The following is a 220,699-nucleotide window of genomic DNA, read 5'->3' as shown; positions in this document are numbered from 1 at the left end:
TCGACCACCTTCCCGGCACCTACGCCACGGCGACCTTCCAGGTGGGCGCCGACGGCGCCGAGCAGAGCATCCCTGTGCTCGATGGCACGCTGTCCTACCTCGCCGACTTCGTCCCCGACGAGAGCTAACCGGCGGCCCGCGGCCGCGCGCCGGGTTCGATGCCCTGCCTCGCGGCCGGGCTCAGGCCTCGAAGCGGTACCCGAGCCCGCGCACGGTCAGCAGCATCTCGGGCTGCTTCGGCACGCGCTCGATGCGTGAGCGGATGCGCTTGATGTGCACGTCGAGCGTCTTGGTGTCGCCGAAGTAGTCGCTCCCCCAGACGCGATCGATGAGCTGACCCCGCGTCAGCACGCGGCCGGCGTTGCGCATCAGGAACTCGAGCAGCTCGAACTCCTTCAGCGGCATCGAGATGGGCGCCCCGTCGACAGCCACGGTGTGGCGGTCGATGTCGAGCTCGACGCGACCGCCCACCAGGACGCGGTCCTCGATCTCGGCGTCCGCCGCGTCGGAGCGCCGCAGCACGGCCCGCATGCGCGCGAGCAGCTCGCGCGACGAGTAGGGCTTCGTGACGTAGTCGTCGGCGCCGAGCTCGAGGCCCACGACGATGTCGACCTCGGAGTCCTTCGCCGTGAGCATGATGATCGGCACCTTCGACGTCGTGCGGATGATGCGGCACACCTCGGTGCCGGGCATGCCGGGCAGCATGAGGTCGAGCAGCACGATGTCGGCGCCCTGCGCCGAGAACAGCTCCAGGCCGCTCGGCCCGTCCTCGGCGATCTCGACCTCGAAGCCCTCGCGGCCGAGCAGGTAGGCGAGGGGCTCCGCCAGATCGGGCTCGTCCTCGACGATCAGCACGCGTGTCATGCGTTCTCTCCTTCCACGGGCGCCGACGGGCCCCCGTTCACCGCCTTCACCAGGGCGCGCTTGCGCTTCTTCGCCTTGGCCTTGGTCTTGACCTTCGTCGACGCCTTGCCGGCCGCCGCGGCGATCGCCTCGGGCGGCGGCTCGATCGCCGGGATGCGCACCGTGAACGTCGATCCCTTGCCCGGCCGGGACCACAGCTCGATCTCGCCGCCGTGCCGCTGCACGGCGTGCTTGACGATCGACAGGCCGAGCCCCGTGCCCCCCGTGCGCCGCGACCGGGCCTGGTCGGCGCGGTAGAAGCGCTCGAAGACCCGCTGCTGCTCCGCCTCGGGGATGCCGATGCCGCGATCGGACACGGCGATCTCGACGACGCCGTCCCGCTCGGTGACGCCGATGCCGACCGACGCCCCCGACGGCGAGTAGGCGATCGCGTTGGCGACGAGGTTGCCGATCGCCTCGGTGAGCACCTGGGCGTCGCCGCGCACGTAGGCGCCCCGCACCCCGCCCCGCACGATCTCGATGCCCGCCGACGTGGCGGCCATCGCCTGCGACTCGATCGCCAGCGCGACGACCTCGTCGATGGCCACGTCGCTGAGCGAGGCGAAGTCGTCGGCCGACTGCACGCGCGACAGGCTCATGATGCGGGCGGTCAGCTGGCTCAGCCGCGAGGCCTCGACGATCAGCCGCCCCGCGAAGTCGCGCACCCTCTCGGGGTCGTCGGCGGCCGACTCGATCGCCTCCGCCAGCAGGGTGACGGCGCCGACGGGGGTCTTCAGCTCGTGGCTCGTGTTGGCCACGAAGTCGCGGCGCATCTGCTCGACGCGCTCGCGCTCGGTGATGTCCCGCAGCACGACGAGGGTGAGCCGGGGGGTGATGACGGTCGCCCGCACGGCGACGAGCCGCTCCTCCATGCCCCGGCGCAGGGTGAGGGTCTTGGTCTCGGGATGCGGCGTGCGCCGCGCCTCGCGCACGAGCGAGCGCAGGTCGTCGCCGGTCAGCACCTCGTTCTCGCGCATGCCGAAGATCTCGGCGGGCGGCGACGCGGCCACGACCAGCAGCGACGTGTCCACGACGACGGCGAGGTCGTCCATGCCGTGCAGCACGGCGTGGGTCGCGCTGGGCAGCTCGGTCGACGACGTCTTCTCGTGGAGCTCCCGGGCACGCATGGCCATGACGACGAGCGCGACGACGAGCGCTCCGATGATCACGCCGACGCCGAGGGCGATGAGCGCCGCCTGGGTCGACTCCATGCCCTCCAGCGTACGGCGGCGGCGCGCGCCGCCGCATCCGTGCACGACGTGTGCCGACGGCGTCGGGCAGAGTTCACGCCCGGGGCACCGTTCGTTAACCTTCTCGGGGGATGATCGCCGAGTTGGCGCATCCGCCGGCCCGGAGAGAGGTTTCCCATGCGCGAAGTGTTCCACCAGTCGCTCGAGGACGTGCAGTCGCGCCTTGTCGAGATCAGCGAGCTCGTCACGGTCGCGATCGACAAGGCGACGCGCGCGTTCGCGACGAGCGACGTGGCGCTGGCCGAAGAGGTCATCGAGGCCGACGAGGTCATCGACGCCAAAGCCGTCACCCTCGACGAGCTCGGGATCGAGATCCTTGCTCGTCAGCAGCCCGTCGCCCGCGACCTCCGCATCGTCGTCGCGGCGCTGCGCATCAGCGCCTCGCTGGAGCGCATGGGCGACATCGCCGAGCACATCGCCCAGCTCACCCGCATGCGCTTCCCCGAGCGCGCGATCCCCAAGGGCCTCAAGGGCACGTTCAAGAAGATGGGCGAGCTGGACGTCGAGGTCGCCCGCACCCTGACCGAGCTGCTGCGCCACTCCGACCTCTCGCTGGTCGACGAGCTGCGCAACCTCGAGGACCGTCTCGACCACCACCACGTCTCGGTCTTCGAGAAGGTGCTCAGCGACAGCTGGGAGGGCGAGGCCTCGGCGACGGTCGACGCGACCCTCGCCAGCCGCTACCTCGAGCGCTTCGCCGACCACGCCGTCTCGGTCGCCAAGAAGGTCGCGTACCTCGCGACGGGCGACTGGCAGGCCGACATCGAGAACATCGCCGTCGGCGACGAGGCCTGAGAGCCCGACGACCCGCGGAGAACGGAGGAGGGGGATGCCGGCCGGCATCCCCCTCCTCCGTTCTCCGCGTCGCGGCCTACTGCTTGCCCTGGTTGGCGACCGCGGCGGCGCCCGCGGCGGCGGCCTCGGGGTCGAGGTACTCGCCGGCGCCGAGCGGCGTGAAGTCCTCGCCCAGGCGGTAGACCAGCGGGATGCCCGTGGGGATGTTCAGCTCGGCGATGTCGGCGTCGCTGATGCCGTCGAGGTGCTTGACGAGGCCGCGCAGCGAGTTGCCGTGCGCCGTCACGAGCACGGTCTTGCCGGCCGCGAGGTCGGGCTTGATGTCCGACTCCCAGTACGGGAGCATGCGGTCGATCACGATCTTGAGCGACTCGGTGTGCGGCACGTCGCCGTCGATGCCGGCGTAGCGCGGGTCGCCGACCTGGCTGTACTGGTCGTCGGCCGGCAGCGGGGGCGGCGGCACGTCGAACGAGCGGCGCCACAGCATGAACTGCTCCTGGCCGAACTCCTCGAGGGTCTGCGCCTTGTCCTTGCCCTGGAGGGCGCCGTAGTGGCGCTCGTTGAGGCGCCACGTGCGCTTCACGGGGATCCACAGGCGGTCCGCGGCGTCGAGCGCGATGTTCGCGGTCTGGATCGCCCGGCTGAGCAGCGAGGTGTGCAGCACGTCGGGGAGCAGGCCCGACTCCTTCAGCAGCTCGCCGCCGCGCTGGGCCTCGGCCTTGCCCTGGTCGGTGAGCCTCACGTCCACCCAGCCGGTGAACTGATTCGTCTTGTTCCACTCGCTCTGCCCGTGGCGGAGGAGGATCAGCGTGTATGGCGCGGTCATGCGGCCAGTCTATCGACGCGGGCCCTGGCATCATGGGGGACATGGGGCCGGATTCCGCGACGGGTGCGCCCGTGGGCCGGATCACGCGCGGGACGACCGGGACCAACCGGCTGCGCCGCGTCGACCGGTGGATCGCCCGGCATCCCGTGCTGCGCCGCGCCGCGGACCCCCTCGTCGTCGACCTCGGCTACGGGGCGAGCGGGGTGACCGTGCTCGAGCTCGAGCGGCGGCTGCGCCGGACGCGGCCCGACGTCGAGGTGCAGGGCCTCGAGATCGACCCCGACCGGGTCGCGCGCGCCCGGCAGCAGCTGGCCGTCGTGCGCGCCGGCGGCACGGCGTTCGCGCCCGATGCGCGCGTCTCCTACGCGCGCGGCGGCTTCGAGGTGCCCCTGCCGGGCGGACGCCGGCCCGCGATCGTGCGCGCGTTCAACGTGCTGCGCCAGTACGACGAGGGCGACGTCGCCGACGCGTGGGCGCGCATGTGCGCGCGGCTGCAGCCGGACGGCATCCTCGTGGAGGGGACGTGCGACGAGATCGGCCGCGTCGCGACGTGGATCGAGGTCGGGGCCGATGCCGTGCCCCGCACCCTCACGATCTCCTTGCGGCTGACAGGCCTCGACTCCCCCGCCGTCGCCGCGCAGCGCCTGCCCAAGGCGCTCATCCACCGCAACGTCCCGGGCGAGCCGGTTCATGCCCTCCTCGCCGGGCTCGAGGCGGAGTGGACCCGCGCCGTCTCCACGACCGCGTTCGGCCCCGTGCACCGCTGGCGCACCGCCCTGGAGGCGATGGCGGTCTCCGGCTGGCCGGTCCGCAGCCGGTCGCGCTGGCGACTGGGCGAGCTGACGGTGCCGTGGGCGGCGGTCGCCCCGGCCGCCTGACCGAGGGCTCACCCCCGCGGAAGGGCGGCGCGGGCTTCGGACGGCGGCACGCCCGAGGCCGTCAGCAGGTCGACCGCGAGAGGACGCAGCGCACCGATCAGGTTCGCCTCTCCGAGCGAGGCCCCCGCGATCGCCTCGGGGTGCAGGCGGGTGGCCACGGCACGCAGCGCGCTCTGCGCCGCCGGCTCGTAGGCGATGTCCGTGAGCGACTGTGCGATCAGGTCCGCGCCGCGCACCAGCTCCGCGAGCAGGTCGGCGGGCACGGGCCGCGCCGTCCCGTCGTCGCACAGGTACGCGGCGCGACGGGCGATCACCCGGAGGTTGCGCACGGCGTAGTCCATGTTCGCGAGCACCCGCTGCTGACGGGCCAGCTCGGATCTCTGCCGCCGCAGCAACGGGGAGATCCGAGCGACGGCCGCACCCGAGTCGAGCGACTCCGCCCAGGCGTCGACGGCGGCCTGCGTCGCCCGGGCGCGCTCCAGCCCGCGCTCCGCCCGGTGTCGATCGCCCCGGCGCAGCCCCTGGACGACGGCGCGCGAGGCCGCCTCGAACCGTGCGAACAGGACATGACCGTCGGCGGTCACCGCGCGAACCGGGTTGCGCGGGATCAGCACGGTCGCCAGCAGCGCCGCGGCGGCGCCGACCAGGCCGTCCAGGAGCCGCAGATAGGGCACGCCGCTGGCCGGCAGCGCCAGGACGATGAACGACTGGATGGCCGCGGCGATCGCGAAGCTCGCGTGCGACGACAGGAAGCGCGCGATCAGGATCGTGAGGATGAGAGCCATCGCCAGCTGCCACCAGCCGGCTCCGGCGAGCAGCACGATCGTCTCGGCCACGAAGATGCCCAGCACCATGCCGACGACCGTCTCCAGCACGCGGATCGGCCGTGCGTCGCGCACCAGCCCGAGGCTCGAGATGGTCACGGTCCCGGCCAGCAGCGGCGACTCGTGTCCGAGCACGTAGTGCGCGACGACGAACGCGACGGTCGCTGCGACCGCGATCTGGACGGTCGCGGGAACCGTGCCCCGCACGCGCGCCGCGCGGAGCGCGAGGCTTGCGCGACCGCGATCGATGCGTCCCGGCAGACCGGGACGGATCGGCGCGGTCGCGGGACCCGACACCGTCACCTGCGGCGGGAGAGGCGCGGCAGGCGTGGGACCGCGACCGTGCGGCCGGCGTCCGGCGGCACGATCGTCTCCTGTGCCGCGGCGACCGTCTCGTCGCCGGCGACGACCGTGAGCGGGGCGTCGACCGCGAGCGTGCGCGTCACCAGCGCGAGGGCGATGGGCCCCTCCTCGAAATGCCGTGCGGCCGACGTGATCCGGCCGACGGTCTCGCCCTCCGCCTGTACCTCGGCTCCGGGCTCGGGCAGCAGGACGTCGCTGCCGTCGAGCTGCAGCGACACGAGGCGCCGCGGCGGACGACCGAGGTTGTGCACCTTCGCGACGGTCTCCTGGCCGCGGTAGCAGCCCTTGTCGAGGTGCACGGCGGTGCGCAGCCAGTCGACCTCGTGTGGCAGCGTGCGGCCGTCGACCTCGCCGGCCGCGGGACGCCAGGCCGCGACGCGCAGCGCGTCGGCCGCCAGGGCGCCCGCGAGCTCCCGCTCGCCGCGAGCCGCCGCGGCGGCGAGAGCGTCGAGCTCGTCGCGGCTCACGACCGCCTCGCACCAGTCGCGCTCCGCGCCGGGGTGCGGTTCGGCGTGCGCGTACCCCCAGCCGCCGTCGGCGACGCCGGGCCACGGGTCGTGCCAGACGGCGTCCGCGGTCAGCGCGGCCACGGCGGCGACTGTCCCGGCCACGACGGCGTGGGTCTCCGACCGGTCCTGCGGGTCGACCCGCAGGCGGAAGCGCATGCGCCGCAGCCATGCGAGCAGGTCGTCGCTCCGCGCGCGGTCGACGAGGAGCCACGTGCTCTCGCCGTCGTCGACGACGCCGGCCGCGTGCTCCACGTGACCGTGCGGGTCGAGCACGAGGGTCTCCGTCGAGACGCCCGCGGGCAGGCGCGCGAGCGACTGCGAGCTGATCGAGTCGAGCCACGAGAGGCGGTCCTCGCCCGTCACCGCGAGCACCGCGCGAGCACCCAGCGGTGCGAGCGCGCGACCCGCGCGCAGCGCCCGCTGCTCGCCCAGCGGATTGCCGAGGTGGGCGAGCACCCCGTCGTCGACGACCGCACCGGGCAGCGCGCCGAGGCTGCTCATTCCGACCGTGCCAGTCTCGCGGAGGCGTGCGAGGCGAGCGGCGCGCCGAGCGCCGCGATGTCCCACACCCAGAGCAGGTGGCCCTCGACGAGGCCGTACATGCGCGTGGCCGCGGTGTACGGCTTGGCGCCCGCGCCGCGCACGACGGCGTCGGTCGCCAGGTCGATGCGGGGGCCCTTCGCCTGGCCCAGGTACAGCTCGCTCACGCCGTCGGAGTGCACGAGGGCGACCTCCAGCCCGAAGCCGCCGTCGGCGTTGCGCAGCGTCTCGACGTCGTCGACGGTACGCGCGCTCTCGCGGCGCACGAGCGGCGGCAGAAGGCCCGGGCCCGGGTCCTCCTCGCCCGCGGGGCGCACGACGCGCCAGTACCCCGTCTCGGCGACCAGCGGCGTGCGCTCGTCGCCGAGCATCCAGGCCTCCGCGGAGTAGTTGAGGTAGTCGCCGCCGTCGTGGCTGAAGCTCACGCGATGCGCGAACTCGCCGGAGTAGCGGGTGCCGTTCGCCTCGTAGTCGATGACGCCGGAGCCCTCCCAGACGCCGAGCAGCCACGCCAGGGGCGCGAGATCCGCCGGGAGGTCGGTCGGCAGCTCGAGCACGTCGGTCAGCGCTGGCCGCGATACAGGTTCTTGATCACGACGCCGGAGACGAACGCGATCGCGAGCCCCGCGAGGCCGAGCAACCCGATGAAGAAAAGCTCAAGGGCAAGGAGGTCCATGCCTCTACTCTAGCGCGCCGGCTCAGACCCCGACCATCGACGACAGGCCGAACCCGAGGCCGATCAGCCCCATCGCCAGGAGCGCGCCGAGCACGCTCGCCGCCACGCGCTGGATGAAGCCCTCGGCCCGGCCGCCCATGAGCTGCACGACGAAGGCGATCACGACGCAGCCGGCGAACCCGAGCGAGAGCCAGACGGCGCGCAGCTCGACCGGCGCGAGCACGCCGAGCGCCAGCGCGGCGACGACCGCGACCACCCACACGCCGACGATGCCGCGGATGCTGCGGGGCGACGCGAACTCCGATACCGTCATTCCCCTATTGTTGCGCACGCGCGCTCTCGGTCTTTACTAGGATTGGGGGCCTAGGAGCGCCAGATCGTGGCGGAAAGGAGCTGCGTGGCCGAGCTGCTCGTACTCAGTTCCGCAGCGGACGGCCTCGCGCTGCCCGCGCTGGAGCTTCTCAGCCATCGCACCCGTGTCCTGCCCGCCGAGGCGGCGCAGCTGATCCACGCGCCGCGAGCGGACGCCGTCGTCGTCGACGCGCGCACCGATCTCGCCGACGCGAAGTCGCTGTGCAAGGTACTGCAGGCGACCGGCCTGGAGATCCCCGTCGTCGTCGTCGTGACCGAGGGCGGGCTGACGGCGGTGTCGGCCGACTGGGGCATCGACGACGTCGTGCTCGCCGACGCCGGCCCCGCCGAGGTCGACGCGCGCATCCGCCTCGCGCTCGGCCGCGCCTCGTCGCAGCAGGCCTCCACACGCGTGCAGACGTCGGGCATCACGATCGACGAGTCGTCGTACTCCGCGAAGATCCACGGGCGCCCCCTCGACCTGACGTACAAGGAGTTCCAGCTCCTGCACTTCTTCGCGACGCACCCCTCGCGCGTGTTCACGCGCGAGCAGCTGCTCAGCGAGGTGTGGGGCTACGACTACTTCGGCGGCACCCGCACGGTCGACGTGCACGTGCGGCGCCTGCGCGCCAAGCTCGGCGAGGCCGAGCAGCTCATCGGCACCGTGCGCAACGTCGGCTACCGCTTCAACGTCGACGACGAGGACGCCGCGTCCTGACCCCGAGGTGACGCGCGACAGTGCCCTCAGGAGAACGTTCGGAGAAGAAACGGTTGCCGCATCGCGATCGCCCGCACCGTCCTGACATGATGAACTCATGATCGACAGCGAGGCACTGGATGCCGGTCTCGAAGACGCAGACGACGACGACTTTGACGAGGCGACGAGCGAGCCGGACGCTCAGCTCCCCGACCAGCGGTACACGGACCGCGAGCTGAGCTGGCTCGCGTTCAACCAGCGCGTGCTCGAGCTGGCCGAGGACCCGAACCTGCCGACGCTGGAGCGCGCGAACTTCCTCGCGATCTTCGCGAGCAACCTCGACGAGTTCTTCATGGTGCGCGTCGCCGGCCTCAAGCGCCGCATCATCACCGGCCTCGCCGTGCCGACCAACATCGGCCGCGCGCCGCAGGACGTGCTCGCCGACATCTCGGCGAGCGCGCACACGCTGCAGCTGCGCCACGCGGCGGCGTGGGAGGAGCTCGTGCGCCCGGCGCTGGCCTCGGCCGGCATCCAGGTCGTGATCTGGGAGGACCTGAACGAGCAGGAGCGCACCGCGCTCTACGACTACTTCCAGGCGCAGGTGTTCCCCGTGCTCATGCCGCTCGCGGTCGACCCGGCGCACCCGTTCCCCTACATCTCGGGGCTCTCGCTCAACCTCGCGATCCGCATCCGCAACGCCAAGACCGGACGCCAGGAGTTCGCCCGCCTCAAGGTGCCGCCGATGCTGCCGCGCTTCGTGCCGGTGCCCGGCGGCGAGGACGGCGTGAGCCGCTACCTGCCGCTGGAGTACCTGATCTCCGAGCACCTCGGCGACCTGTTCCCGGGCATGGAGATCCTCGAGCACCACACGTTCCGCCTCACGCGCAACGAGGACGTCGTGATCGAGGAGGACGAGACCGAGAACCTCATCCAGGCGCTGGAGGCGGAGCTGCTGCGCCGCCGCTTCGGCCCGCCCATCCGGCTCGAGGTCACGGAGCGGATGGACCAGGTCACCCTCGACCTGCTCATCAGCGAGCTCGACATCACCGAGCAGGAGGTCTACCGCCTTCCCGGCATCCTCGACCTGCGCGGCCTGTTCGACCTGTCGCGCATCGACCGGCCGGAGCTGCGCTTCCCGCCGCACGTGCCCAAGACGGCTCCCGCCTTCCAGCCGGCGGAGCAGAACGGCAAAGCCGACTTCTTCTCGGCCATCCGCAAGGGCGACGTGCTCGTGCACCACCCGTACGAGTCGTTCACGACGAGCGTCGTGGCCTTCCTCGAGCAGGCGGCGCGCGACCCGCACGTGCTGGCCATCAAGCAGACGCTGTACCGCACGTCGGGCGACAGCCCCATCGTGCAGGCGCTCATCGACGCCGCCGAGCGCGGCAAGCAGGTGCTCGCGCTCGTCGAGGTCAAGGCCCGCTTCGACGAGGCCGCCAACATCGTGTGGGCGCGCAAGCTCGAGAAGGCGGGCGTGCACGTCGTCTACGGCCTCGTCGGCCTCAAGACGCACTGCAAGCTGCTGCACATCATCCGCGAGGAAGACGGCGCCCTGCGCAGCTACAGCCACATCGGCACGGGCAACTACAACCCCAAGACGAGCCGCATCTACGAGGACTTCGGCCTCTTCACGTGCGACGCGCAGGTGGGCCGCGACCTCACCCGCCTCTTCAACGAGCTGAGCGGCTACGCGATCGAGAAGAAGTTCAAGCGCCTCCTCGTCGCGCCGCTGCACCTGCGCAAGGGCCTGCTGCGGCACATCGAGACCGAGCGGGCCAACGCGCTGGAGGGCAGGCCCGCCCACGTGCGCATCAAGGTCAACTCGATGGTCGACGAGCAGATCATCGACGCGCTCTACCGGGCGAGCCAGGCCGGCGTGCGCGTCGACGTGTGGGTGCGCGGCATCTGCTCGCTGCGCACCGACCTGCCGGGCGTCAGCGACAACATCACGGTGCGCTCGATCCTGGGCCGCTACCTGGAGCACTCCCGCATCTTCGCGTTCGCGAACGACGGCGACCCGCAGGTGTACATCGGCAGCGCCGACATGATGCACCGCAACCTCGACCGGCGCGTCGAGGCGCTCGTGCGCGTCACGGCGCCCGAGCACGTCAAGGAGCTCCTCGAGCTGTTCGACACGGCGGTGAGCGACGCGACCAGCTCGTGGCATCTCGGCGCCGAGGGGGCATGGACCCGACGTCACCTCGATGCCGACGGTCAGCCGCTGACCGACCTGCAGGAGCTGACCATGAGCCAGGTGCAGCGTCGGCGCCGCTCACGCGCGGTGCGATGACGGAGACCGCGGTCTACGCGGCCGGCGGCGTCGTGTGGCGGATGGTCGAGGACAAGCTCAAGATCCTCGTCATCCACCGCACGGCGTACGTCGACGTGACCCTGCCCAAGGGCAAGGTCGACCCCGGCGAGACGCTGGCCGAGACGGCCGCCCGCGAGATCCTGGAGGAGACCGGCATCCGCGTCGCCCTCGGCATCCCCGTGGGCGTCTCGCGCTACCGCATGCCGAAGGGCCGCGAGAAGATCGTGCACTACTGGGCGGCCGAGGCGACGCCCGACGCGATCCGGCAGTCGCAGTTCGTGCCGAACCGCGAGATCGCGGCGATCGAGTGGCTGAGCCCCAAGAAGGCGCTGAAGCGGCTCAGCTACCCCGTCGACGTGGAGATCCTGGAGAACTTCCTGCGGTTCGTGGACGACGGCGTGCTCAGCACCTTCCCCGTCATCGTGCTGCGGCACGGCAAGGCGACCCCGCGGTCGGGATGGACGAAGCCCGACGCGTCGCGCCCCCTCACGACGCGCGGCGTCGCGCAGGCGCACGCCGCCGTCGGCCCCCTGTCGGCCTTCGGCGTGCAGCGCATCGTGACGAGCGACGCGCTGCGGTGCGTGCAGACCGTGCGACCGCTCGCCAAGGCGCTGCGCCTGCCCATCTCGCGCACGACGCTGATCAGCCAGGACCTCTGGGAGGCCGGGCGCGCCAACCCGCGGCTCGTCATCGGCAAGCGCGTGCGCGCGCGGGTCCCCGCCGTCGTGTGCGGCCACGGGCCCGTGCTGCCCGACATGCTCTCCGAGCTCGCCCTCGCCACCGGCACGCTGCACGGCTCGTATCTCACGAGCGCCGCGGCCCTGCCGGTCGCCGGGTTCTCGGTCGTGCACCTCTCGGCGTCGAACCCGGGCTCCGGCATCGTCGCGATCGAGACCCACGAATCGCGTCTGTAGACGCGAGGACGCCGGCGCGACGACGCCGGCCCGCGCGACCGCGGAACGGCTGTTCACCTGGCGTTCATCCGCAGTGCCCACTCTGGTAAGGGTCCGCGTCTACTGTCGCGAGCAAGCGCCCGGCAGCAGGGCGCGTCCCTGATACCAGAAGGAACACTCGTGAAGCTCAACCGCATCGCTTCCCTGGGCGCCGTCGTCGCCGTGTCGGCCCTCGCGCTCACCGCTTGCGCCTCGAACGAGACCCCCGCCGGAGGCGACGACACCTCCAGCGCCACCAGCACGAGCGACGCCCCCACGACCGACGCGCTCTCGGGCCGCATCGTCGGCTCGGGCGCCTCGTCGCAGCAGGTCGCCATCCAGTCCTGGTCGCAGGCCTTCCTCGCCGCCAACCCCGACGCGCAGGTCGAGTACGACCCGGCCGGCTCGGGCACGGGCCGCGAGTCGTTCCAGCAGGGCGCCGTCCAGTTCGCCGGCTCCGACCGCGCGTTCAAGATCGACGAGATCGCCGAGGGCACCTTCAGCGCCTGCTCCGACGGCTCGGGCCTCGTGGAGATCCCCGCCTACATCTCGCCCATCGCGATCATCTTCAACCTCCCCGGCATCGACGCGCTCGACCTCGACGCGGCGACCATCGCCGGCATCTTCGCGGGCACGATCACGACGTGGAACGACCCGGCCATCGCCGCGACCAACGCGGGCGTCGACCTGCCCGCCACGGCCATCAACCCCGTGCACCGCTCCGACAAGTCGGGCACCACGGGCAACTTCACCGACTACCTCGCCGCCACCGCCGCCGACGTGTGGACCTGGGGCAGCGTCGAGGAGTGGCCCGCGGGCGTCGTCGGCGAGGCCGCCGAGAAGACCTCGGGCGTCGCCAACGCCGTCAAGGCGGGCGAGGGCTCGATCGGCTACATCGACGCCTCGCAGGCCGAGCCCTTCTCGTCGGTGAACGTCAAGGTCGGCGACGCGTTCGTCGGCCACTCGGCCGAGGGCGCCGCCGCGACGCTCGACGCCTCGGCGATCGAGGACGGCCGCTCGTCGGGCGACCTCGCCTTCGAGATCGACCGCACGACGACCGCCGCCGGCGCCTACCCCGTGCTGCTGGTGAGCTACCTCATCGCCTGCGAGCAGTACGACGACGAGAACACCGCGGCCCTCGTGCGCGGCTTCTTCTCGACCGTCGTGAGCCCCGAGGGCCAGGACGCCGCAGCTGCCAACGCCGGCAGCGCCCCCATCTCGGACGAGCTGCGCACGAAGTCGCTCGCCGCGATCGAGCTCATCAAGTAAAGACGGACCCGCGGCCTCCCGGCGCCTCACCGCGCCGGGAGGCCGCTCCCCCGCTCACCCCCCTCCAGCGAGAAGAAACGGCACTGATGACCGCCACAACCGCCGAGGCCCCGTCGCAGATCACGGCGAAGAAGCGCCCGGGAGACATCTGGTTCTCCGGCACCGCCCTCTTTGCGGGATCCATGATCGTCGTCACTCTGGCGGCCGTCGCGATCTTCCTCATCGTCCAGTCGATCCCCGCCTTCGGGCTCACGAGCGAAGACGCGTCGCTCCTCAAGACCAACTTCTGGGAATACGTGCTGCCGCTGCTGTTCGGCACGATCTGGGCGGCCTTCCTCGCCCTCCTCGTCGCCGTGCCGCTGTCGCTCGGCATCGCGCTGTTCATCACGCACTACGCGCCCCGTCGGCTCGCCCAGGGCCTCGGCTACATCGTCGACCTGCTCGCCGCCGTGCCGTCGGTCGTCTTCGGCCTGTGGGGCATCCTCGTCTTCGCGCCGGCCGTCGTGCCCACCTACCAGTGGCTCAACGAGAACCTCGGCTGGTTCCCGCTCTTCTCCGGCCAGGTGCTCGCGAGCGGTCGCACGATCCTCACCGCCGCTCTCGTGCTCGCGGTCATGGTCGTGCCGATCATCACCGCGATCTGCCGCGAGATCTTCCTGCAGACCCCGCGCCTGCACGAAGAGGCGGCCCTCGCCCTGGGCGCCACGCGCTGGGAGATGATCCGCATGGCCGTGCTGCCGTTCGGCCGCTCCGGCATCGTCTCGGCCTCGATGCTCGGCCTGGGCCGCGCGCTCGGCGAGACGATGGCGGTCGCGATGGTGCTGTCGGCGACGAACGTCGTCACCTTCCAGCTGCTCACGTCGCAGAACCCCACGACGATCGCCGCGAACATCGCCCTCACCTTCCCCGAGGCCTACCAGTTGAACATCAACGTGCTGATCGCGACCGGCCTCATCCTCTTCGTCGTGACCTTCGCCGTCAACGCGATCGCGCGCTGGATCGTCAGCCGCCGCAAGGAATTCTCGGGAGCGAACTGACATGACCACCACCGTTCCCGCACCCGCGGCCCCCACCCGCACGAAGGCGGGTCTCACCAGCGGCAAGCTGCCGAACTGGGCCCCCTGGGCGCTCCTGGCCGCCTCTTTCGCCGTGTCGGCCGCCGTGCTCGGCGTCGTCGCGGGCGCGAGCGGCGACGAGTTCTCGCTCGGCGGATGGCTCGCCCTCGGCGCCGTCGTCTACCTCGTGCTCATCTACGCGATCTCCCGCATCGTCGAGGGCGGCCGCCGCGCGGTCGACCGCTTCATCACGGGCGTCGTGACCCTCGCCTTCGGCATCGCGATGATCCCGCTGATCTCCGTGTCGATCACGGTGATCGCCAACGGCTTCGCCCGCTTCGACGCCGAGTTCTTCTCGACGTCGATGCGCGGCGCCCTCGGCGAGGGCGGCGGCGGCCTGCACGCGATCATGGGCACGCTCCTGATCACGCTCGCGGCCGCGGTCATCTCGATCCCGATCGGCCTCATGACGGCCGTCTACCTGGTCGAGTACGGCGCGAACAACCGGCTCGCGCGGTCGATCACCTTCCTCGTCGACGTCATGACCGGCATCCCCTCGATCGTCGCGGGTCTGTTCGCCTACGCCGTGTTCGCGCTCATCTTCGGACCCGGCGTGCGCATGGGCGTCGTCGGCGCGATCGCCCTGTCGGTGCTCATGATCCCGGTCGTGGTGCGCTCGACGGAGGAGATGCTGCGGCTCGTGCCCAACGAGCTGCGCGAGGCCTCGTACGCGCTCGGCGTGCCGAAGTGGCTCACGATCGTCAAGGTCGTGCTGCCCACCTCGATCGCCGGCATCACGACGGGCGTCATGCTCGCCGTCGCCCGCGTCATCGGCGAGACCGCCCCGCTGCTCATCACGGCCGGGTTCACCGACTCGATGAACTACAACCTGTTCGACGGCCGCATGCAGACGCTGCCCGTCTACATCTACTCGCAGTACGCCTACCAGGGCATCCCCGCGGAGGCCTATGTCGACCGCGCCTGGGCGGGCGCCCTCACCCTCATCCTCATCGTCATGGTGCTGAACCTCGTCGCGCGCATCGTCGCGAAGGTGTTCGCCCCGAAGACCGGCCGCTGAGCCCCACTGAAGGAACACACGTGTCCAAGAGCATCGAAGTCCACGACCTGAACGTCTACTACGGCGACTTCCTCGCCGTCGAGGGGGTCTCCCTCGACATCGCGCCGCGCAGCGTCACCGCGTTCATCGGCCCGTCGGGCTGCGGAAAGTCCACCTTCCTGCGCACCCTCAACCGCATGCACGAGGTCATCCCTGGCGCACGCGTCGAGGGCGAGGTCCTTCTCGACGGCGACAACCTGTACGGCTCGGGCGTCGACCCCGTGATCGTGCGCCGCCAGGTGGGCATGGTCTTCCAGCGCCCGAACCCCTTCCCCACGATGTCGATCCGCGAGAACGTGCTGGCGGGCGTGAAGCTCAACAACAGCCGCATCTCCAAGAGCGACGCCGACGCGCTCGTCGAGCGCTCGCTGCAGGGCGCCAACCTGTGGAACGAGGTCAAGGACCGTCTCGACAAGCCCGGCTCGGGCCTGTCGGGCGGCCAGCAGCAGCGTCTGTGCATCGCCCGCGCGATCGCGGTCGCGCCCGACGTGCTGCTGATGGACGAGCCGTGCTCGGCCCTCGACCCGATCTCCACGTTCGCGATCGAGGAGCTCATCCAGGAGCTCAAGAGCGAGTACACCATCGTGATCGTGACGCACAACATGCAGCAGGCGTCGCGCGTGAGCGACAAGACGGCGTTCTTCAACATCGCCGGCACGGGCAAGCCCGGCAAGCTCATCGAGTACGACAACACGACGACGATCTTCACCTCGCCGTCGGTGCAGGCGACCGAGGACTACGTCTCGGGCCGCTTCGGATAGGCCCGACGCGACCGCGCACGAGAGAGGCCCCCCATCGGAGGGGGCCTCTCTCGTGCGCGGTCTGCGCGGCGGTGCGAAGGTCAGCCGCCAAGCTGGTCGGTGACCTGGTCGGCCGGCGGCGCCTCGACCGAGACGGGGGCGCCCCAGTCGCTGAACTCCATCGTGGTCGCCGTCGGGCCCATGTTCATCACGAGGCGGCGCGGCAGGTCGTCGGGGCCGACGTACATCTCGTACTCGATGCGGTCGCCCATCTGGTCGATCGCCTCCTGCGGGATCTCCTGGGGCACCTCGGCGAGCATCTTCTGCGTGTCGAGCACGAGCGTGTAGCGCGTCGTCGTCACGCCGTCGATCGTCTCCGCGTTCTCGTCCGCGCGGAAGTCGAGCAGCGCGGCCTTCAGCGACTCCAGCTGCGCGGCGGGGTTCGCCTGCTCGACCGACGACGCCATCTGCTGCGCGATGGGGTCGTCGCCGTCGAGGGAGGCCATGTAGAACTTGCCGTCGGTGATCGGTCCCATGTTCATGTAGATGACGCCGTCGACGATGCGCATCTCCATGCCCTCGGGCAGCGTCATGGCCATGCGCATCTTCGACGGATCGCTGTCCATCGTGAGAGCGCCCGAGGTCTCGATCGTCTGGCCCGCGGTCTCGATCGTCTGCGTGAAGCTCGCCGAGCCCGCCTTCAGCTGCGCGTCGCCGATGCGCTGCGCGAAGTCGTCGATCGACATGGTGCCGGCCGGCGACGTGCTCTCGGCGGGAGCGCTCTCGGCGGGCGACGGCGCGGCCGACTGCGTCTGCGATTGCGGGGCGGTGTCGGGGCCGCTCTCCCCCGCCGAGCAGCCCGCGAGCCCGGCGCCCGCCAGCAGCGCGACGGCCGCCGTCGCGACGGCTCGTCTCGTCAGTGATCTCATCGTCATCGGTGTGCTCATGCTGTGAGCCTATGCACCGATCTTGGCCGTCTCCTGAGGACCGGCCCGGGGCGCGGTCTGCCGAGGAGCGCGGGCGTCGTCAGTCGCGCGGGCCGAGCAGATAGGCGTTGACGGATGCCGTGAGCTCCGCGTCGACGGCGAGCGGCACGCCGTCGACGGCGGTGACCGGGGCGGCGAGCCGCACGCTGGAGACGAGCCACGCCGCATCCGCGCCGCGCAGCTCGTCGATCGTCACGGGCGCGTAGGCGGTGGCGTGCCCGCGGGAGGCCAGGAACTCGAACAGGCTCAGCTGGGTGGTGCCGTGCAGGATGCCCGTGCCGGGCTCGGGCGTGACGAAGAGATCGCCGCGGCGCACGATGACCGTCGCGGTCGGCGCCTCGAGCACGAAGCCGTCGGAGCTGACGAACACGGCGTCGTCGGCGCCGCGGCGCTTCGCCTCGCGGATCGCCGCCATGTTCACGGCGTAGGAGAGCGTCTTCGCGCCGAGCAGCAGCCAGGGCGCCCGCGCGGGCACGTCGAGGGCGTAGCCGCGATCGAGCGTCACGACGCTGACGCCGTCGCGGCGCGCGGCCGTGAAGTCGGCCGCCGTCGCCGCGGTGACCCATGCCGTCGGCGCGGGGCCGTGCTCGACGCCGCGGCTGAGGATGAGCTTGATGACCGACTCGCCCGGGCCGCAGGCGGCCGCGGCGCGGACGACGGCCTGCCGCCACTGCTCCCGGTGCGGCACGGGCAGGTCGCACAGCGCGGCCGAGTGCGCGAGGCGCTCGAGGTGCGCGCCGACCTCCTGCGCGTGGCCGTCGACGACCCCGATCGACTCGAAGATGCCGTCGCCGCGCTGCGTGCTCAGCTCGCCGACGGTGAGCGCGGGGGCGGACGGGTCGATCTCGGCGAAGGTCCCGGAGAAGTCGGTGCGGGTGTCGTCGGACGCCGCGGGGTCGATCATGAGAGCGAAGCGCCAAGCCATGTCACGAGCCTACGGGGAATACCACCCCGGACACGTCGGTTATCATTGATCGGCCGGGCCGCAGTAACCCCGGGCTCCATCTTCTGCCGCCGCGAGCGGCCACTCGCCGAGAGGCGTTCTGCGGCCCGGCCCTCACCTTCTCGCCGGCATCCGGCGGCATCGCCCGCGGTGTCCCGCGACCCGGCGCCTGTGGCATCCTGCGATCGGCATCCTGCGGCCCGCGCCGCCGTCTCGGCTCGCCTATCCCAGCTCGCCGCGCCGCCACAGACCGGCGCACACGGTCAGATCGTCGGCGTATCGCGACAGGCGCAGCGCCCGGCGGGTCAGCGCCGTGCCGCGTTCGGGCTCGGTCGCGTCGTAGTCGTCGGCGAGGTCGATGGCGCCCGCCGACTCCACGCGGCAGAACGAGGCGGCACGCTCCAGCGCGATCGCGAAGTCGCCGACGAAGACGCCGTGCAGGATCTGCTCGGCGAGCACGACGAGCTCGTCGGGGCCCGCCGGCGCGGACGCGCCCGCGATCGCCTCGTCGGCCGACTCGAGCGCCGCGCGCCCGCGCTCGTACAGCAGGGACGACGTGCGGGCGTCCTCGTGGATCATGAGCTGCAGCAGGTAGATACGCCAGAGCACCCCCGGCAGCGAGCGCGCGGGCGAGTGCGCCCAGAGCTCCGCGATCGTGTCGATGCCGTGCGTCGTGGCGTAGCCGATGAGGCGCTGCACGACGGCATCCGTGGGCTGGGCGCGCACGCGCGTGAGCAGTGCGGTGGCGGTCATCGTCGCGACCCGGGACCGCTCGGCGGGGTCGGCCGAGGAGAAGCGGCGGTCGAGGTGATCGCCCGCGCGCCGCACCGGCTTGTGGAACTCGCGAGGCGCTTCGCTCATCGCTCCAGGTTACGGGGCGTCCGGCACGTCGAAGGTCAGCAGCGGATCCTGCTCGGGCTCGCCGACCGACGAGCCGCCCTCCGGGTCGATCGAGACCATGACCGCCTGCCCGGGCTCCCACAGCTCGGGCAGCACGATCGACGCGCGGCCCTGCGGGGCCGTGAAGCCGAGCACGCGCGTGTACTCCTCCTCGCCCGAGATGTACCAGAGCGCGAACTCGTCGTAGCGGCCGGGCTCGGGAAGGCCCGTCGCCACGAGGACGCCCGTGCCGAGCTCCTCCGACCAGTACAGCGTCGCCTCGACGCCGACGGGGGCGTCGGCCGCGACCGCGGCGCCGTCCTCGGCGAGCTCGATCTGCGCCAGGGCGCGCTCGTCGGGCGTGCCGGCGAGCCGGTTCGAGATCGCTCCGGCGACCCACCCCAGCGCGACGAGCACGATGCTGACGCCGATCAGCACGCTGATGCCGCGGATCCATGCGACGCGCTGCACCGTCTGGATCGCCTCGGTCGTCGTGGGCGGCTCCACGACGTCCTCGTCCGCGTCGATGTGCGCCGCTGCCGGATCGTCGGCCATCGCCTCTCCCCCTTCGGAAGTCTCCCCCGTCAAGCTTGCCGTACATTCGGCGCGATCACGACCGCGGGCGAAGTAGGCTTGACCGCTGAGGGCCTCTAGCTCAGTCGGTAGAGCATCGGACTTTTAATCCGCGGGTCGTGGGTTCGAGCCCCACGGGGCCCACCATTGATCCCGGGGTAAACCGCTGGCATGGAAAATGCTGTCCAGGGTTGGCGCCTGGTTCTCCGGTTCAGCAATAGGAGGCTCGCCCGTTGGGGCGGGCTTCTTTGCTTTGTTCGAGATGGCGCGCTGGCTGGCGTTGTACGTGCCGTGGCGGCGTGAGGCGAGCTTGGTCTGCACTTTGAAACCAGGTGACGTTGTCTATGAGGGGCTCGTGGTTGCCGGGTGATCGCCGCCGCGCCAGGTGACGAGGCCGCGGTAGTAGGTGTTGCTGGCCGTCTTGCCGATGGTCTTCGCCGCGACCGGCTTGGCCGGGCGGCGTGGTGTCGGTCGGGTGGTCAGGCCGCGGGCGGAGAGGTGCTCGGCCAGGCTCTCGGTCGTCCACTCCCCGGCGGCGTAAAGCGTGAACGCGGCACACACGAGGTCGACGCGGTCGGGGTCGGTTTCGACATAGCGGATCTCGCTGCTGTCGAACGTCGAAGACGCCGCTCAGCAGGTGGTCGCTGTACTTCGACGACACGTGATGCCCTTTCGTCTGTGATGAGTGCCATCGATGTCCCCGGGCGGAGAAGCATCAACACGGCATTGAGGCTGGCGATCACGGCGGGACGCGTTGGTCCTGTCCGGACGATCGCCACCCTCGATATAGTACAAATGTTCGATTATATCCATAGGGGCATAGGATGAGCAGAGGTCAGGGCGTCGCAGACTGGGGCGCCCATAGCGCCGGTGATCGCAAGGCATTGGGGGGCGCGATGCATCTCACGCTCGAAGATCCCATGCGCCGAGCATGGAAGTCGAAGGAGCCTGTCCCGATGGAGGCGGTGCTCACGGTTCCCGCGCTTCGTTCGCTCTTCTCGACGACCCTGAAAGGCGACTTTGACGAGGATCGGGTGACCCGCATCCTCGTGGGCTTCAAGACCCGTCTGGGCGATCTGCTCGAGGAGACCGCCGCCTTGCGCGGTAGCAAGAGTCGGTTCAAGGACGCGGAATGCGCGCTGGTCGTGGGCAGCCTCCTGCCGGACGGGCCTGCGCACAAGGACGGTGACGGGGTTGGTCGTCCGTTGCTGGGACTGCGTCAGCAACGGGCATCGTCTGTGCCGGGCTATATCCCAGGTGGCGATTCTCGCCGAGTGGGCCACGCCTCGGAGTTCTTCGGTCGTGTGTTCAGCGGCGAATTGCGTGCGTACCTTACGAGTGGCGCGACCGCGACCACTTCCCTCTGGGATCGCCTCGGCGAACAACGCGTCAAGCACGACCGTACATCCAAGGCGTTCCCGAAATTGGTCGAGTTCACGCAGGAGGATCCCGTGCTCGTCAGCCTCGTCGGCGGCGGGATCGTGGCCGCGCATCCCGAGTCGTTTGCGGTCACTCAGGAGCAGTTGGAGCATGAGCACCAGCAGGTGCCCTATGCGGGCAAGGATCAAGACCGCTGCCGTGCGACCGCCGTTGCCTGGATGCTGAGTCCTGCGTCGCCCTACCAGCAGCGTCTGTTCACGTCGCTCCGTGCCGTGCACCCGCTGCACTTCGACCTCGACTACATCGCCACGTCATTCGTCGTCTCCGGGACGCTCGCGGATGTCGCCGCGCTGGTGCCGTTCGGGCTGCTTGAAGAAGACGAACACGAGCAATATCGTGTTCCCGTCGAGCTGAGTCCGATCGCACGCGGGCTCAGCGAGAAGCTGCTGAGCATGGATGCGGTCGCTGGGGTCGCGGACTTCGTGATCGCCAGCTTCGCCGAGCAGATGACACTGCATGCACGGTCGCTGCTCCGTCACCGCCTCAATTCGCGGGCGCGGCTTGTCGAGTTGGGCTGTCCACAAGACGATGCCTCGCTCGTGCCCTACGAGGAAGCGACGCGATGGATGAGTGACGAACTCCCCATCATCGATGCCGTGGTTGGGCGGCGCGACTCGGATAGGGCGCTCGACATTCACGATCAGTACCTGTCCGGGATTCTGGTACTCACATGGCAGCGTCGCCGGGCGCCGCTGGCCGTCGAGATCGAGGATGCGAGTGAACTCCTCCGCGCGATCGACCGCGCCGAGTCAGCGAACGACTACATGGCAACGGACACGCTACGGGTGACCGCTGAGCTCCTGAGGGTCAGCAATGAGCCGAGCTAAGCCGCCTGTCGAAGCCGCGGAGCCACTGCTCAGGTCTCGCCGCTCCGTTACCTCGGACGACCGCGAGCGTACGTGGCTCCTTGCGCTGCAGGCCGGGATTTTCATCGCCTGCCTGGTTGGGATGATCATCGCCTTCCCGAACGCACAGAGCCCACTGACACACACGCACTGGACGATCTACTTCCAGGGAGGCGGCACACCCGAAGGCGTCGACCGAGGCTACACGGAGATCGCGATAGCCAAAGGCGATGCGCCTGACGAATGGCAGATCGACATATCGCTCAACGCCAGCGGTATTGAGACTGAGCCGGCAGTAGAGTCTCTGGGGGTCGCGATCTATGGTCTGGTGAGTGCGGCGTCGCAGGACGGCGTTGAATGCGCCGACGAACTGACGGACGATGCCGGGGTTGGCGGCACATGCGAGCTCCGCTCGGACGAGAACTACTCCGTCGCGCGCTTCAAGCTCGATTGGCAGCCGGACTGCAACGAGCTCGCGACCTCCAACTGCTTCGGGTACGTCACGAGCCTGACGCTCACGTCCGCCCTGCCGTTGTTTGTGTCAGCGAACGAGTCCCAGGTGATGGCGCTCGTTCCGCGCTGGCCTGGCAACGGGAACATCGTGCTGCCGGTTCCGGCTGAGGCTGAGTACCAGAGCGGGCCGTATCCGTACGGACGCTGGGAGACCGGCGCGAGCTTTTCCCTGAGCGATGCCGCAACCTCTGGTCTGTTCGTTGGCAGGATCCCGCAATCCCAGACCAACCGGGACATGCGCTTGCTGGTTGCTGGTGCGCTTGCCGGTCTTGGCGGCGGTGCGCTCATCGCCGCTATCGACTCTGCCCTGGGACTCGTGTCGGCGGCGCTCGAACTCTGGACGCTTTCGGCGCTCGAAAAGTGAACGGTTGCGGGCAGTCTAGCTAGGTGTTTCGTCGGTGGTGGTGCGGATGCTGGGGAGGCTGTCGATGCCGCGGCCGCGGAGTCGGTAGCTGGCGCCTTTGAGGGTGAGGACGTCGGCGTGGTGAACGATGCGGTCGATCATCGCGGCGGCAACGGCCTGGTCGCCGAAGACCCCTCCCCAGCTGGAGAACGGCAGGTTCGAGGTCAGGATCAGTGACGCGTGCTCGTAGCGGCTGGAGACGAGTTGGAAGAACAGGTTCGCTGCGTCTTGTTCGAACGGGAGGTAGCCGACTTCGTCGACGATGATCAGCCCGTAACGCCGCAGCCGGGCGAGCTCTTTCGGGAGGTTGCCTTGCCGGTGGGCGTCGGTGAGGCGGGTGACCCAGTCGGTCGCGGTCGCGAACAGCACTCGGTGCCCGTGGCGGGCGGCGACGATTCCGAGCGCGGTCGCGAGGTGGGTCTTCCCGGTTCCGGGAGGGCCGAGCAGGACCACGTTCTGCGCTTCGAGGAGGAACCCTCCCGAAGCGAGCGCCGCGATCTGCTGCCGAGTGGCTGGTTGCGCGTCCCAGTCGAAGTCCTCGAGCGTCTTCCGGCTCGGGAACCCGGCCGCTTTGATCCGCAGCTCCGCGCCGGAAGCGTTGCGAGCGCTCACTTCGCGTTCGAGGACGGCGGCGAGGTAGTCCTCGAACGACCACCCGGCGTCGCGTGCTTGGTCCGCCATCCGGGCTGCGGCCTCCGTGATCCGGGGTGCCTTGAGTGCGCCGGCGAGGTAGGTGATCTGCTTCACCGACTCGCTGGTCTTCGAGGTAGCCATCAGGCGACTCCTTCGATCCCGAACGCCCGGTCGTAGTCCGCGAGATCACGCGCCAGGTCATCAACGGGATCAGGACGTGGGGTCTGGAACTGTTGCCGCAGCCGTTTCGCGGCCTCCAGATGTGCGGGATCGGTGATCGTGGAGCCGCGCGCCCAGACCCGCGCGTGGTCAGCGACCAGCCTGTCCTCCAGGCGCACCCGAACACGGTCGAGATCGGCGATTACGTCGACAAACCGGCCTATCGCGGCGGGATCGACGGAGTAGTCGCTCGCGTCGAGGCGGACGTAGTAGTCCCGCCCGAGGCGGACTCGTTCTCGCCAGCCCAGTTGCAGCGGGATCGGCGGCAACGGGAGCATCCGTGAACGGTCGTGGCCGATCAGATCGACCGGGCGTGCCTTGATCGTCCGCACCACCCTCGCGTTCGCTCTCTCCAGCCAGCCCTCCAGCTGGGCGTTGAAGTCCGCCGGGGAAGTGAACGTGCGGCCGGGCATGAACGAGGTCTCGAGCCAGCCGTTGCGGCGCTCCACGATCCCTTTCGATTCCGGGTCGTAGGGCCTCAGCTGCACGACCTTCGTCGCGAGGGTCCCCGCGAACGCCGCAACACCTTGCGCGAGGCGGCCGCGCTGCCCGATGCCGGACTCGTTGTCCCAGATCAGCCGCCGCGGGACCGCGCCGAGCCGTTGGATGAGATCCCAGTGCCCGAGCAGCAGATCCTCCGTCTTCCTGGTCGGGATCATCCGCGCAGTCACGAACCGCGAATGCGCCGCGACGATCACCAACACCGGCAACAGCGCCGTCGTGCCGTCCTCGAGCGGGATCTTCCGCGGCGGGAACCAGAGATCACATTGAGCCGCATCGCCCGCCGCCCACGAGAGCCGATCCGCCGGGTCGACCGGGTGATGCTCAGGTCGCAGTCTCACGACATTGTCCCGGAACCAGCGGATCGAGCCCTCCCAACCAACCCGCTCCGCGAGCACCGTCGCCGGCATCCGCGGATGCTCGGCGAGCAACGCCCGCACCCGCACCTCGAACGGCGTGAACGACGTCGGCCGCGGCGACCGCTCATACTTCGGCGGCCCGTCGGAGTTCACCGCCTTGATCACGGTCGTCCGCGAGATCCCCAACCGCGCCGCGATCTGCGCTTTCGGAACCCCGTCCGAAGCCAGCCTCCTGATCAGCGCCCAGTCTTCCAAAGTGATCACTCTCCAATCGTTGAGTGTCCACTTTTCGAGCGCCGCTATCGATCAGTTCTCAAGCGCCGTCGACAACTCGTGCATCGACGGCGGGCGAAGGCTCGGAGCGAAGCGATGAACTCGTCCGCAGTGCCTGTCTAGATCCCGCCGCTAAGCGAGCGTCCTACTCTCTGTTCGCGCTATCGGATGAGAGGAACGTATCCGGATTGCCGATCTGGCGAGCAGGGGCGCCGGGCCGACGGAGATCGCCAAGACGCTGGGCCGGTCGCCGTCGACGATCAGCCAAGAACTGCGCCGCAACGCCCATGAGTCCGGCCAGTACCGGCCGTTCCACGCGCACAGCATCGCTGCGACCCATCGCCGACGCCCGAAGCCGTTGAAGCTGTCGACCAATCCAACGCTGCGGACATACGCGAAGGAGCGATTGAAGGAGCGGTGGGGTCCGCAGCAGATCAGTCGTGCGTTGCGTGCCGCGCACCCTGGCGATTCCGGCATGCGGGTCGCGACGGAGAGCATCTATCTGGCGATCTACCGGCCCGGATCAGGGATTCTCCGCAAACCCGACCCGTCACCGTTACGGACAGGGCGTGGCCACCGGCGGGCGCACACCCGTCTGATCAGGGCCGGGCGCCGGTTCGCGCAGCCGATGCTGTCGGTCCATGACCGCGAGTTCGAACCCACCGACAGGTCCGTGGCGGGCAACGGGGAGGGCGACCTCATCGTCGGCCCGCACAACCGCTCCACCATCGGCACGCTCGTGAAGCGCAGACCCGCTACGTGAAGCTGCTACACCTGAACGCGCTTGCCTCGGCCGAGCTGCACACAGCTCTGGTGCGGGTCCTCGGCGCGCTCTCGCACGGGCCGCGGCGGACGCTGACTTGGGATCAAGGCACAGAGATGGCCAAGCACCTCGACATCGCCGCCGACACCGGCATCAAGATCTACTTCTGCGATACCGCCAGCCTTCGGCAGCATGGCAGCAACGAGAACACGAGTGGGCTCCTGCGTCAGTACTTCCCCAAGTCGACGAACCCCACCGTCCGCACCCCACGCGACCTCGCTCGAGTCGAGGACGAGCTCAACCACCGTCCCCGAATGACGCTCGGCGTCCGTGCACCCGCGGACCTCTTCACCCGCCCGCTACTGTCAGAGAATCAGCCCTCGTTGCGATGACCGCTGGAATGCAAGCCCCCGAAAACGTTCAGAGGTCGAGCGCCGCCGACATGACCCAAGGGTATCGCCGATGAGGACTACGCTCATCTATCGGTCGGGAGGTGTCCGGGCAGCACACCGTCTGGGACGGCGCTCGTGAACGCAGCAGCAGCGCATCGTCGCCGCACGATAGGCACAGGCAGCAGATCTCGGACATCTGGCCTGGCCGCTACCGTGGCGCCATGACATCGATGTCCTCGACACTCACCTTGATTGGGCTCGTTCTTCAGCTACTCAGCGTCGTGTTCGCAACCATGGCGCTCACTGGCCTCTGGAAGTGGCGATGGGGCGAGCGTATGTTCGGGAGGAAACCACCGCCACAGATCCTTCAGGCGGCATCAGGAGGGGTGTCTTTCTGGAAGCTGGGAACGCCCACGGTCAGACGCGGCTACCGTTCGCCGATCGATCGCATGAGCCTCTTCGAGCTCGACGAGCGCCTGACCTCTCTAGAGAACCAAATCGTCTCGCTGAGGGAGACCACCGACAAGCGCATAGACGAACTGAGCGACGACCTGAAGCGTGATCGCGATGAGCGACGCAAAGCGGATTCTCAAGACCGTCGCGAGCAGGAAGCGCTGCGGAGTCGAGAGGCAGCATGGTCGATCTTCTTGGTGCTGGGGCTCTTGGGGGTCGGCATCGTGTTGCAGATCGCCGGCCTGACGATCCCACTCTGAGACGCTGGGCCTCTAGCCGAGACTCGGCTGAAGGGAGCACACCCGAAGACTCGTGGTCGGCTGTAAGGTGCGCCGCTTCCCGGCTCCGAGGGCGAAGACGCATCCAGGGAACAGCTCGAACGTCCCTGTGGATGTATGGACTCGGGCGCGCCCCTCTAGAACGATTCAGGGTCTTCGCCCGGTTGAACACAGCCCGCTTCGCAGGCACCGTTCGAACGCTCTCGATTGCCATCGATAGGTGGGTTCCATGCGGCCCGCGCGTTGACGACGAGTTCGTCGAGAGAACTGCTGCAACCGTGCGGCAACGGCAAGGCTGCGACAGAGACGTCTCCCCCTATGGAGACGGGGCGTCGCCTTCCCGTCTCCGGTTGCAGGCTCTCGGCCCTTGGCACTCTCCGTGTCTATACGGAGTATCGCCTTCGACCACCTGCCAGCCGACCTCGGTGCGGAAGTCGAGGAACGCCTCGCGCAGCACGGTGCAGAGGAACCGCACGCCCTCCTTGGTGGGCTCGGTTCCCGGCTGCGGGGTGTGGTCGTTGAAGTCGTCGACGAAGAGTTCGTCGAACACGTCGAAGTCGCCCCCGCTCTGCGCCTCGATGGTGTTGCGCCGAACGACCGCCTTCGCGCGTTCGCTCTCACTGTCAGTCACCAAACTCCCCTTGCTCTCGTTGGTCTGGAAGACGGGTTCTTCGGAAGCTGGTCGGTGCGTGTTCAGGGAATCAGCACGTTGAGGCCGGTCGCTCGCCGTGCTTCGACGTCGGCGTGCAGACGGGCGACGTCGACGAGAGGCCTGGTGGTGGCAGGCAGGGTGTCGCCGAACGACCCGGTGAGGAGTGCACGGAACACGTCGTCGGCGGCGTCCTGAGCCTGCGTTGGCGTCCGGAGGTACTGCCCGAACTGCGGGAGGGTGAAGCGGATCTGGCGGGCGTTGAGAACGTCTGCGTCCGGGCTCGGCCATCCGGCGGCGCTGCCGAAGGAGACGATCGAGCCGCCCGGCCGGACCGATCCGGCCAATGCTGTCGGGGTGTCGGCGCCGAGCCCGTCCAGCACCGCGTCCACGCCGAGACCGTGTGTCACCCGCTTCGCGAGGCGCACGGCTTCCTCGACGCCGACGGCGACATCGGACGCTCCGTTGCTCAGTGCGGCCTCCCGCTTGGCGGGGCTTCCGACGACGCCGATGACTCGGGCTCCGAGCGATGTCGCCCAGCGGGTGACCAACGAGCCGATCCCGCCGGCGGCCGTGGTGACGAGCACGGTCTGCCCCTCGGTGACCTCGTGGGCCTGCCGCACCGTGATGCGCGCCATGAGGCCCTTCGTGAGCAGCGCCGCGGCCTGGTCGAATGCCACGGTCTCCGGGATGCGGATGAGGTCGTGCTGGTCGATGGTGCGTTCTGCCGCGTAGGAGCCCTGGGTCCGGAAGTACCCCACGCGATCGCCGATCGCGACCTCGTGGACATCGGGCCCGATGTCCGTGACCACCCCTGCCGCCTCGAATCCGGGCACGATGGTCGGCTCGCTGATCGGCCAGATGCCGCTGCGCAGCATCACGTCCAGGTAGTTGAAGCCGACCGCACGCTGCTCGACGATGACCTGACCGGCTCCGGGCGCTGCGAGGTCTCGCGATTCGACGCGGAGGACCTCGGGGCCGCCCTGTCCGTGCTGAATGATGACAGTGCTCATACAACCACCTCCACTTCAAGACGGTCCGCGCGGATGCGCGCGCGGTGCAGCAGGATGATGACTGCGCTCAGTATGAGGTTCGCGATGATCATCCCCAACAGCACCACGTGGAAGGCTCCGGCGAACTCGGCACCGTGACCGGGCGCGCCACCTGCTACGTCCGCGGCGGTCGAAGGGTCGGCGATTCGCAGCCCGACGAGAACGGCGATGGCGGCGGCGAAGACGGCGATGACAACTGCCTCGCTGCCGAGTCGCATGAAGTTGAGGACGCCGGCCGCGGCACCGGAACGATGGGCGGGAACTGCGCCGATCGCCTGACCGTCGACGAGGCCGATCGTGACGCCGAACCCGGCCCCGACGAGCAGCATCCCCGGCACAGCCCACCACATGCCGAGTTCCGGGTCGACGGCCAGCAGCGCGGCGTTGCCGAGAACGATGAGCACGAGTGAGAGGTAGATGACCTTCATCGGGGTGATCGAGCGACTCTTCGCGAGGACGCGGGCGACCACGAGAGGGGCGATCATGATCGGCACCATCATGAAGAGCATGAAGACGCCGGCGAGCGCGCCGCCGAGTCCGAACACGGCGCTGTAGACGACGGGGAGGTAGGTGCCGAGCGTCACGGTGCCGATCGCGGCGGTGACCGGCACGAGGCACATCGCGAGGAAGTGCGGGTTCCGAAGCAGCGTGAAGTCGACCTTCTTCTGGCCGGGCACGTGCTCGTGCTTCACCTTCGGCAGCGCGCCGCTCAGGATGAGACCGAGCAGAGCGATCAGGCCGAACGCGCCGAACACGCCGCGCCACTCGATCCAGGAGACCAACGCTCCGGCGACGACCGGACCGACTGCCGAGCCGACGCCGATGGTGGTGCCGAAGATCGCGAAGTTGCGGGCGCGGGCTGCCCCGTCCCAGGCGTTCGACAAGAGCGCTGAGGCACCGGTGAGAACGGCTGCGCCGCCGATGCCTGCGACCATCCGTCCGACATCGAGCACGACAAGGCTCGGAGCGAGCACGCTGACCACCGAGCCTGCGACGAAGATCACGAGGCCGAGGACGACCGTGGCGCGGTAGCCGAGTCGATCAGAGAGGACACCCCAGACGAGCGTGAACAGCGCGAAGGCGACGTTGAAGCCGTTGACGACGGACTGCAGCAGGAACGGGTCGGAGCCGAGTTCCCGGGAGATGTTCGGCAGAGTGATGCCGATGCCGGCGATGGCCAGCGGGATGATGAAGACGGACAGGACGATGACCGGCATGGCCATCGCCGACGGGCGACTCGCGAGAGACGAGGGCGCGGACATGAAGACGCGTTACCTTTCGAGGGAGGCGTGAGGAACGGGATGAAGCGTCGACCGCGAGGCTCAGACCTGCGTCTGGCCGCCGTCGATGACGAAGTCGGCGCCCGTGGCGAAGCGGCCGTCGTCCGAGGCGAGGAACAGGATCGCGGCGGCGATGTCCTCCGGGTCGCCGAGGCGTCCGAGCGGGATGCTCGCGCGGAACTGCTCGCGCACCGCGTCAACGAGGTCCGGGCTGGGAGCGTTCGAGTCGAGCAGCGCCGTCGCGACGGGGCCGGGGCTGACGACGTTGACACGGATGCCGCGCGGGGCGAATTCGGCGGCCCAGCTGCGGGCGAAGGAGCGCAGCGCGGCCTTGCTCGCAAGGTAGGTCGCATAGGCGGGAAGCCCCTTGGTGTGGCCGCTGGTGGCGATCAGCACGATGGAGCCGCCGTCGCGCAGCAGTGGCACGAGCTTCTGCACGGCGAAGAACGCTCCGCGGGTGTTGGTCGCGAAAGTGCGGTCGAAGTGGTCGGGAGTGGCCTCGCTCGTCGTCACGAGGTTGACGAAGCCGGCATTGATGACGATCGCGTCGAGGCCGGTTCCCGCCTCCCGGATGGTCGCGGCGAGGCGGTCGAGGTCGCCGAGGTCGGCGGCGTCACCCGTGATCGCGGTGGCGTCCGCACCGAGGGCTGAGCGTGCGGCCTCGAGCTCGCGCTCGCGGCGCCCGGTGATGTAGACCTTCGCCCCCTCGTCGACGAATCGCCTTGCGGTGGCGAAGCCGATGCCGCTGCTGGCGCCGGTGATGACGGCGGTCTTGTCCTGTAGGCGTCCCATGCTGAACCTCCTGAGTTTGGTATCGTGTAGTGATCGATATAGAAATTAGCACACATGTGTAGTGCTCGTTACAGAAACGGTGACGCATGCCACGCGGAAGGACTCGCGAGTTCGACATCGAGCGAGCGCTGGATCAGGCCATCGACGTGTTCTGGCGGCAGGGGTACGAGGCCACCTCGATCGCCGACCTGACCGCCGCGATGGGGATCAACCCGCCGAGCCTCTATGCGGCGTTCGGCAACAAGAGGCAGCTCTTCGACCGCGCCGTTGACAAATACATCCACTGCCGGTCCGACTACCTCAAGCGGGCTGTCGCCGAGCCGACGGGCCGCGAGGCCGCCCGCACCATGCTGATGGGGGTCGTCGAGGGTGCGACGCTCGACGGACACCCGACCGGCTGTCTGCTGCTCCAGGGCGGGCTGGCCTGCGCCGACGAGAACCTCTCGGTGCAGGAGGAGCTCACCGACCGGCGCGAGCAGACCCGGAAGGCCATGCAGCTCCGCTTCGACCAGGCGGTGGCCGACGGAGACTTCCCGCCCAGCACCGACACCGCCAAGCTCGCCCGGTACTACGCGACCGTCGCCACCGGCCTCAACGTCCAGGCCGCGAGCGGCGTCCCCCGCGAGGAGCTCGTGGAGACCGTCGAGCTGGCGATGGCCGCGTTCCCGGGCACGTAGGAGCGCGTCGTGGCCGATTCCCCGCTCATGGTCGCGTCGCCCTCGTGACGGGGAGCACGACGGCGTGGCGCCATCGCGAACATCGCCGCGATGTAAGAGCCGCCCACTGCCGGCAGCCACCACCCACTGCGGGACGCGGGGCGCGGAACGAGAAGCTATCGCTTGGTGATGGTCACGTCGACGGTGTCGCCGATGTCCTTAGCGAGAGCCTTACGGACCTTGGCATTCAGCGACACCATGTGACCGCCCGTCCCCGTCACCATGGCTCCGACGTTCTCCAACACGACGTCATCAACGCGGGCGTCGACCCTGACCGTCTTGCCGGTGCCGAAGAACTCCACCGAACCAGGGATCTCGACACAACTCCACGTGTCTCCCTTGATCTCGACACCGATCGTCGCCCGGAAGTTCAACTGCTCCGCACCCATGACCTCAGCGTATGCGGTCGTCCGGGGCGTCGCGAAGAAGACCAGCCCACGACCCCCCACATGGCCCTTGACACGGTGCGCGCGGGACCTCAGGGCCGGATGACCTGCGGGAATCCGGTCCAGCGGAGCTCGGCGGGGAGGTGGCTCATGTCGTTGAACATGGTGATGCCCGGGGGCAGGCCGGGACGGTGCTCGATGACGGTCAGGGCCGCATTGGCACTGTTCAGGGCGAGCCACCGGACGGGCGGCGCGTCGAGAGCGTCGCGGAGCAGCCAGGCGATCGGGTAGGAGTGCGTGATGAGCACCTCGTGGATGTCGTCGGCCTGCTCCGGCGGCGTGGCGAATCGCGCGGTGAGGCTGTGCGCGATCCGGTTGCCGGCGACGGCCTCCTCGGGATCGTATCCGTCGAAGAACGGCTCCCAGGCGCGAGGCGTCTCCTCGGGCGTCGGCACGTAGGGCACGTGGTCGATGAGCTCCGCGGCCTCGGCCACCGGCGCCCCTGGCCGGAGCTGCGCGGCCACCTCCCGAGCGCTCTCCGCGGCACGGGGCAGCGGAGAATGCCATACGGCGTCGATGGGCAGGTGCGCGAGCCGCCGGCCGAGGAGCCGTGCCTGCTCGCGGCCGGTGTCGCTGAGCTCGCCGAACGCGTCGGCGTCGCCGTGTCGTGCGATGTAGAGGTGTCTTGTCGCCATGGGTTGCCGAGAACGCAGGCGCGTCGCGCCGGCGTCCCGCTTCCTTCCTGTCGCGTGCGGTCGGTGTCAGCCGTGTGCCGGCATCACGGTCCCCTCGGTGCCGTTGACCGTGATGCGGATGCCGTCCTGGATGCGGACGGTGGCGTGCGGGACGCCGAGGACGGCGGGGATGCCGTGCTCCCGGGCGACGATCGCCGCGTGCGAGAGCACGCCCCCGGTCTCGGTGACGACGGCGGCGGCGATGCGGAACAGCGGCGTCCATGCCGGGTCGGTGCAGGGGCAGATCGCGACGTCCCCCGGCTGGACGCGCGGGAAGTCGGACGGGCCGTGCAGGACGCGGGCGATCCCGGTGACGGTGCCGTGGGCTCCCGGTGTGCCGATCAGCGACGCGGCCCCCGCGGCGGGTGCCTGCAGCGGCCGCAGAGGAACGGCCGCGGTGATCGGTCGGGCTTGGAGGATCCAGACCTTTCCGTCCGCGATCGCCCATTCGACGTCTTGCGGACGCTCGAACAGGGCCGCTATCCGGCGTCCGAGGATCGCGAGGGTCGCGGCGACGGCGTCATCGAGCGCCGGACGCTCCTGCTGCTCCGCCGGCACGTCGCGGACGGCGACGCCGAGGCCGTCGCGATCCAAGCGGGTCGTCTTGCGGGCGATGGTGCGCCGGATGCCGCCGTCCGACGCGACCTCGTACGCGTCCGGGGTGACGGTTCCTCCGACCACGCCGAGTCCCAGCCCCCAGGACGCTTCGATCCGGGTGCCGTCCCCCGGCTGCGCCGGGGTGAACATGACGCCCGACACGTCGGCGTCGACGAGACGCTGGACGATCACGGCCATGTCCTGATCGCCGTCTGCGGCGTCGCCCTCCGGCCGGCGCCGGTACTCGGCGACGCGCGCCGAGGACGACGACGCCCAGCAGACCCGGATCGCCTCGGCGACGGCCGGCACCCCGCGCACGGCCAGCACGCTCTCGTACTGACCGGCCGCGGACCCGCCCGCGGTGTCCTCGTTCGCCGCCGACGAGCGGACGGCCACCGGCGGGTCGCCCAGCAGCGCGAGGTGCTGGGCGAGCGCATCCCGCAGCGCGTGCGGCACCGGCAGCCGGGCGTCATCCCGCGCGATGCGGTGCGCGGCGAAGGGAACCACGAACCCGTCGGGCACGGGCAGTCCTTCCCGAAGCAGCACTGCCAGGGCCGCCGCCTTCCCCCCGCAGGCGTCCGCGGTCGCATCCCGCAGAGTCATGACCATCCACATCACCTCCCGTCATGCTTCAACATATCGTTGCCAACGTGATGTTGACAACACTGTGTTGATTGTTCAGGATGGAGGCATGGAACACAAGCCGGATCCCCCTCGTCCGGAGGCGGCCGACCACGCACAGGCCCGCCGGGAGCACGAAGCCCAGGATCGGCTTCTGGAGCTCGGCGCCGACGCCCTGGCCGCTCGCCCGTGGCGACCGGGCTCGATGCCGCCCACCGCCGTCGAGCTGACGCAGTTCGCGCTCTGGCGCTCTGCGGACCTCGCCCCCGACGATCTGCTCAGCGCGCTCGCCCTGCTCCCGGCGGCGCGGGCCGAGGTCGAGGGCGTGGAGGCGGGGCTCCTGTTCACGGCGAGGGCGGCGGGACTGACCTGGGCGCAGATCGCCGAGGCGATGGGGTTCCGGTCGCCGCAGGCGTGTCAGCAGCACTACAGCCGGCTCACCACCAGGCGGGGTGAGTGACCGTGGCCCACGACTCGCCTCCGTCGCTGCTGGTGCTGCACGCGGTGCGGTCCCTCGGCTTCACCGACCCCGCCGCGATCGCCCGCCGCACGGGGGTCGGCCACGACACCGCCGTCGAGATCCTGCGCGACGCGGAGCAGCGCGGCTGGGTTCGGCACGACGCGTTCGCCGGCCTCGAAGGATGGTCGCTGACAGAGGAGGGCAGGGCCGAGAACCAACGCCGACTCGCCGAAGAGCGCACCGGCGCCGACCCCGACGACGTGATCGGGAGCCTCTACCGCGACTTCCTCCCCCTCAACGCGCACCTCGTGAGCGCCTGCACCGACTGGCAGGTCAGACCCGTCGGCGACGACCGGCTCGCCCCCAACGACCACGCCGACCCCGCCTGGGACGCCCGCGTCCTCGAGGAGCTCGCCGCGCTGAGCGCCGCCCTCGCTCCCCTGGTCGCGCGGCTCGCCGACGTGCTCACGAGGTTCGCCGGATACGACACCCGCTTCGACACCGCGCTCCGCCGCGCCAGGGCCGGCCAGAACGAATGGGTCGACCGGACCGACGTCGACTCCTGCCACCGCGTCTGGTTCCAGCTGCACGAAGACCTCATCGCCACCCTCGGCATCGACCGCAGGACCGAGCACTGACCCGGCCGCCCACCCTCGGGCGGCCGTAGGCCGCGGCGCGTGGGCCTCGGTGTGCGGGCCTCGGTGTGCGGGGTGCAGGAGAAAGCGGCCGTCCGGGCGCGAGCGCCCGGCGACACTCCCGGGATCCGCCATCCGTCCTGCACGGTGCACGGACGGTGCCGGCATCCCGGAGCCGACGGATGCCGCGTGTGCCGTCTGCGCGTTTCCGCGTGATGAATCGGCGTCTCCTGCGTCTGTACAGGTATGAGCACGACATTCGACTACGGGGCATCGCTCGACGCGAGCATCGAACGGGAGCTTCGCACCGGCTGGACGTTCAGCGCGAGCGTGCCCGACGGCTCCCGGCGCGTTCTGGCCCTGATCGTCGAGCGCGAGGGCGTCTCCGAGGAGGAGGTGATCGCATCCGAGAGGCGACTGCGGCTGTGGACGCGGCGGCGCATCGAGCAGCTCGTGAGCATGCGCCTGGTGCGGCGTGACGGCGACCTGCTGCGTCCGACGCTGCGCGGCACCGCCCTCGTGCGCCCGTTCGCGTATCTCACCGGCGATCAGCGGCCGTCGCAGGAGACGCTGCGCGAGCTCCGTCTGGCCGAGCTCGCCGACGACTGAGGCGGCCGAACAGGAGCTGCCTGTTCCGCGGCTCCGCCCGCCCTCGCCGGATGCCGCGGGACATCCGGAATGCCGCGCACCTCGGGCGCGTTGTCCACGGCGACGGCCGTTCCGCGGTGCGAGGAGGCGACATGACCAGGACGACGACCATCGCCGCCGGTCGCACGCGATGAGCGCGACCGGACCCGGGTGGGCGCCGGCGGCCGTGCCCACGCCCGGGGCCGCACCGGACGGCACCCGCATGGACACGGTCGAGCTGCTGGTGCGCGACCTCGACACGATGACCGCCTTCTATCAGCGGGCGGTCACCCTCGACGTGCTCGACCAGTCGGGCCCGACCGCGACCCTCGGGCGCGGCGGCCTGCCCGCGATGGTGCTCCGGCAGGAGAAGGACCTCCCCCGCCCGAGCGGGCGCGGGGCGGGGCTCTACCACACGGCGATCGTGTTCGAGGATCGGCGTCGGCTCGCCGCCGCGCTCGCGTCGATGGCGCAGCAGGCGGGACACCTCTACGAGGGCAGCGCCGACCATCTCGTCAGCGAGGCGTTCTACTTCCGCGACCCCGAGGGCAACGGCCTCGAGCTCTACCGCGATCGCCCGCGCGAACAGTGGACCGTCCTCGCCGACGGCACGGTCCGGATGGGCACCGAGTTCCTCGATCCCCGCCGCTTCCTGCAGCGCTGGCACGATCCCGAGGCCCCCGGCGACGGCGCGGCGTCGGCGGCGATCGGGCACGTCCACCTCCAGGTCGGCGACATCCCCGCCGCCCGCCGTTTCTACGAGGGCGTTCTCGGGTTCGACGTCACCATGGCCATGGACAGCGCGCTGTTCCTCTCCGCGGGCGGCTATCACCACCACCTCGGCATGAACACCTGGCACAGTGCCGGCGCCGGCCCGCGCGCCGCCGCCCTCGGCCTCGGCGACGTGCGCATCCTCGTGCCCACGCGCGACGACGTGGCGGCGTTCGCCGAGCGCCTCCGCGACCACGGCATCGCGGCGGCCGACGACGGACGCGCCCTGCGGTTCTCCGATCCGTGGGAGACCCGCCTCGCGATCGCGCCCGAGAACGACTGAGCGGCCGCCCGGCCGGACGACGTCCGCGGCACCCGCGGACGAGGAGGATGCGAAGAGCGCGCAAGGCTACTAAGGTTAGCCTCGCCATACCTTCCCATCCAGGGCACCGCCGCGTGCCAGTGCACGAGCTCTCCACCGTCGCAGTGTCTCGCTGTCCCCGCGAACCGGCTTGCCTGGCCCCCGGAGCTGCTCATGACCCACCCCCTCATCGGACTGTACGACCCTCGACTCGACAAGAGCGCCTGCGGCGTCGGATTCCTCACCCGCAAAGACGGCCGCCAGAGTCACGACGTGATCGTCCGCGGCGACCAGGCGCTGTGCGCGATCCCGCACCGCGGCGGCATGTCGGCGGAGGGCGTCGGCGACGGTGCGGGCGTCAGCATCGACCTCTCCGTGGAGTTCTTCAGCGCGCTCGTCGGCGCCGAGCTGGAGGGCGGGCGCTTCGGCGTCGGCAACTTCTTCATGCCCGACGACCGCGCGCAGTGGGCCCGCGCCCGCGCCCTCGTCGACACCGCGCTGGCCGACGCGGGGCTCGACACGCTGCTCGTGCGCGAGGTGCCGGTCGACGCCGGCGCGATCCGCTCCCGGGCGCTGCGCTACCAGCGGCCGATCGTGCAGTGGGTCTTCCGCCTCGCCGGCGACGACGGCCGGGGCGCGCCCGGCGGGCGCGAGCGCATCGACCGCTCCGCCCACGCCGCGCTCCTGGCCGTCGAGGCCGACGCCTACACGGACCCGTCGCTCGCGGGGCTCTATCCGATCTCGCTCAGCGCGCGCACGCAGGTGCTCAAGGGAAGGCTGAACGCGGGAGAGGTCATCTCCTACTTCACCGACCTGCGCGATCCGCGCCACGCCGTGCGCTCGCTCTACTTCCACACGCGCTTCTCGACCAACACGGAGCCGCACCCCACGATGGCGCAGCCGTTCCGGCTCATGGCGCACAACGGGGAGCTGAACACCGACCGCAAGAACCGGATCTCCGACGAGGCGCTCGCGGGCGCCCGCCGCCGGCGCATCGTCCGGCCGCCCGGGCAGTCCGACTCCAGCCGCCTCGACCAGACGCTGCAGAGCCGCGTGTTCGACGACGGCCTGAATCTCGTCGAGGCGGTCGTCTCGCTCATGCCCCCGGCCTGGGAGAACGACCGGGGCCTCGACGCCGGGGTTCGGGACATGCTCGAGTACTTCTCCCTCTACGAGGAGAAGAACGACGGCCCGGCGGCGCTCATCTTCAGCGACGGCGACGTGATCGGCGCGCGCCTCGACCGCCTGGGCCTGCGGCCGCTGCGCACCGTCGAGACCGACGAGTACCTGATGGTCTCGTCCGAGGCCGGTCAGGTCGCGTTCCCCGACGACGAGGTCGTCGCGCGGGGACGCATCGAGGCGGGCGGCATGCTCTACCACGATCACCGCGAGGGCCGCACCTATCGCACGCGCGAGGCGCTGGAGCTGCTGGCCGCCCGGCGCGACTACGCGGCCCTGCTGGAGTCCGCGCGCGTCGACCTCGACGCCCTGCCGGCTCCGGCCTTCGACCGGGGCAGCACGACGCTCGGCTATCGCGGCGACCTCAGCCTCGCCGGACGCTATGTCGCGTACTCGCTGAACCAGGAGAGCTTCCGGTTCATGATGGACCCGATGCTCGCCGACGGCTCCGAGCGGATCACCGCGATGGGGTACGGCAACGCGATCAACGCGCTCTCCGACCAGGAGGGCGGGATGGCGAAGTACTTCTCGCAGCGCTTCGCCCAGGTCACGAACCCGCCGCTCGACTCGCTGCGCGAGGCCGACGGCATGAGCATGCGCGTCGCCCTGGGGGCGAAGCCCGACGGCGGCGCGCAGTCGCACCGGCAGATCGTGCTGTCGTCCCCGGTGCTCGGCCATCTCGACATGGTGCGCCTGCGCGAGCAGCGCGTCACGCCGCTGCGCCGCTTCGACATGCTGTTCGCGCCGCACCCGGCCGACCCGGAGGAGAACGTGCGCTCGGTGGTCGCCGCCCTCGACGCGCTGTGCGACGACGTCGCCGCGTTCGCGCGGACGGAGGGCGGCATCGCCGTGCTGTCCGACCGCGAGATCTCCACGAGCCGGGCACCGCTGCCGCTGCTGCTCGCGATCGCCGCCGTGAACCAGCGGCTCATCGACGACGGGCTGCGCCTCCGGGTCTCGCTCGTCGCCGAGAGCGGCCAGCTGCCCTCCTCGCACCACGTCGCCACCGCCCTCGGGTTCGGCGCGTCGGCGGTCTACAGCCTGAGCGCGCGCCTGCGCGCCGAGGAGAAGTACCCCTCCTCCGCCGCGCCGGCGGGCGAGCAGACCGACACCGACCGCGCCTTCGCGAGATTCCGCAAGGCGGCCGAGAAGGCGCTGGGCAAGACGATGGGACGCGTCGGCCTGTGCACCGTCGAGAGCTACATCGGCGGCGAGTTCTTCGAGCCCAACTATCTCGACACCGCCGACCCCGTGCTCGCACGCTGCTTCCCCCATCTGGCGGCGCCGGTCGGCGGCGTGGGCTTCTCGCGCATCGCGATGGCGGCCGCGCAGTGGCACGCGCGCGGCTGCACGGTCGCCGCGGAGTCCGAGGTCCCGCTGCTGGGCCTGTTCAAGGAGCGCTCAGAGGGCGCCGGCCACTCGTTCGGCACGACGGCCGTGCGCGGCTTCGCCGGGATGACCGAGGAGCAGAGCGCGCTCGGCGACGCCTCCGACGCCGACGCCGCGCTGAGCCGGCTGACGCTCGGCCAGCTCGACGACGCGTTCGGGCTCAGCGACGAGGTCTACGTCAACGCCGGCCTGTCGGCGCTGACCGACGCGCAGATCGACGCGTTCCGCATGACCCCCGGGTACCGCGACTTCCTCGACGCGACGCACGCGGAGCGCGCGCGGCGCCCCTCCGCGCTGCGCGACGTGCTCGCCCTCCCCGCCGACGTTGCCGGGCTGCGCACGCCCGAGGAGTTCCGTCACGAGCTGGGCCGCTTCTCGACGGACGGCAACGCGAGCATCCTCGTGCGCGGCCTCGAGTGCCGGCGTCTCGGCGAAGACCGCTTCCGCGTCCGTCTCCATGAGACGGCGACCCCCGACCGCTACCGCGCGTTCGCGGAGTTCGTGGCCGGTCTCGGCGGCCTCGTCTCGTGGAGCGTCGACGGCGACGGCCTCGACCTGGCCGCGCAGGCGGATGCCCGCGCGCTCCTCGTCCTCCTCGACGCCGCTCCCGCGAGCATCCCGCTCGACGAGGTGCAGCCGGCGCACGAGATCACCCGCTCGCTCGCCTCCGGGGCGATGAGCCATGGCGCCCTGGTCGCCGCGGCCCACGAGGCGGTCGCGCACGGCACCAACATGGTCGGCGGGATGTCGAACTGCGGCGAGGGCGGCGAGCACCTGTCGCGATACGGCACGATCCGCGGATCGCGCATCAAGCAGTTCGCGTCGGGGCGCTTCGGCATCTGGGCCGGATACCTCGCCGACCCCATGCTCGAGGAGCTCGAGATCAAGATCGGGCAGGGCGCCAAGCCCGGCGAGGGCGGCCAGCTCCCGGCTCCGAAGGTGACCGTGGACATCGCCGCGGCGCGCGGCGGCACGCCCGGCGTGGAGCTCATCTCGCCGCCGCCGCACCACGACACCTACTCGATCGAAGACCTCGCGCAGCTCATCCACGACTGCAAGGCGGCCCGCGTGCGGGTCGTCGTCAAGCTCGTGTCGTCGGAGGGGATCGGCACGATCGCGGTCGGCGTCGCGAAGGCCGGCGCCGACGTCATCAACGTCGCGGGGAACACGGGCGGCACCGGCGCGGCGGCCGTCACGAGCCTCAAGTACGCGGGGCGCTCGGCCGAGATCGGCGTCGCCGAGGTGCATCAGGCGCTCTCGGCCAACGGACTGCGCGACAAGGTGATCCTGCGCTGCTCGGGCGCGCACCAGACCGGCAGCGACGTGGTCATGTCGGCGCTGCTGGGCGGCGACAGCTTCGAGTTCGGCACGACCGCGCTCATGATGCTCAAGTGCGTCATGGCGAAGAACTGCAACATCAAGTGCCCCGCCGGCCTCACCACCAACCCCGAGGTCTTCGACGGCGACCCCCGCGCGCTCGCGCAGTACCTGCTGAACATCGCGCACGACGTGCGGGAGATCCTCGCCCGCCTGGGCCTGCGCTCGCTGCGCGAGGCGCGCGGGCGCTCCGACCTCGCGCAGCTGCTCGAGCACCCGGCGAGCGTGGGGCGGCTCGACGTGCGCGCCATGCTCACGCGCGTGCCCGAGCGTCACGTGCCGGATCCGGTGTACCTCGAGAAGCGCTTCGCCGTCGACGACGCGCTCATCGCCCGGGTGCGCGCCGCTCTCGTCAACCGCGCGGAGGCGCGCGTCGAGGTGGATGCCGGCCGGCTGCGCAACAGCGACAAGTCGGTCGCGGGGCAGCTCTCCATCGACGTGGAGCGCATGCTCAACCACGAGCTGGATCCGCTCACGCTGTCGGCGCTGCCCGCCGTGCACACCGACGAGCGCGGCCGGAGCCACCTGCAGGACGGCGCCGTGCGCATCCTCACGACCGGCTCGGCGGGCCAGTCGTACGGCGCCTTCTGCAACGACGGCATCGACCTGGTCCACACCGGCACGGCCAACGACGGCGTCGGCAAGAGCCAGTGCGGCGGCCGCATCGTCGTGCGCACGCCGGGCGGCGGCAGCGCCCGGCCCGGCGGCAACGTGCTCATCGGCAACTTCGCCCTCTTCGGCGCGACGGGAGGCCGCACGTTCGTGCAGGGCGAGGCGGGCGACCGGTTCGCGGTGCGCAACTCCGGCGCGACCGCGGTCGTGGAGGGCATCGGCGACTTCGGCTGCGAGTACATGACCAACGGCGCCGTGCTCAACCTCGGCCCGGCGGGGAAGGGCCTCGGCAACGGGATGAGCGGCGGGTTCCTGTACCAGTACGATCCCGAGGGCGCCATCGCCGACCGGGTGAGCGCCGACTCCCTCGTCGTGTTCCCCCTCACCGACCACGAGCACGGCGGGTTCCACGAGCAGGCCGTGCTGCTCCTGCTGCGGTGGCACGAGGAGGCCACCGGGTCAGAGGTCGCCAGGCGCCTGCTCGCCGACTGGGAGAGCGCGCGCCGGCACGTGTTCTGCGGCATGCCGCGCGCGCTCCTGCTCGCCCAGGACGCCGACGCGATCCTCGCCGCGTCGACGCGCAAGCAGCTGCTGGACGAGCTGGCGACGTCGGTGGCCACCGAGAAGCTCCGTTCCTTCAAGCAGCACTACCGCGACGGGCGGCCCGTGCTGCAGGGCCGCGCCCCCGAGGCGACGTCGGGCGAGGTGTTCGACCTGCTCTCGTCGTACACGGTGCTCTCCGTCGCGCACGAGCTCGCCCTGCAGCGCGTGCCGGGCGCCTCCGGGCCCGACGACCCGAAGGTGCACGACGCGGCCCGCAAGCTGGTGCTCACAGAGGACTTCTTCGTCATGCAGAAGGTGATGAAGTACCTCCGGGACAAGCTCGACCCGCTGGAGGACGAGGAGCTGGCGGCGATCGTCGCCACGCGCAGGCTCGACGACTACACGCGCTCGCTCGAGCTGCGCAACGTCCGCGGCATGGACGCGCCCGGCACCTACGGGTGGATCATCCACCAGCGGGCGAAGAACGCCGCGCGCGCCGACCGGGCACGCTTCGACAGGCTGCTCACGGCATCCGCGCTCGACGACCTCGCCGCGCGCACCGCTCTGCTCCCGGCGGGAGCGGCCTCGTGAGCCAGCTCGCCATCGCGCCCGACGCGCCCTTCAGCATCGAGCAGCGGGTCTGGCTCGAGGGCTTCTTCGCGGGCATGGCCGCCGCGCGCGGCGGCGACGCGTCCGCGACCGCCACGCACACGCTGACCGTCGACGTGCTGTTCGGCAGCCAGACGGGGACCAGCGAGTTCCTCGCCGAGGACCTGGCCGCGGCGATCCGCGAGCGGGGGATGGGCGCGACCCTGCGCGCGCTCGACGACATCACGCCCGACGACCTGCCCGGGATGCCGTACGTGCTCGTCGTCACGTCCACGTACGGCGAGGGCGAGATGCCCGACAACGCCGAGCTGTTCTGGGAGGCGTTCGCCGCCGACACCGCGCCCCGGCTCGACGAGGTGCGGTTCGGCGTGCTGGCCCTCGGCGACAGCGGATACGACGACTTCTGCCAGGCGGGCAGGCTCATCGACCTGAGGTTCGAGCAGCTCGGCGCGACGCGGATGCTGCCGCGGGTGGACTGCGACGTGGACCACGAGTCCGCCAGCGGCGCCTGGATCGGCGACGTCGTGGCGCTGCTCGCGGCGGAGGCCCCCGCGACCGCGGCCGCTCCCCTGGTCGCCTCCGCCGCGCCCGCGCGCGAGCGCCCGAGATGGACCCGCACCTCCCCGTACCCGTCGCGCCTCGCGGCGAACCGCGTGCTGTCGGGCCAGGGCAGCGCCAAGGAGATCCGGCATCTCGAGCTGGCTCTCGGCGACAGCGGCATCGCCTATCAGGCCGGCGACGCGCTCGCCGTCGTCCCGGCGAACGACCCCGGGCTGGCGGAGCTGCTGCTCGACCGGCTCGCTCTCGACCCCGGGCTCGTGGTGGGCGGCGCGGAGCTGCGGACGCAGCTCGCGCACGGGTGGGAGATCAGCACGCCGTCCAAGGACCTCGTCGCGCTGCTGGCCGAGCGCGCGCCGCACAGCGAGCTGGCGCACGTGTTCGCGCGGGAGGACCGCGACGTCCTGGACTCGTGGCTGTGGGGCAAGGACACGCTCGACCTGCTGCACCACGTCCCCGAGGCACGGCTCGACGAGGCGGACCTCGACGCGGTCTTCCGGCCGCTGCAGCCGCGCGCCTACTCGATCTCGTCGAGCCCCCTGCACAGCCCCGATCGCATCCACCTGACCGTGGCCGCCGTGCGTCACGGCGACGCGCGCGTGCACCACGGCGTGTGCTCGACCTTCCTCGCCGACCGCCTCGGCGAGGACGACCCGGTCGGCATCTTCCTGCAGCCCAACTCGTCGTTCCGGCTGCCGGACGACGACGCGGCGCCCGTCGTGATGATCGGCCCGGGCACCGGGATCGCACCGTTCCGGGGCTTCCTGCAGGAGCGTGCCGCGCGCGGGGCGACCGGCCGCAACTGGCTGTTCTCCGGCGATCAGCACCGGGCCAGCGACTTCATCTACGCCGACGAGATCGAGGAGCACGCCGCACGCGGCGTCCTCACCCGTCTCGACCTCGCGTTCTCGCGCGACCAGGCGGAGAAGGTCTACGTGCAGACCCGCATGCGCGCGCAGGGCGCCGAGCTCTTCTCCTGGCTCGAGGAGGGCGGATACGTGTACGTGTGCGGCGACGCGTCGCGCATGGCGCGCGACGTCGACCGCGCGCTGACCGACATCGTCGCGACGCAGAGAGGCCGGGGCGACGACGACGCCGCCGAGTACATCGCGGGGCTCAAACGGGCCAAGCGCTACCTGAGGGACGTGTACTGAGATGACAGCAGACGCGAGCGCGCCCGGCGACGGCACGGGCAGCGGCGACGGCGAGGGAGTGCTGACCGCGCGCCGCATCCTGGCGGCCGTGCGCGACATCGTGTGCAACCTCGTGATGCTCGAGCGCCCCGCGGGCGTCACGCACAACCGCATCGCGCGGATGATCCAGGTCGGCGCCTACGAGGTGCCGACCGCGCCGCGGGGACCGTTCCGGGTCTCCCGGGGCAGGGTGTCGATGAGGATCGACCTGGATGCCGTGACCGACGCGTTCCTCGTCGAGTCCGTAGACCACGCCGGCACCCTGCCCGAGCTGCAGCTGCACGGACCGGACGGGCAGCCCGCGCATCGCTGCCACGCGCTGCGGGGCGACGACGGGCTCGTGCTCGAAGGCCTCAGCCGCGTGGTCGACGCGCCGCCGACGCCGTTGCGAGCGGGCCTCGACGAGTGCCTGCGGGCGAAGGAGCCGTGCCCCGACGACCCGATCGACCAGCTCGAGCGCATCGACAGCCTGCTCACCCGCCGGAGCGGCCACCTCGCGATCGCGCACCGCCACATCCGGCCCGACGTGCTGCCCGCCGTGCTGGAGCACGTGCGCGCGATCGGGCTCCCCCTCGGGGTCGCCGTGCTCTCGTCGGCCGCGCTGCATCCCGTTCAGGATGTCGTGGACGACGTCACCCGCGCGCGCGGCGTCACCGTCGTCACGATGCGCGACACGGTCTTCGAGATCGCGCTGTCGGCGGTGCGGCACTGCATCCTGGTGCGCCTCTCGGGCACGCACGGGAACACGTCCATGCTCGAGCTGTACGACGCGGACGACAGCTGCGTCGCGCTGATCTCGCAGTTCGGCATCGTCGGCGCCGAGGTCCACACGGCGTGGGAGGAGATCGCCGACTCGCTGCCCGAGCTGGTCTGACCCCGCCCGCCGGTTCCGGGTATCCCCCGGCAGACGTCGGGTTCTCCGCGTTCCTGGGGATGCGGGCCTCTGCCTACAGTGCTGAACGCGTGGGACTCCCCGCGCCTTCCCCAGGAACAGAGGTCATCATGACGGCGTCCCCCGTACGCTCCCCCTCCGCCCGATCGACGGTCGCCGACGTCGCGTGGTTCTCCGCGATCGCCGTGCTGCTCTGCTTCGCGCTGTCGGTGCCCCTGGTCTTCCGGCTGGTCCCGACGGAGGTCGACAACCTGATCACCCCGGTCCTGCAGCTGACGCCGCTGCTCGCCGCCGTCGTCATGTGGCGCCTCCGGCGGCCCGGGACGTTCCGGGAGACGTTCGCCACCGGATGGCGCGGCGCACCCGCGTGGGCCGGCGCCGGCATCGGCATCATCGCGGCGATCGCCGCGATCCAGACCGTCATCGCCCTGGCCTCGGGGATCTGGCGGCTCAACCCGCCCGACCAGATCCTCGCGGCGACGCTGTGGCTCGTCCCGGTCTTCCTCATGCAGTCGGCCTTCGCCATCGGCGAGGAGCTCGGCTGGCGCGGCTGGCTGGCGACGCGCGCCGCATCGTGGGGGTTCTGGCGGCTCGCCCTCGTCAGCGGCCTGGTCTGGATGGTCTGGCACCTGCCGGTGCTCGCCGTCATCGGAGACCGGCCCCTCTGGGACATCGTCGTCTACTTCGCGGGCATGCTGCCGTGGGCGCCGCTGCTGCTCGCGCTTCGCCTGCGGTCGGGCAGCGTGTGGCCCGCCGTCCTCGCGCACGGCGCGATCAACAGCGTGCGGGTGTACCTGCTGCAGTCCGTGCCCGACGCCACGGATCACCTGCTCATCGAGGTGATCGGCTGGGTGCTCACGCTCGCCGCGGCCGCATGGCTGATGCGCACGAGCCGCACGAAATGACCGCGCGGGGGGCTTGACCGCGCGGGGCAGGGCTTGACCCCGCCCCGGCGTCATGGTTCTGACTGGATGCATGAGGCTCATCCCCGTCGCGTATCTCACGTCCTACCTGCTGTCCCTGCTCGGCAACTCGATCGCCGGGATCGCGCTGCCGCTCATCGTGCTGCAGGTCACCGGCAGCGTGCTCGGCGCGGGGGCGGTCGCCGCGGCCACGGCGATCCCCGCGGTGCTCGCGGGGCTGGCGATGGGCGTCGTGATCGACCGGATCAACCGGCGCACCTCGTCGGTCGTGACCGATCTCGTGTCGGCGGCGTCGGTGGCCGCGCTCCCGCTGGTCGACATGCTCACGGGGCTGAGCCTCGGCTGGTTCGTCCTGTTCGGCATCGTCGGCTCCCTCGGCGACGTGCCGGGGATGACCGCGAGAGACGCGCTGCTGCCGGCGATCGTACGCCACGGCGGGATCCCGGCCGAACGGCTCATGGGCCTGCGAGAGGCTCTCGGCGCCGTGGCGCTGCTGCTCGGACCCGCCGCGGCCGGCACGCTCATGGTGCTGTTCGACGGCTCCACGGTCCTGTGGATCACCGCGGCGACGTCGCTGTCGGCCGCGCTGATCACGCTGCTGATCCCGCACCGCGTCGGAACGATCGAGCCGGCGGACGGCGCGGCCCCCGCCGAGAACGGGTGGAGGCAGCTTCGCGCCGGATGGCGGGTGCTCTTCCGCAGTCCGTTCCTGGTGGCCACGACGGCCCTCAGCCTCGCGTCGGTGGTGGTGCTCGCCGCGCTGCAGGGGCTGATCCTCCCGGTCTGGTTCACCCTCGCCGGGCAGCCGGGCATGCTCGGCTTCGTGCTGACGGCGCTCGCCGCGGGGATGCTCGCCGGCGGCGGGATCTACGCCGTCGCCGGCGGGCGCGGGGGCCGCCGGCCCTGGTTCCTGACCGGGCTGCTCGGCAGCACGCTCGGGTTCGGGGTCATCGCCGCCCTGCCCTCGGTGTGGACGGTGCTCGCGGGGGCGTTCGTCCTCGGGCTCTCCAGCGGGCTGTTCGGGAGCCTGCTCGGGGTGCTCATGATCGAGCGCGTCCCCGAGCGGATGCGCGGCCGCATCATGGGCACGCAGAACGCCATGATGACCGCCGCCCCGCCGGTCGGCATCGTCACCGCCGCGCTGCTCACCGAGTATGCCGGCGTGCACGTCGCCGCTCTCGCCGTCACCGGCGTCTGGCTGGTCGCGCTGGTCGTCGGCCTGTGCGCCCCGTCACTGCGTAGCCTGGGACCTGAGACGGAACGGGTCGGGAGCGACGGGACGGCGGTGGTCGACGGTGCATAGCGGAGAGCTCGCCCGGCTGGCCGGGGTGACCGTGCGCGCGTTGCGGCACTACCACCGGGTCGGCGTGCTCGCCGAGCCGGCGCGACGCAGCAACGGGTACCGGGAGTACGACGTGCACGACCTGATCCGCGTCCTGCGCATCAGGCGCCTGGCCTCCCTCGGCATCGCCCTGGAGCGGATGCCCGCCCTGCTCGACGACACCGGCGGCGACGCCGGCGAGCTGCTGGACGAGCTGGACGCGGAGCTGGCCGCGCAGATCGACCGCCTCGTCGCGCAGCGCGACCTCATCGCCCGTCTCCGGCGCGCGGGAGCGGCTCCCGACCTCCCGCCCGATCTGGCTCCGTTCCTCACGGTGTCCGCGGCCGGGCTGTCGCCGCATCTGGCGCGGTTCGACCGCGACCAGTCGGTGCTGCTGGCCCATCTCGCCGGCGAGGAGGGGATGCCGTACATCGCCCGCTTCTACGAGCGCCTCAGCGATCCCCGCCTCCTCCCCGCCATGACGGCCGTCTCCGAACGGTTCGGCGGGCTCGGACCCGACAGCACCGATCAGGACGTCGCCGAGCTGGCCGACGGCTTCATGGCCGCCTTCGCGCCCGTGGTCGAGGAGCTCGTGGCATCCGAGCCGCCGCCCGATCTCAGCGCGGTGGCCGCCGTCTTCGCCGACCACACGGCGGAGCTCCTCAACGAACGGCAACGGCACGTGCTCGACGTGCTCGAGCGTCGCCTCGACGACCATCTCCGTGCGAAGGCCGGCGACCGGTCGTGAGCCGCGGCGCCCCGCCGCGGCATCCCCGTGACGCGGGGCCCGTCCTACGATGAGGACGGAGGTGCCCGCATGCCCGCTCACCGCACGACCGTCCCGACCTACACCGCGGCGCACGTGCGTGCGGCGGAGGCGCCGCTGCTGGCCGCCGGGGTGCCGCTCATGGCCCGCGCGGCGGCGGCGCTCGCGCGCATCGTCGCCGGCACGCTGAGCGCCGGCGGGCGCGTGCTGGTGCTCGCCGGCAGCGGCGACAACGGCGGCGACGCGCTCTTCGCCGCCGCCGACCTGACGACGCGGGCCGCGGTCGACGTGCTCGCGGTGTCCGGCCGCTGGCACGAGGGCGGCATGCGGGCCGCCGAGGCGGCCGGCGCGCGCCGGGTGGACCTCGCGACCGCCGCGGCGACGAGCTACGACATCGTGCTCGACGGCATCCTGGGCATCGGCGCCCTCCCCGACCCGCGGCTGCGCGGCGCCGCCCGGGAGGCGGTCGAGGCGCTGCTGCCGGCGGTGCGCGCGGGCCGCACGCGGGTCGTCGCGGTCGACGTGCCGAGCGGCCTCCACCCCGACACGGGCGCGGCCGACGACGCCGTGCTGCCGGCCGCGACGACGGTCACCTTCGGGGCCGTGAAGCACGGGCTCGCGAGCGGCGAGGGGCCGCGGCTGGCGGGCGGGATCGTGCTCGTGCGCATCGGGCTCGACGACGCCCTCGCCGCCGTGACGCCGGCCGGCGAGGCCGTGGTCGCGGACGTCGTCGACGCGGCCTGAGCTCGGACGGCGTCGAGCAGGCCGGCGACGGCGCGCACGAGCATGTCCCCGGCCCGAACGGCGCCGGAAGCGCCGTCGCACGCCGCCCGCCGTCACATCTGACTGGGCAGGGTCCCCGCGAGCTCGCCGAACAGCTGCGCCGTCAGCGCCATCGCCCAGCCGACGGAGATCACGATGACCAGGACGATCGCCGCGATCCACCCCCAGAGCGGCCCCATCCCGCGCCCCGTCTGACGCCGGACGATCACGGTGCGCCCGATGACGTACACGCCGATCGAGATCACGAGGGTGAGGAACGCGAACGCCCAGTGGAACGGCTTCTGCACGCCGCGCGCGACCAGCTGCCGATGGTCGAGGAACGCGAAGACGATCGAGGCGGCGATGAACACGTAGCTCAGCAGGCTGAGCCCCATGACGCCCGCGGTCCACTCGGTCAGCGCGGCGGTGACGTCGGCGGGGTCGGCCGTCCCGGCCTCCAGCGACATGATGGCGTCGATGTAGCCCTGCCAGTCGATGAGGAAGAGCAGCACGATCGGCAGGTGCGCCGCCACGATCGAGAGCCAGATCCAGACGGTGTTCGTGTCGATGTCGCGCCGCTGCGCGACGGGCGCGACCTGCGGCGCCACGGGCCACGCCGGCAGCGACGAGGACGCCGTCGGCACCGCGGGGCCGCTCCCGTGCACGGGCGGCACGGGTGGCACGGGGGCGTACTCCCCGTAGCGCGGCGCGGGCGTGGGCGCGCCCGGCGACGCGAGCGCCGACGTGGGCGCCGTCTGCTCGCTCCACTGCTGGCCGTCCCACCACCGCGCACGGGTGTGGTCGGCGGGGTCGGGGTACCATCCGGCGGGCGTGCTCATCGTGCGCTCTCCTTCAGCTGTGCTCCCGCGTGGGCGAGCTCGCCCAGCGCGGCCTCGGACGTCTGCGGCGCGACGCCCGCGACGAGATCGGTGAGCACGGTCACGTGCTGCCCGTGCGCGAGCGCGTCGAGAGCCGACGCCCGCACGCAGTAGTCGGTCGCGATGCCCGCGACGTCGACGTCGGTCACGCCGTGCGCGGTGAGCAGGTCGGCGACGGTGAGGCCGTCGTCGGTCACGCCCTCGAAGAGCGAGTAGGCGGGCCTGCCCTGCCCCTTCTTGACGTGGTGCGTCACGGCGGACGTGTCGAGGGCGGGATCGTACTCCGCGCCTTCCGTCCCGGCGACGCAGTGCACGGGCCAGGTGTCGACGTAGTCGGGCTCGCCGGCGGCGAAGTGCCCGCCGTTGTCGCCCGTGGCGTCGTGCCAGTCGCGCGAGGCGACGATCAGGGCGTAGTTGCCCGCGTGCGCCGCGAGATGCGCGGTGATGCCGGCGGCCACCGCGTCGCCCCCGGCGACGCCGAGCGCGCCGCCCTCGGTGAAGTCGTTCTGAACGTCGACGATGAACAGTGCTCTGACCATATGACGAGGGTACGACGTCAGGCCCGTCCGACGTCATGTCGCGGTCGACGTCACGTCGCAGTCGACGTCATGTCACAGTGAAGTACCTGATCCAGGATGCCGCGGTGCAGACCAGCGCACCGATCGCGAGCGCCGCGGCGGCGATCCACAGGGCGCGGAGCCCCGGCGGACGGCGGGTCAGGCGCATGCGGTCGGAGCGGCCGACGCGGTACCAGATCACGGCGGCATCCCGGCCCTCGAGCAGGCGCGCCTCGGCATCCGTCGGCGTCGCGGCGCCCACGCCGCCGTCCGACATGAACCATCGCACGACGGGATGGCCGCCGTCGCGGTCGACGATCGCGTCGGCCTGCTGCCACGAGCCGTCGGCGGCCCAGACCACGAGCGAGAACATGCCGAAGAACGCGGCGCCCCCGAAGCCGATCCAGGTGATCGCCTCGAGGATCGCATCGATGACGTTCATGCCGCACGCCTTCCGGGTCACGATCAGTATCGCGCACCGGAAGGCGTGCGGCGGAACCCGCGGGCGGCTACGCCTGAGCGGCGATCTGAGAGGCGATCAGGGCGGCGAGGTCGGTCTCCAGGCCGATGTACTCCTCGATCTCGTACGCGAGGCCGTCACGCACGCGCACGAGGATCGTGTTGTGCATCCGCTGGCCCCCCAACGAGACCGTGAACTGCACGAGGAAGCCGTCGGCCGTGAGGCGGTAGGCCTCCCGCTCGCGCGGCGGGATCCCGCCGGCGAGATGGACGTTGCCGATCGCGGCGTCGAGCGTCATCCACACGTCGTCGTTGCTGTGCCAGACCTTGGCGTCGGGCTCGCAGAGCGGGCGGAACGTTTCGACGTCGCCCAGCGCATTGAGCCAGCCCTGTGCGAGTTCTTCGTTGGTGAGAGCGGTCATCCTCGACCCTCCGGTTTCTCTGTGCGTTCGGTGGACCGTCACGACGTCGTGACGGCGACTCCAGTAAACACCAAATGATCGCTCGGGAATAGACCCGGCCCCGATCTCCCCGGAACACCCGCGGAGCCGGCCTGCCGAAAACCTAGCGACCAAATATTTTTTGTTGACTAGTGGTTCTGCAATGGGTAGCGTTCGGGGGCACGGACGCGTGTCCCCGTCGCAGGACCGCGCGCTCGCAGAGAACGACGACTCGGCAACGTGGCCGAAGAAACGGTGAGCACCATGTCAGACACGAATCGTCTCTACATCGACGGCGCGTGGGTCACGCCCCACAGCGGGGAGACCGTCGACGTCCTCAACCCCACGACCGAAGAGGTGCTCGCCACCATCCCCAACGCCGACGCGGACGACGTCGACGCCGCGGTCGAGGCCGCCGAGCGCGCGCTCCCCGCGTGGGCCGCACTGGGCTGGGAGAAGCGCGCAGAGCACGTCGCCAAGCTCCTCGACTACCTCGAAGAGCACAACGACGAGCTCGTGCAGACGATCGCCAAGGAGCTCGGCTGCCCGGTCTCCATCGCCCAGGTCATGCACGTCGGCCTGCCGGTCGCCGAGGCGCGCTCCCAGATCGAGTTCGCCAAGGACGTCGAGTGGCAGCGCGAGATCGGCAACACCCTCGTCGTTAAGGAGCCCGTGGGCGTGGTCGCGGCCATCGCGGCGTGGAACTTCCCGATGATCCTCACGCTCCGCAAGATGGCGCCCGCGCTGCTGGCCGGCTGCACGATGGTGCTGAAGCCGTCGGTCGACGTGTCGCTCTTCGCGTTCATCGTCGCGCGCGCCGCCGAGGCCGCGGGCGTGCCGGCCGGCGTGTTCAACCTCGTCACCGGCCGCGGCGAGACCACCGGCGAGGCGCTCATCACGCACCCGAAGGTGAACATGCTGAGCTTCACGGGCTCGACCGCCGGCGGCCGCCGCATGGCGAAGGTCGCGGCCGAGGACTTCAAGCGCATCCACCTCGAGCTGGGCGGCAAGTCGGCCATGGTGACGCTCCCCGACGCCGACGTGACCGCCGCGGTCAACGCGACGACCTACTGGACGTGGCTCAACACCGGCCAGGCGTGCTCGGCCCTGACGCGCATCATCGTGCCCCGCGAGAAGCTCGCCGAGGCCGAGGAGGCCGCGAAGGCGTCGGCCGCTGCCGTCGTCGTCGGCGACCCGCTCTCGCCGCAGAGCACGATGGGCCCGCTCGTGTCGGAGCGCCAGCTCCAGATCGTGAACGGCTACATCGAGAAGGGCCTCGCCGACGGCTCGAAGCTGGTCGTCGACGGACGCGGCGTGCAGGCCGGCACGGGCTACTTCCTCGGACCCACCGTGTTCAGCGACGTCGCCCCCGGCTCGACGATCGACCAGGAGGAGATCTTCGGGCCCGTGCTGTCGATCACGCCCTACGACACCGTCGAGGAGGCCATCGAGATCGCCAACGGCACCCCCTACGGCCTCGCCGCGGGCGTCTACGGCCCCGAGGAGCAGGCCTTCGAGGTGGCCGCGAAGCTCAAGGCCGGCCAGGTGCAGGTCAACGACGGCCAGTTCAATCCGCTCGCGCCGTTCGGCGGATTCAAGCAGTCGGGCATCGGCCGCGAGAACGGCCCCGGCTCGATCGACGAGTACCTCGAGGTCAAGGCGATCCAGCGCTGACGCGCGACCGCAGCACAGAACCCCCGGGATGCGCATCCCGGGGGTTCTGTGTCTTCGTGCCGAGCCGCCTAAGGGAATCGAACCCTTGACCTATTCATTACGAGTGAGTTTAGCGGGCATTTCGGACTGGATGGCGCTGGATGAGCCTGGCTACTTCCGCGGAATCATGCGGGAGCGACCTCGCTCGTCCAGCATTAACCAGCACAGTCACGGGCTATCTTGCTACACGTTTCGCTACACGCCGGGGGTCGGTGAGCGCCGCATCGACCTTTTCGGAGGGGACGAGGGCGATGTGCGCGTAGCGCTCGGTGACCCGAACCGAGGAGTGGCCCATCAGCTTCGCAACCTCGGCCATCTCGACGCCATCCTGGAGCAGCCACGAGGCGTACGTGTGCCGAAGATCATGGATGCGTCCGCCCGTCCCCAGCGGCGTCCACACGTCCCGCCGCCAGTTGGACGAGTTGGTCCGCATGAACACCCACTCGCCCCCTCGCTTGACGTACGGCTTGACGAGCGCGGCGACCCACGCCGGGATCGGCACGTCGCGGATCTTCCGGCCCTTGGGGTACTTCTTCGGCTCGCCGTTCTGGAGGCGCGTGTGGGTGACGCGCAGCATGCGGCGCTTTACGTTCACGCGGGCAGGCCGGAGGCCGGCCATCTCCCCCCACCGAAGTCCGCAGCCGACGAGCACTGCCAGCATCGCGGCGTCCTCCGCTCGGCCCTGCTCCTCGAGCTTGCTCAGCCAGCGCCCCACCTTCTTCCGAGAGAAGAATCGCATCACGTCTGTCTCGCCAGGGTCGAGGCGGAGGCGGAAGCAGGGGTTCGTGGCGATGATCTCCGCGTCGATCGCTGCCGACAGTGAGACAGAGAAGGTGCGGACGACGCGCTGGACGCTCGACTCGGCGAGCCCCTTGCCGCCGGCTGCCTTGGGTGTAGATAGCTGACGAGCCCAGCTCTTCACCCCGAACCGGGTGATGTCGGCGAGTGGGACATCGGCCCAGTGGGGCGTGATGTGATTCTTCAGGAGTGAAGCTTCCGCCTGGGACGTCTCGCGCGAATCCAGCCACTCGTCACACCAGTCGCCCCACTTGCGCGCAGCGGCGCGAGGGTCGCGCCAACCAGGCAAGGCAGCCTGCTCCTCGGCATCCATCGCCTTCGCGAGCGCCTTCTCCTTGTGCGGGTAAGTTCCCGCCGAGCGGGCTTTGCCGTCGCGGTCGCGGTAGAGTCCCCGCCAGTTCCCTGACGGCAGCTGTTGAGTCCAGGGCATGCGTTGCACTGTAGCAACTTCGCAGCTATCTTCGATTTAGTGGACTAAACCCTAAGGAGACTGGATGAAACTGCTCACCGTTGCCGAAGCCGCCGATGTTGCGCGCTGCCATCCGGAGACCGTCGCGGCGGCGCTCAGGGCCGGGAAGCTGCACGGTCACCAGACGAAGAAGCGGGCACCGTGGGTGACCCAGAAGGCGTGCGTCATCGCCTGGAGGCTCGGCCAGAAATGCAGTCACGATTAGCCGACTAAGCTGATCCCATGCCTCTCCTGCCGATCTCTGCGACCGACGACTGGGAGCAGGAGATCGCCGATGAGGCGGCGGAAGAGTTCGACGCCTCGATCAGCGTCTTCCTCCCCGGCAAGCCTGGCGTCATCGACCCGATCACGGACGAGCCCGTGGGCGCCACGCCGCAGACGACCCTCATCTCAGCCCGCCCTGGCCGGGCTCAGCACGTCCGCCTGCCGCTCGTCAGCGCCGGCTCAAGCGAGTGGGGCACGCAGCAGCGCTACATCATCCAGTTCACGGCGCAGGCCGGTGACCCCTACATCCCGAAAGGCGCCTTCGCCAAGGTGTCCGGCGGTCGAGACCCCGACTTGGCGAACTTCACCTTCAACGTATCCTTCAGCAGCCAGTCGACCCATCGAGCAGTCCGCACGCTGCGCACGATCGCGGAGGGTCCGCATGGCTAGGCAGTCAAGACAGACCTTCGGGAGCAGCCAGGTCACGTTCTTCGACGTAGAGGCCCTGCGCGGCGGCATCGTCGCGTGGGGTGACCGCGTAGCCGATCAGGTCTTCGACGAGGCAGAGGAGATCGTGAAGGACGCTGCCGTTGAGGCCGTCGCCCGCGTCCACGCCGCAGATACCAAGACGGGCCGTGAGCGCGCGGCGAAAGGCAAGGGCCTGCCGGGGCGCCATGAGACCGGCCTCATGGCTGAGCAGATCCGGGAGTACGAGATCACGCGCTCGAAGCGCGAGTTCGTCGGGCGCTGGGGGTGGCTGAGGGTCAAGCGGGACTACTTCGACTGCCAGGAGCACGGCACGCGCCACCTTGCAGGCATGGGCGCGTTGTGGGGGTCGTACGTGCACGCGCAGGACCGCCTCTGGGCGGCGCTTTCGAGAGGGCGTCGGCGATGAGCCATACGGGCAAGGCCGAGCGGGCCTTCATCATGTCCGCCCTCGCGCCGTTCGCGGGCGGGCGCAACTTCAAGACGGAAGTGCCGGACGAGCGAGACCTCCCCCGCCTCGGCAACGGCCGCATCCGCCCCTACAACGTCGTGACGTTCCAGCGCCCCTTCCGCATGGCCTCTGGCGCAGCGGTGGCGGGCGGCGAGAAGAAGCGGCCCTACATGATGCCGTTCATGATCTTCTCCTACGCGGGCGACCCCGATACCGCCGACGAGCTGGGCGGCGCCGTCTCGGAAGTCCTCATTGACGCTCGGCCCTCCGACACCGCCGGCCGCATTCAGTGCGTGGGCGGCTTCAGCTACGACCAGGCGGACACCGACTCGCGGCCTACACGATTCGCTCACGCTGCGTGGTATCGAGTGCACATCAACCTCGGCATCTAGCGCTGGAATTAGTCGACTAAATCGTTTCTAGACTTGGTGGCATGAGCGCCCTCCGAGCTTTCCGCGACCGGAACACGGGTCTCGTCGAGAACTATCCCGAGGAAGTCGCGAAGACCTTCACCTTCCTTGAGCCGTACGACGGGGACGTGCCCTGCATCGACTGCACACCTGAGACCCCCGCCGAAGGCATCGACGAGCAGCGCGACCCCGACAGCGAGAACGAGGAGTAGTCCGTGGTAGCAAAGCTGGTCCCCGGCTGGGAGACGATCGTCCTCCTGCCCGCCGTCGAACTCCTCGGTGAGCCGCACATCATCACATCGACCGGCTTCGTGCCTGCCTCGGTGCCCACGGTCACTGCGCTCAACGAGTACCACGGCATCACGTCGAGCACGCATGCGCGCGGCCATGCGGGCGGCAATATCTCGTGCGCCGTCCTGGACGATCTGAACCTCGGCCTGTCCGGCTCGGACACCGACAACACCAAGACCGTCTGCTCGAAGGGCAACTCCGAGGAGCCGACGTTCTTCAACTTCGACGCCGAGCTGAACATCCTCCGCGACGAAGACCTGGTCGCCACCGGCCTTTTCAACTTCGCCCGCGATCTGACCAGGGCGCCGGACGTTCCGTACCTGATTGCCCACCGCGTGCGCGGCGGCAAGGACTCGACCGAGGCCTTCGCACTCGACGACGAAGTGGACTACTACTACGTCCACACGGACAATCCCGTCCCCATCTTCGGCGATGGCGAGTTCCAGGCCCTTTCGCTCGGCTTCATCCCCAAGGGCTGGGTCAACATCGGGCACACGCTCAACGCGGCCTAAGGAGACATCATGGCTGACACCCGCATCCTCACCAACAACCACTTCGGCTGGCTGGTTGGCCCCTCGTCGGCCATCCCCGCAGTCAACTGGTCGAACGGGCCGACGCTTGCGCAGCTTCAGAGCTTGCTCAACGTCTCGGAGGCCGTCAAGATCGACGGCACCGACTTCGGCCTGGAGGCATCCCAGCAGAGCGATGACCGCTCGTTCGTAGATGCGGCCGGCGCCCAGAGCCGCAGCTTCAATGCTGCGAGCGGGAACATCGAGATCTACACGCCCGCGAAGGGCGACACGTCGAGCATCTACTCGCAGACGTGGGATGCGATCTCCAGGCCGCGCACACGCGTCGTCGTCGCCCAGCGCCCCGTCGCCCCTTCGTCCGGTACCATCAACCGCGGCGACGAGATCAACCTGTTCTCGGCGATCACCGACGAGCGCGTTCACAACCGCAACGACGCCAGCCGCACGCTGGGCGTCGGCCTCCTGCCGCAGGGCGACATTCTCGTGAACTACATCGCCCCGCACACCACGCCGACGGCGCCCGCAGTGGCACCTTCGGGCGCGATCAACGCCACATCTGGCACGCCGATCTTCCTCAAGGTCACTTACGAGGGGCGCAACATCACGATCGGCGCTCATTACCAGTCGAGCAATGAGACCGTGCTCCAGGTGCGTCACGGCATCCTGCTCCCCCTCGCGACGGGCACGGCAACGCTGAACATCTCCTACCCCGGCGCAGACACTGTCGCACCGATCACGGTGACGGTGACCTAAAGGCCCAGCTACCTTGGGATACGGGCGCCCGGCTGAACAAGCCGGGCGCCCGCTTTAGTGGAGCGACGGCTATTTGGTCGACTAAACTGATCCTGCCAACCCTAGGAGGATCATGTCTGAAGACGCCCAAGCCATCGTCGATGAAGTGAAGTCCACCTTCGACTTCCTGAGCGCCGTCCAGAACGTTCCCGAGTCGCTTGAGGACGTCAAGAGGAACATCGTGCGCGTCTACCGTGACCGCGAGACGGGGCGCGCCCTCGGCGGTGTGACCACACACACGGGCGCCGCCGGCCAGGAGGTCCAGGAGCGCTTCGGCGTCCTCGGCGAACTGTCGCTGAAGCTCGAAGAGAAGAAGCTGCTGGAGGAGGTCATCAGGCGCGCGGACGAGCTGGAGCAGGAGCCCGAGAGTCTGAAGACCTACGAGGACCGGCTCGCGGTCCTGAAGAAGGAGATCACGGCGCTGAAGCGCAAGGCGGCGCCGCTCCAGAAGAAGCTCGACGAGTCCGCGCTCGACTTCGAGGTCCGCTACCTTCCGCCTGCCGCCATCAAGATCGCCCGCCGCGAGGCCCGCAAGCACCTCGGCATCAAGAAGGTCACCGACGACAACGCCGATGAGTATGTGGACGAGTACAACGCCCAGGTGCTCTCCCTCGCCACGGTGTCGGTCGAAGAGGTTGCCACGGGGAGCAAGAACCTCGGCCTGAGCGCAGAGGAGGCCCGTGCCGCCTACGACTTCCTGCCACCCTCGGAGGTCAAGCGACTCGTCGAGTTCGTCGACGGCATCGTGTTCCGTGCCGACATCGCACAGAAGCTCTCCTTCGACGCGGATTTCTAGCGGGGTACCTGGCTAACGCCGGGTCCAGGTACCTACAGCTTCTCGACGCCGCCCAGGAGTGGGGCGTCCGCCCCACGGCGATGCTCTTCGGCTCCGACAACCGCAAGCGCTGGTCGAAGCTCGACATCGTGCTCGCGCAGGCCCACCACATCTTGCAGTCCGAGCGCTGCAAGCAGTGCGGACTGCCCAAGTACATCTGTCAGAACCCCTCTCGCGAACTCGAATATCGCATGGAGAAGGAGACCTGCTACGCCACGCAGGCGCTCGACAAGCATGAGAAGGCCGAGGAGTCCCGGCGCAAGAAGTCGAGCCGGGGGCAGGACGCTCCCGCGCCCGCGGGTGAGGCCGCCTACCCGGTCCCCTACCTCCGCAACGGCGCCGATCTGGGCACCCTGCGCGACCCGTACTACGAGGAGCGCGCCAGGATCGCCGAGGCCGTTAAGCCCAAATTAGCCGACTAAATCGTTCCTAGACTTGGAGTGACCGCCGCCTCGGGAGATCCTGCCTATGTCCATTGAGAACCTCTCCCAGGAGGCGGAACTCAGGCTCAGGATCTCCAGCGATGACCCGCGCCAGATCCTTAAGTGGGTCGAAGATCTCAATCGCAAGCTGCGCGATGCGGGCGATGAGACGGAGACTGTCTCCAGGCTTCAGCGCAATCTGGAGCGCGCGCTCGGCAAGACCGGCGAGGCTGGCCGTGACGCGGGCAAGAAGGTCGCCGACGGCGCCCGTGAGGGCAGTAAGGCCTGGCAGGACCTCCAGGACAGCCTGAAGAAGGTCAACGACGAGTATCGCAAGTTCCGCCAGGGGTCGCTCACGGGCGAAGGCGGTGGCAAGGACGTCAGCGCCTACAGCACCGACGAGCTGAAGCGCTACATCGCCATTCAGGATGCCGCGAACGCGAACTTCATCAGCGACGCACGCAAGCGCGTGGCGGAGGAGGAGCGCGGCGTCCAGCGGCTCTCCGACCTGAAGCAGCGCAGCCTTCAGGCGGAGTTCGCCGCCATCCAGCGCAACGCCGCCGAGCAGAAGAAGATGATCGACGCCGGGCTGGCTACGGCCAGTCGCGGCATCGGCAGCGCGGAGACGTACCAGCGCGACGCACTGAGCAGCCGACTGCGCAGTGCGCGCGGTGCGATGTCCGACGACTGGACGCGCCAGTACAACGCCGCGCTGGACGAGGCATCCCGCAAGACGCAGAAGTTCTCGCAGGGCGACCTGCCGGCGCTCCGCTACGCGCTCTACGACGTTGCGTCAACCGCGACGATCACCTCAGCTGCCATCGTGGGCATCGGCACTGTCGCCACCATGACGTTCGCGAAGTACGAGTCCGCATTCACGAACGTCGAGCGCACGCTGGAGCCCGGCTCGATCGCCGTCGAGCGCCTGCGCGGCGAACTCGTCCAGATGGCGCGCGAGATCCCCCTCGCTTTCGAGGACATCGCAGCCATCGCAACCCTCGGCAACCAGCTCGGCGTGCCCGCCGATCAGCTGCGCGAGTTCACAGAACTGGTCGCGAAGTTCTCGACGGTCTCGGGCATGTCTGCCGACGCCTCGGCGCGCGCATTCGGAAAGCTCCAGAACATCCTCGGCCTTGAGACCGTCGAGGAGATGAGCCGGATGGCCTCGGCCATCGAACTCGTCGGCGTCAGCTCGGCGGCCACGGACGAGGAGATCATCGCGCTCGCTCAGCGTCTCGGCTCCACGGCCACGCGCGCGGGCTTCACGATGGATCAGATCATCGGCCTGTCGGGCGCGCTCGGCTCCCTCGGCGTCGCGCCGGAGCGCGCACAGGGCGTCTTCGAGACCTACTTCGACTCCATCAACGGCGCCCTCGCTGAGGGCGGCGAGCAGGCGCAGGCGTTCTCGGTCATCACGGGACGCTCGATCGAGGATCTGAACAAGGCCGTTCGCAGTGGCGATGGGTTCGCGGTCTTCCAGGACTTCATCGCCGGACTCCAGGGCGCCGACACCGTCGAGCTGTCCACAGCGCTTGACACCCTCGGCCTCTCGGGCCTCCGCGCCAATGAGGTGATCGGCCGCATCTCCCAGCGCATGCCGCTGCTCCAGGAGTCGTTCAACATCGCCGCGCAGGGCGCCAGCGAGAATACTGAGCTGAACCGTCAGTACGCGCTGATTCTCGACGACCTGGCCTCGAAGTGGCAACTGTTCGTGAACTCGCTTGCGGGATTCGGCGCCGCGGTCGGCGGCCAGGTCGCACCCGCGATCATCACGCTGCTCGACGGTGCGACGGCGCTGCTGAACACGCTCGCCGACTTCGCCAACTCCCCCCTCGGCGGGTTCCTCGTGAGTATCATCGCCTGGGTTGGCGGCGCGGTGGCGGCCTTCTCTGGCCTCATCGGCATCATGGCCTTGGCTGGGGCCTCGGTCGCCGCACTGAGTACCGCCATCGCTGGCCTCTCGACGACGGCAATGGGCAGCAGGATCATCGCCATCGCCACCTCCATCGGACTCATCAAGCCCGCCGCAGACGGGTCGACTCGATCGGTACTCAGCCTTCGGGGGGCACTGAAGCTCCTCGGCGCCGCAACAGTGGTCGGTGCGGCGCTCCAGTTTGTCGTCGAGGTGCTTCTCGACCTCTACTCCGCGGGCAACACCGCCATCGACGTATTGGTCAACGTCGCCCAGGCTGCCATCTGGGTGCAGCAGCAGATCTCCAACGCCTTCTCACTCATCGGAGTCAATCTTCCGAACGGCCTCGCCAAGGCGTCGAAGGAGCTTGAGAACTTCCGCTCCAGCGCGAAGAAGGAGTGGAAGAACTTCGCCTCCGACATGGGGTGGCTCGATGACGCACTGGAGAGCACCAGTGACTCGGCCTGGGACGCCGGAGACGCCTTCAATTACATGGGCGGCAGCGCCGATGGTGCAGGCAGCGACCTTTCCGGCCTGGGCGACACCCTCGACGAGACCACCGTCAAGGTCCGCACGCTCACCGACTACGCAAGCGACCTGTCGGGCGTGTGGAAGCGTGCCTTCGACATCCGCTTCTCCGGCCTCCAGGGTCAGGATGCAATCACCTCTGGCTGGCAGAAGATCGCTACCGGCGCGCAGGATGCCCGCCTTGCGATCGACGATGCTCGCGAGGCCATCCTTGAGCATCAGCGCACCCTCGCCAGCATCGGGGCGGATCGCTCCATCAAGGAGTACTGGCTCTCCGTTGCCGAGCTGTACGGCGATGAGAAGCGTGCCGCGGTCCTGCGCGCCGACCTGGCGGAACTCGACGCCAAGGCCAATGATGAGCGCAAGAAGCTCACCGAGACGCAGCGCAAGCTCTCCGAGGCGCAGGACAAGGCGAGCATGTCGCTGTCCGGCAACAGCGCCTCCGCCATCGAGAACCGCGCCGCCCTGCTCAGCATGGTCGGCTCGTACCAGGACTACCTTGAGGCCCTCGCCGCCAGCGGTATGAGCCAGGAAGACCTCGTGCGCAGGAGCCAGCAGCTCAAGCAGGAGTTCATCAACCAGGCCACGCAGGCGGGCTTCAGCCGCTCGGAGATCGACCTCTACACGGTCGCGTTCGATGACCTGACGTTCGCGCTGAACAACGTCCCCCGCCAGGTCGACATCGAGGTCAACGCGGACCCCGCCCTCGCTGCGCTGCGAGAGTTCGAGGCGCGGCTTGCCGAGAGCGCCGCACAGTCCGGCACGGACTACGGCAACGCCTTCGGCGATGCGATGCAGAGCGCCTTCAGTCAGGCGACGGACAACTCGCTCACCCTCATGGAGGCGGAGGTGCAGCGGCGGCTGCTCAGCGCGACCGTCGCCATCAACAACGCCTTGAACTCGGCCTTCGGATGGAACACGCCGCCGAGCGGAACGTACCGGCAGAGCACCAAGCCGAAGCTCGGCTTCGCTGGCGGTGGCTACACGGGCGACGGCGCCAAGTTCACGCCCGCGGGCATCGTCCACCGAGGCGAGTACGTGATGCCCAAGCGCGTCGTCCGCAACGTCGGCGTCGAGAACATGGCCTACATCCACAAGATGGGCATGCGCGGGCGTGGCTACGCGAGCGGCGGCGGGGTCGGCTTCACCGCCCGTCCAGCGACGACCGGGGGCATGGCGAACGTGGTCGCGCTCGACGTGGGCACGATGCATCAGTTGGCGCGGATGCTCCGTGTCGAGCTGGCCGTAGATGGCGCGATGTTCGGCCGGGCGACGAGCAATGCGTTCTCGAACTCGACAGCCTTGGGGGCCGCATGAGCAAGCAGATGTGGTTCGGCACCGAAGAGCGGATGCGCTGGATTCCCGCACCGCAGACCGGCGCCACGATGAGCCCTCAGGCATGGTCGCAGGGCGGCACCCTGCTCGGCGGCGGCGGGTGGCAGCAGAACTCCTTCAACTCGCACCGCCACTTCGACTTCTCGTGGTCGAAGGCGTCGCTTGTCGACGATGCACAGATCATGCAGGCGTACTTCAACGGCCTCTACGGGCGCGGCCTGATCTGGTTCATCGACCCGCTCGCCTACCAGCGGAACATCCTTCCCCCGCACTGGGCCGCACCAGGGCTCGCGCTCGACTACGAGGCGCCCCCGCTCATCCGCACGACCGGCGTCGTCCCGACCGGCTTCTCGGTCAGCGACCCAGCGAACAGGGGGTGGCCAGTAACCGGCGCCACCTACAATCTCACCAGCTCCCCGATCGGATATCCGGGGCCTTGGGATAGCCTTTTTGTCCCGATACCTCCGGGCTACACGCTCATGCTCGGTGCGCACTATTCGGCGACTGGTGGCGGGGGCGTCTTCTCAACGAAGATTGAGGCTGACGGGTCCGTTGGACTGACCCAGAGGCTGGCTCCTACGGGCGATAACCCCTTCTATGTGACCCCCGACCTTGCACTGTCCGGCGGGCGTGGAGTGCGACTCTGGATAGGGCGAGACTCCCCTGGTGCTGCGACAGTCTCCTTGACGGCCATGTCCGGGAGGCTGTTCGACTCTCTTTCCGTGATTTACGGCGTTCAGTACGGATACGGAGAATACGGCGAGGGCGCTTACGGCGGCGAGCAGTATCCAACGGCCGCAGGCGGCACCTGGAAGCCCGGCATGGGGCACACCGGCTGCCGGTTCGACGGCCCGCCGACCTACGCAGCGACAGGGGGCAACTTCGGCGGCCAGGCGGGCTACGCCGTGAGCCTCCGCGAAGTAGGAGGGTGGCTGTACTGATGGGCGTTCAGATCAAGATCGGCCCGTGGCTCTTCAACGCCGGGGAGTTCACCGTCGAAGAGGATGCGACCCCTCTCGCCGCTGGCGATTCGCGCGGCTCAGTCGGGTCGATGACGATCACGCTGCCCGAGCCGGACGTCACCGTCGCGGATGCCGGGCCGAACTCTGGCATGGCTACGCTCCTCCAGTACGGGCCGACCATCCTGCACCGAAAGCCCGTACAGATCACCGCGGACGGGCGCGGCACCACCTACGGGACCGTCACGTCGACCGCGCGGACAGGGCAGGGCACGATCCGCGTGACCTGCGCCACCGGCCTGGCTCGCTGGAACGTCTACAACGCGCAAGCGCAGCCCTATGTCGGGACGCTCGGCGGCCTGCTGAACTACTACGCCTCCCTCGCGGGCATCGCCTCGTCCGAGCTTCAGATCGCTTCCGCCCTCGCGGCCCGCCCGATCCTCGCGCCCGGCTGGTCGGGAGAGGTCTGGTACCACCTCAAGCAGCTCCTCGTCGCCGAGCAGCTGGAGCTTGCCCTCGTCGACGGCAAGCATCTGATCCGCACGACGCACTCGAATCACCTCGACGCAGGACGTGAGATCTCCCTGTCGGGCACCGCCCCTGAGCCCACGCTTGCGCAGCGCGTCGAGGTCTACAACTACAACAGCTACGCGATCACGAACGCCCTCGTGTATCCTCCCGGCGGCTGGCAGCCCGAGGTCAAGGTGCTCAACGTCAACGCAGGCGAGGAGGCGGTCTACACGCTGGAGCTGGAGGCGTCGCTGTCGTCCATCCAGCAGCCGACGATGGTCACGCACGTCGACCCAGGGCATTCCTCGTCGTCGGTGTACACGATCGTCGCCAACGACGGGCTGCCCGTGCCGCCCGCGATGTGGGCCGCCAGGGGCGGTCAGGTGAGCGTGGAGATCGGCCCGGACACCAAGACGCTCATCGTCGCCCTCCGCGGAGCAACGGGCGTGCCGACGGCTCAGGGCGAAGAGGCCACCAACTTCAGCCTCGCCCTCGCCAGTGCAGCCACGACGAATCGCTACAGCACCCTCCGCATCGTCGGCACGGGCGTCGCCTGGGAGAAGCGCATCCACAACTTCTACACGGGCGTCTCTCCCCAGGAGACGGCAACGGAGGTCGGAGTCACGATCGACAACCCGTTCCTGCGCACGCTCGAGCACACCTACCGTGCAGGCATCCGAGCCGCCGTCCAGTTCGCAGGAACACAGCCCACGCTATCCGTTGAAGCCGTCGACGTCAGGGCGGGCTCCAGCGGTACCTTCGGCACCATCGCCGGCGGACGGCTGTGGGACCGGCGCAGCGCTCGCTACTACCGCATCGAACGGGCCAGCATCACCCGCGGGTCTATCGGCGTGCAGGCAGTCGATGACACGACGGTCGGTGACTTCGCCGACGCCTACCCTGAGTGGACGATCGGGCAGTACGTCGACAAGTTCGGGCACCTGACCCTCCAGGAAGGGGCGCTCATTGGCCTCCGCAACTGACATCCTGCCCCGCCGCAACCTCGGCCCCGGCGAACAGTGGGGGCGGCAGGTTGAGGTCATCGTCCGCGACGAGCAGCGCGCCGCCGACATCGACCGACAGGACATTGACGGGCTCGGCCGCGCGCATGCCTCTACGCTCGACGACATCGCGCGCGCGAGCGCACGCTTGAAGGACGCCCTCCAGGCCATCCCCTATCCGGTCGTCGCCTCCGATGGGTCCGAGGACTTCACGGTCTCCACGGGCTGGACGGAGGTCGCCCGCGTCTCCCTCACCGCGCCGCCCGGAAAGACGCTCCTCAATGTCATCGCCTTCGGCCGGGCATTTGGGCGGGGGCTGGTCGAGACCGAAGTCGAAGTGACAACCGAGGAGGGAATGTTCGTCTGGCCCTTCCCTCTCGGAACCGTCAGCGACGAGTGGGGCGACCGGCCTGAAGGCTTCCATCACGGCATCGACTTCGCCGTCGCCGAGGGGTCAAACATCCGCGCCACCGCCGATGGCACTGTCAGCATCAGCCAGGTCTGGCAGGGGTCCACCAGCAACAACCAGGACGGCCTTGGTCACTACGTGCGGATCAACCACGGCACGCCGCCTGGCGGGGGGCCTGAGCTGTGGACCGGCTACGCGCACATGCAGAGCGCTCCGCCCGTCTCGGCACCCCAGGGCGTGATTCAGAACGAGACCATCGGCCAGGTCGGCAGCACTGGCTTCTCCACCGGTCCCCACCTCCACTACGAGACCTGGGAAGACGGCGTCCGCGTGAACCCCCGTGAGTTCATGGACCGCTGGGAGTACACCTCGTCGACCACGACGGAGACGATCATCGAATCCGCCGACACGCACCTGTCGCGGCTCGTGATCGGCGGGATGACTTCCCGCGAGTTCCGGTCGACGGCAGGAGTCCACTCACCCGTCTGGGGCGTCGGCATGAACACCTCCAGCGTGATCGTATCCCTCCAGATCCGCAGCCAGACCACCGGCATCTACGGCTCGCACGTCGACAACGCCGCCACCTTGACCGTACTGGGGTCTTTCTCATGAGTGACGTCTTTCCCCGCCGCAACCTCGGCCCCGGCGAGCAGTGGGGGCGGCACGTCGAAGATCGCGTCGGCGGCATCGAAAACGACCGCTCCGCCCTGCGCATGGACCTCGACGGGCTCAACCGCGCCACCGCCGCGAGCCTTCAGACCCTCTCCGAACAGCTCGACGAGATCGAGGCCCTCTACAACGCCATCCCCAAGATCTCTCAGCACACCACGGAGAGCGAGAACTTCGGGCTCCTGACCAGCGGATGGACGCAGATCGCCGGCATGAGCATCGCCGTACCCGCAGGCGCCAAGAATGCACAGGTCACCGTCGTCACTTCTGCCTACCTGATCTCCTCCAGCAGCACCTCATCCGGCCACGTCACCGGCACGCTCCTCTGCAACTCGGCTTTCAGTCCCGCCATCCCCAGTGCCGCCGGCATCAATAGCGACGACCAGTGGTACGCCTCCCTCAGTCCGACCTACGGATGGACCGTCGATGTGCGCAGCATCGGCTCCATCAACCTCGGCTTCCAGGTCATCCCAGCCGCTTCCGGGGCCTGGAGCGCGGGAACGGGTTCCTACGCGGCCCTGAGTGCCTTCGTCGTCTTCACCGGCTGAGGCGATTTAGTTGACTAAATAGCTGGCTAAAATCAGCCATATGCCAATCACACCAGGCGGGATCTTCTACCCCGGACGGGAGACGCCGAACGATCCCACGGTGTGGGCCGCGCAGATGGCTCATTCTATGGATACGGCCGGAGCCGCCCCGCCCGGCGCGGTCGTCGCCTTCGCCAGCAACACGATCCCGAACAACTGGCTGCTGTGCAATGGGCAGTCGGTCAGCCGGACCACCTACTCGAACCTCTTCGCCGCGATCGGGACGACCTACGGCGCCGGCAACGGATCAACAACGTTCGGGCTCCCCGACATGCGCGGGCGAGTGATCGCAGGCAGGAATACCGGCGACTCCGACTTCTCCACCCTGAACCACAAGAACGGCGCCAAGACGCACACTCTGAGCATCAATGAGATGCCGCAGCACCGCCACACCGGAATGTACAAGTTCGGCGGCCAGATGCTCACCTGGCGCGATACCACCGGCAGCGGCACACTCGGCGGTGTCCGCGGCTCGAACGACGGCGAAGAGATCTTCACCGGCCTGACGGGCGGCACGATGGCGCACAACAACCTCCAGCCCTACATCGTCCTGAACTGGATCATCCGAACATGAGCACCGACTTCATCCTGGCTGAAGAGTGGCGCCCCGTCCGCGGGTTCGAGGGGCGCTATGAAGTTTCAAGCGTGGGCCGCATTCGCTCCCTGCCGCGGGTTGTCACTCGGCGGGATGGTGTGACGAGCAAGGTCAATGGGGGCATCCGCCGCCCATCCGTCAAGAAGTCTGGGTACCTGAAGGTCTCCCTATGGCGCGACAACTCCGAGTTCACGGCACACGTTCACAGCCTTGTCCTCGAAGCGTTTGTCGGTCCACGCCCGCCCGGCCTCGTTGCTTGCCACGGGGACGGTAATCCGGCCAACAACCGCGTTGAGAACTTGCGCTGGGATACCCCCTCCGAGAACAACTTCGACAGGGGGCGTCATGGCACGGACCATAAGCGCAACCGCACGCATTGCCCGCGAGGGCATGGGCTCATCTGGCCGAATCTGGTGAACGGGAAAGTCCTGCGCGGACACAGGAACTGCAAGGCCTGCTCCCGCGAACGCGCCCGATCGCACGCCAAGAAGGTGCCATTCAGCCTGGCACTCGCGAACGACCAGTATCAGCGAATCATGTCATCTGCATCGAAGGGGGAGGCAGCAGCATGACCTTCTCTCATCTCACCACGCGGACCAGCGGCAACGCTGGGCAGCACTCTAGTCGTAGTGGCCGCAAAATCCGAGGGTGGATCATTCATCACGCGGCGACAGCAAGCTTGGATGTAGTGCTGCGGATGATGTCGACGGGGTCGCGCCAGGTCTCATCGAACTACGTCGTAGAGGATGGGCAGCGCATTGGGGTGGTCCCCGAGGAACTGCGCGCCTGGACATCGTCTTCCCCGAGGGGGGATGGGGAGAACCTCACGGTAGAGATCGTGAACGACCGCATCGGCAGCAGTTCAATGGATTGGACCATCTCGGAGGAGTCCTACGTCTCCACAGCAATGCTGATTGCCGAAACCAGCATCCGCTACGACTTTGAGGTAAGTCGCGAGACCATCATCGGGCATCGAGACGTGCTCACTAAGTATGACGAGGGGTACGCAACTGCTTGCCCCTCGGGGGTCAACCTGGACAAACTGATCCGCCTCGCGAACGCGTTCCGCGACGAGATGCTGACGCCCATCGTCATCAAGCCGAAGGAGATCACAATGAAGCACTACCAGCGCCTGGACGCCACCGCCCGCGCCACGGGCCGGGAGCTGAAGCCGGGCGAAGGCTTCTACCTGCACACCGACACGGGGCAGGCCACCGACAAGGCGTCGAACATCGTCGGCGGCGACGGGGCCTACGTGATAACCGCGCACGTCTATGCCGAGGGGACCCCCGGCGACATCGTCGACGTAAAGCTCGTTTGGCAAGACACTAAGGCAGATAACGTCAAGAACTCCCCGCATTATGTGGAGCGCATCGAGATCGGGCAGGACGGCACCGCGCGCCGCTCGGTGACCTTCCAGCGCGGCGTCGACCGCGGCTTTGCCGTCTACGCCCGTCTCGACGCCAATCGCTCCAACAAGGGCGAGGCCGTCCGCGTGACCATGCTGGACACCGATGCCGCGCTCTTCCGGGCTGCGTGAGCGCCGTGGACCAGGACACCCGCGAAGCACTCGGGGACATCAAGGGCGCGATCAACCGCGGCTTCGAGGACGTCAACAAGCGCATCGACAAGCTCGTCACCCAGGGGGAGTTCAACGCCACCGTGCAGCGCATCGACGCGCAGCACGAGACCCTGCGGCGCGACTTCGACGGGCACGAGAAGCGGACGAACGTGATCATCTCCGACAACAGGGCGGCTGACGCCGCGGTCCTGGAGAAGGCGGAGGGCGCCGTCCAGAAGGTCCGGCAGGAGATCCACAAGGATCTCGACGGGTTCCGCAGCACCACCAAGTGGGCTGTCGGCATCGCGGTCACCCTCGCCGGCCTCGCCTTCGGCGTCGCGTCCTGGCTGCTCTCGCTCTGACCCCCCATCCCAACAGCAAGGAGAACCCCTACCCATGAAGAAATACTTCTCCCTCGCCTTCTTCGACTACGCCGGAGAGCGCGCACTCAAGACCGTCATCCAGACCCTCTTCGTCGGCGGCCTGCTCGGCGCCGGCCTGTTCGGCCTGGACTGGCTGGAGATCGGCTCCATCGCAGGCGGCACGGGCCTGGCATCCATCGCCACGTCCGTCCTGCTCTACAAGGGCGATGGCACCGACAACCCGAATGACACATCCGTCGGCGCCTGAGAGGCGGTGATCACATCTCTGAAGAACCCCCGGCTGATTCCAGTCGGGGGTTCTTCAGGCTCAGCTGAAGTAGTGCCTGAGCGTCGGCTCGTGCCTAGTCCGCTTCAGGTAGACGAGGGAGTGCGTGATGCAGTCGTTGCTGTCGTCGTTCTGCGTGCCGGGGGCGAAGAGCCCGAACCGCTTCAGGAAGTCGAAGCGCACCCGCTGGCGGCGCGTCAGCGTGTTCGCCTCCTTGGGGTAGGGGGTGAGCCTGCCCTTGTCGGTCCTCGTCTGCCAGTGGACCTCCTGGCCGTGCTCGCGGGCAAGCCAGGCGATGACCCCCTCGATGGGCACGCCCGCGATGTCGGCGACGAAATCGTTCCGCCTCGCCACGAACTTCTCGACGACGATTTTGTCGACTAACTGAGGCCAGCCGTTCTTCCGCACCCAGTCGATGAAGCCGGTGAGGCCGCCGCCGATCTGCCAGCGTTCAAGCAACTGGTAGGGCGTCGTGTCGTCGTACCAGCCGAGCGTCACGCCCGTCTGGAGGCCGGGGTCGACGGCGAGAAGCCTCATGCTGCGCTCCATTCGTCAGTCGGTTCAGGTGCGGGCTTCGCGGACTTCGCGATCGGCGCGCCCGTGGTCAGCGCGATCACGTCGTCCAGCCACTCATTGAATGCCGCCGCGGTCGTGAAGACGGGGCGCCGGTTCAGCCAGCTCGCGCCGTCGTTGTAGTCACGGTCGCGCCGCTCGGCCTCCTGGCGCATGCGCGCCACCCGCTCCTCGTGCGCCCACCCCGGCTCGCCCTTGGCCCGCGCGAGCAACGACGGCAGCGGGGTGTAGTCGAAGAAGAACTCTGTCGGCATGCCGAGCGGATCAGTGCATAGCGCCTCCTCGAAGGCGAACGAGCGCGAGCCTTTCGCCGTCCGGCCCTTCTCCTGCCACGCCGCGCGCAGGGCGATGCGGTAGGCCGGGTGTGCGGCATGAACCCACCAGAACTCGCACTCGTGAGCCGCCTTCCGTAGGTCGCCCCGGCGGTGATCCGGCACCTCCTGCCCCGGCTTCAGGTCCGCATCGTCGGCGTAGTACAGGTCCGATACCGCGACCCGGCTGTACGACAGGCGCACGACCGGCCACCCGGCGTCAGTGGTGCGCTTCAGGAGCTTCGTGATCGCGGCCCCGAGACCCTTCTCTGTGGCAGGATCGACGACGCGCTGCTCTACGAGCGTCTTCGTGACGGGCGGCACGGCGGCATCGGCCACGCCGTCACGCTTAGTTCGGCGGAAGAACTCAAGCCACGTCTCGTCGCTCCACCCCGGCCCGCCGGTCGGGTGCAGTGGCGCCGTGCGCTCGCGCGAGCGCACGGGCTCGGCGGCGGCGTCCATGACGTCCAGATAGACCTTCATGCCCATGCCTCGCTGTGCGAGTATCCGACGGCGACGCCCATCCACTTCGAGAGCAACTGCTCATCGCCCCAGCGGGCCTCGCCGCCGCCGAGCACGAAACGCAGCGCCGCCGCGACGGACTCGATGCTGTCGACGTTCTCCGGCCGCACGGGCGCGAAGTCGCAGAGGAACGGCGGCCAGTCGCCGAGGCAGAGGACGCGCCCCGGCGTCCCGTAGGCCGCCTCGACGGGGATGACCCGGATCGGCGTGTCGATCAGCGCCTTCGCGGCCTTGAGGATTGCCAGGCGCTCGGCGCTGAGCGGCCACGGGTGAACGGGCAGGGGGATCGGTGCATCAGGCATCCTGGTGACTCCTCTCGTAGTCGTCGCTCCAGCGAAGGATCGTGGTCGGCGGCACGCCAGTCAGCCTCGCCGCGGTATGCTTGCTCGTTCCGAGGGCGAGTGCCCGGAAGGCGGCTTCCCCGTCGATCTCGCGCTTCAGGCGGGCGCTGCGGATGCGGACGAGGTACGGCAGGCTTTCGGCCGCCAGGCGCCCGCCTGTCCGCCCCGTCTTGCTGTTCTTGGGGATGCGGTACCACGGCAGCCCGACGATCGCGCCGATCTGCCTGAGGGAGAACTCCCCTATCTCCCCCAGCTCGGCGCCGAGTTCGCGTCGCTCCGTCTCGGTCATGTCGGCGCTGACCTGCCACGCTTCCAGCGCCTCGTCCAGCGCGCTCACTGTGCCTCCTCGATGATTCTCACGATGTCTCTCGTCCTGTCTTTCGCATCCGGCGTCAGCTTGTCGATCACGCGCTGGGAGAGCAGTTCCTCCAGCAAGCTGTCGACGTCGCGTGAGCGCCCCTGCCACTTCGGCAGGCGCTTGATCTTCGCCACCTCCATGCGGCCGCCATTGGCTCGGATCAGATCGGCGAGCCTTGCGACCTCCCGAGCGCGCGGCGTCAGATCCGTGGCCTGCACGGCCCAGAGAAGGTTCTCGACCCACTCCTCGGACTGCTCCAGCGCGATCAGGTAGTCGGACATCTGGATGCGCCTTCGCCCCTCCGTGATCGCCACGAGCGCGGCGCACTTGAGGATCGCGACGTCCATGCGCCCTTTGTGCAGCGTGTTCCCCAGCCGCTCCTCGTAGCCCGGGAGCGAGTCGGCGATCGCATCCAGCGCATCCTGAGTGTCCAGGTGCCTCAGGAGCACGTCTTCGTCGGCATCCATCGCGACTGGCTCGCCCTCGGGCGACAGCCGTGTCGCGAGCTGGCGGAACTTCGCCACCCACGTCTCGTACCACTTGTGTGCCGCATCTTTGCCGTCTGCCTGACCTATGCGGACGAGGGCCTGCTCCCGAGTGATCTCCTTCACCTGGCCGCGAGCGATGATGAAGCGGTTGAGGAACCCGGTCAGCCAGTCGTCGGGCCAGATCGCCTCTGCCAGCTTGTCCTCGATCCCGGTCAGGTGAACCGTGAGGAAGCCGCGGGCGGTCTTGCCCGACTGCTCCTTCATCGTGCTGCGCTGCATGGCGCCGACCCGGCCGCCCCAGTAGTCGGTGATGCGCAGCTTCATCCCGCGGAACTCGTTCTTCTCATCCGACCAGCTGCGCAGCACCGCCTCAGCTTCGTCGGCCTGGAAGTAGCTCGTCTTGCCGTCGCGCGCGAGGAGCGCCTGCTGGAGCCCCGCCGCGGTCGCGTCCCCGCCGATGTCAGGCGTGTCGACGCCGAGGTAGAACATGTCGACGATCGCGTGGATGGGCTCGATCGACTTCGACTTGCCAGTCTTGGTCGGACCCAGCTGGAGAGCGTAGAAGTTGAAGATGATCTTTCCACCATCCTTCAGCGGCAAGAACGCCTTATCGGCGAAGATGAGGGAGAGGATGATCCACCGATTCGCGCGATAGTACTGCTCGCTCATCACGCCGTCCCGAAGCTCGCTCATGACGCTCATGTACTCATCACCCCACCACGGCGCGAGCGATGCCCGTTCGGCGCGTGACAGTAGCCGCACGCTCTTGCCGGGAAACGGATCTCGGTCGCCCGAGACCTCCTCGGCGCCAGGGCGATCAGCCAGGGGGTGCTGCACGATATGCCAGGTGAGATTCCATACGTCGGGCAGCGAGTCCTTGTCGAACTGGAGGGCGCATAGCCCCTCCGGCGCGTTCGCTGCCGGGGAGCGCCAGCCGATGGCCGCAGCTTCCAGCGGCGAGCGGCCGGCCTTCAGCGCGTCGGAGATCAGCTCCGCGACATGGCCGCGCAGCTTCTCTCGCGTGCGCTCTGCGGGAAGTGTCGCCCACTTCGCCATGAACTCGTTGCCCAGGCCCGCGATGAGCGGCTTATGGTCGACGGCGGGAATGTCCCGCGGCGCCGCCGCGAAGGTGCCGTACTTCTCGATGGCACCGCGGAGCCCGGCGTCGAACTCCTCGGCCCACGACCTGCCGGGCTGTTCGGGGAAGTCGACGTACAGGCTGCGGAACTCGTCGAGCAGCTGGGGGATGCCCGGCTCCAAGTGGTCGGCGGCACAGCCCACCAGGTAGCGCTGGAAGTCGATCATCTCATCGTGGGCGATGCTCCCCTGGCGCTCCGCGATGTCGGCCAGATACTCGCGAAGGTGCTCGGCGGGCTCTCCGGCCTCGCACCTCGCCAACCATTCGGCGACGCCACCAGTGAACGGCGCCTGTGGAATGTCGTGAGTTGCCGAGTCGTCGTGGGTCCGAGTGGGCGAACTCGGGGTGAGGAGCCAGTCCGGCGCTTGTGCGAAGGCGTCCCGTGAGTCGGGGATCTCACTCCCCCACCAGATGAAGTAGCTGCTCCCGCCGCGCCGGTCGACGTCGTCCAGGCGCACGCCCTCTGGGGTGACATGGTTCTGATCGGGGCCGAGCGAGACGCCTTCCGGCGCGGCGTAGATGTAGTGGTCGCCGCCCGAGCCAGTCGAGTACGTCACCGTCTGAGGCAGATCGTCCAAGCCTGCTTCGATCAGCGAGTTCCAGCCGTCCTTGATCTCACCGGTCGACATGTCGGTGCCCATGTCGATATCGAGCGCCACGAGTCCGCTGGCGCCCGCATGGACGCCAACCAGGGCCTCAGGCCAGCGGGACCACCAGCGTTCGATCTGGTCGGCGTCTGTGGTCCCCTCCTTGTGCCCACTGTAGGTGTAAGGGGTCTTCGCGCGCTTCGTGCGCCCGCGCTCCTCCGTGGTGCGCTCGCGGACGGGGAAGACGGCGAGGCCGAGGGCGGCGAGGCGGAGGGCTTTCTCCTGGGTCAAGATCAGATGGCCTTCCGTATTTAGTGGACTAAACGGAGCCCCGGCGCAAGGCACACTTCACCCCTGCGCCGGGGCTCCTGGGGGCTTAGCTCAGAAGCCGGCGGTCGTCGCTGCCGCCGCGCCGAGGCGCGCTTCGGCGATCTCCTTGCGCGCAGCTGCGACGAAGGGCTCCTGGAGCGTGAGCGCCTGGGCGATCTTCGCGTCATCGAGCCCCAGTGCGATCAGCTGCCCGACTCGCTCCTTCTCGTCGGCGCTCAGGCCCGCGGGTGCCGCAGGTGCCGCCGCGTACTGCTGGCCGGTCGGCGTCGCGGGCGCCGCCGCCTGAGGCTCAGCAAGCGCGGCGTCGAGAGGGCTGCCCTTGACGATCGTGTACACATAGACCTTCGGCGGGAAGCCGCGGTCGGGCTTGGGGCCGAACCCGGTGAAGGTCGCCGTGAAGGTGTCGCCTTCCTGGGGCGACCGACCCGCCTCGCGCGCCGCCTTCTGGAGGGCCTTGCGCTGGCCGCCCCACATCTTGATGTAGACCGAACGGCGGCCGTCGTCCTCGGCGTCCTCGCGCAGCGCCGTCTGAAGCTCGATGACGGCCTGCATCTGCGGGTCGCCGTTGTCCCAGAACGTCGGCTTGCCCGAGTCGAAGTCCGTGGCCTGGCGCGTCGTGACCGACAGCACCTTGCCGGTCACCGAGTCGCCGGGGTTGTCGAACTTGGCGCTCTTGCCGCCACCCTTGAGAAGGTCGTCGAGAGTGCTCGTGCTCATTTCTTGCTCCTTGCTTTCGTTGTTTCTTTTGGTCACCCCGCGACACCCAGTAGGTCGTCCAGGGAGCTTGCGGGCGCCTTGCGCGGCGCGTCGGGATATTTCCGGCAGTCGAAGCACTTCCCGCTGCGCGGGAGGCCCCGGATGTAGCTGTCGCGCGATTCGATCGAGACAGCGGCGAGATCGTCGAGAAGCCGCCCGAGTTCTTCGACGCGATCCAGGGCAGCGAGGGCTGCCAGCGGGTCGAAAGGCTCCTCCCACCACACGCCCGCGCGCAGGCTGACGGCGTTGCGCGGCAGGTAGTTGATCGCCACCTTCTTCACGTCGTAGCCGGCGCGGAAGAAGCCAAGCCCGTAGAGGTGCGCCTGCCCTCGATACTGCGCCGTAGGCCCGCGCTTGGCGGAGGTGAGGGTCGTGGCGCCGACGAGCTTATGGTCGATCACGCAGCCCGTCTCGACGCGGAAGAGGTCGGATGTGCCGAGCACTTCCTGCCCCCGCACCGTGCCTACCGAGACGCGCGTCTCGGTCAGCCAGCCGTCCAGGGGCTCGAAGATCTCCTCCAGCGCCGCGTGCAGTGCCGTGCCGAGGAACGGCAGCCAGGCGGCTTCAGGCATCTTCTCCCACCCTGCGAGCTTGGCCGCGAGGCAGTGCTCACAGTCCATCGCCAACTCCGACGGGCCAATGGCTCGCTGGAGCGTGCGCGGCTGCTGGGTGATGGCGTGCTCGATGACCGAGTACACGGCATCACGATCGTCGGGCACGGCATCACGATCGTCGGTCACGCTGTATTGCCCCAGCCGAAGACCGCGAAGCGCGTGACGCCGCTGGGCAGGTTGCCCAGCATCTCGACCACCTCTTCCGCGATGAGTTCGTATCCGAAGACGGGGATCGGCTCGCCATTCTGGTAGGCGCCGAAGTGCACAACCCCCCGGTCATCCTCGTCGGTCACCTCGATCGTGAACTCGATGCTCATGGCGTGTACGGTCCCGTCTTGTTGATGCGCTGAATCTTGTCCATCGTGCGCGAGTAGGCACTGATCGCCGTCGGATACCACTCACGCGCGGCGCGGATGGTCGACGGGATCAGATGATGCAGGGCCGCCTCGATCCGCTCGTAGTCGGCGCTGTTCAATTCATGCCTGCTCATGCCGCAGCCCCCTTTCGTACCCACGGAAGACGGACGGCCGTGTGGCCGCGCGCGAGGGAGGCCGAAACGTATCCATCCTCCAGCACCCCCACATTCCGCAGGGCTTCGAGCAGGCCGAAGTAGGCCAGCTCGGAAATCTCCTTGTCGATGAAGAGGTGGAAGTGCCCCTCCGTCGACGAGGGGATGAGCTTCGCTGGCAAGTCGATGTCCAGCACGATCTTATGCTTCTCTCCCCCCGTCGTGCGGGACGTGATCACCGTGGCCTCTTCGAGGTCGTCGGTGAGGCGACGACCCCCCGCCTCGGTGTAGTCCTCGTTGTCGTCAATCGACGCGACGACCTCGTACTGAAGGCCGCTCAGCGGCGGCTCCTTCGGACTCACGAGACGACGACCTTCTTCGCGCCCTCGATCTGCCACTTCTTCAGATCGACCGGGGCGAAGTAGTCCTTCAGCGCCGCCGTGTCGACGGCGGGCTTGTAGTACTGGGGGTAGCGCTCGACGGGGAAGCTCTTCGTGAAGGCCGCCGTGTTGAAGCGCGGGTTGCGCTGGATCGAGACGACGTAGTCGCCCTCCTTGTGCGAGCCGTAGTCGTACGACTCGCGCAGCTGGTCATTGATGAGATCGAGTTCCTGGTTCAGGACGTCGATCTGCTCGCGGATCGCCGCTCGGCGATCGAGAATCCTTCTGATGTCACTCATGGCTTGCTCCTCCTGATCGTTCAGCATAGCTGGATTTAGTGGACTAAATGCGGGGCGGGGCGGGGGCTTGCGCCCCATACCACCTCCTGGAAATGCCGCCTACACTGCGCATCTTGACTCCTCCTCCTGGTGTCTCCCGCCTTGCTGGCGGTGATCCCAGTCTACGCATTTAGTCCGCTAATGCAAGGGGTTTAGTGGACTAATTTTGCAGGGCCTCGACGTAGGCCACCTTCGACCACAGCCGCCTGGCGACCTGAACGACCGACCAGCCGTCCGCGAGGAGCCCCCGCATGACTTCGTCGCGCAGGCGGTGGATCGCCTGAAGCGGCACGCCAAGGTCGGCCTGGATTCTGCGCGGTCGCTCCCGGTCCAGGAGCCGCCTGCGTATCTCGTCCGCCTGCTCTGGCTTCGGCACGTACATCACCCGCCCTCGCCCGCGCGCCTCGCTGCTCCGCTCCTGCGGAATGAGCGGCGCGCGCACGCCCGAATAGTCTGGAGGCTGAACGGTCAGCGGCCTGCGGCCATGTGTGCCCTCGGGATGCATGGCGTGCAGCACGGCCTGCTCGTAAGCGGCCTGGTACGAATGCTCGATGCCGCCAACAACGAAGCCGCATGCGTTACACACGACGAGGCCGCTTCCGTCGTCAGGCGAATCCCCCGACCAATCGATCCAGACGTCAGTCATTTCGGCGCGAACTCCCGATGGCTCTTCAGAATCTCGGGGTTCCTGAGAATGCCGACCCAGACCGACTTGAACTCGGCGTGCGAGGGCAGCGACCTGCCCGTCTGGCGCCGGTAGCGCTCGGCGAGCGAAGCGCTCGTGATGGGCAGTGACTCTGCGACCCAGTTCGCGGGCACGCCCTCGTTGAGCTGGCCGAGCGCCCACTCCCACTCCGCATCGGTGAGTTGCTGGCGCGCCTCCCGGCGCGGACCGTACAGCCGGGACGCCGCCTTGAATACGGCGCCCCTGCTGTAGCCCCTTGCCACCACCTCCGCGATGGTCAGACCTGATGCCAGGAGATCGGCGGGGCCGACTATCGGCGGCGGCGTCACCCCCTGCTCACGAAGGCGCTGGCGCACATTCTTCGGCAAGATGCCGCGGGCCTCGGCGATCTGCTGAATGGTCATCCCCTGCTCGTACTGCGCTCGCACGGTTAAGCGTGGCACTCCTTCACTCCTCCTCGATGACTTGGCTGGCGGTCAGTTTAGTGGACAAAACGTCGGCGCTCTCCCGGCAGACGCGCCGTACGTAGGACACGCTCTTGAGTCCGAGCGCTTCTGCGATCGCACTCGGGCTCAATCCCTGGCCGCGCAGCTCGACGATGGCCTCACGCCGGCCCTCATAGCGCCGCGTGAGCTTGCCGGTGCGCGAATCGACGGCGGGCGGCAAGCCAAGGAGCAGGCGCGCCTTGCGCACGACGTTGCGCGAGACGCCCATCTGCTCGCCGATCATCCGGTCGTTCATGCCGGCCGCATGAAGCCGCCGCACCTCACCGTGATCGACGTGGATGCGATCGCCCGTCGTGGCGCGCCGTACGGGCCGCGGGGCGGGCCGGGCGGCCTGCGCCGCCTGCTCAGCTAGCGCCTCGGCAACGCTCATCCCCTGGTCGATGCGGCGCCGGAAGCTCCAGTCGCCCGCGTACCGCAGGCTCACGTCCGAGCAGGACGGACTGGCCGGGCAGCTCGCCCGACCGCGGCACCCCTGCCTGGCGCCCTGGATCGTTCCGTGCTCGACGGCGGTCATGAGGACTCCTTCAGGGTGACGGTGTTGAGGTGCCGGTTCGGGCACGTCTGGAGGATCGTCCTGCCATCGGCAGTGATCACCCATGTTGCTTCGTCGAGATCGTCTTCGCAGGTGCTGCACCAGCCGATGCCGGCCCCGTTGTGCCCCTGGCAGATGAGGATGGACCGCTTCTTGAACGGTGCCTGTCCGTCAGGGGCGTAGGTGTAGATCTCCCCGCCTTCGGCGTCGTCAGAGACACGGACTTCGATCTCCGTCCATTCGGCTGAGTCGACGGCCGCCATGCGCGCGTGGTCGGGCTCCAAGTAAGCGCTGTAGGTCCCGCCGTCGTCGACCGTGCCGCAGACGTCGCACTGCGCCTGGTAGTAGATCGCTTCCTTGATCATGTCACCAGTCCTCCTTGGGGTTCCCGGGGTTCTTGGGGTTGAGTGCTTCGGTGAGGATGCGGCGTGGTTCCGTCGCGATCGCGGGCAGCATGGCCTCGAAAGTCAGGGCCTTCTGGATCGCGCCACGGAGGGCGTCGCGCTCGCGCTGGAAGCTGCATGCGACGTCGTGATACCGGCGCACCTCTTCCTCGACGGCCTTGGCGAAGTCGGGTGCCGAGACGACCGACTGCCAGTGGACACTCAGGGCTCGCAGCTTCTCGGCCCGCTGGTGCTCGGACTTCAGCGCGTTGATGAGCTTGCGGATCACGATCAAGTCGGCGTCTGTCTCGCGCCACATCGATCGGCCCATGCGTGAGACCGTCAGCCGCCCGCGGGCCTCCGCGAGGAGGTCGGGGATGTCAGTAGCCATCGGGGGGCTCCAGTTCGTTCTCGATGCGGGCGGCGTGATCTGCCGCCTGCTGGAGGGCGGCACGCACGTCGGCCTTGTCGAGCATCACCGCATCCGAATCCGGGATTCGGTCGAGCTTCGCGAGGATGCGGACTCGCGCCTCCTCCGCCTCGGCTGGCTCGCCCAGCGCTTCCCGCTCGTCGGAGTTTTGCGGAGAGTTTTCCGCACCCTGCACGCCGCGCCGGATAGTGCGTGCCACTTCGTCCAGGACGATCTCAAGCGGCGCATTCACCCACAGTGTGTACTCGCGGTCGCTGTCCCACTGCTTGCGGATCGCTCCGATCTCGGACAGGCGCCTCTCGATGCTCTCGCGAATGGTCACGACTCCTCCTTCTTCTCCCCGGTGAACGGCGAGTAGCGCGTGCCGTCAGGGGCGACGATCACTACCGGGTAGCAGTCGTCCTGGGCGCGGCCAAGTGCCTCCTCGAACGTCAGGAACTTCCAGTCGCACTGCGAGCCGTAGTACCACGCGGTCAGCGTCCACGCCTCCCCGCGGGCGTCGGCCTCATCCAGGACGCGGTCTTCCTCGGCGGCGAGGAATGCCTTCGCCGCGAGGACGCGCTCGCGGAGCACCTGGTATTCGGCGTCGTTCATGCTGTCTCCTCCCCGGCCGTGTCGTTGGTCTGCCCGAGAGCGGCGAGGATCGCGTCGGCCCACTCCGCGATGACATTCGTGCGCATCCCTGCGTGCAGGCCATACCCCATCCCGAGCGAACCGAGAAGCCGGATCAGCGCTTCCCTATCGATGTCAGCAGGGGCCTGAGCCTGCTCGCACAGAGCGAGGGTGGCCGCCTCCTTCGCCACGTCGAACGCGATCCGTCGCGTGTGCTCGGTCAGGGTGCGACCCGCCACGTAGGAGGTCCCAGCGACCCTCTGCGCGATCCGCTCTGCGGCTTCCTCGATCAGGTCCTCTCGACTGGTCATGCCGTCTCCTCCCGGGATTCGAGGCTCACGGCCTGGTGGTAGCGACTGAGGCTGTCCACGAGGATGCTCAATTTGAGGTTCGCCCATCCCCACGAGAGCGTGTGGATCGTCTGAGACACGGCGTTGTCCAAGGACTCTCGCCCCGCCTCCCGTTCGATTTCATCCGCCATGCGGCGCAGATCCGCGACGATGCGCTCAATACGCTCACGGGTTTGCTTGTCCAGGAAATGGGCGTAATAATTGTTGTCCATCAGTTCTCTCCGTTCTCGTCGTAGTAGTCGGCCAACTCGTCGTCCGTGGGCTCGCGGGTGGAGCGGATGTCGTAGGCGTGGTCGTCGCACATGCGCTCCGTTGCCACTACCGTGTCGCCGTCCCAGTAGACGAACTCGGTGTACTGCATGATCGTCTCCTCGACGCGGCGCGTGCTGCTCACTGGTCGCCCTCCAGCCGCGCCAGCAGTTCCCGCAGGAACCAGATGATCGCTTCCTTGTCATATTCGCCGGGGTCGCCGCCGATATGGTCGGCGATGTGCTGCAACTGCATGAGCCCGCCGGGGCTCTGGGCCCCCCAGAGTCCCTGCGCCAGGGCGTCCAGCAGCTCAGCCTGCTCGCCGTCAAACCCCTCGGCGAGCAATACCCCGAGGTCGCGCCAGTCGTAGTCGGCGTCCACGACGACGCGCGCCTGCACGCCGGGGATGCGGATCAGGTTGGTGATGGTGTCGGTCATGGCGCGTCCTCCTTCTCCCCGCGGCCGAGCTGGTACACGGCCCGCAGGCCGCCCATCATGTCCGGCACGGACTCGAACGCCTCGCGAATGCGATCGTCAAGTTCGTCGTAGCTCGGGATGACATGGCCGACCTTCTCTGCCTGGTCCCAGGCCACGTTGTAGCCGAGGCTGTTGATGCACCCGGCACAGACGTGCTCCGCTCCGTCGTAGATCGGAACCTTCCGGTGGTCATCAGTCATTGCTGCCGCCCTCCCCCTCGTTGGTCTGCCCGAGAGCGGCTTCGAGGGCGTCGCGAGCCTGGTCGCGCATTATGTCTCGGTATTCGTCATCGCTGGGCCAGCGATCGGGCCAGTCGGCCTCCTGTGGCACGTTGGCAAGCGCCTTCGCGGCTCGCTCCACCATCTCGTCCGTGATCTGCACGGGGCGTGCGGACTGCCACTCGGCACCTGTTCGGAACCCGTCTCGAAGAGCGCTGTACAGGTTGTTCACCTGTCGCTCGTTCTTGTTTCGAGCTGGGACGTGCGGCATCGGGTACCGCTCCTCTGCGGCCTTGCGTGCGGCGCTGGTCATGACTGCTCCTTCCGGTACGGGTTCCACGGGTATGGGGTTCCCGGTGCCGCGATCTGCCATGCGCCGGCCGCCGCCCACCCTTCGCCCCAGGCGCGTTCTGCCACCTGGCGGTCATGCTCGGCAAGCCATGAATCGAACTTCGCTGCCTCACGCTCCGAGAACTCCATGCCAATTGAGGTGACCGGGACGAAGGCCACGGCGTTGCGAACATCGGAATCAGTGAACCCTCTACTCATCCCGCCACCTCCAATTCCTTCGCGCGCTGCTCTCGCCAGCGCTGTGCGTTGATCTCCAGCCGGCGGGTCAGTTCCGCGGCGTGCTCGTCCGTGTCCTGGCGTTCGTCAGCCCACTCGGCCACAGAGTCGGCCGTGATCCCGTCGCCGTCCTGGTAGCCGTCGAACCATGCCCTGTCCGTCGCCACCGCGCACGGTGTCAGGTGGGATTTCCACACGCCCACAGACCCGGCATCGAACGTCACGGCCCGCTCGTACGTCTCGCCCGGTTCGATCGGCCACCCGCACACCTCGCACGAGTGCCGCTTGCGGGCCTTCACATCAGCGCGCGTCGTGTCCATCAGGGCATCACCACCCGGACGATTCGCAGGTCAAGGCGCTGCGCTCCGCCAAGGTCGCTACCACCGACCGAGAGCACTTCGTACTCCCGCCCGTGATTGGCGTAGATGCGCGAGCCGACCGGGATGTCGAGATGCTGCGGCACGTACACGACCTGCCGGCTGAACGTGAACCGTGCGACGGCTTGCGTGCCATCAGGCAGCGAGATCATCTCGTTCGCCATGTGCGTCAAGCTCATGTCTCGTTCCCCTCACTGTTCTGCTCGTCGATATCGGCCATCGTTTTCCGGCACCAGACATCCCCACCTTCGTGAGTCCACCCGTGCGTATAGTTCGCGTAGTGGCGGCGGATCGGCTTGCCGCAATGGCGGCACGTCATGATGCCGCCCTCCTCGTCAGCAGGTCCATGCGCACCAGGGCGCGAATGTCCGCCGGCAGCATCTGCATGACCCAGAGCCCCGCCTTCGTGTATCCCACGTGCTGGAAGCCCGCCTCGAACCATGAATGACCCCACGTCTTCCGCCCGCGGATCGGGCGCGGCTCAACCTTGGCGGGGTCGATGAACGAGACCATCCCCTGCTCGGGGATTTCCGGCCACTTCCGCGCCGTGGCGAGCACCGCGGAACGGATCAAGTCGGACGCCTGACCAGCGCCCTCGTTGCGGAACGCCGAGCACACCCACGCGCCAGCCCAGGCGTGCTTCACGTACTGAGCGAACGGCCACGACGTGACCCAGAACGCCCCGCCCGAATCGGGTGTGCGCAGCTGCTCCGCACTCCCGATCTTCAGGACCATGCACCGGCCTGGCGGGACGAACTGCGGCGACCCGACCTTCTGCCGGTTGTAGTGCCGGTCCGCCATCGGCACGACCTCGGGGTCGGCGCGATGCGACTCCCGCCACTCGGTCATGCGCCCTTCTCCAGATCCGCTTCCAGCACTGCGATGACCTGCTCCAGGGCGTCCGTCGAGCACCGCCACGGGGAGTAGGCGAGCGGGACGACGGCCAGGTCGGACAGCCGCTTGATGGCCGCAGCCCGACGCTCCCTATCCGCCCACTGCTCCAGCGTGTAAACGCGGTCGCCGTAGCCGACCGCATTCGGCGATCTACGCTCGACCCCGTCTTTCTGATAGAACGCCTTCTCCTGCCCGTGATGCTTGATGTAGACCAGCGTGCGGCCCACCTTCACGACCTCCACCTCGACCGGTGAGCGCTGGCCGAAACCCTCCACGAGAATGACCTCCTGGCCGACCTCGAACTTGCTCATGCGTCCTCCTCCAGCTCGTACCACTTGATGAAATTGGGCGACCAGATCATGCAGCTTTTCGTCCCCTCGACATAGATCCAGTTCTCGTCCATGTCATCCGTCCAGGTGACGCGATCGATGCGCGTGACTCGGACCAACTGCCGGTCACGGATACGCCGCCACACCTGGCCGACACGGATCTCCTGGACGGTCACGACTCGCCACCTTCCGGCCAGCGGGCATAGATCGACGCATTCGCACCGCCCTCCCTGGCATTGCGCGACACTGCCTCCAGGCCTCTCCTTTTCAGATGCCCAGCCAGACTGGCGCCGACCCCCTCTGCAACGAGTGCCCATTCGCCCGGCCGCTTCTTCAACTGTTCGATGACCTTCGTCCACTTGGACGAAGACCCGCCGCCGTATTTGCGGGCCGGGGGCTCTTCCCACTTGATGATGCTCATGCTGTCAATCCCATCTGCGCACGATTGCGCGTTTGTGTTGCTTCCAGTCGCCGCAGGGTGCCGTCGTCCAGCGTCCTGCGGGCGATGATGTCGACCTGGGCGAAGGCCGCCTGGTCGACGCCGATGCGCCAGATGCGGCGCAAAGATTGCTGATTCAGAAGGGCGTTTTCCGAACGGCTCAGCCAGACGACCTTCGAGCACACCCGCTGGAGCCCGTCGACGCCCTCTGAGAGCGACGCGATCGATGCCACGATGTAGTCGGCCCGGTCCTCGACGAAGTCCGCCTTCAGGCGCTCGCGGGCCGTCTCGCCGACGTCGCCCGTCCACAGCACCGTGCGGTACCCTGCCGCCTGCATCCGGCGCGCCGTCACCCGCGCGAAGCGCTTTGAGTCCGTGAAGATCACCGCCTTCTCCTTGCGGCCGGCGGCCCGGTCGAACTCATCCAGCACGCCGCGCAGCGCCACGAGCTTCGCGGATTTACAGTCGTCGGCGAAGAAGATCTCGCCTTCGCCGTCCAGCGCCAGCTCGCCCAGCGCCGCCGTGCGGAGCCGCTGGCGCTGGACGATGGGCAGGTCTGCGACGATGGGCACCTCGATGCCGTCGTGATCGCGGACCCACGTCACCGCCTGAGCCTCCAGGTCCTCGTACTGAGCCCGCTGATCGGGCGTGATGTCCACGACGACCTCCAGTGCGGGCGGCGGCTGCGGGAAGGGCTCGGCGCGGAAGTAGCAGGGCAGGCTCTTCACGAAGGCGCCGGGATTCTTCTCGCCCACGACCGACGAGATCGGCCGCTTCTTGCGCGTGAACGTCAGGTAGCACCGGCCGCACTGCTCGTCGTCGCTCTCGACGTCGGCGAAGCACTTCGGGCACTGCATCTTCACCTCAGCCCACTCGTCCAGCCACGAGTAGTAGGAGGGACTGAGCAGACCAGGCCAGACCCAGTCCACGGGCGCATACGCGCCGCTGAAGTTGTTGCCGTGCCAGGTGCCGCTCAGGCCGATCCGGCGATCAGAGGCGATCGTGCGCATGGTGCGCGTCGCGAGCGCATTTCTCGACTGGATCGCATGGCAGTTGTGAACGAGGATCGAGTCTACGAAGTAGTTCGAGGTGTCGGTCTCTATGTTGTAGACATCGACTGGAGCACTTCGTCGATGCGCCTGACGCACTCGCTGGTATCGGTCAGGATCTCGCGGTTCCAGAATCGCAAGATGGTCCACCCCCTCGATTCCAGGAAGGCTGTCTTTCGCTGGTCGCGCTCCCGCGCGAGTGGATTCTTGTGGCTCTCCCCATCGCACTCCACCCCTAGCTTCACCTGCGGCAGCGCCAGATCGATCTTGAAGCTCGGGGGAAACCCCTGCGCCCTCGCGCCCTTGCCGGTCCCGACCGAGAACTGCATCACCCAGTCGCCACCAAGCGCTGAGAAGAGCACCTGCTCCGCTTCTGCCACTCGTCCATTCCCGCCCGTCAGGTACGAGTAGTCCCGGGGGTTCCGCGCTCTCGTCTCCGCGATCTTCTCCTTGACGCCAGGCATCCAGACCGGATTGTTCGCTCGCATGCGCTCCGACGAAGCCGCCCTGCCCTTGCGCGCCGCTTCCATCATCTGCCGAGACAGTGCCACCCTGCCCTCGTCCGACTCGCGCCACGCCCTGTGTCCCGCCCGGAGTGCCACCGAGTCGCCCGTCCGCATGCGCCATGTCGCCGAACATCGCCGGGAGCAGAATCTCTGTTTCCGATTCCCCCGATACGGCGCGAACTCCTGCTGGCACCACTCGCACGTCAGAACCACTTCGCTCAAGAAGCATGTCCCCTTCCACTATGTCGGCTGCCGGTCGGTAGCCTGAACCCTCCACCCAGTACGGGTGATTTGCTGTTGCGCCCGTAGGCAAGATGTCTGCGCTCTGGCGCTTCATGATGTTCATGACAGTGGCCCGCTTCAGCGCGCCGCTGGAGTGGTCGTATCCCCAGACGACATCGCCGGGCCTCAGCGTTTCGATCGCGCGTGGCCCATTCGGCGTGTCCACCATCTTTCCCGCGACGAAGCACTCATCAAAGATCGTCACATCAACATGCACCTTCCGATAGAAGGTCTTCAGGTGCGTGCGCAGAGTCTCCTGAATGGGCTCACCATCTTTCAGGATCAGCTCGCCCGTCGACTTCTTCATCTTCCAGATCGGCTCCCCGTCCGCGTCAACGGCGGGCGAGTAGGCGAAGTCCCGCGTCACGAGCCACTGCACCGTCGCACTGAAGTAGCCCGGCTTCCCCGCCATGAAGTCCTCGAAAGCCTCCATGCCTCGCTCCGTCGAGTCCATCCGGCGCACCACCACGGCGCCGTCAGACTGCGCGGCGAACACCGCGGCCCATTGCTTCAGGGTGTTGCGCGGCGCGACGATCAGCACGCGCGGGAGACCCAGTCGCAAGGCGATCTCGGCGGAGGTCGCCGTTTTCCCGGCCCCCATATCCGACCCGTCGAGCACGCCGCCCGTGGGCTCTGCCAGGGCGCGCTGCACGAACACTTCCTGCATGGGCCTCAGCGTCAGCTTCTCAGCCACTTACTCGCCTCCTTCCGACTCGATTTAGTGGACTAACTGCGCTAGTCGGACTAGTCCAGCGCCGCACGCACGCGCTCGCGCCACGGGCTGTTCGGGGCCATGACGATCTGCACGACAGGGTTCAGCCACGTCTCGTCGTCGTCCTCGTCCGCCGGACGCACATGCCCGTCGACCAGCTCGAACCGCCACGATTGCGGGATCGTCCAGGTGCCGACGAAAGCCGCGTAGAGCGCCAGATCCTCCGGCGTCAGCGTCAGTACGCCGTCCTCGATCTGCCAGGTCGCCGGGGCTGCTTCGACCGCCTGCGGGGTCTCGGCGTCCTCGATCTCGCGGGCGGCCAGCAGCTCCTTGCCGTGCGCGATCGCGCGGCGGGCGTCCTTGGTGTTGGTCGTGCTGAGACCCTGCGCCGCGATCTGGCTCCGCGGGATACCCGCCTCGTCCGCGAGTGCCGCCGCCTTGTCGCGCTCGATCAGGCGATCCCGGATACGATCCGAGATGCGGATGCGCGCCGCCGCCAGCTCCTCCCCGCGCGCGACCGACTTCTCGTGGCGGTACGCCGCGTCCTTGGCTGCGAGGGCGTCCAGGATTCCCCGCTGCTTCTCGTTCAGCTTCATGTCGTGACTGCTCCTTGTGTTCGTTCGTTCAGATGAGGATTGCGGCAACGCCTGCCGCAATGCCCGCGACGGCGCCGGACGCGGCAGCGGCCACGCGCCACGCTGCGAGCGCGCGACCCTCGCGGGCGCATGGCGCCACGATGCCAGTCGGCAGGGTGTCGGCAGCCTCGGCGGCGGACTTCGGCGCCAGCTGCGCGTAGTCGGTGATGGGCACGGCCCACGTATGGCGCGTCATGCGAGCACGTCCGCCAGTCGGTCGACCAGCTCGTCGCCGTCGACGTCGACCTCCAGCAGGCTCATGATGCCGTCGCCCCGGTACAGCATGTCATCCCAGACGCGCTCGCTCACCGAGTGCGCCATCAGGTCGAACGTGTACCCGACGCGCGAGCACTCCGCATCCCAGACCGTCAGGATCGCGCGGTCGATCTCGCGATCCGTTCGCCAGATGCCCTGGCTCACCAGCTTCTCGTGAACCTCATCCACCAAGTAGGGGAACATCGTCATCTCCATTCTCATCTCACCGGCTCCCTCTCGGCGGCCAGGATTCCGCCCAGCTCCCGCTCTGCGCACTCCTGGAACCGCTCGGCTTGCTCGGCTGTCAGGTCCAGGAGGTGCTGCGCCTCGTCTGCGAGCCGTCGTGCCGCGTCTCGCGGTATTGCTGTCCATCGCTGGGCATCTTCGGCCCAGCGGGCGTGCGGCTCCGCGTGGTCGCGCGGCAGATCGCACCAGGGATCGGTGCATCTCATCAACATGGGGTTACTCCTTGGTGGCGCTCGGTGCGCCGTAGATGGTGAGGGCGATGGCTCCCCCGGCGGCGAGGGCACCGAGCAGGGAGAAGCCGTTGAACGTGCCGACGATGAGCGCCGGAACAACCAGCGCGGCGGCAATGATCAGCAGGGCGGTGACAGTGCGGTTCATTTCGCGATGTACCCTCGCTTGCGCCCGTACTCTGCCAGCGCCTCCACGCGGCGGATTAGTGCGCTAACTGCCGGGTGCTTGCGCGTCGGAAAGCGCTCCAGTCGCGCCCGCTGCGCGCGGTACGCCTCTTCCCATTGAGCGCGACTCACTGGGCATCACCCGCGTGAATCGGGCCGATCTCGCGGCGCCACGTCGCGGTCAGCAGGTCGTAGTGCGCCTGCGTGAAGGGCGTGCCGATCAGATCGCGAACCGCGAGCGCTCCGGCGATGCGACCCACATAGTCGCTCAAGCTGGGCGCCGCCGATGCCGCATCACTACGCGCCTGAATCCATCCAGCAAGACGATCATCGCCCGCCAGTCGCGCCGCTGCGCCCGCCTGAAGCATTGCGATGGCGCTCTGCGACAGTGGCGCGGATGCCTGAAGGCTCGCGGCCTCCTCGCCGGTCAGCTGCACGACGCGGTCGATGAAAGCCGCGATTTCGGCGCCCTGCGGGCCGTAAAGGTCGGTTACATTGCTCATTTCCTGCCCTCTTTCCATTCGTTGATGAACCTCTGAATCACGCGGCGCGCCGCTTCGTCGCCCACGCCGCCGTCGTGCTCGATCACGTCGCCGTCAAGCGCCGTGACCGTGTACGTGAACCCGCCGTCGCCGTCCTCCAGCTCGTCGTCGCCGATCGCCAGGCGGCACTCGCCAAGAGTCAGCTCTGCGAGGCCGGGCTCGTCCGGTCGCGGGAAGCGCAACGCGCCGTGCGGGATGTCGCCGTCGAGCACGTAGAAGGCGTGAATGAGATCGGGGATCATGCCGACACCTCGATTCGGTCGATCTTCATGTCGTAGCCGAACATGGTTTCCTCGCCCGATCCCGTGAACTGGGGGTAGTAGCCGATCAAGTCGCGCGGCAGAACGTCACCGTCGTAGAGCTGATGTGCGAGGATCAGCTCCCCCCAGCTATCCGGGTCAGGCGTCACAGTCGGGCAGAATCCCAGCAGGTAGCCCGCGGGGCCGATCTCCCCGCCGCGCACGAGGCCGGCGCACCCCTGCTCGTCGATGTCCACGCGATGCGGGCGGGGGACCTTGAACGGGTCGCCCTCGGGGCTCTGGTAGTGGATCGTGATGGTGGTCATGCCGGCACCTCGATCTCAAGCGCCCACCAGCCATTGGGACGGCGCAGCCATTTCCCCAGACTGATGCTCTCGCCGTCCGGCGTCTCCACCTCAACGAACCGGCCCGACTCGTGGGCGGGCGGCCCATCGAACACAATGTGCACGCGGCGCGTCGGGCGCTGCGCGCTATCAGCTTTGATAGCGGCAGTGATCGCGGCGGCGGTGATCGCTCGCGAGGGATCATGCACGCCGATCCCGAAGTGACTCAGCTGCTCATCCGCGACCTGCTCGGGTGTCTTGATGCTCATGCGCCGCGCTCCCTCCTCTCGTCGTCAAGCCATTCCTTGCCGGTGCGCGGCAACGGTTGCCCTGCCTGATCCAGCACGCCGCCGTGATCCCAGTGCAGGCCGAGAGCGCCCAGCAGGTGCCCGATCCGGTAGCCGACGAGGCATGAGCCCTCGTCCCCGATTTCCAGCGGCTCGCGGCTCGGCGTGTCGTCGTCGTCGTCCCTGTAGACATTGAGCGTGAACGGCGAATCCGGGTTCGCGTCGGCGTCCAGTGTGTCGATGATGATGCGAATGCGCATGGTGGTTTAGCTCCTTAATTCTTGGTGTCTCGTGGTCGGAAGTACAGCTCCCCGCCGCTAAACTCGCGCGGCAGGCGCTTGTGCTTGGGGATGAACGCGAAGCTCTGCGGGGCATGCGGGTGCTGCACGAGGCGCACGTCGGGAATCTCTTCCCAGCCGGTGCCGCCGACGTACCAGCCGAACCAGGCGATCGTCCCTCGCAGCGGGAGTGCATCGGTGTTCAGCTCGTGAACGCTCATGCCGCCCGAGGCGAGGAAGGCATCACGCTTCGCCGCTATAGTCGTGGAACGTGGCGCGGCGGGCGCCGTCTCGGGTCGTGCCGCGCGCCTCCCATGTGCCCATGAAAGAGCCGGACCAGATTGTGAGCGGCACAGTCTTGGCGGTGCCCTCGTCGTACTCGGTGCGGATGCCGTAGCGGGTCATCGTGCGTTCTCACTCTCGATCCAGTCGCGCAGAGCGCGAATCTCTGCCGTGGTGGCGGGGCGGTCGGCGGGCAGGATGCCCGACTCTGCGACCGCTTGCATGTACTGGCGCGCGCCGGTCTTGGTGCGGAAGTTTCCGCCGTAGGGCTGCTCCTGGCCGACGTAATCGGGGTGCTTCGCGTTCGGTGTCCGGGCCGGAACGATTGTGGCTTCCGTGCGCTGCTCTGCGCCGTGGTCGAAGTAGACCGCGAAGCCGCCAGGGAAGCCGTTCACCCGCCGGACGCTCAGCGCGCCCTGTCGGTAGTACTCGTTCATCGTGCGTTCTCCTTGTCGGTCAGGACGGCGGACGGGATTAGGACATTCCCCATGTCGCATGTCCCCCAAATCTGCGTCGGGTGATCGAGCCAGGTTCCGCACCACGCCTGTTCTGGGGTGGGATTCTTCCGCTCGGTCAGCTCTGCGTGGCACGTCGGGCAGTTCATCGCGCCCTGTCGGTAGTACTCGTTCATCGTGCGTTCTCCTTCTCGGTCATGGCGGCGAGGGCATTGTGCGCGCGCTCGGCAAAGAATGCGGGGATCGCGGCGACAGCCTCGGTGAAGGTGGGGAAATCCCAGACATCCTCCGTGACCGCGCCTGTCTCATAGTCGCGCCCCCAGATGTGCCAGGGCGTCAATGGGTCGTCGCTACGCTCAATTGCAACCTTCGTGATCTTCTCGGCCCACTCATCCGGGTTTCCAGGGCGGTCGCCGTTCCAATGCGTCATCGTGCGCCCTCCCCCTCCCCGATTGCGGCGAGCAAGGCGCGGGCGGCGTCCTCTACGTCTGCGAGCAGGGCTAGGCGCTGCATAGGGTTGTCTACGTCTGCGTTCCACAGCGCCTCGCGCAGCTCTGCCGCCGCGCTCTCGACGTGCAGCGCGTGATTCGCGGCGATGGTCTGCGGGGTCATGTGCTCGCGGCGGGACTCGGCCCAGTCGGACACGGGGAGGGAGTCGGCGGCCTGCCCGCCGTGTGCGGGGTGGTTATTGCTCTCTGCCGTGGCGAATGCGCGGGCGGTTTCGCGGTAGCTCATGCGATGCCACCCCTCTCGCGCACCATTTCGACGGTCCAGCTTGCGGGAAGGTCCGCATTCCGGAAGTTCGCGTCCGAGAGGTTCGCGCGCCGAAGGTTCGCGTCCCAGAGGGCCGCGCCCGAGAGGTTCGCGCGCGAGAGGTTCGCGCCCGAGAGGTTCGCGTCCCAGAGGTTCGCGCCCCAGAGGTTCGCGCCCGAGAGGGCCGCGCCCGAGAGGTTCGCGCGCCGAAGGTTCGCGCGCGAGAGGTTCGCGCCCGAGAGGTTCGCGTCCCAGAGGTTCGCGCCCCAGAGGTTCGCGCCCGAGAGGGCCGCGCCCGAGAGGTTCGCGCGCGAGAGGTCCGCCTGCCGGATGAACTGCTCCCCGTCGATCCGCGCGACCACTGCCACCTGCGGCACTCGGAGCTTGCCCGGCTCATCCCCGCGCGCTTCGCTTGCGCGGTAGGCGACAAGGAGAAGGCAGAGCGCCCGATAGCCGCCCGACGCCATGCCGCGCCACGTCGTAGCTACACAGAGCCCATCGCCTTCGCGCCGCGGGCATGACGACTCGTGATCGTCCAGTCCATAGCGGGCTGTCTCGCCGCCCGGTGCCGGCCATTCAAAACCGTATTTCGTGCGACCGTCGAACCCAACGCTTTTGATCCCCCATGAGTCATATCCATGCGGCAGATCGTAATCGGCGCTGATGATGTCCAGCGGGTTCCTGTAGCCGCTCATGCGCCCGCCTCCTGCATCTTCGCTGTCCAGTACTCGCCCCAGTGCGCGAGGTAGTCGGAGCCGTTCTCGGTGTCACCACCTGCCTTCTCGAACGCCTCAAACTGATCCGATCCGGGGTAGCGGCGCTCTAGCTCGCTCTCGATGGTGGCGAGGAATTGCGCCGGGGTCAACGACAGGTGCGCGCGGTACTGGCGACGCGTCAGCGTGGCGCGATAGGCACGGCGCGGGCTCTGGTTGCTCATCACAGGCCCCGGCCCTTCAGCGACGGGGCGGCGGTCATCGAACGAACCGAGCCGTTGCGGGTGAGCGTCAGCGCGCCGCGCTTCAGGGCGCGCTGACGGCGGTTCTCGATTGCCTGCCGGCGGGCGGTAGCGGTACGGGTGTAGTCGGTCATGGTGTTTTCCTCCTGGGTTGAGGTGTTGATTCAAGATTAGTGGACTGTTCACTAATCTGCAAGGTTTAGCGGACTAAATCTGTGTACTGAGAATGATTCTCAGTGGCTGGGAGTGAGGTCGCCGACGGGGACAGCGGGTTGGCGGCGACTGCACTGATAATTCTGGCCTGTCTACGCATGTAGTCCAGCGGCTAAATGCGTAGAGTGGAGAACAGGGTTATCGCGTTCTGGAAGTGGGTTGGATCGCTAGGATGTCCTGTCCGGTTTTGAAGTCCTGTAATTCTGTTTCTGAGGCGCTGAGATGGTCTAGCGGTCATATACGTAGGCTAGGGCTGAGACGACTTCCGCGGAATCTCGCGGAAGTTGGCTTCAAAATCAGAGATGCATCTATGTCCCTAGTGAATTACAGGTGTGTTGGGTTATTTAGTAGTGATGGGGGTAGAGAGCTGTGCAACTCGAAACCGGGAATTATTATGTCAGCTTGATTCTTTCGAGTCCTCTCGCCTCGCGACGCGCGCGCACGCGCGTGATAGTCGATGTTGGCTAGGTTGTCAAGTCTTCGGGGCGAGTTCTCAGGGTGGTTCGAGTCTTCGGAGGTCGGTGAATCGGTGCCTAGTTCCTCGCTCTTCGGAGGTCGGTGCCTCGGTGCCTAGTTCCTCGCTCTTCGGAGGTCGGTGCCTAGCTCCTCGCCGGTCGGTGCCTCGGTGCCTAGCTCCTCGCCGGTCGGTGAATCGGTGCCTAGCTCTTCGCCCCGCTCGCGAGCTTGCCGGTCGCCCCTAGGGTTCTAGGTCGCCTCGCTTGCTCTAGCACGTCAGCGAGGCGCCTAGCGCGTCCTAGATCGGGTAGTGCTTGTCCTGCCATGCTCGATGCATGCGGCTGACGGTCGTGGGATGCATTCGCAGGGCGTCGGCGATGAGGCCGTACGTCCAGCCGACGCGGCGAGCTTTGCGGATACCGTCTGTCAGCCGTTCGCGGCGCCTGTCATCGTAGAGTCGCGACCATGACCGCAGGGTGTCGTGGAGCTTTTCGTCGGATGCATGGCGTAGGACGTTCGTCCGTCGCGTGCTCACGTCAGGTTCCCCTCACTGTCGATGTCGCCGTGCCGGTAGGCCTGTCTGACGACGTCTGTCCAGTGCGAGTCACGGTTGAGCGCGTAGGCGTCGCAAGATCCGTCGTGCCCGTAGGCGTCGACAAGCGCACGGTATGCGCGTGCGGCCTTACTCGTGCCGTAGCCGGCGAGGATGTCGGTGTTTGGGAGGTTGCGGTCAGTCATGGCGGTTACCTCTCGGGGATAGCTATGCAGTGGCGACGGCGAGAATGGCGGACAGAATGCGATAGGCGACGCGCTCGCCGGGGTAGCCGTCAGGGTAGCCGTCAGGGTCGCTGTCATAGGTGCCGTTATCGGTGTGCAGCTCGACGGCGGTCGGGTAGTTGTGCTCGGTCGGCGTATTGATCCGCACGTAGTGGATGAGAGCGCCGCCGATCCAGACCTCATCGGGAATGACGACGATGCCGTGGGCAGGGTCGCGCGGCGCGTAGGCGGTCGCACTCTTGACATTGAGGACTGTTGCGACGATACCGGCCATAGTGTCGGGGCTCATGGTGGTTACCTCTCGGGAGGGCTGTGCGCCCCGTAGGCGCGTTAGTGGACTAATTCGGCTATGCCGGTAGGGGGGCGGGATGCTAGGCGCTCAGAGCGCCGTCTCGGTAGGCATCATGCCCGCGGCATCCGTGCCGAGTGATGCGGGTGAGCGGAGTGGCGCTACGCGACAGCTGGGAAGGGTGCGACTTCGAAGTGTTCCATGAGCGCATAGAGCGCACCCGTCTCGACGCATACGCGGTCCCACGCGCTCTCACGTCCCGGATGCCGGGGGGAGATGGCATCGAGCGCGTTGAGCGCGTCACGCGCTCGCTCAACGCGCGCACGCTGCGCCAGCACGAGCTGTGCCACGCGCGCGGGGACCGGCTCACCCGTGGTCATGTCGACGCACGCGGGGCGAGAGGCCGCGCATGCCGCCCGCGTGCGGCGGGCGTGCGCGCGCACGACGATAGGCCGGTCCGGTGAGGTGGACGTGAGGTGCGCGGCAAGGGGCGCATGGGGTACGATGATGGACATCACTAGTTCCCTTCAACAGGTAGTGATCACGTCCCCGGCTAGTTCCAGCTAGCGCGGGGACACTTTGCTTGTGTAAGAACAGAATAGCAGAATGATTCATGAATTGCACGCTGGAATGGGCAATGCGCATAACGGAATGGTAACGGTCAGGTGACATAGCGCGGCATAGAGGCCAATAGCGCGACGTTATGCGGCGGCGAGTAGTACAGCTGGCAGACATGCCAGATTGTAAGGGCGGCGGGCACGGTGAGGCGGGGCGGGGTGCCCCCTCACATTTTTTCTTGCTATTCAATAGTCATTGGGGTCTTTTCCCCGGATAAGCAAGGCTCTATTGCTATTCATCCCTCACATTTTTTCTTGCTATTCAATGACCATTGGGGCCTTTACCCCACAATAAGCAATGCCGCATAATTCTTTTCAATGCCAATGCGTTATCGGGGCCTTTGCCCACTCACCTCGCCTCCGCACTGCTACGATCGCTCTGACCCCAAGGAGCCCCGCATGACCACTCCCCCGCCTGGCTGGTACCCGGACGGCGACAACCCCGGCGTCCAGCGTTGGTGGACGGGTGAGTCCTGGACGAGCGCGACACAGCCCGCTCCGGCCGCTCCCGCACCGGCCGCTCCGACCGCTCCCACACCAAGCGCCCCGCAGCCCACGCCGAAGAAGACCGGCTGCGGAGGGTGCCTTATCGTCCTTCTCATCCTGGTCGCCCTGGTTGGCGTCGGCACTTGGTTCTCCACGCAGGCAGCCAACCGAGAGAAGGCGGCAACCGACGGGCTTGATGACGGCGAAGCCATCGTTCACTGCCAGGCGGCGGTCAAGAAGCAACTCCGCTCCCCCTCCACAGCAGACTTTCCCTTCCTCGAAGCCTCGGCGGCCTACATCGACGGGGACTGGATCGCGCAGGGCGTCGTCGACTCGCAGAACGGGTTCGGCGCCACGGTTCGCTCCGACTACCAGTGCACCATCAAGGACGGCAAGCTGATTACCGTCGACTTCATTGTCTCGCGCTAGGCGGCTCGTTCCGCGTCACCAAGGTGCAGTGCTACTGACCTCGTCGACCTCACCCCGCTGAAACCGGATCACATTCGTCCTGAATTGACCTGGTTTCAGTGGGGCAATCCCCCCATTTAGTCGACTAAACGCGGTAGATTAGTGGCACAACCCCAGGAGGTAGAACAGCATGACGGCACTTCAGCCACATCAGATCGACACCCTGCGCGAGATCCAGGACGCCATCGGCGCCGGGAACAGGGAGCGCGGGTTCCACGAGGAGGGGGAACGGCTCAAGCAGTTCCCCGTCGAACTCGCAGGAATCCACATCCCCGAGATCGTGACGAAGATCATCAACCCCCTCGTCTCGCTCTTCCCGTCCTTCCGGCGCAACTACTACGTCGCCAAGCTCGCCCTGATCGGCTCCGAGGTGTCGGAGGCGATCGAGGAGCTGCGCCACGGCCACGCGGTCGACGAGACGTACTACCCCAGCGCCCCCTGCATCGACGGGCAAGGCACGGTCGTGAATGCGTTCCCGGATGAGGCCTTCAAGCCCGAAGGCGTCCCCAGCGAACTCGCTGACGTGGTGATCCGCGCATTCGACTTCGCCGACGAGGCCGGGATCGACCTGGCGTCGATCATCTCGGAGAAGCTGACGTTTAACGCCACGCGCGGACAGCGCCACGGCGGGAAGGAGTTCTGAGATGAGCACCCACGACCCCGCCCTCGACCCGGACGAACTCAGGGCGGTCGCCGACCTGATCCAGCATCTTGATGAGATCTTCGAGCAGCCGTATCGGGGCAGGCCCCTCAGCGATCACTTCTACAACGTCGATCTGATCGTCGACCGGCCCGGACAGGACGAGCCGGACCCGGTCGGGCGGATCACGTACCGTTACGGGGCACTGGCCTTCATCGCGTTCAGCGGCCTCAGCGTGTCGGGGTCGCTGTCATGAGCGCCGTCGTGGTGAAGCGGTCGGACATCACACTGAGTGAAGATGTCGACTACGCGCTCGACGACATCATCTCTTACAGCGACTGGACCGCGGAACTGGATGGCTACCTCCCCTCTGGCGAGAGGGTCCAGATGGCGCGCTCGGGAGGCACCGCGGCAGAGGCTCTGGACGCCCTCAAGTCCGCCATCGAAGGCTGCGGCTGGACCCTGGAGGACGCATGAGCCGCGCATTGACGCACGACAGGCTGGCGGATCGCACCAAGAAGCTCCTGAAGGCGTGGGGCCTGGACCCTGCGAACATCTTCGATGACGGATGGGATGACGACGGCTACGACGAAGTCGTGCGCGACAGCTTCGGCCAGCCGAAGCTCGACCCGAACACGAGCGAACCCACCATGCTGCGAAGGCGCCGGGAGTGGCCCAAGGGCTTCCCGGTGGACGAACTGCGACGCCTGAGCACGTTGATGCTCTGGGTCGCGCTAGGGAAGGAGATCCCTGATGAGCCGTAAGGAGACGGTGCCGGTCTTCGGGGGCGTGCGCGATGGTGACTACCACCGCCTGCCGCCGAACGCGATCGAGGGCTACATCGCGGTCCTGACGAGCCCGGAGTCGGCGAAGGATCGCACGGCCCAGTCGACGCAGTACGTGCTGCGGTGGCAGACGCTCGTCGCCGAGGGGCTGCCGTGGCCGATCTTCGCCCCTGCCACGCCGGCCACGGGGCCAGGAGGTGACTCATGATCATCAGCAGCGACCTGATCGCAGGGGGCATCACGATCTTCGGCGCGCTCGCCGTCGTGGTCCTGCTCATCCTGCTCCGGTATATCGACGATTGGCCGGAGGGCGGTGGCTACGCATGATCCGGGTTGACGCGACGGGGTTCGACGACACGCACCCGGATGACAGGCCGGCGCTGTACGTCTCGGGCGGCAACGGGAACACGGACGTGCCCGAGGTGCACATCACGTTCGTCGACCCCTGCTTCGACCCCGACACCTGCGATGATCGCGACGGGGCGGTGAACCTGGTCGGCTGGTTCGACGCGCGCCAGCTGCTTCTCGCGATCAAAACGGCCTGCGCGCCCAAGACCCCTGAGTACAGCTTCCTGCCCGACGAGATCGAGGGTATTAGTCAGCTAATCCGCGAGAGCGAGGAGCGCCCATGAAGCCCGGAGACATCGTGACCGTCGGCGAGGCGACCATGCCGCCCCGCCTCTACAAGATCGCGCGCATCCTGCGCAGCGACGCCGCCACCGAGTACGCGACGCTGATCGATCGCGACAGCGGCAGCATGCGCACCGCCCTGCTGGAGCGGCTGCGCCCCTACCACACGGCCATCGTGAAGGAGACCCCATGACCGAACCCACCCAGCGACTCGTCGCCGTCATCAAGCCCGACGAGCGGGGGCGATTCGGACTGAAGAAGTTCGTCGCGCCCGCGGCCGCACCCGCCCCGTGGAACGTCTACCGTAACGCCGACGGCACGCGGATCGTCCTTGAGGCGGTGCCCGAGTGAGCGCGGCGTTCCAGCCCGGCGAGACGGTCTACGTCGACCGCGTGCGCCGTGTGACCTTCGTCAGGTACGCCGAGCCCGGCACTGCGATCGTCCGGCTCGGCGCCGATACGCTGCTGGTCGACACCGCAGCGCTGTCGAGGGTGGAGGCATGATCGAGGAGAAGCCCCCGTGGGAAGCCGCCAGCGATCTGCTGGAGACGTTCGGGATCGACCCGTACGACTTCTTCATGGTCGGATCGGACGAGGCGGGATACGTCACCGTCGCCGATGAGCCCGACCTGATCGAGCTGGAGCATGACGGCGTGCCGTACGGGACGTATCAGCGCCGGGTCAGGAAGCCGTGGCCGGACGAGTTCCCCGTGAGCGCCTTCCTGCGTCTCCTGGGGGAGATCCAGTGAGCGAGCGCTTCGCCGAAACCGTGCGCCGCGTGGCGGACATGCTGATCGAGAAGAACGCCGCCTACGGCGATTCCGCTCTCGACCCCGTCCGCATCTTCTCGAAGGCGCCGGCCGACGAGCAGATCCGCGTCCGCATCGACGACAAGCTGTCGCGCCTGGCGCGCGGCAGTGAGTACCCCGGCGACGACACTGTCATGGATCTGATCGGCTACCTCGTCCTCCTCATCATCGCCCGCGATCAGGAGGCGGCCATCGCGAGCGCCTGAGTGACGGCGCGTGCGAAGATCGCGCGATCGAACTGGTAGCAGTGACCCGCGACTTCGAGGTAGACGGAGTCCGGGTCACTGCTTATGTGCACGTCCCGCCCGCCGTCGAACTCCTTCAGTCGGATCATGTCCTTCACCGTCTGCCTCCTGGTCGTCCAACACTCGAACATCTGTACGAAACAATAGATCAGGTTTCCACGCGGTTGCAAGCGGCATGGGTAACAACTACGCTACGTATTTAGCCGATTAACCCAGGAGTCCCGATGGCACGACCTGTTGCCGAATACACCACTGACGAGCGCTTCTTCGCGACCCGCTACAAGCAGGGCGGCCGTACGGTGTACCTGCTCGCCCTGACGCCCGCGGAGATCGTAGGCCTCGTGGGTGCGCCCAGTCCGAACAGTCCGTCGCCGGGCAACCGGCGCGTCAGCGCGTCGCGCGCGAACGATTTCGCCAGCTATTACCTCGAACAGGAGTCGTGGGTGATCCCAGGGCTCATCCTGCGCGCCCCGAACATCTTCACGTTCGAGCAGGACGAGGCGATCTCTTCGGGCGGGGTGAACTTCGGCGTGGTCAGCTACCCCAAGCGCGAGGGCATGAACATCCAGATCCTCGACGGACAGCACCGCATCCTCGGCTTTCATCTCGCTCTCGATCGCATCCAGAAGGCCCTGGAGAAGGCGCGCGATCAGCGCTCCCGCGCCGCTCGCGTCGAAGGCAAGGGGTCACGGCTTGAGGCCGAGGCGCAGGCCACGATCGACCAGCAGCAGGCGCTGCTCGATCGCTTCTACTCGGAGCGCGCAAGCATCGAGATCCAGGTGACCGACAGCGTCGAGCAGTGGCGCCAGATGTTCTTCGACATCGCCAACAACGCCAAGGGCATCTCGGTCTCGGTGAAGAGCCAGTTCGACCAGCGCAAGGTCGTCAACCGGGCGCTTCCGATCATCCTGGAGCACCCCCTGCTCGATGGACGGGTCGACATGGAGAACGACCGGCTGGGCCGCTCGGGGCCGAACCTGCTCTCGCTGAAGCACCTCGCCGAGATCACCAAGACATGCTCCGTAGGTCTCTGGGGGCGCGTCGGCAAGGTCATGGAGGCGACGCTCAGCGAGCGGGAGGTGGCAACGAAGACCACCGACTTCATCGACCTCATCGTCGACTGCTTTCCCCTGCTGCTCGACGTCCAGGCGGGCCGCATGACGCCTGACGAGCTGCGTCGACAGACTATCCTCGGCTCGGTGCTCTTCCTGCGCCAGCTGGCGGGCCTCTACTGGGAGATGGCGATTCAGCGCGACCAGCGGGACGCCCTGGTCGACTTCTTCATCGCGCTTTCGCAGCATGTCGGAGCGCCCGTGCAGCCGAACTCGATCTGGGTTCTGCACGGGCGCCCCGACACTTTCACGCCCTACTCGACCGGGCCGAACCATCGTCGGCAGGACATCAAGGCGCTCGGCGAGGATCTGCTGGAGTGGGCGCTCATCAAGCCCGACTTCGTGTGGGCGCCACCCTTGCCGGCGCCCGTGTTCGAGGTCGCCGCCGAGCAGCCCGAGCAGATCGACTACAGCGACCTGGATGACCCGGAACTGGAGGCGAAGCTCCAGCAGGAGGATGTCGACCTGGGGATCAGCGCACCCCGGAAGTCAGCGAAGAAGTCCTGAGGAACACGACAGGCCCCTTGCGTCCGGCAACAACAGAGGAGGAGCTGGGGATACGCAAGGGGCCTGCCGACCCAGGAGGTCACCACCATAGTGACTGAGGTCAGTTTAGCCGACTAAATGAACAAATAGCCAGCTAAACTGGGCGAATGGAGGGAATCATTGCGTCCGCGTATGACTGGGAGGCCATCGACCGCGCGATTGATCTGTACATCGGCCTGTACTCCCCCGTCGACATCAGTCGTGAGCAGTTCGGCGGCAGCGTCCCGGCGAGCGTCATCCGCGAGCGCGCCGAGAAGGTGCTGTCCGTCGATTGGCTGACGGCCGCTCAGCAGGAAGAACTCGTCCTCCGCAAGCTGCGTAACATCACGTCCCGGCTGGAACTGGAACTGGCGAATCAGGGCTTCCTGAATCTGGACAACATCAGCGCCCAGCTCGCCACGCTGCGGGAGCAGGGGCGCCGCCTGGACGCCCGCCGTGCCGCTGCGAAGGTCGACGTCGAGCGCTACAGCGCGAACGTGGCTCACGAGATGGTGCGCGCCTACGACATCGCGCTGAGCTACCTGCGCGGTGCCCTGCGCGAGCAGATCAGCGATGAGCATTGGGCCGAACTGACCACCGAGGCGCTGCTGCATGCCGAGCGGGAGGTCATGAAAGGGGTGACTGAGGAGTGAGCCTCCTCACGCCCGAGATCTTCTCCCTCGTGCACGAGGAGATGCGCCAGAAGTCCCAGAAGGCGATCTACCGGCGCGACTTCGCCGCCTGGCTGTCCGACGTCATGGGCGAGCGCATGTACGGCAAGATGGCGGAGATCAGCGAGGCGGCGCTCTTCGGCCCCAAGCCTCGCACGTTCATCAAGTCCGCGAACGGCACGGGCAAGACGTATAACGCATCCCGCTGGGTCATGTGGTGGAATACCGTGTTCGATCCCGTCGAGAACAACCTCGCCATCGTCACGGCGCCCACCGGCCGTCAGGTTGAGCAGGGCGTCTTCATGTACCTCAAGAAGGCGCACGGCGAGATGCGCGCCCGTGCGCTCCGCAAGGAGGGACGCCCGTGGCCGGGCTGGATCTCGGAGAAGGGCCTCTGGCAGTTCCGCACGCTCGGTGGCAACATCTCCATCGCCATCGCGGCCGTGCCGGCGCCGCAAGATGCTGTGTCCACCTTCCAGGGCATCCGGCGTGAGGGCGGCCGATCCCTCCTCGTACTCGACGAGGCGGGCGGTGTGGATGAGCAGATCTTCACGGCGATCGACGCGCTGACCACGTCGGGCGAAGCCCGCATGGTGGGTATCGGCAACCCCGACCGGCGCGCCACGGAGTTCTACAAGAAGTTCACCCTGGAGTCCGAGATGGCGGAGGCGCAGCTCTTCACGATCAGCGCCTACGACCTGCCGACGATGACGGGCGAGATCGTCTACCCCGACGACCCCGAGAAGCAAGCGATGCTCATGAAGGGCCTTACCTCGGCGTCCTGGATCTGCCACAAGGAGCGGGTCTGGATGACCGGCGGGGAACTGTACTTCGACGAGCAGTTCCAGGAGATGCGCCGGGCGGGCGGCACCCCGAACGGGCGCTTCAGGTCGAAGGTGCAAGGCGAGTTCCCTGGCGACGCCGACAACACTTTCTTCACCGAAGAGGCGATCAGCAGGGCGCTGAACACCGAGATCGAGCCCGACCCCGAAGCTCGCCCGAAGCTCGGCTGCGACATCGCTACGACCGGCGACGACGAGAGCGTGGTCTACGTGAACAATGGCGGCCGGGTCCGCCTGTTCGACAAGACCATCCCCTACATGGACGGCGACGAGCGGCGCGAGACGACCGGCGTGTGGACCAAGGAGGACACGCTCACGGCAGCCCGCCGCATCCACGCGATCGCGATGTACACGAATGCCAGCGAGGTGCGCGTCGACGGCAACGCCATCGGCTCCGGCGTCGCCACGGACCTGATGCGCCTGGAGGAGTTCGCGAACAAGACCTACGAGGTCATCCGCGTCGTCGGCAGCCGCTCGTCGACCGACCTTTCCCGCTGGCGCATCTGGCGCGACGAGATTCACGACTACTTCAACACGCGGATGCTCGATGGGCTGATCGATCTCGACCCCGAGGACACGCAGCTGTCGGACGAGCTGATGCTCATCACGTACACGCTCGTGAGCGGCGCCATCAAGATCGACAAGAAGTCCGACATGAAGACCGTGCTCGGCGGCTCCCCCGACCGCGCCGATGCGGCCATGATGAGCGTGCTGGATGTCGATGCGGCGCTGGAGGCTGAGCGGGGCGGCGTGAGCCCCGGCGACACGCTGCGGGCCGATCCTGAAGAACTGTTCCTTGACGAGATGGACGCCGAGGATATGCCCTGGTAGCCCCGGATTAGCCGACTAATTCTCTCAGAATGGAGGCATGACACTCCTGGAACTGTCCCCCGAGGCTGCTGCGGAGCGGGCGGGTGAGGTGTTCGAGATCCTGGGTCGCGAGGATAGTCTCGTCCTGGAGACCCTTGCCGCGCTCAACCGCGCGCTCGACATCGAGGACCGCAACTGGACGCACATCCTCGGCGGGGCGCATGAGGACGGCGGCTTCCAGCTAGCCGAGCTTCAGGACATCTCGCAGGAGATCCGCAAGGCGATGGTGCGCTCGCCCATCATCGACCGCGGCGCCCAGCTGCGCCACTCGTACGTCTGGTCCAAGGGCATCAAGCTGCCCGATCTGAAGCCTGAAAGCTACGGCGCGCGCAGCGGCCCCAAGAGCGCCGCAGATCGCACGTTCGAGGCGTTCGAGGACAGCATCAACCAGGCCAACGTCTTCTCCGACACCGCACACGAGGAGATGGAGCGCGCCGAGTACAGCGACGGGCAGTTCTTCCTCCTCGGCGACAACAAGACCAAGATCCTCCGCCGCGTCCCGCTCTCTCAGATCACGAACCTGCTCACCAATCCCGACTTCGGCGATGAGGTCTGGGCCTGGCGGCGCACCTGGACGCAGACGGATCGGACCGGCAAGAAGGTCGTCAAGAACGTCTGGTACTACACCGACGACTGCCCCCAGCCACTCAGGGATCGCGCCAAGCGGCAGATCCAGGGCGATCCGGTCGATCACACCCAGACCTTCATCGTGCACGCTGTGAACCGGCAGGTCGGCTGGGCGCTCGGCATCCCCGACGCCGTCGCCGTGGTGGCCTGGGCGAAGCTCTACAGCGAGTTCCTGAAGCACGGGTACATCATGAGCCGCGCGCTCGCTTCCATCGCGTTCAAGGCCACCGTGCCGAGCAAGAAGGGCGGCGAGAACGCCAAGATCCAGCTGGCCTCGGCGACCGGCGCCGGACAGGCCGTCGTATCCGCAGGGGAACTGACCAGCCTGCCGACGGCGGGACGCGGGTATGACTTCAACTCCGGGCGCCCGCTCGCCGCGATGGTCGCAACCGGCGTTCAGGTGTCGATCGTGCACCTTCTCTCCGATCCCGGCGCCGCCGGCTCGTCCTATGGCTCGGCATCGAACCTGGACCTGCCGACCAAGCGCGCAGTGGTGTCGCGGCAGAAGTCCTGGGCGGCCTACTTCCAGCGCGTGCTGCGCTGGATGGGCGTCGAGAACCCCGCGGTGACCTTCCCCGCACTGGACGAAGTCGACCTCTACCGCGAGCTTCAGGCCATTGCCCTCGGGTGGAACACCGGGCTCCTGCACCCCGGCGAGATCCGTGAGCGGCTGCTCGATCTGCTCGACATCATCACCGACAGCGAGAAGTGGCCGGAGGGGGTCATGCTCCCGAACAACGAGAAGTCTCTCGCCCGGCCGGATGTCGACGCCGACGGAACGACGCCGCCCACCACGGCGGCGCCTGATCAGGGTGCTCGAAAGGGCACGGGAAACAGCGGCGCCCATGACCTCCGGGACGACAAGGTCGGCGAGGGCCTTTCCGCAATGCGCACAGAGCAGCTTCTTGACCTGATCCTGGAGCAGATTAGTCGACTAAATCATTCCTAAACTGGTCGATATGCCGAAGCCCACGCTGATCACGGAGCACTCCGCGCGTCTTCTGGCGTCGGCTGCGGGCAAGTGGCTCGTGACGGTCATCACGCCTGGCGTCGGCAGTTCGGGCACCTACGTTCCCGAAGTTCTCGCGCGAGACGCGGGCAGCGCGTGGCCCAAGGGCACGAAGCTCTGGTTCAAGCATCCTGGCGACGGCGAGGGCGCGGGCGACCGTGACCCGCGCGATCAGTGGGGCGTGCTGGAGGCCGATGCCTACTGGGATGCCGAAGAGCAGAAGGTCAAGGCCCCCGTGCGAATTCTGGCGCACTGGAAGGACGTCGTCGAGTCCATCGGCGAAGACGGCGAACTGAGCATCTACGCATGGGCGGAACGTGACGACAACGGCGTCGTGACCGCGTTCCTGCCGAACCGGACCAACTCGATCGACATGGTCAGCTACGCCGGGCGCCCCGGCAGCGGGCTGGACCGGAAGATCGAGGCCGCTCGTGAAGCGGCAGGGAAGACCACTGTCGAAGCCTCGGCAGGGAATGAAGAAGGAGATGACATGGATGAGAAGGCCGTTGAGGCGCTGGTGACCCGGCTCCTCGAAGCCGCACTCGCGCCGATCATCGCTTTCGTGAACGAGTCCAAGACCGCCAAGCAGGCGGATGCTCAGGCCAAGGTTGACGCCGAGGCTCTGGAGGCCGCCGCCGAGAAGGCCGTCTCGGACTACGAGAAGCAGGTCGAGGCGATCGACGCCGCCGGTCTTCTCGCGCCCACCGCCGAGGGCCTGAAGGCCCGCGCGCGCACGGGCGAGGACGTCACGAAGGCGATCGAGACCGCGAAGGCGGACGACGTCAAGATCCTGGAGGCCGCCAAGGCGCGCCTTCAGGAGTCCGAGGAGGGCGGCTACACGGGCCGCCTCCACGAGAGCGGGACCGGCGCGAAGACCGCCGCCGCAACGCTTCCGAAGGGGTGGTGACGTGGCTGACAACCTGTACAAGAAGTACACCGAGTCCAAGACCCGGCGCTGGGATGTCGGGGTGGGCGTCTTCGGCGGCACCCCCGTCATCAACAAGCAGAACGGCGAGATCGGCGTTACGCTGGCTGACTCGGGCGGCACGACCCGCACCGAGACGTCGAACCTTCCCGGCAGCCTCACCTCCGTCACCCGCCGCTCGGCCGGCGTCGGCTATGACAGCGGCATCGCGGTCGTGGCTCGCGACGGCTCGTGGCTGTTCGAGGTGACCGGCGTCACTGACGGCGAGACCACGCCGAACGGCGGTGCGGGCACCAACCAGGGCACGAAGGTCTACGCCACGGTCACCTCGGGCGTCATCACGGGGCTCACCCTGGCGGCAGACGACGGCGGCAGCCCCGCGGTCGACAACACCTACGTCGGCATCATCGACGACGGCTACATCGTCGATGGCGTCGCACCCGTCGAGATCGGAGTGGCAGAATGACCGCCATCGACCTGACTTGCGAGAACCGCCTCGAAGTCAACCCGTTCGTCACCGAGCGGAAGTACCTGCGGATGACCGAGATGGTCGGCGCCCTGGCGCAGGGCGGCTTCGCCGCTCAGCGCGCGGAGGTCGACCTGGCGGAGTCGCTGGCGACCACGGACGCCTCGTTCTCGCTGACGCACCTGCTCAACGTCCGCAACCTGGAGCAGTTCGACAAGGCCGAGCGGCACTGGACGAAGATCGCCGACGTGGAGACCGTCGACAACTTCGAGCCGGTGACCTTCGAGAGCTTCTGGATCGACCTGGGCGATCAGCTCAAGTACGGCAAGGGCAACAAGGGCAAGGCGGGCGTCTCGCCGCGCGTGGCCGAGGGTGACACCTACCAGTACACGAGCGGCTACTCCGAGGAGAACGTCAAGGCCGCCATCGAGAAGCGCGGTTTCAAGTACGGCGTCACGCTGGAGCGCCTGCTCTCGCGCCTGCGCCCGCTGATTCGCCGCCTGCCGGACGACATGCTCCAGATCGCCCTGGACACCGACGAGTTCCTGGTCTTCCAGGCCCTCCAGGACGGCGCCACCGCCAGTGCGTCGGTCTCGCAGCTCAAGGCGGGCACTGCGCCCATCTCGGGCGCTTCGATCTCGGCAACGGCGGGCTTCTCGGTCGACGCCCTGCGCCTGGGTCTCCAGCAGATCTCGACGCGCAAGGTGAACAACCGCAAGGTCGTCCTCGCCCCCCGCTACTGGGTCGTGGTCGCACCCGGCCTCGGCGAGACGGTCGAAGCCGAGATCGCCAAGGCGAAGCAGCTGCGCACGATCGAAGAGCCGGCCCCCGGCTCGAAGACGTTCGTCTACGGCGCCCCGCCCGTCGGCAACCTCGGCAAGATCGAGGGCGTCATCGAGAGCGAGTGGATCGAGAGCAGCACCGCCTGGTACGTCACGCCCGCTGCGGGCACGACGCGCCGTCCGGGGCTCAAGAAGCTCCAGCTGTCGGGCCGCACGGCGCCTGAGGTGCTGGTGAACAACTTCACCGGGACGCTCCTGCGTGGCGGCAACGGGTCGAGCCCCTTCGATCTGGCCCACTTCGACAACGACAGCGTGGACCTGAAGCTGCGCCAGTTCACCAACGCGGCCAGCATTACCCACGACCAGATGTTCTGGTCGCCCGGCGCCTAAGCCGATCTCAGTGAAGGCCCCGCTTCGCGGCATGCGGGGCGGGGCCTTCATGCACACCCGAACAAAAGAGGAGCGATGAGCACCGAAGGCACCTACCCCATCGACACGGGCACGCCCGTGGGTCAGCTGCGCTACCTCGTCGGCGACACGGCGGCCACGAACATTGATGCCGTCGCAGGCGTCGCCGACTACGCGATCTGGTCGGATGACGCCCTCATCGCCGCCCTCGCGATCTCTGGCGACAACCAGAACCGCGCCGCCGGCAGCCTCTACACGCTCCTGGCGTCGCAGTACGTGCAGCTCGGCCGGTCCATCAAGACCGACGACCTCGCCATCGACACGCGCCATCGCGGCAAGGACATGCTTGAGATCGCACGCTCCTTCTACGCGCAGGCTGACGCCGCCGACGGCGATGCCGCCGCAGAGTTCTTCGATATCGTCCCGCTCGGCGGATACGCACAGCCGCGCGTCCGCTCGCAGGGCTCCCCTTGGCCCGAGCTTGGAGGCTGGTAAATGGCGAGCATCAATCTCCCCTCGGTTGGGCAGCGCGGCTGGGGTTTGCCACTTAATGCAGCCATCACGGCGATCAATAGTGAGCTGAACGGACGCCTCTCTCCCAGCTCGTTGACGGAGGTGATCGACTTCCGCGTTCAGGATGTCGCCGCAGATATCATCGCCTCTGACCCGACCGTCGTGCAGGCTGCCGTGGAGGCGATGGAAGAGTTCTCCCTGGCGGAGGGCACGCATGACACGATCATGACCGCTGTCTTGGGCAATCCATCTGGTACGTCCTCGACACTCCTCGCAACGGCCCACGCGGAGCGCTACGCGGCGCTGATGGGTGTGGAGGCCGGGACAGGGGCGGATCAGACCGCCGCATTGCAGGACGCGATTAATGCAGCGGGGGCGCTGAAGGTTGCGCTCGTCCTGCCCGCCGGAGTTATCCGTGTGGATGGTCAGATCACTCTGCCGCGCGACTGGGTATCGATCCGTGGGTCGCATATGTCGATTCTGGATTGGTCGAATGCGACGTTCAGCGGTCCCGCGATCCGTGGCACCGTCGGTGCCGGGGGAATCATACCTGTCCCCGCATACGGAGTCGGGTCATCGCGCATCGAGAACGTGTCTTTGCGTGGCCCACAGGCGACAGATACGGAAGTGGATGGGCTGAGCCTTGAGACGCCGTCGACCTACACGGGGCGATTTGTCTTGGACCGGGTGAATTTTGTTGGATTCCGGCATCAGGAGATCATCGGATCGGGTTCATACCTGCACAAGCATTTCTCGTGCACATACGCGCGGGCCCAGCAGACGGCCGTTTATTTCGCCGGCACCTCCGACAGCGGAGAGAATGTGTCTTGGTCGGGATGCATCTTCCACAACATGAACTCATCGCATCCTGCTGCGACGTTTCTGCGCGGCGTCCAAGAAAGCGCGGGGGAGGCGTACTTCTCCCACTGCTCGTTCGACTATGGAAGGCGGACGTTGGTCGCTGATTCGGGCACTTGGGATTTCTCCCAGTGTCATATTGAGTCTGACTTCAATGCTGCTCCCTGGTTCTCGATCTCATCGCCGACCGGCGCGACTCGTCCGACTGTGCTGGCTTTCCACGGTGGTCAGATCATGCCCCACGATACAGTTGACGGCTCACCCTCGGTTGCCGGCGCTCACTTCCTGGCAATTGGCGTGGATGAGCCAGCGCGCGGTGTGGCGTCCGTGATCCCCGTGAGGGTCGTGCTCGAAGGCGTCGAGTTCCAGCCCAAGATCAGGAACTGTACGCTTCTGCGCAATTTTGGAACGCGAGCACCATTGGTCACTGGTTCGCCCGTCCCATTTCCGTTCACGCTTTTGGGGATTAGCAGTATCAAGGATTCGCTTTTCACGAGGGAAGGACCATTGGATGATGTGATCGCGACGGCGGCTAACCTGCCCGCACAGCCGCTTGATTATCAAGCGGGTCGTGGGTGGCAGACATCGGCATGGGTCAAGACTAACTTTGGACTATCACTGGACGAGTCTAGTGATTCAGGAGGGCGATCTTTGAAGATAGCCCCGACAGCGAACGTTTCGCAGTGGGTGGTTTCGCAGTGCGCCCCCTGTCGCTCCGGCGGAGTGGTTCACGTTGCCATGTCATACAGGATACCTGGCGTATGGTCGGGACAGCTGGCACCCCGGATTCGATTCTGGGATGCGGCAGGGGTGCAGATCAGTGAAACGACGTGGTACGCAATCAACAATTCAACTATGGATACAGATCCCAGCTATAGAATTATAGCCGATCAGCGATCGGTTCCCAATGGTGCCGCCTACGTCACTGTCGCACTCTGGGCCGCCGTAACGGGGGGCGAGGTCGCATACATTGATGCGCTCGAACTCATGCCTCTGTGAGGGTGCTGCTAGTCTTGGCCGGTGAACAGTGCATCTCTGAGCGGATCACCCAAACGCGCGGAGTACGCCTGGGATAGATGCGCGCCGTCGGCCATGACTATATAGCCATCAATGAAAGGAGGGCATTCTTCACGCCAGCAGTGGAACGGTGTAGCCGAGACAAAGGCGGCATTGCCGAGGCCCGCTATGCTTTCCGCCAATAGCCTCTCGTTGGTCCCATGCAGGCTTTGCACCCTGCCGATACATGCGGATGGCTCACTAGTCGCAGAGTAGCAATCCAGAATGTTTGGAATACTCTGAGGTGCGCCAAGGATCACCACGCGCGCGGCCGCTGTGGCGTAGCTCTGTACTGTCTCAACGGTTGCCGCACTAACCATTCCCGCGGCTTCATGTTCGGACTGCGCGCCGAGGACGCGACCGAGCGTTGTGTCTGCCTGGGAAAGGATGACTAGATCGGGAGATAGCTCTTGGATGAGCGCTCGCGTTATGGCGTGGAATGTGTCGCATTCCTCGTGCGTGCTCCCATCGCCCTTCTGAACGCTCACAGATGCGAACGGGCATTGCTGCATAGTGAGCACGCGCACTGACCAATCCGGCCCGAGAGCGCCCAGCACCGCGGGTAGCCAGCTGATCGCCATCGAGTCGCCTGCAAGCACCGCAGTGTTCGGTGCCTCAGGGTCACCGTAGAGACAACGCGCGGCCGTCTCGCTCGGGTCAGATTCTGCGCCGCGTTCGAGCGCGAGACATCCGTCGCCGACCCAGGCCTGCGCTTTCGAGTCGGGGCCCACCTCATCAATTGACGGGGTGAGGCTTGCTGGCCAAGTCTGTGCACGCAGGCCATCGACGATGTGCGAGCTGAGCAGGCTCATGGCCGTCTCGGGCGCAGCGGTGGTTTCAGATGTAGAGGGTGTCGGGCGTGGCTCTTGCACCGCTATGGTAACGGGCGATGGCGCGAAAGTCGTACCGACGACAGCGATCGACAGGACGACGAACGCCGACGCCGATCCGTACTTGATGCCATCGATGTGGTCATATCGCCAGCGTCGCCACGAGCCCTTCTTGCCACTCCAAAGCGGGCTCTTCCAGATAGGAACCTCAAGCGCGTAGTACTGGGCGGTGGCGAGCGCGAATCCCACAATCGCGATCCCGATGTACACCCAGATCCCGGCATTTGGGTAGAGGGCGTGCCCGAAGATGATGACGGGAAAGTGCCAGAGGTAGAGGCTGTACGAGATGTTGCCGACGAAGACGGACACGCGGTTCGTCAACGGCACCATGTAAGGGGCGGGCTGACCGACGCCTGACATGATGACAAGCGCCGTCGACGCGACGGGCAACAATGCCCACGGTGCGGGCCATGCTGATTCGGGTGTGATGACGAAGCAGGCGGCGAAGATGCCCACCAAACCCGCGTACGCCATGATCGTCCGCAACTTGGTGGGGATGCCGGCGACCAGGGGTGCTGCGATCGCGATGAGCGCACCGACACCCAGCTCCCATCCGCGAGTGAAGGTCGAGAAGTACGCGACCGTCGGCTGCGATGCGGACTGTAGGAGCGCCCACCCGAACGACGCCATGGAGATGACGCCGATGGTCGATCCGGCGATGATCCGCGCTCGCTTGTCGCTCAGGGGGCCGCGACGCGCGAAGAGAACGAGGAGCCCGAGCAGGAGCCAGGGCCAGATGAAGTAGAACTGCTCCTCGACGGACAGGGACCAGTAGTGCTGTAACGGCGAGACGGCGCCGCCCTGCTGGAAGTAGTCGGTGCCCGTAGCGGCGAACCGCCAGTTGGCCCCGAAGAGGAACGCCCACAAGCCGTCCCACGTCACCGTCGCAGCGCGCTGGTTCGTGAACAACGCCCACGAGAACGCGAGCGTGAACAGAATCACGACGGTCGCCGCGGGGACGATCCGCTTGAGCCGCCCAACATAGAACCGCTTGAACGAGATCCGGCCCGTCCGGTCGTACTCACGCAGGAGCAGGCCGGTGATGAGGAACCCGGAGATCACGAAGAACACGTCGACGCCCAGGAAGCCGCCGGCGGGCCATCCGAACATGTGATCGGCGAACACGACGAGCACGGCGACCGCCCGCAGGCCCTGTATGTCTAGCCGGAAGTGCGATGTGTCGGCCTTCGCGCCGCTCCCAATTGCAGCACCAGATGGCATCAGATCCCCCTAGGTCGTCCCCCTGATGTTAGTGGAGCGAACGAGAACAGCGTGCCTTCAGGCGCCTGGCTCGAATCGCACGGTCGCCGGTCCACGCAGCCGGAGGCGGCGGACGGGGGTGTGCCCCTCTCGCGTTTCCTCAACGAACCGTGGCCGACGGGCTCTGCGCTCTTCGCGCTGCGCCGCTTCGATGATGCGGCCGACCGCGGTGATGGTCAGGCCGTGCCTGCGCGCGAGCTTCCAGTGCGGGACGCCCTCGGCAGCACCCTTCACGACCGCCGCGTCACGCGCGCCCTCGACCGACGCGCGGGAGCGCTTCGTCGGTGCGCCCGCAGCCTGGTGCCGCGCGATCGCAGATGGAACATCGCCGGCCGCGTAGACCTTCTCCGTCCACTCCTGATCCCCGGCCTGGTAGGTGATGCGCCAGGTGTCGCGCGCCCCAATTGCGTTGGCCTTCGCGGGCCGGTAGCGCACGATGTACCCGTCGGGCAGGTCACTCACCACGCCACCCCAACCTCGACCCCCTGGGCGCGCAGAGTCGCGATGTAGTCGTCGATCCACTGCTGCGCGCCCGCTTGCGGATCGTCTGTTTCGTAGATCGCCCAGACGAACGGGCCTGCGTAAACCGTGTCGTCCTTCGCACCTTCCCGCCACGCCTTTACGAGCGCCCATGCTGGCGCATGGATACCCGCGAAGCGCGTCAGCAGGGCGGCGACCTCGCGGTGCGCCTTCTGCCGCGACATGCCACCAGGACCGATCAGCGGGCGCACGAGCGCGTCATCGGGGATGATCTCCAGCTGTAGGTAGTTCCAGCTCACAGCTCGCTCCACCCCGCTCGCTTGGGGAGCAGGCCGGACAGTGCGAGCGTCGCGAAGGTGCGAGCCTCATCGGCAGTCAGGAGCCCCGTGGAGGCGTACTGTGCGATCTCGCCCCACCCGTCCCCTCCAGCGCCCCGGCCGCCGATCACCGTTTCGATCACGGTGACGGCAGCGTCACGGAGCCCGCGGGTGCGGGACTGCCACTGCCACCGCACGGTCACCGCAACAACTTCAGCCCTGGTCTCCGACCCCCAGCCGTGCATGCTGATGTCGCGCTCGCGGAGGATGATCTCAGGCGCCGCATCCGACTCCTCGAGGAGGTCGGCGACCTTGCCATCGACGACGCGGACGATCGCGACCACCTCACTGAGAGTCGGCTGTGAGCTGAGTTCCTTCATGATTCACCAGCGTAGCGACCCACTCTGGCACTGGGCTAGGTGCCCCTCCTGCTACACGCCTGCTACACGAAGGGCTTCCGACAAGCGAAAAGCCCCGGTCGGATTTGTGTCTGACCGGGGCTTTTTCTGGAGCCGCCTGAGGGAATCGAACCCTCGACCTATTCATTACGAGTGAATCGCTCTGCCGTCTGAGCTAAGGCGGCGGGCCGCGCCAGGGCGCGTGCACAAGCAACGATCTTACACGTTCGCGGCCCCGCGGGCGAACCGAGCCGGATGCCGCACGGAGGCGCACGGCCGCGGGCGGTGGATCACCGGCACACGAGCCCGTCCTGCGGCACCGTGCCGTCGACGAGGTACGTCTCGACCGCCTCGTCGACGCACCGGTTGCCCTGGCCGTAGCCCGTGTGGCCCTCCCCCTCGCGGGTCACGAGCACGCCCGACGACAGCTGATCGGCGAGCGCCACGGCCCACTCGTACGGCGTCGCGGGATCGCCCGTCGTGCCCACGACGAGGATCGGCGCCGCGCCCTCGGCGGCGATCGTCTCGCGCACGCCCGTCGCCGGATACGGCCACGCCTCGCACGTGTCGACGCCCTCCCAGTAGGGGGCGATCGTGGGCGCCTCCTGCGCGATGCGCGCCTTCGACGCCGCGAGGGCGGTGTCATCGGTCTCCGCGGGATAGTCCATGCAGTTGTACGCCGTGAACGCCTCGGTCGAGTTGTCGTCGTATCCGCCCGACGGCGAGCGCCCGTAGTAGAAGTCGGCGAGCAGGAAGGCCATGCGCGCATCGCCCGACAGCGCGTCGTCGAGGAGCATCGTGAGGTAGGTCCAGTTGTCCTCGGTGTACAGCGAGGCGACGATCGCCGTCAGCAGCGTGTCGGCGCCCAGCTCGCGGCCGTCGCTCGCGGTGAGCGGCGACCGGTCGACGCTCGCGAAGAGCGTGCCCAGGTCGGACATGGCGTCGTCAACGCTGCCCCGGAACGGGCAGTCGCGCCCCTCCAGGCAGTGCGCCATGTAGCTGCGCAGCGCCGCCTCGAACCCGACCGCCTGCGTCTCGCCGACCGCGATGCCGGGGATCGAGGGATCGATCGCCCCGTCGAGCACGAGTCTGCCGACCCGCTCGGGGAACAGCTTCGCGTAGACCGCGCCGAGGAAGGTGCCGTACGAGTAGCCGAGGTAGTGCAGCTCCTCGTCGCCCAGCACGGCCCGCAGCAGGTCCATGTCGCGCGCCGCGTTGTCGGTCGTGACGTGGGGAAGGATGCCGTCGCTGCCGGCCTCGCAGGCCGCGACGAACCGCTCGTTGCGCTCCGTGAGCTCGGCGGTCCACTCGCCGCTGCCGCGCGGCGCCGCGGGGATGTCGAAGAGGAACGCGTCCATGCCCTGCGCGTCGAAGCAGGTGACCGCGGTCGACCGGCCGACGCCGCGCGGATCGAAGCCGATGACGTCGTAGACGCGGCGCAGGTCCTCGCCCACCGCGTACGAGACGGTGTCGGCGATGAAGTCGTAGCCGCTCGCCCCCGGGCCGCCGGGGTTGGTCAGCAGCGAGCCGATCGCGTCGCCGCCGTCCGCGGCGCGGCGGATGACCGCGAGCCGGATCTCGCCGGCATCCGGGTCGGCCCAGTCGAGCGGAGCCGTGACCTCGGTGCAGTCGTAGGCCCCGTCGTCGGCCCCGCTGCACTCCGACCAGTCGAGCGTCTGCGCGTAGAACCGCTCGAAGCCGGCCGGCGCGCCCTCCACGACGGGCGTCCGCGACGGCGCGGGCGACGCCACGCCTCCGCCGATGGGCTGCTTGGGCTCGATGAAGCCGGGGATGCAGGCCGACAGGCCGAGCGTGGCGACGACGAGCACGGCGAGGGCAAGGGGACGTCTCACGGGATCCTTCCGCTCACGACGGTGATCAGCAGGCTCTCCAGCGCCAGCGCCGGCGCCGCGTTCTGCTCCAGGTTCGCGCGCGTGGCGCGGATGCGGTCGAGCACGGTCAGCGTGCGCGCCGGCGTCCACATCCCCGCGAGCGCCGCGAGCTCGGCGGCGAGCTCGCGGTTGATGAGGCCGTCCCGCCGCCCGAACTGCAGCATGAGCGTGTCGCGGTACATCGACTCGAGGTCGGTGAGCACGCGGTCGATGCCGTCGCGCAGGCTGCGGGTGGCGCGGCGCTTCTGCTCCTCTTCGAGGGCGCTCAGCTGCCCGCGCACGGCGTGCGGCACGGCGGCGCCGTCGGCGATGCCGAGCGTGCGCAGCAGCGCCGAGCGCTCGGCCTCGTCGCGTTCGGCGGTGAGCGCCTTCGCGTCGTCGGTGGCCAGCTGCACGATGCGCCCCGCGACCTCCACGGCGTCGCCGACGCCGCGCACCCCGAGCGCGGCCGTGAGGGTCTCGTCGCGGCGTGCCCGCGCGCGCTCGTCGGTGGCGAGGCGCTGCGCCATGCCGATGTGCCGCTGCGCGTGCCGCGCGCAGCGCTCGGCGAGCTGCGGATCGACGCCGGTGCGCGCGACGAGCAGCCGCGCGACCGCGTCGATGCCGGGCTCGCGCAGGCGCAGCGTGCGCACCCGCGAGCGGATCGTGGGCAGGAGGTCGGCGTCGCTCGGCGCGCACAGGATCCAGACGGTGCGCTCGGGCGGCTCCTCGAGGGCCTTGAGCAGCACGTTGCTCGTGCGCTCCGACATACGATCGGCGTCCTCCATCACGATGACGCGGTACCGTCCCAGCGAGGGGGCGAACGCCGACCGTTCGACGAGCGCGCGCGCATCGCGGATCGAGATGATCACGCCCTCCGTGCGCAGCACCGTGAGGTCGGGGTGCGTTCCGGCGAGCACCTGCCGCATGGCCGCCTCGTTGCCGGGGTCGGCGATGAGCGCGGCGGCGAAGGCGGAGGCGAGCGTCGACCGCCCCGAGCCGGGCGGGCCCGTGATGAGCCACGCGTGGGCGAGCTGCGCCGGATCGGACGCCGCCGCGCGCAGCCGCTCGACCGCCTCGGGCTGACCCCATGCCTCCGTCCACGGAGCCTCGGTCCACGGGGCGTCCGTCCCGGGCTGCGGTGCGAGGTCGGCGGCGGTCACCCCGTCAGCCTAGCCGCCGCCTCCGACGTCTCCTGGGCGGCAGCCTCGGAACAGCTCCGCGCGGCAGCCTCAGAACAGCTCGGCGCGGCAGCCCTCAGGACGGCTCGGGCGCGGACGCCGGGGCGTGCTCGGCCGAGAGCGCCGATCGCACGCGCGCGCGGATGGCGGCGGCGAGGTCGTCGACCGGACGCGCCGCGTCGAGCACGAGGAAGCGCCCGGGCTCCGCGGCGGCGAGGTCGAGGAACGCGGCGCGCACGCGCTCGTGGAACTCGGCCTTCTCCACCTCCAGCCGGTCGAACGGCTTGTCCGCGGCGTCGAGCCGCCGCCGCGCGAGCGCGGGGTCGAGGTCGAGCAGCACCGTGACGTCGGGCAGGGCGCCCTCGGCGGCCCACAGCGACAGGTCGCGCACCTCGCCGGCATCCAGCACGCGTCCCGCGCCCTGGTAGGCGACCGACGAGTCGAGGTAGCGGTCCTGGATCACCACGTCGCCGCGTTCGAGCGCGGGGCGCACGACGGATGCCACGTGGTGCGCCCGGTCGGCCGCGTACAGCAGCGCCTCGGCGCGCGGCGCGATGTCGCCGCGATGGTGCAGCACGATGTCGCGGACGAGCGCGCCCACGTCGGTCCCGCCGGGCTCGCGGGTGCGCACGACCGTGCGGCCCCGGTCGCGCAGCCACTGCTCGAGCAGCGTCGCCTGGGTGGTCTTCCCCGCGCCGTCGCCGCCCTCGAGGGTGATCCACAGCCCCCGCCGGGCGCTCACTTCTTCGCCGGGGTCTTCCGCGTCGTGGTCCGCCGGGTCGTCGTGCGCTTGGGCGCGGGCCCCTTCGCGCGCTTGTCGGCGAGCATCTGCACGGCGATCTCGAACGTGATGTCGTCGGGCGTCTGGCCGCGCGGGATCGTCACGTTGGTCGTGCCGTCGGTGACGTACGGGCCGAACCGGCCGTCCTTCACCTTGATCGGCTTGCCGCTGACCGGATCGGCGTCGAACTCCTTGAGCGCGCTCGACGCCGCCCGCGCCCCGTACTTGGGCTGCGCGTAGATCGCGAGCGCCTCCTCGAGGGTGATGTCGAGCAGCTGCTGCTCGCTCTGCAGCGTGCGCGAGTCGGTGCCCTTCTTCAGGTACGGCCCGTAGCGTCCGTTCTGCGCGGTGATCTCGGTGTCCGTCTCGGGGTCGACGCCGACCACGCGCGGCAGCGACAGCAGCCGCACCGCCTGATCGAGGTCGATCGTGTCGACCGACATCGACGTGAACAGCGACGCCGTGCGCGGCTTGGGCGCGACGGCCTTCTTCGCGCCGCGCTTGGGCGGCTCCGCGGGCTCCTCGGGCTCGGGCACGAGCTCCTGCACGTAGGGGCCGAAGCGGCCGTCCTTGACGACGATCGTCCTGCCCGTCTCGGGGTGCACGCCCAGCACGCGGTCGCCCGCGACCGGGGCCTCGATGAGCTCGCGCGCCTTCTCGGGGGTGAGCTCGTCGGGGGCGAGGTCGGGGGGCACGTTGACGATGCGCGAGCTGCCCTCCTCCTCGCCGGGCACGTCGAGGTAGGGTCCGTAGCGCCCGAAGCGCAGCGTCGCGACGTCGCCGATGGGCGTCGAGTTGATCGCCCGCGCGTCGATCTCGCCGAGGTTGTCGACGATGTTGCGCAGGCCGACGTGCCGGTCGGAGCCGAAGTAGAACTCGTTGAGCCACGCGACGCGCTGCTGCTCGCCGCGGGCGATCGCGTCGAGGTCGTCTTCGAGCGCGGCGGTGAAGTCGTAGTCGACGAGATCGGTGAAGTGCTGCTCGAGCAGGCGGACGACCGAGAAGGCGAGCCAGCTCGGCACGAGCGCCTGCCCGCGCTTGGTCACGTACCCGCGCTCGAGGATGACGTCGATGATGCTCGCGAACGTCGAGGGACGCCCGATGCCCTTCTCCTCCAGCGCCTTGACGAGGCTCGCCTCGGTGTAGCGGGGCTTCGGCGTGGTCGCGTGCCCCTTGGGCTCGATCTCGGTGAGGCCGACCTGCTGACCGACCGCGAGCTGCGGCAGCGACTGGTCGTCGCTCGAGTCGGCGTCGCCGCGACGCTCGTCGCGCCCCTCCTCGTAGGCCTCCAGGAAGCCCTTGAAGGTGTAGACGGTGCCCGAGGCGGTGAACGACGCGGTGCGTCCGTCGGCGTCGATCTCCAGCACGACCGTCGTGGTCTCGTAGGCGGCGTCGGACATCTGCGAGGCGATCGTGCGCTTCCAGATGAGCTCGTACAGCCGCTGCTCGTCGCGATCGAGGCCGGATGCCACGTCGGCGGGCCGGCGGAACTCCTCGCCCGAGGGGCGGATCGCCTCGTGCGCCTCCTGCGCGTTCTTGCTCTTGCTCTTGTACGTGCGGGGGCTTGCCGGCACAGCACGGTCGCCGTAGAGCGCGACCGCCTGCGCGCGCGCCGCCGCGACCGCCTGCGCCGACAGCGCGATCGAGTCGGTGCGCATATAGGTGATGTACCCCTTCTCATAGAGACGCTGCGCCACGCCCATCGCGTGCTTCGCGCTCATCGAGAGCTTGCGCCCGGCCTCCTGCTGCATCGTGGAGGTCGTGAAGGGCGGCTTGGGGCTGCGGGTGCCCGGCTTCGCCTCGATCGAGGCGACCGTCGCGATGCCCGCCGCCTCGATCGCGGCGCCGAGCGCGCGGGCGTCGTCCTCGCTGAGCACGACGACGGCCTTCTTGAGGGCGCCGGTGTCGTCGAAGTCGGTGCCGCGGGCCAGCGGCGCGCCGTCGAGGCGCGCGAGGCGCGTCGAGAACGGCTGCGGGGCGCCGTCGCGCGGCGTCGCGTTCGCGACGATGTCCCAGTACGAGGCGGAGACGAACGCCATCCGCTCGCGCTCGCGGTCGACGACGAGGCGCGTCGCGGCCGACTGCACGCGGCCGGCCGACGTGCCCTGGCCGACCTTGCGACGGGTCACGTCGGAGACGTCCCAGCCGTAGAGGCGGTCGAGGATGCGGCGGGTCTCCTGCGCGTCGACGAGCGCGACGTCGAGGTCGCGGGTGTGCTCGACGGCGGCCTGGATGGCCTCCTTGGTGATCTCGTGGAACACCATGCGCTTGACGGGGACCTTCGGCTTCAGCGCCTGCAGCAGGTGCCACGCGATGGCCTCGCCCTCGCGGTCCTCATCGGTGGCGAGCAGGAGCTCGTCGGCGTCCTTCAGCGCGCGCTTGAGCTCGGCGACGGTCTTCTTGCCGCGCTCGCTCTCGACGTAGAGCGGAGTGAAGCCGTTCTCGATGTCGATCGAGTACTTGCCCACCGACGTCTTCTTGAGATCGGCGGGGATGTCCTTCTTGTCCGCGAGGTCGCGAATGTGTCCGACCGAGCTGAGCACCTGATATCCGTCGCCCAGGTATCCCTGGATCGACCTCATCTTGGTCGGCGACTCGACGATGACGAGCTTCTTGCCCCCGAGCGCTTTGCGGTCTGCCACGTGGCGTCCTTTCTTCGTTGCACACCCTACACACCGCGAGCGGGTGCGAAGGCTGAGAGCCGCCGGCGATAGGTTAAGGCGCATGCCCGTTCCGCAGAACGCACAGGGAGAGCCATGACCCGCGCCGTCGTCGTCGGCAGCGGACCCAACGGCCTCGCGGCGGCGACCGTGCTGGCCCGCGCGGGGCTGGAGGTCACCGTGTTCGAGGCCGCCGACGAGCTCGGCGGCGGCGCACGATCCGTCGAGGGCCCGCTCGAAGGGCTGATCCAGGACCACTGCGCCGCGGTGCACCCCATGGCGGCGGCATCAGACTATATCGCGTCGTGGCGGCTCGAGGAGCGGGGCGTGCGCTGGGCGCGGGCTCCCCTCGACGCCGCGCATCCCCTCGACGACGGCACCGCGGGGCTCCTGGCGCAGGACCTCGACGTCACGGCGCGGGGCCTCGGCGCCGACGGCCGGCTCTGGAGGGCGATGTTCGGCGCGCCGTCCCGCCGCTTCGACGACCTCGCCGAGATGATCTTCCGGCCGACGCTGCGCTGGCCGGCCCACCCCGTGCTGTTCGCCCGGTTCGGCGCGGTCGCGGGGCCGCCGCCCGCGCTCGTGGCCAGCGCGCTGCGCACGGAGCAGGGCCGCGCCCTGTATGCCGGCGTGGCGGCGCACGCGATCACCGACCTCCGCCTGCCGCTCGTCGGCGGCATCGGCGCGGGCATCCTCTCGGCCGGCCACGCGGTGGGATGGCCCGTCGTCGAAGGCGGCACGGGGGTGCTGACGAACGCGATCGTCGCGGGTCTGCGCGAGCTGGGCGTGCGGTTCGAGACGGGCGTGCACATCGGGGCGGAGCGGCAGCTCCCCCGCCACGACGTCGCGATGTACGACCTGCACCCGCGGGCCGTCGCACAGATCCTCGGCGACCGTCTGCCGCGGCGGACGCGCGCCGCCTACCGCCGCTTCCGCTCGGGCCCCGCGGCGTTCAAGGTCGACCTCGCCGTGGAGGGCGGCATCCCCTGGACCCATCCCGCCGTCGGCACGGCCGGCACGGTGCACCTGGGCGGCTCGGCGCGCGAGATCGTGGCGACCGAGCGCGACACCGCCCGCGGCATCATGCCCGAGCGGCCGTTCGTGCTCGTCGGGCAGCAGTTCGTCGCCGACCCCTCGCGAGCGGCCGGCGACGTCAAGCCCGTCTACGCCTACGCGCACGTCCCCACCGGGTTCCAGGGCGACGCGACCGATGCGATCGTCGCGCAGATCGAGCGGTTCGCGCCCGGCTTCCGCGACCGCATCGTGGCGCTGCGCGTGCAGTCGGCCACGGAGATGTCGCGCGCCAACCCCAACTTCCGGGGCGGCGACATCCTCACGGGCGCGAAGCTGCCGCTGCCGTTCCTGCTCGGGCCGCGCATCACGCCGTTCCCGTACGACACGGGCGCGCCCGGCGCGTACCTGTGCTCCGCGGCCACGCCGCCCGGGCCCGGCATCCACGGCTGCTCGGGGGCGAACGCCGCCGAGCGCGCGCTGCACCGGCTCGAGCACGGCCCGCGGCGCTGAGCGGGCGCGCCGAGGAGCGCCGGCCTCACCGCGCCGACGGCTGGTCGCCGAGGCCCACCCACCGCCGAGCAGTGGTGGCGGGCCTCGATCGCGCCGCCGAACGGTCGTGGCCGGCCTCACCGCGCCGCCGACGGCGGCCCTGCGCGAGCGCGCGCCGAGGCGGCGAACACGCCGAACGGCGCCGACACCTCGACGACCGCGACGAGGCCGTCGACCTCGCACGCGACGAGCGTGGCCCCACCCCGCGCGGCGAGCTGCCCGGCCCGCTCGCACGGCACGCCCGGCACCGCGCCCGACGCCGCGTCGGCGGCGGCGAGCGCGGCGGCATCGGCGACGCCGGCCACCTGCACGCTGCGCACCGAGGCGGCCCCGGCCGTCGCGACGCCGGCAGCGAAGACGGCGGTCGCCGCGAGAACGCCCGCGGCGACCGCCGTGCCCGCCATCAGCGGCCTCCCGCCAGAGCGCAGGACGACGCCGTGAGCGGCGGCAGCGGCAGCGGGACGCCCGCGGGCGCCGTCGCCTCCGCGCAGACGAGGTCGCCGTCGCCGCGCACGACGACCGACGCGCCGGTCACGCCGAGGCTCGCCCCGATGCGGCCGGGGTCCTCGCCGCGGCCCGCGAGCCGCGCGGCCTGCGCGGCGCCCTGCTCCAGTCGCACCTGGCGGCTCACCGCCTGCAGCGTGCCGGCGGCGAGCGCCACGACGAGCACCGCCGCGGGCACGACGACGGCGAACTCCGCCGCCGCCGTGCCCCGCTCGTCGCGGATGAGCCTCATGCGACCGTGAGCGCGCGGCGCACGAGATCGGTGAGGATCTCGCGCACCTCGTCGCTGCGCATGATCACGACGAGCAGTCCCGCGAAGGCGACCGCCGCCACAGTCGCACTGAAATGGCGTACCTAGATCCGTAGCGGTCACGTGTGCCTCTATATATGCACCGGTCGTAGCGGTCACGTGTGCCCCGTGGCGGTAACGTGTGCCCGATTGCCCCCGTGTCGAGCAAGCCTCGCCGGGAGCGTGTACCGTGTCGCTCGGTTGATCGTCATCGCCTCTCGCCCCCGGCGCGCCCTGCCAGGCACATAGCGCCGGGGGCATTCTCTTGCCGCGCTAGGTTCGTTTCTGGAAACGAACGCTGACCGGGCATTCTCGCACTCGCCGCCTCTTCCGCCAGCGTGTACAGTCGGCGTCATCCGGCCCCGTCACGGCAGACGACGGGGCACCGCGAGAGACGACAGCCCATGAGCACAGCTACGCGACCCCGCCGCGTCCCCTTCACGCGCGAGAGTGTGCGCTACCTCGGGACGAAAGCGCGCGGGCGCTCCTCTCTTGATTCATCACTAGACGTATCAGAACTACAACGCGCACCGCTCCGAGAGTGGCTATCTGTCGGCGAGCTTCGCCGCTATCAAGACGTGCACGCGCCAAGTCGTGGCGTTCGCATGTGCGGCGTTCGCGGCAGGATGTGCCGTTCGGCGCGTTGCGCCCGTTGCTCGCATCGCCGAGCCGCCGACGTGCGCGCCCGCCTGGCCGAGGCGCTCCGCGCCGCCCCCGAGATCGGCCCGGCTCTCGTGTGGACAGCCACAGTCAGCCATACGCCCGACCGGGCGCTCGGCGACGTGTGGGCGGCGCTCGATGCCCTGCTCGGTGCCGTGGCACACCGGCAATGGTTGACACGTAACGTAGGCGGCTACGCCCGCTTGCTGGAGATCGAGCACACGCCCGAGGGCTGGCACGTTCACGCGCACACGATCCTCGTTTTCGGAAACGACGTGCCCCGCTCCGAGGCGGCGCGGACCGGCGAGCGCATCGTCGCCCGCTACCTCGACGCCGCCGACCGCCTCGGGATCGCCGCCGACGCCTCAGGGCAGGACGTGCGCCCGTTCGGCCTCTCCGCCGCTGTGGGATACGTGACCAAGAGCCACATGACGACCGCCCCCACGAGCACGCCGGGCACGCTCACGCCCTCGATGCTCCTACAGCGTGCGGCACGCGGCGACGCGACCGCCGACGCGATGCTCGCCGAGATCGACCGGGCGAGCCGGGGCCGAAAGCTCTTCGCCCTCGGCGGGATGCTCAGGGGCGCACGTCACGAGCGACGACCTCGTTTTCAGAAATAGGATTTGCGTTCGACACACGTTACGTGCTACGATCCGTTTGGTTGGACTTTTGTTCAGAACCGATGTACCGTCATGCCATGACGACATTGGCCCCCGCCGTGACACGGCCCCGCTACGACCTCGCCGAGCGACTCGCCTACGGCCCCTCTAGGGCCGACGCTCTCGCGTCGCTACAGGACGCGGGAGATCCTCACCTCCTCGGATGGGCGGAACGCGTCGCCCGCAAGTCTCTGACTTCGCAGGGATACGCCCTGCGAAAGAGCCGCCGCCGCAACGAACGCGCCGCCGATTACGGGACGTTCCGCATCGTGGATACGCAAACGAACGCGGTCATCGCGGGCGAGCCTTACGGCCTGAGCCTCGCCGAGGTTCTCGACTTCGCAGACCCTGGATTCTGACCATGACCGCGCACACGTCACGCGACACGCGCCCCGTTGGGGGCCGTGCTTGTAACGTGTGCCGTCATCCCCAGCGCGCCGAGATTGAGCGCATCCTCTCGTCGGGGACCGTGACATTCCGTGCCGCCGCTCGCCTCTACGGGATGAGCCGCGAGAGTGTGCGCCGTCACGTTGACAGCCACCTTGACATCGCCGACCGCGAGGCCGTGCGCGAGGTCAGCCCTGCCCCTGCCCTCGCTCTCGCCGCCGCCCTCGCTGACGTCGCCGACCATGCCGCAGACACACGCCGGGATGCCGACGCCCGAGGCGACGATGCCCTCGCTCTGCGCGCTGGTCGCTCTGAGATCGTCGCCCGCCTCGCCCTCGCCGACCGCTTCGGGATCACGACCGCCGACGCTCACGCCGAGCTGACCGAGGCCAACGACTTGGCGGGGGCCGTCCTCTTCGCCATGCGCGACCGGCCCGAGGTCGGCGACGCTCTCGCGGATGCCCTCGATGCACTCGGGCACACACGCGGCGCGCGGGATCTCCGACGCCGCGCTCGCACGATTCGAGAAACGAACACCCACGCCCTGGAGGCCACAGCATGAACGACACCACGACCCCCGACGACCTCGACGCGATCCTCGCGGCCAACACAGCGACGGCGGCGAGCGCGCCGCGCATCCCCGTGCCGGGTGAACAGGTGCACTGTCTCCGATCCGGCCTGACGGTCAACCTCGGCGGCGGCTCGATGATCACGGGGCGCGCCGTCGTGCTGGAGCGGGGGCAGACGTTCACTGTCACGTCGGAGATGATCGAAGCGGCCCGCGACCGTAACGGATCGCTCGCGACGTCATGGGTTGGCGTCGTCTACGACGAAGAGCGGCAGGTCAAGCGCTACGGGGCCGTCATGGTCCGCCCCGGCCCCGCCCCCTCGGATCTCCGACCCTGGGAGTACGGCACGCCGGAATGGATGCGCGCCCGCGACACGGCCCGCCGCCGCGCCTACGCTCTGCCGTCCGAGGCCGAGCGCGCCGAGGCACTCGCCGAGGTAGAGCGCATCTACGGCCCCGCTGGCTCAACCTCGAAGACGACCGCCGTCTATCGCCCCGGCGAGCACCCTACCGAGCGTGCCGCCGCCGCTCAGGCCGAGCGTCGCCGCCAAGGGATCGCAGACGGGACGCGCTGACCAATGAGCCGCACCGCCGAGCACAACGACCGACGCCTCGCCGCCGCGTGGCGCGAGTCCGTCGCAGGATACCTCGCCGCCGAGCTACGCCAGCCGATCCGGCCCCGGCATCCGCACGCGAAGATCTCCGACGAGATCGGCGACGTGCGCGGCGATGTGCTCGGCCTCGACGGCCTGACCTTCCGCACGAGCTACGGCAGAGCGGGGCGGCTCTCGGAGTCTCTCGACCATGCCGACATGCTCGCCGTAGACCGTGGCGACGGTTCGCGCGGCGTCGTCGTGCAACGCCGTGTAGGGCGCGAGACGTCGGGCGCATACGTCGTGCTCTCCCTCGCATCGTTCGCGGCGCTGTGCGCTCGCCTGACGGCCAAGGGGACGCCATGACGCGCCCCCGGCAAGATGTGCCGCTCGGCCCACGGTTCGAGCTTCCCGCCGCCGCCCGAGCCGCGTGGGATGCGCTCAGCGACGCTCTGACGACCTCGACGCCCGCGTGTGACAGTGACGCCCGCTTTGTGGCTGACCTGCCGTCAGCCGCCGACGTCGCGCACATGCGCGCCGTGTGCGAGTCGTGCCCGATCCTGGCAGAGTGTGCGGCGTTCGCCGACGCCTCGCCGCGCTGGAGCATGTCGGGATTCTGGGCAGGGATGAAACGGGGCACACCCGCCCGCGCAAGCGGGCCGAGGCAGAGAGCGAGGGGCGCGGCATGAGCACTTACACACCTGACGGGCCGTCACTTGTCGGCGTGCTCGGCACGCCCTCGACGCCGACCGCCGCCCCGACGCGCCGAGCGCACGAGATCGCCGCCGCACAGCCGCAAGCGCGCATTGTGTCGCCGACGTTCTCAGGCGTCGCGCGCCGTGTTGACGTCGGCGTCGCGTCCTACGGTCTGCCCCGTGGCTACAGGCCCGTGCACGCCGAGGATCACGCACTCTGCTACGTGCTCGACCTCTGGGGCGTCGTGCACGTGTTGACCGAGGCGGGCGAGCTTGTCGGCCTCTCGCCCGAGATCCTCGCCGCCGCCAAACGAAAGTACTTCCCGGATTCCTAGACCGCCGCGCGCGCCTCGTGGCCTGGGATCTCGGCGGCGCGCGCGGCCCCATCGTCGGCGGGCGCTTCCTGGGCGCATCTTCGCCGCCGACATAGACCGCCCCCGGTTCGGTTTGAGTGGCATCGAACGCCGGGGGCGGTCACCCTTTCGGAGCACGGGACGACCGCACCGGAAAGTCGAGCCGGACGGCTCCGAAATGCCACTAGGACACACACGATAATGTCAGTTATCATGTGGATATGACGACGCTCGCGAGCTACTCCCAGACGACCAACGCCGACCGGCACGCCGAGCTTGCCGGGGCATGGCTCCTGTCCCTTGGCTCCGACAACACGCGTCGGGCATACCGTGGCGACATTCGCGCGCTGTTCGCGTTCCTCGACCTCGGGGGCGTCGATGCTCTCGCCGCCGAGCGCCGCGACATTGACCTGTGGCGCGCGACGCTGACGGGGGGCGGATCGACTGTCGCGCGCAAGCTCGCCGCCGCGTCATCGTTCTACAGCTACGCCAGCGCCGAGGGGGCGATGCCCCGCGCCGAGTCGCACCCTGTGCTCCGCGTCGTGCGCCCCCGCGTCGATGCCGACCACAGCGCCACGCGCGGTCTGAGCGAGGCCGAGGCACGCGCCTACCTCGACGCCGCCGAGGCGGACGGCCCGCGCGCCCATGCGCTCGTCGCCCTGTTGCTCACGACGGGGGCGCGCATCTCCGAGGTACTCGGGGCGAACCTCGCCGATCTCCAGCACGACGCGGGACACCGCGTGCTCGTCGTCACCCGCAAGGGCGGCAAGCGGCAGAAGATCGCACTCATCCCTCGCGCCCTCGATGCACTCGCGGCCTACCTCGGCGCATCCGCCGCCCACGGGGCCGAGATCGCGACCGCCGACGCGGCGAGCACCGACGCGCCCCTGTTCACGACGGCGACCGGCAAGCGCTGGGCGGCATCCGAGGCGTTCCGCACGGTTCAGCGCATCGCCCGCCTGGCCGGGATCGTCGGGGCCGTGTCGCCCCACTCGCTCCGACACACGCACGCGACTATCGCCCTCGCGCACGGTCACCCGCTCGCCGATCTACAGGACTCAATGGGGCACGCCGACCCGCGCACGACGCGCCGCTACGACCGCGCACGCGGGCGGCTGGAGCGCTCCAGCGCCTACGCTGTCGCCTCGGTGCTCGGCTAGCTCGACGCCGCCGCGAGCGCCGCCCTATCGACGCTGACGGGCCGCACGTGCCCGCTTCGTCGTCTCCCACAGGCCGCGACGATGCGCGCCGGGGTCGGAGTCGTAGAGCGCGTGCACCTCGTCGTGACACGACGGGCAGAGGGGCACAAGATCCATGAGCCGCTCAGCGCCCAGATTCTTGTAGGTGCGGTGATGCAAGTGCATCCCTGGCCGTCGCGGCGCATCGCAGACGTAGCAAGCCGTGGGCATGTTCGATGCCCAGTAGCGCTCTCGCGTCCGCCGCCACGCGGGCGACGCGATGTAGGCGCGATACTCGGCCCGTGAGACAGTCCGACGCCCAGGAATGCCCATAGCGGGGACTCTATCGGCGAGCGTTCGCCGTTTCTGGAAAGTCGCGCCGGATAGTCGGGAATCAGGGCCGCATCCTCGGCGTAGCGTTACGGCCATGGATGCCGACGACGCCGACCCGCGCGACCTGCCCCTCGCGCCCCTGTGCGATGCGTGCGGCTCTCTTCATCGGATGAGTCCGGCGGGTACGGCCCCGCGCCCGTATTGGCTCTGCCCGGAGTGCGGCGCTGTCCGGGTCGCCTAGACCTCTCGGGCAACGACCCATCACCCTGTGCGCGCCGGTCCGACCGGATGCGGGTGGCGGTCGTTACGCTGGCCTCATGGGAGATGTAACGCCACTGGATGCCGCGCGCCCGAGGGCGCTGGAGTTCTTCGCTGGGATCGGCTTGGCCCGCATGGGCATGGAGGCGGCAGGCTTCCGTGTGGCGTGGGCGAACGACTACGAGCCGGATAAGAAAGCGATGTACGACGCCCAGTTCGGCGAGACTGACGGGCACTCGTTCGCGCTGGGCGACATCGGGCGTGTGCTCGTGTCCGACCTCCCGCGCGATGTCTCCCTCGCCTGGGCGTCTTCTCCGTGCACCGACCTCTCGCTCGCCGGTGGCCGGGCTGGCCTCGCGGGCGCTCAGTCGGGCACTTTCTGGCACTTCATCCGGCTCCTGCGCGAGCTTGGCGACGACCGGCCCGAGGTGGCCGTGCTGGAAAACGTCACCGGGCTGGCGACCTCGCACGGGGGCGACGACCTCGCCGCCGCTATCCGCGCGTTCAACGATCTCGGCTACTCGGTGGACGTGCTCGCACTCGACGCGCGTCGCTTCGTTCCTCAGTCGCGCCCTCGGCTGTTCCTCGTCGGCGCTCAGAACCCGCCTGAGGACATCGCCGAGCCCAACTCTGAGCTTCGCCCTGACTGGCTCCAGTGGGTCTATGGCGACGAGACGCTCAGGACGCACCGCGCGGCGCTCCCCGCGCCCCCTGCGCCCATGCACACGGGCCTCGGGTCGATGGTCGAAGAGATACCGCTAGATGATGAGCGCTGGTGGGATCGGGAGCGCACCGAGGCGTTCGTCGCATCGCTCTCGCCCACGCAACGCGAGCGCGTGGCGACCATGCGCCGCGAGTCCGGCGTCAAGTACCGCACCGCCTACCGCCGAACCCGTGGCGGCGTCGCCGTGTGGGAGGTTCGACCCGACGACATCTCGGGATGCTTGCGTACGGCGCGCGGCGGATCATCGAAACAGGCCGTCGTGCGCATGGGTAGCAAACGGCTCCAGGTGCGCTGGATGACGCCGCGCGAGTATGCCCGACTCATGGGTGCGGGCGACTATGACCTCAGCGGGGCGCGCAACAATCAGGCGCTGTTCGGCTTCGGTGACGCCGTGGCGGTGCCCGCCGTCGCGTGGCTCGGCGAGCACTACCTCATGCCGCTGGTGCGCGGCGCGCTCGGCAAGGCCAGCGCCCGCGTTGCCATGGTGGCGAATGACTAGCCGGGGCGTCGCGTCCTACAACGAGCCGGAACGCCGACCGCCGAGCAAGCGGTCGATGCCGACGCCGTTTGTGAGGGCGTTCCGCGCGGCACTTTCGGAGGCGCTCGGTTCTACTGACCCCGCGAGCGGCAAGCCTCTCCGCTCGTGCATCGGCGTGTATGCGTTCTACGACTACGACGGCGAACCGATCTACGTCGGCCAGACGACCGAGAGCTTTGGAACGCGCATCGGGCGGCACTTGACGGGCCAGCGGTCCGACACGCTCGCCTATCGCATCCTCGACCCCTTCGAAGTGGCCGAGATGGAGCTATGGCCCGCTGAGGATTTGCGAGCCGATCGGCAGAAGGTCGCGAAGGTGAACGCGATCGAATACTCGGTGTACCTGGGCGCGATTGAAGGCTCGAAGTACGGGGCGATCCTCAATGAGAAGATCCCGCCGCGCGAGTCACGCGTGGAGCTTCCGCCCTCCTTCCGATTCAAGCTCGTTCCGGACGAGATGCGAGAAGACCGCGAGCACCCGGATATCCGCATCGCGCGCCGCGCTGAGACGCTTGCACGAGTCGCCGCCGTGGCGCATGAGCGGGGCGAGGTGTCCGCCGGTCTGCGCCGCGTCATCGTGATTCAGGCCGTCCGCCTCGCCGACCTCGCCGCCGCCCGCCTGGCATTCGCCGAGGGGCGTCGCAGGCCGTCGCCGGACGCGATCAACGTGCAAGAGCTTGTCGGCAACGTCATGGCCGAGTTTGGCGACGACGACGACGAATAGCTCAGCCCGCCCGGCGTTGAGCTCGCGCCCGAATGCGCCGCTTCTTCTCGACGGAACGGGCGTTGTGCGCCGTGCGGCACACGTCGCAACGACAGCCCGTGTCGTAGGCGACGCTCGAACCGTGCGAGCCAATAACTCGCCCGGCGTCACGCTGGCGCTTGATGTAGGCGCTGTGATTCGCCGCATGTGCGGCACGGCAGGGCGCACAACGGCATCCGAGGTTGCCGTAACCGTTTGCCGTTCCATGACGGGGATCGTCAGCGCTGATCGGCTCCCCGTCTCGTCTCATGCATTCAGCGTAAGGCGCCTTCGTCATGCGCGTGCGAGCACGACGCGGGCGTCGTCGGTCAGGCCGGATGCAAACGTGAACGCCTCGCCGTCGTGTCGGACCTCGACACGACGCCATGCGGGGCGCACGGTGTCCGCGACGTCGAGCTGACGGCCTCGTGCGCCCTCGGCGACGACACGCCAGCCCTTGCCCACGGGCGAGATGATCGGCTCGAAGAGAGCGCCGAGCACGGCCCGCTGACCGGCGAGGCTCAGGCCGTCCCAGAACGCGCGCACGTCGTCAGCGCTCACGATGTCGGCGAGGGGATCGGCGCGGTACGCCGCCGCGAGCGCGTCGCGCACGCCCATTAGCTCGGCGTCGAGCGGCGCTAGTTCGTCCTCGGCCTCGGCATCCGTGAACCGACCACGCGCCACGAGTCGCAATACGTTGAGCCGCTGAGCCTGTAGCGCCCCCTCACGGGCCGTGAGCGCCGCTAGATCGACCTCCGGGGCCGGGCGCAAGAGCGCGGCGGCATCCGGGCGCGTGAGGCGCTCTAGCAACGTCTGAACGGCCCATGCGTCGAGCGCCTCGGCCCGCCGCGAGAAATGCCCACGGGGGCACTTGTACGCCCGGTATCCCTCGCGCGTCCAAGCCGAATCGACCTCGGCCCCGCACATCTCGACGTGCCCGCTCTCGTGCTCGGCGGTAACCTTGCCGCATCGCGCGATGCCGGGCAAGAGCCACTTTCGCGATGTGTTGCCGTCGTGCTTGCGCCGCTCGGGGCGCGTCAGCGACCGGCGCACGTTCCGCACATCATCCGCGCTCACGAGTGCATCCCAGTTGCCAGGGATGCACGCCTCTAGGTCGATGTCCTGAGCGCGCCACGACACCGGCTTGCCCGCCGCGTTCTTGGGGCGCTCGGCTACCGACGAGATCGGCGGGAGCATCCCGGCGTAGTAAGGCGAGAGCAACATGCGCCGGATGGTCGAGATCCGCCACGGCACGCCCTCGCGGGTCGTGCGGCTGTGCTCGCCGAACGGCTCGCCGCTCTCGTCCTTGGCCGTCCCATCGTTGAGCGCGCGAGCGATGGAACCGAGCGCCACACCCTTGGGGGCGCTCGCCGTCTTGACGGCCTCGCTGAACACGTAGCGCACGACCTCAGCCTCGCGAGGCACGACCGCATAGCGCGCGTCAGCGTCGCCGATCTCGTCGCGCTCGCTCTTGGGAATCCACCTGTAGCCGAAAGGGACGCGCCCCGGCGTGGGGACGCCGCGAGCGTGTCGAGCATGTTTGTAGGGCGTCGTGCGGGCGCGCTTCGTGCGGATCTCTTGCTCTGCAATGAGTACGAACTGAGCAAGCATGAACGCCCCCGTGCCCGACTCGTCGGCGGTGTCGATGCCGCCGCGCGCTGTGACAACGCGGGCCGAGTCGCGCAAGAGCACGAGATCCCCGAGGTTGCGCGTCAGTCGATCCGGGGCGACGACGGCGACGGTGTCAATGCGGCCTGCGCGTAGGTCGCCGATCATGCGCGCCCAGTCCGTACCGGCGAGGCGCTCGCTCGATCCGCTCACAGCGTTGTCGCGGTCGTAAACGTCAACGATGCCGCCGAGCCAGCCACGCCGCCCGAGATCCTCGCGGATCTCCTCGACCTGCTGAGAGATGCCCTGATCCTCGGGCACGGATTGCCGGGCGTAGATGCCTACTCGCGGGAGCTTGGCGGGGGCGTTAGTCATCATGAACTGAGTATGTCAGAACGCGTCCACAGTGGCCATGGTCGCGACGGCGTACTCGGCCGTGGCGGCACCGGACTCGTCGCCGTAGAGCCCGGCGGCACGGCGGGCGGTGAGAAGGGGAATCGGGTGTGACATGGTTTCGCTCCTTGATCGTTGGATGGTGGCGGACGGGCACATTCGGGGGCCTCACAGCGGCACGGGTGCGCCGGAGAGCACGGAGAGCAGCATGGGCGCGACGCCCAGCAGCAGGAAGGCGGGCAGGGTGCAGACGCCGAGCGGCAGCAGCAGGCGGGCGCCGAGGCGCGCGGCCCGGAGGCGGCCGTCGGTGCGCGCCGTGTGACGCGCGTCGACGGCGGCGGCGCGCAGCAGCTCGACGGCGGGGGCGCCCGCCCGCGCCGACAGGTCGAGCACCGCGGCCGTGGACCCGTCGGGGGCGCCTCCCCCGGCATCCGCGACGACGTCGAGCGCGCGCTCGACCGACACGCCGCCGCTCAGGGCGATCGCCACGACGTCGGCCTGCAGCCCGGGCGGCTCGGCGGGCGGCTGCGCGGCCGCGACGAGCCGTGACGTCCAGCGGCGCGCCAGCACGATGAGGCCCGTGCCCGCCGCGACGCAGGCGATCCCGGCCGGATGCGTCACGACGGCCCCGACGTCGAAGCCCAGCACGACCGTGAGCCCCACGGCGACCAGCGGCAGCCACGACACCAGGCGTGCGGTCGCGGTGGGCTCGGCGAGCGCCACCCGCACGTCGTCGCGGGAACGCTGGGCGTCGCGCAGCGCGTCGGCGAAGCCCCGCAGGCTCGAGGCGAGCGGCGCGCCGACCGTCTCCGCGACGTGCCACGCGACCGCGACGTGCCGCCATGCCCCGCCGCGGGCGCGCAGCACGTCGGCGACCGGCTCGCCGCGGGCGGCCGCGTCGCAGACCTCCCCGGCCACGGCGTCGCCGCCGGCGGCGAGGCACTCCCAGGCCCGAGCGGGCGCGAGGCCCGCCTCCAGCAGCACGGCCATCCGCTGCACCGTCTCTGTCGCGGGCGTGGCGTCCGGCGCGGTCTCGACGCCCCTCGCGTCCGGAGCGGTCACGGGGCGTCCTCCACGCCGAGACGGCCGTCGTCGAGCGTGAGCCGCGCGATGCCGGTCACGCGACGCACGCCGTCGCGATCGCGCGCGACGTGCACGATCGCGCCGAACGCGCTCACCGCCTGCCGCGCCACGGCGCGCTCGTCCATCCCGGCGAGCGCGCCCAGCGCCTCCAGCCGCGCCGGAAGATCGCGGATGCCGCTCGCGTGCACGGTGCCGGCACCGCCGTCGTGCCCCGTGTTGAGCGCCGTGAACAGCTCGCGCACCTCTTCGCCCCGGCACTCGCCGACGACGAGGCGGTCGGGCCGCATCCGCAGCGCCTCGCGCACGAGCCGCGAGAGGACGACGGCTCCGGCGCCCTCCAGATTGGCCTGGCGCGCCTCGAGGCGCACATGGTGCGGGTGGTCGATGCGCAGCTCTGCGACGTCCTCGATCGTCACGATGCGCTCGGTGGCGGGGACCCGGCCCAGCAGCGCCGACAGGAGCGTCGTCTTCCCCGCCCCGGTCGCGCCCGAGACCAGGAGGTTGACGCGCGCGGCGACGAGGTGCTCCAGGCGCTCCCCCGTCGCGGCGTCGAACATGCCGCGGCGGCCGAGGTCGTCGAGGCTCAGCCGCTCCCGCGCGGGGAGGCGGATCGAGATCGCGACGCCGGCGCACGCGACGGGCGGCAGCACCGCGTGCACGCGCGCGCCGCCCTCCCAGCGCACGTCGGCGACCGGCGTCGCGTCGTCGATGTGCCGGCCGCCGGCGCCGATGAGCCCGACGGCGAGCGCCCGTGCGTCGTCGACGCGCCATCCAGGAACCCGCTCCGCACCGCGGCCGCGATCGACGAACAGCACGTCGTCGCCGTTGACGAAGACGTCGGTGACGGCGGGATCGGCCAGGTACGGCCGCAGCGGCTCGAGCGCCCGGTGCGCGGGCAGCGGCCGTGGCGGCGTGGACGGGGACGCGGGTCCGCCGGCGTCGCGGTGACGGGGCCGGGCGACGAAGCGATCTGTCATGCCACGACGCTAGGCAGCCGGCGGACGGCGCGGGGCCCGGAACGGCCGATCCGTGGACAGTCGCGCGCATCGCTCGATTGGGGACGAGGCGATGGAGCGGGCGACGCGGGACACCGCGGGAGAAAAGGATGGCGGCATCCCACCAGGGGGGATGGTGGGATGCCGCCGCAGGCGATGACGACAGTTTTGGGGGGAATAGCCGTTCATCGCCGCCGAAACCACAGTTCGGGCGATATGAGCATACGCCGGTCGGTCACTATATCCAACATCGCCCCCCGGTGAGTCTCGAACGGGGCCCGCCCCCTACTATCGGCGGTAGTCTCGCGGCGGGAACCGTGATGTCATTCCCTGTGTCGCCCACGGCCGTGCGCCGAACCATCGATGGCAAAGGAGCCCTGCGAGATATGAGCAGTCAGATCGATCACCTGCTGAACGAGACCCGTCACTTCCCGCCGCCCCCGGAGTTCGCCGCGAACGCCGTCGCCTCGGCGGAGCTCTACGCCGAGGCCGCCGCCGACCGCGAGGCCTTCTGGGCCGAGCAAGCCCGCACCCTGCACTGGCACAAGCCGTTCACCGAGGTGCTCGACTGGTCGAACCCGCCGTTCGCCCGCTGGTTCGGCGACGGCGAGCTCAACGTCGCGTACAACTGCCTCGACCGCCACGTCGAGGCGGGCAACGGCGACCGCGTCGCGCTGCTGTGGGAGGGCGAGCCCGGCGACGACCGGCGCATCACCTACGCCGAGCTCACCGACGAGGTCAAGCGCGTCGCGAACGTGCTGGAGGGCCTCGGCGTCACCGCGGGCGACCGCGTCGCGATCTACATGCCGATGATCCCCGAGGCGATCGCCGCAATGCTCGCCGTCGCCCGCATCGGCGCGATCCACTCCGTCGTGTTCGGCGGCTTCAGCGCCGACAGCCTGCGCACGCGCATCGACGACGCCGGAGCGAAGCTCGTCATCACCGCCGACGGCGGCTACCGCAAGGGCAAGGTCTCGCCCCTCAAGCCCGCCGTCGACCAGGCGCTCGGCGACCGCGGCGAGGGCCCGCAGCAGACCGTCGAACACGTCCTCGTCGTCCGCCGCGGCGGCAACGACGTCGAGTGGACCGAGGGACGCGACCTCTGGTGGCACGAGGCGGTGCCCGCGGCATCCGCCGAGCACGAGGCGCAGCCGTTCCCCGCCGAGAACCCGCTGTTCATCCTCTACACGTCGGGCACGACCGGCAAGCCCAAGGGCATCCTGCACACCTCGGGCGGCTATCTCACGCAGGCCGCGTTCACGCACCGCGTCGTGCACGACATCCACCCCGAGACCGACGTGTTCTGGTGCACGGCCGACATCGGCTGGGTCACGGGCCACAGCTACGTCGCCTACGGCCCGCTGGCCACCGGCACGACCCAGGTGCTCTACGAGGGCACGCCCGACGCGCCGCACCCGGGCCGCTGGTGGGAGATCGTGCAGAAGTACGGCGTGACGATCCTGTACACGGCGCCGACCGCGATCCGCTCGTTCATGAAGATCGGCCGCCAGATCCCGAAGAGCTACGACCTGTCGTCGCTGCGCCTGCTCGGCTCCGTCGGCGAGCCCATCAACCCCGAGGCCTGGATGTGGTACCGCAAGGTCATCGGCGGCAAGACCGCGCCGATCGTCGACACGTGGTGGCAGACCGAGACGGGCGCGATCATGATCAGCGCGCTCCCGGGCGTGACCGAGACCAAGCCGGGCGCCGCGCAGGTCCCGCTGCCGGGCATCTCGGTCGACGTGGTCGACGAGGACGGCACGCACGTCGGCAACGGCAACGGCGGGCTGCTCGTGATCACCGAGCCGTGGCCGAGCATGCTGCGCGGCATCTGGGGCGACCCCGACCGCTTCGTCGAGACCTACTGGGACAAGTTCTCGGCGCAGAACTACTACTTCGCCGGCGACGGCGCCCGCCTCGACGACGACGGCGACGTCTGGTTCCTCGGCCGCGTCGACGACGTCATGAACGTCTCGGGCCACCGCCTGTCGACGACCGAGATCGAGTCCTCGCTCGTGGGCAACGAGGCCGTCGCCGAGGCCGCCGTCGTCGGCGCCTCCGACGAGACCACCGGTCAGGCCGTCGTCGCCTTCGTGATCATCAAGGAGAGCTACCTCGAGAGCCACTCCCCCGAGGGCCTCGCCCAGCAGCTGCGTCTGTGGGTCGGCGAGCAGATCGGGCCCATCGCCCGCCCCCGCGACGTCTACATCGTCGGAGAGCTGCCCAAGACCCGCTCCGGCAAGATCATGCGCCGCCTCCTGCGCGACGTCGCCGAGGGCCGCGAGATCGGCGACACCACGACCCTCGCCGACACCCAGGTCATGCGCGTCATCTCCACCCAGGTGAAGTAGGCATCGAGAAGGCCGGATGCCGCGAGAGCACACGTGCTCGCGGCATCCGGCCTTCCGGGCTCAGGCGACGGTGAAGACCACCTCGACCTCGACGGGCGCGTCCAGCGGCAGCGCCGCCACGCCGACGGCGGCACGGGCGTGCCGGCCGCTGTCGCCGAAGATCTCGCCGAGCACCTCGCTCGCGCCGTTGATCACGCCCGGCTGTCCCGTGAACCCGGGGACGGATGCCACGAAGCCGCTGAGCCGGAGCACGCCCGTCAGCCGGTCGACGCCGCCGACCGCGGCCGCCGCGGCGGCCAGGGCGTTCAGCGCGCACTGACGCGCGTAGTCGTACGCGTCGGCGGCGGGCACGAGGCCGTGGCCGTCGCCGACCTTGCCGGTCGCGGGCAGGGCCCCCGACACCATCGGGAGCTGGCCCGAGGTGTAGACGAGATCGCCGTGCACCTTGGCCGGGATGTAGGCCGCCACGGGCGGCACGACGGCGGGGAGCTCGATGCCGAGCTCGGCGAGACGCTGCGAGACGGTCATCGGCTCTCCCCCTCGAACTGCTGCGCGGCCTGCGCCGCGGCGCCCAGGCCCGCGTTGGCGGCGCCGCCTCCGGCGGGCCGCTTGAAGTAGGCCACGAGACCGCCCTCGGGACCCGGCACGACCTGCACGAGCTCCCAGCCCTGCTTGCCCCAGTTGTTGAGGATTGCGGCGGTGTTGTGGATCAGAAGGGGGGTCGTGAGGTACTCCCACGTGGTCATCGGCGCTCCCGGCTGCTCTGCGGACAGGGTCACTCACGAAGGCTTCGCCCAGGTAGGTCCCTTACGATCAAGCCTATGCCTCACGCAAAACGCACGGCTACCGGTGTGCTCGGTGGCCTGCTGGGACTGGTCGGTCTCAGCGCCATCGCCGGCATCCTGGTGACGGCCACGGTCACCCCCGCGATCACCGTCTCCAGCTACGCCGCGTCGAGCGCGCTCGAGACGTTCGACAAGATGCCGAGCTACCTGCGCATCGACCGGCTCATGATGCCCACCGAGCTGTTCCGCAAGGACAGCGACGGCAACGACGTGCTGATGGCCTCCTTCTACGACCAGAACCGCATCCCCGTCGCGCTCGACGAGGTCTCGCCGTACATGAGCGAGGCGATCATCGCGAGCGAGGACAAGGACTTCTTCTCCCACGGCGGCGTGAACCTCGTGGGCACCGTCTCGGCGCTGGTCGACACCGTGCGCAAGACCGACACGCGCGGCGGGTCGTCGATCACGCAGCAGTACGTCAAGAACGTGCTGCAGCAGGCGTGCGAGCTGACGGCGCGCGGCCAGGACGAGCTCGACGACTGCTACAACACCACGACCGTGGCCAAGGGCACTGAGGGCTACCAGCGCAAGCTGCAGGAGATGCGCTTCGCGATCCGCCTGGAGAAGGAGTACTCGAAGGACGAGATCCTGCTCGGGTACCTGAACATCGCCCACTTCGGCGGCGTGACCTACGGCGTGGGCGCCGCCGCCCAGCGCTACTTCGGCGTGAGCGCGAACGACCTCACGCTCGCGCAGGCCGCGACGATCGCCGGCATGGTGCAGGAGCCGAACAGCTACCGCATCGACCTGCCCGACGGCTCGACGACCGACGCCGGCGGCAACCCGCTCAACGGCGACTTCGACGGCTACGCCCTGACCCTCGACCGACGCAACTACGTGCTCGGCCGCATGCTCGAGGACAAGCGCATCAGCCAGGCCGAGTACGACGAGGCGATCGCGACCCCCATCGAGCCGAACGTCACCGCGCGCCCGCAGGGCTGCGAGTCGGCGGCGGGCGCGGAGTTCTTCTGCGAGTACGTGCGCTCCATCATCCTCAGCGACCCCGCGTTCGGCGCGACGCCCGAGGACCGCCAGGCCGAGCTGCGCCGCGGCGGCCTGAAGATCTACACGACCCTCGACCCCGACCTGCAGAACGCCGCGCTCGACGCGATCTCGGTCGTGCCGGGCAGCGTCGACTACATGGACCTCGGCGCCTCGGGCGTGCAGATCGAGGTCGGCACGGGCCGCATCCTCTCGATGGTGCAGAACCGCCCCTACAGTCCCAACGGCGACGTGCCGGGCACGACCGCGGTCAACTACAACGTGCGCGGCGAGTTCGGCGGCGGCGGCGGGCACCCCGCCGGATCGACCTACAAGATGTTCAGCATCGTCAACTGGCTCGAGCACGGCTTCTCGGCCAACGAGTACGTCAACGGACGACTCGGCTGGAAGTCGATCGACACGTGCGACGGCGCGATCCAGGAGACCCTGGCCTCCAACGCCCGCGGCGAGGGCATCGGCAACCACGAGGGCGCGGCCGGCTACAGCGGCACGATCCAGCAGTTCACCCGCGACTCGCTCAACTCGGGCTTCCTCGCGATGGCCGAGCGCATCTCGGTGTGCACGACCAACCGCGTCGCGATGAAGATGGGCGTCACGCGGGGCAACGGCCTGCCGCTCGACGAGCCGGGCAGCGAGTACCAGTCGGCCAACGTGGCGTACAACGTGCTGGGCGACGCCGCGGTGGCCCCCGTCGACATGGCCAACGCGTTCGCGACGGTCGCGTCGAACGGCATCCTCTGCACGCCCAAGGCGATCGACCGCGTGATCGACCGCGACGGCAAGGAGACCGCCGGGCCGGCGACGTCGTGCGAACGCGTGCTGAGCGAGGAGGTCGCCGCGACGACGGCGTTCGTGCTCGGCGGCGTCATGCAGCCCGGCGGCACCGGCTGGGAGTCCGTGCAGCGCATGGACGAGTACGTTCCGATGATCGGCAAGACCGGAACGCACGAGCAGTCGCACACGTGGATGGACGGGGCGAGCTCGAAGGTCGCGACGGCCGTCTGGGTGGGCGTGGTCAACGACAACCCCGAGAACCCCTCCGACCTCAACGACTGGTGGGAGAGCGGCTACCAGCTCACGCGGCTGCGCCACCTGATCTTCCCCGTGATGCAGGACTCCGCGAACGCGAAGTACGGCGGCGACGACTTCCCCGAGCCCGACAGCAACCTCACGCGTCGCGTGCTCGTCGACCTCCCCTCGGTCATCGGCATGACGGTCGACGAGGCGACCCGCGTGCTCGAGCGCGCCGGATTCGGCGTCGTCGTCGGAGCACCGGCGCCGGGCAAGGAGGCGAAGGGCACGATCATGGGCCAGAACCCGGGTGCCGGACAGGTCGGCGGCGACACCACCGTGACCATCACGCCGAGCAACGGCGAGGGCGTCTCGGTGCCGGGCGTCAGCGGCACTCCGCAGAACGCGCGATCGCAGCTGAACGCGGCAGGGTTCCAGAGCGTCGACCTCAAGTGCACGGTCAAGGCCGATGCGCCCAAGGACGGCGTCGCCACGGGCACCAACCCCGCAGCCGGCACCGTGACGGGACGCGACGCCAAGATCACGGTCGAGTACCAGGCGCCTCAGTGCTGACGGGCGGTGCGCTGACCGGCAACCCGCTGACGGATGCCGTGCTGGCCGCTCACGGTCCTGCTGAGTCTCACCGAGGCCGCACCGCCCTGACCGCCCTCGCGGCGGCCGGGGCGGTCGGCGTGGGCGCCGCCGTGTGGGCGACGTGCGTCGAGCGCTACCTGTTCACGCTGCGCGTGCACGCCGTGCCGGTGCTTCCGGCCGGAACCGCCCCGCTGACCGTGCTGCACCTGTCCGACGCCCACATGGCGCCGTGGCAGCGCCGCAAGCAGGACTGGATCGCCCAGCTGGCCGAGGAGCTCTCCCCCGACCTCGTCGTGAACACGGGCGACAACCTGGGCCACGCGCACGGGCTCGACGGCATCCGCACCGCCTTCGCGCCGCTGCGCGGCGTGCCGGGCGTGTTCGTGCACGGGTCGAACGACCGGTTCGGCCCCTCGGGGCGCAACCCGCTGCGCTACTTCTCGGGCCCGTCGCGACACCACCGCGACGCGGAACCCCTCGACACGGCCGCGATGGACGCGTACTTCACCGACGAGCTCGGCTGGCACGACCTCAACAACACGGCGGCATCCGTCGACGTCGCGGGGCATCGCGTCGAGGCGTTCGGCGTGAGCGACGCCCACCGCGAGTGGGACGACCTCGACGCCCTTCCCGACGCGATCGAGGACGCCCGGCCCCGCCGTCGCCTGCTGCGCGCCGCAGAGCAGCCCCTCCTGCGCCTCGGCGTGACGCACGCCCCCTACCGGCGCGTGCTCGACCGGTTCACCGCCCTGGGCGCCGACCTGCTCGTCGCGGGCCACACGCACGGCGGGCAGGTGCGCGTGCCGTTCGCGCGCCGCGCACTCGTCGCCAACTGCGACATCCCGCTCGACCAGGCCCGCGGGCTCAGCAGCTGGACGGCCGACGGCCGCACCGTGCCGCTCAACGTGAGCGCTGGTCTCGGCCACTCCATCTACGCCCCCGTGCGGTTCGGCTGCCGGCCCGAGGCGTCGGTGCTCGTCCTCGTCGCCGATTCGTCTGATCGGGTGCCGACGGGGTAGACTCGGAGGGTTGCCACGGGGTGTGGCGCAGCTTGGTAGCGCGCTTCGTTCGGGACGAAGAGGCCGCAGGTTCAAATCCTGTCACCCCGACTCACACAGGGCTCCACTGAGAGGTGGAGCCCTTCGCACGACAACTGCACTGCACGACACCGGGGGGCTCGTCATGCCGATTCGTCTCGTCGCCTTCGATCTCGACGACACGCTCGCACCGTCGAAGACCGCGATCGACCCGCGCATGGGAGAGCTGCTGATCGCGCTCGCCGAGCGCGTGCAGGTCGCGATCATCTCGGGCGGGCAGCTGCAGCAGTTCCGCACGCAGGTCGTCGACCGGCTTCCGGCATCCGACGCGGTCGCGAACATCCATCTGCTGCCCACGTGCGGCACGCAGTACTACCGCATCGCCGGGGGCGAGCTGCAGACCGTCTACGCGCACCCGCTCACCGACGACGAGAAGCGGCGAGCGCTGACGGCCGTCGAGGAGGAGGCGCGGCGGCTCGGCCTCTGGGAGAGCCGCACGTGGGGCGACATCCTCGAGGACCGCGGCTCGCAGATCACGTTCTCCGCGCTCGGCCAGGCCGCTCCCGTCGCCGAGAAGTCGGCGTGGGACCCGACGGGCGAGAGGAAGAACACGCTGCGCGACGCGGTGGCGGCACGCCTCCCCGACCTCGAGGTGCGCTCGGGCGGCTCGACGTCGGTCGACATCACCCGCCGCGGCATCGACAAGGCCTACGGCATGCGGCAGCTCGCCGAGCAGACCGGCATCCCGCTCGACGACATGCTCTTCGTCGGCGACCGCCTCGACGAGCACGGCAACGACTACCCGGTCCTCGCGATGGGCGTGGCCTGCCACGCCGTCGAGGGCTGGGAGGACACCGCCGCCTATCTCGACGGGCTGATCCCCACCCTCTGAGACCCGGGCCGGAAAAGCACCCTGATCGAGTCAATCCCTTCTCGCCGAGTCAACCTCCGGCGCGCGCGAAAGGAGCATTGACTCGGCGAGGGAGGATTGACTCGGCGTGTAGGGGGTCAGGGCGCGCAGCTGGGTGACGTGGCGGGGCTCCAGCTCGTCGAGCGAGGAGACGCCGAGGAGCTTCATCGTGCGCTCGATCTCGGTGCGGAGGATCTCGATCGTACGGTCCACGCCCCGGCGCCCGCCGGCCATGAGCCCGTAGAGGTACGCGCGGCCGATGAGGGTGAACTTCGCGCCGAGCGCGACGGATGCCACGATGTCGGCGCCGTTCATGATGCCGGTGTCGATCATGACGACCGCGTCGCGCCCCACCTCGCGCACGACCTGCGGGAGCAGGTGGAACGGCACGGGCGCCCGGTCGAGCTGGCGTCCGCCGTGGTTGGACAGCACGATGCCGTCCACGCCCCGCTCGACCAGCCGCACCGCGTCGGTCACGTTCTGCACGCCCTTGACGACGAGCTTCCCGGGCCACATCTCCCGCACCACGGCGAGGTCGTCGTAGCTGATGGTCGGGTCCATCGCGGAGTCGATGAGCTCGCCCACGGTGCCTCCCGTCGACGACAGCGACGCGAACTCCAGCGTGGGCGTGGTGAGCAGGTCGTACCACCACCACGGCCGCGGGAGCGCGTCCAGCACCGTGCCGAGGGTCAGCTGCGGCGGGATCGAGAAACCGTTGCGCTTGTCGCGCAGCCGCGCACCGGCCACCGGGGTGTCGACCGTGAACATCAGCGTGTCGAACCCGGCCGCCGCCGCCCGCTCCACCAGCCCGTAGGAGATGTCGCGGTCGCGCATGACGTACAGCTGGAACCAGTTGCGCCCGTACGGGTTGGCGGCCCGCACGTCCTCGATCGAGGTCGTGCCGAGCGTGGAGAGCGTGAACGGGATGCCGGCGGCGCCGGCCGCCCCGGCACCGGCGACCTCGCCCTCGGTCTGCATGAGCCGCGTGAAGCCGGTCGGCGCGATGCCGAACGGCAGCGCCGAGCGCCCGCCGAGGATCTCGCACGACGTGTCGACGCTGAGCGCGGGCCGCAGGATGTCGGGGTGCAGCTCGATGTCGACGAACGCCTGCCGGGCCCGCGCGAGCGACACCTCGCCCTCCGCGGCACCGTCGGTGTAGTCGAACGCGGCCTTGGGCGTGCGGCGCTTCGCGATCGCACGCAGGTCGGCGATCGTCAGCGCCCGATCGAGCCGCCGGGCGACGCCGTCGAACTGCGGCCTCCTGAACTGCATGAGCTGCATGAGCTCGGCGGGCTTGGGCAGCTGGCGCTGGACCATCGGCATCCCCTCTGATCGCATCGGACGACGTCTGGAGTCCACAACCCTATCGCGCCGGCTCACTGCAGCCGGCCGCCCGATTCGCGCAGATAGCACTCGGGGCACATCGACTCGTAGGTCACGCGGTCGAGCGACAGCTCGTCGATGACGACCTGGTCGCCCTCGAAGACGAACCGGCCGCCGACCAGCCGCGCGTTGAAGAGCGCCTTGCGCCCGCATCGGCAGATCGTCTTGAGCTCCTCCAGGCTGTGCGCGAGCTCGAGCAGGCGCGCGGAGCCGGGAAAGGCGCGGGTCTGGAAGTCGGTGCGGATGCCGTAGGCGAGCACGGGGATGCCGTCGAGCACCGCGATGCGCAGCAGGTCGTCGACCTGCCGCGCCGACAGGAACTGCGCCTCGTCGATGAGGAAGCATGCGACGTCGGGACGCTCGCCCGTCGCGATCGACTCGGGGATGAGCGCGGTCTCGGCGCGCGCCTGCATGAGCGCCCGATGGTGCGCGAACTGCTCGCGCACGTCGTCGTCGGGGCCGATGACCAGGTCGGCGCGCCGCGAGACCCCCAGCCTGCTGGAGATGTTCTCGGCGCCCTTCGTGTCGATCTGGGGCTTCGCCAGCAGCACGTGCTGGCCGCGCTCCTCGTAGTTGTAGGCCGCCTGCAGCAGCGCCGTCGACTTGCCCGAGTTCATCGCCCCGTAGCGGAAGTAGAGCTTGGCCATGGGCCGGCCTAGGGGCGCGCGGCGCGGGTCACGCCGTGATCGACAGCGTCTCGGCGGTGGCGTGCAGCGAGTCGGATGCCGCCTTCGGGTCGGGGTTGAGGTCGGCGCCGTAGCTCGGGATGAGCTCTCGCAGCGTCGGCTCCCACTGCGCGATGCGGTCGGGGAAGCACGTCTTCACGAGGTTCAGCATGATCGACACGGCCGTGGAGGCGCCCGGCGAGGCGCCCAGCAGGCCCGCGATCGACCCGTCGGCCGAGGCGACGACCTCGGTGCCGAACTGCAGCTTGCCGCCCTTCATCACCTGCGCGCGCTGGCCGGCGTTCAGCAGCTCCCAGTCCTCGTCCTTCGCCGTCGGCATGAAGTCGCGCAGGCTGTCGACCTTCTTGCGGTGGTTCTTGGCGAGCTCGCTGACGAGGTACTTGACCAGGTCGAGGTTGGTCGCGCCGACCTTGAGCATGCTGAAGATGTTCGAGAAGCGCACCTGGCTGACGATGTCCCAGTTGGAGCCCGTCTTGAGGAACTTGGGGCTGAAGGTCGCGAACGGGCCGAACAGCAGCGAGGCCTTGCCGTCGACGACGCGCGTGTCGAGGTGCGGCACCGACATGGGCGGGGCGCCGACCGAGGCCTGCGAGTACACCTTGGCCCGGTGCTGCGCGACGAGCGCGGGGTTGTCGGTCTTGAGCCACTGGCCGCCGATCGGGAACACGCCGTAGCCCTTGATCTCGGGGATGCCCGAGCTCTGCAGCAGCTTGATCGCCCAGCCGCCGGCGCCGACGAACACGAAGCGGGCGTTGACGCTGCCCGGCGTGCGGCCCAGCGCGTTGCGGTACGAGACCTTCCACGTGCCGTCCGGGCGCTTCTTGAGGCCCCGCACCTCGTGGTTGACGACGACGTCGACGCCGCCCTCCTGCAGGTGGCGGAGCATCTGCCGGGTGAGGGCGCCGAAGTCGACGTCGGTGCCCGCGGGCACGCGCGTCGCGGCGAAGGCCTCGCCCGCGCGGCGCTTCTGCATGAGCAGCGGCGCCCACTGGTTGATGACGCGGGAGTCCTCGGAGTACTCGATGCCGGAGAACAGCGGCTGGTCCTTGAGCGCCTCGTAGCGGCGCTTGAGGTAGGCGACGTCCTTCTCGCCCCGCACGAACGTCATGTGCGGGGTCGCGTTGATGAAGGTCGACGGCTCGTCGAGCACGCCGCGCTGCACGAGCGACGACCAGAACTGGCGGCTCTGCTGGAACTGCTCGTTGATCGAGATCGCCTTGGCGGGGTCGACCGAGCCGTCTGCCCCGGCGGGCATGTAGTTGAGCTCGCACAGCGCCGCGTGGCCGGTGCCGGCGTTGTTCCACGCGTTCGACGACTCCTGCGCGGCCTCCGACAGGCGCTCGTAGACGACGATCTTCCAGTCGGGCTGCAGCTGCTTGAGAAGGGTCCCGAGCGTGGCGCTCATGATGCCCCCGCCGATGAGGACGACGTCGACCGTTTCGTTCACATGCTTCATCCTATTGCCGCCGCTCAGGCGTCCACGCCCAGGCGCTCGGCGACGAGCTCGGCGAGCTGCACGGTGTTGAGCGCGGCCCCCTTGCGCAGGTTGTCGTTCGAGACGAACAGCACGAGGCCCTTGCCCTCGGGCGCCGACTGGTCGGCGCGGATGCGCCCGACGTAGCTCGGGTCCTTGCCCGCCGCCTGCAGCGGCGTGGGCACCTCTTCGAGCACGACGCCGGGGGCGGATGCCAGGATCTCTCGCGCGCGCTCGGGCGTGATGTCGCGCGCGAACTCGGCGTGGATCGACAGCGAGTGGCCCGTGAAGACGGGCACGCGCACGCACGTCCCGGCGACGCGCAGGTCGGGGAGCTCGAGGATCTTGCGGCTCTCGTTGCGCAGCTTCTTCTCCTCGTCGGTCTCGTTCAGCCCGTCGTCGACGAGGCTGCCCGCGAGCGGCACGACGTCGAAGGCGATCGGCGCGACGTACTTCTCGGGCTGCGGGAAGTCGACGGCCGAGCCGTCGTGCACGAGGTCGATGGCGTTGCCCTGCGCGATGACGGCCTCGGCCTGGCCGAGCAGCTCCTGGGCGCCGGCGAGACCGGAGCCCGAGACGGCCTGGTAGGTCGCGACGACGAGGCGCACGAGGCCGGCCTCGGTGTCGAGCGGCTTGAGCACAGGCATCGCGGCCATGGTCGTGCAGTTGGGGTTGGCGATGATGCCCTTGGGCGGGTTCACGGCGGCGTGCGGGTTGACCTCGGCGACGACGAGCGGCACGTCGGGGTCCATGCGCCACGCGCTGGAGTTGTCGATGACGACAGCGCCCGCCTCGGCGAACCGCGGGGCGTGCGCGCGCGACCCGGTCGCGCCGGCGGAGAAGAGGGCGATGTCGATGCCCGACGGGTCGGCCGTCGCGACGTCCTCGACGATGACGTCGTGGCCGGCGAACTCGATCGACCGGCCGGCGCTGCGCGCGGTGGAGAACAGCCGCAGCTCGCGCACGGGGAAGCCGCGCTCGATCAGGATCTCGCGCATGACCGTCCCCACTTGGCCGGTGGCGCCGACGACGGCGACGGAGAGTCCGGAATCGGAGATGCGGGTCATAGCGGTACCTCGGAATCGTCAGGGGATGCGCCGATTCTACCCGGCTCCGCGGGTGCTCCTTGAGCACGGGGGGGGTGGCACTCGCGAACGGCACGGACGGAGCGCGGCCCCCTCAGCCGATGAGGTCGGCGAGGTCGCCGACCGTCATGCCGAAGTTGATGCGGATGCACGGCAGCGCGAGCTTGTCGGTGCCGATGCGCACGTAGCCCTGCTCGGTCGTGCGGCCGAGCGCGAAGCCCGCGAGCGCGACGCCCTGCTTCGTCCGGTCGTCGTAGTGCCCGAACGGGTAGGCGACGACCTCTTTCGCACCGCCCAGCACGGCCGCCGACTGCTCCAGGTCGGCGGCGATCTGCTCGGGCGTCCAGTTCACCATCCGCCCCTTGCCGTTCTCGCCGGCGGAGTGCATGTCGTGCGTGTGCGATCTCTGCAGCACATACGGCGACGGCGGCCTCAGCCCGTCGATCGTGATCGCGAACGAGGTGGCGAGCACGCCGTAGCGGTCGACGATCGGCACCGCGAGGTCCTGCCACGTGGCATCCGCGTCGTCGTCGGTGACGATCACCGAGTGTTCGGGCAGCCACAGCCGGCCGTCGATGAAGGCGTCGAGCTCGGGCCACGTCGGCAGATAGAACCGCTGCTCGGCGATGTAGGCGATGTGCTCCTCCCAGTCGCCGATGTACACGTGGTTCGCCCGCAGCCAGTCGTCCTCGCCCTCGGGCCGCGTCGTGAACTGGTGGTACATCAGGACGGGGATGCCGGCGTCCTCCGCCCGCACCTCGTCGGGGCTCTTCCACGCGCCGTGCAGCAGCAGCCGGCGGTCGTCGCACGCGACGAGGTCGGCGCCGTTGACGCGCTGCGGGATCGGCGTCGCCTCGGCATCGGCCGGCGTCGGATACCAGCCCGCGAACACGGCGCCGTCGCGCTGCGGGATCGGCAGGTGCGCGAAGAGCCGCCCGGTCTGCTCGAGCACGGGCGGCAGGTCGATCCCCTCCCCCGCGAACGACACCGCGCACGCGCCGGGATCGGCGGTCTGCGCGAGCAGCTGCTCGGCAGGCGACAGCGTCGGCGTCGGCGTCGGCGTGGGCGACGGCGCGACGGTCGGCGTCGCGGGCCGGGAGACGCCGGGCGCGGGCGCGGCGCCGCGATCGGCGGCCGCCGGCCACCGCAGGATCAGTGCGCCCGCCGCGACGACGAGGGCGACCGCGAGCACGCCGACGACCACGGCGAGCACGCGCGTGCCCGCCCGTGCACGGCGGCGCCTGCGCCCCGGGCCGGAGGTCATGGCCGGGACGCGCCCGGATCAGCGCCCGGTGCCGGCGTAGACGACGGCATCGCCGTCGCCGTCCAGTCCGTAGGCGTTGTGCACGACGCGCGCCGCCTCGGCGAGGTCGTCGCCGCGGACGACCACGGAGATGCGGATCTCCGACGTCGAGATCATCTCGATGTTGATGCCGGCGGTCGACAGCGCCTCGAAGAGCGTCGCCGACACGCCGGAGTGGGTGCGCATGCCGGCGCCGACGACCGACAGCTTGCCGATCTGGTCGTCGTGCACGAGGTTCTCGAAACCGACGTCGGCCTGCTCGTTCGCGAGCGCCCGCAGCGCCGTGGACGCGTCGCCCTTGGGCAGCGTGAACGAGATGTCGGTGCGGCTCGTCGCCGCGGCCGACGAGTTCTGCACGATCATGTCGACGTTCGCGCCCGACTTCGCGACGATCTTGAAGATCTCCGCCGCCTTGCCCGGCACATCGGGGACCCCGATGACCGTGATCTTGGCCTGTCCGAGGTCGGTCGCGACTCCCGCGACGATCGGCTCTTCCATCTCTTCTCCCTTCGCCCGCTCCGGCACCGACATGCCCGGACCGAGCACGAACGTGCCCTGACCGGAGCTGAACGTCGAGCGGGCGTTGATCATGACACCGTGTCGCCGCGCGTACTCGACCGCGCGGATGTAGAGGACCTTGGCTCCGTTGGCCGCGAGCTCGAGCATCTCCTCGGCCGAGATCACGTCGAGCTTGCGGGCGCGCGGCACGACGCGCGGGTCGGCCGTGAAGATGCCGTCGACGTCGCTGTAGATCTCGCAGACGTCCGCGTCGAGCGCCGCCGCGAGGGCGACGGCGGTCGTGTCGGAGCCGCCGCGGCCCAGCGTCGTGATGTCGCGCGTGTCGCGGTTGAAGCCCTGGAAGCCGGCGACGATGACGATGGCGCCCTCGTCGAGCGCCTCGCGCAGGCGCACGGGCGTCACGTCGACGATGCGCGCGTGACCGTGGTCGGCGGTCGTGAGCATGCCCGCCTGGCTTCCCGTGAACGAGCGCGCCTCGAAGCCCATCGAGTAGATCGCCATCGCGAGCAGCGCCATCGAGATGCGCTCGCCGCTGGAGAGCAGCATGTCGAGCTCGCGGGGCGCGGGGATCGGCGCGACCTCGGATGCCAGGTCGAGCAGCTCGTCGGTCGTGTCGCCCATCGCGCTGACCGCGACGACGACGTCGTGCCCCGCGCGGCGGGTGTCGACGATGCGCTTGGCGACCCGCTTGATGCTCTCGGCGTCGGCGACGGACGACCCGCCGTACTTCTGGACGATCAGCGCCACTGTCGCAACTCCCGGGTAGTGAGGGGCCGTGGACGGGGATGCCACGGGCCGGGGGCGCGCGGATGCGACGCCCGACGGACTATTTTATGCGGCGCAGCATGCGGCTCCGGCCATGCGACGCCCGCGCCGCCGTCGCGGTGCGGCGGGCGCACGCTCACGGCACGGGCGCGCGGCGCCGGCCGCCCGTCGCGGCCAGCCAGCACCCGGCGACGACGAGCGGGAAGCCGACGAGCAGGCCCGGCGTCACGCTCTCGCCCAGCAGCAGGGCGCCGAGCGCGATCGCCACGACGGGGTTGACGTAGGTGAACAGGGGCGCCCGCGCGGGCCCGACCTCGGCGATGAGCGCGAAGAAGCCGATGAACGCGAGCGCCGTGCACAGGATGCCGAGGGCGGCGAGCGCGGCGCTGCTGCGCAGCGTGGGGGCCTGCTGCGGCAAGATCAGGGCGATCGGCAGATAGGCGACGCCCACGCCGATGAGCGCGAGCGTCACCGCGCCGAGCGACGGCACGTTCTGCAGCCGGGCGCTGACGATGAACGGGGCGATCGCGTAGCAGAGGGCGACGAGCAGCACCTCGCCGATCGCGAGGAGGGCACCGGGCCCGTCGGCGGCGAGCCCGTGCCCGACGACGATGACGGCCACGCCCCCGAAGCCGATGAGGAGCCCGGCGATGCGCAGCGGTCGCAGCATGCTGCGGTCGCCGCGCAGCACCGCGATGACCGCGGCGAACAGCGGCACGGTCGCCACGAGCAGGCCGGTGAGTCCCGACGGGATGGTCTGCTCGGCGTGGCTGAGCAGCAGGAACGGGCCGGCCATCTCGACGGCGGCGAACGCGGCGACCCACGGCCACACGCGCAGCGCGGGGCGCAGCGCCCGCGCCCGCAGCGCGAACGGCAGCAGCACGACGGCGCCCAGCAGCGTGCGGCCGGCCACGACGGCGGCGGGCGAGAAGGTCTCGACGGCCTCCTTGATGAAGAGGTAGGGCATGCCCCACAGCACGCCCATGAGGGCGTACAGGGTCCAGGCGCGGCCCGAGACCGCGGTCGCGACGCCGCTCACACCCGGCGGCGTCCCTCGAAGGCGCGGCCGAGCGTCACCTCGTCGGCGTACTCCAGGTCGCCGCCCACGGGCAGGCCCGAGGCGAGGCGCGTCACGCTGATCTCCAGCGTGCGCAGCATGCGCGTGAGATACGTCGCGGTCGCCTCGCCCTCCAGATTGGGGTTGGTCGCGAGGATGACCTCCTGCACCGTGCCGTCGGCCAGGCGCTGCAGCAGCTGTGCGATGCGCAGGTCGTCGGGCCCGATGCCGGCGATCGGGCTGATCGCGCCGCCCAGCACGTGGTAGAGCCCGCGGAACTCGCGGGTGCGCTCGATCGCGGCGACGTCCTTGGCGTCCTCGACGACGCAGATGAGCGTCTCGTCGCGTCGCGGGTCGCGACAGATGGCGCAGCGCTGCTGCTCGGAGACGTTGCCGCACACGTCGCAGAACCGCACGCGCTCGCGCAGCTCGCCGAGCAGCTGGGCAAGGCGCGACACGTCGAACGTGGGGGTCTGCAGGATGTGGAAGGTGATCCGCTGCGCCGACTTCGGGCCGATGCCCGGAAGCCGGCCGAACTCGTCGATGAGATCCTGGACGATGCCGTCGTACATGGGCTAGCTGAACCTCGTGGGGGCGTTGTAGGGCTCTTCGCGCACGAACGTGGCACCGAGCATCTGGCGCACGACGGCCTCGCCGACGCGCTCGATGCCCGACGCGCGGGGCGCCCGGGGCGCCTGCACGACGGGCGCGATGCGCGGCGGGAGGGGGGCGTCGGCCGGGGGCGCGAGCGCGTCGTCGTCATCCTCGTCGTCGTCATCGTCATCGTCGGCCTCGTCGCGGACGGCGGCGGCGATGACCGCGCCGTCGCGCAGGGCCTCGCGCTCGCGCACGAGGGCGGACGGCGGAGGGGCCTCCGCGTCCTCGGGCTCGTCGTCGACGGCGAGCCCGGTCGAGGGCGCGGCCGACGCGCCGGGTTCGCTCTGCGGGATCGCGGCGACCGCCCACTCGGTGACGGGGGCCGCGACGGTGCTCGCCGCCGGGCCGCCCGCGGACGGTCCGGGCCGCGACGACGACGCCGAGGGCCGGGGAGCCGAGTCCTGGGAAGCCGAGCTCTGAGAAGCCGAGCGCGGCGGAGACGACGGGGATGCCTGCGGCGGGGGCGGCGGTGCCGAGTCCCAGGGGTCCTCCGGCGGTGCGTAGCCGTCGTCGGGCGGGGGCTCGTCGGGCGGGGGCTCGTACGGCGGCAGGTCGCTGGGCGGGACGGCACCGGCCGCCGGAGCGCCGGGAGCGACGGCACCGGGAGGAACGGGGCCGGGAGCAACGGCACCGGGTGGGACGGCACCGGGCGAGACGGCTCCGCCGCGCGGAGCGCCGGGCTGCCCGTCGTCGGAGGGCGCGCCGCCGGGCGGCGGGCCGGGCTCGTGCCGGGCGAGGAACTTGACCTGCACGCCGAGCTCGGCGGCGATCGCGGCGCGCAGATCGGCGCTCGGCCCCTGGCCGGCGGCGAGCTTCTTGAACGAGGCGACGTCGGAGGCGCTGCCGAAGGCGAGCGTCAGCACGTCGCCGGGCGAATAGGCCACCGCGCGGGCGACGGTCGCGAGCATCCACGACGGCCGGCTCACCGATTCGAGGCGCGCGAGGATGAGCGGCCACGCCTCGCGCACGCGCTCCAGCGTCACGGGTCCCGCGGGAACGGGCGGGACGGATGCCGGCGGCGCGGCGGCGGACGGCGTCTCGGCCGCAGGCGGCGCGACAGGCGGCACCGCCGCAGGAGGCACCGCGGCGGGGGGCGCCGCCGCGGGCGCAGCGGGTTGCGCCGCCGGGGCGGTCGCCGGGCGCGCGGCCGCCGGGGCCTCCGGCGCGGGGACGGAGGGCGGTGCGACGGGGCTCGCCGCCGGTGCCGGCGGCGCGACCGCGGCGGGCGGCGGCGCGGTCGCCACCGCCGGCGCCGAGCCCGCGACCGCTCCCCCGTGCGCGAGCACGCGCGCGATGAGCAGCTCGAGCTGCAGCCGCGGCGAGGTCGCCCCGGTCATGTCGTCGAGGGCGCCGACCACGAGGTCGGCGATGCGCGAGAGCCGCTCGGCGCCGAAGACCGCGGCCTGGCCGGCCATGCGCTCCAGCTCGTCGGCGGGGATGCCGCGCAGCACGGCCGACGCCCCCGCGCCGGTCGCGGCGATCACGATGAGGTCGCGCAGCCGCTCGAGCAGGTCGTCGACGAAACGGCGCGGGTCCTGCCCCGTCTGCACGACGCGGTCGGTCGCGGCGAACGCGGCGCCCGCGTCGCCGGTCGCGAACGCGTCGACGACCTCGTCGAGCAGCTCGGCGTGGGTGTACCCGAGCAGTGCGACGGAGCGCTCGTACGAGACGACGCCGTCGGCCGACCCGGCCATGAGCTGGTCGAGCAGCGAGAGCGTGTCGCGCGGCGACCCGCCCCCCGCCCGCACGACGAGCGGCAGCACGCCCGGCTCGACGCGCACGCCCTCGGTCTCGCACAGCTGCTCGACGTAGGCGAGCATGGCGGCGGGCGCGACCAGGCGGAACGGATAGTGGTGCGTGCGCGAGCGGATCGTGCCGAGCACCTTGTCGGGCTCCGTCGTCGCGAAGATGAACTTGACGTGCGGCGGCGGCTCCTCGACGAGCTTGAGCAGCGCGTTGAAGCCCTGCGCCGTGACCATGTGCGCCTCGTCGAGGATGAAGATCTTGAACCGGTCGCGCGCGGGCGCGAACACGGCGCGCTCGCGCAGGTCGCGTGCGTCGTCGACGCCGTTGTGGCTCGCGGCGTCGATCTCGACGACGTCGAGCGACCCCCCGCCGCCGCGGCTGAGCTCGACGCAGCTGTCGCACGTGCCGCACGGCGTGTCGGTGGGGCCTGCGGCGCAGTTGAGGCAGCGCGCGAGGATGCGGGCCGACGTCGTCTTGCCGCACCCGCGCGGGCCCGAGAACAGGTAGGCGTGCCCGACGCGGTCGCCGCGCAGCGCCGCCATCAGCGGCTCGGTCACCTGGGCCTGCCCGATCATCTCGCCGAAGGTCTCGGGACGATAGCGTCGGTACAGTGCGGTGGTCACCCTGACAGACTACGGCGCACCGCCGACATCGGCATTCCCGGCGCTCACGCGACGAGCGCGAGCGACATGAGCCCGACCGAGGCGGCCATCGCGCCGTACTGCGCGCGGTCGAGGGCGACGCGCGTGCGCGCGGCGAGCACGGCCGACGCCACGACGTAGGAGGCCCCGAGCAGCGCTCCCGCCGTGCCGATCGCGGGGGCGCCGTGGCCGTGGGAGTGCCCGGCGACCTCGAGCGCCCCCGCCGCGGGCATGCCGATCATGAGCGCCGCCATCGCGATCATCCCCGTCGCCGCGTGCATCGTCATGGCCGCGGCGCCCGGCATCGCCGCGGCGGCGCTGCGGCGACGGCCCCGGACGGCCGACAGCGCGAGCGCCCCGGCCACGAGCAGCGCGGCCCACCACACGGCGGCGACGAGGCCCGTCACCGCCGCGTCGATCATCGCCGCGAGCATCGCGACGCCGGCGACGAGCTCGCCGGCCCGCGCCGGCCGGCGATCGAGTGCGAGACAGCACACGCCGATCGCGGCCGGCACGAGCGCGAGCAGATGCAGCAGCACGGCTCAGCGGTGGTGACCGTGGTCGTGAGAGCCGTGACCATGGTCGTGAGAACCGTGGTCGTGCCCGCCCGTCGGTCCGTCCGCACCGGCCGCACGCCCCGTCGCGCAGTGCGCCGACGCGGGCGCCGGCACGTTCAGCACGGGACTGCGGTCGAAGAAGTTGTACGGCTTGAGCGTGAACTTCGCGTAGTCCATCGGCATGACGGGCCAGTCCTCGTTGCGCGGGAAGTGCGTCAGGCCGAACGTGTGCCACAGCACGACGTCCTCGCCCACGAGCGGCTCGTCGCCCTCGATGAACGCGGGGATGCCGGCGCCCCCGGGATGCTGGTTGACGAAGTCGCCCGCCGCGTAGCGCTCCGCCGGATCGTACTTCGTCACGAAGAGGCTCTTCGTCGCGAAGGCGGCGCGCGACGCGATCGACGACGCGTCGTCGGCGAGCAGCACCGGCGTCTCGGTGGGGAACAGCACGTAGGACGTCGGCTGTCCCATCGAGGTCGTCTTCTCGGTCGATGCGATCTGCCACACGCGGTTGCGGGCGCCGTCGGCGAGGCGGCCCGACGCCTTCTCGCTCGTGATGGGCGTCACGCTCTTCGTGAACGCGTTGCCGTACGGGTTCGTCTCGGAGACCGGCAGCCGCACGGCGTCGATCTCGTTGACGACGTTCGCGACGCCGTCGACGGTCATGTCGAGCCGCGCCGAGAACAGGTGCTGGTGGTACGGCGCCCCGAGTCCCGGCGCGACCTGCGAGGCGAAGGGGTGGTCCTCGCCTGGATACGACGACGTGAACAGGATGCCGGTGAGCTTCGCCTCGCACTCGATGGTGCCGTCGAGGTAGAGGTACCAGAAGAAGCCGTAGTCGTAGTTGCCGACGGTCGTGAAGAACGAGATGACCAGCCGCCGCTGGCGTCGCACCTCGGCCGACCCGGTGAAGAGGTCGGTGTGCTTCCAGAGCGAGCCGAAGTCCTCCTCGTGCATGCACACGCCGTTGCGCACGGTGCGCGGCATCCCCAGCTCGTCGGCGAGGGTCACGTCGACGTAGGTGATGTCGCCGACGCAGTCGCAGCCCAGCTCGAGCTCGTTCGTGTAGCGGCCGAAGAGGTACTCGCCCGTGTCGAAGTAGTTCTGCCAGAAGCGGTTGGGCGCGGGGTCGGCGTACGGCACGACCATCTCGCTGATCGAGCCGCGGTACATGACCGGCCGTCCCTTGAAGGCCAGCTGGCGCAGGATCAGGCCCTCCCGCGTGTCGAAGCCGATGCGCAGATCCCAGTCGCCCCACGTGACGCGCTCGTCGTCGACCGTGAGGCTCGAGCCCTCGGGCTGCGTGATGACGATCGGCCTCAGCCCCTCCAGCGGCGGGCCCTGCACCTCGGGGTCGTCGAAGTTGCCGCTGGTCTGCGGGATGGCGAACCCGGGGGTGTCGACGATCTCGATGACGGCGCGTGCCGCGACGTCGATGTAGGCGGTGAGACCGTCGACCGGGTGCGCCCACGGGTGATCGGCCGGGAAGAGCTGCTGGAAGGCGAAGGTGCGGAGGATGCGCCTGCCCTCCTCCGCCGGATGCCCGTAGTTGCCGGCCGACAGCGGGACGAGCACGACGTCGTCGACGGTCAGGCCGCGCGCCGCGAGCGCGGCGACCCACCCGGCGTCGGCGTTCGCGATCGCCCCGACCTCCTCGAACTCGGCGTCGAGGATCGGCAGCTGGCCGGCCGTGCCGTCGAGCACGACCTCCGACAGCACGTCGCCCGTCGGCACCGAGATCAGCAGGTCGCTCGATCGCGTCGTCCGCAGGTCGAGCAGCTGCACGCGCGCGATGCGCTCGGGCAGCGCTCCGCCCCGCTCCCAGGCGAGCACGGCGCCCTTCTCGGGCTCCTCGAGCCCGACGTACGCGAAGCGGACGGTCTCGCTCGTCGTCGGCAGCGCGAGCACGACGGCGCGCACGGCCTCCAGCTCGGCGGCGGTCAGCGACGACAGCGGGTGGCCGGGCGCCGGCGGCGCGGCGTAGGCGGTCGGTCCTGCGGCGGTGATGGTCATGGGGTCCTCCTGCGGTGGGGATGGGTGCGGATGCCGGTTCAGCCGGCGATCGCGTCGGTGAGCTTGGCGTAGGCGGCGGGGCGGCGCGTCCTGATCCAGGCCGCCTGGACGTACCCGATGACGGGGAACACCACGATGAGCGCCAGCAGGAACCAGCTGAGCCCGCCGAAGACGGGATCGCCCTCGGCATCCACGTCGCCCACCATGATCGGGAAATAGGCGGTGATCAGCGCCGCCGAGGTGATCAGGCCGAGAAAGCCCAGCCCCGGTGCGACGAAAGTGTTCCAGACGCGCGTGTCCTTCCGGTTCCTGGCGAAGTACACGATGACCGCGACCGAGGTGAGGGCCATGAGCAGCGCGATGGCGAGCGTCGCGACGCCGGCGAACCACGTGAAGACGGCGAGCACGGGGTCGAGGCCCAGCAGGGCGAACACGACGATCAGCACCGCGGCCGTGCCGGTCTGCACGAGCGACGACACGTGCGGCGAGAGGTGCGCGTGGTGCACCGAGGCGAGCCGGTCGGGAAGGGTGCCCGCCGAGGCCATGGAGTGCTGATAGCGGGTGACGACGTTGTGGAACGACAGCACGCACGCGAACATCGAGGTGATCAGCAGCACGTTCGTGACGATCTCGCCCGTCGCGCCCAGATAGGTCGACATCGTGCGGAGGATCAGGCTGCCGGGGTCGGCCGCGGCCTCGTCGACGACGCTGCCGGGCCCCCACGCCATCACCAGGCCCCACGACGCGACGGTGTAGAACAGGCCGATGCCGATGACCGCCATGTAGGTCGCCCGGGGGATGGTCCGGTCGGGATCGCGCGCCTCGTCGCGGAAGATCGCCGTCGCCTCGAAGCCGATGAACGCGGCGATCGCGAACATGAGGCCGACGCCGGGCGAGCCGCTCACGACGTTGCCCGGCTCGAACGTCGCCAGGCTGAGCCCCTCGGCGCCGCCGGTGAAGACGACGACGGCGACGAGCACCGCGACGATGCCGACCTCCGCGACCAGCAGCACGCCGAGCACCTTGCTGGACAGGTCGATGTGCCGGTAGCCGAGGATGCCGACGAGCCCGATCGTCAGCAGCGAGAACACCCACCACGCGACGGCGACGCCGGTGTAGGTCTCCAGGGTGTAGCTGAGGATGAACCCGATGTACCCGTACACGGAGACCTGGATCGTCGTGTAGGTGAGCATCGCGACCCACGCGGCCGCGAGACCGGTCGAGCGGCCGAGGCCGTAGCCGACGTAGGTGAAGAACGCGCCCGGCCGCGGGATGTGCCGCGACATCGCGGCGAGGCCGACGGCGAACAGCAGCAGGACGACGGCGCTGATGGCGTACAGCGCCGGGAAGCCGACGCCGTTTCCGAGCAGGATGCCGAGGGGCGCGGCGCCGCCGATCACGGTCAGCGGCGACGCGGCCGCGACCACCATGAAGACGATCGCGGTGGCCCCGAGCGAGCCGGACAGCACCCGCTTGGCGGACGCCTCGACGCCCGGTGACTCGAGCTTGGTCATGGGAATGCCTCCTGAGAACGGTCGAGGAGCGGATGGGCGCCAGTCTCGCGCGGCGGGATTGCCCCTCCGTCTCGGGGCCGTGAAACCCCTGAGCACCCGAACGGGAGGACCCCGTCGGGGTGTCTCATTTGACGGAAACCGTCCGGTAACACCCGTGCCGCGGCAGGGCAACCGCGCGCGGGTAACGTCGCGCCCGAGACGAGGAGGCGGCGATGACGGCACTGGAGCGCGCGATCCGCAGCCCGCAGCCGGTGCGGGGCTTCGAGGCCACGTCGCCCTTGCACGGGCTCGACCGGCGCAGCGTCGGCTTCTTCGACGTCTTCGCGCAGTCGGTCGCCGCGGTCGCGCCCGCGGCCGCCGCGACGACCGTCGCGCTGCTCGTCGCCGGGCTGTCCCCGACCGTGACGGTCGCCTCGATCCTCGTCGCCGGCGTGCTGAGCCTGCTCGTGGCCCGCACGGTCTCGCAGTTCGCGCGCCGGTTCGCCGCCGCGGGAGCCCTCTACACCTACGTGGCGCGCGGGCTCGGCACGGGGGCGGGCCTGTCGGCGGGCGCCGCGGTCGTCGTCGGCTACGCCGCGATCGCGATGTTCGCCCTGCTCGGCGGCGCCCACTACACGACGCTGCTGCTCGGCGCGTTCTGGCCCGGCGCGCCCCGCGGGCCCGCCGGCGTCGCCGCGGTGCTCGTCGTCGAAGGGGCCCTGCTGGTCCTCGTGCTCGTCCGCGGCATCCGGCTGTCGTCGCGGCTCGCGCTGATCGTCGAGGCGGTCTCGGTCGTGCTCATCGCTACGCTCCTGGTCGTGCTGCTCCTGCGGATCGGGCCGATCGACCTCACGCTGCTGCTCCCGTCCTCGGACGACTCGCCCCTCACCGTCGCGGCCGGCGCGCTCATCGCGCTCACGGCATACGTCGGCTTCGAGTCCGCGGCGACGCTGGGCGTCGAGGCGCGCACGCCGCTGCGCACGGTGCCGCGGGCGATCCGCTGGACCGTCGTGGTCTCGGCGCTGCTCTACCTGCTCGCCGCGGCGGCGCAGGTCGCCGGGTTCGACGCCATCGGCGTCTCGTTCGCCGAGAGCTCGTCGCCGGTCAACGACCTCGCGGACGCCTACGGGCTCGGCGGCTGGGCGATCGTGGCCGACCTCGGCATCGCCGCGTCGTTCCTGGCGTGCGCGATCGGCTCGACGACCGCGCTCACCCGCGTGCTGTTCACGATGGGGCGCGACGGCGTGCTGCCCGCGTTCGCCGGGCGGACGCACCGCCGGTTCGGCACCCCGATCGGAGCCGTCGCGCTGACCCTCCCGGTCATCATCGGCGTGCCGCTCGGGCTGATCCTCTCGGGGCTCGACCTGCGCACGGCGATGCACCTGACGATCGTGGTGGGCGGGTTCGGCTACATCGTCTCCTACGCGCTCGTCTGCGTCGCGGCGCCCGTCTTCCTCCGGCGGATCGGCGAGTCCACGCTGGGCTCCGCCGTCGTCGCCATCGGGTGCGCGGTCGCGCTCGCCGGGGCGGTCATCGCCTTCGCCGTCGTGGACCTGGGGTCGGGGAGCCCGGCGGTGTGGGTGGCGGCGGGCGTGGCGGCGGTCGCCGCGATCGCGATCGTCTGGCGCCGGCGATCGGCGGCGGTCGGGACGATCGGCGTGTACGACGAGCCCGTCATCGAGTCGGTGCTCGGCGGGATCGCGCAGGAGGGGTCGCCCCACGACGACCGCCACCGGGATGGCTGACGACGGGCTCGCCCGCCCGGTGCCCGCGCTCACGGCGCGGCAGCCGCGCGCCATCCACAGCGCGCTCACGGTGCTCGAAGCGGTGGCGGAGCTCGGCGCGGGGGTCACGGCGCGCGAGCTCTCGGCCGCTCTCCAGCTGCCGCGCGCCACGACCTACCGCCTGCTGAACCTCCTCGTCGAGGACGAGTACCTGGTGCGCACGCCCGACCTGTCGGGGTTCGCGCTGGGCGCGAAGGTGGCGCAGCTCGCCGCGGCCGTGGCCCCGCAGCGGATGCCGACGGCGGCGCGCCGGCTCATCGCCGACGCCCGGGCGGCGGTGCGCGGCGGCGTGCACGTGGCGGGCTTCGCGGGCGGCCGCGTGCACGTCCTCGACGAGGACCCCGACTTCCCGCTGAGCGATCCGGTGCGCCTCTCGCGCGAGCCGGAGCAGTACGCGGTGGGCAGGCTCCTGCTCGTCGCCGCGGGCGACGACGGCCCCGCGGCCCGCGCGGCCGCGCGCGAGCTGGAGACGGTCGGCGCGATCCGCCGCGTCGACGACCGCTCGGGGTGCCTGGCGATGCCCGTCCGCGACCACGGCGGATCGATCGCCGGGGCGATCGTGTTCGCCGGGCCGCGTCACCGCGTGACGGAGCCCGGCGTCCTGCTCGCGCAGCTGCGTCCCGTCGCGGAGCAGATCGCTCCCTACATCACGTGATGTCGATTACGTGACGTCGAGCGTCGGCGACGCCTCCTCCACGACGGGCGCCGCCCCCACGCCGTCGACGATCGGGATGGTGCCCGTCGCCGTCGACACCGTCGCGGTGGGCACCGACGCCGACAGCAGCGTGCCGTCCTCGCGCACCGTCTCGTCGAACCGCCGCCACGTCGGCCGGCCCGGGCGCAGCGGCCCCTGGCCGGCGAGCGGCACGACGACCGTCTCCCCGCCCGCGACCGTGTGCGGGCGGCCGCGCACCGAGAAGTCGACGGCGTCGCCCGCGCCGGCGGCGACGGTGAGCGCGTCGCGCGTCACGGTCACCTGCAGCGGCGTGCCGCGCCACAGCAGCGGGAACGACAGCGACGGCCAGCTCTCGGGCAGCCGCGGGTCGAACGACAGGTCGCCGAAGTGGTCGCGCATGCCGCCGAAGCCGCACACGAGCGCCGTCCACACCCCGCCCGCCGACGCGACGTGCACGCCGTCGGCCGCGTTGTGGTGCAGGTCGCCGAGGTCGACGAACAGCGACTCGCGGAAGTACTCCAGCGCGAGGTCCTGGTAGCCGACCTCGGCGGCGAGGATCGACTGCACGACCGCCGAGAGCGTCGAGTCGCCCGTCGTCAGCGGGTCGTAGTACTCGAAGTCGGCGAGCTTCTCGTCGGGCGTGAAGTGGTTGCCCTGCAGGAACAGCGCGAGCACGACGTCGGCCTGCTTGAGCACCTGGTACCGGTAGATCACGAGCGGGTGGAAGTGCAGCAGCAGCGGGCGCTGCTCCTTCGGGGTGTTCTCCAGGTCCCACACCTCGCGCGAGAGGAACACGGCGTCCTGCGGGTGGATGCCGAGCGTCTCGCTGTACGGGATGTGCATCGCCGACGCGGCCTCCTCCCAGGTCGCGGGCTCCGCGGGGTCGAGGCCGAGCCGGTCGACGAGCAGGCGGTAGTCCTCGCCGCCCTCCTCGGCCAGCTCGTGCACGACCCGCGCCGCGAGACGCAGGTTGTAGCGGGCCATGACGTTGGTGAACAGGTTGTCGTTGACGACCGTGGTGTACTCGTCGGGGCCCGTCACGCCGTGGATGTGGAACGACTCGGGGTCGCCGGTCTCGGTGAAGCGCCAGAACCCGAGCGTCGTCCACAGCCGCGCGGTCTCGACGAGGATGTCGACGCCCTCGCGGCGCAGGAAGTCCTCGTCGCCCGTCGCCCGCACGTACTTGCCGACGGCGAAGCTCACGTCGGCGTTGATGTGGTATTGCGCCGTGCCCGCCGCGTAGTAGGCCGAGGCCTCCTCGCCGTTGATGGTGCGCCACGGGAAGAGCGTGCCGGCCTCGTTGAGCTGCGCCGCGCGCTTGCGGCCGGCGGGCAGCATGAGGTACCGCATGCGCAGCGCGTTGCGCGCCCACTGCGGCGACGTGTACATGAGGAACGGCAGCACGTAGATCTCGGTGTCCCAGAAGTAGTGGCCGCTGTATCCCGATCCGCTCACGCCCTTGGCCGGGACGCCCAGGCCGTCGGCGCGCGACGCGGCCTGGGCGAGCTGCCACAGGCACCAGCGCACGGCCTGCTGCAGGTCGTCCCGTCCCTCGATCACGACGTCCGAGCGCTTCCAGAACGCGGCGCACCACGCGGCCTGGCGGCGGAACTGCTCGTCGACGCCCTCCGCGGCGACGCGGTCGAGCGTGCGGCGCCCCCGGTCGACGAGCTCGCGCGCGGGGACGCCGCGCGAGGTGTGGTAGCTGACGAGCTTGGTGACCGTGACGGGCACGCCCGCCTTCGCCTGCACGCGGAACACGTTCTTGGCGATGTCGGGCTCGACGAGGCTGCGCGCCGAGAACTCGTTGGCGGTGTCGACGATGTGGTCGGCGACGACCGCGAGCGTCATGCCCGACGAGGTGACCCGGTAGGCGAGCGCGGATCGCAGCCCGTCCTGCCAGTACTCCTGCGGCTGCAGCACCCGATCGGCGATGCGCTCCGCGCGGCGCGGGTCGAAACCGGCCTTGATCTTGCCGCTCGCGGGCGTGGGCGCGCCGCCGTAGACGTCCTCGCCGTCCTGGCGGTTGAGCAGCTGGCAGTCGATCGTGACGGGGGCGTCGGCGTCCTCGACCGTCACGGTGAGGCGCAGGACCGCGACGTGCTTCTCCTCGAACGAGACCATCCGCTCGGCCGTGATGAGCACGCTCTTGCCGCTCGGCGTCGCCCACCGCAGCCGCCGCGTGAGCACGCCCGTGCGGAAGTCGAGCACGCGCTCGTACTCGCGGATGTCGGCGATGTCGAACGAGAGCGGCTCGTCGTCGACGTAGACCCGCATGACCTTGGCGTCGGGCGCGTTGACGATCGTCTGGCCCACCTCGGCGAACCCGTAGGCCTGCTCGGCGTGGCGGATGGGGAACACCTCGTGCAGCCCGTTGACGAACGTGCCGTGCTCGTGGGCGAAGCGCCCCTCGGGATGGTTCCCGCGCAGCCCCAGGTAGCCGTTGCCCAGCGCGAACAGCGTCTCGCTCACGCCGATGTCGTCGAGCGAGACCGAGGTCTCGACGAGGCGCCAGGGGTCGACGGGAAAGCGATCACGATCGATCATGAGGAGGCCTTTCGGCGAGAGGCGGACGAGGTTCGTCGGTGCGGACGGGACGGCCGACGGAGTCGGCGGACGACGGATCGGACGAGAAACGTATCAGGCGGGAGCGGGGTCGGGCGAGAACGGGATCAGACGAACGCGGACAGATCGTCGACGACGAGGTGCGCGCCGCTGCGCAGCAGCAGCTCGGCCCCCGCGCCGCGGTCGACGCCGACGACGAGCCCGTAGCCCGCCGCCGCGGCCGACTGCACGCCCGAGTGGGCGTCCTCGACGGCGACGCTGCGGGCGGGATCGACGCCGAGCAGCTGCGCGGCACGGGCGAACATGTCGGGCGCGGGCTTCGACGGCAGGCCCTCCTGCTCGGCGACGGTGCCGTCGACGAGCACCGGGAACAGCTCGCGCAGACCGGCCGTGCGCAGCACCTCGTCGGCGTTCTTCGAGCTCGACACGACCCCGATCGGCACGTTCGCGGCGCGCAGCCTCTGCACGAGCGCGAGCGACCCGGGATACGGCGCGATGCCGTCGCCGTGCAGCACCCGTTCGAACACCGCGTTCTTGCGATTGCCGATGCCGCACACGGTGTCGGCGTCGGGGCCGTCGGACGGGTCCCCCCACGGCACCTCAACGTCGCGCGAGCGCAGCAGGCTCGCGACGCCGTCGTAGCGCTTCTTGCCGTCGAGCCACGTGAAGTAGTCGTCGTCGGTGTAGGGCGGGGTGATCCCCCACTCGTCGAACAGCTCGGTGAACATCGACCGCCACGCGTGCATGTGCACGTCGGCGGTGGGCGTGAGCACGCCGTCGAGGTCGAAGAGCACGGCGTCGTAGGCCGTCAGCTCGGGCAGTTCCACCGCATCCACAATCACAGCGTAACCGCGCGATCAGCCGCGCGTGAGCCCCAATGTCTGGCGGGCGATCTCGAGCTCCTCGTTCGTCGGCACGACGAGCACCGTGACGGGCGAGTCGTCGGTCGAGATGACGCGGATGCCGTGCCCCCGCGCCTCGTTGCGCGCGGCGTCGAGGCGCACGCCCGCGAAGCCCAGCGTCTCGACCGCGGCGGCCCGCACGACGGCCGAGTTCTCGCCGACGCCGGCCGTGAACGAGATGACGTCGGCACCGCCGAGCTGGGCCAGGTAGGCGCCGAGATAGGCGCGCAGGCGATGGATGTAGACGTCGAACGCGAGCGTCGCGGCCTCGTCGCCCGCACGGCGTCGCGCGTCGATGTCGCGCATGTCGCTCGCGCCCGCGAGGCCGAGCAGCCCCGAGCGCTTGTTCAGCAGCTCGTCGAGCTGCGCGGGCGTGAGGCCGTCGCGCTCGGCGAGCACGAGCAGCACCGACGGGTCGATGTCGCCCGTGCGCGTGCCCATCACGAGGCCCTGCAGCGGCGTGAGCCCCATCGAGGTGTCCACCGAGCGACCGCCGTCGACGGCGGTCACGGAGGCGCCGTTGCCGAGGTGCGCGACGATCTGCCTCAGCTCCTCCACGGGCCGCCCGAGGAACGCCGCGGCGGCCGCGCTCACGAAGGCGTGCGACGTGCCGTGGAAGCCGTACTTGCGGATGCGGTGGCGCTGCGCGACCTCGCGGTCGAGCGCGTAGGTGTACGCCGCGGGCGGCATGGTCTGGTGGAACGCGGTGTCGAACACCGCCACGTGCGGCAGGTCGGGGAAGGCCGCGCGGGCCGCGCGGATGCCTTCCAGCCCGCCGGGGTTGTGCAGCGGGGCGAGGGGCGCCAGCTCCTCGACGAGGCTCTCGACCTCGGCGGTGATGAGTGTCGGCTCGACGAACCGCGAGCCGCCCTGCACGACGCGGTGCCCGACGGCGACGGGCGCGGCCTCGCGCAGCGACGGGCCGTGCTCGGCGAACGCCTGCAGCATGATGCCGAAGCCCGTCGTGTGGTCGGGGATCGGCAGCTCGCGCGTGTACTCGGCCTTCGTGGCGGCGACGCCGGGGCCGTGGAACGACACGGTGTGGCGGGCCACGCCCTCGGCCTGGCCGATGCGCTCGACGAGGCCCGCCGCGAGGGCACGGCCGGCATCCACGTCGACCAGCTGATACTTGAACGACGACGACCCGCTGTTGATGACCAGGACGATGCTCACGACGATGCCTCCTGCTGCTGCGCTTGGATCGCGGTGATGGCGATCGTGTTGACGATGTCGGCGACCAGGGCGCCCCGCGACAGGTCGTTGATCGGCTTGCCGAGGCCCTGCAGCACGGGCCCCATCGCGACGGCGCCGGCCGAGCGCTGCACCGCCTTGTAGGTGTTGTTGCCCGTGTTGAGGTCGGGGAAGATGAACACCGTCGCGCGGCCCGCGACGGGCGAGCCGGGCATCTTGGCCCGCGCGACGTCGGGGTCGGTCGCGGCGTCGTACTGGATCGGGCCCTCGACGAGCAGCTCCGGCGCCCGCTCGCGCACGAGCGCCGTCGCGGCGCGCACCTTGTCGACGTCGGCGCCCGAGCCCGACTCCCCCGTCGAGTACGAGAGCATCGCGACGCGCGGCTCGATGCCGAAGCCCGTCGCGGTGCGCGCCGAGGAGATCGCGATGTCGGCGAGCTGCTCGGCCGTGGGCGCGGGGATGACGGCGCAGTCGCCGTAGACGAGCACGCGGTCGGCGAGCGCCATGAGGAACACGCTGGAGACGACGGAGACGCCCGGAGCCGTCTTGATGATCTCGAACCCGGGCCGGATCGTGTGCGCGGTCGTGTGCGCGGCGCCCGAGACCATGCCGTCGGCGAGGCCCAGGTGCACCATCATCGTGCCGAAGTACGACACGTCGGTGACGGCGTCGGCCGCCTGCGCGACCGTCATGCCGCGGTGCGCGCGGATGTGCGCGTACTCCTGCGCGAACCGCTCGACGAGGGCGGGGTGGAACGGGCTCAGCACACGCGCGGCGCCGAGGTCGATGCCGAGCTCTGCGGCGCGGCCGCGCACCTCCGCCTCCTCGCCGAGGATCGTGATGTCGGCGATGCCGCGGGCGAGCACGGTCGCGGCGGCGCGCAGCACGCGGTCGTCCTTGCCCTCGGGCAGCACGATGTGCTTGCGGTCGGCGCGCGCCCGCTCCATGAGCCGGTGCTCGAACATGAGCGGCGTGACGACGGCCGTGTGCGCGAGGCCGAGGTCGCGGCGCAGGGCCGCGGCGTCGACGTGCTTCTCGAACAGGGCCGCGGCGGTGTCGATGCGGCGCTGCGATCCCGCGGTCAGCCGCCCCCGCGTGCCCATGATGCGCACGGCCGTGTCATAGGTGCCGAGGTCGGTCTGCACGATCGGCAGCGGCGAGCGGAGGCCGTCCATGAGCCGCTCGACGGGCTCGGGGAGGGCGAAGGGCCCGTTGAGCACGATCCCCGAGATCTTCGGGAACGTGCCCGCCTGGTTGGCGAGGAGCAGCCCGAGCAGCACCTCGGTGCGGTCGGCGGCGACCACGACGACCGCGCCCTCCCGCAGCCGCACCAGCACGTTGTTGAGCGACATGCCCGACACGACGGCGTCGAGCGCCTCGCGCGAGAGCAGGTCCTCGTCGCCGTGGATCAGGTGCCCGTCGACGGCGCGCATGATGTCGCGCACCGACGGGGCGACGAGGGAGACGTCCTCGGGGATCGTCCACACGTCGACCGCGGTCTCGCGATGGCCGTCGATCGCGGGCAGGTCGTCGACGACCTCGCGCACGGCCGCCTCGATCTCGGCGAGCCGTTCGGGGTCGGCGCGGTTGGCGACGACGGCGAACAGCTCGGCGCGGTTGTGGTGGATCTCGGTGACCGCCTGCGCGGTGATCTGGGCCAGTTGCGCGGGCGTGCGGGCGACGCTGATGCCGAGCTTGTCGCCCTGCGCCGCGCGTCCGTTCAGCACGACGAGCATCGGGGCGCCCAGGTTCGCGGCGATGCGGGCGTTGAAGCCGAACTCGGTCGCGGAGCCCACGTCGGTGAAGTCGCTGCCGACGACGACGACCGCGTCGCACTTCGCCTCGACCGCGCGGTACCGGCCGACGATGTCGGACAGGGCGGCATCCGGATCGCGGCGCACCTCGTCGTAGGTGACCCCGACGCACTCCTCGTAGGTGAGCTCGACGCCCACGCGGCCGAGCAGCATCTCGAGCACGTAGTCGGGCTCGACGGTCGAGCGGGCGATCGCGCGGAACACGCCGATGCGCGGCGTCGCCTGACGCAGCGCGTCGATCACGCCCAGCACGACGGTCGACTTCCCGGTCAGTCCCTCGGTCGAGGTGAGGTAGATGCTCTGCGCCACGGTGCCACTCTAGGGCGCGGAGGGGGCGAAGCCGAGGGGAAGCCAGGGGGAAGAGGACGTGGCCGTCCGGGGAACGGCAGGGGGACGTTCGGGGAACGGCGGCGGAGAAGAAAAGGGCTCTCCGCGAACCCGGCAGAGCCCGGTTACCCTTGCTACGTTTCCGTCCTGGGGGAGTTGGCCTGGATGCCGCCTCGCGGAGAGCTGCATGCGAGTTTACCCGAGAACGGCGGCCCCGTTCGCACCGCAGGCTAGCCTCGTGGGTATGGATGCCGCGCAGTTCGCACAGACGACCCGGGCACTCGAGGCGAACATGGGTCGCGTGATCGACGGCAAGCCCGAAGCCGTGCGCGCCGCGCTCCTGTGCCTGCTGGGCGAGGGACATCTGCTGATCGAGGACGTGCCCGGCGTGGGCAAGACGATGCTCGCCCGCGCGCTGGCCGCGTCGATCGACGGCACGGTGCGCCGCATCCAGTTCACGCCCGACCTGCTGCCGGGCGACGTGACGGGCGTGAGCGTGTTCGACCCGGCGGCGCGCGAGTTCGAGTTCAAGCCGGGCGCGATCTTCGCGCACATCGTGATCGCCGACGAGATCAACCGCTCCTCCCCCAAGACGCAGTCGGCGCTGCTGGAGGCGATGGAGGAGCACCGCGTCACGGCCGACGGCGTGAGCCGGGCGCTCCCCGACCCGTTCCTCGTCGTCGCGACGCAGAACCCCATGGAGATGGAGGGCACCTACGCCCTGCCCGAGGCGCAGCGCGACCGGTTCATGATGCGCATCTCGATGGGGTATCCGGATGCCGCGAGCGAGGCGCTCATGCTCCGCCAGCGCGACACCGAGAGCCCCCTCGACGCCCTCCGTCCGGTCGTGAGCGTCGCCCACGTGCGCGCGCTCATCGCGTGGGCGCGCGCCGTGCACGTCGCACCCGCGATCGAGCAGTACGCCGTGACGCTCGTGCGCGCGACGCGCGCGCACCCCGAGGTGCGACTGGGCGCGAGCCCGCGGGCGACGCTGCAGCTCGTGCGCGCGGCGAAGGTGCGCGCGGCGCTCGACAGCCGCGGCTTCGTCATCCCCGACGACATCGCGGCGCTGCTCGAGCCGGTGCTCGCGCACCGTCTGATCCTCGCCCGCGGGCCCGGCCTCGCGCACGGTCGCGCGTCGGACGAGGCGGGCAGCGCCGTCCTGCGACAGATCGTCGGCGCGGTGCGCGTGCCGATCGCGGCCCGCTGACACGGGCGGCGACGCACGGATGAAGGCCTGGCCCCTCACGCTGCGCGGCACCGGCACGGTGCTGCTGGGCGTGCTGTGCGTCGTGGTGGCCCAGGCCGTCGGCATCCCGGATCTGGCGTGGGTGGGGCTGCTGCTGGTCGCGGCCGTCGCGATCTCGGTCGCCTCGCTGCTGCTCACGCCGCGCGACGACGTGGCGCGCGTCTTCCGGCCGTCGGTCGCGGCCGTCGGCGACGACGTCGCCGTCGCCGTGCGCCTCAGCACGTACGCGCGCCTCCCCTCCGGTCCGCGCACGTGGGACGACCGGCTGCCCGACGCGCTCGACGGCGCCGCGGCCGGCGTGCTCCCGGGCGTGCGCGCGTGGGTGCGCGCCGACACGCCGATCGAGTACCGGGTCGCCGCGCGACGGCGCGGGATCGTCGCGGTCGGCCCCCTCGAGCTGACGCACACCGACCCGTTCCGCTTCGGGCGGCGCACGCACGCGGCGGGCACGACGTCGACCCTCACGGTCGTTCCGGCGCTCGTCGCGCTGAGCGCGCTCGACGACCTGCCGGGCGGCGCCGGCAACGGCCGGCACACGGCGAGCGATCCGCTCGGACAGGGCAGCGACAACCTCATCCCGCGCCCCTACTTCCCCGGCGACTCGATGCGCCGCATCCACTGGCGCGCCAGCGCGCACCGTGACGAGCTGATGGTGCGGCAGGAGGAGCAGGAGGTCACGCCCGAGGCGACCGTCGTGCTCGACCGCACGATGCGCCGCTTCGACCCCGACGCGGTGCGGCAGACGGGCGCCGACGAGGGGTTCGAGCTGGCCGTGAGCGCGTGCGCGTCGGCGATCGACCGTCTCGCGCGCGACGGCTTCCGGGTCACCGTGATCGACGGCGACGGGACGCCGCTGTGCGAGCGCGTCGACGCGCTCGACCACGCGGGCATCGACGCGGCGCGCATCGCGCTGGCCCCCCTGACCACGCGCGGCGAGGCGCACCTCGGGCAGCTCGCCCGGGCGCTCGGCGAGTCGGCGTCGGGCCCGCTCGTGCTCGTGACCGGTCACGTGGACATGACGGATGCCGCCGACCTCGCGCGGCTCGCGAGGTCGAGCGCCCGCCCGGTGCTGCTGACCACGGCATCCGCCCCCGCCCTCGCCGCCGCCGCGGCCGAGGCGGGATGGCGGGTCGCCGCGCTCACCGCGCGGACGCGCGCCGACGCCGACGAGGTGTGGTGGCAGCCCGCCCGCGCGGCCGACCATCCCGTCCCCCCGGGAGGCGGTCGCCGTGTCCGCCGCTGAGCACGACGGCCCGCGGGCCGACCGCCGGCGCCCCGCGGGCGCGGAGGGCGTTCTCACCCTCGCGCTCGCCTTCGCGCTGCTCGCCGCGTGCGGTCCCCTGCTGACGGTCGTCTCGGCGGGGCCGTGGGTCGGCGTCGGGATCCTCTTCGTCGGCGGCCTGCTGCTCATCGGCTTCGGCCTGCGCCGCCTGCGCGCGCCCGGCGCGCTCGTCAGCGCGCTGCTGCTGGCCTGCTGGGCGGTGTTCGTGACGACGCTGTTCTTCCCGCACGCCTCGATCGCCGGGTTCTTCCCCGATCTCGGCACGGTCGAGGCGGCGAGCGCCGCCGCGCGCACGGCGGCGCAGGAGCTGTACGAGGGCGTCGCGCCGGTGACCGCCACCCCCGCGCTCTCCTTCCTCATCGTGGCCGCGGCGGGACTGCTCACGGTCGTGTTCGACCACGTCGTGATCACCACGCGCATGCCGGTGCTCGCGCTCATCGCGCTCGTCGCCGTCTGGCTGATCCCCGGCGTGGCGGTGCAGGCGTCGGCCGGGGTGCTCTCGTTCGCGCTGCTCGCCGTCTGCGCGCTCGGCCTCGTGCGCGCGGAGACGGCGACGCGCGAGGTCGCCGAGACGGGCGGGCGCGGCGGCGCGACGGCCGCCGCGATCGTCTCGGTGGGCGCGATCGTCATCGCGCTCACCGCCGCGCCGATGCTGCGCACGCCCGTGTTCTCGGGCGTCGCGGGCGCGGCGGGCGGCGTCGCGATCGACGCCTCCCTCGACCTGGGCGAGGACCTGCGCCGTCCCGTGAACGCGCAGGTGCTCACGATGCGCAGCAGCGCCACCGTGGCGCCGTACCTGCGGGTCGCGACGCTGTCGCGGTTCGAGGGCGACGTGTGGCTGCCCGATCAGCTCAGCTCGCTGCCGCTCGACGAGGCGGCGATGGAGCCGGTCGTCGTGGCCGACGGCATCCGCGTGACCGAGCACGTGACGAGCGTGCGGATCACGCAGCTCGCGTCGGCGTGGCTGCCGATACCCTTCCCCGCGGTCGCGGCGGACGGGCTGCACGGCTCGTGGCGCACCGTGCCGTACAACCGCACGCTGCTCGGCGACGGCACGACCGCGCAGGGCCAGGACTACCAGATCGTCACGCACGTGCCGCAGCCGACGCTCGAGCAGGTGCGCGCGGCGCAGGCGCGGCTGGATCCCGACCTCGTCGCGCTCGGCGAGCCGCCCGCGGACCTGCCGCCGGTCATCGCGGAGCTCGCCGCGCTGGTCACCGCCGACGCCCAGACCGACTTCGACCGTCTCGACGCGCTGCAGTCATGGTTCCGCGGCAGCGACTTCAGCTACTCGCTCGACACGCCCGTCGAGGCGGGCTTCGACGGGAGCGGGGTCGAGGCGGTCGCGCGCTTCCTGGAGGTGCGCGAGGGATACTGCGTGCACTTCGCGAGCGCCTTCACGCTCATGGCGCGGTCGCTGGGGATCCCCACGCGCATCGTCGTCGGCTTCCTGCCCGGGCCGCTCACGGGGCAGTCCGTGGACGGCGAGAGCGTGCTGCAGGTGACGACCGACCAGTTCCACGCCTGGCCCGAGGCGTACTTCGAGGGCATCGGATGGATCGGGTTCGAGCCGACGCAGGGGCTCGGCGTCGAGACCCGCTTCGAGTCGGAGTCGAGCCCGGCGCCGGACGACGGCGGCGACGAGGTGGTCTCCCCGACGCCGACGCCGACGGTCGCCCCCACGACCGACCCGACCGACGTGGACCCGGGCGACGTGCCGGCGGGCGGGGGCGGCGAGGCCGCGCGGGCGGCCGATCTGCGCCCGTTCGTGGTGCCGATCGTCGTGGTCGCGATCGTCGCGCTGCTGCCCTTCGTCGTCGGCCGCATCCGCCTCGCGCTGTGGCGCCGGCGCGCGCGGCGCGGTCAGATCGGCGCGGCGTGGCGCATCGTGCAGGACGCCGCGATCGACCTGGGCGACGACGCGCCGGGCGCGGAGACCCCGCGCGCCTTCGGCGCCCGGCTCGTGACCGAGCGCGGCGCCCCCGACGCGGCGACGGCGCGGCTCGTCTCGGCGATCGAGCTCGCCGGCTACGCGCGCGACGCGCGCGTCGACACCGCGCACGCCCTCGACGACGCCGAGCGCGTGCGCGCCGGCATGCTCGCCGCCGCCGGCGGCCGCCGCGTCGCCGCCGCGCTGTTCCCCCGCTCGCTCGTGCGCCGCCCCGGCCGCTGACCCCGCCGCCCGCCGCCTGCGGCACCCGCGCTCCCCGCGCCGCCCGTCGCCTGCGGCGCCGCCCGGCGGCATCCGGCCCCACACCTCTCCCCTGACCGCGAGACTGCATTGGTGCGCCGAGACTGCACGCCAGAACGGCAGTCTCGGCGCGCCAGTGCGGTCTCGCCGGAACGCAGGAGAACGCAGGAGGATGACGGGCGCGGTGAACGGGGCGGGCGGGTGACAGGCTAGACTGTTCCGTGGCCTGCGTTCCGGTGCTCCGGACGCGCCTGGAGGATTCGCCTAGTGGCCTATGGCGCACGCTTGGAAAGCGTGTTGGGGATGAAACCCCTCGCGGGTTCGAATCCCGCATCCTCCGCCACGCGGCATCCGCCACCCCCTCCCCGCGGTCAGCCCGCCATCGCGCGCGCGATGTGCAGCGCGAGGTAGGCGACCTCCTCGTTGGAGATCTCGAGGCCGTGCTCGGTGCGGATGAAGGTGCGCACGCGCTCGGCGATCGTCACCGCGCGCGGCTGGCTCTCGCTCATGCTGCGGTAGAGGAAGTCGTCGCGATCGGCGAGCGTGCCGCCCGAGAACAGCCGCTCGGCGAAGAACTGCAGGTGGGTGAGGAAGCGCCGGGCGTGCAGGTCGCCCGCCGTGAGGTCGACGCCGCCCGCGTTCGCGACGATCGTCGTGATCGACGAGATCAACTGCACGACCCGTGCCGTGTCGGTGCTCGGACGGTCGACGGCCGCGTTCGCGAGGTGGAACGCGACGTTGGCCGCCTCGTCGTCGGGCAGGTCGGCGCCGAAACGCTCGCGCAGGAGCGCGACGGCGCGCAGGCCGACCGCGTACTCGGTCGGGTAGACCGTCTTCAGCTCCCACGCGAGCCGGTTCACGACGCGCATCCCGCGACGATGGCGCTCGACCGCGAAGTGCAGATGGTCGGTCAGCGCGAGATAGACGTGCGGGTCGAGCGCGAGACCGGCATCCGTCGCGGCGGCGACGATCACCCGGGCGAGCTCGACGAACTCGCCCGGGATCTGCGCCATCAGCTCCACGAAGTCGCGCTGACCGGCGTCGTCGAGCGCGACGAACACGCGGTCGGTGACGCCGTCGGGCACGGCCTCGCCCGCCTTGGCGCCGAAGCCGATGCCCTTGCCCAGCAGCACCCGCTCGGCGCCGCGCTCGTCGACGACGAGCACGACGCTCGAGTTGAGCACCTTCTTGATGATCTGCATGAGAGTCCCCGTCGACCCTTCCGTCCGGCGCCGACTATCCGAGGTCCGCGCCGTTGGACGCGATGACCTTCTGATACCACCAGAACGAGTCCTTGCGCCGCCGCTCGCCCGTCCCGTGGCCGAGATCGTCGAGATCGACGTGGATGAACCCGTACCGCTTCGAGATCTGCGACGTCGACGCGCTGATGAGGTCGATCGGCGCCCAGCTCGTGTAGCCCCGCAGGTCCACCCCCTCGTCGACCGCACGGATCATCTCCGTGAAGTGGCGGCGGAAGTAGTCGATCCGGTAGGGGTCGTGGATGCGGCCGTCCTCGGTCAGCTCGTCGCGCATGCCCAGGCCGTTCTCGACGATGAACAGTGGCTTGCCGTACCGATCGTAGAGGTCGATCAGCGTGATCCGCAGGCCGACCGGGTCGATCTGCCAGCCCCACTCCGACGACTCCAGGTAGGGGTTCTTCACGCCCAGCACGGTGTTGCCCGGCGTGCGCTCGGCGTCCGGCCGCACCGACTCGGTCATCGACATGTAGTACGAGAACGAGATGAAGTCGACCGTGTGCGCACGCAGCAGCTCCACGTCGCCCGGCGCGAACGGCACCGTCACGCCCCTCCGCTCGAGCGCGCGCAGAGCGAGCGGCGGGTAGGCGCCGGCGGCCTGCACGTCGGTGCACAGGTACAGCATCCGCTCCTTCGCCTGCGTCGCCGCGACGTCGTCGGGATGGCACGTGTTCGGGTAGGTGGTGAGCGCCGTCAGCATGCAGCCCATCTCGGCGTCCGGCCACATCTCGTGCAGCATCCGCGTGACCGACGCCGACGCGACGAACTGGTGGTGCAGCGCCGTGTACTCCGCCTGCACGAGATCGCCCTCGACGGTCTCGGGGACGATCCCGCCCGACGTGAAGGGATGCCGGGTGATGCTGTCGATCTCGTTGAACGACAGCCATCGCCTCACGAGGTGCCCGAAGCGCTCGAAGCACGTGCGCGCGAACCGCTCGAACAGGGCGATCGTCGACCGGTCGAGCCAGCAGTTGTTCTTCAGCGCGAGCGCGAGCGGCTGGTCGTAGTGCGACAGGGTGACGAGCGGCTCGATGCCGAGGCGTCTCATCTCGGTGAACAGCCCGAGGTAGAAGGCGACGCCCTCCTCGTTGGGCTCGGTCTCCTCCCCCGTCGGGAACAGCCGCGTCCACGCGATCGAGACGCGCAGCACCGTGAACCCCATCTCGGCGAAGAGGGCGAGGTCCTCGGGGTAGCGGTGGTAGAAGTCGATGCCGCGCCGCTTCGGGAAGTACGTGGTGTCGTCCGTCGACATCGCCTCGCGGATGGAGTCGAGCGTCACGACGTGGTGGATCGCGTACTCCTTCGGATCGGCGTGCGGCTTGTAGGTCTGCACGTCGGTGACCGCGGGGCCGCGCCCGCCCGCGCGCCACGCGCCCTCGACCTGGTTGGCGGCCATCGCGCCGCCCCAGAGGAATCCGTCAGGCAGAGGCATCCGTGACCTCCTTCGCGGCGACGGCGAGCAGCGGCCGGCCGGCCTCCACGGGGCCCGAGGCGACGAGCGCCCGCACGCGCGCCCCGTCGTTGAGGACGACGACGGGCGTCGTGGCGTCGACGCCCGCGGCGTCGAGCGCGTCGAGGTCGACCTCCAGCAGCAGCTGCCCCGCGGTCACGCGGTCGCCCTGGGCGACGTGCGCGACGAACGGCCGTCCCTCGAGCTTGACGGTGTCGAGCCCCACGTGGACGAGCACCTCGGTGCCGTCGTCGCCGGTCATGCCGACGGCGTGCCGCGACGGGAGCAGGCTCGTCACGACGCCCGAGATCGGGGCGCGCACGGCGCTGCCGGTGGGCCTGATCGCGATGCCCTCGCCGAGGATGCCGGCCGAGAACACGGCGTCGTCCACCTGCGCCAGCGGGATGACCTCGCCGTCGATCGGCGCGAAGACCTGGGCGGCGTCCGCGGCGGCCGCCGGCTCGGCGGTCTCGCCGCCGCCCGCCTGCTCCCCCAGCACGCGCAGCGTGCCCGAGTCGGAGTCGCGCCACAGCACGACGGCCATGACGAAGGCGACGAGGAACGACACGGCGAAGCCGATGAGCGCGTTGATGAAGTTCCACGCGTTGTCGGGGTCGATGTACATCGACACGCTCGCGGCGCCGGGGCCCACGACGACGAACGCCGAGACCGCGGTCATGCCGAGGTACGCGCCGCCGGCGACGGCGCCGGTGATCACGGAGACGAGCGCGCGGCGGTTCTGCAGGGTCACGCCGTACAGCGCCGGCTCGGTGATGCCGAAGAACGCCGAGACGCCGGCCGAGATCGCCGTGCCGCGGAGGGTCTTGTTCCTCGTGCGCAGCGCGACCGCGAAGCTCGAGCCCGACTCGGCGATGTTGTGGGCGAGGGATGCCACGAGGTAGAACGACTCCTTGCCGTACTCGCCGATGGTGGCGATCGCCGGCGGCAGGAAGGCCTTGTGCATGCCGACCGAGATGATGAACGGGAGCAGGCCCGCCAGCAGCGCGATCGCGACCCAGCCGAGCGTGCCGTACAGCCAGAGCATCGCCGAGGTCAGGAGGCTGCCGAGCCAGAACCCGAGCGGGCCGAGCAGGAAGATCATGATCGGCGAGACGACGAGGAAGCACACGAACGGCACGAAGAACACGCGGATCGGGCCCGGCGTCCACCTCGTCGCGTACCGCTCGACGACCGAGAGCAGCATGACCGTCAGGATCGACGGGAACACCTGGGCGTTGTAGGCGACGACCGGCACGGTGAGCCCGAACAGCGAGGCGCCGCCCTCCTGCGTGAGCAGGCCCGTGAAGGCGGGGAACACGAGCAGCGAGACGATGCCGAGCGCCAGCGGGATGTTGACGTTGAGCTTCTTCGCGGTCGTGTAGGCCACGAGCAGCGGCAGGAAGAAGAAGACCGCGTCGGCGAAGGACGCCAGCAGCAGGTAGTTCTGCGACTGGTTGTCCATCCAGCCGATGGCGGCGAGGAGCACGAGGAGCGACTTGAAGATGCCCGCGCCGGCGATCGCGGGGATGATCGGCACGAACACGCTCACGACGAAGTCCATCACGATCGAGCCCGCGCGCTTCCAGGTGAGCGGCTGGCGCGGCGCGGGCGCACCGGCGCCGGGGCCGCGCAGCCTCTCCAGCGCGCCGTAGAACTCCGCGACCTTCGTCCCGACGACGATCTGGGTCTGCGGGCCCTTGACGACGCCGATGACGCCGGGGATCGCCTTCAGGGCGGCCTCGTCGGCCTTCGCGTCGTTGACGAGCGTGAAGCGCAGGCGGGTCGAGCAGTGCTGCAGGGCGGCGACGTTCTGCGCTCCGCCGACGTGCGCGAGGATCTCTCTCGCGCTGTCAGTGGTGGTCATTCCAGGTTCCTCCTTCGGACTCCGATGGACACGTCGTCCGCGCCGGGCATCACCCCCGACCGCGTTTCCGGGCAACAAAAAAAGGACCCGAGGCGGTGCTCTCGCACTGCATCGGATCCTGCCTGCATGACCAGTCACATGTCCAACGGAGATTCTTGCACGAGGGGTTCGCGACGCGCAAGTCGCGAACCCCTCGTGACGCCGATCGGCTATCCGAAGGTGTTGCCGAGGATGCCGGGAGGCACGGTCGGCAGCTTGCCCAGCTCGTACGAGCCGTCCGCGGCGGGCTCGGGCATGGCCGCGCCGCCGGGCTGGTGGACGACCTCGACGAGGTAGCCGTCGGGGTCGGCGGCGAAGAAGTACTGCATGGGGCCGAGGCTCGTCAGCGGCGCGGGAAGGCGATATCCGGCGGCCTCGATCTTGGCCGCCAGCTCGGCGAGCGCCTCCGCGCTCGGCACCGCGAGCGCCAGGATGCCCCACGCGGGCCCGCGCGGCACGGGCGTCTCGGCGCAGCACTGCACCGTGAAGCACGGGCGTCCGGTGCTGTCGGCGAGGAACACCTCGGTGAAGTCGGGCTCGTCGATGTCGAGGCCGCCGAGCGGGATGAACCCGAGCATCTCGGTGTAGAACGCGAGCGACGCCTCGAGATCGGACACGGGGATCCGCGAGGTCAGGAAAACAGGGGATGAGGACATGTGCGACTCCTTTGTCACAGGGATACGGGTGCGGAACGGCAGCGTTGCCGCACTGGTGCACACGGTAACAACGGCCGGTGCGGCGCTGAGAGGGAGGATTTCCTCCTCCCCACCGACGTGCCGCCTGCTACCGTGAACGCGAGGAGGCCCCGATGTCCCGCGCCCTGCGATCCCTGACCGCGCTGACGGCCGTCGCGCTGGGGCTCGCGGTCGTCGCCGCGGCGCTGACCGCGGTCGATCCGGCATCCGGGGCCCTCGTGCTCGCCGTCGCCGCGACCGTCGCGATCGCGCTGCACGTGGCATCCGTCGCTCCCGCCGCCCCGATCCCGCTGTCGGCACGGCCGCGCGCGGCGATCGACGTCTCCGTCCTGCTCGCGCAGAGCGATCCGGATGCCGCGGGCCACCCGCGCCCGCGAGCACCGGGTCGCGCGGCCTCGGCCGCGTAGTCCCGCCGAGCCGTGCCGCACGCCGTGTGCGGCGCCGTCGGCGTGCCGTGGCCAGACGCCATCGCACCCTCCGACGACAGGACTCTTCATGGACCCCTTCTCCTTCCCGCCCGTCGCGGCCGTCCTCCGGGCCGCGTCCACCGCCCTCACCTGGCTCGCCGATGCGCTGGCCCCGCTCGCGGGCGCCTCGTCGGCCGCCCTCGCCGTCGTGCTCGTGACGCTCGTCGTGCGCGCCGCGCTCGTCCCGGTCGGCGTCGCGCAGGCCCGCGCCGAGCAGGCGCGCGCACGTCTCGCGCCGAAGCTGCGCGCGGTGCGCTCACGCCATGCGAAAGACCCCGAGCGCCTGCAGCGCGAGACGATGCGGGTCTACTCGGATGCCGGGGTGTCGCCCTTGGCCGGCTGTCTGCCGCTGCTCGCGCAGGCGCCCGTGGTCGCGATCATCTACGGCGTCTTCCTGCATGCCGAGATCGGCGGCGCCGCGAACGAGCTGCTGACCCACGAGCTGTGGGGCGTGCCGCTCGGCGCGAGCGCCGCGGGCCTCGCGGGCGGCGGGATGGACGTGGCCTCCGTCGCGCTGTTCGCCGCGATCGCCGTGGTCCTCCTCGCGGTCGGCGAGGTGACGCGTCGCCTGTTCCGCATCCCCGCCGCCGCCGACGGTCCCGACCTGCGCTGGCTGGGTCTGCTGCAGTTCGCGACGGCCGTCATCGCGATGTTCGTGCCGCTCGCGGCGGCCCTGTACCTCGTCGTCACGACGGCGTGGACGCTCGGCCAGCGGCTCGTGCTGCGCCGCGTGTATCCGCTCGACGCGTAGCGGGCGGGGCGCTGCGGCGTCGGGGGCGGGGTGTGCGTGACGGGGCGGGCGGGGCGCCGGGGCGGGCGGGCTTGGCGAGCGGGGTGCGTCGCCTCACGCACCCCGGCCGGCGGGCTCTCGGCGCATCGGCACGTGCGGGATGCCGTCCTCGACGAACGGCTCCCCTGCGCGCCGGAACCCGAACCGGGCGTACCAGTCCTCGAGCGGCGCCTGCGCGTCGAGCACGACCGGGAGCGCGGGGTCGATCGCCGCGCACTCGTCGAGTCCGCGCTCGAACAGGGCGCGAGCGACACCGGTCCCGCGCTGCTCGGCACGCACGACGACGCGGCCGATGCGCAGCGCGTCGCCGTCGTGCAGGATCCGCAGGGTCGCGACGACCGCATCGCCCGTCGTCGCCCAGACGAGGAGCGCCGCGTCTTCGAGATCGCGGCCGTCGAGCTCGGGATACGCGCAGTCCTGCTCGACGACGAACACGTCGACGCGCAGGCGCAGCACGCCGTACAGCACCGTGGGATCCATGCTGCGGACGGGCGCGGAATGCAGCGCGTGCGGCGAGATCGGCATGCGCGCACGGTATCACGTGCGCCCGTCGTGCCGCGGGGATCGGAAGATGTCGGAGGCCTTCTTCATACTGAACATATGAACGAATCTCAGACGAATCTCGACTCCTTGAACGGGGGTGAAATGTTCCTCCTCGACAAGGTCGTCTCGTCGCTCGTCGCGGTGCGAAAGGGCGTCGCGGCGTTCCAGGCGATGGAGGCGAGCCTGATGAACGCCGCGCTCGCCCTGGCGCTGGAGCACGCGGACGGCTCTCGGGGCGACGGCGACCTGCCGGTGCGCGAGGTCGCGGCCGAGATCGGCGCGGCGCTGCGGGTCTCCGACCGCACGGTGCAGCGCCAGCTCGACCAGGCCCGCACGCTGACGGTCGACTTCCCCGCCGCGCATGCCGCTCTCGCCGAGGGGCGCATCTCACGCGCCCACGTGCATGTGATCACCGAGGCGGCCGCGCACCTGGCCGATCCCGCGGTGCGGGCGCAGTACGAGCAGATCGTGCTGCAGGTCGCCGAGGGCGAGTCCGCGTCGCGCCTTCGCCCGTACGCACGACTGGTCGCGCACCGCCTGCACCCTCGAACGGCCGACGAACGGCACCGGGCCGCGGCGACCGTCCGCGGGGTGAGCGTCACCGATCTCGACGACGGCATGAGCGAGCTGCTGCTGACCGCGCCGTCGCCGCTGGTCCACGGCATCCGCGACCGGATCACGCGGCTCGCGAAGGCCGTGCAGGACGACGAGCGGGCGATGCAGGGGGCGAGGACCGCGCAGGAGGCGGGGATGGTGCCGGGTACGGGAACAGCGCGGGACGGGGAGACAGGACGGGATGCCATGCCGACAGGGGATGCCGGGGTTGCGGGCGCCGGCGCAGACGTGCAGGCGGATGCCGACACCGACGAGCGTGCAGACGCCGACACGGACGGGCCCCGTACGCTCGACCAGCTGCGCGCCGACATCCTCTGCGACCTCGCCCTGACCGGAACCCCGGCGGGGCATGCGACGGCGCACACCCCCGCGGAGCTGCTCGGCGCGATCCGCGCCGAGGTGCACGTCACGGTCCCGGTGCTCGGCGCGACCGGCGCCACGGGAGAGCCGGCGATGCTCGACGGGATGCAGCCGATGGACACCGCCACGGCGCTCCGGCTGGCCGGCACCGCAACGGGATGGGATCGAGTGCTCACGCATCCCGTCACCGGCGCCGTGCTCGCCGTCGACAGATACCGGCCCTCCGCCGAGCTGCGACGGCATCTGCAGGCGATCGACCACCGCTGCCGGTTCCCCGGATGCATGATTCCCGCGCGGCGATGCGATCTCGACCACGTGCACGACGCCGCCGACGGCGGGGCCACGGCGGCGGACAATCTCGCCGATGCCTGCCGTCGCCACCACGTGCTCAAGCACCGGACCAGATGGCGCGCGCAGAAGCAGCCCGACGGCACGATCGAGTGGACGAGCCCGACGGGGCGCCGCTATCCCGATCGCACGCATCCGCGCGTCGTCTTCGTGCCGGCGAGCGGCGAGGAGGCGCCTTTTGAGCGACCCGAGAAGACGCCCTTCTGAGCGACCCGAGGAGGTGCCCTTCTGACGGACACGAGCGAGGTGCCCCACATGACGGACACAAGGACACGAGAAGGCGCGCTTCTGGCGGACGCGCCCGGTGACGCCCCGGCCACGACCCCGGGCAGGACGTCCCGTGGCCTACTCGCGGAAGTCGTCGGGGTCGACGTCCTCGAGAAAGCGACGGAACTCGTCGACGTTGATCTCCGCGCCCGGCTCGTCGGCATCGGCGTCGTCGCCGTCCGTGATGACGTCCACGACGCCGGCCTCGTCGAGCACCGCGTCGGCGACGAAGATCGCGGCGCCCGTGCGACAGGCCAGCGCCACGGCGTCCGACGGCCGCGCGTCGATGCGGTGGCTCACGCCGGCGGCGTGGAGGGTCACCTCCGCGTAGTACGTGCCACCGTCGATGCGCGTGACCTCGACGTGCTCGACGCTCGCGCCGAGGGTCTCCAGCATCGTGCGCATGAGGTCATGCGCGAGCGGACGCGCCGTCGCGGCGCCCTCGACCGCCACCAGGATCGACGCCGCCTCCTGCGCGCCGATCCAGATCGGCAGCACGCGCGGCGGCCCCTCCTGCGCGCCCAGGGGGCGCAGCAGGATCACGTGCTGCCCCGCGGGATCCACCGCGACACCGGCCACGCGCACTTGCACCATGGTGCCTATCGTAGGCGCGCCATCAGTACCCGGCGTCGTCGCCCGCTCCGGCGGCTCCGCCCGCACCGGCGGCCTCGCCCCCCGTGCCCTCACCCACGTCGGCGAGCAGCGCCCGCGACCCCGAGACGCCCAGGCGCGTCGCCCCGGCGTCGATCATCGCCAGCGCGTCGGCCATCGTGCGCACGCCGCCCGAGGCCTTCACCTGGGCCCGGCCCGCGACCGTGGACGCCATGAGCCGCACCGCGTGCACGCTCGCGCCGCCCGCGGGGTGGAACCCCGTCGACGTCTTCACGAAGTCGGCGCCCGCGCTCACGGCCGCCTCGCACACGCCCACGATCATGTCGTCGTCGAGGGCCGCGGACTCGATGATCACCTTCAGCACCGTCGGCGCCGGCACGGCCGCGCGCACGGCCGCGACGTCGGCCTGCACGGCTGCGAAGTCGCGTTCCCGCGCGCGACCCACGTCGATCACCATGTCGACCTCGGCGGCGCCCTTCTCGACGGCCAGCGCCGCCTCGAGCGCCTTCACGCGCGACTCGTGCTTTCCGCTCGGGAACCCGCACACGACCGCCACCGCGAGACCGGATCCCGCGGGGATCTCGACCGGCAGCATGTTCGGCGAGACGCACACCGAGTAGGTGCCGAGCTCCGCCGCCTCGGCGATCAGCGCGGCGACGTCGGCACGCGTCGCCTCGGGCTTGAGCAGGGTGTGGTCGATCATCGCGGCGACGGCCTGGGCATCCATGCCTGTCACTGTATGTCACGGCGGACTCCCACCACACTGCGGACAAACGCACAGCCCGTTGATAGATTGGGCCGGAATATCGTCAGGCGTCCCCCCAGGAGAAGCACACATGCGCCTTCGCTCTGCCATTTCATCCGCTCTCGCGGCCGCACTCGTCGGCCTCGCGCTCGCGCCGGCCGCGTCGGCCGCGACCGTGCCGCCGGTCACGATCCCGGAGATCCCCGCGAACGGCATCATCCGCCTCGCGGGCGACGACCGCTACCAGACCGCCGTCGACGCGTCGCAGCTGTTCGCACCGGGCATCTCGGTCGTGTTCGTCGCCTCGGGCCAGGACTTCCCCGACGCGCTCTCGGCGGCTGCCGCCGCCGCGCACCTGGGCGGCCCGCTGCTGCTCACCAAGAAGGACGAGCTGCCCGAGGTCGTCGGCACCGAGCTCGATCGCCTCCAGCCGCAGTCGATCGTCGTCGTGGGCGGCGAAGGGGTCATCGGCGCCGACGTCTTCGACCTGCTCAAGACCTACAGCGACAAGGTCGACCGCGTCGCGGGCGGCACCCGCTACGACACGAGCCTCGCGCTCGTCGACTTCGCGTTCGGCGACGCAGAGAACGCGTACGTCGCGTCGGGCAAGACGTTCCCCGACGCCCTCGCCGCGACCGGCGCCGCGGGCGCCCTGGGCGCGCCCGTGCTGCTCGTCGACGGCACCGCCGCCGCACCGACCGACGCCGCGGTCGCGGCGCTGAAGCGGCACGGCGTGAAGAAGACGTACATCGCCGGCGGCACCGGCACGGTCACCGCGGGCATCGAGGACGGGCTCGCTGCCGCGGGCTTCACGCCCGACCGCCGCGGCGGCGCCGACCGCTACGCGACCGCCGTCGAGGTGAACCGCGACGCGCAGGGCAAGCCCGCCCTCGCCGTCTTCCTCGCCGCGGGCTCGACCTTCCCCGACGCCCTCGCGGGCGCCGCGATCGCCGGCGGACTGGGCGCCCCGCTCTACCTTTCCCGCACCGACTGCGTGACGGAGGGCACCGCCGCCGCCGTGACGTCCATCGCCGCACCCGCCCGCGTCGTCATGGGCGGCGAGGGCACCATCAGCGACGCCGCGGCGAACCTGACCGTGTGCGCCCCGCCGACTCCGGCACCCACGCCCACGCCCACGGTGACGCCGACCCCCACGCCCACCGCGACGCCGACGCCTGCTCCGACGGTGGTGGCGCCCACGACCGATGGCATGTGCCCTGACAGCCACCCCATCAAGGGCAACATCAACGAGAGCCGTGGCACGAAGATCTACCACGTGCCCGGATCGAACAGCTACAGCCAGACGATCCCCGAGGAGTGCTTCTCGTCGGCCGCCGAGGCGGAGAAGGCGGGCTACCGCGCGCCGCTGAACTGATTCCAGCAGACCTCCAGCCGACCTCCGGGTCACGGGGCCGGTCGCTCGCGCATCCGCGCGGACGCGACCGGCCTTCGTCGTCGTCGGGCATGCGCACACGCCCCAGCGGCTCCGCCCTGACCGCACGCCCCCTTGATAGGTTGAACGGACGACACGTCGGGCGATCCCAGGGACTCACTCATGCGCCTCCGCACCGCAGCCTCATCCGTTCTCGCCGCCGCTCTCGTCGGCCTCGCGCTCGCCCCCTCCGCGACCGCGGCGCCGCCCGCGCCCGACGCCACGCCGATCGACAGCGCCGCCGCCGACGCCTACGACGTGTGGCGGCTCGCGGGCGCCAACCGCTACGACACCGCGGTCGCCGTGTCCGAGGTGTACCCCGACGGCGCGCCTGCCGTGTTCATCGCCTCGGGCGAGGGATTCCCCGACGCGCTGTCCGCGGCCGCGGCCGCCGCGTACCTCTCCAGTCCGCTGCTGCTGACGCGACGCGATGCCCTTCCCGAGAACGCGGTCGCCGAGATCGCCCGGCACCGTCCCCAGACGATCGTCGTCGTGGGCGGCGAGGGCACGATCTCGAACGCCGTGCTCGACCAGCTCTCGGCCCTCGCGCCCGAGGTGCACCGCGTCGCCGGCCCCAACCGCTACGCGACGAGCCTCGCGGTCGCCGAGGCCGTCTTCGGCGACACCGGTGCGGCGTATGTCGCGTCGGGCCGCGACTTCCCCGACGCCCTCGCCGCGACCGGCGCAGCGGGCGCCGTCGATGCGCCGGTCGTGCTCGTCGACGGGCAGTCGAACGCCCCGACATCCGAGACGGTCGCCGCCCTCGACCTGCTCGGCGTCGAGACCGTCTACATCGCGGGCGCCGCCGGCTCGGTCACGCCCGCGTTCGAGACGGCGCTGCAGACCGCCGGCTTCACGACCGACCGCCGCGGCGGCGCCGACCGCTACGCGACCGCGGTCGCCGTCAACCGCGACTTCGAGAACACCCGTGTGTCGGCCGTCTTCCTCGCCGGCGGGGCGGACTTCCCCGACGCCCTCGCCGCGGGCGCCCTGGCCGGCACCTTCGGGGCGCCGCTGTATCTCACGCGGCAGCAGTGCGCGCCGCTGCCCGTCGTCGAGGCGATCACGTCGATCACGTCGCTGGGGCACATCGCCGTGGGCGGCACGGCGTCGATCAGCGACAACGCCGCGACCCTCGGCGCCTGCTGAGCCTGGCGCCCGCGCCCGACGTCAGGCCGCGGGCTTCTTGTTCTTCAGCCGCATGCCCCCGGGCTTGGTCTCGACCGTGAACAGCCCGATCGCCTTCACGAGATCGCTGAGCTTGGCGTAGCCCCAGTTGCGCGAGTCGAAGTCGGGATGCCGTTTGCGCATGAGCTGCCCCACCGCTCCCAGGTTCGCCCAGCCGTCGTCGCCCGACGCGGCGTCGATCACGGCGCGCAGTCCCGACACGAGCTTGGCGTCGCCGCGCAGCTTCGCCCCCGGCACGCGCTCCTGCGTCGTCTCCGCCGCGGCCTCGGCGGGCTTGTCGGCCGTCTCCAGGTCGTCCGGCTTGTCCAGCACCTCCAGGTAGGTGAACTGGTCGCACGCGTTGCGGAACGCCTCGGGCGTCTTGCGCTCCCCGAAGCCGTACACCGTCACCCCGTCCTCGCGGATGCGCGATGCGAGGCGCGTGAAGTCGCTGTCGCTCGAGACGATGCAGAAGCCCTGGAACCGCTCGGTGTACAGCAGGTCCATCGCGTCGATGATGAGCGCGCTGTCGGTCGCGTTCTTGCCCGTCGTGTTGTCGAACTGCTGGATGGGCTGGATCACGTGCGCGCTCGCGGCATCCTTCCATCCGCGCAGGTTCGGCTTCGTCCAGTCCCCGTAGACGCGCTTGACCGACGCGACGCCGTACTGCGCGATCTCGGCGAGCACGGCGCCGATGCGGCTGGGCGAGACGTTGTCGGCGTCGACGAGCACGGCGAGGAGGTCATTGGATGCCATGTCCCCCAGCATGCCACCGATGTCGGCCCGGACGAACGGCGAGAGCGCCGGCACGCGCCGACCGACGAGCTCCGCAATGAGTCCCGCCCGCAGACGGCCCCTTACACAGCGGACGAGCCAGTACGTGACAACCGCCTCGCTAGCGTCGCTTACGTCATCGACATCCGTCAGCTATCCGCTAGCTGCGCAACACACAGGAGACAACCTATGGAGCAAGATTTCGGAACCGAAGGACAGGTGTCGGATACGGCCGACACCGACGGCTTCGCCTCACGCCGGACCATCGTGAAAGGCGCGGCATGGTCGGTGCCTGTCATCGCCGCCGCGATCAGCGCCCCGCTCGCCGCCGCCACGACGACGATCACGCCCACATCGGGGGCGTTCGACGAGCTCCGCTACGGTTGGCCGGACACCAGTTCTTCGGGGCGCATGGGCAAGTACGCGAACGGAGTCACCTACACGCTTCTCGATGAGAGCGGGTCGCCGGTTCCCGGCGTGCACGTGACGTTCACGATCACCGACTTCGACGACAACAGCATCTGGTTCTTCAGCGACCCGACCATCCCGCCCGGGCCCGGTTCTGAGATCGCCGCGCCGCAGCTGTCGACCATCACGCTCGTGACGGATGGCTCCGGCCAGATCAGCCTCAACGGCTATCTGCGACGTGGAAGCGACGCCAACTCGCCCGACAGCTCGCAGAACATCCTCGCGTCGGCCACCGTCGGCGGGGTGACGACGACCGCGACCGCCCGCTGGGCGCTGAGCTCGACGAACAGCAACTTCGGCAACGACGACCCGACCGTCACCGGACCCGCGGACGAGGCGCAGCACGTGCGCCGGTCCGGTTCCAACTGGCCGTGATCCCGGGGGCATGACGGTGGGGCTCCCGGTGGATGCCGGGAGCCCCACCGTCATAGCGCGACGATCACGGCGATCCCGGGAAACGACATCCGACTGGTGCCAGTCGTCACGACCTCATCCGGCGATTCACCCGCCGCCACAAGGATGTCGTGCAACTCGATGGTCGCGATGAAGATCGGCGACTCCCATGCGTTTGTCCTGGCAAGCTGGCCCATATTCACCCTCCCCGGTGTGAAAGCCGATCATCCGCCGGAAATACTGATGGCTCTCCTCATCGGTCCGCGTATCCCCATTGCAGGCCCAGCAGACCCGGAGCAAGCGGACTCCGATCCGCGTGAATCGAGGTGCCCTTCATGAAGCGCGATATGACATTCTCCACTTCATCGGCTATCTCGACTTCTTCGATCCAGTCCGGGATGGCGTCCGGAGCGAACCGCACCCAGACCACGCAATCCCGCTGCTGACGCCGCGTTGCATGACCGACATAGCGCGACGCCGGATATCCCGGCGGAAAGTCCAGCGCATACTCGATCGCCATCGTCTCACCCGGCGCCAGCGGCTCTTCGAACTCGAATGCGAATCCGAAGAGCCGACGGCTCGGATGCAAGAAGGTCCGCGGTATCGACCCGCCTCCGCGAGCGATCGGAACAGGAAGCACGGACATGACATCGTCGCGGATGTTCGCGACGGCGAACGAGGTCACCGTTCCGAACACCGACTGAACAAGTGCCCGCGTCGTCACGCGTGTGACGTTTCCGTTTCGCCCCACGTCGGCCGTCAGATGCGCGGCCCGCTCTCGGATTCGCCCCGAGGGACCGCACTCGAGCGCGGCGACGAGCTCGTCGATCGACGCTGCCCACTCTGGGCGGCCGATGGGCAACCGAGGCTGCCCGATGGCGCCCACGCGACGCGATCGATGCAGCCATTGGCTCAGAGTGTCGCGTTCGAGCTGCAACAGCTGCTCCAAGTCCTCGACAGCCGCGAGAGACTGCGCTCCCTCCGGGACGCGTCGTCCGTTCTTCCAATAGCTCAGCGCCGCCACGGACACCGGGTTCCCATGGTCTTTGAGCTTCTGCGACAGCCACACAAGCGTGACCCCCCGCGCCGCGATCGCGCGTGAGAACTCATGTGCGAAGCCCCCAGAAGTGCCCCCGCCGAGCGCCGACGAAATGGCCATGCCACCCTCCCCATACCCCTGACCTGCCCCTGAACGTGCCCCCGGATCGGCGAAGCGCCCGTCGGCCTCACACCGGCAACGACGCCCCGCCGTCCTTCTCACGACGCTCGCGGTCTCGCAGTGCGCACAGCAGTTCACGGGAAGGAAGCTCGCCGCCGTGGGCGTGCAGGGCGCCGAGGCCGCGGACCGTGATACGCACGCGCCCGCCCTCCCGCTGTGCAAAACGCAAGGCGACCAGTTCATCGACGGCCCGCCGCGCTCTCAACTGCAGAAAGCGGCCACCGGCCTCCATGAGTTCGAAGATCTCATGGACATCGACGGCCTCACGGTCGCGGAGTATGTGCAAGATCCTGCGCGGCCGCTCTGCAAGATGACGCCCGAACAGTCTGCCCTTGCTCACTTCTGAATGGACACTCTGATCGATATCGGACCATATCTCCGGTCGCGAGAGATCCCTGCACTCCGTCATGGATTCGACGACCGCGCCGCGCCTGTGGCGGTCGAAGTCGAACTCCATATGCACGCCGCCCCCTTTCGACATACATCCTCATGCCACGGGCGTCTACGACGCCCTCGGGCCGCCGCCTCCCTATATAACGACCGCCCGGACTCATATCGCTAAACACAAAAGCGGCGAAGAACGCCATAGCACCCCCGTCGAGTCCGCATCAGATTATCGAACGAGATTTCACGCACTTCCCGCGCACCGTCAACGCATAGGCGACTGCCGCACAACTCGTCGCTCGGCCGGCACGCACGCACTGCGCCGCACGCACCGCGGCGTACCAAGAACATCGACGATGACGGCGGTGACGGTGGTGGTGACCTCGATCATCTCCCGCGCTCGGGATCATCCGCACGGCCTCGCATGCCGGTCGCTTGTCTCGGCGACCTCTTGGCCGAAACGGCGACCAGTGCCCGGGATCTCCCGGATCGCACGCTCTTCGCCGGTCCGCGCGTGAGGCTGCAGCGTGCGCCGAGCTCAGGCGACGAGCTTTGGCACCGAGCTCAGGCGCCGATCTCGGCGCGGAACGCGGCGTCGGCGCGGGCCCGCACGGCGGCGCGGTCGTGCGCGGGCGCGACGAGCTCGAACGCCTCGGCACGCGCCAGCTCGTCGTCGACGAAGCGCTGCAGCACGGCGGGCGGGGCGGCGTCGCCCAGCTCGCGCGTCACCGACTTGAGCGCGATGAGCTCGTGCACGGCATCCCGCACCTCCGCGCTCGCGGTGCTCTCGGCGAGCAGCGTCGGCAGGTGCATGGGCGGCAGCGCCTCGGCGGGATGGTCGTGCAGCCACCGCAGCGCCGCCGCGGGCCGCAGCACGTAGAAGAAGCGCTTGAGCGACGGCGGCCCCGCCTTCTGCCGGCGGGCGACGTGCAGGTAGTGACGCCCGACGGCGCCGCGCTCGACCACGTCGTGAGCGAAGGCGAGCAGCCTGTCGCGGAAGGCGAGATCGCCGCGGTAGACGATGGGCGCGCGCAGCCACTCGACGGCCGTGGCGTTGCCCTTGGCGATGAGGCGCATCGCCTTCGCCAGATCCCAGCCGTTGACGTCGAACACGGCGTCGAGCGGCGTCTCGATGACGTCGCGCGCCGGCCACAGCGACAGGTACTGCTCCCTGGGCCGCACGTAGACGAACCGGCAGTCGTAGTCGCTGTCGGGCGAGGGGAAGCCCCACGCACGGCTGCCGCTCTCGATCGCCCACGCGATGCGCACGCCGTGCGCCGCCTCGACGCCGGCCAGGCGCTCGTCGATCGCGGCGACGACCGCGGCATCCATGCTGGGCGGGATGTCACGCATCCCGCGACACTACCCTGTGACCTGCACCGGCCCATGACGTGCACCGGCCCGCGGGCCCGCCTCGCGCACGACCCCGCCGTGGCGCCCCTGCCGCGCGCGACGGCCGCGTCACCGGTAGAAGCCCTCGCGCAGGTTGATGCCGTGCTCGACCCACGCCTTCAGCGCCACGAGCATGCCGGTCCAGCCCTCGCAGTTGCCGAACGCGCTCTTCGCGCCCCGGGCGGTCGCGTGCCACGACGACTCGGTGATCGTCACGAGCGTGCGGCGGCCGTCGTCGATCGCCTCGAACTCGAAGGTCGTCGTGGTCTTGCCGTCGTCGGCCGTCGCGGCGTCCCCGTCCCAGCGGATGACGATGCGGTGCGGCGGGTCGGCCTCGAGCACGTGCACGTCGAACCGCCCCGGAAAGTCCGCGAAGTCCCAGCTGACGTCGTCGCCGCCGTCGAGCCGGCCGCGCGCGCCGCCGGTCGTGAAGTAGCGCGAGAGCTGTTCGGGGTCGGCGACGGCCTCGTACACCTCGGCGACCGGGCGCGCGACGCGTCCCGACACGGTGAAGGACAGTTCGGTGAGCTCGTCAGTCATGTTGTATTTTTACAACATGATGGATGCCGGGGACAAGACACCCGTCGACGACGATGACGACCGGGTGTTCAAGGCCCTGGCATCCCCCGTCCGCCGCCGCCTCCTGGACCTGCTGCGCGACGCGCCCCGCACGACGGGCGAGCTGTGCGCGCTCGTCCCCGAGATCGACCGCACGACCGTGCTGCAGCATCTGCGCGTGCTGGAGGCCGCCGAGCTCGTCACGGGACGCCGGGTCGGCCGCGAGCGGCACCTCTCCCTCGCCCCGCTGCCGATCAAGCGCATCAGCGACCGCTGGATCAGCGGCTACACGCGCGCCGCGGTCGAGCTGCTCGCCCGCCTCGATGAGCCGCACGCGCCACGATGACGCCTCGCCGCGGCGGGCGACGCGGCACGCCTCACGCGCGGGCGAGCGCCTCCAGCGCCGGCCCGGTGAGCCGCTGCGTCGTCCACTCGTCCATCGGCGCCGCACCGATCGAGCGGTAGAAGGCGATCGACGGCGCATTCCAGTCGAGCACCGTCCATTCCAGGCGCGAGTAGCCGCGCTCGACGCACAGCGCCGCGAGCGCGGAGATGAGCGCCTTCCCGTAGCCGCGCCCCCGGTGCTCCTCGTACACGAAGAGGTCCTCGAGCCAGATGCCGTGCCTCCCCGTCCACGTCGAGTAGGTGAGGAACCACAGCGCGATGCCCTCGACGCGCCCCTCGCGCTCCACGACGTGCGCGAACGCACGCGGGTCGTCGCCGAAGAGCGCGGCGGTCAGCATCTGCTCCGTGTTCTCGACCGCGTCGGGCTCGCGCTCGTAGACGGCGAGCGCCCGGATGCAGGCGAGGATCCCCGGCTCGTCGCCGGGACGGGCGGGGCGCAGCACGGCGCCGGCGGCGAGCTCACGAGACGTCACGCGACGAGTGTAGCCGCGCGGGCGCACGCGGCTAGGGTGCTCGTATGACCCCGGAGCCGTCCCCCGTCGTCGACCTGACGTGCGAGCTCGTCGCCGTCGACTCGGTGAGCCCCAGCCTTGCGCCGGGGCACGCGGGCGAGCGCGCGATCGCCGAGCTGCTCGCCGAACGGCTGCGGCGCGCCGGATACGACGTCGAGCTCGTCGAGGCGCCGGACGACCCGCGGCGCGTGAGCGTCGTCGCCGTGCACGCGGGCGAGGGGAACGCGGGCCACGGGAGCGGAGGGAACGGGGGCGGGAGGCCGGGCCGCTCGGTCGTGCTCAACGGACACCTCGACACGGTCGGCGTGGAGGGGATGCCGCATCCGTTCTTACCGCGCGTCGAGGACGGGCGCCTGCTCGGACGGGGTGCGAGCGACATGAAGGGCGGCGTCGCGGGCCTCGTCGTCGCGGCCGAGGAGCTCGCCCGGCGCGGGCACGCCGGCACGGTGATCGTGGCGCTCGTCGCCGACGAGGAGGATGCCAGCGTCGGCGCCCTCGCCGTCATCGATCGGCTGCGCGCCCGCGGGCTGACCGCCGACGCGTGCCTCATCGCCGAGCCGACCTGGCTGAGCCTCGCCGCGTCGCACCGCGGATACGCCCTGCACCGCGTCGTGCTCACGGGACGGGCCGCGCACTCGTCGCAGCCCGAGCAGGGCATCGACGTCATGACGCCCCTGGCGCGGCTGCTCACCCGTGTCGCCGAGCACGACGGGCGGCTGCGCGACGGGCGCGCGCACCCGACGGGTCTGCGCGGGTCGCTCATGGCGACCGTCGCGCACGCGGGCACCGCGCCGTTCACGGTCGCGGCCCGCGCGGAGGTCTCCGTCGAGCGGCGCACCGTGCCGGGCGAGGATGCCGGGACCGGGCTGCGTGAGCTCGAGGGGATGCTCGCCGACGTCCGCGCCGAGTTCCCACACGTCGGTGCCGAGGCCGAGCTGATCGTGGCGCGCGACGCATGGCAGCTGCCCGCCGATGGTCCCGCGGCGGAGCTCTCCGCGCTCCTGGCGGACGGGCTGGCCGCGTCAGGGTATGCGCCGCCGCCGCTGGCCGCGCCGTACTGGATGGAGTCGGCGCTGTGGCAGGCCGCCGGCGTGCCCACGATCGTCTGCGGTCCCGCCGGCGGCGGCCTGCACGCGATCGACGAGTGGGTCGACGTCGACCAGCTCACCGTCTTTCCGCGCGTCGTCGCCGCGGCGGTCGAGCGCTTCCTGCGCGACTGACACCGGATGCCGGTGACGGTCGGCCCCGACACCGGGTGAGGGGTGAGGGGTGATCAGCGCCCGGCGCCGGGTGAGGGCTTGTGCGAGCGGCGGGTCAGCGCCCACCGCCGAGCGACCGAGCGAGGGCGGCAGTCGGCGCCACCGCGTGAGCGAGTGACGGACGCTCAGCGCCGCCACGTGAGCGAGCAAGGGCGGCTCAGCGCCGCCGCGTAAGCGAGTAAAGGCGGCTCAGCGCCGCCGCGTAAGCGAGCGAGGGCGGCTCAGCGCCGCCGCGTAAGCGAGTAAAGGCGGCTCAGCGCCGCCGTCGCGTCACGAGCGCCGCGAGGAGTCGCCAGCCCACGAGCAGAGCACCCAGCGTGAGCGTCGCGACGATCACGAACGGCAGCGCCGTGCCCTGATCCGACACGACACGCAGCAGCATGCCGCCCGCGACGGTCACGATCCAGAGGCCGACGCCCGTGCGCACAGGCGCGGCGGGCGCACGCCACGCGCGCAGCACGAGCCAGCCGACGGCGAGCGCCGCGAGGAACGGCCAGGACGTGTGCGCGAGCCCCGCGAGCACGTCCTCGTCATGGCTCGCCCGGCCCGCGGCGGCGAACGCGACGACGAGCACGACGTCGAGCACGAACGCGCCGACGATCGCAGCGGTCGACGGACGGGAGACGACGGATGCCGGTGCACTCATGCTTCGATCCTCCCCCACCTTCCTCACTCCCGCCTTCCTCACCCCACCTTCCTCGCCCTCGCCGCCGCACCGAGCCCGCGAGGGTGCCACGTGTCCTCGCGAGGGTGCCAGCTCTTCCCGCGAGGGTGCTGGTTGTGCCCGCGAGGGTGCTCATTGCCGCCGCGAAGGTGCTACTTGTTCCTGTGAGGGTGCCAGTTATCCCCACGAGGGTGCTAGTTATCCCCTCGAGGATGCTGATTGTCTTGTCCCCGCGAAAGTGCTCATTGCCGCCGCGAAGATGCCACTTGTTCCTGCGAGGGTGCCAGCTACCCTCGCGAGGGTGTTGGTTGTCCCCTCGGGGGTGCCACTTGACTACGCGAAGGTGCTGGCCGTCCCCCGTGAAGGTACCCGCCATCCCGCGAAAGCGCCGACTGTCTCAGCGAGGGTGCCAGTTGTCCACGCGAGGGCGCCGGCCACCCCAGCAAGCGTGTTTCGTCGTAGCAGCGATAGCACCCTCGGCGAAACAACGAGCACCCTCGGGTAGACAACAAGCACCGTCGTGAAGACAGCAGGCACCCTCGTGGAGACAACAAGCACCCTCGCGAAGACAACAGGCACCCTCGTGGAGACAACAAGCACCCTCGCGAGGACAACACGCACCGTCGTGAAGACAACAGGCACCCTCGCGAGGACAACACGCACCCTCGCGTGGACGATGAGCACCCTCGGTGTCGGCCGCGGCATTCTTGACAGGCAGCCGTCTCTGCCAACGATCACCCGCCGGCGGCCGCCCCCGTCGGCAGCCGCACCCAGGGGACGCCCCGGGGGGCGCATCCGGGGACGCATCCGTCGGCCGCACCCAGCGGCCAAGCGCTGGCGGCATCCTGTCCCCGAAAGGTCGCCGTTCAGCTCCACTGCTCGCGCGTCGAGGCGCGGGCCGCGGTGCCACGGCGGGCCTCGGCGACGAGCGCCAGCTGCGCGGGCGTGTTCAGCTCGTGCAGCACGCACGCGCCCACGCGACGTTCCCAGACGCGCGCGAAGGCCTCGGCCGCCGATCGGCGACGTCCGATCGCGGTCGGCACCGGCAGGAAGTGCGCCCGCCGCGCCACGGAGCCCGCCGCGAGCCGCAGCACCGCGCCGACCACACCGCCGCGCCGCGCGCCCGTCTGGAGCAGGAAGCGCGGCACGCGCACCGGGCCGTGCAGTTCGGCGAGCGCCTTCACGAGGGCGCGCTGGTCGGTCATCGGCGCTTCCGGGCAGCGCACCGTGACCGTCGTCCCGCCGTCCGGCGCGGGTGTCTCGTCGACCGCGATACCGGGCGGCTCCGCGGCGGCGACGCGCCCGGCCGCGTGCAGGCCGGCCCACACCGCCTCGGCGATGCGCACGTGCACGTCGGGACGCGCCTGCCCGCGCGCTCGGCGCCACGCGACGACGACCGGGGCGGAGACGGCGCCCGCGGCGAGCGCGACGGCGCCGCAGAGGCCGGTCACGAGCGGATCCCCGCCGCTCGCGATCGCGAGCGCGACTGCGCCGGCCGCCGTGACGCCCCCGGCGCCGAGGGTCGCGCCGAGGGCGAACGACTCGGTGCGCGTCGTGCGGAACACCGGCTCGCGACGCCGCCGTTCGACGAGCGCGACGACCTGCTCGGCGTCGTCGTAGTCGGAGCCCACGCGCCACTGTTCCGCGGTCTCCCCGCGAGGCGGCGGGACGTCGGCGTGCAGCCGCCCGAGCGCGACCGGCGGCGGGTCGCCGCGCACCACGGCATCCAGATCGGCGCGCGTCGCCGTGTCGAGCGCGATGCCCAGACCGCGGACGACGAGCGAGGGGTCGTCACGGTCGAGGCCCCACAGTCGCTCGTGCTTGCGGCGCAGCCGCGCCGCGTCGGGCGCGGCGCGCAGCCCCAGCTCCGGAGGGAGCAGGCCCGTCACGGTCCAGTTGTGCGCGACCTTGCCGGGCCACGCCGGATCGAGGCGCAGCGTGCGTCCGCGCAGCTGCTGCACCGCAGACGCCGTCGCGACGGCCGTCAGGTCGACGAGCGTGTTCACCGCGGGGCAGTCCCATCCCTCGCCGAAGAGCCCGCGGGTGCCGACGACGACCTGCAGGTCGCCACGCGAGAGCAGCGCCGAGGCGGCGACGACGAGATCGCCCGTGCTCGCACCGGGCGCCAGCAGGTCGCACACCTGCGGTCGTTCGGCGCGCGGCGTCGCGGCGACGGGCACGCCGAGCACGTCGCCGAAGGCGCGGGTCAGCGCATCGGCGCACCACGCCGGCACGCGCACGGTCGAGCCGGTGACGAGCACCGCCGCGAGCGTCGACGTGCCCGGATCGGTCACGACGACATCGAACGTGCGCAGGGCGCCCGCACCGCCCACGAGGCCGCCCTGCCGGTTGCCGTGCCGCGCGAAGTCGGTCACCACGAGGGCGCGCAGGCGCTCGTCGCCGAGCTGCTGCCGTTCGAGCGCGAGGATGCTGCACACCGCATGGTCCTTCGCGAGGGACGAGGCCAGCAGCGTGTCGATCGGATCGCGCGTGCGCCGCACGCCGCGATCGGTGAGCCCGTAGCCGAAGTCGGCGAGCGTACGCCGCACGCGTTCCCACTGCGCCGCCCGGGCCGGGTCCGGCAGCAGACGGTCGAGCGCGTGCCGCGCCAGCAGGCGCAGCGCCTCGTCGGTCGTCGGCTCCCGGCGCGCGTCGGCCGGGAGCGCCTCGACGAGCGGATGCCGCGGAGCGACCGTCGCGAGCATCGCGGCTGCGGCCTCGGCCGCCGCGAAGTCGGCGGCGAACGCGCGGGAGAGGCGCGCGTCGACATCGGACGCGACGGTGCCGGATGCGGCGACGTCCGGCAGGATGACGTCCGACGAGGCCGCGTCCGGCGGGATGACCCCGGGCGAAGCCGCACCCGGCGGAACGGCCCCGGGCGAAGCCACATCCGGCGGAACAACCCCGGGCGGCGCGGCCCTTCCCCTCGCGGAATCCGGCCAGGCGGTGCCTCGCGAACCGGCACCGAGCGGCGCAGCACCCCGCGATCCGGCACCCGACGGCGCGCCGCTCGGCGGCGGCCGCAGCGCCTCGCCGGTGCCGGAGCCCGCCTCGCGCACGTCGCGGGCCCCGTCGGGCGGCTGCAGCCGCTCCACGAGCGCGGCGACGCCGCCCGGGTCGGCGAAGACGCCGCGCACGGTGGCATCCAGCGCCTCGGCGTGCCCGCGCAGGAAGGCGAGCTCGTCGGCCGTCGGCACCACGAATCGTACGAGGTCGCGGTAGGGGGCGAGCGCGCCGTCGCGCACGACGGCCGGCGTCGGCACCTCGTAGTCGACGTCGCCGAGCAGCGACGTGTAGTTGTCGTACTCGTCGGCGTCGTCGGGCGACGGCAGCGTGGCCGTCAGGCCGATCACGAGCGGCCTGCGCCCCTCGGCCCGCAGGCGCGTCACGAGGGCGGCGACCACGAGCGCCCAGTGGTCCAGCAGGTGATGACACTCGTCGAGCACGATCGTGTCGACGTCGTGCCGGACGATGCGATCGACGAGCGCCCGCGCGTTCGGATGCAGCGACGCGGCGAGCGCCGCCGGGTCCTCGCGCACGAGCGAGCGCCGCAGGGCGCGCGACCGGCGGGCGATGCCGTCGCGGAACGCGCGCGGATTTCCCCTCTGCAGCCCCTCGAGCCACACGGCCGCCACGTCGGGCGCCCGTCCGTCGGCGACGAGCTCCTCCAGCCAGCGCCGTGCCGCCAGCTCGGCGAGCGGCTGCGCGCTGTCGAGCACGCTCAGCGCCTGGTACGTGAGCACCGTGACGTCGCCGAGCCGGGCGGGGTCCTGCGACACCGCGGGCACGGCGGACGGCACCGCACGGCCTGCCCTCGCGTCATCCGGCACGCCGCGGTCCGACCCCGCGTCGTCCGGCGCGGCGGGCGGCGTCCCGGCCGGCGACACCCCGGCCGCCGACACCCCCGCCGGCGACGCCCCGGCCGCCGCCGGAACGAGGCCCGCCGCGGCGTCGGCCCACTGCGCGCGGATCGCGACCGTCGGAGTCAGCACGACGGCGCGCCCTCCCCGGCGCATCGAGAGCAGCAGGCCCAGCAGAGTCTTGCCCGATCCGGGCGGGGCGACGATGTGCAGCGGCGCATCGCCGTGCACGTCCACGCGATCGAGCACGTCGGCCTGGTAGTGCCGCAGGGTTCCCGTGAACCGCCAGGCCGCGAGCGGACCGGTCCGCGGGCTCGATCCCGTCATCCCGCTCAGCTCACCCCCGTGAGCCCCACGCCGAGCCACTCGGCGAGGTCGCGGATCTCCGCCCGCACCATCTCGGTCTCGTCCTCGTCGAACGGCACGAGCTCGTGCACGGCCGTCACCACGAGGGTCTCCTTCTTCTTGTCGAGCGCCGCGTCGAGCAGGCCGAGAAAGCGATCGCCCACGAGGATCGGATGCGCGAACGCGCCGTAGACCCGCTGCGCCTTGGGCTTGAACTGCTCGAGCACGTAGTCGAAGCCGAACAGCTCCTTCAGCCGGGGCCGGTCGAACAGCATGCGGTCATAGGGGTTGAGGATGCCGACGCGCCCGCCCGGGTCGTCGTCGAGCGCGGCCAGCGCGGCGGGGTCGACGCGCCACTTCCACGCGCTCCCCTCCACCTCGGCGGGCTCGCCCGCGTCGCCGACCGGCGTCCACGGCGAGCGGCGTCGTGCGAGGCCCGCGCCCTGCAGCATCCGCTCCTCCAGCATCCGCTGCGCCTCGTCGAGGGGAGGCACGGGAAGGCCGGCGGGCAGGGCGCGCTCGGCGACGTCCCACACCCGCTGGCGGCCGACGCGGCCGACGACCATGACCTCGCCGATGCGGGACAGCACCTCGAGCATCCGCGGCACCTGGTTGGTGCCGTGCCAGCCCGAGGAGCTGTCGGCCGGGACCTGGCTCGTGTCGGGGATCGCGGACGCCTGCAGCGGCCCCTCGGCGCGCAGCCGCGCGCACACGTCGGCGCGGAACCGCTCGTTCGCGTCGAGCCACGCCTGGGTGCCGGCGCGGAGCTGCCGCCCGCGCAGGGTCGCGACGAGCGGCGCGAGCATGCTCACGGGATGGAACTGGCCGTCGTGCTCGAACAGCTGACGGTCGGTCTCGACGGCCTTGGTCAGCTGTCCGGGCTCGTACGACCAGCCGATGCGGCTCCACGGGATGGTCTGCTCGCTGGGGGCGATCGTCGCGGTGGGGTCGATCTTGATCGCGCCGAGCTGCTCGGCGACCTCGACGACGTCGCCCGGCCGCTCCGCGTCGAGGAGCTGGGCGCGGACGACGAGGCGGCGGGCGTCGTCTCGCGAAAGCCGATGGGGCTGCATGCGACGACACTAACGCCCGCGTCCGACACGGCGCGATCGGCGTCGTGTCCCGGCGACGTCCTGCGTCCTGTCGCCTCCGACTCCTCGTCCCCAGCGCACGATCTGCGCGAACTGTCCACCGATCGCCCGAAACGGCGTCTGCGGCCGCCGCGGTCTCCGTACCGTCGCTGCCATGACTCCCACCCGTCTCCTGCACCTCGACGTCTCCCTCAGCGGCGTCGCCCCCGCGACGACCCGCCGCCTCGCGATCCGCGAGGACCTCACCCTCACTCATCTGCACGAGGCCATCCAGATCGCCTTCCACGGCGACCGCACGGCCCACCACGTCTTCTGCGATCGCGATCCGTTCCCCTACGGGCTGCCGCACGATCGCGACGAGCTCGACCACCAGCACGCCTGGCACGCCCACTACGGGTACCGCGACCCCGCGACGCGACGCTGGGGCGACCGCTGGACGATGATCGACCTGCGCGACCCCGACGTGCGCGACGCCTCGACGATGCCGGTGGCGGCCGCGCTGCGCGGCGTCGATCGCCTGCACTACCGCAGCGGCGACCCGCACGGCGACGACGAGCTGGTGTGGTTCCGCATCGACGCCGTCGGCGACGAGGCGGGCCCGGCCGGTGCCGCGCCCGTGCGGCTGATCGGCGCGACCGGGCCCTCGCCGCTCGACTTCGGCCGCGTGCGCGACTACGCGGTCTGCCTCGCCGCCCTCTACGACCCCTCCGACCCGGATCACGACGCGGCCCGTGACGTGCTCGATCGCGCGACCGGTCCATGGGCCTCGTTCGACGCCGGTGCGTGCGACGTCGACGGCATCCAGCGTCGCCTCGACGAGCGCTGGGCATCGCCGCGGCCCGCGACGGTCGTCACGACGCCGCTCGCGCGGCTGATCGACGCGGTCTCGCCGCCGGCACGCGCCGGCCTGCGGCGCCACGTGCAGGCCGCGGGCCTGCACGTTCCCCCGCTTCTCGCCGAGGACGAGGTCGCGCGGTTCACGGCGCCGTTCGCGTGGCTCGTCCGCCGCGCCGTCGAGGGTACGCTCCCCGTCGTCGACCGCCGGCTGGGGCCCGAGTCGCTGCGGGCGTGGGCGGATGCCGTCGACGCCGACCCCGACGACCTGCCCGCCGTGCTCGCGACGGCGCGCGCTCTGGGCCTCGTCCGCACGTTCCGCGGGGCGCTGGCGACACGCAGGCCGATCGCCGCCGCGGCCGACCGGCCGCTCGACCTGTGGACGGAGATGGCCGCCGCGCTCTTCACGCGACGGCATTCCGCGGCGAGCCCGACGGATGACGCCCTGCTCTGCCTCGCGATCGCCGACGGCAGCATCGGAGACGACGGATGGCAGCGCATCGCGCACGCGCAGGAGGCGATCGCCGCCGACCGCGCATGGATGCCATGGACGCACGACCGGCACCGCCCGCGGCTGCGCCGATCGGTGCTGGGCGGCTTCGACACGCACGACCGCGTCGACGAGCACGGCTCCGCACAGACGACACGAGAGCCCCGGCACCGCCCGGACCCGATGGCGGCGCAGCGGTCCCTCGCCTCGTTCACCGCGCTGCTGGAGCCGCTCGGCCTCACGGCGCACGCGAACGGCGGCTGGTCGGCATCCGCGCCCCTCGTCTCGTTCGCACGCGCGGCCCTGACCGGCCCGATCACGTCCGCGTGGGCCGCGGACCGGCACGATGACCGCTCCGCGTTCTGATCCCGCCGATGCCCGCGACGGGCGCGACGGACAGGAGTCCATGCAGCGGAATACATCACCCTCGGGGACAGTTGCACCCGCCATGCAGAGATTCGGAACGCTCTCCTTCGGCCACTACGGTCCCCTCGGGGGCGGACGGCAGCTCACCGCGCAGGACTCGATGCTGCAGGCGATCGACCTCGCGCAGGGCATGGACGACCTCGGCGTGAACGGCACCTACTTCCGCGTGCACCACTTCGCGCGGCAGCAGTCCGCGCCCCTGCCGCTGCTCGCGGCGATCGCGGCCCGCACGCGGCACATCGAGGTCGGCACGGGCGTCATCGACCTGCGCTACGAGAACCCCCTCTACCTCGCCGAGGAGGCCGCGGCCGTCGACCTCATCTCGGGCGGACGGCTCGCGCTCGGCGTCAGCCGGGGGTCGCCCGAGACCGTCGTGCGCGGCTACGAAGCGTTCGGATACACCGGTTCGGCCGACCCGCGCGGCGCCGATCTGGCCCGCGACCACTTCGACCTCTTCCTCCGTGCGATCGAGGGCGAGGGCCTCGCCGAGCGCGACTCGTCGAGCCCGTTCGGCGGCGGCACCGGCAGCCAGCGCGTCGAGCCGCACTCCCCCGGCCTGCGATCGCGCGTGTGGTGGGGCGCCGGCAACCGCGAGACCGCCCAGTGGGCGGGGCGGAAGGGCGTCAACCTCATGTCGTCGACGCTGCTCACCGAGGCCGACGGCCGCCCGTTCGACCAGCTGCAGGCCGAGCAGATCGAGCTGTTCCGCGCCGCCTGGCGCGAGGCGGGGCACCCCGGCACGCCGCGCGTGTCGGTGAGCCGCTCGGTGTTCCCGATCACGACCGCCGAGGACGAGCTGTACTTCGGCGGCTCCGGCGAGGGCGACGGCATCGGCTATATCGACGGCTTCCGCTCCACGTTCGGCAAGACCTACGCGGCCGCCCCCGACGTGCTCGTCGAGCAGCTGCGGCAGGATGCCGCCGTGGCCGCCGCCGACACCCTCATGCTGACGATCCCCTCGCAGCTCGGCGTCGCCTTCAACCTGCGCATCATCGAAGCCTTCGCGACGCACGTCGCGCCCGCGCTCGGCTGGCGGCCCGGCACCGGGACGCCGGTCGAGGAGGGCACGACCTGAGGCCGGAATCCCCTCGCCGGGCGCCCGTCACACGACACCGGTGAGGGGGTCGACGGGGGCCCGCGTCGATCCGTCGGGCGTCACGGTGCGCAGGCCCTCGCGCACCCAGTACTCGTAGCCGCCGATCATCTCCTTGACGCGGTAGCCGAGCCGCGCGAACTCGAGCGCGCCGCGCGTGGAGCCGTTGCAGCCGGGGCCCCAGCAGTAGACGACCACCGGAAGCTCCGCCGGCACCTCGGCGACCGCGCGCTCGGGGATCTCCGCGTGCGGGATGTGCAGGGCGCCCGGCAGGTGGCCCTGCGCGAACGCCGCGGCCGAGCGCACGTCCACGAGCGTGAACCGCTCGCCTGCGGCGCGCGCGGCCGCGACGTCGGAAGGGTCGGTCTCGTGTTCGAGCTTGGCCGAGAAGTGGGCGACGAGGGCGTCGGCGGAGGTCCGGTGTGCGTTCATGCCCACCAGAATCCTCCCGCGCAGACGCACGATCCAGGCCCTTCTCGCGGCGTTCCCGCTCGTCCGCCGGGATTGTGCTGGAAAGATCGAGCCATGGCAGCGAATCCCACGATCGAGCTCGACCGGGTCGACACCGCGATCCTCCGCGCGCTGCAGCTCAACGGGCGGCAGAGCATCGCGGAGCTGGCCCGCGGAGTGAACATGAGCCACAGCGCGACCGCCGAGCGGGTCCGACGGCTGGAGGAGGCCGGAGTGATCGGCGGCTACGGCGCCCAGGTCGACGCCGAGCGCCTCGGCTACGCGGTGCTCGCCTTCGTGCGCCTGCGCTATCCGAGCAGCGTCTACGACCCGCTCCACCGCCTCCTCGACGGCCTGCCGGAGGTGATCGAGGCGCATCACGTCACCGGTGACGACTGCTTCATCATGAAGGTCGTGGCCACGAGCATGAAGCACCTGGAGCAGATCAGCGGCAGGATCGGCCAGCTCGGCAGCGTCACCACGAGCGTCGTGTACTCCTCCGCGCTCCCGCCGAGGCCCCTGCTCCCGCCCCTCCCCCGCGCATAGCGTCGCCGCCCGTCGCGGGGCGCGCGACGACGCCCGATTCCGCATGCGCCCGCGTTGCACCCGCGCGGCGCCCGACACCCCGCAACGGGCCGTGAAAAATGAGACAATGAGAGGGTGACGAGCGGCCACCCGGCGGGATACAGCGCGATCTCCAGCTACTCGCGCGTCGAGATCCTGCACCTCATCCAGGAGCAGTCGCAGCGCACGATCGCCGAGCTCGTCGACGCCACCGGCCTGCACGCCAACACCGTGCGCGAGCACCTGCAGCGGCTCATCGACGACGGCTACATCATCGCCGAGCCCGAGAAGCGCACGACCCGCGGCCGTCCGCGGGTGCTCTACAGCGCGGCCGACGGCGCCGAGACCTCCAGCCCCATCCAGCGCCGCAAGGTGCGCGCCGCCGCCGAGCGCGGCGACCTCATGCGCCGCGTGCTGCCCGAGACCGACGCGACCGAGCTCGACACCGCCGCCGTGCACCAGCTCGACGCCGTCGTCGAAGACCTGCTCGACGCCGGCTTCGACCCCGTCGTCGACGAGCAGAGCCTCACGATCGACCTGACGCCGTGCGCGCACGCGACCGCCCAGGCCGGCCACCGCGACGTGCTGTGCCGCGTGCACCTGGGGCTCGTCGAGGGAGTGCTGCGCGAGGCGGGCGGCCCGCTCACCGTCACGGGCATGCTCCCCGCCTGCGACCCGTCCGAGTGCGTCGTGCAGCTGCGCCTGAGAGGCGACGCGACGCGCCCCTGAGGCCGCGGCGCTTTTGCACGGCTGCTCCCCCTTTCGCATTCCCGAGTTCTCGGTAGCGTTTCCTTCAGGACACATGAAACGGGGGACAGCCCAATGGACCTGCTCGATCCGCTCCTCCTGGCGCGCTGGCAGTTCGGTCTCACGACGCTCTATCACTTCATCTTCGTTCCGCTGACGCTGGGTCTGGCGCCCATGATCGCGATCTTCCAGACGGTCTGGTACCGCACGGGCGACGTCAAGTGGCTGCACCTCACGCGCTTCTTCGGCAAGATCTTCCTCATCAACTTCGCGATGGGCGTCGTCACCGGCATCGTGCAGGAGTTCCAGTTCGGCATGAACTGGTCGTCATACTCGCGCTTCGTCGGCGACGTCTTCGGCGCGCCGCTCGCCTTCGAGGGCCTCATGGCGTTCTTCTTCGAGGCGACCTTCATCGGCCTGTGGATCTTCGGCTGGGACAAGCTGCCGCGCGGCGTGCACCTGGCCTGCATCTGGATCACGGCGGCCGGCACGTGGATGTCGGCGTACTTCATCCTCGCCGCCAACGCCTTCATGCAGAACCCCGTCGGCTATCAGATGTCGGCGGAGGGGCACCGCGCCGAGATGGCGCACTTCGGCGAGCTGCTGGTCAACCCGGTCGCGCTCACGCAGTTCCCGCACACGCTCTTCGCGGCGTGCATGTTCGCCGCCGGCGTCGTCATCGCCGCAGCGGCGTGGCACCTCGCGCGGGGCCAGAACGTCGAGATGATGCGCTCCGCCCTGCGCTTCGGCCTGTGGTCGATGGTCATCTCCTTCGCCGGCGTCGCGCTCTCGGGCGACCAGCTCGGCCTGGTCATGGTCGAGACGCAGCCGATGAAGATGGCGGCGGCGGAGGCGATGTTCGACTCCGCCTGCGGCGCCGACGCCTCCTTCTCGATCTTCTCGATCGGCACGCCGGACGGCACGGGCGAGATCTGGTCGCTGCGCGTGCCGTACCTGCTCGCCTTCCTGTCCACGCACTCGCTCGAGGGATGCGTCGAGGGCATCAACGACCTCAACGCGCTGTACACGACCGAGCTGTTCCCGCAGTTCGCCGACCAGGTCGACGGCAGCTTCGCGCCGATCCTGTGGATCACCTACTGGTCGTTCCGCTGGATGATGGGCTTCGGCATCCTCGCCGCCGGCATCGCCGTCATCGGGCTGTGGGTCACCCGCAAGAACGCGAAGCGTCCCGTCGCCCCGTGGATGTGGCGCATCGCGGTCTGGCAGGCGCCGCTCGCGCTGTTCGGCTCGCTCGTCGGATGGGTCTTCACCGAGATGGGCCGCCAGCCCTGGATCGTGTTCGGGCTCATGCTCACCGAGGACGGCGTCTCGCCGAACGTCCCCGGCTGGAACGTGCTGGTCTCGCTCATCGCGTTCACGGCGATCTACGCCGGCCTCGCGGTCGTCGAGTTCGGCCTCATCGTCAAGGCCGTGCGCAAGGGGCCCGAGACCCTGCCCGACGGCGCCTCGGATCTCCCGGTCGACAAGACCCCGACGACGGTCTACTAGGAGCACGTCATGGATCTCGCCTACCTCTGGTTCTTCATCGTCGGAGTGCTCTTCGTCGGCTACTTCGTGCTCGACGGATTCGATTTCGGCGTCGGCATCTCGCTCCCCTTCCTCGGCAAGGACGAGGTCTCGCGCCGGCAGATCATCAACACGATCGGCCCGGTCTGGGACCTCAACGAGACGTGGGTCATCGTCGCCGGCGCGTGCCTGTTCGCCGCCTTCCCCGAGTGGTACGCCACGCTGTTCAGCGGCTTCTACCTGGCCCTGCTGCTCATCCTGCTCGCGCTCATCCTGCGCGGCGTCTCGTTCGAGTACCGGCACCAGCGCGACTCGATGCGCTGGAAGCGCGGCTTCGACCGGATGATCTTCATCGGCTCGGTGCTGCCCGCGCTGCTGTGGGGCGTCGCCGTCGGCAACATCGTGCAGGGCGTGCCGCTCGACGCCGACCACAACTTCACGGGCTCGCTGCTCACGCTGCTCAACCCCTACGGCCTGTGGGTCGGCGTCACGACGCTGCTGCTGTTCTGGCTGCACGGCATCTTCTTCCTCGCCCTCAAGACCGACGGGCAGGTGAAGGCCGACGCGCACGCGCTCGCCCGCAAGGTGGGCGTCGCCGCCGTCGTGTTCGCCGCGGGCACGGTCGTGTGGACGATCGCCATCGCGGCGGGCCGCGAGGCGCCGCTGCTGTGGGCCGTGATCGCGTGCGGCGCCGTCGCCGCGGTCATGCTCATCTGCTCGATCGTCTTCAACTGGACGCTCAAGGACGGCTGGGCCTTCGCGACGGGGACGGTCACCATCATGTTCGCGGTGCTGACCCTGTGGCTCGCGCTGTTCCCCTACGTCATGCCCTCGTCGACCGACCCCGCGGGCAGCCTCACGATCGAGAACGCGTCGAGCACCGCCATGACGCTGGAGATCATGAGCTGGGCGGCGCTCGTGTTCCTGCCGCTCGTGCTGGCCTACCAGGCGTGGACCTACTGGGTGTTCCGCAAGCGCGTCACCCGTTCGCGCATCGAGGAGGCCGAGGCCGCCCCCGCGCACTGATGCGGACGGCCGCGGGCGACACGTCCACCGCCCGGACGGGCGCGGGATCGGAAGCTGGCAGGATCGAAGGATGACACGGGTCGAGGGCAGGCGGGAGCGCATGCGCCCCGTCGACCCCCGGCTGCTGCGGTACGCGACGGCATCCCGCGCGTTCTTCGTGCAGCTCGCCGTCGTGGGCCTGCTGCAGACCGGTGTCGTGATCGCCTTCTCGTGGCTGGTGACGCGCGCGATCGTGGATGCCGTCGACGGCGCCGACGTGACCGGCACCGTCGTCGCGCTCGTCGCCGTCATCGCGGTGCGCGCCCTGCTCGTGTGGGCGCGCGAGGCGCTCGCCGCGCGTGCCGCCGCGCGCGTCGAGGCGCAGCTGCGCGACGAGCTCGTCGCGGCCGTCGGCCGGCTCGGTCCCGCCTGGCTCGCCGCGCGCAACACCGCGCGGCTCGCGATCACCGCCGGGCGCGGGCTCGAGGCCCTCGACGCGTACTTCGGCCGGTACCTGCCGCAGCTCGTGCAGACGGCGATCGCGACGCCGATCCTCATCGCGGTCATGTGGGGGCACGACTGGATCTCCGGCCTCACGGTGCTGCTGACGATCCCGCTCATCCCCGTCTTCATGGTGCTGATCGGGCTCGCGACGCGCACGGTGCAGCAGCGGCAGTGGCGCACCCTCGGCCAGCTCGCCGCCCGGTTCTCCGACACCGTGCGGGGACTGTCGACGCTCAAGATCTTCGGCCGGCAGCACCGGGCCGCGGCATCCATCGAGCGCGTCACGACGACCTACCGGCGCGAGACGATGCGCGTGCTGCGCGTGTCCTTCCTCTCCGGGTTCGCCCTCGAGCTGCTGGCATCCATCTCGGTCGCGATCGTCGCCGTGACGATCGGCTTCCGCCTCATCGACGGATCGCTCGCGCTGTTCGTCGGCCTCTTCGTGCTGCTGCTGGCGCCCGAGGCGTACCTGCCGCTGCGCCAGGTGGGCGTGCAGTTCCACGCCGCCGCGGAGGGCGTCGCCGCGACCGACGACGTGTTCGCGGTGCTCGACGCCGCGCGCGGTGCCGCCGAGCCCGCGCGGCACGAGGCGAGCGGGCGGGCGGGGGACGACGCGCTCGTGGTGCGCGACCTGCGCGTGCAGCGCGGCGAACGGCTGCTGGCGCCGGTCTCGTTCACCGCGATCCCGGGCAGCGTGACGCTCCTGGAGGGGCCGAGCGGCGCGGGCAAGTCGAGCGTGCTCGCCGCCCTGCGCGGTGCCGCGGCGTGCACGGGCTCGGCGACGTTCGCCGGCGCGGATGCCACGACCCTCGACCCGTCGACGTGGCTCGGCTGGGCGGGCCAGCAGCCGGGCCTCGTGTCCGGCACCGTCGCCGACAACGTCGCGCTCGGCGACGGGGAGCGCGACGAGGCGCTCGTGACGCGCGCGCTGGAGCTCGCGCAGGCCGGCGCGCTCGATCCCTCACGGGTCCTCGGCGCGGTCGGCGCCGGGCTGTCGGGAGGCCAGGCGCAGCGCGTCGCCGTCGCACGGGCGCTGTACCGCCATCTGCGCGGGCTCGCGCCCGTCGTCGCCCTCGACGAGCCGAGCGCCGCCCTCGACACCGACACCGAGGCGGGACTGTGGCGCGCCGTGCGCGAGGTCGCCGATGCCGGCGCGTGCGTGCTGCTCGTGTCGCACCGCACGTCCGCGCGGACGATCGCCGACGCCGTCGTGCGGCTCGAGACCGCGGAGGTGGCGGCATGACGGCACCCTCCGGCGTCCCGGCCCGCCGCGCGCCCGCCGGTCCTGTGCTCGCCGCTCAGGTGCTCGCTGCTCAGGTGCTCCGCGCGGCGATGCCGTCGGCCCGCCGGTTCTGGCCCGGCGCCGCGTCGGGCTTCCTGTCCGAGGCCTCGGCGGTGGCCCTCCTCGCGTGCAGCGCCTGGCTCATCGTGCGCGCGAGCGAGCAGCCGCACGTCATGTACATCACGGCGGCCGTCGTGGGCGTGCGCGCGTTCGCGCTGTCGCGCGCCGTGTTCCGCTACACCGAGCGGCTCGCGAGCCACGACGCGGCGCTGCGGCAGCTCGCCGCGACGCGCACCGACCTGGTGCGGCGGCTCATCCCCTACGCCCCCGACGGGCTCGCCCGCACGTCGCGCGGGTCGGCGCTCGGCAGCCTCGTCGACGACGTGGACGAGCTGCAGAACCTGCCCCTGCGCGTCGCGCTCCCCCTCGCGTCGTCGACCGCCGTCGCGCTCGGCGCCGTCGTGCTCGTGGCGTTCGTGTGGTGGCCCGCCGCGCTCGGCCTGCTGGCGTGCCTCGTCGCGGCGGCCGTCGTCGCGACCGTGTGGGGCTGGGCGGCGGGCGCGCGCGCCGAACGGTCGATCGCGCCGCTCCGCGGGCGACTCGCGGATGCCGTGCTCGACCACCTCTCCAGCCTCGACGTGCTGCTCGCGTGCGGTGCCGAGGGATCCAGCCGTGCGCGCATCCGCGCGGCCGACGCGCAGCTGCGGCGGGCCGTCGTGCGGCGCGCGAGCGCGCAGGCGGCGACGACCGCGATCGTCTCCCTGCTCGCCGGCGCCGCATCGGTGCTCGCGATCCTCGCGGGGGCGCCGGCCGTCGCGTCCGGCGCCCTGACGGGCCCCTGGCTCGCCGTCGCCGTGCTCGTGCCGATGGCGACGTTCGAGGTGTTCGCCGCCGTCCCGCTCGCGGCGAGCGCGTGGCGCCAGGTGCGGGCCGCCGCGGAACGCGTCGCGACGGCGACCCCCTCCGACCCGGCCGGACTCGTCGAGGAGACGCCGGGGACCGGTGTCGGCCCCGCGCTCGGCGACGGCGTGCGCCTGCGCGGGATCACGGCGCGCTGGCCGGGCGCCGCCGAGCCGTCGCTCACGGGCGTCGACCTCGACGTGCGGCCCGGCGAGCGCGTGCTCGTGGTGGGTTCCAGCGGCGCCGGCAAGACGACGCTCGCGCACGTGCTGGTGCGCTTCCTCGCGGCCGACGGCACGTACACGATCGGCGGCGTCGACGTCGACACGCTCTCCCCCGACGACGTGCGGCGCACGGTGGGGCTCGTCGAGCAGTCACCCATGCTGTTCGACGAGGACATCCGGCAGAACCTGCTCTTCGCCCGCGACACGGCCGGCGACGACGAGCTGGAGGCCGTGCTGGTGCGCGTGGGGCTCGGCGACTGGCTGCGCGAGCGCGGCGGCCTCGATGCCCGGGTCGGCGAGCGCGGCGCGCTCGTGTCGGGCGGCCAGGCGCAGCGCATCGCCCTCGCACGCGCCCTGCTGCACGGGTTCGACGTGCTCGTGCTCGACGAGCCGACCGCGGGCGTCGACCCCGCGGCATCCGACGCGCTGCTGCGCGACATGCTCGCCGCGGTCTCAGGTGACCAGGCGCTCGTCGTCATCTCGCACGTCGCCGTCCCGCTCGTCGACCGCACCGTGCGCCTCGCCGGCGGCCGCGTCGTGTGACGGGCGGCCTGCCGGACGTGTCGCGAACAGCCATATCAAGGAGGCCATCTTTAGTTTGCATCTTCCGCTCGTGGGTCACTAAAGTGACATTCGCCGGGGGGCTGTGCCGACAGGGTGTCGGGGGGACACGAGCGCTCTCTGGCATCACGAAAGCGAGTCGGCACATGAGCAAGAACACCATCGTCCGTCGCCTGTCCGCCGGGGTCGGCGCCCTCGTCGCGAGCGCCGTGCTGGTCACCGGAACGGCGGCTCCCGCCTTCGCGGGCTACTACGACTGCCGCCCTGAGAAGATCTGTCTGTTCGAGCACATCAACTACGGCGGAGGTCTGGTCGACGGCACACAAGCGCCGAACCTGTCTTGGCTGAGGTTCAACGACAAGGCCTCCAGCACAGGAAACAGATCAGGAACATCGAGGCATGCTTACCAGCATGCCGACTACAAGGGCTACGCCTTGAAGATCTGGCGCGAGTCTCAGACTCCCGATCTCCGCAAACTATCCATGTCCAGCAACGAAAACTGGAACGACAAGATCTCCTCGTTCAGGTAAGGCATGCGCTCGCTATGCGCCCTGACCGGGTCAGCGATCCTTCTGGCCTTGACTGCTTGCTCAGCGGGAACGACGCCGTCGAGCGAAGAGTCCCAGCTTCCGCAGGTTGACATCGCCCCCTATTTGGGCGCGAAGGCGGAACTGATCGAAGCGGAATCTCGTTTCGTCTTTCCGATCGACCGATACATGATGTCCATCGAAGATCTTGACAAGATCGATCGCGTCACCACCTTGCAGATGAGGACGTGTATGGCAGACAAGGGTCACACGTACTTCTCCCACGATGTTCCCCCGTCGGTGTATCTCGCGAAAGATGACCGCCGCTACGGGATCTGGAACCTCACCGATGCCGCACAGTACGGGTATGGCATGCCCACCGAATGGATAGAAATCCAGACGGAGATGGAAGCCGCCGGGAAAGCCGCGTACGCGGACGCTGACGAGGCCGTCGATCAGGCCCATGCAGAGTGCATGGAGTGGTTGTCGCACGAACGACTGCCGTGGATCGGGCGCGGGTCCTGGCTGAGCGAAGATGACGATCGCGCACTTTTCCTTCCCACCGATCTCGACTACCAGGCATATCTTCTCGCTCAAGAGGACAAGAGGTATGGTGAGGCCTTTGATGAGTGGGCCACGTGTCTTGTGGAGAACGGCCTGACGCCGAGCGAGGAACCAGGAGCGCTGGGACCCGCTGATGTGCCGGAAGAGCTCGAGGCGCAGATCCGCGTCGCGGTCATCGACGTCACCTGCAAACAGAAGACGCGGCTGATCGAGAGGGTCAGCTCTGTCGAGGCGCAGTATCAGGCCGCTCTGATCGCCGAGAACCAGGCGGCGCTGAACGCGTCATTGGAGAAGCAGACCGAGATCCTTCAGAAAGCCGACGAGATCATCGCCACGCACGGCTGAACGCTCGGGAGTGACACTCCCGAGCGTTCAGTCCTCTCCGCGTTCGTCGCCGCGCTGCACGCCCGTGATCGTGGTCCCGTGTGGCCGCCTCCCCGTGCGCCTGAGGCGTGAGGACCTCTGGATCCAACCGCGTCAAAATGCGACTCGCGCCCGACCACACCCACAGAACGCCGCGGTTGGCGCAAGCGCATCTGGACCCATCTGGATCCAACCGCGGCAAAGCGCGGGTGTGACGCCCCGGCACCCGCACTTCGCCGCGGTTGAAGGCTCAAGGGACTCTCTGGTGCAGCCGCAGGCCGAAGGCGCGGTCGCCGTCGGGCGCCGGGAGCGGCGCGAAGCCGACGCGGGGGTAGAACAGTGCGGCGGCGGCGTTGCCGGCTGACGCGACGAGGTGCACGCCCGGCACGCCACGACGCCGCAGCGCATCGACGAACGTCGCGATGAGCCGGCGTCCGAGCCCGCGACCCTGCGCCTCGGGCAGCAGGTCGATGTGCAGGTGGGCGGGGTGATCGTCGGCGTACGGGCCCGCTCCCCCGCGCGCGTCGGCGTAGGCGAGCAGCTCCGCCTGTCGCCCCGCGCCGTCCCTCGGCCACCGCGTCCCGGCGGCCGGCCACCACTCGGCGGCGAACCATTCCTCGAACCGGCGCGTGTCGTCGGTGCCGACGACGTATCCCACGACGCGCCCGTCGACCTCCGCGACGAACGCGAGGTCGGGATGCCGGGCCGCGTACGGCAGCGCGAACATCGCCGGCCACAGCGCATCATCGTCGAGAAGGCCCGTGGCATCCCCGCCGTCGTCGGCGGTGCGCACGCAGATCTCCGCGATCGCCGGCTCGTCGCCGGCACGGAAGGGACGGATGCCGCTCATCCGCGCCAGTCTGTCACCTCCGCACGGCCCCGGGCGTCCGGGCCCGTCGGATCCTGGGCGCGGGCCGTCGCCACAGCCGGCTCATACCCGCGTCGAGCGACCGGGATTCACCGCCATGAACCCCAGGCGCGCGATGCCGTCCCCGTGTCAGTACCGGTAGTGGTCGAGCTTGTACGGCCCCTCGACGGGAACGCCGATGTAGGCGGCCTGCTCGGGCGTCAGCTCGGTGAGCTGCACGCCCAGGGCCGACAGGTGCAGGCGCGCGACCTTCTCGTCGAGGACCTTCGGCAGCGTGTACACGCCCAGGGGGTACTCGGCCGTGCGCTGCCACAGCTCCAGCTGCGCGAGCACCTGATTGGTGAACGAGGCGCTCATCACGAACGACGGATGCCCCGTCGCGTTGCCGAGGTTCATGAGACGCCCCTCGCTGAGCACGAGGATCGAGCGGCCGTTCGGCAGACGCCACTCGTGCACCTGCGGCTTGATCTCCACGCGCTCGACGCCGGGAAGGGCCTCGAGCTCGGCCATCGCGATCTCGTTGTCGAAGTGGCCGACGTTGCCCACGATCGCCAGGTGCTTGAGGCCGAGCATGTGGTCGAGCGTGACGACCTGCTTGTTGCCCGTGCCGGTGATGACGATGTCGACCTCGCCCACGACATCGTCGAGGCGCGCCACCTGGAAGCCGTCCATCGCCGCCTGCAGCGCGCAGATCGGGTCGATCTCGCCGACGATGACGCGCGCGCCCTGGCCGCGCAGGGCCTCGGCGGCGCCCTTGCCCACGTCGCCGTAGCCGACGACGAAGGCGACCTTGCCGCCCATCAGCACGTCGGTGGCGCGGTTGATGCCGTCGGGCAGCGAGTGACGGATGCCGTACTTGTTGTCGAACTTCGATTTGGTCACCGAGTCGTTCACGTTGATCGCGGGGAACAGCAGCTGCCCCGCGGCGTGCAGCTCGTAGAGACGGTGCACGCCCGTCGTGGTCTCCTCCGTGACGCCGACGAGGCCCGCCGCCATGCGGGTGAAGCGCTGCGGGTCGCGCGCGAGGCTGCGGCGCAGCGTGTCGAGCACGATGCGGTGTTCCGCGGAGTCGCCGTCGGCGGCATCCGGAACGGCGCCCGCACGCTCGAACTCGACGCCCTTGTGCACGAGGAGGGTCGCGTCGCCGCCGTCATCGAGGATGAGGTTCGGGCCGTCGAAGCCCGGCCACTCGAAGATGCGGTCGGCGAGCTGCCAGTACTCCTCGAGGGTCTCGCCCTTGAAGGCGAACACCGGCACGCCCGCGGGCTGCTCGACGGTTCCGGTGGGGCCCACGACGACCGCCGCGGCGGCCTCGTCCTGCGTGGAGAAGATGTTGCAGCTCGCCCAGCGCACCTCGGCGCCGAGCGCCGTGAGCGTCTCGATGAGCACGGCCGTCTGCACCGTCATGTGCAGCGAGCCCGCGATGCGTGCGCCGGCGAGCGGCTGCGCCGCCCCGAACTCCTCGCGCAGGGCCATGAGGCCCGGCATCTCGTTCTCGGCGAGCCGGATCTGGTGACGACCGGCCTCGGCGAGCGAGAGATCGGCGACGACGTGGTCGATGGCGGTGGCGGTTGACGGCATCCGGCTATTGTCCCACGCGCGTCCGCCCGTCGCGGCCCGGGTGCCTACAGCCGCAGCGTCTCGTGACGCAGCACGAGCCAGCCCTTGGGCACCGACAGCCGGTCGGTGTGGATCGCGCACAGGTCGTGCGCGTGCGGGTCGCTCGCAGCGCCGAGCGGACCGACGACGGCCATCTGATCGCCGTAGTCGTAGGTCAGGGTCGACACGGCCTCTCGGGCGCAGCCCACTTTCGAGCACAGTCTCTCACGCATCGTCCTCACGCTAGCCCCGCACCGGGCGCGAGCGCGGGCGCCACGCCCCGAGTTCGCCGCATGATCTAGCATGGCTGCATGATCTGGCGACGTCCGCGCACGCAGCCCGTCCGTCGCCCCTCCCGGCACGGACGCCACGGGCGCGAGGGACGCAGCCCCGTCGTGCGGCCGCCGCTGCCGCCCCTCGAGACGCGGGCCGAGCGCTTCGACATCGCGGTCGGCAGCACCGCGGAGTTCCTGCGCAGCGCCTGGCCCGAGCTGCGCGACGTGCGCTTCGAGGTGTCGGGCCTGCCCGTGGGCGCCGACGACGACGGCATCCCGCGCTGGACCGTCTTCGCCGACGAGCGGCGCATCGTCCTGCACCGCATCCCGATCGAACGGCTCAGCCGCCTGCACCGCAGCGACGACCTGCACCGCCGCATGATGATCGAGAGCTGCGTGTTCCGCGCGGCCGCGGAATACCTCGACCGCGACCCCTGGGACCTCGGCCACGACCGCTTCCGGTAGCCCCGCCCCCACCCCGCGAGGGTGCTGGTTGTCCCCGCGAGGGTGCTGGTTGTCCCCGCGAGGGTGCTGGTTGTCCCCGCGAGGGTGCTGGTTGTCCCCGCGAGGGTGCTGGTTGTCCCCGCGAGGGTGCTGGTTGTCCCCGCGAGGGTGCTGGTTGTCCCCGCGAGGGTGCTGGTTGTCCCCGCGAGGGTGCTTTCGCCGCACGGGCGAAAGCACCCTCGGCGAGACAACTAGCGCCCTCGGCGAGACAACTAGCACCCTCGGCGAGACAACTGGCACCCTCGGCGAGACAACCAGCACCCTCGGCGAGGTAGTCAGCGCACCGTCACGGCGATTTCTGCGGCGGCCTGCTCGCTCGGCGCGACGGGATAGCCGGCGAGGCCGCCGGGCGCGGAGTACGTGATCGACGCGCGGATGCCGAGGCCGTCGGCCTCCAGCCGCACGATCTCGCCCGGTGAGACCGCGACCGGCACCGCGGTGCCCGCGGGCACCGCGACGACCTGCTCGCCGTTCGTCCCCGTCAGCACGACCGAGCGGTCGGACGCGTCGTCGCCCACGAGCGTGAGGACCGGCGAGGGTCCGTCGGCGACCGCGACGAAGGTGACGCCGGAGAGGGGCTCGGCGGCCGAGTACCAGGCGATGTCGCCGCCGGGGGCGGTGCCGGTCGACCGCCAGACGGCGGCGAGCACGGGCGCCCCCGCCTCCACGCGCACCGTGTAGGCGCCGGGGGCCAGGTCGGGCAGCGCCACGACCGACGGCACGCCGGCCACCAGGTCGAGCTGCGTCGTGTCGACGGGCGGCGCGCCGGGCGCGTCGACCCGGGAGACCGAGACGGTCGCCGCGGTGTCGTCCGACGGCGCGAGCAGCCGCACCGTCGTCGGCTCAGCGTCGCCCGAGGCCTCGGTGACCGTGACGGCCGGGATGATCTGGATCGGAGCGGGCGCCGCGGCGGCCCCGACGACGTCGACGCCGCCGGGCACGAGCGTGCGGGTCAGGCTCGTCTGCAGGGCCACGCGCAGCGGCGCCGCCGTGGCCGTGACCCGCAGCACCGGCTGGCTCTGTCCGAGCGCGAGCGAGGCGAGCGAGACCACCCGCTGCGTGCGCGGCGGGACGACGATCCCCGCGCCCGCCGCGGGCTGCGTCTCGCCCTCGGCGCCGAAGACGCTGATGTCGGCGCGCGCGGCGACCGCACCCGGGTTGCTCAGCAGCACGAGGTCGGCCGCCCCCACCTCGGTCGTGCCGCCCACGAGCCAGGACTGCATCGACGGGCGCGCGCAGGCGGCGGCGGCGAATCCGCGCAGGTCGTCGGCGACGACCTCCGACGAGCCCGCCGCCGCGACCTCCGTGCGCGTCTCGCCGCGGGGGTCGGCGATCAGCACGAGCGGCTCGGCGCCCGGGACCTCCGGGGCGGCGACGACCTCCTGCCGCAGCGCGGCCGACGGATCGTCGGCGCCCAGCGCCACCTGCTGCGGCGCGGCGACGGCGAGGGCGGCGGCATCGGCGGGGTCGCGGCCGGCCGCCAGCAGCGGGCCCGTGCAGGCGAGCAGGGTCTGGTCGGCCGCCGGCGCGGCCCGCACGACGACGGGCGCGGTCGTGTGCGCGTACGACGGCAGCAGCACGGCGAGCGTGCCTCCCGCCAGCACGCCGGCCGTGACGACGGCGCCGATCGCGACGCGGGCTCCCGATCGCATCATGCCGACTCCCCTCCGACGACGCGCGGCTTGCGCCGGGCGAAGGCGCGGCTCGACGGCGTGGGCGCCGCGAGCAGCAGCGCCACGGCGAGCGCCCCGAGCTGGAACGTCGCGATCTGCGCCGCCGTCCCCCGCTCGTCCGGCGCCGCACGACGCTCGCCGACCTCGGGGACCACGCGCCAGAGCAGCCCCTTCCCGGTGTCGCCGACACCCTCCAGGTCGTCGCGCTGGTCCATCATGGTCGCCGCCGCGACGGCGAGCTCCTGCGCCGCGGCATCGCCCGCGACCGGCGAGAGCACGACGAACGCGATGCCGTGGGCGGCGAGCTCGGCGACGGTGCCGCCCGTCGAGGTCGCGACCAGCTCGGTCACCAGCCGCGCGACCTCCTCGTCGCCCGCCGACGGCTGCGACGACGCCGAGCGCAGCGTCGTCTGCCCGCCCAGCGTCGCGCTCCCGCCCCACACGACGTCGGCGATGACGCCCGAGGCGCGCGGGGTGAGCACGAGGGTCGCCTGGCTGGCATCCGCGCGTCCCTCGACGGCGACGTAGGCCGGCAGCGTCGAGGGCGGCCCGTTCGTGACGATCAGCTCGCCGCGGGCGCCCGCCGTGAGGGCGGGGAGGGCAGCGACGGCGAGCACGGCGCCGACCAGCACGGCGGCCCCGAGGCGGGCGACCCGGGCGAGCGCGAACGTGTCGAGCGCGACGAGCGCCGCACCGCACAGGCCGGCCCACATGACGCTCAGCGCCGCCCCGGTCCACAGCACGGCCGGTGCCGTGCCGGTCGTCGCGGGGGCGACGCCGACGACGGCGAGCGCCGTGGCGAGGCCGAGCCCCGCCGTCACGAGCAGCACGGCGGCGGGCAGCGTGCGGCGCGCCAGCGGGGCCGCGGCGGCGAGCAGCAGGAGGGGCGCGACGATCAGCGCGACCCACGGCACGAGCGCGCCGTCGAGCACCCGGGCCCAGCCCGCCGCATCGCTCGTCGGGAAGCCGGCCGCGAGCAGCACGCGCCGGGTGAGGCCGAGGGCGTGGTCACCGGCGACCGGCACGCCCGGGTCGGCGAGCAGGGCCCACGGCTCGCCCGCCCGCAGGCGGCGCCACACGAGCGGCGCGAAGACGACAAGGGTCGGCACCACGAGCCAGACGACGCGCGCGAGCGCGCCACGGCGCAGCGCGATGGTCAGCACGAGGGCGCCGAGCCACAGCACGCCGAGAGCGGGCCCGAGCGACGGCGACGCGGCGACGACGCCGACGAGCAGCACCGACGCCATGCCCGCGCCCGACCACGACCGGTGCGCGACGGCGCCCGCGTAGAGCAGCCAGGGCAGCAGCAGATGCACGAGAACGCCCGTCGGGCGCCCCTCGACGAGCGCGGTCAGGAGCATGGGCGCGAACGCCCACACCACCGCGCCCAGGGCGCGCAGCGCGGCGCGATCGGTCACCCGCGTCGCCGCGAACCACCCGCCGAGGCCCGCGAGCGGGATCGCGAGGAGCCACAGCACGACGAGGACGCGCGACGGCGCGGCGGGCCACAGCGAGCCGAGCAGCGCGACGAGACCCGAGAACGGGTCGGCGGGTCCCGACGTCGCCCAGCCGAGCGGGCGGGGGCCGAACGTCGCGTCCGACCACAGGCCCGCGACGGTCTCGCGCAGGGGGGCGAGCGCGCCGCCGCCGAGCACGGACCACGTCGGCAGCGACAGGAACCCGGCGATGGACACGACGAGCAGCACGAGCACGACCCACGCGCCACCACCGCCGAAGAAGTGCAGGTCGACGCGCATCTCGGGCGCTCCGCCGTCGTCGAGCCGGCGCCGGAGCTCCCGCCCCGTCGCGCGCAGCGGTGCGAGCCGCCCCCAGCCGGCGGCGCGCGTGCGCGCGATGCGGCGGCGGGCGCGCGCCACGGGCGCGACCCCGAGGAGGACGGTCACCGACGCGACCCATTCGGGCACGATGCGCGACGGCTGCTTGGCGAGCAGATGACCCGCCGTCCGCACGACCGCGAGGAGGAGCAGCGAGAGCCAGTGCAGCGGCACCGCCCAGAGCGGCGCGTACACGAGCCGCCGGTGCAGCCGCGCCGTGCGCATCGCGACGGCACGGGCGAACGCGCGCCCCTCGGCGCGCTCGTGCGGCAGGCCCGCCACGCCGTCACCCGCGACGGCGACGACGGCGTCGGGGGCGAGCACGACGCGACGGCCGGCCAGCCGGGCCCGCACGCCCAGGTCGAGCCCCTCGTCGGCGCCCCCGAGCGCGGGGTCGATCCCGCCGAGCGCCCGCCAGTCGTCGGCGCGCACGAGCATGCCGCGCGGGTCGGCGCCGAGCACGTCGATGTCGCCGTCCCACTGCCCCTGGTCGTGCTCGTCGGTGCCGCGCACGACCGTGCGGCCGCCGCGGGTCATCGTCTGGCCGAGCGACACGATGCGCCGGTCGTCCTCCCAGCGCACCAGCTTGGGGGCCGCGACGGCGATCGCGGGCGTCGCGTCGAGTCCCGTCACGAGCCGTTCCAGGGCATCGGGCGCGGGCGCGGTGTCCTGCGCGAGCAGCCACACGGCGTCGCCCTCGACGGTCACGGATGCCAGGGCGCGGGCGAAGCCCGTGCGCCGCGGCGCCTCGACGACCTCGTCGGCGGTCGCGGCGATCTCGCGCACCTCGGCGTCGCCGCCGCACACGACGACCGTGAGGCGATCGACGGGTCTGGTCTGCGCGGCGAGGGCCGCGAGCGTGCGGCCCAGGTGCAGATCGGCCGGCACGCGGCCGTCGGGACGGACGACCACGAGGGCGTGTACTCGAGCGGGCATGACCTGGCCCAGCCTACGCGGCGCCGCCGGATTCGCGGGTCATCCGCGCCGTGTCCGCGTCTCGGCGGGCGTCAGCCCGCGCGACGCTTGAGCTTGCGCCGCTCCCGCTCGGAGAGGCCGCCCCAGATGCCGAAGCGCTCGTCGTTCTGCAGCGCGTACTCCAGGCACTCGGCCTTGACCTCGCACGACGTGCAGATGCGCTTGGCGTCGCGGGTGGAGCCGCCCTTCTCGGGGAAGAACGCCTCGGGGTCGGTCTGTGCGCAGAGGGCGTCGGCCTGCCACGCGAGCGCGGTGTCGTCCTCCTGGTCGACGGCGGGCCGGCGTACGCCGGGAACGCCGAGATTGACCGGATCGACGAACCAGTCGTCCGGTACGGCTGAGCGATACCCCGTCATTCCGTTCTCCCCCTGACCTGTGGAAACGCCCTCACGGACGTATGCCTAATTACACCCGTGTCATTCGCTGAGGTCAAGTCGCAAATAGTAAACCCTCAAGACCTCCTTGAACCTTCACGACGCGCCGACGGCGTGTCACGGAACGTTCACGACGCTCCGGCGGCGGGTCACGCCCCGGGCTCGGCGACGAAGACCTCGCCGTCGCCGCGCACCGTCACGGCGGTCTCGCCGAGCGCGAGCACCGCCTCGGCGGGCGCCAGGACGACCTCGTCGCCGCCCGCCGCCACGGTCACGGTGCCGCGCGTCGCGAGCACCATCGCGGGACCGCCGGTGACGAGGCGGTGCCCCGCGTCGCCGACCTCGACGTGGCGCACGCGGAAGTCGGGGATCCCCACGTCGAACACCCGCGCGCCGTCGTCCCCGACGGGGGCGACGAGCGGCGGCGCGCCCGGCGACGTGTCCACGACGCGCAGCAGCTCGTCGACGTCGACGTGCTTGGGGGTGAGGCCGCCGCGCAGCACGTTGTCGCTCGCGGCCATCACCTCGACGCCGAGACCGTCCTGATAGGCGTGCAGCACGCCCGCGGGCGCGAACAGCGCCTCGCCGCGGCGCAGCACGACCAGGTTCATCAGCGCCGCGACGATCAGGCCCGGATCGCCCGGGAAGTCGCGCGCGATGCCGCGCAGCACCGCGAGCTCCTCGCCGCCGTCGCCCGCGCGCTCGGCCGTGGCGTGCAGCGCGTGCTCCAGCGCCGCGACCTCGGGCGCCGCCCGGCCCGACAGCGCCCACGCGATCACGGCGCGGAGCGTGTCGGCCTCCGAGCGTCCCGCCGTGTCGAGACGCCGCAGGAGGGCGCCCACGCCCTCCCCCGTCGCGGCGGGCTCCCCCGCCGGCGCGGACTCCGCCAGCGGCGCGAGCAGGGCCCGGGTCGCGGCGAGCGGGCGCAGACCGACGAGGGCGCGGAAGCGATCGCTCAGCGCGACGATGATCTCGGGCTTGTGGTTGTCGTCGCGGTAGTTGCGCGACGCGGCATCCCGGTCGATGCCCGCCGCGTCCTCGCGCGCGCAGCCCTCGACCGCCTCGCGCTTCGACGGGTGCGCCTGGATCGACAGCGACGACCCGGCGGCGAGCAGCTTCATGAGGTACGGCAGCGGCGGCTCGCCGTGCGCGCGCAGCACGTCGTCGAGCGCGCGGCCGTCGGGCGTGCGGGCGGGGCAGCCGGGGTGGTCGCCGTACCAGATCTCCGCCTCGGGCACGTCGCGCGGCGGGCGTCCGGTCAGCTCGGGAAGGAGCGTGCGCGACCCCCACGAGTACTCGCGAGGCGCGTTGGCGAGCGAGATCAGCACACTGCCAGCGTAGGACAGCCCACGGTAGCCTGATCTCACCATGGCCGTGATGTCCTCGCACCCGATCTCGACGCCGCCCGCGGCGCCGGTCCGCGCGACGACGGGGCACCTGCTGCTGCGCGGCTGGTGCATCTTCGTGCTCGCGTCCGGTCTCGCCGGCACCGCGTGGCTCATGGCCTTCGGCGTCACGGGCTCGGCCGTGGCGATGGCGCTCATCGGCGTCGTGTCGGCGGCCCTGTGGGTCGCGCGCCGCGCCGACGTGCCGTGGCGGCGGCTGCCGTGGTTCGTCGTCGGGTACATCGTGTGGGCGGTCTGCTCGCTCGTGTGGAGCGCCTACCCCGGCGCGTCCGCGACGACGCTCGCCCTGCTCCTCGTCACGACCGTCTGCGGCCTGCTCGTGGCGACCGTGCTGACGTGGCGCGAGGCCGTGACCGCGCTCGCGTCGGCGATCAAGTGGATCCTGGGTCTCTCTCTGCTCTTCGAGCTGTGGGTGTCGCTCGTCTGGGGCGGGCCGATCCTGCCGCAGTTCGTGCGTCCCGAGCGGCCCGTCGACGACCCGATCGTGCTGTGGTGCCGCGACAACCTCTTCGACGGCGGGCGCATCCAGGGCCTCTTCGGCAACGCGAACGCGCTCGCCTACGTCGCCCTGCTCGGGATGATCGTGTTCGCGGTGCGCTTCGTCTCGCGCGCGCCGCGCCGCCCCCTGCTCGTGCTGTGGTTCGCGCTCTCGGCCTTCCTGTTCTACCGCGCGGGCTCGGCGACCGCGTACCTGGCCGCCCTCGGCGTGCTCGTCGTGCTCGCGACCGTGCTGCTCATGCGCACCACGACGCGGCCGGGGCAGCGCACCCGCTACTACGCCGCGTTCGCCGTCGTGGGCCTCGGCGGCCTGGGCGTCGCGTGGTTCGCCCGCGACACGATCTTCACGCTGCTCGGCCGCTCGGCCGATCTCACCGGCCGCGAGACGATCTGGGCCGCCGTCGCCGAGCGCGCCGGCGAGCGCCCGTGGACCGGGTGGGGCTTCGCGACGCCGTGGATGCCGTCCGACCCGTTCTTCGACGAATGGATCGTCGACCACGGCGTGACCGTCATGCAGGCGCACAACATGTGGCTCGACGTCGCCCTGCAGCTCGGCGCCGTCGGCGTCGTGCTCATGGTGCTGCTCCTCCTCGCGTTCGTCTGGCGGTCGTGGTTCTTCGCCGTCGACCGGCCGCGCTGGGACCTCGTCGCCGACCGCCCCTACTCGTCCGTCACGCTCGTGCCGACCCTGCTGGGCGCCCTGCTGATCGTGCAGGGGCTCGCGGAGTCGACACCGCTGCTGAACTGGGGGTGGATGCTGATCGTGCTGTTCGCGTTCAAGATCAAGTGCGCGCCGCTCGTCGGCCGCGGCCCCAGCGAGCAGCGGCTGATCGGCGAGCAGGGCGAGCAGCTCCCCGGCACATGAGCGACCCGGAGCTGCGACGCGTGCCGCGGGTGATCGAGCTGCTGCGATCCGCCGACCTCTCGCGCGCCTACACGCTGTGCGTGTTCGCCGCGGTGCTCGGCGCGCACCTCATCTCGCGGCTCTCCGGCACCGTCACGCTCGTCACCGTCATCGCGGGCCTCTGCGTGCTCGGCATCGCGATCCTCGCGGCGCGGCGGCGCGAGTTCTCGCTGCCGCGGCTCGTGCCCCTCACGCTGCTCGCGCTCGTCGCGTGGGCGCTCATCAGCATGAGCTGGAGCATCGACGTCACGGCGGCGCTGAGCGGCTGGGTGTCGCTGTGCGCGATCGCCGTGCTCGCCGTCACGATCGGGCACGTGCGCGACACGCTGCAGACCGTGCGCGCCCTCGGCGACGTCTGCCGCGTCGCCCTCGGCGCGTCGCTCGCGCTGGAGATCCTGTCGGGCGTGCTGTTCGACACGCCGCTGGACTTCCTCGGCATCCAGGGCCGGCTCGCCGAGCTCGGCCCCGTGCAGGGCGTGTTCGGCACGCGCAACATGCTGGGCTTCGTGGCCGTCGTCGCGCTCATCACGTTCGCGATCGAGCTGCGCACGCAGTCGGTGCGCCGCGGCGTCGCCGTGCTCTCGCTCACGCTCGCCGGCGCGCTCGCGCTGCTGTCGGCGTCCCCCACCGTCTACGTGCTCGCCGCGGCCGTGCTGCTCGCGGCGGCGGCCCTCGCGATCGTCCGCGCCGTCCCGGCGCACCGCCGTCGCGCCGTGCAGTGGCTGCTCGCGGGCGTCGTCGTCGCGGTGGGCCTGACGCTCGTGATCCTGCAGCGCCGCATCCTCGACCTCCTCGGCGCGCGCGACGACCTCGCGCTGCGCAGCGAGCTGTGGACGCAGGTGAACTACTACGTGCGCATGCGTCCCGTGCAGGGCTGGGGCTGGATCGGCGCGTGGGATCGCGACGTGCCGCCGTACTACACCCTCAACTTCCTGCTGCAGGAGAGCCACGGGAGCGCGCTGAACGCCTTCGTCGACGTGCTGCTGCAGATCGGCTGGGTGGGCCTCGTGCTGTTCGTCGCGATGATCGCGACCGCGGTCGTGCGCTCGTGGCTCGTGGCCGCCGACCGGCGCTCGGTCGTCTACGCGTGGACGCCGCTCATGCTCGTCACGCTCGTGGCCGTCTCCTTGTTCGAGAGCTTCACGCTCGTGGGCACCGGGTGGCTGCTGCTCGTGATCTGCGTCGTGCGCGCGGGACAGTCCCGCTCCTGGCGCGATCGCGTCGATCCGCGGCCGCCGACGGGCACTCTGCCGACCATCGGCTAGGCCGATAGGATGGTCGGGCCATGCCGCCCTCTGCCCCTGCCTTCGATCCCGCATCGGCGACGATCGCGATCGTGACCTTCAACCGATCGCACCTCCTGACGGGCCTGCTGGAGTCGATCTCGCGCATGGACCCGAAGCCCGGTCACGTCGTCGTCGTCGACAACGCGTCGACCGACGACACCCCCGAGACGGTCGAGTCGTTCCCCGAGCGGCTCGGCACGACGCTCGTGTACCGCCGCATGGAGACCAACACCGGCGGCTCCGGCGGCTTCAGCGAGGGCATGCGCCTCGCCTACGAGCTCGGCTCGACCTGGATCTGGCTCATGGACGACGACGTCGAGGTGCTGCCCGACGGCCTCGCCAGGATGGGCGCGTGGGCGCCGCGCTTCCGCAGCATCCAGGGCCGCCGCTACGACTACGACGGCAGCGAGTTCTACTGGCAGTACCGCATCGCCGAGCGCATGGGCATCCCGATCCCGTTCGCGCCGAGCGGCTTCGACGACTCGGGCTACAAGGCGATGAACTCGGGCTGCTTCGAGGGCATGTTCATCCACCGCGACGTCGTGCGGCAGATCGGCCTGCCCGACCCGCGGTTCTTCATCTACTGGGACGACCAGGTGTACGGCTGGCAGGCCTCCCGCGTGACGGCATCCGTCATCGTCGACGAGTTCGTGCTGCGCCGCACGCGCGAGATCAGGCAGTGGGACATGGGCATCCGCCACATGAACGCGTCGAGCGACGCCTACCGCTACTACATCATGCGCAACCGCGGGCACATCAAGCAGTACTATCGCGTGCACGGCGTCTACAACCCCGTGCTGTTCGGCCTCGGCACGGCGCTCACCTTCGGCAAGGAGATCATCCGCCTGCTGCTCGTGGAGCGCAAGGTGCGCGGCACGTCGAACCTGTTCCGCGGCCTGCGCGACGGCGGCCGCATCTCGCGCGACCGCTCGTGGAAGCCCATGCCGCCGCTGACGGCCGACGGCGCGCAGCGGACGGACGCGTAGCGGGCGGCGCACGGCCGCCCGTCGCACCCGCTCCCCTCGCCTACTCCCCCTCGAAGGTGCGGCGCCAGGCCGCCTCGCTCGTCATCTCCGGCAGCGCCTGCTGGTAGCGCCGCTGCAGCTTCGGCCACTCGCGCTTCAG

The 220,699-nt window shown here is 70.3% G+C and carries 247 protein-coding genes, 4 tRNA genes, 1 other RNA gene and 3 pseudogenes (2 of these 255 cut by a window edge); 112 read left to right on the top strand and 143 right to left on the bottom strand.

The genetic code is table 11. From position 1 onward, the window contains the following. Positions 1-128, top strand: the 3' end of a protein-coding gene (locus AOA12_RS06700; protein WP_054681353.1) for a hypothetical protein. 376 nt of this gene lie to the left of the window's left edge; the window shows 128 of its 504 coding nt (coding positions 377-504); its start codon lies beyond the left edge, outside the window; it ends in the stop codon at positions 126-128. 52 nt (positions 129-180) lie between these two features. On the opposite strand, the gene AOA12_RS06695 is transcribed toward AOA12_RS06700, so the two are convergent. Both AOA12_RS06695 and AOA12_RS06690 read right to left on the bottom strand, forming a co-directional pair. Continuing rightward, complete coding sequence (locus tag AOA12_RS06695; protein WP_054681351.1) at positions 181-864, bottom strand: response regulator transcription factor; 684 nt, start codon at positions 862-864, stop codon at positions 181-183. Next, complete coding sequence (locus AOA12_RS06690; RefSeq protein WP_054681350.1) at positions 861-2,114, bottom strand: sensor histidine kinase; 1,254 nt, start codon at positions 2,112-2,114, stop codon at positions 861-863. Before AOA12_RS06690 ends, AOA12_RS06695 begins: the two co-directional genes overlap by 4 nt. 156 nt (positions 2,115-2,270) lie before the next feature. On the opposite strand from AOA12_RS06690, the gene phoU reads away from it, so the two are divergent. Then, on the top strand, positions 2,271-2,948 hold the full coding sequence (phoU, locus tag AOA12_RS06685) for a phosphate signaling complex protein PhoU (RefSeq protein WP_054681348.1): 678 nt from the start codon (positions 2,271-2,273) through the stop codon (positions 2,946-2,948). A 76-nt stretch (positions 2,949-3,024) separates the two neighbouring features. Here the strand turns inward: phoU and AOA12_RS06680 are convergent, their stop codons facing one another. Then, the gene (locus AOA12_RS06680) at positions 3,025-3,774 is read right to left on the bottom strand and encodes a phosphoglyceromutase (protein ID WP_054681347.1); all 750 of its coding nucleotides are present in this window, start codon (positions 3,772-3,774) and stop codon (positions 3,025-3,027) included. A 41-nt stretch (positions 3,775-3,815) separates the two neighbouring features. Between AOA12_RS06680 and AOA12_RS06675 the strand changes: the two genes are divergently transcribed. Further along, positions 3,816-4,652 carry a hypothetical protein gene (locus tag AOA12_RS06675; protein ID WP_054686836.1) on the top strand — a complete coding sequence of 279 codons (837 nt, stop codon included), beginning with the start codon at positions 3,816-3,818 and terminating at the stop codon, positions 4,650-4,652. Positions 4,653-4,660: 8 nt separating this feature from the next. Here AOA12_RS06675 and AOA12_RS06670 read toward each other — a convergent pair whose 3' ends face one another. The 4 genes from AOA12_RS06670 to AOA12_RS06655 form a co-directional block, all read right to left on the bottom strand. Beyond that, entirely contained in the window at positions 4,661-5,773 is a 1,113-nt protein-coding gene (locus AOA12_RS06670; protein WP_231637193.1) for an FUSC family protein, read from the bottom strand. Between the two features lie 2 nt (positions 5,774-5,775). Then, a complete protein-coding gene (gene ygfZ, locus AOA12_RS06665) occupies positions 5,776-6,849 on the bottom strand; it encodes a CAF17-like 4Fe-4S cluster assembly/insertion protein YgfZ (RefSeq protein WP_054681344.1) in 1,074 nt (357 codons plus the stop codon). Further along, positions 6,846-7,445, bottom strand: coding sequence for an FABP family protein (locus tag AOA12_RS06660; RefSeq protein ID WP_054681343.1), 600 nt, complete (start codon positions 7,443-7,445; stop codon positions 6,846-6,848). The genes ygfZ and AOA12_RS06660 overlap by 4 nt, the downstream gene beginning before the upstream one ends. Positions 7,446-7,586: 141 nt before the next feature. After that, positions 7,587-7,877: a hypothetical protein gene (locus AOA12_RS06655; RefSeq protein WP_054681341.1), complete on the bottom strand. Its 291-nt coding sequence runs from the start codon at positions 7,875-7,877 to the stop codon at positions 7,587-7,589. 84 nt (positions 7,878-7,961) lie between these two features. Here AOA12_RS06655 and AOA12_RS06650 point away from each other — a divergent pair, with 84 nt between their 5' ends. From AOA12_RS06650 to pstB, 7 genes are all read left to right on the top strand, one after another. Then, positions 7,962-8,633: a response regulator transcription factor gene (locus AOA12_RS06650; RefSeq protein WP_054681340.1), complete on the top strand. Its 672-nt coding sequence runs from the start codon at positions 7,962-7,964 to the stop codon at positions 8,631-8,633. A 97-nt stretch (positions 8,634-8,730) separates the two neighbouring features. Next, a complete protein-coding gene (locus tag AOA12_RS06645) occupies positions 8,731-10,902 on the top strand; it encodes an RNA degradosome polyphosphate kinase (protein WP_054681338.1) in 2,172 nt (723 codons plus the stop codon). After that, the gene (locus AOA12_RS06640; RefSeq protein ID WP_054681336.1) at positions 10,899-11,837 is read left to right on the top strand and encodes an NUDIX hydrolase; all 939 of its coding nucleotides are present in this window, start codon (positions 10,899-10,901) and stop codon (positions 11,835-11,837) included. Before AOA12_RS06645 ends, AOA12_RS06640 begins: the two co-directional genes overlap by 4 nt. Before the next feature lie 159 nt (positions 11,838-11,996). Continuing rightward, on the top strand, positions 11,997-13,124 hold the full coding sequence (pstS, locus tag AOA12_RS06635) for a phosphate ABC transporter substrate-binding protein PstS (protein WP_054681334.1): 1,128 nt from the start codon (positions 11,997-11,999) through the stop codon (positions 13,122-13,124). 86 nt (positions 13,125-13,210) lie between these two features. After that, positions 13,211-14,161 carry a phosphate ABC transporter permease subunit PstC gene (gene pstC, locus AOA12_RS06630; RefSeq protein WP_054681333.1) on the top strand — a complete coding sequence of 317 codons (951 nt, stop codon included), beginning with the start codon at positions 13,211-13,213 and terminating at the stop codon, positions 14,159-14,161. A 1-nt stretch (position 14,162) separates the two neighbouring features. Beyond that, positions 14,163-15,257 carry a phosphate ABC transporter permease PstA gene (pstA, locus tag AOA12_RS06625; RefSeq protein WP_054681331.1) on the top strand — a complete coding sequence of 365 codons (1,095 nt, stop codon included), beginning with the start codon at positions 14,163-14,165 and terminating at the stop codon, positions 15,255-15,257. Positions 15,258-15,277: 20 nt separating this feature from the next. Beyond that, positions 15,278-16,057, top strand: coding sequence for a phosphate ABC transporter ATP-binding protein PstB (gene pstB, locus AOA12_RS06620; protein ID WP_054681328.1), 780 nt, complete (start codon positions 15,278-15,280; stop codon positions 16,055-16,057). 80 nt (positions 16,058-16,137) lie between these two features. Here pstB and AOA12_RS06615 read toward each other — a convergent pair whose 3' ends face one another. The 4 genes from AOA12_RS06615 to AOA12_RS06600 all read right to left on the bottom strand — a co-directional run bounded on the left by AOA12_RS06615 (position 16,138) and on the right by AOA12_RS06600 (position 19,399). Next, positions 16,138-16,983 carry a LolA family protein gene (locus AOA12_RS06615; RefSeq protein WP_156366433.1) on the bottom strand — a complete coding sequence of 282 codons (846 nt, stop codon included), beginning with the start codon at positions 16,981-16,983 and terminating at the stop codon, positions 16,138-16,140. 79 nt (positions 16,984-17,062) lie between these two features. After that, positions 17,063-17,947 carry an aminodeoxychorismate lyase gene (locus tag AOA12_RS06610; protein ID WP_054681325.1) on the bottom strand — a complete coding sequence of 295 codons (885 nt, stop codon included), beginning with the start codon at positions 17,945-17,947 and terminating at the stop codon, positions 17,063-17,065. 240 nt (positions 17,948-18,187) lie between these two features. Beyond that, a complete protein-coding gene (locus AOA12_RS06605) occupies positions 18,188-18,826 on the bottom strand; it encodes a hypothetical protein (protein WP_054681317.1) in 639 nt (212 codons plus the stop codon). 9 nt (positions 18,827-18,835) lie between these two features. After that, positions 18,836-19,399 (bottom strand): anti-sigma factor, encoded by a 564-nt coding sequence (locus AOA12_RS06600; RefSeq protein WP_054681315.1) that lies wholly within the window; start codon positions 19,397-19,399, stop codon positions 18,836-18,838. A gap of 89 nt (positions 19,400-19,488) precedes the next feature. Here AOA12_RS06600 and AOA12_RS06595 point away from each other — a divergent pair. Continuing rightward, positions 19,489-19,564 (top strand) — tRNA-Lys (locus AOA12_RS06595). A gap of 195 nt (positions 19,565-19,759) precedes the next feature. Here the strand turns inward: AOA12_RS06595 and AOA12_RS23070 are convergent. Then, positions 19,760-19,978 (bottom strand): hypothetical protein, encoded by a 219-nt coding sequence (locus tag AOA12_RS23070; protein ID WP_156366432.1) that lies wholly within the window; start codon positions 19,976-19,978, stop codon positions 19,760-19,762. A 263-nt stretch (positions 19,979-20,241) separates the two neighbouring features. On the opposite strand from AOA12_RS23070, the gene AOA12_RS06590 reads away from it, so the two are divergent. Both AOA12_RS06590 and AOA12_RS06585 read left to right on the top strand, forming a co-directional pair. Further along, positions 20,242-21,684 (top strand): hypothetical protein, encoded by a 1,443-nt coding sequence (locus AOA12_RS06590; protein WP_231637192.1) that lies wholly within the window; start codon positions 20,242-20,244, stop codon positions 21,682-21,684. Continuing rightward, complete coding sequence (locus AOA12_RS06585) at positions 21,671-22,579, top strand: hypothetical protein (protein ID WP_054681308.1); 909 nt, start codon at positions 21,671-21,673, stop codon at positions 22,577-22,579. Before AOA12_RS06590 ends, AOA12_RS06585 begins: the two co-directional genes overlap by 14 nt. A gap of 15 nt (positions 22,580-22,594) precedes the next feature. Here the strand turns inward: AOA12_RS06585 and istB are convergent, their stop codons facing one another. Together istB and istA are read right to left on the bottom strand one after the other, a co-directional pair. Then, entirely contained in the window at positions 22,595-23,392 is a 798-nt protein-coding gene (gene istB, locus AOA12_RS06580; RefSeq protein WP_054678490.1) for an IS21-like element helper ATPase IstB, read from the bottom strand. Then, the gene (gene istA, locus AOA12_RS06575; protein ID WP_082405821.1) at positions 23,392-24,594 is read right to left on the bottom strand and encodes an IS21 family transposase; all 1,203 of its coding nucleotides are present in this window, start codon (positions 24,592-24,594) and stop codon (positions 23,392-23,394) included. The genes istB and istA overlap by 1 nt, the downstream gene beginning before the upstream one ends. A gap of 190 nt (positions 24,595-24,784) precedes the next feature. Here istA and AOA12_RS24155 point away from each other — a divergent pair. After that, positions 24,785-25,758 (top strand): annotated as a pseudogene (locus AOA12_RS24155) (IS30 family transposase). 221 nt (positions 25,759-25,979) lie between these two features. Beyond that, positions 25,980-26,471, top strand: a complete 492-nt coding sequence (locus AOA12_RS06565) for a hypothetical protein (RefSeq protein WP_156366431.1) — start codon at positions 25,980-25,982, stop codon at positions 26,469-26,471. 334 nt (positions 26,472-26,805) lie between these two features. Here AOA12_RS06565 and AOA12_RS06560 read toward each other — a convergent pair whose 3' ends face one another. The 4 genes from AOA12_RS06560 to AOA12_RS06545 all read right to left on the bottom strand — a co-directional run bounded on the left by AOA12_RS06560 (position 26,806) and on the right by AOA12_RS06545 (position 30,262). Beyond that, entirely contained in the window at positions 26,806-27,120 is a 315-nt protein-coding gene (locus AOA12_RS06560) for an ester cyclase (RefSeq protein ID WP_054681304.1), read from the bottom strand. A 62-nt stretch (positions 27,121-27,182) separates the two neighbouring features. After that, positions 27,183-28,151: a zinc-binding dehydrogenase gene (locus AOA12_RS06555; RefSeq protein WP_054681301.1), complete on the bottom strand. Its 969-nt coding sequence runs from the start codon at positions 28,149-28,151 to the stop codon at positions 27,183-27,185. Then, positions 28,148-29,407 (bottom strand): MFS transporter, encoded by a 1,260-nt coding sequence (locus tag AOA12_RS06550; RefSeq protein WP_197281071.1) that lies wholly within the window; start codon positions 29,405-29,407, stop codon positions 28,148-28,150. Before AOA12_RS06550 ends, AOA12_RS06555 begins: the two co-directional genes overlap by 4 nt. Before the next feature lie 105 nt (positions 29,408-29,512). Further along, positions 29,513-30,262 carry a glucose 1-dehydrogenase gene (locus tag AOA12_RS06545; RefSeq protein WP_054681297.1) on the bottom strand — a complete coding sequence of 250 codons (750 nt, stop codon included), beginning with the start codon at positions 30,260-30,262 and terminating at the stop codon, positions 29,513-29,515. Positions 30,263-30,348: 86 nt separating this feature from the next. On the opposite strand from AOA12_RS06545, the gene AOA12_RS06540 reads away from it, so the two are divergent. Further along, positions 30,349-30,939, top strand: coding sequence for a TetR/AcrR family transcriptional regulator (locus AOA12_RS06540; RefSeq protein WP_054681293.1), 591 nt, complete (start codon positions 30,349-30,351; stop codon positions 30,937-30,939). Between the two features lie 155 nt (positions 30,940-31,094). Here AOA12_RS06540 and AOA12_RS06535 read toward each other — a convergent pair whose 3' ends face one another. The 3 genes from AOA12_RS06535 to AOA12_RS06525 form a co-directional block, all read right to left on the bottom strand. Beyond that, entirely contained in the window at positions 31,095-31,367 is a 273-nt protein-coding gene (locus AOA12_RS06535; RefSeq protein WP_054686832.1) for a DUF1905 domain-containing protein, read from the bottom strand. Between the two features lie 89 nt (positions 31,368-31,456). Beyond that, positions 31,457-32,059 (bottom strand): histidine phosphatase family protein, encoded by a 603-nt coding sequence (locus tag AOA12_RS06530; protein WP_054681291.1) that lies wholly within the window; start codon positions 32,057-32,059, stop codon positions 31,457-31,459. 66 nt (positions 32,060-32,125) lie between these two features. Beyond that, complete coding sequence (locus AOA12_RS06525) at positions 32,126-33,304, bottom strand: PEP/pyruvate-binding domain-containing protein (protein ID WP_054686831.1); 1,179 nt, start codon at positions 33,302-33,304, stop codon at positions 32,126-32,128. Between the two features lie 82 nt (positions 33,305-33,386). Between AOA12_RS06525 and AOA12_RS06520 the strand changes: the two genes are divergently transcribed. The 11 genes from AOA12_RS06520 (at position 33,387) to AOA12_RS06470 (ending at position 48,216) form a co-directional block, all read left to right on the top strand. Further along, the gene (locus AOA12_RS06520) at positions 33,387-33,776 is read left to right on the top strand and encodes a DNA-binding protein (protein ID WP_054681289.1); all 390 of its coding nucleotides are present in this window, start codon (positions 33,387-33,389) and stop codon (positions 33,774-33,776) included. Then, positions 33,773-34,414, top strand: coding sequence for a transcriptional regulator (locus tag AOA12_RS06515; RefSeq protein WP_335337368.1), 642 nt, complete (start codon positions 33,773-33,775; stop codon positions 34,412-34,414). Before AOA12_RS06520 ends, AOA12_RS06515 begins: the two co-directional genes overlap by 4 nt. 243 nt (positions 34,415-34,657) lie before the next feature. Next, a complete protein-coding gene (locus AOA12_RS06510) occupies positions 34,658-35,020 on the top strand; it encodes a hypothetical protein (RefSeq protein WP_054681284.1) in 363 nt (120 codons plus the stop codon). Between the two features lie 169 nt (positions 35,021-35,189). After that, positions 35,190-36,092, top strand: a complete 903-nt coding sequence (locus tag AOA12_RS06505) for a VOC family protein (RefSeq protein WP_054681282.1) — start codon at positions 35,190-35,192, stop codon at positions 36,090-36,092. Between the two features lie 192 nt (positions 36,093-36,284). Continuing rightward, positions 36,285-41,801, top strand: coding sequence for a glutamate synthase-related protein (locus tag AOA12_RS06500; RefSeq protein WP_054681279.1), 5,517 nt, complete (start codon positions 36,285-36,287; stop codon positions 41,799-41,801). Next, positions 41,798-43,531, top strand: coding sequence for a diflavin oxidoreductase (locus AOA12_RS06495; protein ID WP_054681277.1), 1,734 nt, complete (start codon positions 41,798-41,800; stop codon positions 43,529-43,531). The genes AOA12_RS06500 and AOA12_RS06495 overlap by 4 nt, the downstream gene beginning before the upstream one ends. Before the next feature lies 1 nt (position 43,532). Then, positions 43,533-44,444: a hypothetical protein gene (locus AOA12_RS06490; protein WP_054681275.1), complete on the top strand. Its 912-nt coding sequence runs from the start codon at positions 43,533-43,535 to the stop codon at positions 44,442-44,444. Between the two features lie 128 nt (positions 44,445-44,572). Continuing rightward, complete coding sequence (locus tag AOA12_RS06485) at positions 44,573-45,367, top strand: CPBP family intramembrane glutamic endopeptidase (RefSeq protein WP_054681273.1); 795 nt, start codon at positions 44,573-44,575, stop codon at positions 45,365-45,367. A 70-nt stretch (positions 45,368-45,437) separates the two neighbouring features. Next, entirely contained in the window at positions 45,438-46,688 is a 1,251-nt protein-coding gene (locus AOA12_RS06480; protein WP_054681269.1) for an MFS transporter, read from the top strand. Continuing rightward, a complete protein-coding gene (locus tag AOA12_RS06475) occupies positions 46,681-47,454 on the top strand; it encodes a MerR family transcriptional regulator (RefSeq protein ID WP_082406013.1) in 774 nt (257 codons plus the stop codon). Before AOA12_RS06480 ends, AOA12_RS06475 begins: the two co-directional genes overlap by 8 nt. Before the next feature lie 69 nt (positions 47,455-47,523). After that, positions 47,524-48,216 (top strand): NAD(P)H-hydrate epimerase, encoded by a 693-nt coding sequence (locus tag AOA12_RS06470; RefSeq protein WP_054681266.1) that lies wholly within the window; start codon positions 47,524-47,526, stop codon positions 48,214-48,216. Positions 48,217-48,308: 92 nt separating this feature from the next. On the opposite strand, the gene AOA12_RS06465 is transcribed toward AOA12_RS06470, so the two are convergent. The 4 genes from AOA12_RS06465 to AOA12_RS06450 form a co-directional block, all read right to left on the bottom strand. Then, complete coding sequence (locus AOA12_RS06465) at positions 48,309-49,073, bottom strand: DUF2510 domain-containing protein (protein ID WP_054681264.1); 765 nt, start codon at positions 49,071-49,073, stop codon at positions 48,309-48,311. Further along, on the bottom strand, positions 49,070-49,651 hold the full coding sequence (locus AOA12_RS06460; RefSeq protein ID WP_054681262.1) for an isochorismatase family protein: 582 nt from the start codon (positions 49,649-49,651) through the stop codon (positions 49,070-49,072). Before AOA12_RS06460 ends, AOA12_RS06465 begins: the two co-directional genes overlap by 4 nt. A gap of 67 nt (positions 49,652-49,718) precedes the next feature. Next, positions 49,719-50,111, bottom strand: coding sequence for a hypothetical protein (locus AOA12_RS06455; protein ID WP_054681260.1), 393 nt, complete (start codon positions 50,109-50,111; stop codon positions 49,719-49,721). Between the two features lie 67 nt (positions 50,112-50,178). Continuing rightward, positions 50,179-50,550: a nuclear transport factor 2 family protein gene (locus AOA12_RS06450; protein ID WP_054681258.1), complete on the bottom strand. Its 372-nt coding sequence runs from the start codon at positions 50,548-50,550 to the stop codon at positions 50,179-50,181. Positions 50,551-50,832: 282 nt separating this feature from the next. Here AOA12_RS06450 and AOA12_RS06445 point away from each other — a divergent pair, with 282 nt between their 5' ends. Continuing rightward, on the top strand, positions 50,833-52,242 hold the full coding sequence (locus AOA12_RS06445; protein ID WP_054681256.1) for an aldehyde dehydrogenase family protein: 1,410 nt from the start codon (positions 50,833-50,835) through the stop codon (positions 52,240-52,242). 214 nt (positions 52,243-52,456) lie between these two features. Here AOA12_RS06445 and AOA12_RS06440 read toward each other — a convergent pair whose 3' ends face one another. After that, positions 52,457-53,509 (bottom strand): tyrosine-type recombinase/integrase, encoded by a 1,053-nt coding sequence (locus AOA12_RS06440; protein ID WP_082406012.1) that lies wholly within the window; start codon positions 53,507-53,509, stop codon positions 52,457-52,459. A gap of 64 nt (positions 53,510-53,573) precedes the next feature. On the opposite strand from AOA12_RS06440, the gene AOA12_RS06435 reads away from it, so the two are divergent. From AOA12_RS06435 to AOA12_RS06350, 19 genes are all read left to right on the top strand, one after another. Then, complete coding sequence (locus tag AOA12_RS06435) at positions 53,574-53,753, top strand: helix-turn-helix domain-containing protein (protein ID WP_054681249.1); 180 nt, start codon at positions 53,574-53,576, stop codon at positions 53,751-53,753. A gap of 17 nt (positions 53,754-53,770) precedes the next feature. Beyond that, positions 53,771-54,202, top strand: coding sequence for a DUF6093 family protein (locus tag AOA12_RS06430; protein WP_054681244.1), 432 nt, complete (start codon positions 53,771-53,773; stop codon positions 54,200-54,202). Beyond that, a complete protein-coding gene (locus tag AOA12_RS06425) occupies positions 54,195-54,647 on the top strand; it encodes a hypothetical protein (protein WP_054681242.1) in 453 nt (150 codons plus the stop codon). The genes AOA12_RS06430 and AOA12_RS06425 overlap by 8 nt, the downstream gene beginning before the upstream one ends. Then, a complete protein-coding gene (locus tag AOA12_RS06420; RefSeq protein WP_054681240.1) occupies positions 54,644-55,081 on the top strand; it encodes a hypothetical protein in 438 nt (145 codons plus the stop codon). Before AOA12_RS06425 ends, AOA12_RS06420 begins: the two co-directional genes overlap by 4 nt. Before the next feature lie 41 nt (positions 55,082-55,122). After that, complete coding sequence (locus AOA12_RS06415; RefSeq protein ID WP_054681238.1) at positions 55,123-55,311, top strand: hypothetical protein; 189 nt, start codon at positions 55,123-55,125, stop codon at positions 55,309-55,311. A gap of 3 nt (positions 55,312-55,314) precedes the next feature. Then, positions 55,315-55,902: a phage tail tube protein gene (locus AOA12_RS06410; protein ID WP_054681236.1), complete on the top strand. Its 588-nt coding sequence runs from the start codon at positions 55,315-55,317 to the stop codon at positions 55,900-55,902. 9 nt (positions 55,903-55,911) lie between these two features. Further along, positions 55,912-56,673, top strand: coding sequence for a phage tail tube protein (locus AOA12_RS06405; protein ID WP_054681234.1), 762 nt, complete (start codon positions 55,912-55,914; stop codon positions 56,671-56,673). Between the two features lie 112 nt (positions 56,674-56,785). Continuing rightward, the gene (locus AOA12_RS06400) at positions 56,786-57,508 is read left to right on the top strand and encodes a hypothetical protein (protein WP_156366429.1); all 723 of its coding nucleotides are present in this window, start codon (positions 56,786-56,788) and stop codon (positions 57,506-57,508) included. A gap of 80 nt (positions 57,509-57,588) precedes the next feature. Further along, on the top strand, positions 57,589-57,969 hold the full coding sequence (locus AOA12_RS06395; RefSeq protein ID WP_054681231.1) for a hypothetical protein: 381 nt from the start codon (positions 57,589-57,591) through the stop codon (positions 57,967-57,969). 46 nt (positions 57,970-58,015) lie between these two features. Further along, positions 58,016-61,726 (top strand): phage tail tape measure protein, encoded by a 3,711-nt coding sequence (locus AOA12_RS06390; RefSeq protein WP_054681229.1) that lies wholly within the window; start codon positions 58,016-58,018, stop codon positions 61,724-61,726. Continuing rightward, complete coding sequence (locus tag AOA12_RS06385) at positions 61,723-62,685, top strand: hypothetical protein (protein ID WP_054681227.1); 963 nt, start codon at positions 61,723-61,725, stop codon at positions 62,683-62,685. The genes AOA12_RS06390 and AOA12_RS06385 overlap by 4 nt, the downstream gene beginning before the upstream one ends. Further along, the gene (locus AOA12_RS06380; protein ID WP_054681225.1) at positions 62,685-64,196 is read left to right on the top strand and encodes a hypothetical protein; all 1,512 of its coding nucleotides are present in this window, start codon (positions 62,685-62,687) and stop codon (positions 64,194-64,196) included. The genes AOA12_RS06385 and AOA12_RS06380 overlap by 1 nt, the downstream gene beginning before the upstream one ends. Next, positions 64,180-65,235 carry a M23 family metallopeptidase gene (locus tag AOA12_RS06375; RefSeq protein ID WP_054681223.1) on the top strand — a complete coding sequence of 352 codons (1,056 nt, stop codon included), beginning with the start codon at positions 64,180-64,182 and terminating at the stop codon, positions 65,233-65,235. The genes AOA12_RS06380 and AOA12_RS06375 overlap by 17 nt, the downstream gene beginning before the upstream one ends. Further along, positions 65,232-65,840: a hypothetical protein gene (locus AOA12_RS06370; protein ID WP_054681222.1), complete on the top strand. Its 609-nt coding sequence runs from the start codon at positions 65,232-65,234 to the stop codon at positions 65,838-65,840. The genes AOA12_RS06375 and AOA12_RS06370 overlap by 4 nt, the downstream gene beginning before the upstream one ends. Positions 65,841-65,880: 40 nt before the next feature. Beyond that, on the top strand, positions 65,881-66,453 hold the full coding sequence (locus tag AOA12_RS06365; protein ID WP_082406011.1) for a phage tail protein: 573 nt from the start codon (positions 65,881-65,883) through the stop codon (positions 66,451-66,453). Continuing rightward, positions 66,450-67,046, top strand: a complete 597-nt coding sequence (locus AOA12_RS22525) for an NUMOD4 motif-containing HNH endonuclease (RefSeq protein ID WP_082406009.1) — start codon at positions 66,450-66,452, stop codon at positions 67,044-67,046. Before AOA12_RS06365 ends, AOA12_RS22525 begins: the two co-directional genes overlap by 4 nt. Beyond that, a complete protein-coding gene (locus tag AOA12_RS06360) occupies positions 67,043-68,014 on the top strand; it encodes a peptidoglycan recognition protein family protein (RefSeq protein ID WP_082406006.1) in 972 nt (323 codons plus the stop codon). The genes AOA12_RS22525 and AOA12_RS06360 overlap by 4 nt, the downstream gene beginning before the upstream one ends. After that, on the top strand, positions 68,011-68,397 hold the full coding sequence (locus AOA12_RS06355; protein WP_054681216.1) for a hypothetical protein: 387 nt from the start codon (positions 68,011-68,013) through the stop codon (positions 68,395-68,397). Before AOA12_RS06360 ends, AOA12_RS06355 begins: the two co-directional genes overlap by 4 nt. A 34-nt stretch (positions 68,398-68,431) precedes the next feature. Beyond that, entirely contained in the window at positions 68,432-68,665 is a 234-nt protein-coding gene (locus AOA12_RS06350) for a holin (protein WP_054681214.1), read from the top strand. Between the two features lie 60 nt (positions 68,666-68,725). Here the strand turns inward: AOA12_RS06350 and AOA12_RS06345 are convergent, their stop codons facing one another. The 55 genes and pseudogenes from AOA12_RS06345 to AOA12_RS06105 form a co-directional block, all read right to left on the bottom strand. Beyond that, positions 68,726-69,220, bottom strand: coding sequence for a hypothetical protein (locus tag AOA12_RS06345; protein ID WP_054681213.1), 495 nt, complete (start codon positions 69,218-69,220; stop codon positions 68,726-68,728). Further along, the gene (locus AOA12_RS06340; protein ID WP_156366428.1) at positions 69,217-70,050 is read right to left on the bottom strand and encodes a hypothetical protein; all 834 of its coding nucleotides are present in this window, start codon (positions 70,048-70,050) and stop codon (positions 69,217-69,219) included. Before AOA12_RS06340 ends, AOA12_RS06345 begins: the two co-directional genes overlap by 4 nt. Then, positions 70,047-70,391: a hypothetical protein gene (locus tag AOA12_RS06335; RefSeq protein ID WP_054681209.1), complete on the bottom strand. Its 345-nt coding sequence runs from the start codon at positions 70,389-70,391 to the stop codon at positions 70,047-70,049. The genes AOA12_RS06340 and AOA12_RS06335 overlap by 4 nt, the downstream gene beginning before the upstream one ends. Further along, the gene (locus tag AOA12_RS06330; protein ID WP_054681207.1) at positions 70,384-70,767 is read right to left on the bottom strand and encodes a hypothetical protein; all 384 of its coding nucleotides are present in this window, start codon (positions 70,765-70,767) and stop codon (positions 70,384-70,386) included. Before AOA12_RS06330 ends, AOA12_RS06335 begins: the two co-directional genes overlap by 8 nt. After that, complete coding sequence (locus tag AOA12_RS06325; RefSeq protein ID WP_054681205.1) at positions 70,764-73,292, bottom strand: bifunctional DNA primase/polymerase; 2,529 nt, start codon at positions 73,290-73,292, stop codon at positions 70,764-70,766. The genes AOA12_RS06330 and AOA12_RS06325 overlap by 4 nt, the downstream gene beginning before the upstream one ends. A gap of 90 nt (positions 73,293-73,382) precedes the next feature. Next, positions 73,383-74,048 carry a hypothetical protein gene (locus AOA12_RS06320; RefSeq protein WP_054681203.1) on the bottom strand — a complete coding sequence of 222 codons (666 nt, stop codon included), beginning with the start codon at positions 74,046-74,048 and terminating at the stop codon, positions 73,383-73,385. Positions 74,049-74,080: 32 nt separating this feature from the next. Continuing rightward, positions 74,081-74,827 (bottom strand): hypothetical protein, encoded by a 747-nt coding sequence (locus tag AOA12_RS06315; RefSeq protein ID WP_156366427.1) that lies wholly within the window; start codon positions 74,825-74,827, stop codon positions 74,081-74,083. Further along, positions 74,824-75,018: a hypothetical protein gene (locus AOA12_RS06310; protein WP_054681193.1), complete on the bottom strand. Its 195-nt coding sequence runs from the start codon at positions 75,016-75,018 to the stop codon at positions 74,824-74,826. The genes AOA12_RS06315 and AOA12_RS06310 overlap by 4 nt, the downstream gene beginning before the upstream one ends. Further along, positions 75,015-75,191 carry a hypothetical protein gene (locus tag AOA12_RS23065; RefSeq protein ID WP_156366426.1) on the bottom strand — a complete coding sequence of 59 codons (177 nt, stop codon included), beginning with the start codon at positions 75,189-75,191 and terminating at the stop codon, positions 75,015-75,017. Before AOA12_RS23065 ends, AOA12_RS06310 begins: the two co-directional genes overlap by 4 nt. Further along, entirely contained in the window at positions 75,188-75,571 is a 384-nt protein-coding gene (locus AOA12_RS06305; protein ID WP_054681192.1) for a hypothetical protein, read from the bottom strand. The genes AOA12_RS23065 and AOA12_RS06305 overlap by 4 nt, the downstream gene beginning before the upstream one ends. After that, positions 75,568-75,888 (bottom strand): hypothetical protein, encoded by a 321-nt coding sequence (locus AOA12_RS06300; RefSeq protein ID WP_054681191.1) that lies wholly within the window; start codon positions 75,886-75,888, stop codon positions 75,568-75,570. Before AOA12_RS06300 ends, AOA12_RS06305 begins: the two co-directional genes overlap by 4 nt. Positions 75,889-76,087: 199 nt before the next feature. Continuing rightward, positions 76,088-76,573, bottom strand: a complete 486-nt coding sequence (locus AOA12_RS06295; protein ID WP_054681190.1) for a hypothetical protein — start codon at positions 76,571-76,573, stop codon at positions 76,088-76,090. Further along, positions 76,570-77,016, bottom strand: a complete 447-nt coding sequence (locus AOA12_RS06290) for a hypothetical protein (protein ID WP_156366425.1) — start codon at positions 77,014-77,016, stop codon at positions 76,570-76,572. The genes AOA12_RS06295 and AOA12_RS06290 overlap by 4 nt, the downstream gene beginning before the upstream one ends. Before the next feature lie 43 nt (positions 77,017-77,059). After that, positions 77,060-77,632, bottom strand: a complete 573-nt coding sequence (locus AOA12_RS06285; RefSeq protein WP_054681187.1) for a hypothetical protein — start codon at positions 77,630-77,632, stop codon at positions 77,060-77,062. Then, the gene (locus AOA12_RS06280) at positions 77,629-78,015 is read right to left on the bottom strand and encodes a hypothetical protein (protein ID WP_054681185.1); all 387 of its coding nucleotides are present in this window, start codon (positions 78,013-78,015) and stop codon (positions 77,629-77,631) included. The genes AOA12_RS06285 and AOA12_RS06280 overlap by 4 nt, the downstream gene beginning before the upstream one ends. 1 nt (position 78,016) lies before the next feature. Beyond that, complete coding sequence (locus AOA12_RS06275) at positions 78,017-78,424, bottom strand: hypothetical protein (RefSeq protein WP_054681178.1); 408 nt, start codon at positions 78,422-78,424, stop codon at positions 78,017-78,019. Then, positions 78,414-78,785, bottom strand: a complete 372-nt coding sequence (locus tag AOA12_RS06270) for a hypothetical protein (protein ID WP_054681172.1) — start codon at positions 78,783-78,785, stop codon at positions 78,414-78,416. The genes AOA12_RS06275 and AOA12_RS06270 overlap by 11 nt, the downstream gene beginning before the upstream one ends. Next, entirely contained in the window at positions 78,782-79,057 is a 276-nt protein-coding gene (locus AOA12_RS06265; protein ID WP_054681170.1) for a hypothetical protein, read from the bottom strand. The genes AOA12_RS06270 and AOA12_RS06265 overlap by 4 nt, the downstream gene beginning before the upstream one ends. Further along, positions 79,054-79,386 (bottom strand): hypothetical protein, encoded by a 333-nt coding sequence (locus AOA12_RS06260; protein ID WP_054681168.1) that lies wholly within the window; start codon positions 79,384-79,386, stop codon positions 79,054-79,056. The genes AOA12_RS06265 and AOA12_RS06260 overlap by 4 nt, the downstream gene beginning before the upstream one ends. Beyond that, positions 79,383-79,637, bottom strand: a complete 255-nt coding sequence (locus AOA12_RS06255; protein WP_054681165.1) for a hypothetical protein — start codon at positions 79,635-79,637, stop codon at positions 79,383-79,385. The genes AOA12_RS06260 and AOA12_RS06255 overlap by 4 nt, the downstream gene beginning before the upstream one ends. Next, the gene (locus AOA12_RS06250; RefSeq protein WP_054681163.1) at positions 79,637-79,819 is read right to left on the bottom strand and encodes a hypothetical protein; all 183 of its coding nucleotides are present in this window, start codon (positions 79,817-79,819) and stop codon (positions 79,637-79,639) included. Before AOA12_RS06250 ends, AOA12_RS06255 begins: the two co-directional genes overlap by 1 nt. After that, positions 79,816-80,112: a hypothetical protein gene (locus AOA12_RS06245; RefSeq protein WP_054681161.1), complete on the bottom strand. Its 297-nt coding sequence runs from the start codon at positions 80,110-80,112 to the stop codon at positions 79,816-79,818. The genes AOA12_RS06250 and AOA12_RS06245 overlap by 4 nt, the downstream gene beginning before the upstream one ends. Next, positions 80,109-80,351 (bottom strand): hypothetical protein, encoded by a 243-nt coding sequence (locus AOA12_RS06240; RefSeq protein ID WP_054681160.1) that lies wholly within the window; start codon positions 80,349-80,351, stop codon positions 80,109-80,111. Before AOA12_RS06240 ends, AOA12_RS06245 begins: the two co-directional genes overlap by 4 nt. Continuing rightward, the gene (locus tag AOA12_RS06235) at positions 80,344-80,682 is read right to left on the bottom strand and encodes a hypothetical protein (protein ID WP_054681158.1); all 339 of its coding nucleotides are present in this window, start codon (positions 80,680-80,682) and stop codon (positions 80,344-80,346) included. Before AOA12_RS06235 ends, AOA12_RS06240 begins: the two co-directional genes overlap by 8 nt. Further along, on the bottom strand, positions 80,679-80,918 hold the full coding sequence (locus AOA12_RS23060; RefSeq protein WP_156366424.1) for a hypothetical protein: 240 nt from the start codon (positions 80,916-80,918) through the stop codon (positions 80,679-80,681). Before AOA12_RS23060 ends, AOA12_RS06235 begins: the two co-directional genes overlap by 4 nt. Next, positions 80,915-81,256, bottom strand: coding sequence for a hypothetical protein (locus AOA12_RS06230; RefSeq protein ID WP_054681157.1), 342 nt, complete (start codon positions 81,254-81,256; stop codon positions 80,915-80,917). Before AOA12_RS06230 ends, AOA12_RS23060 begins: the two co-directional genes overlap by 4 nt. Next, a complete protein-coding gene (locus AOA12_RS06225) occupies positions 81,256-81,492 on the bottom strand; it encodes a hypothetical protein (protein WP_054681155.1) in 237 nt (78 codons plus the stop codon). Before AOA12_RS06225 ends, AOA12_RS06230 begins: the two co-directional genes overlap by 1 nt. Positions 81,493-81,628: 136 nt before the next feature. Next, the gene (locus tag AOA12_RS06220) at positions 81,629-82,162 is read right to left on the bottom strand and encodes a hypothetical protein (RefSeq protein WP_054681153.1); all 534 of its coding nucleotides are present in this window, start codon (positions 82,160-82,162) and stop codon (positions 81,629-81,631) included. Further along, positions 82,159-82,518: a beta barrel domain-containing protein gene (locus AOA12_RS06215; protein WP_054681151.1), complete on the bottom strand. Its 360-nt coding sequence runs from the start codon at positions 82,516-82,518 to the stop codon at positions 82,159-82,161. Before AOA12_RS06215 ends, AOA12_RS06220 begins: the two co-directional genes overlap by 4 nt. Continuing rightward, positions 82,515-82,712 (bottom strand): hypothetical protein, encoded by a 198-nt coding sequence (locus AOA12_RS06210; protein WP_054681150.1) that lies wholly within the window; start codon positions 82,710-82,712, stop codon positions 82,515-82,517. The genes AOA12_RS06215 and AOA12_RS06210 overlap by 4 nt, the downstream gene beginning before the upstream one ends. Further along, on the bottom strand, positions 82,709-82,957 hold the full coding sequence (locus AOA12_RS23055) for a hypothetical protein (protein WP_156366423.1): 249 nt from the start codon (positions 82,955-82,957) through the stop codon (positions 82,709-82,711). The genes AOA12_RS06210 and AOA12_RS23055 overlap by 4 nt, the downstream gene beginning before the upstream one ends. Beyond that, positions 82,954-84,123 carry a hypothetical protein gene (locus tag AOA12_RS24150; protein WP_442922284.1) on the bottom strand — a complete coding sequence of 390 codons (1,170 nt, stop codon included), beginning with the start codon at positions 84,121-84,123 and terminating at the stop codon, positions 82,954-82,956. The genes AOA12_RS23055 and AOA12_RS24150 overlap by 4 nt, the downstream gene beginning before the upstream one ends. Then, a complete protein-coding gene (locus AOA12_RS24145) occupies positions 84,075-84,353 on the bottom strand; it encodes an endonuclease domain-containing protein (RefSeq protein WP_442922283.1) in 279 nt (92 codons plus the stop codon). Before AOA12_RS24145 ends, AOA12_RS24150 begins: the two co-directional genes overlap by 49 nt. Positions 84,354-84,888: 535 nt before the next feature. Beyond that, positions 84,889-85,119: pseudogene (locus tag AOA12_RS24140) on the bottom strand (Hint domain-containing protein); the annotation flags it as partial. 437 nt (positions 85,120-85,556) lie between these two features. Next, positions 85,557-86,120 (bottom strand): hypothetical protein, encoded by a 564-nt coding sequence (locus tag AOA12_RS06195; RefSeq protein WP_054681145.1) that lies wholly within the window; start codon positions 86,118-86,120, stop codon positions 85,557-85,559. 28 nt (positions 86,121-86,148) lie between these two features. Next, entirely contained in the window at positions 86,149-86,334 is a 186-nt protein-coding gene (locus tag AOA12_RS06190) for a hypothetical protein (protein WP_156366421.1), read from the bottom strand. A gap of 17 nt (positions 86,335-86,351) precedes the next feature. Next, a complete protein-coding gene (locus tag AOA12_RS06185; RefSeq protein WP_156366420.1) occupies positions 86,352-86,618 on the bottom strand; it encodes a hypothetical protein in 267 nt (88 codons plus the stop codon). 258 nt (positions 86,619-86,876) lie between these two features. Then, on the bottom strand, positions 86,877-87,038 hold the full coding sequence (locus tag AOA12_RS23045) for a hypothetical protein (RefSeq protein ID WP_156366419.1): 162 nt from the start codon (positions 87,036-87,038) through the stop codon (positions 86,877-86,879). 145 nt (positions 87,039-87,183) lie between these two features. Beyond that, positions 87,184-87,558, bottom strand: coding sequence for a hypothetical protein (locus tag AOA12_RS06175; protein ID WP_054681137.1), 375 nt, complete (start codon positions 87,556-87,558; stop codon positions 87,184-87,186). Beyond that, positions 87,555-87,839 carry a hypothetical protein gene (locus AOA12_RS06170; protein WP_054681136.1) on the bottom strand — a complete coding sequence of 95 codons (285 nt, stop codon included), beginning with the start codon at positions 87,837-87,839 and terminating at the stop codon, positions 87,555-87,557. Before AOA12_RS06170 ends, AOA12_RS06175 begins: the two co-directional genes overlap by 4 nt. Beyond that, positions 87,836-88,162, bottom strand: a complete 327-nt coding sequence (locus AOA12_RS06165; RefSeq protein ID WP_054681135.1) for a hypothetical protein — start codon at positions 88,160-88,162, stop codon at positions 87,836-87,838. Before AOA12_RS06165 ends, AOA12_RS06170 begins: the two co-directional genes overlap by 4 nt. After that, positions 88,159-88,449: a hypothetical protein gene (locus tag AOA12_RS06160; protein WP_054681133.1), complete on the bottom strand. Its 291-nt coding sequence runs from the start codon at positions 88,447-88,449 to the stop codon at positions 88,159-88,161. Before AOA12_RS06160 ends, AOA12_RS06165 begins: the two co-directional genes overlap by 4 nt. After that, complete coding sequence (locus AOA12_RS06155; RefSeq protein WP_054681130.1) at positions 88,446-88,727, bottom strand: hypothetical protein; 282 nt, start codon at positions 88,725-88,727, stop codon at positions 88,446-88,448. The genes AOA12_RS06160 and AOA12_RS06155 overlap by 4 nt, the downstream gene beginning before the upstream one ends. Positions 88,728-88,741: 14 nt before the next feature. Next, complete coding sequence (locus AOA12_RS06150) at positions 88,742-88,966, bottom strand: hypothetical protein (protein ID WP_054681129.1); 225 nt, start codon at positions 88,964-88,966, stop codon at positions 88,742-88,744. Between the two features lie 22 nt (positions 88,967-88,988). Next, the gene (locus AOA12_RS23040) at positions 88,989-89,150 is read right to left on the bottom strand and encodes a hypothetical protein (RefSeq protein WP_156366418.1); all 162 of its coding nucleotides are present in this window, start codon (positions 89,148-89,150) and stop codon (positions 88,989-88,991) included. Beyond that, positions 89,147-89,464, bottom strand: coding sequence for a hypothetical protein (locus tag AOA12_RS06145; RefSeq protein WP_054681127.1), 318 nt, complete (start codon positions 89,462-89,464; stop codon positions 89,147-89,149). Before AOA12_RS06145 ends, AOA12_RS23040 begins: the two co-directional genes overlap by 4 nt. Next, positions 89,461-89,658 (bottom strand): hypothetical protein, encoded by a 198-nt coding sequence (locus tag AOA12_RS23035; protein ID WP_156366417.1) that lies wholly within the window; start codon positions 89,656-89,658, stop codon positions 89,461-89,463. Before AOA12_RS23035 ends, AOA12_RS06145 begins: the two co-directional genes overlap by 4 nt. Next, positions 89,655-89,912, bottom strand: a complete 258-nt coding sequence (locus AOA12_RS06140) for a hypothetical protein (protein ID WP_054681125.1) — start codon at positions 89,910-89,912, stop codon at positions 89,655-89,657. The genes AOA12_RS23035 and AOA12_RS06140 overlap by 4 nt, the downstream gene beginning before the upstream one ends. Further along, on the bottom strand, positions 89,909-90,217 hold the full coding sequence (locus AOA12_RS06135) for a hypothetical protein (RefSeq protein WP_054681124.1): 309 nt from the start codon (positions 90,215-90,217) through the stop codon (positions 89,909-89,911). The genes AOA12_RS06140 and AOA12_RS06135 overlap by 4 nt, the downstream gene beginning before the upstream one ends. Next, positions 90,214-90,930 (bottom strand): pentapeptide repeat-containing protein, encoded by a 717-nt coding sequence (locus tag AOA12_RS22520; protein WP_082406002.1) that lies wholly within the window; start codon positions 90,928-90,930, stop codon positions 90,214-90,216. Before AOA12_RS22520 ends, AOA12_RS06135 begins: the two co-directional genes overlap by 4 nt. Then, complete coding sequence (locus AOA12_RS06125; RefSeq protein ID WP_156366416.1) at positions 90,927-91,172, bottom strand: hypothetical protein; 246 nt, start codon at positions 91,170-91,172, stop codon at positions 90,927-90,929. The genes AOA12_RS22520 and AOA12_RS06125 overlap by 4 nt, the downstream gene beginning before the upstream one ends. Next, the gene (locus AOA12_RS23030) at positions 91,172-91,324 is read right to left on the bottom strand and encodes a hypothetical protein (RefSeq protein WP_156366415.1); all 153 of its coding nucleotides are present in this window, start codon (positions 91,322-91,324) and stop codon (positions 91,172-91,174) included. The genes AOA12_RS06125 and AOA12_RS23030 overlap by 1 nt, the downstream gene beginning before the upstream one ends. A gap of 1,066 nt (positions 91,325-92,390) precedes the next feature. Then, entirely contained in the window at positions 92,391-92,597 is a 207-nt protein-coding gene (locus AOA12_RS06115) for a hypothetical protein (protein WP_054681120.1), read from the bottom strand. Between the two features lie 22 nt (positions 92,598-92,619). Beyond that, complete coding sequence (locus AOA12_RS06110) at positions 92,620-92,925, bottom strand: hypothetical protein (RefSeq protein WP_156366414.1); 306 nt, start codon at positions 92,923-92,925, stop codon at positions 92,620-92,622. Positions 92,926-93,086: 161 nt separating this feature from the next. Beyond that, positions 93,087-93,440 carry a hypothetical protein gene (locus AOA12_RS06105; protein ID WP_054681118.1) on the bottom strand — a complete coding sequence of 118 codons (354 nt, stop codon included), beginning with the start codon at positions 93,438-93,440 and terminating at the stop codon, positions 93,087-93,089. 501 nt (positions 93,441-93,941) lie between these two features. Here AOA12_RS06105 and AOA12_RS06100 point away from each other — a divergent pair. From AOA12_RS06100 to AOA12_RS06055, 13 genes are all read left to right on the top strand, one after another. Then, a complete protein-coding gene (locus tag AOA12_RS06100) occupies positions 93,942-94,457 on the top strand; it encodes a DUF2510 domain-containing protein (protein ID WP_054681117.1) in 516 nt (171 codons plus the stop codon). Between the two features lie 169 nt (positions 94,458-94,626). Then, complete coding sequence (locus AOA12_RS06095) at positions 94,627-95,139, top strand: hypothetical protein (RefSeq protein WP_054681116.1); 513 nt, start codon at positions 94,627-94,629, stop codon at positions 95,137-95,139. Between the two features lies 1 nt (position 95,140). Then, positions 95,141-95,392 (top strand): hypothetical protein, encoded by a 252-nt coding sequence (locus tag AOA12_RS06090; protein ID WP_054681115.1) that lies wholly within the window; start codon positions 95,141-95,143, stop codon positions 95,390-95,392. After that, positions 95,389-95,613: a hypothetical protein gene (locus tag AOA12_RS06085; RefSeq protein WP_156366413.1), complete on the top strand. Its 225-nt coding sequence runs from the start codon at positions 95,389-95,391 to the stop codon at positions 95,611-95,613. Before AOA12_RS06090 ends, AOA12_RS06085 begins: the two co-directional genes overlap by 4 nt. Beyond that, the gene (locus AOA12_RS06080; RefSeq protein ID WP_054681113.1) at positions 95,610-95,900 is read left to right on the top strand and encodes a hypothetical protein; all 291 of its coding nucleotides are present in this window, start codon (positions 95,610-95,612) and stop codon (positions 95,898-95,900) included. Before AOA12_RS06085 ends, AOA12_RS06080 begins: the two co-directional genes overlap by 4 nt. Then, positions 95,890-96,129, top strand: a complete 240-nt coding sequence (locus AOA12_RS06075) for a hypothetical protein (protein ID WP_054681112.1) — start codon at positions 95,890-95,892, stop codon at positions 96,127-96,129. The genes AOA12_RS06080 and AOA12_RS06075 overlap by 11 nt, the downstream gene beginning before the upstream one ends. Then, positions 96,126-96,248: a hypothetical protein gene (locus tag AOA12_RS24015; protein WP_257720154.1), complete on the top strand. Its 123-nt coding sequence runs from the start codon at positions 96,126-96,128 to the stop codon at positions 96,246-96,248. Before AOA12_RS06075 ends, AOA12_RS24015 begins: the two co-directional genes overlap by 4 nt. Further along, positions 96,245-96,553 (top strand): hypothetical protein, encoded by a 309-nt coding sequence (locus AOA12_RS06070; protein WP_054681111.1) that lies wholly within the window; start codon positions 96,245-96,247, stop codon positions 96,551-96,553. Before AOA12_RS24015 ends, AOA12_RS06070 begins: the two co-directional genes overlap by 4 nt. Continuing rightward, positions 96,550-96,744 carry a hypothetical protein gene (locus tag AOA12_RS06065; protein WP_054681110.1) on the top strand — a complete coding sequence of 65 codons (195 nt, stop codon included), beginning with the start codon at positions 96,550-96,552 and terminating at the stop codon, positions 96,742-96,744. Before AOA12_RS06070 ends, AOA12_RS06065 begins: the two co-directional genes overlap by 4 nt. Continuing rightward, a complete protein-coding gene (locus AOA12_RS23025) occupies positions 96,741-96,902 on the top strand; it encodes a hypothetical protein (RefSeq protein WP_156366412.1) in 162 nt (53 codons plus the stop codon). The genes AOA12_RS06065 and AOA12_RS23025 overlap by 4 nt, the downstream gene beginning before the upstream one ends. Continuing rightward, a complete protein-coding gene (locus tag AOA12_RS23020) occupies positions 96,899-97,054 on the top strand; it encodes a hypothetical protein (protein ID WP_156366411.1) in 156 nt (51 codons plus the stop codon). Before AOA12_RS23025 ends, AOA12_RS23020 begins: the two co-directional genes overlap by 4 nt. Continuing rightward, positions 97,051-97,299 carry a hypothetical protein gene (locus tag AOA12_RS06060; protein WP_054681109.1) on the top strand — a complete coding sequence of 83 codons (249 nt, stop codon included), beginning with the start codon at positions 97,051-97,053 and terminating at the stop codon, positions 97,297-97,299. The genes AOA12_RS23020 and AOA12_RS06060 overlap by 4 nt, the downstream gene beginning before the upstream one ends. Next, complete coding sequence (locus AOA12_RS06055) at positions 97,296-97,565, top strand: hypothetical protein (protein WP_054681108.1); 270 nt, start codon at positions 97,296-97,298, stop codon at positions 97,563-97,565. Before AOA12_RS06060 ends, AOA12_RS06055 begins: the two co-directional genes overlap by 4 nt. Here the strand turns inward: AOA12_RS06055 and AOA12_RS06050 are convergent. Further along, positions 97,538-97,693: a hypothetical protein gene (locus AOA12_RS06050; protein ID WP_156366410.1), complete on the bottom strand. Its 156-nt coding sequence runs from the start codon at positions 97,691-97,693 to the stop codon at positions 97,538-97,540. The genes AOA12_RS06055 and AOA12_RS06050 overlap by 28 nt on opposite strands. A gap of 135 nt (positions 97,694-97,828) precedes the next feature. On the opposite strand from AOA12_RS06050, the gene AOA12_RS06045 reads away from it, so the two are divergent. From AOA12_RS06045 to AOA12_RS23015, 9 genes are all read left to right on the top strand, one after another. Further along, positions 97,829-99,223 carry a DNA sulfur modification protein DndB gene (locus tag AOA12_RS06045; protein WP_054681106.1) on the top strand — a complete coding sequence of 465 codons (1,395 nt, stop codon included), beginning with the start codon at positions 97,829-97,831 and terminating at the stop codon, positions 99,221-99,223. Between the two features lie 146 nt (positions 99,224-99,369). Then, positions 99,370-99,894, top strand: coding sequence for a hypothetical protein (locus AOA12_RS06040; RefSeq protein ID WP_054681105.1), 525 nt, complete (start codon positions 99,370-99,372; stop codon positions 99,892-99,894). Continuing rightward, positions 99,891-101,585 (top strand): hypothetical protein, encoded by a 1,695-nt coding sequence (locus AOA12_RS06035; protein WP_054681104.1) that lies wholly within the window; start codon positions 99,891-99,893, stop codon positions 101,583-101,585. Before AOA12_RS06040 ends, AOA12_RS06035 begins: the two co-directional genes overlap by 4 nt. A gap of 37 nt (positions 101,586-101,622) precedes the next feature. Next, entirely contained in the window at positions 101,623-103,200 is a 1,578-nt protein-coding gene (locus tag AOA12_RS06030; protein WP_156366409.1) for a hypothetical protein, read from the top strand. Positions 103,201-103,210: 10 nt separating this feature from the next. Beyond that, the gene (locus AOA12_RS06025) at positions 103,211-104,167 is read left to right on the top strand and encodes a hypothetical protein (protein WP_054681102.1); all 957 of its coding nucleotides are present in this window, start codon (positions 103,211-103,213) and stop codon (positions 104,165-104,167) included. A gap of 1 nt (position 104,168) precedes the next feature. Continuing rightward, on the top strand, positions 104,169-104,651 hold the full coding sequence (locus tag AOA12_RS06020) for a hypothetical protein (protein WP_054681101.1): 483 nt from the start codon (positions 104,169-104,171) through the stop codon (positions 104,649-104,651). Continuing rightward, positions 104,648-105,823, top strand: a complete 1,176-nt coding sequence (locus AOA12_RS06015) for a phage major capsid protein (RefSeq protein ID WP_054681100.1) — start codon at positions 104,648-104,650, stop codon at positions 105,821-105,823. Before AOA12_RS06020 ends, AOA12_RS06015 begins: the two co-directional genes overlap by 4 nt. 75 nt (positions 105,824-105,898) lie before the next feature. After that, positions 105,899-106,336, top strand: a complete 438-nt coding sequence (locus AOA12_RS06010) for a hypothetical protein (protein ID WP_054681099.1) — start codon at positions 105,899-105,901, stop codon at positions 106,334-106,336. Beyond that, positions 106,337-108,211 (top strand): hypothetical protein, encoded by a 1,875-nt coding sequence (locus AOA12_RS23015; protein WP_156366408.1) that lies wholly within the window; start codon positions 106,337-106,339, stop codon positions 108,209-108,211. It abuts the gene before it with no gap. An 8-nt stretch (positions 108,212-108,219) separates the two neighbouring features. Here the strand turns inward: AOA12_RS23015 and AOA12_RS06005 are convergent, their stop codons facing one another. The 9 genes from AOA12_RS06005 to topA form a co-directional block, all read right to left on the bottom strand. Continuing rightward, positions 108,220-110,379: an acyltransferase family protein gene (locus AOA12_RS06005; protein WP_054681098.1), complete on the bottom strand. Its 2,160-nt coding sequence runs from the start codon at positions 110,377-110,379 to the stop codon at positions 108,220-108,222. Between the two features lie 57 nt (positions 110,380-110,436). Beyond that, positions 110,437-110,880 (bottom strand): hypothetical protein, encoded by a 444-nt coding sequence (locus tag AOA12_RS06000; protein ID WP_231637191.1) that lies wholly within the window; start codon positions 110,878-110,880, stop codon positions 110,437-110,439. Continuing rightward, positions 110,877-111,197 carry a hypothetical protein gene (locus AOA12_RS05995; protein WP_054681096.1) on the bottom strand — a complete coding sequence of 107 codons (321 nt, stop codon included), beginning with the start codon at positions 111,195-111,197 and terminating at the stop codon, positions 110,877-110,879. The genes AOA12_RS06000 and AOA12_RS05995 overlap by 4 nt, the downstream gene beginning before the upstream one ends. After that, entirely contained in the window at positions 111,194-111,595 is a 402-nt protein-coding gene (locus AOA12_RS05990) for a hypothetical protein (RefSeq protein ID WP_156366407.1), read from the bottom strand. Before AOA12_RS05990 ends, AOA12_RS05995 begins: the two co-directional genes overlap by 4 nt. A 127-nt stretch (positions 111,596-111,722) precedes the next feature. Further along, positions 111,723-111,798, bottom strand: a tRNA-Thr gene (locus AOA12_RS05985). A gap of 105 nt (positions 111,799-111,903) precedes the next feature. Beyond that, positions 111,904-113,466: an alpha/beta hydrolase gene (locus AOA12_RS05980; RefSeq protein WP_054681094.1), complete on the bottom strand. Its 1,563-nt coding sequence runs from the start codon at positions 113,464-113,466 to the stop codon at positions 111,904-111,906. Further along, positions 113,463-114,647, bottom strand: coding sequence for a DNA polymerase III subunit delta' (locus AOA12_RS05975; RefSeq protein WP_054681093.1), 1,185 nt, complete (start codon positions 114,645-114,647; stop codon positions 113,463-113,465). The genes AOA12_RS05980 and AOA12_RS05975 overlap by 4 nt, the downstream gene beginning before the upstream one ends. A 94-nt stretch (positions 114,648-114,741) precedes the next feature. Next, the gene (gene tmk / locus AOA12_RS05970; RefSeq protein WP_054681092.1) at positions 114,742-115,407 is read right to left on the bottom strand and encodes a dTMP kinase; all 666 of its coding nucleotides are present in this window, start codon (positions 115,405-115,407) and stop codon (positions 114,742-114,744) included. Beyond that, complete coding sequence (topA, locus tag AOA12_RS05965) at positions 115,404-118,088, bottom strand: type I DNA topoisomerase (protein WP_257720153.1); 2,685 nt, start codon at positions 118,086-118,088, stop codon at positions 115,404-115,406. Before topA ends, tmk begins: the two co-directional genes overlap by 4 nt. Positions 118,089-118,202: 114 nt before the next feature. Here topA and AOA12_RS05960 point away from each other — a divergent pair, with 114 nt between their 5' ends. Further along, on the top strand, positions 118,203-119,630 hold the full coding sequence (locus AOA12_RS05960) for a phytoene desaturase family protein (RefSeq protein ID WP_054681091.1): 1,428 nt from the start codon (positions 118,203-118,205) through the stop codon (positions 119,628-119,630). Positions 119,631-119,746: 116 nt separating this feature from the next. Here the strand turns inward: AOA12_RS05960 and AOA12_RS05955 are convergent, their stop codons facing one another. The 3 genes and pseudogenes from AOA12_RS05955 to AOA12_RS22515 form a co-directional block, all read right to left on the bottom strand. Then, positions 119,747-120,073 (bottom strand): hypothetical protein, encoded by a 327-nt coding sequence (locus tag AOA12_RS05955; protein ID WP_054681090.1) that lies wholly within the window; start codon positions 120,071-120,073, stop codon positions 119,747-119,749. Next, a complete protein-coding gene (locus AOA12_RS05950) occupies positions 120,073-120,405 on the bottom strand; it encodes a TadE family type IV pilus minor pilin (protein ID WP_054681089.1) in 333 nt (110 codons plus the stop codon). The genes AOA12_RS05955 and AOA12_RS05950 overlap by 1 nt, the downstream gene beginning before the upstream one ends. Continuing rightward, a pseudogene (locus tag AOA12_RS22515) lies at positions 120,402-120,512 on the bottom strand (DUF4244 domain-containing protein); the annotation flags it as partial. The pseudogene AOA12_RS22515 and the gene AOA12_RS05950, both read right to left, overlap by 4 nt. A gap of 354 nt (positions 120,513-120,866) precedes the next feature. Between AOA12_RS22515 and AOA12_RS05945 the strand changes: the two are divergent. The 9 genes from AOA12_RS05945 to AOA12_RS05905 all read left to right on the top strand — a co-directional run bounded on the left by AOA12_RS05945 (position 120,867) and on the right by AOA12_RS05905 (position 128,135). Next, positions 120,867-121,745 carry a protein rep gene (locus AOA12_RS05945; RefSeq protein WP_442922273.1) on the top strand — a complete coding sequence of 293 codons (879 nt, stop codon included), beginning with the start codon at positions 120,867-120,869 and terminating at the stop codon, positions 121,743-121,745. 77 nt (positions 121,746-121,822) lie between these two features. Then, the gene (locus AOA12_RS05940; protein ID WP_156366406.1) at positions 121,823-122,143 is read left to right on the top strand and encodes a hypothetical protein; all 321 of its coding nucleotides are present in this window, start codon (positions 121,823-121,825) and stop codon (positions 122,141-122,143) included. A gap of 143 nt (positions 122,144-122,286) precedes the next feature. Beyond that, positions 122,287-122,733, top strand: coding sequence for a hypothetical protein (locus AOA12_RS23825; RefSeq protein WP_231637190.1), 447 nt, complete (start codon positions 122,287-122,289; stop codon positions 122,731-122,733). Then, on the top strand, positions 122,730-123,314 hold the full coding sequence (locus tag AOA12_RS05930) for a hypothetical protein (protein WP_054681085.1): 585 nt from the start codon (positions 122,730-122,732) through the stop codon (positions 123,312-123,314). Before AOA12_RS23825 ends, AOA12_RS05930 begins: the two co-directional genes overlap by 4 nt. Positions 123,315-123,317: 3 nt before the next feature. Beyond that, entirely contained in the window at positions 123,318-123,698 is a 381-nt protein-coding gene (locus AOA12_RS05925) for a hypothetical protein (RefSeq protein ID WP_054681084.1), read from the top strand. A 319-nt stretch (positions 123,699-124,017) separates the two neighbouring features. After that, complete coding sequence (locus AOA12_RS05920; RefSeq protein ID WP_197281068.1) at positions 124,018-124,362, top strand: hypothetical protein; 345 nt, start codon at positions 124,018-124,020, stop codon at positions 124,360-124,362. Positions 124,363-124,601: 239 nt separating this feature from the next. Further along, complete coding sequence (locus AOA12_RS05915) at positions 124,602-125,540, top strand: tyrosine-type recombinase/integrase (protein WP_054681082.1); 939 nt, start codon at positions 124,602-124,604, stop codon at positions 125,538-125,540. Positions 125,541-126,208: 668 nt separating this feature from the next. After that, positions 126,209-127,372, top strand: a complete 1,164-nt coding sequence (locus AOA12_RS05910; RefSeq protein WP_054681081.1) for a DNA cytosine methyltransferase — start codon at positions 126,209-126,211, stop codon at positions 127,370-127,372. Between the two features lie 55 nt (positions 127,373-127,427). After that, positions 127,428-128,135: a GIY-YIG nuclease family protein gene (locus tag AOA12_RS05905; RefSeq protein WP_197281066.1), complete on the top strand. Its 708-nt coding sequence runs from the start codon at positions 127,428-127,430 to the stop codon at positions 128,133-128,135. Positions 128,136-128,447: 312 nt separating this feature from the next. On the opposite strand, the gene AOA12_RS05900 is transcribed toward AOA12_RS05905, so the two are convergent. From AOA12_RS05900 to AOA12_RS05890, 3 genes are all read right to left on the bottom strand, one after another. Further along, on the bottom strand, positions 128,448-130,139 hold the full coding sequence (locus tag AOA12_RS05900) for a recombinase family protein (RefSeq protein ID WP_082405998.1): 1,692 nt from the start codon (positions 130,137-130,139) through the stop codon (positions 128,448-128,450). A 183-nt stretch (positions 130,140-130,322) separates the two neighbouring features. Then, positions 130,323-131,216 (bottom strand): type II secretion system F family protein, encoded by an 894-nt coding sequence (locus AOA12_RS05895; protein ID WP_231637189.1) that lies wholly within the window; start codon positions 131,214-131,216, stop codon positions 130,323-130,325. Continuing rightward, positions 131,213-132,214 (bottom strand): TadA family conjugal transfer-associated ATPase, encoded by a 1,002-nt coding sequence (locus AOA12_RS05890; protein ID WP_082405996.1) that lies wholly within the window; start codon positions 132,212-132,214, stop codon positions 131,213-131,215. Before AOA12_RS05890 ends, AOA12_RS05895 begins: the two co-directional genes overlap by 4 nt. Positions 132,215-132,618: 404 nt before the next feature. Between AOA12_RS05890 and acs the strand changes: the two genes are divergently transcribed. Next, positions 132,619-134,583, top strand: a complete 1,965-nt coding sequence (acs, locus tag AOA12_RS05885) for an acetate--CoA ligase (protein ID WP_054681078.1) — start codon at positions 132,619-132,621, stop codon at positions 134,581-134,583. A gap of 60 nt (positions 134,584-134,643) precedes the next feature. On the opposite strand, the gene AOA12_RS05880 is transcribed toward acs, so the two are convergent. Continuing rightward, positions 134,644-135,111, bottom strand: a complete 468-nt coding sequence (locus AOA12_RS05880) for a RidA family protein (RefSeq protein ID WP_054681077.1) — start codon at positions 135,109-135,111, stop codon at positions 134,644-134,646. Next, the gene (locus tag AOA12_RS05875) at positions 135,108-135,329 is read right to left on the bottom strand and encodes a DUF4177 domain-containing protein (RefSeq protein ID WP_054681076.1); all 222 of its coding nucleotides are present in this window, start codon (positions 135,327-135,329) and stop codon (positions 135,108-135,110) included. Before AOA12_RS05875 ends, AOA12_RS05880 begins: the two co-directional genes overlap by 4 nt. 75 nt (positions 135,330-135,404) lie before the next feature. On the opposite strand from AOA12_RS05875, the gene AOA12_RS05870 reads away from it, so the two are divergent. From AOA12_RS05870 to AOA12_RS05855, 4 genes are all read left to right on the top strand, one after another. Continuing rightward, complete coding sequence (locus AOA12_RS05870) at positions 135,405-138,014, top strand: transglycosylase domain-containing protein (RefSeq protein WP_054681075.1); 2,610 nt, start codon at positions 135,405-135,407, stop codon at positions 138,012-138,014. A 41-nt stretch (positions 138,015-138,055) separates the two neighbouring features. Next, positions 138,056-139,054 carry a metallophosphoesterase gene (locus AOA12_RS05865; RefSeq protein ID WP_054686823.1) on the top strand — a complete coding sequence of 333 codons (999 nt, stop codon included), beginning with the start codon at positions 138,056-138,058 and terminating at the stop codon, positions 139,052-139,054. A 16-nt stretch (positions 139,055-139,070) separates the two neighbouring features. Continuing rightward, positions 139,071-139,144: transfer RNA gene (locus tag AOA12_RS05860), tRNA-Pro, on the top strand. Positions 139,145-139,217: 73 nt separating this feature from the next. Further along, complete coding sequence (locus AOA12_RS05855; RefSeq protein WP_054681074.1) at positions 139,218-139,964, top strand: HAD-IIB family hydrolase; 747 nt, start codon at positions 139,218-139,220, stop codon at positions 139,962-139,964. A 30-nt stretch (positions 139,965-139,994) separates the two neighbouring features. Here AOA12_RS05855 and AOA12_RS05850 read toward each other — a convergent pair whose 3' ends face one another. From AOA12_RS05850 to AOA12_RS05795, 12 genes are all read right to left on the bottom strand, one after another. Continuing rightward, positions 139,995-141,299 carry an alpha-hydroxy acid oxidase gene (locus tag AOA12_RS05850; RefSeq protein WP_054681073.1) on the bottom strand — a complete coding sequence of 435 codons (1,305 nt, stop codon included), beginning with the start codon at positions 141,297-141,299 and terminating at the stop codon, positions 139,995-139,997. Between the two features lie 59 nt (positions 141,300-141,358). Then, positions 141,359-142,012: a thymidine kinase gene (locus AOA12_RS05845; protein ID WP_054681072.1), complete on the bottom strand. Its 654-nt coding sequence runs from the start codon at positions 142,010-142,012 to the stop codon at positions 141,359-141,361. A 28-nt stretch (positions 142,013-142,040) separates the two neighbouring features. Continuing rightward, the gene (locus AOA12_RS05840) at positions 142,041-143,498 is read right to left on the bottom strand and encodes a malate:quinone oxidoreductase (RefSeq protein ID WP_054681071.1); all 1,458 of its coding nucleotides are present in this window, start codon (positions 143,496-143,498) and stop codon (positions 142,041-142,043) included. A 23-nt stretch (positions 143,499-143,521) separates the two neighbouring features. Beyond that, positions 143,522-144,592: an aspartate-semialdehyde dehydrogenase gene (locus AOA12_RS05835; RefSeq protein ID WP_054681070.1), complete on the bottom strand. Its 1,071-nt coding sequence runs from the start codon at positions 144,590-144,592 to the stop codon at positions 143,522-143,524. Positions 144,593-144,704: 112 nt separating this feature from the next. Further along, a complete protein-coding gene (locus tag AOA12_RS05830) occupies positions 144,705-145,874 on the bottom strand; it encodes a polysaccharide deacetylase family protein (protein WP_054681069.1) in 1,170 nt (389 codons plus the stop codon). 18 nt (positions 145,875-145,892) lie between these two features. Next, positions 145,893-147,179 (bottom strand): aspartate kinase, encoded by a 1,287-nt coding sequence (locus AOA12_RS05825; protein ID WP_054681068.1) that lies wholly within the window; start codon positions 147,177-147,179, stop codon positions 145,893-145,895. Positions 147,180-147,333: 154 nt separating this feature from the next. After that, positions 147,334-148,236: a DMT family transporter gene (locus AOA12_RS05820; protein WP_054681067.1), complete on the bottom strand. Its 903-nt coding sequence runs from the start codon at positions 148,234-148,236 to the stop codon at positions 147,334-147,336. Further along, on the bottom strand, positions 148,233-148,826 hold the full coding sequence (recR, locus tag AOA12_RS05815) for a recombination mediator RecR (protein ID WP_054681066.1): 594 nt from the start codon (positions 148,824-148,826) through the stop codon (positions 148,233-148,235). Before recR ends, AOA12_RS05820 begins: the two co-directional genes overlap by 4 nt. A 3-nt stretch (positions 148,827-148,829) precedes the next feature. After that, on the bottom strand, positions 148,830-151,280 hold the full coding sequence (locus AOA12_RS05810) for a DNA polymerase III subunit gamma and tau (RefSeq protein ID WP_054681065.1): 2,451 nt from the start codon (positions 151,278-151,280) through the stop codon (positions 148,830-148,832). 44 nt (positions 151,281-151,324) lie between these two features. Further along, a complete protein-coding gene (locus AOA12_RS05805; protein WP_054681064.1) occupies positions 151,325-151,837 on the bottom strand; it encodes a hypothetical protein in 513 nt (170 codons plus the stop codon). A 3-nt stretch (positions 151,838-151,840) separates the two neighbouring features. Next, positions 151,841-153,868 carry a primary-amine oxidase gene (locus AOA12_RS05800; RefSeq protein WP_054681063.1) on the bottom strand — a complete coding sequence of 676 codons (2,028 nt, stop codon included), beginning with the start codon at positions 153,866-153,868 and terminating at the stop codon, positions 151,841-151,843. Positions 153,869-153,906: 38 nt separating this feature from the next. After that, positions 153,907-155,382, bottom strand: coding sequence for an APC family permease (locus AOA12_RS05795; RefSeq protein WP_054681062.1), 1,476 nt, complete (start codon positions 155,380-155,382; stop codon positions 153,907-153,909). A gap of 212 nt (positions 155,383-155,594) precedes the next feature. Between AOA12_RS05795 and AOA12_RS05790 the strand changes: the two genes are divergently transcribed. Next, positions 155,595-157,106 (top strand): APC family permease, encoded by a 1,512-nt coding sequence (locus AOA12_RS05790; protein WP_054681061.1) that lies wholly within the window; start codon positions 155,595-155,597, stop codon positions 157,104-157,106. After that, positions 157,099-157,800 (top strand): helix-turn-helix domain-containing protein, encoded by a 702-nt coding sequence (locus AOA12_RS05785; protein ID WP_054681060.1) that lies wholly within the window; start codon positions 157,099-157,101, stop codon positions 157,798-157,800. The genes AOA12_RS05790 and AOA12_RS05785 overlap by 8 nt, the downstream gene beginning before the upstream one ends. Positions 157,801-157,806: 6 nt before the next feature. Here AOA12_RS05785 and AOA12_RS05780 read toward each other — a convergent pair whose 3' ends face one another. The 5 genes from AOA12_RS05780 to ffs all read right to left on the bottom strand — a co-directional run bounded on the left by AOA12_RS05780 (position 157,807) and on the right by ffs (position 164,807). After that, complete coding sequence (locus tag AOA12_RS05780) at positions 157,807-160,368, bottom strand: glycoside hydrolase family 65 protein (RefSeq protein WP_054681059.1); 2,562 nt, start codon at positions 160,366-160,368, stop codon at positions 157,807-157,809. Between the two features lie 125 nt (positions 160,369-160,493). Beyond that, a complete protein-coding gene (locus AOA12_RS05775) occupies positions 160,494-161,222 on the bottom strand; it encodes an HAD family hydrolase (RefSeq protein ID WP_054681058.1) in 729 nt (242 codons plus the stop codon). A 21-nt stretch (positions 161,223-161,243) separates the two neighbouring features. Next, positions 161,244-162,461, bottom strand: a complete 1,218-nt coding sequence (locus AOA12_RS05770; protein ID WP_054681057.1) for an acetate/propionate family kinase — start codon at positions 162,459-162,461, stop codon at positions 161,244-161,246. Beyond that, a complete protein-coding gene (gene pta / locus AOA12_RS05765; protein ID WP_054681056.1) occupies positions 162,458-164,602 on the bottom strand; it encodes a phosphate acetyltransferase in 2,145 nt (714 codons plus the stop codon). Before pta ends, AOA12_RS05770 begins: the two co-directional genes overlap by 4 nt. A gap of 110 nt (positions 164,603-164,712) precedes the next feature. Then, positions 164,713-164,807: signal recognition particle sRNA small type (gene ffs / locus AOA12_RS22510), an RNA gene on the bottom strand. Between the two features lie 57 nt (positions 164,808-164,864). On the opposite strand from ffs, the gene AOA12_RS05760 reads away from it, so the two are divergent. The 4 genes from AOA12_RS05760 to AOA12_RS05745 all read left to right on the top strand — a co-directional run bounded on the left by AOA12_RS05760 (position 164,865) and on the right by AOA12_RS05745 (position 169,685). After that, positions 164,865-165,830 carry an AAA family ATPase gene (locus tag AOA12_RS05760; RefSeq protein WP_054681055.1) on the top strand — a complete coding sequence of 322 codons (966 nt, stop codon included), beginning with the start codon at positions 164,865-164,867 and terminating at the stop codon, positions 165,828-165,830. 19 nt (positions 165,831-165,849) lie between these two features. Then, entirely contained in the window at positions 165,850-167,112 is a 1,263-nt protein-coding gene (locus tag AOA12_RS05755) for a DUF58 domain-containing protein (RefSeq protein ID WP_054681054.1), read from the top strand. Continuing rightward, positions 167,099-169,324, top strand: a complete 2,226-nt coding sequence (locus AOA12_RS05750) for a transglutaminase family protein (protein ID WP_054681053.1) — start codon at positions 167,099-167,101, stop codon at positions 169,322-169,324. Before AOA12_RS05755 ends, AOA12_RS05750 begins: the two co-directional genes overlap by 14 nt. A gap of 271 nt (positions 169,325-169,595) precedes the next feature. Further along, positions 169,596-169,685 (top strand) — tRNA-Ser (locus AOA12_RS05745). A 28-nt stretch (positions 169,686-169,713) separates the two neighbouring features. On the opposite strand, the gene AOA12_RS05740 is transcribed toward AOA12_RS05745, so the two are convergent. The 4 genes from AOA12_RS05740 to AOA12_RS23525 all read right to left on the bottom strand — a co-directional run bounded on the left by AOA12_RS05740 (position 169,714) and on the right by AOA12_RS23525 (position 174,607). Beyond that, on the bottom strand, positions 169,714-170,544 hold the full coding sequence (locus AOA12_RS05740) for a PRD domain-containing protein (protein ID WP_054681052.1): 831 nt from the start codon (positions 170,542-170,544) through the stop codon (positions 169,714-169,716). A gap of 34 nt (positions 170,545-170,578) precedes the next feature. After that, complete coding sequence (locus AOA12_RS05735) at positions 170,579-172,030, bottom strand: glycoside hydrolase family 1 protein (protein WP_054681051.1); 1,452 nt, start codon at positions 172,028-172,030, stop codon at positions 170,579-170,581. Then, positions 172,017-173,912 (bottom strand): beta-glucoside-specific PTS transporter subunit IIABC, encoded by a 1,896-nt coding sequence (locus AOA12_RS05730; RefSeq protein WP_054681050.1) that lies wholly within the window; start codon positions 173,910-173,912, stop codon positions 172,017-172,019. The genes AOA12_RS05735 and AOA12_RS05730 overlap by 14 nt, the downstream gene beginning before the upstream one ends. A 209-nt stretch (positions 173,913-174,121) precedes the next feature. Then, positions 174,122-174,607, bottom strand: a complete 486-nt coding sequence (locus AOA12_RS23525; protein ID WP_197281064.1) for a VOC family protein — start codon at positions 174,605-174,607, stop codon at positions 174,122-174,124. Between the two features lie 152 nt (positions 174,608-174,759). Between AOA12_RS23525 and AOA12_RS05720 the strand changes: the two genes are divergently transcribed. Together AOA12_RS05720 and AOA12_RS05715 are read left to right on the top strand one after the other, a co-directional pair. Then, a complete protein-coding gene (locus tag AOA12_RS05720) occupies positions 174,760-175,053 on the top strand; it encodes a DUF6412 domain-containing protein (RefSeq protein ID WP_054681048.1) in 294 nt (97 codons plus the stop codon). Between the two features lie 88 nt (positions 175,054-175,141). Beyond that, positions 175,142-175,864, top strand: coding sequence for a YidC/Oxa1 family membrane protein insertase (locus AOA12_RS05715; protein WP_054681047.1), 723 nt, complete (start codon positions 175,142-175,144; stop codon positions 175,862-175,864). Between the two features lie 93 nt (positions 175,865-175,957). On the opposite strand, the gene AOA12_RS05710 is transcribed toward AOA12_RS05715, so the two are convergent. Then, a complete protein-coding gene (locus AOA12_RS05710) occupies positions 175,958-176,428 on the bottom strand; it encodes a GNAT family N-acetyltransferase (protein WP_054681046.1) in 471 nt (156 codons plus the stop codon). Between the two features lie 75 nt (positions 176,429-176,503). On the opposite strand from AOA12_RS05710, the gene AOA12_RS05705 reads away from it, so the two are divergent. Continuing rightward, positions 176,504-177,976, top strand: a complete 1,473-nt coding sequence (locus AOA12_RS05705; protein WP_197281062.1) for an HNH endonuclease signature motif containing protein — start codon at positions 176,504-176,506, stop codon at positions 177,974-177,976. Positions 177,977-178,114: 138 nt separating this feature from the next. On the opposite strand, the gene AOA12_RS05700 is transcribed toward AOA12_RS05705, so the two are convergent. Together AOA12_RS05700 and deoC are read right to left on the bottom strand one after the other, a co-directional pair. Then, the gene (locus AOA12_RS05700; RefSeq protein ID WP_054681044.1) at positions 178,115-178,630 is read right to left on the bottom strand and encodes a bifunctional nuclease family protein; all 516 of its coding nucleotides are present in this window, start codon (positions 178,628-178,630) and stop codon (positions 178,115-178,117) included. A 22-nt stretch (positions 178,631-178,652) separates the two neighbouring features. Continuing rightward, positions 178,653-179,375 (bottom strand): deoxyribose-phosphate aldolase, encoded by a 723-nt coding sequence (gene deoC / locus AOA12_RS05695; RefSeq protein ID WP_054681043.1) that lies wholly within the window; start codon positions 179,373-179,375, stop codon positions 178,653-178,655. Positions 179,376-179,484: 109 nt separating this feature from the next. Between deoC and AOA12_RS05690 the strand changes: the two genes are divergently transcribed. Both AOA12_RS05690 and AOA12_RS05685 read left to right on the top strand, forming a co-directional pair. Further along, a complete protein-coding gene (locus AOA12_RS05690) occupies positions 179,485-180,768 on the top strand; it encodes a cell wall-binding repeat-containing protein (protein WP_054681042.1) in 1,284 nt (427 codons plus the stop codon). Positions 180,769-180,948: 180 nt separating this feature from the next. Beyond that, positions 180,949-181,974, top strand: a complete 1,026-nt coding sequence (locus AOA12_RS05685; protein WP_054681041.1) for a cell wall-binding repeat-containing protein — start codon at positions 180,949-180,951, stop codon at positions 181,972-181,974. A 21-nt stretch (positions 181,975-181,995) separates the two neighbouring features. Here the strand turns inward: AOA12_RS05685 and AOA12_RS05680 are convergent, their stop codons facing one another. Continuing rightward, positions 181,996-182,748 carry an NYN domain-containing protein gene (locus AOA12_RS05680; protein ID WP_054686821.1) on the bottom strand — a complete coding sequence of 251 codons (753 nt, stop codon included), beginning with the start codon at positions 182,746-182,748 and terminating at the stop codon, positions 181,996-181,998. A gap of 207 nt (positions 182,749-182,955) precedes the next feature. Here AOA12_RS05680 and AOA12_RS05675 point away from each other — a divergent pair, with 207 nt between their 5' ends. Further along, the gene (locus AOA12_RS05675; protein WP_054681040.1) at positions 182,956-183,609 is read left to right on the top strand and encodes a hypothetical protein; all 654 of its coding nucleotides are present in this window, start codon (positions 182,956-182,958) and stop codon (positions 183,607-183,609) included. A gap of 50 nt (positions 183,610-183,659) precedes the next feature. On the opposite strand, the gene AOA12_RS23000 is transcribed toward AOA12_RS05675, so the two are convergent. The 5 genes from AOA12_RS23000 to AOA12_RS05655 all read right to left on the bottom strand — a co-directional run bounded on the left by AOA12_RS23000 (position 183,660) and on the right by AOA12_RS05655 (position 187,162). Next, positions 183,660-183,824, bottom strand: a complete 165-nt coding sequence (locus tag AOA12_RS23000; RefSeq protein ID WP_156366401.1) for a hypothetical protein — start codon at positions 183,822-183,824, stop codon at positions 183,660-183,662. Between the two features lie 56 nt (positions 183,825-183,880). After that, the gene (locus AOA12_RS05670; protein WP_054681039.1) at positions 183,881-184,786 is read right to left on the bottom strand and encodes a hypothetical protein; all 906 of its coding nucleotides are present in this window, start codon (positions 184,784-184,786) and stop codon (positions 183,881-183,883) included. Between the two features lie 67 nt (positions 184,787-184,853). Beyond that, positions 184,854-185,303, bottom strand: coding sequence for a hypothetical protein (locus AOA12_RS05665; RefSeq protein ID WP_054681038.1), 450 nt, complete (start codon positions 185,301-185,303; stop codon positions 184,854-184,856). A 491-nt stretch (positions 185,304-185,794) separates the two neighbouring features. Further along, complete coding sequence (locus AOA12_RS05660) at positions 185,795-186,583, bottom strand: nucleotidyltransferase domain-containing protein (RefSeq protein WP_054681037.1); 789 nt, start codon at positions 186,581-186,583, stop codon at positions 185,795-185,797. A 108-nt stretch (positions 186,584-186,691) separates the two neighbouring features. Further along, a complete protein-coding gene (locus AOA12_RS05655; protein WP_054681036.1) occupies positions 186,692-187,162 on the bottom strand; it encodes an SRPBCC domain-containing protein in 471 nt (156 codons plus the stop codon). Positions 187,163-187,178: 16 nt separating this feature from the next. On the opposite strand from AOA12_RS05655, the gene AOA12_RS05650 reads away from it, so the two are divergent. After that, the gene (locus AOA12_RS05650) at positions 187,179-187,526 is read left to right on the top strand and encodes an ArsR/SmtB family transcription factor (RefSeq protein WP_197281060.1); all 348 of its coding nucleotides are present in this window, start codon (positions 187,179-187,181) and stop codon (positions 187,524-187,526) included. 31 nt (positions 187,527-187,557) lie between these two features. Here the strand turns inward: AOA12_RS05650 and AOA12_RS05645 are convergent, their stop codons facing one another. Beyond that, positions 187,558-188,058 carry a GNAT family N-acetyltransferase gene (locus AOA12_RS05645; protein WP_231637188.1) on the bottom strand — a complete coding sequence of 167 codons (501 nt, stop codon included), beginning with the start codon at positions 188,056-188,058 and terminating at the stop codon, positions 187,558-187,560. Positions 188,059-188,102: 44 nt separating this feature from the next. Between AOA12_RS05645 and AOA12_RS05640 the strand changes: the two genes are divergently transcribed. Further along, a complete protein-coding gene (locus AOA12_RS05640; protein ID WP_054681034.1) occupies positions 188,103-189,317 on the top strand; it encodes a M20/M25/M40 family metallo-hydrolase in 1,215 nt (404 codons plus the stop codon). 292 nt (positions 189,318-189,609) lie between these two features. Here AOA12_RS05640 and AOA12_RS05635 read toward each other — a convergent pair whose 3' ends face one another. The 4 genes from AOA12_RS05635 to AOA12_RS05625 form a co-directional block, all read right to left on the bottom strand. Continuing rightward, positions 189,610-190,002: a DUF3054 domain-containing protein gene (locus AOA12_RS05635; protein WP_054681033.1), complete on the bottom strand. Its 393-nt coding sequence runs from the start codon at positions 190,000-190,002 to the stop codon at positions 189,610-189,612. Between the two features lie 351 nt (positions 190,003-190,353). Then, positions 190,354-190,704: a hypothetical protein gene (locus AOA12_RS22995; protein WP_156366400.1), complete on the bottom strand. Its 351-nt coding sequence runs from the start codon at positions 190,702-190,704 to the stop codon at positions 190,354-190,356. 182 nt (positions 190,705-190,886) lie between these two features. Continuing rightward, on the bottom strand, positions 190,887-194,207 hold the full coding sequence (locus AOA12_RS05630) for a hypothetical protein (protein WP_054681032.1): 3,321 nt from the start codon (positions 194,205-194,207) through the stop codon (positions 190,887-190,889). A 5-nt stretch (positions 194,208-194,212) separates the two neighbouring features. Then, a complete protein-coding gene (locus AOA12_RS05625) occupies positions 194,213-195,298 on the bottom strand; it encodes a DNA glycosylase AlkZ-like family protein (protein ID WP_054681031.1) in 1,086 nt (361 codons plus the stop codon). Between the two features lie 172 nt (positions 195,299-195,470). On the opposite strand from AOA12_RS05625, the gene AOA12_RS05620 reads away from it, so the two are divergent. Both AOA12_RS05620 and AOA12_RS05615 read left to right on the top strand, forming a co-directional pair. Next, positions 195,471-197,006 carry an IS1096 element passenger TnpR family protein gene (locus AOA12_RS05620; RefSeq protein WP_054681030.1) on the top strand — a complete coding sequence of 512 codons (1,536 nt, stop codon included), beginning with the start codon at positions 195,471-195,473 and terminating at the stop codon, positions 197,004-197,006. Between the two features lie 82 nt (positions 197,007-197,088). Then, entirely contained in the window at positions 197,089-198,141 is a 1,053-nt protein-coding gene (locus tag AOA12_RS05615; protein ID WP_054681029.1) for an LLM class flavin-dependent oxidoreductase, read from the top strand. 27 nt (positions 198,142-198,168) lie between these two features. On the opposite strand, the gene AOA12_RS05610 is transcribed toward AOA12_RS05615, so the two are convergent. Next, positions 198,169-198,591 (bottom strand): rhodanese-like domain-containing protein, encoded by a 423-nt coding sequence (locus AOA12_RS05610; protein WP_054681028.1) that lies wholly within the window; start codon positions 198,589-198,591, stop codon positions 198,169-198,171. Positions 198,592-198,684: 93 nt separating this feature from the next. On the opposite strand from AOA12_RS05610, the gene AOA12_RS05605 reads away from it, so the two are divergent. From AOA12_RS05605 to AOA12_RS05570, 8 genes are all read left to right on the top strand, one after another. Beyond that, positions 198,685-199,155 carry an Lrp/AsnC family transcriptional regulator gene (locus tag AOA12_RS05605; RefSeq protein ID WP_054681027.1) on the top strand — a complete coding sequence of 157 codons (471 nt, stop codon included), beginning with the start codon at positions 198,685-198,687 and terminating at the stop codon, positions 199,153-199,155. A 114-nt stretch (positions 199,156-199,269) separates the two neighbouring features. Then, complete coding sequence (locus AOA12_RS05600) at positions 199,270-199,902, top strand: helix-turn-helix transcriptional regulator (protein WP_054681026.1); 633 nt, start codon at positions 199,270-199,272, stop codon at positions 199,900-199,902. Between the two features lie 93 nt (positions 199,903-199,995). Then, on the top strand, positions 199,996-201,429 hold the full coding sequence (locus AOA12_RS05595; RefSeq protein ID WP_054681025.1) for a cytochrome ubiquinol oxidase subunit I: 1,434 nt from the start codon (positions 199,996-199,998) through the stop codon (positions 201,427-201,429). Positions 201,430-201,438: 9 nt separating this feature from the next. Next, entirely contained in the window at positions 201,439-202,473 is a 1,035-nt protein-coding gene (gene cydB, locus AOA12_RS05590) for a cytochrome d ubiquinol oxidase subunit II (protein WP_054681024.1), read from the top strand. Between the two features lie 70 nt (positions 202,474-202,543). Beyond that, positions 202,544-204,199, top strand: a complete 1,656-nt coding sequence (gene cydD, locus AOA12_RS05585) for a thiol reductant ABC exporter subunit CydD (RefSeq protein ID WP_231637187.1) — start codon at positions 202,544-202,546, stop codon at positions 204,197-204,199. Continuing rightward, positions 204,196-205,905 (top strand): thiol reductant ABC exporter subunit CydC, encoded by a 1,710-nt coding sequence (gene cydC, locus AOA12_RS05580; RefSeq protein ID WP_082405989.1) that lies wholly within the window; start codon positions 204,196-204,198, stop codon positions 205,903-205,905. The genes cydD and cydC overlap by 4 nt, the downstream gene beginning before the upstream one ends. Before the next feature lie 164 nt (positions 205,906-206,069). Beyond that, entirely contained in the window at positions 206,070-206,453 is a 384-nt protein-coding gene (locus AOA12_RS05575) for a peptidase inhibitor family I36 protein (RefSeq protein ID WP_054681023.1), read from the top strand. A gap of 3 nt (positions 206,454-206,456) precedes the next feature. After that, a complete protein-coding gene (locus AOA12_RS05570; protein ID WP_054681022.1) occupies positions 206,457-207,359 on the top strand; it encodes a hypothetical protein in 903 nt (300 codons plus the stop codon). Positions 207,360-207,627: 268 nt separating this feature from the next. On the opposite strand, the gene AOA12_RS05565 is transcribed toward AOA12_RS05570, so the two are convergent. The 3 genes from AOA12_RS05565 to AOA12_RS05555 all read right to left on the bottom strand — a co-directional run bounded on the left by AOA12_RS05565 (position 207,628) and on the right by AOA12_RS05555 (position 210,077). Next, complete coding sequence (locus AOA12_RS05565; RefSeq protein ID WP_054681021.1) at positions 207,628-208,227, bottom strand: GNAT family N-acetyltransferase; 600 nt, start codon at positions 208,225-208,227, stop codon at positions 207,628-207,630. Positions 208,228-208,374: 147 nt separating this feature from the next. Next, complete coding sequence (ahcY, locus tag AOA12_RS05560) at positions 208,375-209,826, bottom strand: adenosylhomocysteinase (protein WP_054681020.1); 1,452 nt, start codon at positions 209,824-209,826, stop codon at positions 208,375-208,377. A 44-nt stretch (positions 209,827-209,870) separates the two neighbouring features. Further along, positions 209,871-210,077: a DUF3499 family protein gene (locus AOA12_RS05555; RefSeq protein WP_054681019.1), complete on the bottom strand. Its 207-nt coding sequence runs from the start codon at positions 210,075-210,077 to the stop codon at positions 209,871-209,873. A gap of 78 nt (positions 210,078-210,155) precedes the next feature. On the opposite strand from AOA12_RS05555, the gene AOA12_RS05550 reads away from it, so the two are divergent. Next, complete coding sequence (locus AOA12_RS05550) at positions 210,156-210,584, top strand: metallopeptidase family protein (RefSeq protein WP_054681018.1); 429 nt, start codon at positions 210,156-210,158, stop codon at positions 210,582-210,584. A gap of 314 nt (positions 210,585-210,898) precedes the next feature. Here AOA12_RS05550 and AOA12_RS05545 read toward each other — a convergent pair whose 3' ends face one another. The 4 genes from AOA12_RS05545 to manA form a co-directional block, all read right to left on the bottom strand. After that, on the bottom strand, positions 210,899-212,278 hold the full coding sequence (locus AOA12_RS05545; protein ID WP_054681017.1) for a DUF5719 family protein: 1,380 nt from the start codon (positions 212,276-212,278) through the stop codon (positions 210,899-210,901). Beyond that, on the bottom strand, positions 212,275-215,067 hold the full coding sequence (locus AOA12_RS05540) for a glycosyltransferase (protein ID WP_054681016.1): 2,793 nt from the start codon (positions 215,065-215,067) through the stop codon (positions 212,275-212,277). The genes AOA12_RS05545 and AOA12_RS05540 overlap by 4 nt, the downstream gene beginning before the upstream one ends. 71 nt (positions 215,068-215,138) lie before the next feature. Further along, complete coding sequence (locus AOA12_RS05535; RefSeq protein WP_054681015.1) at positions 215,139-215,462, bottom strand: WhiB family transcriptional regulator; 324 nt, start codon at positions 215,460-215,462, stop codon at positions 215,139-215,141. A 167-nt stretch (positions 215,463-215,629) separates the two neighbouring features. Further along, on the bottom strand, positions 215,630-216,808 hold the full coding sequence (gene manA, locus AOA12_RS05530) for a mannose-6-phosphate isomerase, class I (RefSeq protein ID WP_054686813.1): 1,179 nt from the start codon (positions 216,806-216,808) through the stop codon (positions 215,630-215,632). Positions 216,809-216,848: 40 nt separating this feature from the next. Between manA and AOA12_RS05525 the strand changes: the two genes are divergently transcribed. The 3 genes from AOA12_RS05525 to AOA12_RS05515 are packed head-to-tail and all read left to right on the top strand — an operon-like array spanning position 216,849 to position 220,560. Further along, positions 216,849-218,249 carry an O-antigen ligase family protein gene (locus AOA12_RS05525; protein ID WP_054681014.1) on the top strand — a complete coding sequence of 467 codons (1,401 nt, stop codon included), beginning with the start codon at positions 216,849-216,851 and terminating at the stop codon, positions 218,247-218,249. Continuing rightward, positions 218,246-219,553, top strand: a complete 1,308-nt coding sequence (locus tag AOA12_RS05520) for an O-antigen ligase family protein (protein ID WP_054681013.1) — start codon at positions 218,246-218,248, stop codon at positions 219,551-219,553. The genes AOA12_RS05525 and AOA12_RS05520 overlap by 4 nt, the downstream gene beginning before the upstream one ends. A 20-nt stretch (positions 219,554-219,573) precedes the next feature. Further along, positions 219,574-220,560: a glycosyltransferase gene (locus AOA12_RS05515; protein ID WP_054681012.1), complete on the top strand. Its 987-nt coding sequence runs from the start codon at positions 219,574-219,576 to the stop codon at positions 220,558-220,560. A 40-nt stretch (positions 220,561-220,600) separates the two neighbouring features. Here the strand turns inward: AOA12_RS05515 and AOA12_RS05510 are convergent, their stop codons facing one another. Continuing rightward, positions 220,601-220,699, bottom strand: partial view of a glycosyltransferase gene (locus tag AOA12_RS05510; protein WP_231637235.1) — the final stretch only. 1,800 nt of this gene lie beyond the right edge of the window; 99 of the gene's 1,899 nt are visible here — the last part of the coding sequence; its start codon lies beyond the right edge, outside the window; its stop codon occupies positions 220,601-220,603.

It is taken from the genome of Microbacterium sp. No. 7 (assembly GCF_001314225.1).
Taxonomy (GTDB): Bacteria; Actinomycetota; Actinomycetes; order Actinomycetales; family Microbacteriaceae; genus Microbacterium.
The sequence above is the reverse complement of the archived record's forward strand: the minus strand, read 5'-3'. Positions and strand labels throughout refer to the sequence as shown.

Coding starts and splice junctions, on each gene's coding strand:
- AOA12_RS06590 (WP_231637192.1), top strand. CDS start 20,242: ATGAGCAGAGGTCAGGGCGTCGCAGACTGGGGCGCCCATAGCGCCGGT.
- AOA12_RS05715 (WP_054681047.1), top strand. CDS start 175,142: ATGGACCCCTTCTCCTTCCCGCCCGTCGCGGCCGTCCTCCGGGCCGCG.
- cydB (WP_054681024.1), top strand. CDS start 201,439: ATGGATCTCGCCTACCTCTGGTTCTTCATCGTCGGAGTGCTCTTCGTC.
- ygfZ (WP_054681344.1), bottom strand. CDS start 6,849: ATGAGCAGCCTCGGCGCGCTGCCCGGTGCGGTCGTCGACGACGGGGTG.
- AOA12_RS06540 (WP_054681293.1), top strand. CDS start 30,349: ATGCCACGCGGAAGGACTCGCGAGTTCGACATCGAGCGAGCGCTGGAT.
- AOA12_RS06110 (WP_156366414.1), bottom strand. CDS start 92,925: ATGAGCCCCGACACTATGGCCGGTATCGTCGCAACAGTCCTCAATGTC.
- ahcY (WP_054681020.1), bottom strand. CDS start 209,826: ATGCCGTCAACCGCCACCGCCATCGACCACGTCGTCGCCGATCTCTCG.
- AOA12_RS06170 (WP_054681136.1), bottom strand. CDS start 87,839: ATGATCCCCGATCTCATTCACGCCTTCTACGTGCTCGACGGCGACATC.
- AOA12_RS05610 (WP_054681028.1), bottom strand. CDS start 198,591: ATGAACGCACACCGGACCTCCGCCGACGCCCTCGTCGCCCACTTCTCG.
- AOA12_RS06350 (WP_054681214.1), top strand. CDS start 68,432: ATGAAGAAATACTTCTCCCTCGCCTTCTTCGACTACGCCGGAGAGCGC.
- AOA12_RS05785 (WP_054681060.1), top strand. CDS start 157,099: ATGGCTGACGACGGGCTCGCCCGCCCGGTGCCCGCGCTCACGGCGCGG.
- AOA12_RS05920 (WP_197281068.1), top strand. CDS start 124,018: ATGAGCACTTACACACCTGACGGGCCGTCACTTGTCGGCGTGCTCGGC.
- AOA12_RS06490 (WP_054681275.1), top strand. CDS start 43,533: ATGACAGCAGACGCGAGCGCGCCCGGCGACGGCACGGGCAGCGGCGAC.
- AOA12_RS05960 (WP_054681091.1), top strand. CDS start 118,203: ATGACCCGCGCCGTCGTCGTCGGCAGCGGACCCAACGGCCTCGCGGCG.
- AOA12_RS05520 (WP_054681013.1), top strand. CDS start 218,246: ATGAGCGACCCGGAGCTGCGACGCGTGCCGCGGGTGATCGAGCTGCTG.
- AOA12_RS23030 (WP_156366415.1), bottom strand. CDS start 91,324: ATGACCGACTACACCCGTACCGCTACCGCCCGCCGGCAGGCAATCGAG.
- AOA12_RS06520 (WP_054681289.1), top strand. CDS start 33,387: ATGGAACACAAGCCGGATCCCCCTCGTCCGGAGGCGGCCGACCACGCA.
- AOA12_RS06185 (WP_156366420.1), bottom strand. CDS start 86,618: ATGTTCCCCTACTTGGTGGATGAGGTTCACGAGAAGCTGGTGAGCCAG.
- AOA12_RS06440 (WP_082406012.1), bottom strand. CDS start 53,509: ATGCCCTGGACTCAACAGCTGCCGTCAGGGAACTGGCGGGGACTCTAC.
- AOA12_RS06675 (WP_054686836.1), top strand. CDS start 3,816: ATGGGGCCGGATTCCGCGACGGGTGCGCCCGTGGGCCGGATCACGCGC.
- AOA12_RS06245 (WP_054681161.1), bottom strand. CDS start 80,112: ATGACCGACACCATCACCAACCTGATCCGCATCCCCGGCGTGCAGGCG.
- AOA12_RS06100 (WP_054681117.1), top strand. CDS start 93,942: ATGACCACTCCCCCGCCTGGCTGGTACCCGGACGGCGACAACCCCGGC.
- AOA12_RS06235 (WP_054681158.1), bottom strand. CDS start 80,682: ATGACCAGCGCCGCACGCAAGGCCGCAGAGGAGCGGTACCCGATGCCG.
- AOA12_RS06025 (WP_054681102.1), top strand. CDS start 103,211: ATGCCGAAGCCCACGCTGATCACGGAGCACTCCGCGCGTCTTCTGGCG.
- AOA12_RS05675 (WP_054681040.1), top strand. CDS start 182,956: ATGGAGCAAGATTTCGGAACCGAAGGACAGGTGTCGGATACGGCCGAC.
- AOA12_RS06455 (WP_054681260.1), bottom strand. CDS start 50,111: ATGAACGTCATCGATGCGATCCTCGAGGCGATCACCTGGATCGGCTTC.
- AOA12_RS05730 (WP_054681050.1), bottom strand. CDS start 173,912: ATGACCACCACTGACAGCGCGAGAGAGATCCTCGCGCACGTCGGCGGA.
- AOA12_RS05905 (WP_197281066.1), top strand. CDS start 127,428: ATGCCGACGCCGTTTGTGAGGGCGTTCCGCGCGGCACTTTCGGAGGCG.
- AOA12_RS06585 (WP_054681308.1), top strand. CDS start 21,671: ATGAGCCGAGCTAAGCCGCCTGTCGAAGCCGCGGAGCCACTGCTCAGG.
- AOA12_RS06290 (WP_156366425.1), bottom strand. CDS start 77,016: ATGACCATTCAGCAGATCGCCGAGGCCCGCGGCATCTTGCCGAAGAAT.
- AOA12_RS05710 (WP_054681046.1), bottom strand. CDS start 176,428: ATGCCGATCTCGCCGCACGCGCTGCATTCCGCGCCCGTCCGCAGCATG.
- AOA12_RS05955 (WP_054681090.1), bottom strand. CDS start 120,073: ATGGCGGGCACGGCGGTCGCCGCGGGCGTTCTCGCGGCGACCGCCGTC.
- AOA12_RS06405 (WP_054681234.1), top strand. CDS start 55,912: ATGGCTGACACCCGCATCCTCACCAACAACCACTTCGGCTGGCTGGTT.
- AOA12_RS05720 (WP_054681048.1), top strand. CDS start 174,760: ATGTCCCGCGCCCTGCGATCCCTGACCGCGCTGACGGCCGTCGCGCTG.
- AOA12_RS05795 (WP_054681062.1), bottom strand. CDS start 155,382: ATGACCAAGCTCGAGTCACCGGGCGTCGAGGCGTCCGCCAAGCGGGTG.
- AOA12_RS06230 (WP_054681157.1), bottom strand. CDS start 81,256: ATGGACACGACGCGCGCTGATGTGAAGGCCCGCAAGCGGCACTCGTGC.
- AOA12_RS05910 (WP_054681081.1), top strand. CDS start 126,209: ATGGGAGATGTAACGCCACTGGATGCCGCGCGCCCGAGGGCGCTGGAG.
- AOA12_RS05940 (WP_156366406.1), top strand. CDS start 121,823: ATGACGACATTGGCCCCCGCCGTGACACGGCCCCGCTACGACCTCGCC.
- AOA12_RS05620 (WP_054681030.1), top strand. CDS start 195,471: ATGACTCCCACCCGTCTCCTGCACCTCGACGTCTCCCTCAGCGGCGTC.
- AOA12_RS05640 (WP_054681034.1), top strand. CDS start 188,103: ATGACCCCGGAGCCGTCCCCCGTCGTCGACCTGACGTGCGAGCTCGTC.
- AOA12_RS06010 (WP_054681099.1), top strand. CDS start 105,899: ATGAGCACCGAAGGCACCTACCCCATCGACACGGGCACGCCCGTGGGT.
- AOA12_RS06175 (WP_054681137.1), bottom strand. CDS start 87,558: ATGAGCAATGTAACCGACCTTTACGGCCCGCAGGGCGCCGAAATCGCG.
- AOA12_RS06415 (WP_054681238.1), top strand. CDS start 55,123: ATGAGCGCCCTCCGAGCTTTCCGCGACCGGAACACGGGTCTCGTCGAG.
- AOA12_RS23060 (WP_156366424.1), bottom strand. CDS start 80,918: ATGAGTAGAGGGTTCACTGATTCCGATGTTCGCAACGCCGTGGCCTTC.
- AOA12_RS06240 (WP_054681160.1), bottom strand. CDS start 80,351: ATGACTGATGACCACCGGAAGGTTCCGATCTACGACGGAGCGGAGCAC.
- AOA12_RS06285 (WP_054681187.1), bottom strand. CDS start 77,632: ATGACCGCCGTCGAGCACGGAACGATCCAGGGCGCCAGGCAGGGGTGC.
- AOA12_RS23055 (WP_156366423.1), bottom strand. CDS start 82,957: ATGAGCATCATCAAGTGGGAAGAGCCCCCGGCCCGCAAATACGGCGGC.
- AOA12_RS05705 (WP_197281062.1), top strand. CDS start 176,504: ATGAACGAATCTCAGACGAATCTCGACTCCTTGAACGGGGGTGAAATG.
- AOA12_RS05535 (WP_054681015.1), bottom strand. CDS start 215,462: ATGACGGGGTATCGCTCAGCCGTACCGGACGACTGGTTCGTCGATCCG.
- AOA12_RS23025 (WP_156366412.1), top strand. CDS start 96,741: ATGACCGAACCCACCCAGCGACTCGTCGCCGTCATCAAGCCCGACGAG.
- AOA12_RS05945 (WP_442922273.1), top strand. CDS start 120,867: ATGAGCACAGCTACGCGACCCCGCCGCGTCCCCTTCACGCGCGAGAGT.
- AOA12_RS06550 (WP_197281071.1), bottom strand. CDS start 29,407: ATGCCGGTCATCGTCCTGTCCGTCTTCATCATCCCGCTGGCCATCGCC.
- AOA12_RS06070 (WP_054681111.1), top strand. CDS start 96,245: ATGATCCGGGTTGACGCGACGGGGTTCGACGACACGCACCCGGATGAC.
- AOA12_RS05660 (WP_054681037.1), bottom strand. CDS start 186,583: ATGCGTGACATCCCGCCCAGCATGGATGCCGCGGTCGTCGCCGCGATC.
- AOA12_RS05550 (WP_054681018.1), top strand. CDS start 210,156: ATGATCTGGCGACGTCCGCGCACGCAGCCCGTCCGTCGCCCCTCCCGG.
- AOA12_RS06005 (WP_054681098.1), bottom strand. CDS start 110,379: ATGCCATCTGGTGCTGCAATTGGGAGCGGCGCGAAGGCCGACACATCG.
- AOA12_RS06530 (WP_054681291.1), bottom strand. CDS start 32,059: ATGGCGACAAGACACCTCTACATCGCACGACACGGCGACGCCGACGCG.
- AOA12_RS06385 (WP_054681227.1), top strand. CDS start 61,723: ATGAGCAAGCAGATGTGGTTCGGCACCGAAGAGCGGATGCGCTGGATT.
- AOA12_RS06135 (WP_054681124.1), bottom strand. CDS start 90,217: ATGAGCTACCGCGAAACCGCCCGCGCATTCGCCACGGCAGAGAGCAAT.
- AOA12_RS06400 (WP_156366429.1), top strand. CDS start 56,786: ATGTCTGAAGACGCCCAAGCCATCGTCGATGAAGTGAAGTCCACCTTC.
- AOA12_RS05845 (WP_054681072.1), bottom strand. CDS start 142,012: ATGGCCAAGCTCTACTTCCGCTACGGGGCGATGAACTCGGGCAAGTCG.
- AOA12_RS06215 (WP_054681151.1), bottom strand. CDS start 82,518: ATGAGCAAGTTCGAGGTCGGCCAGGAGGTCATTCTCGTGGAGGGTTTC.
- AOA12_RS05850 (WP_054681073.1), bottom strand. CDS start 141,299: ATGGTCCAGCGCCAGCTGCCCAAGCCCGCCGAGCTCATGCAGCTCATG.
- AOA12_RS06390 (WP_054681229.1), top strand. CDS start 58,016: ATGTCCATTGAGAACCTCTCCCAGGAGGCGGAACTCAGGCTCAGGATC.
- AOA12_RS06320 (WP_054681203.1), bottom strand. CDS start 74,048: ATGAGCACGAGCACTCTCGACGACCTTCTCAAGGGTGGCGGCAAGAGC.
- AOA12_RS05755 (WP_054681054.1), top strand. CDS start 165,850: ATGAAGGCCTGGCCCCTCACGCTGCGCGGCACCGGCACGGTGCTGCTG.
- AOA12_RS06030 (WP_156366409.1), top strand. CDS start 101,623: ATGACACTCCTGGAACTGTCCCCCGAGGCTGCTGCGGAGCGGGCGGGT.
- AOA12_RS06535 (WP_054686832.1), bottom strand. CDS start 31,367: ATGGGTGCGGAGCAGTTGAACTTCCGGGCGACGATCGGTGTCGAGATC.
- AOA12_RS23525 (WP_197281064.1), bottom strand. CDS start 174,607: ATGTCCTCATCCCCTGTTTTCCTGACCTCGCGGATCCCCGTGTCCGAT.
- AOA12_RS05690 (WP_054681042.1), top strand. CDS start 179,485: ATGCGCCTTCGCTCTGCCATTTCATCCGCTCTCGCGGCCGCACTCGTC.
- AOA12_RS06365 (WP_082406011.1), top strand. CDS start 65,881: ATGCCAATCACACCAGGCGGGATCTTCTACCCCGGACGGGAGACGCCG.
- AOA12_RS06310 (WP_054681193.1), bottom strand. CDS start 75,018: ATGAGCATCGAGTTCACGATCGAGGTGACCGACGAGGATGACCGGGGG.
- AOA12_RS06565 (WP_156366431.1), top strand. CDS start 25,980: ATGACATCGATGTCCTCGACACTCACCTTGATTGGGCTCGTTCTTCAG.
- AOA12_RS05900 (WP_082405998.1), bottom strand. CDS start 130,139: ATGATGACTAACGCCCCCGCCAAGCTCCCGCGAGTAGGCATCTACGCC.
- AOA12_RS06085 (WP_156366413.1), top strand. CDS start 95,389: ATGAGCGCCGTCGTGGTGAAGCGGTCGGACATCACACTGAGTGAAGAT.
- AOA12_RS05680 (WP_054686821.1), bottom strand. CDS start 182,748: ATGGCATCCAATGACCTCCTCGCCGTGCTCGTCGACGCCGACAACGTC.
- AOA12_RS06275 (WP_054681178.1), bottom strand. CDS start 78,424: ATGGCTACTGACATCCCCGACCTCCTCGCGGAGGCCCGCGGGCGGCTG.
- AOA12_RS05625 (WP_054681031.1), bottom strand. CDS start 195,298: ATGCAGCCCCATCGGCTTTCGCGAGACGACGCCCGCCGCCTCGTCGTC.
- AOA12_RS06555 (WP_054681301.1), bottom strand. CDS start 28,151: ATGAGCACTGTCATCATTCAGCACGGACAGGGCGGCCCCGAGGTCCTC.
- AOA12_RS05615 (WP_054681029.1), top strand. CDS start 197,089: ATGCAGAGATTCGGAACGCTCTCCTTCGGCCACTACGGTCCCCTCGGG.
- AOA12_RS06150 (WP_054681129.1), bottom strand. CDS start 88,966: ATGAGCGTTCACGAGCTGAACACCGATGCACTCCCGCTGCGAGGGACG.
- AOA12_RS05790 (WP_054681061.1), top strand. CDS start 155,595: ATGACGGCACTGGAGCGCGCGATCCGCAGCCCGCAGCCGGTGCGGGGC.
- AOA12_RS05575 (WP_054681023.1), top strand. CDS start 206,070: ATGAGCAAGAACACCATCGTCCGTCGCCTGTCCGCCGGGGTCGGCGCC.
- cydC (WP_082405989.1), top strand. CDS start 204,196: ATGACGGCACCCTCCGGCGTCCCGGCCCGCCGCGCGCCCGCCGGTCCT.
- cydD (WP_231637187.1), top strand. CDS start 202,544: ATGACACGGGTCGAGGGCAGGCGGGAGCGCATGCGCCCCGTCGACCCC.
- AOA12_RS06195 (WP_054681145.1), bottom strand. CDS start 86,120: ATGAAGCTGAACGAGAAGCAGCGGGGAATCCTGGACGCCCTCGCAGCC.
- AOA12_RS23015 (WP_156366408.1), top strand. CDS start 106,337: ATGGCGAGCATCAATCTCCCCTCGGTTGGGCAGCGCGGCTGGGGTTTG.
- AOA12_RS05870 (WP_054681075.1), top strand. CDS start 135,405: ATGCCTCACGCAAAACGCACGGCTACCGGTGTGCTCGGTGGCCTGCTG.
- AOA12_RS23045 (WP_156366419.1), bottom strand. CDS start 87,038: ATGAACCGCACTGTCACCGCCCTGCTGATCATTGCCGCCGCGCTGGTT.
- AOA12_RS06420 (WP_054681240.1), top strand. CDS start 54,644: ATGAGCCATACGGGCAAGGCCGAGCGGGCCTTCATCATGTCCGCCCTC.
- AOA12_RS05880 (WP_054681077.1), bottom strand. CDS start 135,111: ATGACCGTCTCGCAGCGTCTCGCCGAGCTCGGCATCGAGCTCCCCGCC.
- AOA12_RS05830 (WP_054681069.1), bottom strand. CDS start 145,874: ATGACCTCCGGCCCGGGGCGCAGGCGCCGCCGTGCACGGGCGGGCACG.
- AOA12_RS06255 (WP_054681165.1), bottom strand. CDS start 79,637: ATGGACAACAATTATTACGCCCATTTCCTGGACAAGCAAACCCGTGAG.
- AOA12_RS05665 (WP_054681038.1), bottom strand. CDS start 185,303: ATGGAGTTCGACTTCGACCGCCACAGGCGCGGCGCGGTCGTCGAATCC.
- AOA12_RS06395 (WP_054681231.1), top strand. CDS start 57,589: ATGCTCTTCGGCTCCGACAACCGCAAGCGCTGGTCGAAGCTCGACATC.
- AOA12_RS06510 (WP_054681284.1), top strand. CDS start 34,658: ATGAGCACGACATTCGACTACGGGGCATCGCTCGACGCGAGCATCGAA.
- AOA12_RS05925 (WP_054681084.1), top strand. CDS start 123,318: ATGAGCCGCACCGCCGAGCACAACGACCGACGCCTCGCCGCCGCGTGG.
- AOA12_RS24015 (WP_257720154.1), top strand. CDS start 96,126: ATGATCATCAGCAGCGACCTGATCGCAGGGGGCATCACGATCTTCGGC.
- AOA12_RS05930 (WP_054681085.1), top strand. CDS start 122,730: ATGAACGACACCACGACCCCCGACGACCTCGACGCGATCCTCGCGGCC.
- AOA12_RS05650 (WP_197281060.1), top strand. CDS start 187,179: ATGATGGATGCCGGGGACAAGACACCCGTCGACGACGATGACGACCGG.
- acs (WP_054681078.1), top strand. CDS start 132,619: ATGAGCAGTCAGATCGATCACCTGCTGAACGAGACCCGTCACTTCCCG.
- AOA12_RS06615 (WP_156366433.1), bottom strand. CDS start 16,983: ATGAGCACACCGATGACGATGAGATCACTGACGAGACGAGCCGTCGCG.
- istB (WP_054678490.1), bottom strand. CDS start 23,392: ATGGCTACCTCGAAGACCAGCGAGTCGGTGAAGCAGATCACCTACCTC.
- AOA12_RS06450 (WP_054681258.1), bottom strand. CDS start 50,550: ATGACCGCTCTCACCAACGAAGAACTCGCACAGGGCTGGCTCAATGCG.
- AOA12_RS06075 (WP_054681112.1), top strand. CDS start 95,890: ATGAGCCGTAAGGAGACGGTGCCGGTCTTCGGGGGCGTGCGCGATGGT.
- AOA12_RS05855 (WP_054681074.1), top strand. CDS start 139,218: ATGCCGATTCGTCTCGTCGCCTTCGATCTCGACGACACGCTCGCACCG.
- AOA12_RS05760 (WP_054681055.1), top strand. CDS start 164,865: ATGGATGCCGCGCAGTTCGCACAGACGACCCGGGCACTCGAGGCGAAC.
- AOA12_RS06340 (WP_156366428.1), bottom strand. CDS start 70,050: ATGAAGGTCTATCTGGACGTCATGGACGCCGCCGCCGAGCCCGTGCGC.
- AOA12_RS06165 (WP_054681135.1), bottom strand. CDS start 88,162: ATGACCACCATCACGATCCACTACCAGAGCCCCGAGGGCGACCCGTTC.
- AOA12_RS06525 (WP_054686831.1), bottom strand. CDS start 33,304: ATGGTCATGACTCTGCGGGATGCGACCGCGGACGCCTGCGGGGGGAAG.
- AOA12_RS06545 (WP_054681297.1), bottom strand. CDS start 30,262: ATGGGACGCCTACAGGACAAGACCGCCGTCATCACCGGCGCCAGCAGC.
- AOA12_RS22525 (WP_082406009.1), top strand. CDS start 66,450: ATGAGCACCGACTTCATCCTGGCTGAAGAGTGGCGCCCCGTCCGCGGG.
- AOA12_RS06465 (WP_054681264.1), bottom strand. CDS start 49,073: ATGAGCACGCCCGCCGGATGGTACCCCGACCCCGCCGACCACACCCGT.
- AOA12_RS05740 (WP_054681052.1), bottom strand. CDS start 170,544: ATGCAGATCATCAAGAAGGTGCTCAACTCGAGCGTCGTGCTCGTCGTC.
- AOA12_RS05545 (WP_054681017.1), bottom strand. CDS start 212,278: ATGATGCGATCGGGAGCCCGCGTCGCGATCGGCGCCGTCGTCACGGCC.
- AOA12_RS05570 (WP_054681022.1), top strand. CDS start 206,457: ATGCGCTCGCTATGCGCCCTGACCGGGTCAGCGATCCTTCTGGCCTTG.
- AOA12_RS06335 (WP_054681209.1), bottom strand. CDS start 70,391: ATGCCTGATGCACCGATCCCCCTGCCCGTTCACCCGTGGCCGCTCAGC.
- AOA12_RS06690 (WP_054681350.1), bottom strand. CDS start 2,114: ATGGAGTCGACCCAGGCGGCGCTCATCGCCCTCGGCGTCGGCGTGATC.
- AOA12_RS06605 (WP_054681317.1), bottom strand. CDS start 18,826: ATGAGCGAAGCGCCTCGCGAGTTCCACAAGCCGGTGCGGCGCGCGGGC.
- phoU (WP_054681348.1), top strand. CDS start 2,271: ATGCGCGAAGTGTTCCACCAGTCGCTCGAGGACGTGCAGTCGCGCCTT.
- AOA12_RS06140 (WP_054681125.1), bottom strand. CDS start 89,912: ATGACGCATTGGAACGGCGACCGCCCTGGAAACCCGGATGAGTGGGCC.
- AOA12_RS05950 (WP_054681089.1), bottom strand. CDS start 120,405: ATGAGGCTCATCCGCGACGAGCGGGGCACGGCGGCGGCGGAGTTCGCC.
- recR (WP_054681066.1), bottom strand. CDS start 148,826: ATGTACGACGGCATCGTCCAGGATCTCATCGACGAGTTCGGCCGGCTT.
- AOA12_RS06280 (WP_054681185.1), bottom strand. CDS start 78,015: ATGATCAAGGAAGCGATCTACTACCAGGCGCAGTGCGACGTCTGCGGC.
- AOA12_RS23035 (WP_156366417.1), bottom strand. CDS start 89,658: ATGAACGAGTACTACCGACAGGGCGCGATGAACTGCCCGACGTGCCAC.
- AOA12_RS06125 (WP_156366416.1), bottom strand. CDS start 91,172: ATGAGCAACCAGAGCCCGCGCCGTGCCTATCGCGCCACGCTGACGCGT.
- AOA12_RS05515 (WP_054681012.1), top strand. CDS start 219,574: ATGCCGCCCTCTGCCCCTGCCTTCGATCCCGCATCGGCGACGATCGCG.
- AOA12_RS06435 (WP_054681249.1), top strand. CDS start 53,574: ATGAAACTGCTCACCGTTGCCGAAGCCGCCGATGTTGCGCGCTGCCAT.
- deoC (WP_054681043.1), bottom strand. CDS start 179,375: ATGGATGCCCAGGCCGTCGCCGCGATGATCGACCACACCCTGCTCAAG.
- AOA12_RS05780 (WP_054681059.1), bottom strand. CDS start 160,368: ATGATCGATCGTGATCGCTTTCCCGTCGACCCCTGGCGCCTCGTCGAG.
- AOA12_RS06470 (WP_054681266.1), top strand. CDS start 47,524: ATGCCCGCTCACCGCACGACCGTCCCGACCTACACCGCGGCGCACGTG.
- AOA12_RS06060 (WP_054681109.1), top strand. CDS start 97,051: ATGATCGAGGAGAAGCCCCCGTGGGAAGCCGCCAGCGATCTGCTGGAG.
- AOA12_RS06145 (WP_054681127.1), bottom strand. CDS start 89,464: ATGAACGAGTACTACCGACAGGGCGCGCTGAGCGTCCGGCGGGTGAAC.
- AOA12_RS06160 (WP_054681133.1), bottom strand. CDS start 88,449: ATGAGCATCAAGACACCCGAGCAGGTCGCGGATGAGCAGCTGAGTCAC.
- AOA12_RS06680 (WP_054681347.1), bottom strand. CDS start 3,774: ATGACCGCGCCATACACGCTGATCCTCCTCCGCCACGGGCAGAGCGAG.
- AOA12_RS06425 (WP_054681242.1), top strand. CDS start 54,195: ATGGCTAGGCAGTCAAGACAGACCTTCGGGAGCAGCCAGGTCACGTTC.
- AOA12_RS23000 (WP_156366401.1), bottom strand. CDS start 183,824: ATGGGCCAGCTTGCCAGGACAAACGCATGGGAGTCGCCGATCTTCATC.
- AOA12_RS06040 (WP_054681105.1), top strand. CDS start 99,370: ATGGAGGGAATCATTGCGTCCGCGTATGACTGGGAGGCCATCGACCGC.
- AOA12_RS06655 (WP_054681341.1), bottom strand. CDS start 7,877: ATGACGGTATCGGAGTTCGCGTCGCCCCGCAGCATCCGCGGCATCGTC.
- AOA12_RS05565 (WP_054681021.1), bottom strand. CDS start 208,227: ATGAGCGGCATCCGTCCCTTCCGTGCCGGCGACGAGCCGGCGATCGCG.
- AOA12_RS05655 (WP_054681036.1), bottom strand. CDS start 187,162: ATGACTGACGAGCTCACCGAACTGTCCTTCACCGTGTCGGGACGCGTC.
- AOA12_RS06500 (WP_054681279.1), top strand. CDS start 36,285: ATGACCCACCCCCTCATCGGACTGTACGACCCTCGACTCGACAAGAGC.
- AOA12_RS05605 (WP_054681027.1), top strand. CDS start 198,685: ATGGCAGCGAATCCCACGATCGAGCTCGACCGGGTCGACACCGCGATC.
- AOA12_RS06430 (WP_054681244.1), top strand. CDS start 53,771: ATGCCTCTCCTGCCGATCTCTGCGACCGACGACTGGGAGCAGGAGATC.
- AOA12_RS22520 (WP_082406002.1), bottom strand. CDS start 90,930: ATGAGCGGCTACAGGAACCCGCTGGACATCATCAGCGCCGATTACGAT.
- AOA12_RS06600 (WP_054681315.1), bottom strand. CDS start 19,399: ATGGCCGACGATCCGGCAGCGGCGCACATCGACGCGGACGAGGACGTC.
- AOA12_RS06640 (WP_054681336.1), top strand. CDS start 10,899: ATGACGGAGACCGCGGTCTACGCGGCCGGCGGCGTCGTGTGGCGGATG.
- AOA12_RS06380 (WP_054681225.1), top strand. CDS start 62,685: ATGGGCGTTCAGATCAAGATCGGCCCGTGGCTCTTCAACGCCGGGGAG.
- AOA12_RS05630 (WP_054681032.1), bottom strand. CDS start 194,207: ATGACGGGATCGAGCCCGCGGACCGGTCCGCTCGCGGCCTGGCGGTTC.
- AOA12_RS06300 (WP_054681191.1), bottom strand. CDS start 75,888: ATGAGTGACATCAGAAGGATTCTCGATCGCCGAGCGGCGATCCGCGAG.
- AOA12_RS05595 (WP_054681025.1), top strand. CDS start 199,996: ATGGACCTGCTCGATCCGCTCCTCCTGGCGCGCTGGCAGTTCGGTCTC.
- AOA12_RS06505 (WP_054681282.1), top strand. CDS start 35,190: ATGAGCGCGACCGGACCCGGGTGGGCGCCGGCGGCCGTGCCCACGCCC.
- AOA12_RS06105 (WP_054681118.1), bottom strand. CDS start 93,440: ATGTCCATCATCGTACCCCATGCGCCCCTTGCCGCGCACCTCACGTCC.
- AOA12_RS23825 (WP_231637190.1), top strand. CDS start 122,287: ATGAGCCGCGAGAGTGTGCGCCGTCACGTTGACAGCCACCTTGACATC.
- AOA12_RS05990 (WP_156366407.1), bottom strand. CDS start 111,595: ATGAAGGAACTCAGCTCACAGCCGACTCTCAGTGAGGTGGTCGCGATC.
- AOA12_RS06485 (WP_054681273.1), top strand. CDS start 44,573: ATGACGGCGTCCCCCGTACGCTCCCCCTCCGCCCGATCGACGGTCGCC.
- AOA12_RS23040 (WP_156366418.1), bottom strand. CDS start 89,150: ATGACCCGCTACGGCATCCGCACCGAGTACGACGAGGGCACCGCCAAG.
- AOA12_RS06645 (WP_054681338.1), top strand. CDS start 8,731: ATGATCGACAGCGAGGCACTGGATGCCGGTCTCGAAGACGCAGACGAC.
- AOA12_RS06155 (WP_054681130.1), bottom strand. CDS start 88,727: ATGCGCATTCGCATCATCATCGACACACTGGACGCCGACGCGAACCCG.
- AOA12_RS06090 (WP_054681115.1), top strand. CDS start 95,141: ATGAGCACCCACGACCCCGCCCTCGACCCGGACGAACTCAGGGCGGTC.
- AOA12_RS05685 (WP_054681041.1), top strand. CDS start 180,949: ATGCGCCTCCGCACCGCAGCCTCATCCGTTCTCGCCGCCGCTCTCGTC.
- AOA12_RS05700 (WP_054681044.1), bottom strand. CDS start 178,630: ATGGTGCAAGTGCGCGTGGCCGGTGTCGCGGTGGATCCCGCGGGGCAG.
- AOA12_RS05670 (WP_054681039.1), bottom strand. CDS start 184,786: ATGGCCATTTCGTCGGCGCTCGGCGGGGGCACTTCTGGGGGCTTCGCA.
- AOA12_RS05525 (WP_054681014.1), top strand. CDS start 216,849: ATGGCCGTGATGTCCTCGCACCCGATCTCGACGCCGCCCGCGGCGCCG.
- AOA12_RS06015 (WP_054681100.1), top strand. CDS start 104,648: ATGACCGCCATCGACCTGACTTGCGAGAACCGCCTCGAAGTCAACCCG.
- AOA12_RS06445 (WP_054681256.1), top strand. CDS start 50,833: ATGTCAGACACGAATCGTCTCTACATCGACGGCGCGTGGGTCACGCCC.
- AOA12_RS05875 (WP_054681076.1), bottom strand. CDS start 135,329: ATGACCACGTGGGAGTACCTCACGACCCCCCTTCTGATCCACAACACC.
- AOA12_RS06095 (WP_054681116.1), top strand. CDS start 94,627: ATGACGGCACTTCAGCCACATCAGATCGACACCCTGCGCGAGATCCAG.
- AOA12_RS05540 (WP_054681016.1), bottom strand. CDS start 215,067: ATGCCCGCTCGAGTACACGCCCTCGTGGTCGTCCGTCCCGACGGCCGC.
- AOA12_RS23065 (WP_156366426.1), bottom strand. CDS start 75,191: ATGAGCAGGCATGAATTGAACAGCGCCGACTACGAGCGGATCGAGGCG.
- AOA12_RS06480 (WP_054681269.1), top strand. CDS start 45,438: ATGAGGCTCATCCCCGTCGCGTATCTCACGTCCTACCTGCTGTCCCTG.
- pstA (WP_054681331.1), top strand. CDS start 14,163: ATGACCACCACCGTTCCCGCACCCGCGGCCCCCACCCGCACGAAGGCG.
- AOA12_RS05800 (WP_054681063.1), bottom strand. CDS start 153,868: ATGACCATCACCGCCGCAGGACCGACCGCCTACGCCGCGCCGCCGGCG.
- AOA12_RS06265 (WP_054681170.1), bottom strand. CDS start 79,057: ATGAACGACGCCGAATACCAGGTGCTCCGCGAGCGCGTCCTCGCGGCG.
- AOA12_RS06360 (WP_082406006.1), top strand. CDS start 67,043: ATGACCTTCTCTCATCTCACCACGCGGACCAGCGGCAACGCTGGGCAG.
- AOA12_RS06225 (WP_054681155.1), bottom strand. CDS start 81,492: ATGAGCTTGACGCACATGGCGAACGAGATGATCTCGCTGCCTGATGGC.
- AOA12_RS05555 (WP_054681019.1), bottom strand. CDS start 210,077: ATGCGTGAGAGACTGTGCTCGAAAGTGGGCTGCGCCCGAGAGGCCGTG.
- AOA12_RS05915 (WP_054681082.1), top strand. CDS start 124,602: ATGACGACGCTCGCGAGCTACTCCCAGACGACCAACGCCGACCGGCAC.
- AOA12_RS06080 (WP_054681113.1), top strand. CDS start 95,610: ATGAGCCGCGCATTGACGCACGACAGGCTGGCGGATCGCACCAAGAAG.
- AOA12_RS06460 (WP_054681262.1), bottom strand. CDS start 49,651: ATGGTCAGAGCACTGTTCATCGTCGACGTTCAGAACGACTTCACCGAG.
- AOA12_RS06295 (WP_054681190.1), bottom strand. CDS start 76,573: ATGACTGACGTCTGGATCGATTGGTCGGGGGATTCGCCTGACGACGGA.
- AOA12_RS06045 (WP_054681106.1), top strand. CDS start 97,829: ATGGCACGACCTGTTGCCGAATACACCACTGACGAGCGCTTCTTCGCG.
- AOA12_RS05635 (WP_054681033.1), bottom strand. CDS start 190,002: ATGAGTGCACCGGCATCCGTCGTCTCCCGTCCGTCGACCGCTGCGATC.
- pstC (WP_054681333.1), top strand. CDS start 13,211: ATGACCGCCACAACCGCCGAGGCCCCGTCGCAGATCACGGCGAAGAAG.
- AOA12_RS06220 (WP_054681153.1), bottom strand. CDS start 82,162: ATGACCGAGTGGCGGGAGTCGCATCGCGCCGACCCCGAGGTCGTGCCG.
- AOA12_RS06115 (WP_054681120.1), bottom strand. CDS start 92,597: ATGACTGACCGCAACCTCCCAAACACCGACATCCTCGCCGGCTACGGC.
- AOA12_RS06050 (WP_156366410.1), bottom strand. CDS start 97,693: ATGATCCGACTGAAGGAGTTCGACGGCGGGCGGGACGTGCACATAAGC.
- AOA12_RS06610 (WP_054681325.1), bottom strand. CDS start 17,947: ATGGCTTGGCGCTTCGCTCTCATGATCGACCCCGCGGCGTCCGACGAC.
- AOA12_RS06260 (WP_054681168.1), bottom strand. CDS start 79,386: ATGACCAGTCGAGAGGACCTGATCGAGGAAGCCGCAGAGCGGATCGCG.
- AOA12_RS05835 (WP_054681070.1), bottom strand. CDS start 144,592: ATGACCCGCATCTCCGATTCCGGACTCTCCGTCGCCGTCGTCGGCGCC.
- AOA12_RS24145 (WP_442922283.1), bottom strand. CDS start 84,353: ATGCAGTTCTCGGTCGGGACCGGCAAGGGCGCGAGGGCGCAGGGGTTT.
- AOA12_RS05890 (WP_082405996.1), bottom strand. CDS start 132,214: ATGACAGATCGCTTCGTCGCCCGGCCCCGTCACCGCGACGCCGGCGGA.
- AOA12_RS06065 (WP_054681110.1), top strand. CDS start 96,550: ATGAAGCCCGGAGACATCGTGACCGTCGGCGAGGCGACCATGCCGCCC.
- AOA12_RS06345 (WP_054681213.1), bottom strand. CDS start 69,220: ATGAGGCTTCTCGCCGTCGACCCCGGCCTCCAGACGGGCGTGACGCTC.
- AOA12_RS05735 (WP_054681051.1), bottom strand. CDS start 172,030: ATGCCTCTGCCTGACGGATTCCTCTGGGGCGGCGCGATGGCCGCCAAC.
- AOA12_RS06695 (WP_054681351.1), bottom strand. CDS start 864: ATGACACGCGTGCTGATCGTCGAGGACGAGCCCGATCTGGCGGAGCCC.
- AOA12_RS06370 (WP_054681222.1), top strand. CDS start 65,232: ATGAGTGACGTCTTTCCCCGCCGCAACCTCGGCCCCGGCGAGCAGTGG.